At 71.5% G+C, this 229,131-nt stretch carries 201 protein-coding genes, 1 tRNA gene, 1 other RNA gene, 6 pseudogenes and 1 riboswitch (1 of these 210 cut by a window edge); of the genes and pseudogenes, 120 read left to right on the plus strand and 89 right to left on the minus strand.

What is annotated here, in order from left to right:
• Window positions 1-72: 72 nt before the first annotated feature.
• A complete protein-coding gene (locus tag K4B79_RS14785; protein ID WP_232027035.1) occupies window positions 73-894 on the minus strand; it encodes an SDR family NAD(P)-dependent oxidoreductase in 822 nt (273 codons plus the stop codon).
• Window positions 895-1,062: 168 nt separating this feature from the next.
• On the opposite strand from K4B79_RS14785, the gene K4B79_RS14790 reads away from it, so the two are divergent.
• Window positions 1,063-1,920: a helix-turn-helix domain-containing protein gene (locus K4B79_RS14790; RefSeq protein ID WP_445276260.1), complete on the plus strand. Its 858-nt coding sequence runs from the start codon at window positions 1,063-1,065 to the stop codon at window positions 1,918-1,920.
• Between the two features lie 33 nt (window positions 1,921-1,953).
• Here K4B79_RS14790 and K4B79_RS14795 read toward each other — a convergent pair.
• From K4B79_RS14795 to K4B79_RS14820, 6 genes and pseudogenes are all read right to left on the minus strand, one after another.
• Window positions 1,954-2,124, minus strand: a pseudogene (locus K4B79_RS14795) (GTP 3',8-cyclase MoaA); the annotation flags it as partial.
• Between the two features lie 68 nt (window positions 2,125-2,192).
• A complete protein-coding gene (locus tag K4B79_RS14800; protein ID WP_232027037.1) occupies window positions 2,193-3,344 on the minus strand; it encodes an XdhC family protein in 1,152 nt (383 codons plus the stop codon).
• A 139-nt stretch (window positions 3,345-3,483) separates the two neighbouring features.
• Window positions 3,484-5,691, minus strand: coding sequence for a xanthine dehydrogenase family protein molybdopterin-binding subunit (locus K4B79_RS14805; RefSeq protein WP_232027038.1), 2,208 nt, complete (start codon window positions 5,689-5,691; stop codon window positions 3,484-3,486).
• Complete coding sequence (locus K4B79_RS14810) at window positions 5,688-6,668, minus strand: FAD binding domain-containing protein (protein ID WP_232027039.1); 981 nt, start codon at window positions 6,666-6,668, stop codon at window positions 5,688-5,690. Before K4B79_RS14810 ends, K4B79_RS14805 begins: the two co-directional genes overlap by 4 nt.
• Window positions 6,669-6,680: 12 nt before the next feature.
• Window positions 6,681-7,331, minus strand: coding sequence for a (2Fe-2S)-binding protein (locus tag K4B79_RS14815; RefSeq protein WP_232027040.1), 651 nt, complete (start codon window positions 7,329-7,331; stop codon window positions 6,681-6,683).
• Between the two features lie 57 nt (window positions 7,332-7,388).
• On the minus strand, window positions 7,389-8,006 hold the full coding sequence (locus K4B79_RS14820) for a flavodoxin family protein (protein ID WP_232027041.1): 618 nt from the start codon (window positions 8,004-8,006) through the stop codon (window positions 7,389-7,391).
• A 726-nt stretch (window positions 8,007-8,732) separates the two neighbouring features.
• Here K4B79_RS14820 and K4B79_RS14825 point away from each other — a divergent pair.
• The 3 genes and pseudogenes from K4B79_RS14825 (at window position 8,733) to K4B79_RS14835 (ending at window position 12,902) form a co-directional block, all read left to right on the plus strand.
• Window positions 8,733-10,925, plus strand: a complete 2,193-nt coding sequence (locus tag K4B79_RS14825; RefSeq protein WP_232027042.1) for an MMPL family transporter — start codon at window positions 8,733-8,735, stop codon at window positions 10,923-10,925.
• A 94-nt stretch (window positions 10,926-11,019) separates the two neighbouring features.
• A complete protein-coding gene (locus K4B79_RS14830; RefSeq protein ID WP_232027043.1) occupies window positions 11,020-12,201 on the plus strand; it encodes a sensor histidine kinase in 1,182 nt (393 codons plus the stop codon).
• A 24-nt stretch (window positions 12,202-12,225) separates the two neighbouring features.
• Window positions 12,226-12,902: pseudogene (locus K4B79_RS14835) on the plus strand (response regulator).
• A 438-nt stretch (window positions 12,903-13,340) separates the two neighbouring features.
• Here the strand turns inward: K4B79_RS14835 and K4B79_RS14840 are convergent.
• Together K4B79_RS14840 and K4B79_RS14845 are read right to left on the minus strand one after the other, a co-directional pair.
• Window positions 13,341-13,632, minus strand: a pseudogene (locus K4B79_RS14840) (response regulator transcription factor); the annotation flags it as partial.
• Window positions 13,633-13,774: 142 nt separating this feature from the next.
• Window positions 13,775-14,500: a sugar isomerase domain-containing protein gene (locus tag K4B79_RS14845; RefSeq protein WP_232027044.1), complete on the minus strand. Its 726-nt coding sequence runs from the start codon at window positions 14,498-14,500 to the stop codon at window positions 13,775-13,777.
• Between the two features lie 83 nt (window positions 14,501-14,583).
• Between K4B79_RS14845 and K4B79_RS14850 the strand changes: the two genes are divergently transcribed.
• Both K4B79_RS14850 and K4B79_RS48615 read left to right on the plus strand, forming a co-directional pair.
• Window positions 14,584-15,291: an SDR family oxidoreductase gene (locus K4B79_RS14850; RefSeq protein WP_232027045.1), complete on the plus strand. Its 708-nt coding sequence runs from the start codon at window positions 14,584-14,586 to the stop codon at window positions 15,289-15,291.
• 98 nt (window positions 15,292-15,389) lie between these two features.
• Window positions 15,390-15,779: pseudogene (locus K4B79_RS48615) on the plus strand (alpha/beta hydrolase fold domain-containing protein); the annotation flags it as partial.
• 69 nt (window positions 15,780-15,848) lie between these two features.
• Here the strand turns inward: K4B79_RS48615 and K4B79_RS14855 are convergent.
• Window positions 15,849-16,472 (minus strand): TetR family transcriptional regulator, encoded by a 624-nt coding sequence (locus tag K4B79_RS14855; RefSeq protein WP_232027046.1) that lies wholly within the window; start codon window positions 16,470-16,472, stop codon window positions 15,849-15,851.
• A gap of 407 nt (window positions 16,473-16,879) precedes the next feature.
• Between K4B79_RS14855 and K4B79_RS14860 the strand changes: the two are divergent.
• Together K4B79_RS14860 and K4B79_RS14865 are read left to right on the plus strand one after the other, a co-directional pair.
• Window positions 16,880-17,626: pseudogene (locus K4B79_RS14860) on the plus strand (zinc-binding dehydrogenase); the annotation flags it as partial.
• Window positions 17,623-17,844 carry an NAD-dependent epimerase/dehydratase family protein gene (locus K4B79_RS14865; protein ID WP_232027047.1) on the plus strand — a complete coding sequence of 74 codons (222 nt, stop codon included), beginning with the start codon at window positions 17,623-17,625 and terminating at the stop codon, window positions 17,842-17,844. The pseudogene K4B79_RS14860 and the gene K4B79_RS14865, both read left to right, overlap by 4 nt.
• A gap of 289 nt (window positions 17,845-18,133) precedes the next feature.
• Here K4B79_RS14865 and rnpB read toward each other — a convergent pair.
• The 4 genes and pseudogenes from rnpB to K4B79_RS14885 form a co-directional block, all read right to left on the minus strand.
• An RNA gene (rnpB, locus tag K4B79_RS14870) (RNase P RNA component class A) lies at window positions 18,134-18,544 on the minus strand.
• 133 nt (window positions 18,545-18,677) lie between these two features.
• Window positions 18,678-19,460 (minus strand): annotated as a pseudogene (locus tag K4B79_RS48620) (DMT family transporter); the annotation flags it as partial.
• A gap of 19 nt (window positions 19,461-19,479) precedes the next feature.
• Entirely contained in the window at window positions 19,480-20,304 is an 825-nt protein-coding gene (locus K4B79_RS14880; RefSeq protein ID WP_232027049.1) for an AraC family transcriptional regulator, read from the minus strand.
• Window positions 20,305-20,383: 79 nt separating this feature from the next.
• The gene (locus tag K4B79_RS14885) at window positions 20,384-20,953 is read right to left on the minus strand and encodes a Uma2 family endonuclease (RefSeq protein WP_232027050.1); all 570 of its coding nucleotides are present in this window, start codon (window positions 20,951-20,953) and stop codon (window positions 20,384-20,386) included.
• Window positions 20,954-21,074: 121 nt separating this feature from the next.
• Between K4B79_RS14885 and K4B79_RS14890 the strand changes: the two genes are divergently transcribed.
• Together K4B79_RS14890 and K4B79_RS14895 are read left to right on the plus strand one after the other, a co-directional pair.
• Complete coding sequence (locus tag K4B79_RS14890) at window positions 21,075-21,848, plus strand: MerR family transcriptional regulator (protein ID WP_232027051.1); 774 nt, start codon at window positions 21,075-21,077, stop codon at window positions 21,846-21,848.
• A gap of 35 nt (window positions 21,849-21,883) precedes the next feature.
• Window positions 21,884-22,456 (plus strand): hypothetical protein, encoded by a 573-nt coding sequence (locus tag K4B79_RS14895; protein WP_232027576.1) that lies wholly within the window; start codon window positions 21,884-21,886, stop codon window positions 22,454-22,456.
• Here K4B79_RS14895 and K4B79_RS14900 read toward each other — a convergent pair.
• Window positions 22,398-23,837, minus strand: coding sequence for an RNB domain-containing ribonuclease (locus K4B79_RS14900; RefSeq protein ID WP_232027052.1), 1,440 nt, complete (start codon window positions 23,835-23,837; stop codon window positions 22,398-22,400). The two genes, K4B79_RS14895 and K4B79_RS14900, sit on opposite strands and share 59 nt — an antisense overlap.
• A gap of 140 nt (window positions 23,838-23,977) precedes the next feature.
• On the opposite strand from K4B79_RS14900, the gene yaaA reads away from it, so the two are divergent.
• Both yaaA and K4B79_RS14910 read left to right on the plus strand, forming a co-directional pair.
• Window positions 23,978-24,760 (plus strand): peroxide stress protein YaaA, encoded by a 783-nt coding sequence (yaaA, locus tag K4B79_RS14905; protein ID WP_232027053.1) that lies wholly within the window; start codon window positions 23,978-23,980, stop codon window positions 24,758-24,760.
• Window positions 24,761-24,822: 62 nt separating this feature from the next.
• The gene (locus K4B79_RS14910; RefSeq protein ID WP_232027054.1) at window positions 24,823-25,446 is read left to right on the plus strand and encodes a bifunctional 4-hydroxy-2-oxoglutarate aldolase/2-dehydro-3-deoxy-phosphogluconate aldolase; all 624 of its coding nucleotides are present in this window, start codon (window positions 24,823-24,825) and stop codon (window positions 25,444-25,446) included.
• Window positions 25,447-25,460: 14 nt separating this feature from the next.
• On the opposite strand, the gene K4B79_RS14915 is transcribed toward K4B79_RS14910, so the two are convergent.
• From K4B79_RS14915 to K4B79_RS14925, 3 genes are read right to left on the minus strand one after another with little or no spacing between them, the layout of a single operon-like run.
• The gene (locus K4B79_RS14915; RefSeq protein ID WP_232027055.1) at window positions 25,461-26,696 is read right to left on the minus strand and encodes a bifunctional RNase H/acid phosphatase; all 1,236 of its coding nucleotides are present in this window, start codon (window positions 26,694-26,696) and stop codon (window positions 25,461-25,463) included.
• Between the two features lie 12 nt (window positions 26,697-26,708).
• Window positions 26,709-27,452 (minus strand): zinc ribbon domain-containing protein, encoded by a 744-nt coding sequence (locus K4B79_RS48265; protein ID WP_306504794.1) that lies wholly within the window; start codon window positions 27,450-27,452, stop codon window positions 26,709-26,711.
• The gene (locus K4B79_RS14925) at window positions 27,449-28,306 is read right to left on the minus strand and encodes a Nif3-like dinuclear metal center hexameric protein (RefSeq protein ID WP_232027057.1); all 858 of its coding nucleotides are present in this window, start codon (window positions 28,304-28,306) and stop codon (window positions 27,449-27,451) included. Before K4B79_RS14925 ends, K4B79_RS48265 begins: the two co-directional genes overlap by 4 nt.
• A gap of 188 nt (window positions 28,307-28,494) precedes the next feature.
• On the opposite strand from K4B79_RS14925, the gene K4B79_RS14930 reads away from it, so the two are divergent.
• Together K4B79_RS14930 and K4B79_RS14935 are read left to right on the plus strand one after the other, a co-directional pair.
• Window positions 28,495-29,745 carry a hypothetical protein gene (locus K4B79_RS14930; protein WP_232027058.1) on the plus strand — a complete coding sequence of 417 codons (1,251 nt, stop codon included), beginning with the start codon at window positions 28,495-28,497 and terminating at the stop codon, window positions 29,743-29,745.
• A gap of 97 nt (window positions 29,746-29,842) precedes the next feature.
• Entirely contained in the window at window positions 29,843-30,010 is a 168-nt protein-coding gene (locus K4B79_RS14935; protein ID WP_232027059.1) for a hypothetical protein, read from the plus strand.
• A gap of 138 nt (window positions 30,011-30,148) precedes the next feature.
• On the opposite strand, the gene K4B79_RS14940 is transcribed toward K4B79_RS14935, so the two are convergent.
• From K4B79_RS14940 to K4B79_RS14950, 3 genes are all read right to left on the minus strand, one after another.
• Entirely contained in the window at window positions 30,149-31,087 is a 939-nt protein-coding gene (locus tag K4B79_RS14940; protein WP_232027060.1) for a 3-oxoacyl-ACP reductase, read from the minus strand.
• A gap of 10 nt (window positions 31,088-31,097) precedes the next feature.
• Entirely contained in the window at window positions 31,098-32,174 is a 1,077-nt protein-coding gene (locus tag K4B79_RS14945) for a Zn-dependent alcohol dehydrogenase (protein WP_232027061.1), read from the minus strand.
• Window positions 32,175-32,274: 100 nt separating this feature from the next.
• Complete coding sequence (locus K4B79_RS14950; RefSeq protein WP_232027062.1) at window positions 32,275-33,132, minus strand: MaoC/PaaZ C-terminal domain-containing protein; 858 nt, start codon at window positions 33,130-33,132, stop codon at window positions 32,275-32,277.
• Window positions 33,133-33,407: 275 nt separating this feature from the next.
• Between K4B79_RS14950 and K4B79_RS14955 the strand changes: the two genes are divergently transcribed.
• Entirely contained in the window at window positions 33,408-34,832 is a 1,425-nt protein-coding gene (locus tag K4B79_RS14955; RefSeq protein ID WP_232027063.1) for a sensor histidine kinase, read from the plus strand.
• Window positions 34,833-34,891: 59 nt separating this feature from the next.
• A complete protein-coding gene (locus tag K4B79_RS14960; RefSeq protein ID WP_232027578.1) occupies window positions 34,892-35,524 on the plus strand; it encodes a response regulator transcription factor in 633 nt (210 codons plus the stop codon).
• A 160-nt stretch (window positions 35,525-35,684) separates the two neighbouring features.
• Here K4B79_RS14960 and K4B79_RS14965 read toward each other — a convergent pair whose 3' ends face one another.
• Window positions 35,685-37,115, minus strand: coding sequence for an MFS transporter (locus tag K4B79_RS14965; RefSeq protein ID WP_232027064.1), 1,431 nt, complete (start codon window positions 37,113-37,115; stop codon window positions 35,685-35,687).
• 169 nt (window positions 37,116-37,284) lie between these two features.
• On the opposite strand from K4B79_RS14965, the gene K4B79_RS14970 reads away from it, so the two are divergent.
• The 6 genes from K4B79_RS14970 (at window position 37,285) to K4B79_RS14995 (ending at window position 43,350) form a co-directional block, all read left to right on the plus strand.
• On the plus strand, window positions 37,285-39,018 hold the full coding sequence (locus K4B79_RS14970) for an MFS transporter (protein ID WP_232027065.1): 1,734 nt from the start codon (window positions 37,285-37,287) through the stop codon (window positions 39,016-39,018).
• A gap of 195 nt (window positions 39,019-39,213) precedes the next feature.
• Window positions 39,214-39,867 carry a class I SAM-dependent methyltransferase gene (locus K4B79_RS14975; protein ID WP_232027579.1) on the plus strand — a complete coding sequence of 218 codons (654 nt, stop codon included), beginning with the start codon at window positions 39,214-39,216 and terminating at the stop codon, window positions 39,865-39,867.
• Window positions 39,868-39,903: 36 nt separating this feature from the next.
• Entirely contained in the window at window positions 39,904-40,881 is a 978-nt protein-coding gene (locus K4B79_RS14980; protein ID WP_232027066.1) for an N-acetylmuramoyl-L-alanine amidase, read from the plus strand.
• 161 nt (window positions 40,882-41,042) lie between these two features.
• The gene (locus K4B79_RS14985) at window positions 41,043-41,891 is read left to right on the plus strand and encodes a DUF5336 domain-containing protein (RefSeq protein ID WP_232027067.1); all 849 of its coding nucleotides are present in this window, start codon (window positions 41,043-41,045) and stop codon (window positions 41,889-41,891) included.
• 99 nt (window positions 41,892-41,990) lie between these two features.
• Window positions 41,991-42,998, plus strand: a complete 1,008-nt coding sequence (locus K4B79_RS14990) for an LLM class F420-dependent oxidoreductase (RefSeq protein ID WP_232027068.1) — start codon at window positions 41,991-41,993, stop codon at window positions 42,996-42,998.
• A 61-nt stretch (window positions 42,999-43,059) separates the two neighbouring features.
• Entirely contained in the window at window positions 43,060-43,350 is a 291-nt protein-coding gene (locus K4B79_RS14995; protein ID WP_232027069.1) for a hypothetical protein, read from the plus strand.
• Between the two features lie 155 nt (window positions 43,351-43,505).
• Here the strand turns inward: K4B79_RS14995 and K4B79_RS15000 are convergent, their stop codons facing one another.
• The 3 genes from K4B79_RS15000 to K4B79_RS48270 are packed head-to-tail and all read right to left on the minus strand — an operon-like array spanning window position 43,506 to window position 47,403.
• Entirely contained in the window at window positions 43,506-44,576 is a 1,071-nt protein-coding gene (locus K4B79_RS15000; protein WP_232027070.1) for a prenyltransferase/squalene oxidase repeat-containing protein, read from the minus strand.
• Window positions 44,573-45,325, minus strand: a complete 753-nt coding sequence (locus K4B79_RS15005; RefSeq protein ID WP_232027071.1) for a class I SAM-dependent methyltransferase — start codon at window positions 45,323-45,325, stop codon at window positions 44,573-44,575. The genes K4B79_RS15000 and K4B79_RS15005 overlap by 4 nt, the downstream gene beginning before the upstream one ends.
• Complete coding sequence (locus K4B79_RS48270; RefSeq protein WP_232027072.1) at window positions 45,319-47,403, minus strand: glycosyltransferase family 4 protein; 2,085 nt, start codon at window positions 47,401-47,403, stop codon at window positions 45,319-45,321. Before K4B79_RS48270 ends, K4B79_RS15005 begins: the two co-directional genes overlap by 7 nt.
• 208 nt (window positions 47,404-47,611) lie before the next feature.
• Here K4B79_RS48270 and K4B79_RS15015 point away from each other — a divergent pair, with 208 nt between their 5' ends.
• On the plus strand, window positions 47,612-48,307 hold the full coding sequence (locus K4B79_RS15015) for a TetR family transcriptional regulator (RefSeq protein ID WP_232027073.1): 696 nt from the start codon (window positions 47,612-47,614) through the stop codon (window positions 48,305-48,307).
• Window positions 48,308-48,338: 31 nt separating this feature from the next.
• Here the strand turns inward: K4B79_RS15015 and K4B79_RS15020 are convergent, their stop codons facing one another.
• On the minus strand, window positions 48,339-49,403 hold the full coding sequence (locus K4B79_RS15020; RefSeq protein WP_232027074.1) for a Glu/Leu/Phe/Val dehydrogenase dimerization domain-containing protein: 1,065 nt from the start codon (window positions 49,401-49,403) through the stop codon (window positions 48,339-48,341).
• A gap of 79 nt (window positions 49,404-49,482) precedes the next feature.
• Here K4B79_RS15020 and K4B79_RS15025 point away from each other — a divergent pair, with 79 nt between their 5' ends.
• On the plus strand, window positions 49,483-49,950 hold the full coding sequence (locus K4B79_RS15025) for an Lrp/AsnC family transcriptional regulator (protein ID WP_232027075.1): 468 nt from the start codon (window positions 49,483-49,485) through the stop codon (window positions 49,948-49,950).
• Window positions 49,951-50,140: 190 nt separating this feature from the next.
• Entirely contained in the window at window positions 50,141-50,665 is a 525-nt protein-coding gene (locus tag K4B79_RS15030) for a hypothetical protein (RefSeq protein ID WP_232027076.1), read from the plus strand.
• Between the two features lie 211 nt (window positions 50,666-50,876).
• Here K4B79_RS15030 and K4B79_RS15035 read toward each other — a convergent pair whose 3' ends face one another.
• Together K4B79_RS15035 and K4B79_RS15040 are read right to left on the minus strand one after the other, a co-directional pair.
• Window positions 50,877-51,110, minus strand: coding sequence for a ferredoxin (locus K4B79_RS15035; RefSeq protein ID WP_232027077.1), 234 nt, complete (start codon window positions 51,108-51,110; stop codon window positions 50,877-50,879).
• A 6-nt stretch (window positions 51,111-51,116) separates the two neighbouring features.
• Window positions 51,117-52,574: an aldehyde dehydrogenase gene (locus tag K4B79_RS15040; RefSeq protein ID WP_232027078.1), complete on the minus strand. Its 1,458-nt coding sequence runs from the start codon at window positions 52,572-52,574 to the stop codon at window positions 51,117-51,119.
• 191 nt (window positions 52,575-52,765) lie between these two features.
• On the opposite strand from K4B79_RS15040, the gene K4B79_RS15045 reads away from it, so the two are divergent.
• Window positions 52,766-53,797, plus strand: a complete 1,032-nt coding sequence (locus K4B79_RS15045) for an MBL fold metallo-hydrolase (protein ID WP_232027079.1) — start codon at window positions 52,766-52,768, stop codon at window positions 53,795-53,797.
• 58 nt (window positions 53,798-53,855) lie between these two features.
• Here the strand turns inward: K4B79_RS15045 and K4B79_RS15050 are convergent, their stop codons facing one another.
• Window positions 53,856-54,527: a phosphotransferase gene (locus K4B79_RS15050; RefSeq protein ID WP_232027080.1), complete on the minus strand. Its 672-nt coding sequence runs from the start codon at window positions 54,525-54,527 to the stop codon at window positions 53,856-53,858.
• Window positions 54,528-54,628: 101 nt separating this feature from the next.
• A riboswitch (cobalamin riboswitch) is annotated at window positions 54,629-54,704 on the plus strand.
• A gap of 131 nt (window positions 54,705-54,835) precedes the next feature.
• Here K4B79_RS15050 and K4B79_RS15055 point away from each other — a divergent pair.
• The 9 genes from K4B79_RS15055 (at window position 54,836) to K4B79_RS15095 (ending at window position 65,431) form a co-directional block, all read left to right on the plus strand.
• Window positions 54,836-56,074: a prenyltransferase/squalene oxidase repeat-containing protein gene (locus K4B79_RS15055; RefSeq protein WP_232027081.1), complete on the plus strand. Its 1,239-nt coding sequence runs from the start codon at window positions 54,836-54,838 to the stop codon at window positions 56,072-56,074.
• Window positions 56,071-56,724 (plus strand): SCO2322 family protein, encoded by a 654-nt coding sequence (locus K4B79_RS15060; protein ID WP_232027082.1) that lies wholly within the window; start codon window positions 56,071-56,073, stop codon window positions 56,722-56,724. The genes K4B79_RS15055 and K4B79_RS15060 overlap by 4 nt, the downstream gene beginning before the upstream one ends.
• 802 nt (window positions 56,725-57,526) lie before the next feature.
• The gene (locus K4B79_RS15065; RefSeq protein ID WP_232027580.1) at window positions 57,527-58,636 is read left to right on the plus strand and encodes an energy-coupling factor transporter transmembrane component T; all 1,110 of its coding nucleotides are present in this window, start codon (window positions 57,527-57,529) and stop codon (window positions 58,634-58,636) included.
• Entirely contained in the window at window positions 58,633-60,357 is a 1,725-nt protein-coding gene (locus tag K4B79_RS15070; RefSeq protein ID WP_232027083.1) for an ABC transporter ATP-binding protein, read from the plus strand. Before K4B79_RS15065 ends, K4B79_RS15070 begins: the two co-directional genes overlap by 4 nt.
• Entirely contained in the window at window positions 60,354-61,238 is an 885-nt protein-coding gene (locus K4B79_RS15075) for an ECF transporter S component (protein WP_232027084.1), read from the plus strand. Before K4B79_RS15070 ends, K4B79_RS15075 begins: the two co-directional genes overlap by 4 nt.
• A gap of 271 nt (window positions 61,239-61,509) precedes the next feature.
• Entirely contained in the window at window positions 61,510-61,929 is a 420-nt protein-coding gene (locus tag K4B79_RS15080; protein WP_232027085.1) for a transglycosylase SLT domain-containing protein, read from the plus strand.
• A gap of 142 nt (window positions 61,930-62,071) precedes the next feature.
• Window positions 62,072-62,782 carry a YoaK family protein gene (locus tag K4B79_RS15085; protein ID WP_232027086.1) on the plus strand — a complete coding sequence of 237 codons (711 nt, stop codon included), beginning with the start codon at window positions 62,072-62,074 and terminating at the stop codon, window positions 62,780-62,782.
• Window positions 62,783-62,874: 92 nt separating this feature from the next.
• Window positions 62,875-64,143, plus strand: coding sequence for a serine hydrolase domain-containing protein (locus tag K4B79_RS15090; protein WP_232027087.1), 1,269 nt, complete (start codon window positions 62,875-62,877; stop codon window positions 64,141-64,143).
• Window positions 64,144-64,249: 106 nt separating this feature from the next.
• Entirely contained in the window at window positions 64,250-65,431 is a 1,182-nt protein-coding gene (locus K4B79_RS15095; protein ID WP_232027088.1) for a serine hydrolase domain-containing protein, read from the plus strand.
• Between the two features lie 40 nt (window positions 65,432-65,471).
• Here the strand turns inward: K4B79_RS15095 and K4B79_RS15100 are convergent, their stop codons facing one another.
• A complete protein-coding gene (locus K4B79_RS15100) occupies window positions 65,472-66,095 on the minus strand; it encodes an SRPBCC family protein (RefSeq protein ID WP_232027089.1) in 624 nt (207 codons plus the stop codon).
• On the minus strand, window positions 66,092-66,478 hold the full coding sequence (locus K4B79_RS15105; protein WP_232027090.1) for an ArsR/SmtB family transcription factor: 387 nt from the start codon (window positions 66,476-66,478) through the stop codon (window positions 66,092-66,094). Before K4B79_RS15105 ends, K4B79_RS15100 begins: the two co-directional genes overlap by 4 nt.
• 118 nt (window positions 66,479-66,596) lie before the next feature.
• On the opposite strand from K4B79_RS15105, the gene K4B79_RS15110 reads away from it, so the two are divergent.
• A complete protein-coding gene (locus K4B79_RS15110; protein WP_232027091.1) occupies window positions 66,597-68,708 on the plus strand; it encodes an outer membrane protein assembly factor BamB family protein in 2,112 nt (703 codons plus the stop codon).
• Here the strand turns inward: K4B79_RS15110 and K4B79_RS15115 are convergent.
• Entirely contained in the window at window positions 68,692-69,099 is a 408-nt protein-coding gene (locus K4B79_RS15115; RefSeq protein WP_232027092.1) for an ATP-binding protein, read from the minus strand. The two genes, K4B79_RS15110 and K4B79_RS15115, sit on opposite strands and share 17 nt — an antisense overlap.
• Before the next feature lie 74 nt (window positions 69,100-69,173).
• Here K4B79_RS15115 and K4B79_RS15120 point away from each other — a divergent pair, with 74 nt between their 5' ends.
• Window positions 69,174-70,001 (plus strand): helix-turn-helix domain-containing protein, encoded by an 828-nt coding sequence (locus K4B79_RS15120; protein ID WP_232027093.1) that lies wholly within the window; start codon window positions 69,174-69,176, stop codon window positions 69,999-70,001.
• Window positions 69,982-70,239, plus strand: coding sequence for a DUF397 domain-containing protein (locus K4B79_RS15125; protein WP_232027094.1), 258 nt, complete (start codon window positions 69,982-69,984; stop codon window positions 70,237-70,239). The genes K4B79_RS15120 and K4B79_RS15125 overlap by 20 nt, the downstream gene beginning before the upstream one ends.
• Here the strand turns inward: K4B79_RS15125 and K4B79_RS15130 are convergent.
• Window positions 70,223-71,392, minus strand: coding sequence for a steroid 3-ketoacyl-CoA thiolase (locus tag K4B79_RS15130; protein WP_232027095.1), 1,170 nt, complete (start codon window positions 71,390-71,392; stop codon window positions 70,223-70,225). The two genes, K4B79_RS15125 and K4B79_RS15130, sit on opposite strands and share 17 nt — an antisense overlap.
• A 207-nt stretch (window positions 71,393-71,599) precedes the next feature.
• Here K4B79_RS15130 and K4B79_RS15135 point away from each other — a divergent pair, with 207 nt between their 5' ends.
• On the plus strand, window positions 71,600-72,835 hold the full coding sequence (locus K4B79_RS15135; protein WP_232027096.1) for a cytochrome P450: 1,236 nt from the start codon (window positions 71,600-71,602) through the stop codon (window positions 72,833-72,835).
• A 90-nt stretch (window positions 72,836-72,925) separates the two neighbouring features.
• Here the strand turns inward: K4B79_RS15135 and K4B79_RS15140 are convergent, their stop codons facing one another.
• Together K4B79_RS15140 and K4B79_RS15145 are read right to left on the minus strand one after the other, a co-directional pair.
• The gene (locus K4B79_RS15140) at window positions 72,926-74,383 is read right to left on the minus strand and encodes a glycosyltransferase family 39 protein (RefSeq protein ID WP_232027097.1); all 1,458 of its coding nucleotides are present in this window, start codon (window positions 74,381-74,383) and stop codon (window positions 72,926-72,928) included.
• A gap of 64 nt (window positions 74,384-74,447) precedes the next feature.
• Window positions 74,448-76,496, minus strand: coding sequence for a bifunctional glycosyltransferase 87/phosphatase PAP2 family protein (locus K4B79_RS15145; protein WP_232027098.1), 2,049 nt, complete (start codon window positions 76,494-76,496; stop codon window positions 74,448-74,450).
• Window positions 76,497-76,765: 269 nt separating this feature from the next.
• Here K4B79_RS15145 and K4B79_RS15150 point away from each other — a divergent pair, with 269 nt between their 5' ends.
• Window positions 76,766-77,437: an O-methyltransferase gene (locus K4B79_RS15150; RefSeq protein WP_232027099.1), complete on the plus strand. Its 672-nt coding sequence runs from the start codon at window positions 76,766-76,768 to the stop codon at window positions 77,435-77,437.
• 11 nt (window positions 77,438-77,448) lie between these two features.
• On the opposite strand, the gene K4B79_RS15155 is transcribed toward K4B79_RS15150, so the two are convergent.
• The gene (locus K4B79_RS15155) at window positions 77,449-77,841 is read right to left on the minus strand and encodes a hypothetical protein (RefSeq protein ID WP_232027100.1); all 393 of its coding nucleotides are present in this window, start codon (window positions 77,839-77,841) and stop codon (window positions 77,449-77,451) included.
• A 106-nt stretch (window positions 77,842-77,947) separates the two neighbouring features.
• On the opposite strand from K4B79_RS15155, the gene K4B79_RS15160 reads away from it, so the two are divergent.
• Complete coding sequence (locus K4B79_RS15160; protein WP_232027101.1) at window positions 77,948-78,358, plus strand: DnaJ family domain-containing protein; 411 nt, start codon at window positions 77,948-77,950, stop codon at window positions 78,356-78,358.
• A 30-nt stretch (window positions 78,359-78,388) separates the two neighbouring features.
• Here the strand turns inward: K4B79_RS15160 and K4B79_RS15165 are convergent, their stop codons facing one another.
• Both K4B79_RS15165 and K4B79_RS15170 read right to left on the minus strand, forming a co-directional pair.
• Window positions 78,389-79,051, minus strand: a complete 663-nt coding sequence (locus K4B79_RS15165) for a hypothetical protein (protein ID WP_232027102.1) — start codon at window positions 79,049-79,051, stop codon at window positions 78,389-78,391.
• 5 nt (window positions 79,052-79,056) lie between these two features.
• Window positions 79,057-79,785, minus strand: a complete 729-nt coding sequence (locus K4B79_RS15170) for a hypothetical protein (RefSeq protein WP_232027103.1) — start codon at window positions 79,783-79,785, stop codon at window positions 79,057-79,059.
• Window positions 79,786-79,980: 195 nt separating this feature from the next.
• Between K4B79_RS15170 and K4B79_RS15175 the strand changes: the two genes are divergently transcribed.
• Window positions 79,981-80,595, plus strand: coding sequence for a dihydrofolate reductase family protein (locus tag K4B79_RS15175; protein WP_232027104.1), 615 nt, complete (start codon window positions 79,981-79,983; stop codon window positions 80,593-80,595).
• A gap of 22 nt (window positions 80,596-80,617) precedes the next feature.
• Window positions 80,618-81,112, plus strand: coding sequence for a GNAT family N-acetyltransferase (locus K4B79_RS15180; protein ID WP_232027105.1), 495 nt, complete (start codon window positions 80,618-80,620; stop codon window positions 81,110-81,112).
• A gap of 48 nt (window positions 81,113-81,160) precedes the next feature.
• On the opposite strand, the gene K4B79_RS15185 is transcribed toward K4B79_RS15180, so the two are convergent.
• Window positions 81,161-83,227 carry an MDR family MFS transporter gene (locus K4B79_RS15185; protein WP_232027106.1) on the minus strand — a complete coding sequence of 689 codons (2,067 nt, stop codon included), beginning with the start codon at window positions 83,225-83,227 and terminating at the stop codon, window positions 81,161-81,163.
• 755 nt (window positions 83,228-83,982) lie between these two features.
• Between K4B79_RS15185 and K4B79_RS48275 the strand changes: the two genes are divergently transcribed.
• Window positions 83,983-85,182, plus strand: coding sequence for a peptidoglycan-binding domain-containing protein (locus K4B79_RS48275; protein ID WP_232027107.1), 1,200 nt, complete (start codon window positions 83,983-83,985; stop codon window positions 85,180-85,182).
• Window positions 85,183-85,190: 8 nt separating this feature from the next.
• Here K4B79_RS48275 and K4B79_RS15195 read toward each other — a convergent pair whose 3' ends face one another.
• From K4B79_RS15195 to K4B79_RS15205, 3 genes are all read right to left on the minus strand, one after another.
• Window positions 85,191-85,568: a nuclear transport factor 2 family protein gene (locus K4B79_RS15195; protein ID WP_232027108.1), complete on the minus strand. Its 378-nt coding sequence runs from the start codon at window positions 85,566-85,568 to the stop codon at window positions 85,191-85,193.
• Window positions 85,569-85,688: 120 nt separating this feature from the next.
• Entirely contained in the window at window positions 85,689-86,348 is a 660-nt protein-coding gene (locus K4B79_RS15200; RefSeq protein WP_232027109.1) for an HAD-IA family hydrolase, read from the minus strand.
• Window positions 86,349-86,574: 226 nt separating this feature from the next.
• Entirely contained in the window at window positions 86,575-87,156 is a 582-nt protein-coding gene (locus K4B79_RS15205; RefSeq protein WP_232027110.1) for a TMEM165/GDT1 family protein, read from the minus strand.
• A 366-nt stretch (window positions 87,157-87,522) separates the two neighbouring features.
• On the opposite strand from K4B79_RS15205, the gene K4B79_RS15210 reads away from it, so the two are divergent.
• The 4 genes from K4B79_RS15210 (at window position 87,523) to K4B79_RS15225 (ending at window position 92,599) form a co-directional block, all read left to right on the plus strand.
• Window positions 87,523-88,167: an HNH endonuclease family protein gene (locus K4B79_RS15210; RefSeq protein WP_232027111.1), complete on the plus strand. Its 645-nt coding sequence runs from the start codon at window positions 87,523-87,525 to the stop codon at window positions 88,165-88,167.
• 139 nt (window positions 88,168-88,306) lie between these two features.
• Window positions 88,307-89,950: an alkaline phosphatase D family protein gene (locus K4B79_RS15215; protein WP_232027581.1), complete on the plus strand. Its 1,644-nt coding sequence runs from the start codon at window positions 88,307-88,309 to the stop codon at window positions 89,948-89,950.
• Window positions 89,951-90,136: 186 nt separating this feature from the next.
• Window positions 90,137-92,062: an FAD/NAD(P)-binding protein gene (locus K4B79_RS15220; RefSeq protein ID WP_232027112.1), complete on the plus strand. Its 1,926-nt coding sequence runs from the start codon at window positions 90,137-90,139 to the stop codon at window positions 92,060-92,062.
• An 84-nt stretch (window positions 92,063-92,146) separates the two neighbouring features.
• A complete protein-coding gene (locus K4B79_RS15225; RefSeq protein WP_232027113.1) occupies window positions 92,147-92,599 on the plus strand; it encodes a DoxX family protein in 453 nt (150 codons plus the stop codon).
• 66 nt (window positions 92,600-92,665) lie between these two features.
• Here K4B79_RS15225 and K4B79_RS15230 read toward each other — a convergent pair whose 3' ends face one another.
• A complete protein-coding gene (locus K4B79_RS15230) occupies window positions 92,666-93,232 on the minus strand; it encodes a superoxide dismutase family protein (protein ID WP_232027114.1) in 567 nt (188 codons plus the stop codon).
• 279 nt (window positions 93,233-93,511) lie between these two features.
• On the opposite strand from K4B79_RS15230, the gene K4B79_RS15235 reads away from it, so the two are divergent.
• A complete protein-coding gene (locus K4B79_RS15235; protein ID WP_232027115.1) occupies window positions 93,512-94,144 on the plus strand; it encodes a DedA family protein in 633 nt (210 codons plus the stop codon).
• 289 nt (window positions 94,145-94,433) lie between these two features.
• Here K4B79_RS15235 and K4B79_RS15240 read toward each other — a convergent pair whose 3' ends face one another.
• Entirely contained in the window at window positions 94,434-94,664 is a 231-nt protein-coding gene (locus K4B79_RS15240; protein ID WP_232027116.1) for a DUF2277 domain-containing protein, read from the minus strand.
• Window positions 94,665-94,754: 90 nt separating this feature from the next.
• Between K4B79_RS15240 and K4B79_RS15245 the strand changes: the two genes are divergently transcribed.
• Together K4B79_RS15245 and K4B79_RS15250 are read left to right on the plus strand one after the other, a co-directional pair.
• On the plus strand, window positions 94,755-95,657 hold the full coding sequence (locus tag K4B79_RS15245) for a ketopantoate reductase family protein (protein WP_232027582.1): 903 nt from the start codon (window positions 94,755-94,757) through the stop codon (window positions 95,655-95,657).
• A gap of 143 nt (window positions 95,658-95,800) precedes the next feature.
• On the plus strand, window positions 95,801-96,793 hold the full coding sequence (locus tag K4B79_RS15250; RefSeq protein WP_232027117.1) for an alpha/beta fold hydrolase: 993 nt from the start codon (window positions 95,801-95,803) through the stop codon (window positions 96,791-96,793).
• Here K4B79_RS15250 and K4B79_RS15255 read toward each other — a convergent pair.
• Window positions 96,753-97,373 carry a GNAT family N-acetyltransferase gene (locus tag K4B79_RS15255; protein WP_232027118.1) on the minus strand — a complete coding sequence of 207 codons (621 nt, stop codon included), beginning with the start codon at window positions 97,371-97,373 and terminating at the stop codon, window positions 96,753-96,755. The two genes, K4B79_RS15250 and K4B79_RS15255, sit on opposite strands and share 41 nt — an antisense overlap.
• 134 nt (window positions 97,374-97,507) lie before the next feature.
• Here K4B79_RS15255 and K4B79_RS15260 point away from each other — a divergent pair, with 134 nt between their 5' ends.
• From K4B79_RS15260 to K4B79_RS15280, 5 genes are all read left to right on the plus strand, one after another.
• Window positions 97,508-98,143, plus strand: coding sequence for a DinB family protein (locus tag K4B79_RS15260; RefSeq protein ID WP_374208482.1), 636 nt, complete (start codon window positions 97,508-97,510; stop codon window positions 98,141-98,143).
• Window positions 98,140-99,249: a winged helix DNA-binding domain-containing protein gene (locus tag K4B79_RS15265; RefSeq protein WP_232027119.1), complete on the plus strand. Its 1,110-nt coding sequence runs from the start codon at window positions 98,140-98,142 to the stop codon at window positions 99,247-99,249. The genes K4B79_RS15260 and K4B79_RS15265 overlap by 4 nt, the downstream gene beginning before the upstream one ends.
• A gap of 157 nt (window positions 99,250-99,406) precedes the next feature.
• Window positions 99,407-100,612 carry an MFS transporter gene (locus K4B79_RS15270; RefSeq protein WP_232027120.1) on the plus strand — a complete coding sequence of 402 codons (1,206 nt, stop codon included), beginning with the start codon at window positions 99,407-99,409 and terminating at the stop codon, window positions 100,610-100,612.
• On the plus strand, window positions 100,609-101,055 hold the full coding sequence (locus K4B79_RS15275) for a hypothetical protein (protein WP_232027121.1): 447 nt from the start codon (window positions 100,609-100,611) through the stop codon (window positions 101,053-101,055). The genes K4B79_RS15270 and K4B79_RS15275 overlap by 4 nt, the downstream gene beginning before the upstream one ends.
• A gap of 52 nt (window positions 101,056-101,107) precedes the next feature.
• Window positions 101,108-101,446, plus strand: coding sequence for a hypothetical protein (locus K4B79_RS15280; protein WP_232027122.1), 339 nt, complete (start codon window positions 101,108-101,110; stop codon window positions 101,444-101,446).
• A gap of 52 nt (window positions 101,447-101,498) precedes the next feature.
• Here the strand turns inward: K4B79_RS15280 and K4B79_RS15285 are convergent.
• A tRNA-Val gene (locus tag K4B79_RS15285) sits at window positions 101,499-101,570 on the minus strand.
• 205 nt (window positions 101,571-101,775) lie between these two features.
• Between K4B79_RS15285 and K4B79_RS15290 the strand changes: the two genes are divergently transcribed.
• The 4 genes from K4B79_RS15290 to K4B79_RS15305 all read left to right on the plus strand — a co-directional run bounded on the left by K4B79_RS15290 (window position 101,776) and on the right by K4B79_RS15305 (window position 105,069).
• Window positions 101,776-102,546 (plus strand): DUF4097 family beta strand repeat-containing protein, encoded by a 771-nt coding sequence (locus tag K4B79_RS15290; RefSeq protein WP_232027123.1) that lies wholly within the window; start codon window positions 101,776-101,778, stop codon window positions 102,544-102,546.
• A gap of 73 nt (window positions 102,547-102,619) precedes the next feature.
• Complete coding sequence (locus K4B79_RS15295) at window positions 102,620-104,032, plus strand: hypothetical protein (RefSeq protein ID WP_232027124.1); 1,413 nt, start codon at window positions 102,620-102,622, stop codon at window positions 104,030-104,032.
• A 42-nt stretch (window positions 104,033-104,074) separates the two neighbouring features.
• A complete protein-coding gene (locus K4B79_RS15300) occupies window positions 104,075-104,299 on the plus strand; it encodes an FmdB family zinc ribbon protein (RefSeq protein ID WP_232027125.1) in 225 nt (74 codons plus the stop codon).
• A gap of 113 nt (window positions 104,300-104,412) precedes the next feature.
• Entirely contained in the window at window positions 104,413-105,069 is a 657-nt protein-coding gene (locus tag K4B79_RS15305; RefSeq protein WP_232027126.1) for a DedA family protein, read from the plus strand.
• Here K4B79_RS15305 and K4B79_RS15310 read toward each other — a convergent pair.
• From K4B79_RS15310 to K4B79_RS15320, 3 genes are read right to left on the minus strand one after another with little or no spacing between them, the layout of a single operon-like run.
• On the minus strand, window positions 105,066-105,881 hold the full coding sequence (locus K4B79_RS15310; protein WP_232027127.1) for an HAD family hydrolase: 816 nt from the start codon (window positions 105,879-105,881) through the stop codon (window positions 105,066-105,068). The genes K4B79_RS15305 and K4B79_RS15310 overlap by 4 nt on opposite strands.
• Window positions 105,881-108,385, minus strand: coding sequence for a phosphoribosyltransferase (locus K4B79_RS15315; protein ID WP_232027128.1), 2,505 nt, complete (start codon window positions 108,383-108,385; stop codon window positions 105,881-105,883). The genes K4B79_RS15310 and K4B79_RS15315 overlap by 1 nt, the downstream gene beginning before the upstream one ends.
• Before the next feature lie 25 nt (window positions 108,386-108,410).
• The gene (locus tag K4B79_RS15320; protein WP_232027129.1) at window positions 108,411-109,577 is read right to left on the minus strand and encodes an HpcH/HpaI aldolase/citrate lyase family protein; all 1,167 of its coding nucleotides are present in this window, start codon (window positions 109,575-109,577) and stop codon (window positions 108,411-108,413) included.
• A gap of 219 nt (window positions 109,578-109,796) precedes the next feature.
• On the opposite strand from K4B79_RS15320, the gene K4B79_RS15325 reads away from it, so the two are divergent.
• Window positions 109,797-110,630: a TerD family protein gene (locus K4B79_RS15325; RefSeq protein WP_232027130.1), complete on the plus strand. Its 834-nt coding sequence runs from the start codon at window positions 109,797-109,799 to the stop codon at window positions 110,628-110,630.
• Between the two features lie 5 nt (window positions 110,631-110,635).
• Here K4B79_RS15325 and K4B79_RS15330 read toward each other — a convergent pair whose 3' ends face one another.
• The 6 genes from K4B79_RS15330 to K4B79_RS15355 form a co-directional block, all read right to left on the minus strand.
• Window positions 110,636-111,373, minus strand: coding sequence for a TerD family protein (locus K4B79_RS15330; RefSeq protein ID WP_232027131.1), 738 nt, complete (start codon window positions 111,371-111,373; stop codon window positions 110,636-110,638).
• A gap of 119 nt (window positions 111,374-111,492) precedes the next feature.
• Window positions 111,493-112,641, minus strand: coding sequence for a DUF475 domain-containing protein (locus tag K4B79_RS15335; RefSeq protein WP_232027132.1), 1,149 nt, complete (start codon window positions 112,639-112,641; stop codon window positions 111,493-111,495).
• Between the two features lie 49 nt (window positions 112,642-112,690).
• Window positions 112,691-113,266: a TerD family protein gene (locus K4B79_RS15340; RefSeq protein WP_232027133.1), complete on the minus strand. Its 576-nt coding sequence runs from the start codon at window positions 113,264-113,266 to the stop codon at window positions 112,691-112,693.
• Between the two features lie 98 nt (window positions 113,267-113,364).
• Window positions 113,365-113,940 (minus strand): TerD family protein, encoded by a 576-nt coding sequence (locus K4B79_RS15345; protein WP_232027134.1) that lies wholly within the window; start codon window positions 113,938-113,940, stop codon window positions 113,365-113,367.
• 113 nt (window positions 113,941-114,053) lie between these two features.
• The gene (locus tag K4B79_RS15350; protein ID WP_232027135.1) at window positions 114,054-114,512 is read right to left on the minus strand and encodes a peroxiredoxin; all 459 of its coding nucleotides are present in this window, start codon (window positions 114,510-114,512) and stop codon (window positions 114,054-114,056) included.
• A gap of 111 nt (window positions 114,513-114,623) precedes the next feature.
• Window positions 114,624-115,061 (minus strand): DUF3052 domain-containing protein, encoded by a 438-nt coding sequence (locus K4B79_RS15355; protein ID WP_232027136.1) that lies wholly within the window; start codon window positions 115,059-115,061, stop codon window positions 114,624-114,626.
• Between the two features lie 363 nt (window positions 115,062-115,424).
• On the opposite strand from K4B79_RS15355, the gene aceE reads away from it, so the two are divergent.
• A complete protein-coding gene (gene aceE / locus K4B79_RS15360; RefSeq protein WP_232027137.1) occupies window positions 115,425-118,172 on the plus strand; it encodes a pyruvate dehydrogenase (acetyl-transferring), homodimeric type in 2,748 nt (915 codons plus the stop codon).
• Between the two features lie 80 nt (window positions 118,173-118,252).
• The gene (locus K4B79_RS15365) at window positions 118,253-118,990 is read left to right on the plus strand and encodes a potassium channel family protein (RefSeq protein ID WP_232027138.1); all 738 of its coding nucleotides are present in this window, start codon (window positions 118,253-118,255) and stop codon (window positions 118,988-118,990) included.
• 68 nt (window positions 118,991-119,058) lie between these two features.
• Here the strand turns inward: K4B79_RS15365 and K4B79_RS15370 are convergent, their stop codons facing one another.
• Window positions 119,059-119,367: a small hydrophobic protein gene (locus tag K4B79_RS15370; protein ID WP_232027139.1), complete on the minus strand. Its 309-nt coding sequence runs from the start codon at window positions 119,365-119,367 to the stop codon at window positions 119,059-119,061.
• A 337-nt stretch (window positions 119,368-119,704) separates the two neighbouring features.
• The gene (locus K4B79_RS15375; protein WP_232027140.1) at window positions 119,705-121,324 is read right to left on the minus strand and encodes an MFS transporter; all 1,620 of its coding nucleotides are present in this window, start codon (window positions 121,322-121,324) and stop codon (window positions 119,705-119,707) included.
• A gap of 66 nt (window positions 121,325-121,390) precedes the next feature.
• Between K4B79_RS15375 and K4B79_RS15380 the strand changes: the two genes are divergently transcribed.
• The 3 genes from K4B79_RS15380 (at window position 121,391) to K4B79_RS15390 (ending at window position 124,244) form a co-directional block, all read left to right on the plus strand.
• Complete coding sequence (locus K4B79_RS15380) at window positions 121,391-122,017, plus strand: TetR family transcriptional regulator (protein ID WP_232027141.1); 627 nt, start codon at window positions 121,391-121,393, stop codon at window positions 122,015-122,017.
• A gap of 82 nt (window positions 122,018-122,099) precedes the next feature.
• Window positions 122,100-123,320, plus strand: coding sequence for an alpha/beta hydrolase (locus K4B79_RS15385; protein ID WP_232027142.1), 1,221 nt, complete (start codon window positions 122,100-122,102; stop codon window positions 123,318-123,320).
• A 57-nt stretch (window positions 123,321-123,377) separates the two neighbouring features.
• Window positions 123,378-124,244, plus strand: a complete 867-nt coding sequence (locus K4B79_RS15390) for a DUF4429 domain-containing protein (protein WP_232027584.1) — start codon at window positions 123,378-123,380, stop codon at window positions 124,242-124,244.
• A gap of 65 nt (window positions 124,245-124,309) precedes the next feature.
• On the opposite strand, the gene K4B79_RS15395 is transcribed toward K4B79_RS15390, so the two are convergent.
• The gene (locus K4B79_RS15395) at window positions 124,310-125,326 is read right to left on the minus strand and encodes an aldo/keto reductase (RefSeq protein WP_232027143.1); all 1,017 of its coding nucleotides are present in this window, start codon (window positions 125,324-125,326) and stop codon (window positions 124,310-124,312) included.
• Window positions 125,326-125,787 carry a MerR family transcriptional regulator gene (locus K4B79_RS15400; RefSeq protein ID WP_232027144.1) on the minus strand — a complete coding sequence of 154 codons (462 nt, stop codon included), beginning with the start codon at window positions 125,785-125,787 and terminating at the stop codon, window positions 125,326-125,328. Before K4B79_RS15400 ends, K4B79_RS15395 begins: the two co-directional genes overlap by 1 nt.
• A gap of 96 nt (window positions 125,788-125,883) precedes the next feature.
• On the opposite strand from K4B79_RS15400, the gene K4B79_RS15405 reads away from it, so the two are divergent.
• Window positions 125,884-126,366, plus strand: coding sequence for a GNAT family N-acetyltransferase (locus K4B79_RS15405; RefSeq protein ID WP_232027145.1), 483 nt, complete (start codon window positions 125,884-125,886; stop codon window positions 126,364-126,366).
• Between the two features lie 19 nt (window positions 126,367-126,385).
• On the plus strand, window positions 126,386-127,207 hold the full coding sequence (locus tag K4B79_RS15410) for a serine hydrolase domain-containing protein (protein ID WP_232027146.1): 822 nt from the start codon (window positions 126,386-126,388) through the stop codon (window positions 127,205-127,207).
• 223 nt (window positions 127,208-127,430) lie between these two features.
• On the opposite strand, the gene K4B79_RS15415 is transcribed toward K4B79_RS15410, so the two are convergent.
• On the minus strand, window positions 127,431-128,084 hold the full coding sequence (locus K4B79_RS15415) for a pirin family protein (protein WP_232027586.1): 654 nt from the start codon (window positions 128,082-128,084) through the stop codon (window positions 127,431-127,433).
• Window positions 128,085-128,179: 95 nt separating this feature from the next.
• Between K4B79_RS15415 and K4B79_RS15420 the strand changes: the two genes are divergently transcribed.
• The 5 genes from K4B79_RS15420 to K4B79_RS15440 all read left to right on the plus strand — a co-directional run bounded on the left by K4B79_RS15420 (window position 128,180) and on the right by K4B79_RS15440 (window position 133,135).
• Window positions 128,180-129,385: a PucR family transcriptional regulator gene (locus tag K4B79_RS15420; RefSeq protein ID WP_232027147.1), complete on the plus strand. Its 1,206-nt coding sequence runs from the start codon at window positions 128,180-128,182 to the stop codon at window positions 129,383-129,385.
• A gap of 89 nt (window positions 129,386-129,474) precedes the next feature.
• The gene (locus K4B79_RS15425; RefSeq protein WP_232027148.1) at window positions 129,475-130,431 is read left to right on the plus strand and encodes an ACP S-malonyltransferase; all 957 of its coding nucleotides are present in this window, start codon (window positions 129,475-129,477) and stop codon (window positions 130,429-130,431) included.
• 16 nt (window positions 130,432-130,447) lie between these two features.
• Complete coding sequence (locus K4B79_RS15430; RefSeq protein ID WP_232027149.1) at window positions 130,448-131,449, plus strand: ketoacyl-ACP synthase III; 1,002 nt, start codon at window positions 130,448-130,450, stop codon at window positions 131,447-131,449.
• 78 nt (window positions 131,450-131,527) lie between these two features.
• Window positions 131,528-131,776: an acyl carrier protein gene (locus K4B79_RS15435; protein ID WP_030931809.1), complete on the plus strand. Its 249-nt coding sequence runs from the start codon at window positions 131,528-131,530 to the stop codon at window positions 131,774-131,776.
• Between the two features lie 75 nt (window positions 131,777-131,851).
• Complete coding sequence (locus tag K4B79_RS15440; protein WP_232027150.1) at window positions 131,852-133,135, plus strand: beta-ketoacyl-[acyl-carrier-protein] synthase family protein; 1,284 nt, start codon at window positions 131,852-131,854, stop codon at window positions 133,133-133,135.
• A gap of 155 nt (window positions 133,136-133,290) precedes the next feature.
• Here the strand turns inward: K4B79_RS15440 and K4B79_RS15445 are convergent, their stop codons facing one another.
• On the minus strand, window positions 133,291-133,785 hold the full coding sequence (locus K4B79_RS15445; protein ID WP_232027151.1) for a DUF3145 domain-containing protein: 495 nt from the start codon (window positions 133,783-133,785) through the stop codon (window positions 133,291-133,293).
• A gap of 279 nt (window positions 133,786-134,064) precedes the next feature.
• Here K4B79_RS15445 and K4B79_RS15450 point away from each other — a divergent pair, with 279 nt between their 5' ends.
• The gene (locus K4B79_RS15450) at window positions 134,065-134,949 is read left to right on the plus strand and encodes an SGNH/GDSL hydrolase family protein (protein ID WP_232027152.1); all 885 of its coding nucleotides are present in this window, start codon (window positions 134,065-134,067) and stop codon (window positions 134,947-134,949) included.
• A 10-nt stretch (window positions 134,950-134,959) separates the two neighbouring features.
• Window positions 134,960-135,934, plus strand: a complete 975-nt coding sequence (locus K4B79_RS15455; protein ID WP_232027153.1) for an aldose epimerase family protein — start codon at window positions 134,960-134,962, stop codon at window positions 135,932-135,934.
• A gap of 111 nt (window positions 135,935-136,045) precedes the next feature.
• Here K4B79_RS15455 and K4B79_RS15460 read toward each other — a convergent pair whose 3' ends face one another.
• Window positions 136,046-138,481 (minus strand): beta-glucosidase, encoded by a 2,436-nt coding sequence (locus tag K4B79_RS15460; RefSeq protein ID WP_232027154.1) that lies wholly within the window; start codon window positions 138,479-138,481, stop codon window positions 136,046-136,048.
• 119 nt (window positions 138,482-138,600) lie between these two features.
• Here K4B79_RS15460 and K4B79_RS15465 point away from each other — a divergent pair, with 119 nt between their 5' ends.
• Window positions 138,601-139,176: a TetR/AcrR family transcriptional regulator gene (locus K4B79_RS15465; RefSeq protein WP_232027155.1), complete on the plus strand. Its 576-nt coding sequence runs from the start codon at window positions 138,601-138,603 to the stop codon at window positions 139,174-139,176.
• Here the strand turns inward: K4B79_RS15465 and K4B79_RS15470 are convergent.
• Window positions 139,154-139,549, minus strand: coding sequence for a RidA family protein (locus K4B79_RS15470; protein WP_232027156.1), 396 nt, complete (start codon window positions 139,547-139,549; stop codon window positions 139,154-139,156). The genes K4B79_RS15465 and K4B79_RS15470 overlap by 23 nt on opposite strands.
• Before the next feature lie 49 nt (window positions 139,550-139,598).
• On the opposite strand from K4B79_RS15470, the gene K4B79_RS15475 reads away from it, so the two are divergent.
• Window positions 139,599-140,648 (plus strand): LysR family transcriptional regulator, encoded by a 1,050-nt coding sequence (locus K4B79_RS15475; protein WP_374208483.1) that lies wholly within the window; start codon window positions 139,599-139,601, stop codon window positions 140,646-140,648.
• A 78-nt stretch (window positions 140,649-140,726) separates the two neighbouring features.
• Complete coding sequence (locus K4B79_RS15480; protein ID WP_232027158.1) at window positions 140,727-141,977, plus strand: pyroglutamyl peptidase; 1,251 nt, start codon at window positions 140,727-140,729, stop codon at window positions 141,975-141,977.
• A gap of 566 nt (window positions 141,978-142,543) precedes the next feature.
• On the opposite strand, the gene K4B79_RS15490 is transcribed toward K4B79_RS15480, so the two are convergent.
• A complete protein-coding gene (locus tag K4B79_RS15490; RefSeq protein WP_232027159.1) occupies window positions 142,544-143,368 on the minus strand; it encodes an EI24 domain-containing protein in 825 nt (274 codons plus the stop codon).
• Window positions 143,369-143,417: 49 nt separating this feature from the next.
• Window positions 143,418-144,281: a hypothetical protein gene (locus K4B79_RS15495; protein WP_232027160.1), complete on the minus strand. Its 864-nt coding sequence runs from the start codon at window positions 144,279-144,281 to the stop codon at window positions 143,418-143,420.
• A gap of 235 nt (window positions 144,282-144,516) precedes the next feature.
• Here K4B79_RS15495 and K4B79_RS15500 point away from each other — a divergent pair, with 235 nt between their 5' ends.
• Window positions 144,517-147,108: a M14 family zinc carboxypeptidase gene (locus K4B79_RS15500; protein ID WP_232027161.1), complete on the plus strand. Its 2,592-nt coding sequence runs from the start codon at window positions 144,517-144,519 to the stop codon at window positions 147,106-147,108.
• Window positions 147,109-147,123: 15 nt separating this feature from the next.
• The gene (locus K4B79_RS15505; protein ID WP_232027162.1) at window positions 147,124-148,275 is read left to right on the plus strand and encodes a serine hydrolase domain-containing protein; all 1,152 of its coding nucleotides are present in this window, start codon (window positions 147,124-147,126) and stop codon (window positions 148,273-148,275) included.
• Window positions 148,276-148,572: 297 nt separating this feature from the next.
• Here the strand turns inward: K4B79_RS15505 and K4B79_RS15510 are convergent, their stop codons facing one another.
• Both K4B79_RS15510 and K4B79_RS15515 read right to left on the minus strand, forming a co-directional pair.
• Window positions 148,573-148,992 (minus strand): organic hydroperoxide resistance protein, encoded by a 420-nt coding sequence (locus tag K4B79_RS15510; RefSeq protein ID WP_232027163.1) that lies wholly within the window; start codon window positions 148,990-148,992, stop codon window positions 148,573-148,575.
• Between the two features lie 138 nt (window positions 148,993-149,130).
• Complete coding sequence (locus K4B79_RS15515; RefSeq protein ID WP_232027164.1) at window positions 149,131-150,129, minus strand: NADP-dependent oxidoreductase; 999 nt, start codon at window positions 150,127-150,129, stop codon at window positions 149,131-149,133.
• Between the two features lie 147 nt (window positions 150,130-150,276).
• Between K4B79_RS15515 and K4B79_RS15520 the strand changes: the two genes are divergently transcribed.
• Entirely contained in the window at window positions 150,277-150,735 is a 459-nt protein-coding gene (locus K4B79_RS15520; protein ID WP_232027165.1) for a MarR family winged helix-turn-helix transcriptional regulator, read from the plus strand.
• 162 nt (window positions 150,736-150,897) lie between these two features.
• A complete protein-coding gene (locus K4B79_RS15525) occupies window positions 150,898-151,707 on the plus strand; it encodes an aminoglycoside adenylyltransferase domain-containing protein (RefSeq protein ID WP_232027166.1) in 810 nt (269 codons plus the stop codon).
• A 67-nt stretch (window positions 151,708-151,774) separates the two neighbouring features.
• On the opposite strand, the gene K4B79_RS15530 is transcribed toward K4B79_RS15525, so the two are convergent.
• Window positions 151,775-152,752, minus strand: a complete 978-nt coding sequence (locus tag K4B79_RS15530) for an SCO2400 family protein (RefSeq protein WP_232027167.1) — start codon at window positions 152,750-152,752, stop codon at window positions 151,775-151,777.
• Between the two features lie 285 nt (window positions 152,753-153,037).
• Between K4B79_RS15530 and K4B79_RS15535 the strand changes: the two genes are divergently transcribed.
• The 8 genes from K4B79_RS15535 (at window position 153,038) to K4B79_RS15570 (ending at window position 163,400) form a co-directional block, all read left to right on the plus strand.
• On the plus strand, window positions 153,038-154,198 hold the full coding sequence (locus K4B79_RS15535) for a mandelate racemase/muconate lactonizing enzyme family protein (RefSeq protein WP_232027168.1): 1,161 nt from the start codon (window positions 153,038-153,040) through the stop codon (window positions 154,196-154,198).
• Entirely contained in the window at window positions 154,195-155,199 is a 1,005-nt protein-coding gene (locus tag K4B79_RS15540; RefSeq protein WP_232027169.1) for a zinc-dependent alcohol dehydrogenase, read from the plus strand. Before K4B79_RS15535 ends, K4B79_RS15540 begins: the two co-directional genes overlap by 4 nt.
• A gap of 109 nt (window positions 155,200-155,308) precedes the next feature.
• Window positions 155,309-156,277: a hypothetical protein gene (locus tag K4B79_RS15545; protein WP_232027170.1), complete on the plus strand. Its 969-nt coding sequence runs from the start codon at window positions 155,309-155,311 to the stop codon at window positions 156,275-156,277.
• Window positions 156,278-156,431: 154 nt separating this feature from the next.
• Window positions 156,432-157,538: a multiple monosaccharide ABC transporter substrate-binding protein gene (gene chvE / locus K4B79_RS15550; RefSeq protein ID WP_232027171.1), complete on the plus strand. Its 1,107-nt coding sequence runs from the start codon at window positions 156,432-156,434 to the stop codon at window positions 157,536-157,538.
• A 43-nt stretch (window positions 157,539-157,581) separates the two neighbouring features.
• Window positions 157,582-159,132 (plus strand): multiple monosaccharide ABC transporter ATP-binding protein, encoded by a 1,551-nt coding sequence (gene mmsA / locus K4B79_RS15555; RefSeq protein WP_232027172.1) that lies wholly within the window; start codon window positions 157,582-157,584, stop codon window positions 159,130-159,132.
• Complete coding sequence (gene mmsB / locus K4B79_RS15560) at window positions 159,129-160,373, plus strand: multiple monosaccharide ABC transporter permease (RefSeq protein ID WP_232027173.1); 1,245 nt, start codon at window positions 159,129-159,131, stop codon at window positions 160,371-160,373. Before mmsA ends, mmsB begins: the two co-directional genes overlap by 4 nt.
• 53 nt (window positions 160,374-160,426) lie before the next feature.
• Window positions 160,427-161,575, plus strand: coding sequence for an aldose epimerase family protein (locus K4B79_RS15565; protein WP_232027174.1), 1,149 nt, complete (start codon window positions 160,427-160,429; stop codon window positions 161,573-161,575).
• A 163-nt stretch (window positions 161,576-161,738) separates the two neighbouring features.
• Complete coding sequence (locus K4B79_RS15570) at window positions 161,739-163,400, plus strand: pyridoxal phosphate-dependent aminotransferase (RefSeq protein ID WP_232027175.1); 1,662 nt, start codon at window positions 161,739-161,741, stop codon at window positions 163,398-163,400.
• A gap of 226 nt (window positions 163,401-163,626) precedes the next feature.
• On the opposite strand, the gene K4B79_RS15575 is transcribed toward K4B79_RS15570, so the two are convergent.
• From K4B79_RS15575 to K4B79_RS15595, 5 genes are all read right to left on the minus strand, one after another.
• Window positions 163,627-165,063, minus strand: coding sequence for a family 43 glycosylhydrolase (locus K4B79_RS15575; protein ID WP_232027176.1), 1,437 nt, complete (start codon window positions 165,061-165,063; stop codon window positions 163,627-163,629).
• Complete coding sequence (locus tag K4B79_RS15580; protein ID WP_232027177.1) at window positions 165,045-166,010, minus strand: arabinan endo-1,5-alpha-L-arabinosidase; 966 nt, start codon at window positions 166,008-166,010, stop codon at window positions 165,045-165,047. Before K4B79_RS15580 ends, K4B79_RS15575 begins: the two co-directional genes overlap by 19 nt.
• 137 nt (window positions 166,011-166,147) lie before the next feature.
• A complete protein-coding gene (locus tag K4B79_RS15585) occupies window positions 166,148-167,455 on the minus strand; it encodes an ATP-binding protein (protein WP_232027178.1) in 1,308 nt (435 codons plus the stop codon).
• Between the two features lie 167 nt (window positions 167,456-167,622).
• The gene (locus K4B79_RS15590) at window positions 167,623-167,922 is read right to left on the minus strand and encodes a hypothetical protein (RefSeq protein ID WP_232027179.1); all 300 of its coding nucleotides are present in this window, start codon (window positions 167,920-167,922) and stop codon (window positions 167,623-167,625) included.
• On the minus strand, window positions 167,922-168,455 hold the full coding sequence (locus K4B79_RS15595) for an ATP-binding protein (protein ID WP_232027180.1): 534 nt from the start codon (window positions 168,453-168,455) through the stop codon (window positions 167,922-167,924). The genes K4B79_RS15590 and K4B79_RS15595 overlap by 1 nt, the downstream gene beginning before the upstream one ends.
• Window positions 168,456-168,585: 130 nt before the next feature.
• On the opposite strand from K4B79_RS15595, the gene K4B79_RS15600 reads away from it, so the two are divergent.
• Window positions 168,586-169,443 (plus strand): helix-turn-helix domain-containing protein, encoded by an 858-nt coding sequence (locus tag K4B79_RS15600; RefSeq protein WP_232027181.1) that lies wholly within the window; start codon window positions 168,586-168,588, stop codon window positions 169,441-169,443.
• Window positions 169,440-169,628 (plus strand): DUF397 domain-containing protein, encoded by a 189-nt coding sequence (locus K4B79_RS15605; RefSeq protein ID WP_232027182.1) that lies wholly within the window; start codon window positions 169,440-169,442, stop codon window positions 169,626-169,628. Before K4B79_RS15600 ends, K4B79_RS15605 begins: the two co-directional genes overlap by 4 nt.
• Here K4B79_RS15605 and K4B79_RS15610 read toward each other — a convergent pair.
• The 5 genes from K4B79_RS15610 to K4B79_RS15630 all read right to left on the minus strand — a co-directional run bounded on the left by K4B79_RS15610 (window position 169,600) and on the right by K4B79_RS15630 (window position 175,008).
• Complete coding sequence (locus tag K4B79_RS15610) at window positions 169,600-172,722, minus strand: NACHT domain-containing protein (RefSeq protein WP_232027183.1); 3,123 nt, start codon at window positions 172,720-172,722, stop codon at window positions 169,600-169,602. The genes K4B79_RS15605 and K4B79_RS15610 overlap by 29 nt on opposite strands.
• Window positions 172,719-173,066, minus strand: a complete 348-nt coding sequence (locus K4B79_RS15615) for a trypco2 family protein (RefSeq protein WP_232027184.1) — start codon at window positions 173,064-173,066, stop codon at window positions 172,719-172,721. Before K4B79_RS15615 ends, K4B79_RS15610 begins: the two co-directional genes overlap by 4 nt.
• Window positions 173,067-173,115: 49 nt before the next feature.
• On the minus strand, window positions 173,116-173,544 hold the full coding sequence (locus tag K4B79_RS15620; protein ID WP_232027185.1) for a hypothetical protein: 429 nt from the start codon (window positions 173,542-173,544) through the stop codon (window positions 173,116-173,118).
• Window positions 173,545-173,656: 112 nt separating this feature from the next.
• Window positions 173,657-174,313 (minus strand): DUF4360 domain-containing protein, encoded by a 657-nt coding sequence (locus tag K4B79_RS15625; RefSeq protein WP_232027186.1) that lies wholly within the window; start codon window positions 174,311-174,313, stop codon window positions 173,657-173,659.
• Between the two features lie 236 nt (window positions 174,314-174,549).
• Window positions 174,550-175,008: an RrF2 family transcriptional regulator gene (locus K4B79_RS15630; protein WP_232027187.1), complete on the minus strand. Its 459-nt coding sequence runs from the start codon at window positions 175,006-175,008 to the stop codon at window positions 174,550-174,552.
• A 149-nt stretch (window positions 175,009-175,157) separates the two neighbouring features.
• On the opposite strand from K4B79_RS15630, the gene K4B79_RS15635 reads away from it, so the two are divergent.
• A complete protein-coding gene (locus K4B79_RS15635) occupies window positions 175,158-178,154 on the plus strand; it encodes a glycoside hydrolase family 35 protein (protein WP_232027188.1) in 2,997 nt (998 codons plus the stop codon).
• A gap of 25 nt (window positions 178,155-178,179) precedes the next feature.
• On the opposite strand, the gene arfA is transcribed toward K4B79_RS15635, so the two are convergent.
• The 5 genes from arfA to K4B79_RS15660 all read right to left on the minus strand — a co-directional run bounded on the left by arfA (window position 178,180) and on the right by K4B79_RS15660 (window position 183,920).
• Window positions 178,180-179,691, minus strand: coding sequence for an arabinosylfuranosidase ArfA (gene arfA, locus K4B79_RS15640; RefSeq protein WP_232027189.1), 1,512 nt, complete (start codon window positions 179,689-179,691; stop codon window positions 178,180-178,182).
• 104 nt (window positions 179,692-179,795) lie between these two features.
• Window positions 179,796-180,740 (minus strand): arabinan endo-1,5-alpha-L-arabinosidase, encoded by a 945-nt coding sequence (locus tag K4B79_RS15645; RefSeq protein WP_232027587.1) that lies wholly within the window; start codon window positions 180,738-180,740, stop codon window positions 179,796-179,798.
• Window positions 180,741-180,763: 23 nt separating this feature from the next.
• On the minus strand, window positions 180,764-181,621 hold the full coding sequence (locus tag K4B79_RS15650) for a carbohydrate ABC transporter permease (RefSeq protein ID WP_232027190.1): 858 nt from the start codon (window positions 181,619-181,621) through the stop codon (window positions 180,764-180,766).
• Window positions 181,618-182,556 carry a carbohydrate ABC transporter permease gene (locus K4B79_RS15655; protein ID WP_374208484.1) on the minus strand — a complete coding sequence of 313 codons (939 nt, stop codon included), beginning with the start codon at window positions 182,554-182,556 and terminating at the stop codon, window positions 181,618-181,620. Before K4B79_RS15655 ends, K4B79_RS15650 begins: the two co-directional genes overlap by 4 nt.
• Before the next feature lie 14 nt (window positions 182,557-182,570).
• The gene (locus tag K4B79_RS15660) at window positions 182,571-183,920 is read right to left on the minus strand and encodes an extracellular solute-binding protein (protein ID WP_232027192.1); all 1,350 of its coding nucleotides are present in this window, start codon (window positions 183,918-183,920) and stop codon (window positions 182,571-182,573) included.
• A gap of 248 nt (window positions 183,921-184,168) precedes the next feature.
• On the opposite strand from K4B79_RS15660, the gene K4B79_RS15665 reads away from it, so the two are divergent.
• From K4B79_RS15665 to K4B79_RS15680, 4 genes are all read left to right on the plus strand, one after another.
• Window positions 184,169-184,663, plus strand: a complete 495-nt coding sequence (locus K4B79_RS15665; RefSeq protein WP_232027193.1) for a toxin — start codon at window positions 184,169-184,171, stop codon at window positions 184,661-184,663.
• Window positions 184,660-185,850 carry an MAB_1171c family putative transporter gene (locus K4B79_RS15670; protein WP_232027194.1) on the plus strand — a complete coding sequence of 397 codons (1,191 nt, stop codon included), beginning with the start codon at window positions 184,660-184,662 and terminating at the stop codon, window positions 185,848-185,850. Before K4B79_RS15665 ends, K4B79_RS15670 begins: the two co-directional genes overlap by 4 nt.
• A gap of 61 nt (window positions 185,851-185,911) precedes the next feature.
• Window positions 185,912-187,090 (plus strand): MAB_1171c family putative transporter, encoded by a 1,179-nt coding sequence (locus K4B79_RS15675; RefSeq protein ID WP_232027195.1) that lies wholly within the window; start codon window positions 185,912-185,914, stop codon window positions 187,088-187,090.
• 14 nt (window positions 187,091-187,104) lie between these two features.
• Window positions 187,105-188,532, plus strand: a complete 1,428-nt coding sequence (locus tag K4B79_RS15680) for an FAD-dependent monooxygenase (RefSeq protein ID WP_232027196.1) — start codon at window positions 187,105-187,107, stop codon at window positions 188,530-188,532.
• A gap of 459 nt (window positions 188,533-188,991) precedes the next feature.
• Here the strand turns inward: K4B79_RS15680 and K4B79_RS15685 are convergent, their stop codons facing one another.
• Together K4B79_RS15685 and K4B79_RS15690 are read right to left on the minus strand one after the other, a co-directional pair.
• Entirely contained in the window at window positions 188,992-189,843 is an 852-nt protein-coding gene (locus tag K4B79_RS15685; protein ID WP_232027197.1) for an SMP-30/gluconolactonase/LRE family protein, read from the minus strand.
• Window positions 189,840-190,613: an IclR family transcriptional regulator gene (locus K4B79_RS15690; RefSeq protein WP_232027198.1), complete on the minus strand. Its 774-nt coding sequence runs from the start codon at window positions 190,611-190,613 to the stop codon at window positions 189,840-189,842. Before K4B79_RS15690 ends, K4B79_RS15685 begins: the two co-directional genes overlap by 4 nt.
• A gap of 310 nt (window positions 190,614-190,923) precedes the next feature.
• Here K4B79_RS15690 and K4B79_RS15695 point away from each other — a divergent pair, with 310 nt between their 5' ends.
• Window positions 190,924-192,789 (plus strand): glycine-rich protein, encoded by a 1,866-nt coding sequence (locus tag K4B79_RS15695; RefSeq protein WP_232027199.1) that lies wholly within the window; start codon window positions 190,924-190,926, stop codon window positions 192,787-192,789.
• Window positions 192,790-192,918: 129 nt separating this feature from the next.
• Here K4B79_RS15695 and K4B79_RS15700 read toward each other — a convergent pair whose 3' ends face one another.
• Both K4B79_RS15700 and K4B79_RS15705 read right to left on the minus strand, forming a co-directional pair.
• Window positions 192,919-194,166 carry a PucR family transcriptional regulator gene (locus tag K4B79_RS15700; RefSeq protein WP_232027200.1) on the minus strand — a complete coding sequence of 416 codons (1,248 nt, stop codon included), beginning with the start codon at window positions 194,164-194,166 and terminating at the stop codon, window positions 192,919-192,921.
• Window positions 194,167-194,169: 3 nt separating this feature from the next.
• Entirely contained in the window at window positions 194,170-194,322 is a 153-nt protein-coding gene (locus K4B79_RS15705; protein ID WP_232027201.1) for a hypothetical protein, read from the minus strand.
• Window positions 194,323-194,528: 206 nt separating this feature from the next.
• Between K4B79_RS15705 and K4B79_RS15710 the strand changes: the two genes are divergently transcribed.
• The 11 genes from K4B79_RS15710 to K4B79_RS15760 all read left to right on the plus strand — a co-directional run bounded on the left by K4B79_RS15710 (window position 194,529) and on the right by K4B79_RS15760 (window position 209,483).
• On the plus strand, window positions 194,529-195,515 hold the full coding sequence (locus K4B79_RS15710; RefSeq protein WP_232027202.1) for a DUF3068 domain-containing protein: 987 nt from the start codon (window positions 194,529-194,531) through the stop codon (window positions 195,513-195,515).
• A 197-nt stretch (window positions 195,516-195,712) separates the two neighbouring features.
• Window positions 195,713-196,891 carry a glycosyltransferase family 4 protein gene (locus K4B79_RS15715; protein ID WP_232027203.1) on the plus strand — a complete coding sequence of 393 codons (1,179 nt, stop codon included), beginning with the start codon at window positions 195,713-195,715 and terminating at the stop codon, window positions 196,889-196,891.
• Entirely contained in the window at window positions 196,839-197,699 is an 861-nt protein-coding gene (locus K4B79_RS15720) for a class I SAM-dependent methyltransferase (protein ID WP_374208486.1), read from the plus strand. The genes K4B79_RS15715 and K4B79_RS15720 overlap by 53 nt, the downstream gene beginning before the upstream one ends.
• Entirely contained in the window at window positions 197,696-201,901 is a 4,206-nt protein-coding gene (locus tag K4B79_RS15725; RefSeq protein WP_232027204.1) for a DUF3367 domain-containing protein, read from the plus strand. The genes K4B79_RS15720 and K4B79_RS15725 overlap by 4 nt, the downstream gene beginning before the upstream one ends.
• Window positions 201,898-203,274: a condensation protein gene (locus K4B79_RS15730; protein ID WP_232027205.1), complete on the plus strand. Its 1,377-nt coding sequence runs from the start codon at window positions 201,898-201,900 to the stop codon at window positions 203,272-203,274. Before K4B79_RS15725 ends, K4B79_RS15730 begins: the two co-directional genes overlap by 4 nt.
• Window positions 203,271-204,011, plus strand: a complete 741-nt coding sequence (locus K4B79_RS15735; protein WP_232027206.1) for a class I SAM-dependent methyltransferase — start codon at window positions 203,271-203,273, stop codon at window positions 204,009-204,011. The genes K4B79_RS15730 and K4B79_RS15735 overlap by 4 nt, the downstream gene beginning before the upstream one ends.
• 25 nt (window positions 204,012-204,036) lie before the next feature.
• Window positions 204,037-204,942, plus strand: coding sequence for a hypothetical protein (locus K4B79_RS15740; RefSeq protein WP_232027589.1), 906 nt, complete (start codon window positions 204,037-204,039; stop codon window positions 204,940-204,942).
• Window positions 204,939-205,163, plus strand: a complete 225-nt coding sequence (locus K4B79_RS15745; protein ID WP_232027207.1) for a Trm112 family protein — start codon at window positions 204,939-204,941, stop codon at window positions 205,161-205,163. The genes K4B79_RS15740 and K4B79_RS15745 overlap by 4 nt, the downstream gene beginning before the upstream one ends.
• Complete coding sequence (locus tag K4B79_RS15750; RefSeq protein ID WP_232027208.1) at window positions 205,160-205,993, plus strand: FkbM family methyltransferase; 834 nt, start codon at window positions 205,160-205,162, stop codon at window positions 205,991-205,993. The genes K4B79_RS15745 and K4B79_RS15750 overlap by 4 nt, the downstream gene beginning before the upstream one ends.
• Window positions 205,959-206,555 carry a hypothetical protein gene (locus K4B79_RS15755; RefSeq protein WP_232027209.1) on the plus strand — a complete coding sequence of 199 codons (597 nt, stop codon included), beginning with the start codon at window positions 205,959-205,961 and terminating at the stop codon, window positions 206,553-206,555. Before K4B79_RS15750 ends, K4B79_RS15755 begins: the two co-directional genes overlap by 35 nt.
• A 150-nt stretch (window positions 206,556-206,705) precedes the next feature.
• On the plus strand, window positions 206,706-209,483 hold the full coding sequence (locus tag K4B79_RS15760; protein ID WP_232027210.1) for an ABC transporter substrate-binding protein: 2,778 nt from the start codon (window positions 206,706-206,708) through the stop codon (window positions 209,481-209,483).
• A gap of 40 nt (window positions 209,484-209,523) precedes the next feature.
• On the opposite strand, the gene K4B79_RS15765 is transcribed toward K4B79_RS15760, so the two are convergent.
• Window positions 209,524-210,405 (minus strand): ATP-grasp domain-containing protein, encoded by an 882-nt coding sequence (locus K4B79_RS15765; protein ID WP_232027211.1) that lies wholly within the window; start codon window positions 210,403-210,405, stop codon window positions 209,524-209,526.
• Window positions 210,406-210,767: 362 nt separating this feature from the next.
• Here K4B79_RS15765 and K4B79_RS15770 point away from each other — a divergent pair, with 362 nt between their 5' ends.
• The 3 genes from K4B79_RS15770 (at window position 210,768) to K4B79_RS15780 (ending at window position 215,319) form a co-directional block, all read left to right on the plus strand.
• The gene (locus tag K4B79_RS15770; protein WP_232027212.1) at window positions 210,768-212,921 is read left to right on the plus strand and encodes a zinc ribbon domain-containing protein; all 2,154 of its coding nucleotides are present in this window, start codon (window positions 210,768-210,770) and stop codon (window positions 212,919-212,921) included.
• Window positions 212,922-213,029: 108 nt separating this feature from the next.
• Window positions 213,030-214,085, plus strand: a complete 1,056-nt coding sequence (locus K4B79_RS15775; protein ID WP_232027213.1) for a MerR family transcriptional regulator — start codon at window positions 213,030-213,032, stop codon at window positions 214,083-214,085.
• Between the two features lie 241 nt (window positions 214,086-214,326).
• A complete protein-coding gene (locus K4B79_RS15780; protein ID WP_232027214.1) occupies window positions 214,327-215,319 on the plus strand; it encodes a phospholipase D-like domain-containing protein in 993 nt (330 codons plus the stop codon).
• Between the two features lie 50 nt (window positions 215,320-215,369).
• Here K4B79_RS15780 and K4B79_RS15785 read toward each other — a convergent pair whose 3' ends face one another.
• A complete protein-coding gene (locus tag K4B79_RS15785) occupies window positions 215,370-216,077 on the minus strand; it encodes a FadR/GntR family transcriptional regulator (RefSeq protein WP_232027215.1) in 708 nt (235 codons plus the stop codon).
• Window positions 216,078-216,311: 234 nt separating this feature from the next.
• Here K4B79_RS15785 and K4B79_RS15790 point away from each other — a divergent pair, with 234 nt between their 5' ends.
• The 8 genes from K4B79_RS15790 to K4B79_RS15825 all read left to right on the plus strand — a co-directional run.
• Complete coding sequence (locus K4B79_RS15790) at window positions 216,312-217,685, plus strand: SLC13 family permease (RefSeq protein ID WP_232027216.1); 1,374 nt, start codon at window positions 216,312-216,314, stop codon at window positions 217,683-217,685.
• 76 nt (window positions 217,686-217,761) lie between these two features.
• Window positions 217,762-219,207 carry an acyl-CoA synthetase gene (locus K4B79_RS15795; protein WP_232027217.1) on the plus strand — a complete coding sequence of 482 codons (1,446 nt, stop codon included), beginning with the start codon at window positions 217,762-217,764 and terminating at the stop codon, window positions 219,205-219,207.
• The gene (locus K4B79_RS15800; RefSeq protein WP_232027218.1) at window positions 219,200-220,543 is read left to right on the plus strand and encodes a carboxyl transferase domain-containing protein; all 1,344 of its coding nucleotides are present in this window, start codon (window positions 219,200-219,202) and stop codon (window positions 220,541-220,543) included. Before K4B79_RS15795 ends, K4B79_RS15800 begins: the two co-directional genes overlap by 8 nt.
• Before the next feature lie 84 nt (window positions 220,544-220,627).
• Window positions 220,628-221,002, plus strand: a complete 375-nt coding sequence (locus K4B79_RS15805) for a CU044_2847 family protein (RefSeq protein WP_232027590.1) — start codon at window positions 220,628-220,630, stop codon at window positions 221,000-221,002.
• Between the two features lie 14 nt (window positions 221,003-221,016).
• Window positions 221,017-222,717, plus strand: a complete 1,701-nt coding sequence (locus K4B79_RS15810; protein ID WP_232027591.1) for a VMAP-C domain-containing protein — start codon at window positions 221,017-221,019, stop codon at window positions 222,715-222,717.
• 56 nt (window positions 222,718-222,773) lie between these two features.
• A complete protein-coding gene (locus K4B79_RS15815; RefSeq protein WP_232027219.1) occupies window positions 222,774-223,796 on the plus strand; it encodes an AAA family ATPase in 1,023 nt (340 codons plus the stop codon).
• Entirely contained in the window at window positions 223,786-228,192 is a 4,407-nt protein-coding gene (locus K4B79_RS47750; RefSeq protein ID WP_269463509.1) for an SAV_2336 N-terminal domain-related protein, read from the plus strand. Before K4B79_RS15815 ends, K4B79_RS47750 begins: the two co-directional genes overlap by 11 nt.
• Before the next feature lie 198 nt (window positions 228,193-228,390).
• Window positions 228,391-229,131, plus strand: partial view of a rod shape-determining protein gene (locus tag K4B79_RS15825; protein ID WP_232027220.1) — the 5' portion only. It continues 297 nt past the right edge of the window; only the first 741 of its 1,038 coding nucleotides appear in the window; the start codon lies at window positions 228,391-228,393; the stop codon falls past the right edge of the window.

A 229,131-nucleotide genomic window follows, 5' to 3' on the forward strand; every position in this document is an offset into this window, starting at 1 on the left:
CGCACGCCTGCAGCAGGAGCAGCAACGCCCGCGCGCCGACCGGGACAACGCGAGGGCGCTTTCTACGTCTGGTTATGCGGCTTCGCCCTGGGCCTGGGTGGCGACGTCTGCCCATTCCTGCCAGGTCTTCAGCCGCTCGGCGTAGGCCTGCGGGACGAGATGGAGGGGGAAGTCGCCGAAGAAGATCCGCAGCGGCGGGTTCTCGGCGTCGACGAGCTTCAGCATGGCCGGACCGACGGCGGCCGGGTCACCCTTCGAGACGGCGTCGTAGGTGGCGTCCACGGCCGCGTGCAGCTCTTCGTAGGCGGGCAGTCGCTCGGGGAAATCGGCGGAGGTGAACCAGTCGGTGGCGAACCTTCCGGGCTCCACGAGGGTGACCTTGATCCCGAAGCCGGCCACCTCCTGCGCGAGGGAGTCGGTGAGCCCCTCCAGAGCCCACATGGCGGCGGCGTCGCTACCGACGAAGGGGAAGGCGACGACGCCGCCGACGCTGGAGATCTGCACGATATGGCCGCTGCCTTGCGCCCGCATGACGGGCAGGACCGCCTGGGTGACCCACAGGGGGCCGTAGAAGTTGACCTCCATCGCGTCGCGTGCGTGGCGCTCGGTGAGCTCCTCGATCGCGCCGAACTGGCCGTAGCCGGCGCTGTTGACGACCACGTCCAGGCGCCCGAAGTGCTCGTGCGCCCGCCTGACGGCCGCGAAGGCGGCGGCCTTGTCGGTGACGTCCAGGGTCAGCGGAAGGATCGCGTCGCCGTGCGCGGCCACCAGGTCCGCCAGGGAGTCGGTGTTGCGGGCGGTCGCCGCGACCTTGTCGCCGCGCTCCAGGGCCGCCTTGGTGAACTGACGGCCGAGGCCGCGCGAGGAACCGGTGATGAACCAGATCTTGCTCATGAGAACACTTTCGTTCGAGATGAAGTCTTGATAGGAGACTCTACATCGAGATGATACTGAGTATCAAGTCGAGTCTTTGGGTCGATGGAGTACGCTGCTCCGCACAAGCGAGGCACGTCTGACAACTGGAGGGCACAGATGCCTTCACATGTGGCGCCCGGTGAACAAGTGACGTCCGGACTCGACCGCCGCACCGAGCTGAGGGAGTTCCTGCGGTCGCGCAGAGCCCGGATCCGCCCCGAGGACGTGGGACTGCCCTCGTACGGCCGACGGCGGGTTCCCGGACTGCGGCGAGAGGAGCTGGCGCAGTTGGCAGGGGTGTCGTACGCGTACTACGCGCGCCTGGAACAGGGCTACGGCGACACCATGTCGGCCGAAGTGCTGGAGGCCGTCGCACGCGCCCTGCGCCTGCCCCAGGAGGAGCGTGACCATCTGATCCGGCTGGCCCAGCCCGAGCGGCAGAGCCCGACGCAGGCCGCTCCTCCCCCGCAGCGGCTGAGGCCCAGCGTCCAGCATCTGCTCGACGCGCTCGGCGTGCCCGCCTATGTCGTCAGTCGGCGCTTGGACGTCCTGGGGTGGAACCGGCTCGCTGCCGCTGTCTTCGGGGACTGGGGCAGGCTGCAGCCCGAGGAGCGCAATGCGGCCCGGCTGATCTTCCTCTCGTCCGAGGCGCGCGAGAGGTTCGCCGACCCGGACCGCACGGCCCTGGAAGTCGCCGGCGTGCTGCGGATGAACGCCGGCAAGAGCCCCGGGGACCCCCACCTCTCTTCGCTGATCCAGGAGTTGTCGCAGAAGAGCGAGGAATTCCGGCGGCTGTGGGCACGGCACGAGGTGATCTGCGGGAGCGGGGGCGACCTGGTGCGGATGCGGCACCCGGCGGTGGGAGAGTTCGACCTCGTCCATGAACCCATGGCGCTGCCCGGGGGCGCCCCGATGCGGCTGGTCACCTATCACGCCGAGCCTGGCTCCCGGTCGGAAGAAGCCCTGCGGACGTTGGCCAGTTGGGAGATGGAGCCGCTGCGCTGAGACCGGGGCCTGGCGGCGCGGGTAGCTGCGATACCGTCGAGCGATGCCGGCGAGGCGGGCGATCTCGTCATCGGTGACCAGGTGGGGCTTGGTCAGCCGGCGCAGGCCCTGCTCCGGCATGCGGCAGGTGCAGCGTGGGTCGCACCGGCTGGTCAGGGAGACCCGCAGGTCGGTGGCCACCCGGCCGTGGGTGTCGATGAGCACGCGGGGCATTTCCTCACCGGTGTCGGTGTGGTCGCTCGGCAGAGAGCGCGTGACGACTCTGCGCGTGGTCATGCGACCAGGACGGCGGCTGGTGACATCCGGGCTGCGGAGACCGACCGGTGAATGGGACCGGGGACGCGGGACAAGGGCAGGCCGGTGCCGTTGTGAGTGTGGGTGATGATCTCGGCGGTGATGGAGATCGCCGTCTCCTCGGGGGTGTGGGCGCCGAGGTCCAGTCCGATCGGTGAGTGCAGGCGGGCGAGGTGCTCTTCGGGCGTGCCGGTCTTGCGTAGACGTTCCAGACGGTCTTCGTGGGTGCGTCGGGAGCCCATCGCGCCGATGTAGCCGACCGGGAGTTTGAGGGCCGTGCGAAGCAGGGGGATGTCGAATTTGGCGTCGTGGGTGAGGACGCAGATCACGGTGCGGGCGTCGACCTCGGCGTGCTCCAGGTAGCGGTGGGGCCAGTCGACGACGACCTCGTCGGCGTGCGGGAAGCGCTCGGCGGTGGCGAACACGGGGCGGGCGTCGCAGACGGTGACGTGGTAGCCGAGGAAGCGTCCGGCGTGGCTGAGGGCGGCGGCGAAGTCGATGGCGCCGAAGATCAGCATGCGGGGCGGTTCCGCGTGGATGTGGACCAGGAGCGTCAGCTTCTCCGGGCAGGTGTCGGCGTCCCCGCCGACCTCGACGCGGGCGGTCCGGCCAGCCCGCAGCAGCGCGCGGACCCGGTTGGCCACCGTACGGTCCTCCTGACGGCTGCCCAGTGTGCCGTCGTACGCGCTGCCGCCCCCGAGGATGGACAGGCTGCGGCCGAGAAAGCGCCGCGGCCCGTCAATCACCTGTGCCACGGCGACGGGCACACCGGCCAGTACCTGTTCGAGGGCGGTGGTGAGGTGGGGCTGGTCGGCGGGGTCGATCCGCTGGACCAGGACCTCCAGTTCGCCGCCGCAGGTCAGGCCCACGGCGAAGGCGTCGTTGTCGGAGTAGCCGAAGGAGGCCCGGATGGGAGGTTCGCCGGACTCCAGGACCTGCTGGCACAGCTCGTAGACGGCGCCTTCCACGCATCCTCCGGAGATGCTGCCGACTGCCTCGCCGTCCGTGCCCACGGCGAGTGCGGTGCCGGGCGGCAGGGGTGCGCTGCCACTGACCCGAATGACGGTGGCGAGGGCGAAGGGGCGGGCCTCGCGGCACCAGCGGTACAACGTGTCCGCGATGTTCAGCATGAGTGGCTCTCCTGGGGAGGTTGGGGAGCCCGCCGCCGCGCCGGCATGGGGGGATCGAGGCGCGACAGCGGGCCGTTCAATGGGCGGCTTTCGGTGCCCCGTACGGGTGGCCGGAGGGGCTCCTTTGCCGCCCCGGGGTTCACATCAGGGCTTCGGCGGTGATGGGCAGTTCGCGGACGCGGCGTCCGGTGGCGTGGAAGACCGCGTTGGCGATGGCGGGTGCCACGCCGATCTGCACGAGCTCGCCGAGGCTCTTCACACCGATGGGGCCAGCCTTGTAGTCCTCCCCGTCGAGGTAGACCGCCTTGAGGTCGGGGATGTCGGCGTTGACGGGGACGAGGTAGTCGGCGAGGTTGGCGTTGACGATCCGGCCGTCGCGGTGGTCGGTGACCGTGTGCTCCAGCAGGGCGGCGCCAATGCCGCCCACCATGCCGCCGACGGCCTGGCTCTCGGCGAGCTTGGGGCTGATGATCCGGCCGACGTCGTACACGCCGAGCATCCGCCGTACCCTGACCAGCCCGAGCCGGGCGTCGACGGCGACCTCGGCGAACATCGCGGCGTAGCCGTACATCGAGAACCGGCTTTCCTCCTCCGGGGTGTACGACCCGCGCGCCTCCAGGTGGGTGCGGTTGTTGCGGGCCAGGAGCTGCCGGTAGGTCTCCCCGCGCGCGGTGTTGCCCTTCACATGCAGTCGGCCGCCGCGGACCACGACCTCGTCGGCGTCGACGCCGTGCAGCGGTGAGCGCTCATCCTCCACTGCTAGGGCGATGGCCTGCTGCCGCAGCTTGTCGCAGGTGTCCTGGACGGCGGACCCCACACTGAGCATGGTCTGCGAGGCGCCCTGGGCCGGGGCCGGCGGCATGGCGGAGTCGCCGAGCCGGAAGGTGACGTTGCGTACCGTCAGTCCCAGGGCGTCGGCGGCGACCTGGGTCATGGAGGTGTACGTGCCCGTGCCCGTGTCGTGGGTCGCGGACTGAACCACCGCGGTGCCGTCCGCGTCGAGCCGGGCGTGAGCCTCGGCCTGTCCGCGGAAGACGTCGTAGCAGCCGGTGGCCACGCCGGTGCCGATCAGCCAGTCGCCGTCACGAGTGGAGCGCGGCGTGGGGTTGCGCCGGTGCCAGCCGAAGGCGCGGGCGCCGACGCGGAAGCACTCGCCAAGCCGCCGGGTGGAGAAGGGCTGCTGGGTCGATGGGTCCTCGCCGGGTTCGTTGCGCAGCCGCAGCTCGATCGGGTCGATGCCGAGTTTGTAGGCGAGTTCGTCCATCGCGGTCTCGATGACGAAGGCGGCGCTGCTGTAGCCGGGGCCGCGCATCCACAGCGGGGTGCTCGCATCCAGCGGCACCATCTGGGCCTTTTGGCTGACGTTGGGCACGGCGTAGAGCATCTGCCCGAGCGCCTGGTTGGCCTCCCAGAACTGCTCGTAGCGGGAGGTCTCGTACTTGAAGTCGTGGGTCATCGCGGTGAGTCGCCCGCGCCGGGTGCTGCCCAGGCGCAGCTTGTACTCGTAGGCGGGCCGGTAGCCCACCGTGAAGAACATCTGCCTGCGGGTCAGCGCGAGTTTCACCGGGCGGCCGATCTCGCGTGCGGCGAGCGCCGCGATGGTGACGTGCGGCCAGGCCCGCAGGGCGCTGCCGAACGCGCCGCCGATGAACGGCGAGAGGACACGCACGTTCTCCAGCGGGATGCCGAACACGGCAGCCAGTTCGTTCTGTGTGCCGATCACCCACTGGGTCTTGTCCCACACGGTGAGCTTGTCGCCGTCCCAGCGGGCGATGGTGGCGTGCGTCTCCATCGGATTGTGGTGGTTGCGCGAGAGCCGGTAGGTCATCTCCATCCGGACGTCCGCGGCACCCAGCGCTGCCTGGGCATCGCCCCGCTTGTAGGGCGCCTCGAAGGGCGCCGGCCCGTCCTGGGCCGGGCTGCGGGTCAGGTCGGTCGACGGCTGCTGGGCGTCGTAGGAGACCTTCACCAGGCTCGCGGCGTGCTGCGCGGCTTCCAGCGTGGTGGCCACCACGACGGCGACCGGCTGGCCGAAGAACAGGACGGCGTCGTCCTGGAAGACGTGCAGCCGCTCCCCCGGGAAGGCATTGCTGACCCGGTTCTCGCGGTAGGCCAGCTTGGGCTTGTCGAGGTGGCTGATGACCCCCAGGACTCCACGCTGGGCATTGGCGGCACGCGTGTCGATGCCGGTGATACGGCCACGGGCGACACTGCTGTCGACGACCACGGCGTGCACCACGCCGTCGATGTCGTGGTCGGCGGCGTACTTCGCCTGACCGGTCACCTTCAGCCGCCCGTCCACCCGGGACAGCGGCGCACCGACGGCTGCCTGCGGCTGCGGGCTCACTTGCCACCTCCTACGACGCGCAGTTGGCGCTCGACGGTCCTTTTGAGCAACTCGACCTTGAAACCGTTGTGTTCGAGGGGCCGAGCCCCCTCCGCCGCCCGCTCGGCGGCCTTCGCCCACAGGGCGTCGGACGGGCGCCGCCCGATGAGCTCCCGCTCGACGGCGGGCAGTTTCCAGGGCACGGTGCCCACGCCCCCGGCGGCGACCTTGGCCTCGTGGATCACTCCGCCGCTGATGTGCAGGGCGACGGCCGCCGAGGTGAGCGCGAACTCGTACGACTGCCGGTCACGCACCTTCAGGTAGCCCGACTTCAGCGGGCGCGGAAGGGCCGGGATCTCGACAGCTGTGATCAACTCACCCCGGCGCAGGGCCTGTTCGCGGTGCGGTGTGCTGCCCGGCTTGAGCAGGAAGTCGGCGAAGGGCACGGTGCGCTCGCCGTCCGGCCCCAGCAGGTGCACGGTCGCCTCCAGAGCCGTGAACGCCACGGCGACGTCGGAAGGGTGAGTGGCCACGCAGTCGTCGGAGGTGCCGAGGATCGCGTGGGTGCGGTTGACGCCGTGCAGGGCCGCGCAACCCGAGCCCGGCTCACGCTTGTTGCAGGCGGCGGTCACATCACGGAAGTACGTGCAGCGGGTGCGCTGCATGATGTTGCCGCCGATGGTCGCCATGTTCCGCAGCTGCGCCGACGCGCTCAGCTCCAGCGCCTGCGAGATCACCGGGAACAGTGCGCGCACCCCCCGGTGGGCGGCGGCCTGGGACATCCGGACCAGCGCGCCGATGCGCAGGCCCCCGCGCCGGGTGACGGTGATCTCGCGCAGCGGCAGGGCGCTGATGTCGACCAGCGTGTGGGGGCGCTCGACGGTCTCGCGCATCAGGTCGACCAGCGTGGTGCCGCCGGCGATGTAACGGCCGCCGGCGCGGCCCGCGTCGAGGGCCTCACGGGTGTCGGCGGCCTTGGTGTAGGAGAAGGGATGCATGGGGACCGTGCCTCAATTCCCGTGCGCGGCCTGCTCGACCGCCCGCACGATCTTCACGTAAGCGCCACAGCGGCAGATGTTGCCGCTCATGAACTCCCGGATCTCCTCCGGTGAGCCGGTGTGGCCCTCGTCGATGCAGCCGACGCCGGACATGATCTGGCCGGAGGTGCAGTACCCGCACTGGAAGGCGTCCTGGTCGATGAACGCCTGCTGCAGTGGATGCAGCCGCTCCCCCTTCGACAGACCCTCGATCGTGATGACCTCGGCGCCCTCCAGCCGGACCGCCAGGGTCAGGCAGGAGTTGACCCGGCGGCCGTCGACCAGGACGGTGCAGGCGCCGCACGCACCGGCGTTGCAGCCCTTCTTCGAGCCGGTCAGCCCGAGGTGTTCGCGCACCAGGTCCAGCAGCGAGGTCCGGTTGTCGACCGTGACGGTGCGGCGCTCGCCGTTGACGGTCAGGGAGACGCGGCTGCTGGGCGGCGCATCGACGGCCTCCGCGGGCTCGGCTCCGAACACGGACGGCCCCGCTATGAGGCCGCCCGCGACGACCGCGCCGCCGACGGCGGTGGTTGCGATGAACGTGCGCCGCGACGGAGCGGACGAAGAGGCGTCCTGAGACACCTCGGGGGGAGCAGGTGGTGACTCGGGGAGTTCGGTGGACATGCCCATTCTCTCGGTCGGCGGAAGACGGGTGGCGGTAACGAGTGGTGCCGCGAGCTGTTACGCGGCGGATTCCGTGTCGGACTCGGGCCGTGTGTAGCCGCCCGGGAAGCGGGCGGGCGGCGCGTCCTGGGCGAAGAACGTCTTCGCGCGCGCCAGCGCTTCGGCGTCGTTCAGGACGTCACCTGGTGCGGTGCCGTTGCCGCGAAGGACACCACCGAAGTTCATCTGCATGTACGCGGCCCAGTTGTTGATGGTGGTGACCAGTGGTTCGGCGAGCCAGGGCATCTCACCCGCGGAGGTGGTGACGCCCCACAGGGTGCGTCCGGCCATGGCCGCCCGGAAGTCGAGCTCGGGGTTGTAGAGCCAGGACGTCCAGGTGTCCAGGTAGCGCTTGGTGTGGGAGGACAGCGAGTACCAGTACACCGGGGAGGCGATCACGATGTCGGTCGCGGCGAGGGTGGCTTCGAAGAGCAGCGCGAGGTTGCCCGCCTCGGGCCGTGTGGTGTGCCCCGCGCCGTGCCGCAGGTCGTCGAAGTCGGGGAGCGGATGCTCGGCGAGCGAGATCCACTCCTGCTCGACGTCGGCGGGCAGCTGCGCGGCGGCCCGGCGCGCGAGCAACTCGGTGTTCCCGTTGCTGCGGTGGCTGCCGAGGATGAAGAGGAAACGGCGGGACAAGGGGGAGCTCCTTGGTGGGGGCGTGAGCGACTACTGGTGCGAGCGGCCCGCCGGGCAGCGTCGTGGCTGCCGCGTCCGCGGCGGTGCCGGTCAGGCGCCGGCTACTCGGGGCACGGTTCGCGCGGCGGCGGGCAGGGCCGCCCATCGGCCTGGCAGGAGTGCGGCGGCCGGGGATGAAATACGATCGGCAGCCGCCTCACCGGGCCATCGGTGCGGCACGGCATCCACTGTGCGGCACGCGGCGCGATCCAACGAGCAGACACTTTTGGGACGACCCGGGTGTGTACCACTGCCGTTGGTACGTCTGCCAGTAGTAGGCAGGGCGGTCCGACCATCGACGACAGTCGTGATGCAAGGCGCACGGGTACGCGGCCGCCTGCTGCGGAGGACCAAGCCTGCGCGGGATCTCGTGACGGTGCCGGCCAGGACCGAGTCATGACGGCCAAGCGGAACAGCACCACGCAGCACGGTCAAGTACCACCCGACAAGGATGCGATCCCCCTCTCACGGCCCGCGACAGACGCCCGGCCCCCGGCTTGTGCCAGACCCGGCGGCGTACGCCTGCGCCCGCACCGAACGCGGGCCATGCCTCGCCCTCTCTGCTGCGATCGCAGTAGAAGCAAGTGTCTGCCTAGGGCCAACGACGAGAGAGCGCGGAACTGCGAGCGTGAGAGTGGGCCGTGATCAGCGGCCCACTCTCACGGCATTTCCTGGAAAGGCTCGTCGATGTCTTCTCTCGCCCGCTGGTGCCACAGGCACCGGCTCGCCGTCGTCCTGGCCTGGGTGGGCCTGTTGCTCGCCCTCGGCGCCGGGGTCGGCGCGGTTGGCAGCAACTTCGGCAACAGCCCGACCGCACAGAACACCGACTCGGCGAAAGCCACTGCCCTGCTGCAGCAGGCCGCCAACAGCGCGGCGGGCAAGACCAGCCGGATCGTGTGGCAGCTGAAAGACGGCAAGGTCACCGAACCCACGGCCGAACGGGCGATGACCGGTGCACTGAAGCGCATCGCCGACACGCCGGGGGTCGCCGCGGTGAGCAGCCCGTACACGGCATCCGGTGCACGGCAGATAAGCAAGGACGGCGCTACGGCCTACGCCACCGTCACCTTCGATCAGGGCGCCAGCGACACACAGATCGACCACGCAAAGCAGCTGGCCACGGAACCCGGGTCCGCAACCCTGCACATCGCACTGAACGGGCAGGCGTTCACCGTCAACCCCGCTCCGAACCCGGTCGCCGACGTCATGGGCATAGCCCTTGCCTTCGTGGTGCTTTTGTTCGTCTTCCGCGCGGTGTGGGTGGCGGCGCTGCCCATCATCACGGCCGTCGTCGGCGTCGGTACCTCCGCGGTCGCGGTGATCCTCCTGAGCCACGTCATCACGCTGTCCGACACCACCTTGACGCTCGGCTCACTGATCGGCCTGGGCGTGGGCATCGACTACGCCCTGTTCATCGTCAACCGGCACCGCGCCAACCTGATGGCGGGCATGGGCGTCGCTGAGTCGATCGCCAAGTCCCTCAACACCTCCGGTCGGGCGGTGGTCTTCGCGGGCCTGACCGTGGTCGTCGCCCTGCTCGGCATGCTCACCCTTAACGTCGGCATCATCAACGGCATGGCCATCGGCGCGGCCGTCACCGTCGTCCTGACCGTACTGGCCGCCGTCACTCTGCTGCCGGCCCTGCTCGGCATGATCGGGCCCAGGGTCCTCAGCCGCGGCGAGCTCCGCCAACTCACGTGTGGGACGGGCGTTTTCGGGACGTGGACCGGTTGGTGGGGTCGGTGGGCGGCCCGGGTGCAGTCCCACCCCAAGGCCCTGGGCCTGGTCGCCCTAGCCGTGCTGGCGGCGCTCGCGTTGCCCACGCTGTCGCTGCGCCTGGGCGCCTCCGACGATGGCAACCTGCCCACGACGTCGACGAACCGTCAGGCCTACGACATGATCGCGGACGGTTTCGGGCCCGGCTTCAACGGGCCCCTCGTCCTCTCCGTCCAGGCCCCCACTCCCGCCGACAAGGCGGCCGAAACCAAGCTGGTCACCGCGCTCGAGCAGGTCGACGGCGTCGCCAGTACCTCCGCCGCGCCCATGAAGGACGGACAGACCGTCGGTGTGATCTCCGTCGTCCCGACGTCCTCCCCGCAGTCGGCGGCCACCTCCGACCTGATCCACCGCCTTCGTCACGACGTGATCCCGAAGGCGGAGCAGGGCACGTCGATGAAGGTCTACGTAGGAGGTGTCACCGCGAGCAACGACGACTTCGCGTCAGTCCTGATGAGTAAGCTTCCTGTGTTCGTGCTGGTGATCGCGGCGCTCGGCTTCCTGCTGCTGACCGTCGCCTTCCGCAGCCTGCTCATCCCCGCAGTGGGCGCGGTTCTGAACATCCTCAGCATCGGTGTGGCCTTCGGCGCGATCGTCGTCGTCTTCCAGTACGGCTTCGGAGCCTCCCTCCTCGGGCTCGGCGCCGCCGGACCGATCGAGTCATTCGTGCCGATCCTGGTCGTCGGCATCATGTTCGGCTTGTCCATGGACTACCAGGTCTTCCTGGTCAGCCGGATGCGTGAGGAGTGGGCCCACACCGGTGACAGCCGACGGGCGGTGCGGGTCGGCCAGGCCGAGACCGGCAAGGTGATCGCCGTCGCCGCCACCATCATGGTCTGCGTCTTCGGCTCCTTCGTGTTCGGCGGCATGCGGGTGATCTCCGAGTTCGGGCTGAGCCTCGCCGTCGCCGTGGCCCTCGACGCGTTGCTGATCCGGATGGTCGTCGTCCCCGCGCTCATGCACCTGTGCGGACGGGCCAACTGGTGGCTGCCCCGCCGACTGGACCAGGCACTGCCCCGCGTGTCCGTGGAAGGCCCCGCGGACCAGCCGACACCCTCGTCGGACCCGGTGCGGGAGCCACAGACAGCCGGGCTGACCGACTAGTCCAAAGACACGAGGGACCGACCAGCACAAGCAGGCCGACGAAGACCTGGGCGGGCCCGGCCTTCGGCCGGCCCGCGCTCCTTGCAGTGAGGGAATGGACGTGAGAATGGTGTGGCGGCAGTGGCTGGCTCGTCATGACCGGGTCAGGGACGCACTCCCAGCGGTACCGCTGATCGTGGTCTCCGTGGCGGCGACCGCCGTCGGCACGTCCGCCTGGCATGAGCCCCGTTGGGGCGAGGTGATGTGGACAGCGCTGTCCTGCGTGCCGCTGGTGGTCCGCAGCCGCTGGCCGCTGCCCGTCGCCCTCGTCGCCCTGGCGGGCGAACTCACACTGATGGCCGTCGCCCCGTACATCTCCCTGACTCCAGGGGCGGCCCTCATCGCGCTGTACACGCTCGCCGCCCTCGGCAGTCGGCGCACCGCGTGGGCCGTCGGCCTCGCCGCCGCCGTGGCGATCACGGGTGTGTACGCTGCCACCCACTCGCAGTCCGTAGCAGGCGGCCCCAGCCTGCTACGGCTCGATTTCGCAATCGCGGCCACCGCGCTGGGCCGCGCCGTCCGTAACCGCCGCGACCACCTCGCGGAGGCCAGGGACCGCGCGGAACGTGCCGAGGGTATGCAGGAGGTGGAGGCCCGGCGCAGGGTCACCGAGGAACGCGTACGCATCGCGCGCGATCTGCACGACGTCGTCACCCACCACATCACCCTCGTCAATGCCCAGGCAGGAGTGGCCCACCATCTCATGCGGGCCAACCCCGACCAGGCGTACGAGGCCCTGGCCCACATCAAGGACAACAGCCGCGCCGCACTCGACGAGCTGCGCGCCACCGTCGGCCTGCTGCGCCAGCCCGACGACGCACCGGCATCACGGGCCCCCATCCCCCGCCTGGACGATCTCGACACCCTCGTCGGGAGGTTTCGCGCGAGCGGGCTGTCCGTGTGGGTGGACGCCCTCGGTCCGTCCACACCGCTGGCGCCCACCAGCGAGCTGACCGCCTACCGCATCATTCAGGAGGCACTCACCAACACCCACAAACACGCCTCCGCGACCCAGGCGACGGTGACCCTGGAGTACGGTCCGCACTCGCTTCGAGTCACAGTGACTGACGACGGCCGGCCCAGCGCACCCAAGGGCGCGGGTACCGGCCATGGACTGGTCGGCATGCGCGAGCGGGCCATCGCCATCGGCGGCACCGTCACCGCCGGTCCGAGGCCCGAAGGCGGCTTCCAGGTCGTCGCCGAACTGCCGCTCTCACTCGTCCCCACAACCGTCTGACACACCATGAGGTAATTACCACCCATGACCATTCGCGTCCTGCTCGCCGACGACCAGGCCCTGCTCCGCGGCACCTTCAAGCTGCTCATCGACGCCCAGCCGGACATGGAGGTCGTCGCGGAGGCCTCCAACGGCCGGGAGGCGGCCCAGCTGGCCCGGTCAGAACGCGCCGACCTCGTCGTGATGGACATCCGGATGCCCGAGGTCGACGGTATCGAGGCCACCCGGCTGATCGGCCAGGACGAGGACATGGCCGGAGTCAAGGTCCTCGTGCTCACGACCTTCGAGGAGGACGAGCTGGTCATCGAAGCCCTCCGGGCCGGCGCGAGCGGCTTCCTCGGCAAGGGAGTCGAGCCGGCCCAACTCCTCGATGCCGTCCGCCTCGTCGCGGCCGGCGAGGCGTTGCTCTCTCCCGCAGCCACCAAGGGTCTTATTACCCGCGTTCTCGCCCAGCCGCCCCCAGGGGCCTCCTCGACCCCCATCGGCTGACCACGCTGACCCCCCGGGAACGCGAGGTGCTGTCCCTGGTGGCCACCGGCCTGTCCAACACCGACATCGCCGAACATCTCTTCGTCACCCCGGTCACCGTCAAAACCCACGTCAACCGCGCCATGGCCAAACTCGGCGCCCGCGACCGCGCCCAACTCGTCGTCATCGCCTACGAAACCGGCCTGATCCGCGCCGGGGACCGGCAGAACTGAGTAGTCGGCTGCTCGCGCCACTCTGCGGTGGTCTCAGGGAACTGGCCCGAGGGCTGGACGTGTTGCGCACAGCGTCACCGGACCCGCCGCGTTCCTGACGCGGTTGCCCTGGCAGGCGACGGCTGCGCACGGCCGACTGGCTCATTGAAGGAGATCCACAAGGCGCTGTGCTACGGCACCGACTGGCACGTCCCGCGCAGCACAGTCATCGGCGCCTCTCGCACCTTGCGCCGCCAGCTGTCACGCGGTCTGAACGCCTGCTCGTGCGCACCGAAAGGGCCGGACTACTGGGCTGCCGCCCTCACGCAACCTCAGGTGTGTTCCTTGGACACCCCCCCGCATGAGCGGCAAGGACTTCTACCGCCGAGCGCATCAAAGACGAACGCCTCGATGCTGGTGTCCCTCACTGAGGACCTCGGGCAAGCCGCGAAGCCGCTCCTACCGCTCCCGCACCCTGCCGGATTCCCACGCCCAGGCGGCGATCTCGACCCGGTTGCGGTGCGTTGATCTTCTGCTGGATGCTCGCCAGGTGCGTCTTGACGGTGGACGGTGACACCGCCAGCGGTTCGCAGATCTCCTGGTTGGTGCGGCCCACCGCGACGAGCCGGGCGACGGCCAGTTCGCGTTCGGTCAGCGGGCACGCGGCATCCGGCTCGGGCCGCGTGGAGGCCAGTTCCTTCAGCAGCCGGACGGTGACGGCGGCAGACGCCTTCCCGCGACTGCCATGGCGGGGGTGCCGACCTCGCGCCCTTGGAGCTGACCATGTCAGCGGGCCGAAGCCGGTGAAACGAACCTCGACACGATCACACGCGGGTCGAGGTCCGTTCTGGGACGGCCTTCTCCCTGGGAGGAGTCCCGGCCGCTTCAACGGCTCACAGCATCGGGATGGCCGCCCGGTAGTCGTCGAGGTATCGCTGGTTGATCGCGTCGCCGTCGGGAAGATTGGAGCTGCGCCAGAGGGGGAGAGACACCTGCTGGGTTACGGAGAGTCGGGCCAGACGCGCCAGCAGCAGATCCCACAGGTAGGCGGAGCAGATCGTGGAAATCGACGCGGTCGCTCCGCTGGGCGTGGGCACGACCGCGTCACCGGGCGGGACCGCGGTGTCGAGCACCGTGTCCGCCAGATCACCGAGCTTGGCGAAGGATCGTGCGGGCGCCTGTGTCATGTGGAGGCGTGAGGAAACGGCCACGACGTAGGCCCCGCGCTGCTTGAGTTCGTGAGCCGCTTCGACCGGGAACGCGTTCACGCCCGAGTTCGAGAAAACGACGGCAAGATCGCCTGGCTGAACGCCCGCCGAGGCGACCAATGTCGCCGCCAGCCCGCTGACTCGTTCCAACTCGGTACTTGCCTGCGCGCCGTTCAGCGGCAGCAATGCCGGATGGAACAAGGGGCGTACACAGCTCAGTCCGCCGGCGCGGTAGAAGGTCTCCAGGACCGCGGCCACGCTGTGGCCCGCCGCGGTGGTGTGCACGACCCGACCCGTGCGCGCCACATCGAGTAGCCGCGCTGCCACCACGTCCAGAGCGGCGGCGTTGTGTTCCTCGATCATGCGGAGATGGGCACGCATCGCGGCCCCGAAGTCGTCACGAAAGTCCACGGATATTCCCCTTCGCTGTCTGGTGGCAAAACTTAGCACAGTGGTCTAGACCGGTTGCGCTCGTGATGACTAATCTGACGTGCATGAACGATCCCGTCTTCCTGATCACCGGAGCCTCCCGAGGCATCGGGGCCGCCACCGCCCGACTGGCCGTCGACTCCGGATACCGCGTGGTCCTCGCCGCGCGAACCCACCACTCCGTGAGCGAACTTGCCGCACAGTTGGGCAGCCCTGACAGAGTCCTGCCGGTTGCCTGCGACGTCACCGACTGGGACCAGATCAGCGGACTAGTCCGTCAGGTCCAGGACACCTGGGGCCGGCTGGACGTTGCCTTCGCCAACGCCGGCTCCAGTGTGGTCACGAGCTTCCTCGGCACTCAGGGCGCACCACCGGACCAGTGGCGGGACATGGTGCTCGCCAACGTCTATGGACCCGCCCTGACGGCACGCGCCGCACTGCCCGCCCTGGTCGCCTCCGGCGGTCACCTCGTGTTCACCGGGTCGGCGGCCGGTCGGGGGGTACGGCCGGGCAACCTCTACTCGGCCACTAAATGGGCGGTCAACGGCCTCGCCCAGAACATCCGCGCCGAGTGCGTCGGAACCGGTGTCCGCGTCACCCTGGTCCAGCCGGGCCTGGTCGACACCGGCGGCATCCCGTCCGAACGCGCCCACGACCCGAAACTCGAACCTGGCGACATCGCCCGCGCGGTCCTTTATGCCGTCACCCAACCCGCCACCGTCGACGTCAATGAGATCCTGATCCGCCCCGTCGGCCAGGGCGCCTACCGCTGAGCCGGACTCTCCGGCAAGGCCCGGTGGCCCATCTCGGCCAACTGTTGACCGTTCGCTCCCAGTGGGCGGGCGCAGCGACCGCAGTATCAACCGTCGTCATGTGGCCGCGACGACCCCCGCGCGGCCGATGCGGTAATCGCGGAGGCCGAGCACCACGTCACCAAGAAGCTGCGCCCCGAGGGCGCCATCGTTTGGCGGCGCTGCCAGGTCAGACGGCCCAAGCGGTGCGCGAGAGCCGAGGTCGCCGCGGTCGCGAGCGCTCCGCCGGGCAACTGACAACCCATGCCGTCACCAGCGCGCCGCGCCACCATCCAGACCATCGCGTCCGTCGACGCCGGCCCACGCTGCTGCCGACGCACCTCGTGCGGGTTACCTTGACGAGGGTTCGACGCTACATAGTCTGCGTCTGCGGGTTCGATCCGCTCCGGGACGAAGGAATGATGTACACACAACGCATGATTCAGGCAGGCGTGGGCACCGAGTTGCACCTCTACCGGGGACGTTCCCTGGTTCCGCGGGACTCCCGGGCGCGGACATCAGCCGGAAGACAGGTCGGACTACGCTGCCAGCGCGCCCATCGCCCGGTCGAGCAGCACGGCCAGCGGGACCGTGCCCTCACAGGCCACCCACGCCTGGGAGGCCACGTCGAGGCAGGCGAGCGCGGCAGCGGCCAGTGCGCTCGGCCTTGTGTCCTCGGCCTGGTCGGGGTCAGCCCCCAGCCGCGCGGCGACCTCCGGCACCAGCAGCTCCTGCCAGCCCAACTGCTTCTCGTGGTGCCGCGCGCGCAGGGACGGGGTCTCCTGGAGCATGCGCAGATAACTGAGTACCTGCTCGGGCGCTGCCTCGTTCATCCGCGTCAGGACGTCGAACGCCCGGCGCAGTGCCTCCCACGGCCGCTCGTCGTCGGGGCGGGCTGCGAGCGCCTCCGCGATCTGGCGGCCGGACTCCTCCAGGCGCCCCAGGACAATGTCCTCCTTGGTGCCGAAGTACCGGAACAGGCTGGCACGCGACAGACCCACCTCGGCGGCGATCTGGTCGACGGTGGTCTTGTCGAACCCCTGCTCGGTGAAGAGCCGGTGCGCCACCTCGACCACCTCCGCCCGAACCGTCGCACGCATGCGCTCGCGCAGACCGGGCGGCTTACGTGCGGACTGGTCGGTGGTGCGAGCGGTTTCAGACATACAAGAAGGGTACAGCAAAGACTCAACCTGATACCGAGTATCATGAGGTAGAACGCGGTCGTTCATCCTCTACGCCGTCGACGGCAGGCGCCGCGAACGCGACATTGACGCCAGGCGGACAACCTTCACTGCGGTCGCCCTCCGTGCCTACGACGAGGAAGGTAAGTCTGAGAACAGCAGCGCGGACTCGACGTGTCAGTAACCGCGCCAGGTGCGCGGTACCGAACACCAGTGCCGGAGCTCGTCACGTGTCGGCGCTGGGTGAAGGGGTGGGCTCAGGACCGGCTCCGACACAAACCCGCCAATCGCCCCAGCGGTCGACCCACGCTCGCCACGGCGTACGTCGTGGGCATCGCCAGGGCCTGTCATGGAGAGCGAAGAGGCACGCAGTAGTTCTCGATACGAAGTGCCGCCGTTGCCGACGCGGACACCAGCATGTCTGCGAAAGGCGGCACGAGGTGGGCGTACGGACCGGACGTCCCGGCGCCCTGGCCGAGCAACTCGCTGTTCCGGTCGGTTTGTTGCACGCCCTGCCCGACTCCGTGGACCCCGCACTCGGAGCACTGCTGGAACCGGGCGGAAACGCGCTGCGGGCTGCCCGGGCCACCGAGGCCGGGTCCGGGGACCGAGTCCTGGTGCTGGGACCGGGCACCATAGGCCTGCTGGTCGCGATGTTCCTCCGGGCCGCCGGGGCGGAAGTGCACCTGTTGGGCAATACCGACAGCTCCCTCGCCTTCGCGCGCACACTGGGCTTCGCGCACGTGTGGCGGGAGGATGAGGTCCTCGACCTGCCTTTCGACGCGGTCGTCGACGCGTCCAACGCGCTCCGACTCCCGGCTCTGGCCCTGGACTTGGTGGAGCCCGCCGGACGCGTCGTGTACATCGGGCTGGCGGGCGAACCCAGCAGGATCGACACCCGCACGCTCGCCCTCAAGGACGTCACCGCGGTCGGCATTCTGTCAGCCTCGCCGGGCCTCGAGGCCACGATCAAGGCGTACGCCGACAGAACGGTAGCCCCCCGACCGCTGATCGCGGCCACCGTGGGCCTCGATGGGGTCGGCCCCGTCCTCGCCGGACGGCGCCCGGCGGACGCAGGGCCCGGCCCCAAGATCCACGTCAACCCCCGGTCGAGTGCAGTGAGGACGGCCTCATGAGCGACTTCCACGATGTCGGAGCGATCGTCACGGCCGACACCGGAGACATCGGAGCCGCCACGGCCACCCTCCTGCGCGACCGCGGCGCCCGGGTGGCGGTCCTGGACATGCGGACCGACGACGCGCCCCCGGGGGTGCACACGGTGCGCTGCGACATCACCGACGCCACAGAGGTCGACGACGCGGTCGAACTGCTGGTTCTCGGCAGGAGCGGTTAGCGAGGCATCCTCGCCAGTGACCACTTCGGGGCGCACCATCGGCGATCGAGTGCAGCCGGAGCGGGTTGACAAGAAGACACCTCGTACATGTACTTCCGAGTGCACCAGCATCCGAGATGTCTGCTCCAGAACGGCACTGGACCGCATTTGGCACCCAGATTGCCCGAATATGCCGCATGGACGGCAGACAGAAACGACGATACCTGTAGCGCAGATTCGACCCGGATTCGACCCCGAGGGTTTGTTCAGCTGGTAAACATGGCCTCTGACCTGCGGAAATGTGGAGCGGCAGACGAGTCAGGCTATACGCCGGGTTCTGTTCCGAGGGGCTCTCGCGAACCCCTCGGCGACGGCCATCCATCTAGGACCGGCGTTGCCGCCGGCCTCGTGCGGTCTACCCGCGGACTCGGGCGGGCAGCCCTCGGACGTCCGCGCAGAGCCCCGCCTGTTACAGCGCGGCTCCTTTTGACCTTGCTCCGGGTGGGGTTTACCTAGCTGCTCAGGTCGCCCTGGGCACTGGTGGTCTCTTACACCGCCGTTTCACCCTTACCCGACGCCGAAGTGTCGGGCGGTTTGTTTTCTGTGGCACTGTCCCGCGGGTCACCCCGGGTGGCCGTTAGCCATCACCCTGCCCTGTGGAGCCCGGACGTTCCTCGGGGAGTCCCTCAGGGGGATTCCACGCGGCCGTCCGCCCGGCTCGTCTGCCGTGTGGACCATGTTACCGGGCGATCGGGGCAGGCCGGTTCCGCGGTCACCTGGGCCGGGCCGGCCGTGGCCAGGACGGAGCCTGCCAGGATCAGGGTGAAGGCCAGACCCACCCCCAGCGTCAGTGACTCGTCCAGGAACAGCGCGCCCGCCGCCACCGCCACCGCCGGGTTGACGTACGTGAAGACCGTGGCCCGGGTGGGGCCCACCTCCTTGATCAGCTCCAGGAAGGCCACGAAGGCCAACGCCGTGCAGATCACGCCCAGGCCCACCAGCGCCGTCAGGACCTGGGCCGAGGGGACGGAAGACGGCCAGGTCAGTGCCGCCGCGGGGGCGTAGACCAGCGCCGCCAGGGCCAGGCAGGGGACCGTGAGGTGGAGGGACGGGACGTCCTTCAGCCACCTCGCGGCGATCAAGGGGGCCGTGGCGTAGCCCAGCACCGTCACCGCCACCTCCCCCAGCGAGCGAGCGTCTCCGCCCGTCAGGTGCGGGGCCGTCAGGACCGCGACCCCCGCCAGCCCCAGGCCGAGTCCCGTCACGCGCCTCGCGCCCAACCGCTCCGTGTCGCCGAAGAAGCGGGCCAACGCCACTCCTACGATCGGGACGCCCGCGATCAGCAGGCCCGCCGTCGAGCTCGACAAGTGACGCTCGGCGTCCGTCAGCGTGTACCAGGGGCCGATGATCTCTATGCAGGCGAAGGCCAGCATGGGTTTCCAGTGCCGACGGATCGTCTGCGGCAGGCCGGGCTGGCGTAGCGCGAAGGGGAGCAGGAGTGCCGCGCCCAGGACGCAGCGCGTGAACACCACGAAGGACGGGGACAGCGGGGCCTCCACCGCCACCTTGATCATCAGGTAGGGGACGCCCCAGACCACTCCCATCAGGGAGAACAGGAACCAGCCGCGTGCAGTCATGCGGGCAGTTTCGGCGGCCTCACCGGCGACTGTCTTGAACGCTGTTGCGGTACGCCGCCGGGGTCACGCCCATCACGCGGCGGAACCAGCGCGTCAGGTGCGCCTGGTCGGCGAAGCCCACCAGGCCCGCCACCTCGGCCGGGCGATGGCCCGAGTCCAGCAGGCGCCGGGCCCGGCCCACGCGGTACTGCGCCAGCCAGGCGTACGGCGGCACCCCCATCGTCGTACGGAAGGCGCGGAGGAGTTGGTAGCGGGAGAGGCCCAGGTCCGTGGCGAGGTCGGCGAGGGACGGGGGGTCCAGGAGCTCGTCGGCCAGGCGGTCGCGTACCGCTCGGGCGATTCCGTCGGCGCCGGGGATCACGGAGTTCGCCGCGCGGGACGTGGAGTGGCGGCAGGACAGGGCCGCGAGGAGCCAGGGCAGGCGGGACTCCGTCTCCAACGGGTCGGGGCAGGCGCTGAGTTGGGAGTGGGCGGCGAGGAGGGACGCGGCCAGTTCCGGGTCGTCGAGGAGTGGCTCGCGGAAGTGCGGGAGGGTGAGGTCGGCGGTTCCCTCGGTGAGGAGGGTGGGCATCGCGTACAGGGCTCGGTAGGCGTAGCCGTCGGTGGAGGTGCCCGGGCCGCCCGTGTGCATCTCGCCGGGGGCCAGGACGACTATGGAACCGGGGCCCGTGCGGATGTGGCCGCCCCGGTAGGCGATGACCTCCGAGCCGCCGACGCACACGCCGATCGTGTACTCGTCGTGGGCGTGCGGGGCGTAGACGTGCTTGTCGAAGCGGGCGGTGAGGAGGTCGAGCGGGGGGCCGCAGCGGCCGAGCCGCGCTCTCGTCCACAGTGCCTGTTCCATGCGCTCACGCCCCCCATGCCGTACCTGTCCGGCCCATGCCGTACCTGTCCGGCCTCCCCAGCGTGCAACGCCGGGCCGCTCAGAGAAAGTCCGCGGTGTCCAAGTCAAAGGCGAGGGGTTCGGGGAGGGCCAGCGGTTTACCGAAGGCGACGGCGTGCCGCTCCCGATAGTCGCCCGACTCCGGGTCGCTGAAGAGCGTGGTCCACGCGGTCTCGCGATCGACCAGCAGGTACAGGGGGACACCACCACGGGCGTAGCAGCGGCGCTTGATCTCGCGGTCGATCCGCGCCCCTGCCCGGGGCGTTACTTCCAGCACCATCGCCACGCCCTCGCAGGGCATCCAGGGGTCGGCGCCCCGAAACAGCCGTAGCGCCTTGGGGACGAGCGTGCCGTCGGGGATCACGTGATCCTGCGGGCAGCCCTCAGTGCTCCCCAGCTTGAGCCCCTTGTTGCCCGAGAACTGCATGTCCGTCGGAGTACGTCGGTACATCTGACCCACGACCCGGCTGACGCAGTGCTCGTGGTGGCCGTCCGGGACGGGGGTGACGAGGAGTTCGCCCTCGATCAGTTCCGCGCGCAGGCCCTCCGGTGTCTCCAGGTCGACGAACCAGTCCAGCAAGGTCTTCCGCGTGATCGGATCAAGTGCCATGCCCCCCACGCAACACCGCCGCAGCCGCTCACCGGTGCCGGACCGCGCGGGATCACCTGTACAGGAACGCTCCCGCCCCGTCGCTTGACCCTGCCGCGACGTCAACCTCTCTACTGGTCCCATGCGGATCGGAGAACTCGCCGGCGCCGTCGGTGTGACCACGCGGACGGTGCGGCACTACCACCATCTGGGGCTGTTGCCGGAGCCGGAGCGGCTGGGGAACGGCTATCGGGACTACACGCTCAGGCATGCCGTCGTGCTGGCGCGGATCCGGCGGCTGACGGAGTTGGGGCTGGGGCTGGCCGAGGTGCGGGATGTCCTCGCCGAGGACGCGGGGAAGGATCTGGCCGAGGTGCTGACCGAGCTGGATGAGGATCTCGCTCGGCAGGAGGCGGCCATTCGTCGGCGGCGGGAGCGGCTGCGCGCCCTCCTCGAAAGGGAGGAACTGCCCGCCGAAGGGCCCGTCTCGCCCGAGCTCGCCGCGCTGTTCGGCGAGGTGGGGCCCGTGTCCGACTCCCCCATGGCCGCCAAGGACCGCGAGATCCTCGCGATGCTCGACACGACGGCCTCTCCGGAGGCCCGGGAGCAGTTGATCGGACTGTTGGGCGCCACCTTCAACACGCCGGGTGGGGCGGAACGGGCCCGGGCGGCGTACTCGCTGCTCGACGCGCTCGTCGACGCCGACACGGACGACCCCCGCGTGGACGAGGCCGCGCGCGCCCTCGCCGCCTGTCTGCCCGCCGAGCTGCTGCCCACCGCCGCCGTCGACCCCGACGGCTCCCACGACAGTTTCCTGCGCGCCTTCTACGCCGACTTCGCCCCCGCCCAGGCCGAGGCGATCCGCCGCACCCTGCGCATCCTCGCGGAACAGCAAGAGGACGGAGGAACTCCGTGAAGACCGTACTGATCCTGGCCCGCTATGAGCTGCGGATGCTGGTGAGTCTCGCCCTGTGGGTCACCCGCCGTAGTCACGGCACCGGAACCGGTCAGGCCTTCGGGTACGCCCGAGGCCAGGGCGCCATGATGTTCGGGTTCGCGTTCGTGTGCCTGGTCGAGACGGTCACGATGTCGGTGCTGCTGAAGGACCTGCCGGTCGTGCACGCCGTGGTGTTCGTGCTGGACGTGTACACCATCGTCTTCGTCATCGGGCTGCACGCGTCGAACGTCGTACGACCCCACGTGCTGGAGCCGGACGCGCTGCGGATCCGCCGGGCCGTGCACGTCGATCTGCGGATACCGCTGGAGCGGATCGTGTCCGTACGGCGGGAGCTGCGCGCCACGCACACGTGCAAGGACGGCGAACTCGACCTGGCCATGGGCGCGCAGACCTCCGTCACCCTCGAACTGACCGAGCCGATCACCCACTTGACGTTCCTGGGCCGCCCTCGGCGGATCCGGCTGGTCCGGTTCCACGCCGACGACCCCGACGCCCTGGTCCACGCCGTCAGGCAGGCGCGAAGCGCACGGCCGCTCGCCTCTCCGGTCCCGGATCTGCCCGCGTGAGCCGCACCCGCAGCCGCTCCCCCAGCCGCAGCCCCGCCCCCTCGACCCGGCCGATCACCGCCGGGGATTCCAGCTGCACCACACCGACCGTCGGCCGGCGCTCGCCCAGCTCCACCACGCAGCCGTCGAACACCTCCCCCACCCGGTCCTTCAGCAGCGCGGCCTCGACAAGGTCCACGCACTCCCGCTCCACGGCGGAGGCTCGCCGCCCTCCCTCGGTCATCTCCCGGGGCAAGGAATCCAACGCGGCGAGCACCCACTCGGGCGGGGCGGCCCCCGCCACCGCCGCGAGGCAGATCTCCGAGGCGTACCGGTCGGCGAGGCGCCGCAGCGGGGCCGTGCAGTGGGCGTAGGGCGCGGCGACGGCTGCGTGCGTGGTGATGTCGGGGACGGCACCGTCCCGGAAGACCGTGTAGCCGGCGCCGCGCAGCAGGGTCGTGCACTCCTGGAGGAAGGCCGCGTGGCGGGGAACCGTCGGATCCAGGGACCGGATCAGCGCGGCGTACGACACATGGTGCGGCCAGTCGATGCGCAGGGCGAGCGCGGTACGGCGCAGGCGGCCGACGGCGCCGTCGGGGGCGGCGGGGAGGGTGCGGAGCACTCCCGTGCCGTATTCGATCATCAGCTCCGCCGCCGCCATGCCGGTCAGCAGGGAGATCTGCGCGTTCCAGCCTTCGGAGGGGAGCGGGGCGCGGTACGTCAGCTCGTACGTGCCGCCGTTCCGCTCGACGATCTCCTGCTCAGGCACATTCAAAGAGATCCCGCCCCGCTCGACCTCCAGCGCCTCCCGCAGCCGGCCCACTTCGGCGAGCAGCGCGAGCGGCTCCTCGGCAGTTCCGCCGTCGATGTCCTTCTGCACACCCGCGTAGTCCAGCTTGGCCCGGCTGCGGACGAGGGCCCGGCGGACGTCGACGGCGACGGTACGGCCGTCGCCGTCGAGGTCGATCGTCCACAGCGCCGCCGGGCGCACCTGGCCGGGCAGCAGGCTGGCGGCGCCCTCGCCGAGCACCTCGGGGTGCAGCGGGACCTTCTCGTCGGGGAAGTAGAGGGTCATCACCCGCCGGTGGGTCTCCGCGTCCAGCGTCGAGCCGGGTACGACGAAGGCGGCGACGTCGGCGATCGCGTACCGCACCCGGTAGCCGCCGCCACGCGGGGAGCCACGCCGGGACAGGTGCATCGCCTGGTCGAGGTCGGTGGCGGTGGGCGGGTCGATGGTGAACAGGGGGATGTCGGTGGCGTCGTGCTCCGGCAGTACGGGGGGCCGCTCGGCCTCCGTCACGGCCTCGGGCGGATAGGTGTCCGGTACGCCGAGTTCGGTGCGGAGCGCGGTGAGGGCGGCCCGGAGGGGGGCGTCGGTCACGCGGATCGGGCGACGGGGCATGTAGCGAGCGTAGGACCGGGCTCACCGCGGAGCACGCCGTAGAGCACGCCGTACGCTGTCGCAAAGCTCTACAGGAACAGCTCTACAGGAACAGCTCCACAGGAACAGAAGTCTGTGGAGAGACAGAAGGAGATCCACCCGTGCTAGTCCTGCTGCCGCCCTCCGAAGGCAAGGCGTCCTCCGGCCGCGGCGCCCCGCTGAAACTGGAGTCGCTGTCGCTGCCGGGGCTCGCCGACGCCCGTGCCGCCGTACTGGACGAGCTGGTCGAGCTGTGCGCGGCGGACGAGGAGAAGGCGCGCGAGGTGCTGGGGCTGAGCGAGGGGCTGCGCGGCGAGATCGCGAAGAACACGGAGCTGCGGACGGCGGGGGCGCGGCCCGCCGGGGAGATCTACACCGGTGTGCTCTACGACGCTCTCGGCCTGTCCTCCCTGGACCCGGCCGCGAAGAGGCGTGCCGCCCGGTCTCTGCTGGTCTTCTCGGGGTTGTGGGGTGCCGTCCGGATCACGGACCGGATCCCCTCGTACCGCTGCTCGATGGGGGTGAAACTGCCGGGGCTCGGGGCGCTGGGCGGTCACTGGCGTACGGCGATGGCGGCGGCGCTGCCCGAGGCGGCGGGCGACGGGCTGGTGCTGGATCTGCGGTCCTCGGCGTACGCGGCGGCGTGGAAGCCGAAGGGTGAGATCGCCGGGCGGACGGCGGGGGTGCGGGTGCTGCACGCGCCGACGCGGAAGGTGGTCAGCCACTTCAACAAGGCGACCAAGGGGCGGATCGTCCGCGCCCTGCTGTCGGCCGGGGTCGCTCCGAAGGGGCCGGCGGAGCTGGTGGAGGCGCTGCGGGATCTCGGGTACGTGGTGGAGGTGGAGGCGCCCGCCCGGGCGGGGCAGGCGTGGTCGCTGGACGTGCTGGTGGACGAGATCCACTAAAGCTATTGCAAGGTACGCAACAGCCTTTGCGCAGACTGCACACACTGGGCAGGATGAGAGCCATGGCCTCATCACCGCTGGACCTCGCCCCCGTCGTGCCCGTCGTCGTCATCGAGGACGCCGCCGACGCCGTACCGCTCGCGCGGGCGCTCGTGGCGGGCGGGCTGCCCGCGATCGAGGTGACGCTGCGGACGCCGGCCGCGCTCGACGCGATCCGGGCGATCGCCGACGGGGTGCCGGACGCCGTGGTCGGGGCGGGCACGGTGATCACGCCCACGCAGGTGGAGGAGTCGGTGGCGGCCGGGGCGCGGTTCCTGGTCAGTCCGGGCTGGACGGACGTCCTGCTGGAGGCGATGCGGGCGTCCGGGGTGCCGTTCCTGCCGGGGGTGTCGACGACGTCGGAGGTCGTGGCGCTGCTGGAGCGCGGGGTGCGGGAGATGAAGTTCTTCCCGGCCGAGGCGGCGGGCGGTACGGCGTACTTGAAGTCGCTCGCGGGGCCGTTGCCGCAGGCGCGGTTCTGCCCCACGGGCGGGATCGGCCCGGGGAACGCGCCCGCGTACCTGGCGTTGCCCAACGTCGGCTGCGTGGGCGGTACTTGGATGCTCCCGCCGGACGCGCTCGCGGCGCGGGACTGGACCCGGGTGGAGGCGCTGGCGCGGGAGGCGGCGGGGCTGCGCGTCCGGTGACCCGGCCCGTACGGTCAGCGCAGGTGTGACGTGTCGTTCAGGAGACGGACGCTCGCATTGCCGTCGGCGTAGTACGCCACCACCGACAGCGAGGCCGCCGAGAGTTCCATGCGGAACAGGGACTCGGGCGGGGCGCCGAGGGCGAGTCGTACGAACGTCTTGATCGGGGTGACGTGCGTGACGAGCAGGACCGTGCGGCCCGCGTACGCGGCGACCAGCTTGTCGCGGGTGGCGGCGATCCGGGTGGCGGTGGCCGCGAAGCTCTCGCCGCCGCCGGTGGGTTCGGCCTCCGGGTCGGCCAGCCAGGTGTTCAGGTCGTCCGGGTACCGCTCGCGGACCTCGCCGAAGGTGAGCCCCTCCCAGGCACCGAAGTCCGTCTCGCGCAGGCCCTCGTCCACGGTCACCTCGATACCGAGCCGGGTGGCGATCGCCGCGGCGGTCTCGCGCGTCCGGGCGAGCGGTGAGGCGACGATGTGCTGGATCGTGCCCCGCCTCGCCAGCGCTACGGCGGCCCGCTCGGCCTGGCCCCGCCCGATCTCGGAGAGGGACGGATCCGTCCCCCCGCTCCCCGAGAACCGCTTCTCCGGCGTCAACGGCGTCTCCCCGTGCCGCAACAGCACGAAGGTCGCCGGCGCACCCATGTCGGCCCCCGCCGACCACCCGGGCGACGAGACGGTCCGCGCGGCCCGAACGTCGGCGTCGGCCTTGGCGGCTCCGCCGCCCCCCACCTCCACGGCTCCGCCGCCCAACCGCTCCGCCGCTCCGCGACGAGAAGAAGAAGCCGAGGCCTCGGCGACCGCGTCCAACTCCGCCGTCGAAGCCGACGCAGACCACCGCTCCCCCCGCTTCCCCGCGTCCATCGCCTCGTTGGCCAACCGGTCCGCGTGTTTGTTCTGTTCCCGGGGGATCCACTCGTAGGTGACCTGGGAGGCCGGGAAGACGGACGCCGCCTCCAGGGCCAGGGGCTTCATGTCCGGGTGCTTGATCTTCCAGCGGCCGGACATCTGCTCGACGACGAGCTTGGAGTCCATGCGGACATGGACGCGGGCGGTGGGGTCGAGGGCGTGGGCGGCGCGCAGGCCGGCCAGCAACCCCCGGTACTCGGCGACGTTGTTGGTCGCGACGCCGAGGTACTCGGCGGCCTCGGCCAGGGTCTCGCCCGTGGCCGCGTCGAGCACCACGGATCCGTAGCCCGCGGGCCCGGGGTTGCCCCGCGACCCGCCGTCGGCCTCGACGATGAACTCCCGCACGCCCAACGCTCCTTACAGGCCGGACTCGGACGTACGGACCAGGATGCGCCGGCAGTTCTCGCACCGCACGACCGTGTCGGGCGCGGCCGAGCGGATCTCGTTGATGTCGGTGATGGCGAGCTCCTGGCGGCAGCCCTGGCAGGTGCGCTGGTACAGCTTGGCCGCGCCGACGCCGCCCTGCTGCTCGCGGAGCTTCTCGTACAGCTTGAGCAGGTCGGCCGGGATGACCCCGGCGATGACCTCGCGCTCCTTGGTGACCGTGGCGACCTCGCCGTCGATCTCCTCGACGGCCGCGTCCCGGCGGGCGGTCGCGTCGTCGATCTTCGACTGGACGGAGCCGACCCGCTCGGTGAGCTCGGCGACCCGCTCCTGGACGGACTCGATGCGCTCCATGACCTCCAGGACGATGTCCTCCAGGTCGCCCTGCCGCTTGGCGAGGGAGGCGATCTCGCGCTGGAGGTTCTCCAGGTCCTTCGGGGAGGTGACGGCACCGGAGTCCAGGCGCTGCTGGTCGCGGGCGGCACGCTGGCGCACCTGGTCCACGTCCTGCTCGGCCTTGGTCTGCTCGCGGGTGGTGTCGCTCTCCTCGGTCTGCGCGGCCACCAGGAGGTCGCGCAGTTGCGTCAGATCCTTGGTCAGCGACTCGATCTCGGCGTGCTCGGGCAGCGACCTGCGCCGGTGCGCGAGCTGCTGGAGGCGGACGTCAAGGGCCTGGACGTCGAGAAGGCGGATCTGGTCGGCGGGCGCGGCGTTCAGTTGGGGGCTCCCGGTGAGCTAGAGGTGTCGGCGGACGCCGCGTGGGCGGTCCAGGGGTCGGTGACCGTCTTCGAGACGTGGACCCTCAGGCCCCATCCCTTCCGGTCGGAGATCTCGTCGAGCTGGGCTGCGGCCAGCTCGCACCAGGGCCACTCGGTGGCCCAGTGCGCCGCGTCGAGCAGCGCGAGGGGACTGTGGGCCACCGCTTCGGAGGCCGGGTGGTGACGCAGGTCCGCGGTGAGGAAGGCGTCGACGCCGGCGGCGCGGACCTGGTCGAAGAGGCCGTCGCCGGAGCCGCCGCTGACGGCGACCGTGCGCACCACGGCCTCGGGGTCGCCGGCGACGCGGATGCCCTGCGCGGTGGCGGGCAGGCGCTCGGCGGCGCGGGCGGCGAGTTCGCGGACGGTCAGGGGGTGGTCGAGCTCGCAGACGCGGCCCAGCCCTCGACGGCCCTCCGGATCACTCGCGTCGGGCACCAGCGGGCCCGTGACCCGCAGGTCCAGCGCCCCGGCCAGCGCGTCGCTGACCCCCGGGTCGGCGGTGTCGGCGTTGGTGTGGGCGACGTGCAGCGCGATGTCGTTCTTGATGAGGGTGTGCACGACACGGCCCTTGAAGGTGGAGGCCGCCACCGTCGTCGTACCGCGAAGGTAGAGGGGGTGGTGGGTGACCAGCAGGTCGGCGCCCAGCTTCACCGCCTCGTCGACGATCTCCTGGACCGGGTCGACGGCGAACAGGACCCGGGTGACCTCCTGGCCGGGCTCGCCCACGACGGTGCCGACCGCGTCCCAGGACTCGGCCCGTTCGGCGGGCCACAGGTTCTCCAGCGCGGTGATGACTTCAGACAGACGGGGCACGCAGGACAGGCTACCTGCCTGTTCTGCCCCGTTGAACCTGTCCCGGCGGCGGTCGTCCCGCCCAGCACAGTCGCCCCGCATTCCTCAGGCGAATCGTTCCTCGGTCACCCCTTTGCGTGAAGAGGGTGTCCGCCGGTCCCCCGTCCGTGCGTACGAAAACTAGCTTCGTTGCCGGAGGTGACCGAACGATGACGGCCTGTGCGATCGAGCCGGCGGCGGCGGACGAGGACGGCGGGTCCCCGGGGTCGGGGTGCGCGATCACAGTCGACGGTTCCTACGCCGCGCGCCTCGCCGGGGACGGCGACCGTCTCTTCCCGGAGCGCTGGACGCTGGACGGCCCCGAGCCGTACGCGGTGCCGCTGCCCGGCAACCAGCCGGAGGAGCCCGGTACCGAGGTGCAGCCGATGGGCGACGGGCGGGTGCTCATCCGGCGGCTGGCGGACGGGCGGCACGCCTTCTCGCTGCTGTACCCGACGGGCCCGGCCACGGGCGAGCTGCCGCTCGGCGCGGTCGAGTGCCCCGAGGAGGGCGACCGGCTGCGGCTGCTGCCGCCCGCGCCGGGCGGGGACAAGGCGTACGCCCTCGCCGTGGGCCGGCACTCCAGCACGGTGTGGCTGGTGGCGGGCGGCGCCTTCGGGCCCGAGCGTCTCGCGCAGATCCCGGGGCGCTGCTCGGGCGGGGTGTGGCTGGACCGTACGGGCCGGATGCTGGCCTTGGACCGGGAGGTCGGCGGCCGGACCAAGACGGTCGTGGTGGATCTGGAGCGGGACGGTGAGGTCTCGCCCCTGCTCCAGATCGCCGCGGAGAGCGACGACCGGCTGCTGCTCGCCGACCCGGACAGCGGGCTGCTGCTGATCCGGTCGGACGCGCCGTCGCCGGGCGAGCAGCGGCTGGGCTGGGGCGTGCTGGGGAGCACGCTGCCGGTCCGTTTCCCGGAGTGTCTGCGGGCACCCGGCTGCACGGTCACGCCCTTCGCCGTGCAGCCGGGGCAGGTCCTGATGCCGGAGAGCTGCGCGGTGGCGCTGCGGATCGACGGGCCGCTCGGCAGCTGGGTCGGCGTGTGGCGGCCCGCCGAGCGGCGGACACGTCATTTCCCGGCGCCCGAGGGGTGGTTGGCGGGCGCCGGGCTGTGGACCGAGGACGGGGTGCTCCATCTTCCGTACGCCACGGCCGAGACGCCGTGCGCGGTGGCGCGGGTGGAGGCGCCTTCGGGGGAGACGGGGAGCTCGGGGGAGACGGGGGGCTCGGGGGACGCGGGGAAGGCGGGGGACGCGGGCCCGGAGGATCCGGAACGGGGTGGTGGTACGGCCGTACGGGAGACGTCGGGGGATGGGTCCCCGGCCGCGGCCGAGCCACCGGAACCGGGTCCTCCGGCGCCCGTCGCGCCCCGCCCTGTGCCCCTGCAACAGGCGCCTCTGGGGAATCTTGTAACGAACTAGTGCCGGTTGGGGTTGTCGCCTGGATTCGGCCCCCGGGGCGCCGGTTAAACTCGCCCGGCTGTAAGAAAGATCATGTTGACGGGGTGAGTTTCAACCGATGAGTGACGCCAGCAGGAACCAGCCGGTTGCCGACGTCCAGGAGTCCACCGGCCACGGCCGGCACCGGGGTCCGGTCTCGGTCCACGACAGCGAGTCGGCCCCCCGCGGCCGGCACCGCAAGCAGTCCGGCCACCAGTCGGCCGAGCAGGCCGAATCGGCGGCCTGAACGAGCGGTAGCGAGCGATACGGCCCTGTCCTCTCCTCCGAGAGGGCGGGGCCGTTTCCGTGCCCGCTGCCGTGTGGGCTTTCCGTGCCCGCTGCCATGTGGGCTTTCCGTGCCCGCTGCCATGTGGGCTTTCCGTGCCTACTCCCTCTTCAGCCCCAGGACGTCGGCCGCCGCGAAGGTCTCCCCGTCCGGTCGGGCCGCGTAGTGCGGGGTGAGCAGCGCGTCCAGTTCGTCGTAGCTGAAGGTGTCCTGCTTGCTGTCGAACTTCGCCTGGACACGCGGCCGTTCGACGATCGCGACCATGCCGCCGTGGACGACGATCAGCTGGCCGTTGACCCGGGCGGCGGCGGGTGAGGCCAGGTAGCCGACGAGCGGGGCGACGTGCTCGGGGGCGAGCGGGTCGAGTCCGTCCTCGGGGCGTTCGAGACCGGCGAAGACGTCCTCGGTCATTCGGGTGCGGGCGCGCGGGCAGATCGCGTTGGCGGTGACGCCGTACTTGGCCAGCGCGAGGGCGGTGGAGGTGGTGAGGCCGACGATCCCGCCCTTCGCGGCGGCGTAGTTGGGCTGTCCGGCGGATCCGGCGAGGAACGCCTCGGAGGAGGTGTTCACGATCCGCCCGTACACCGGTCCTTGGGCGGCCTTGGACCGGGCGCGCCAGTGGGCGGCCGCGAAGTGGGTGGTGTTGAAGTGCCCCTTGAGGTGGACGCGGATCACGGCGTCCCACTCGTCCTCGGTCATGGAGAAGACCATGCGGTCGCGCAGGATGCCCGCGTTGTTGACGAGGACGTCCAGCTTGCCGTATGCGGCGATGGCCATCTCGACCAGTTCGCCCGCCTGGTGGAAGTCGCCGACGTCACCGGTGTGGGCGACGGCCCTGCCGCCGGCCGCCCGGATCTCGGCGGCGACCTGTTCGGCGGGCGCGGCGGAGGCGTCGCCGGAGCCGTCCCGGCCGGGCTGTCCGTAGTCGTTGACGACGACGGACGCGCCGAGCCGGGCGAGTTCCAGGGCCTCGGCGCGGCCGAGTCCGCGGCCGGCGCCGGTGACGATCGCGCAGAGGCCCTCCAACGGCCTTGGCATGGGGGTCCCCTCAGATCTCGATGCAGGTACGCAGGGCGGTCCCCGTGCGCATCTGGTCGAGGGCCTCGTTGATGTCGGACAGCGGGACGCGGTGGGTGATGAGCCCGTCGAGGTCGACGCGGCCGGCCCGCCACAGGGCGATCGTGCGCTCGTAGGAACGCAGGACGTCTCCGCCGCCGTACATCGAGGGGAGGATGCGCTTCTCGTCGAAGAACAGCTCGAACATGTTGAGCTGGAGGTTGTCGTCCATGGCGCCCGCGCCGACGACGACGAGGGTGCCGCCGCGCCGGGTCTGGTCGTAGGCGGTGCGGGCGGTGGCGGACTTGCCGACGACCTCGAAGACGTAGTCGAAGCCCTCGCCGGCGGTGATCTGCTGCTTGGCGTCGGGCAGTTCGTCGGGGGAGACGGCCTTCGTCGCGCCGAACTTCAGGGCGGACTCACGGCGGGACACGACCGGATCCACGGCGACGATCTCGGCGGCCCCCCTGAGCCGGGCGCCCTGGATCACCGAGATGCCGACGCCCCCGCAGCCGATGACGGCGACGGACGAACCCGCCTCCACGTCCGCGGTGTTGAGGGCGGCGCCGAGTCCGGTGGTCACGCCGCAGCCGATGAGGGCGGCGATGTCGAAGGGCACGTCGTCGGGTATCGGGACGGCGCATCCGGCGGCGACGACGACCTCCTCGGTGAAGGTGCCGGTGCCGGCCATGCCGAAGACGTCCCCGCCGGGGCGCTTGAAGTTGGGGGTGCCGGCGTTCATGAACCCGGCCAGGCACAGTTCCGTCTGGCCGCGCTTGCAGGCGGGACAGGCTCCGCAGGCGGGCAGCCAGCACATCACCACCCGGTCGCCGGGGTTCAAGTGGGTGACGCCTTCCCCGACTTCGAGGATCTCGCCCGCGCCCTCGTGGCCGGGGACGAACGGCGCCGGCTGGGGCAGGACGCCGTTCATCGCGGACAGGTCCGAGTGGCACAGCCCGGTGGCCCGTACCCGGATCCGCACCCGGCCGGGCCCGAAGCCCACCGCCTCGACGTCGTCGAGGACCTCCAGCTTGTCCTGGCCGATCTCGTTCAGTACGGCTGCGCGCATGGTGCGGCTCCCCTCGGGGTCGTACGGGTTCAGGAGTGCGGGTCGGGGTCGTACGGGTTCCGGAGTGCGGGTTCAGACGTGTGGATTCAGGCGTGCGGGTTCAGGAGTGTTCGACGATGGTGTCGGCGAGGACGGGCGCGTCCGCTCGCTCGACGGCGCTCACGGCGACCCTGGTCGCCTCCGGGGTGTGCCACATCCGGATCCGCAGGGTCTCCCCCGGGTAGACCACCCCGGCGAAGCGGGTGGCGTACGACCGCACCCGGGTGACGTCCCCGCCGAGCAGCGTGTCGACGACCGCCTTGAGGGTGACGCCGTAGGTGCACAGCCCGTGCAGGATGGGCCGCTCGAAGCCGGCGAGCTTGGCGAACTCGGGATCGGCGTGCAGCGGGTTCCAGTCGCCGGAGAGGCGGTACAGCAGGGCCTGGTCCTCGCGGAGCGGGCGCTCGACGGTCCGGTCGGGGTCGCCGGTGGGCGGGTCCAGGCGGGCGGAGGGGCCGCGGTCGCCTCCCCAGCCGCCTTCCCCGCGTACGAAGATCTGGGCGTCGTTGGTCCACAACGGACCCTGGGCGTCGGCGACCTCGGTGCGCATGACGAGGACGGCGGCCTTGCCCTTGTCGTACACGGCGGCGATCCGGGCGGTGGCGGTCGCGGTGCCCTTGACGGGCAGGGGGCGGTGGACGGTGAGCGACTGGCCGCCGTGCAGGACCTTGGCGAGGTCGACGTCGACGCCGGGCATGGACAGGCCGCCGATCACCCCGGGCGAACCGGCGCCCGCGACGGTGGCGAAACTGGGCAGCACGTGCAGCCGGGACTCCAGGGTGTAGCGCAGCTCGTCGGGGTCGGTCGCGGGGACGCCGGCGCCGATGCCGAGGTGGTAGAGCTGGACGTCCTTGTGGTCCCAGGTGATCTCGCCGGAGCGGGGCTCGGCGGCGAGGGCCTTGGCTGCGTCGATGGGCATGCGGCTCCCTGAGGGCTCAGAGACCTCGGTACGGCCGTCCGCACCGTCGGCCGCACCGAGGTCGTCACGGGCCGATCTAGAACGCGTTCCAGTCCGGCGACCTCTGTATAGCCCAGGGCTCGGCAGTTGTGAAGACTCCTGACAGGGTGTCAGGTCCGGTGGTGGTGTCGGCTCCGTCGGGATGAGTCGGGATTCGTCGGGGGTGACATTTGTCCTGCGGGAGGCCGTACAGGCGGATCTGCCGCGCGGGCTCGCGGGTGCGTAGCGTCGTAGGCATGTCGGAGCGAAGGAACTCGGAGCGAAGGAACAGGGGCGGGTCCTGGCTGCGCGCGGTCTCGTGCCGTCTGGACGCCTGGCAGCTGGCCCACCAGCACGCGCAGGAGCAGCGGCGGTACTACGACGCGAACAAGGACCGGCTCAAGGACGAGTGCCGGGAGGCGCGCAAGGCCGGGAGGACGCCCGAGCACGTGGGCCCGACCGGCTTCGCCCTGCTGCCGTGGCTGCTGCTGGGGATGGGTGCCTTCTCCAACCTCTTCCAGGGGCACACCCCGAACCCCTGGATCGGCGGCCTGGGGCTGCTCGCCTTCAACTCGCTCTACATCTACGTGGCCTTCCGCTCCTTCGTACGGGAGAAGCGGGAGGCGGTCTCGACGCGGGTGGCGCTGGTGCTGATGGGCCTGCTGACCTGCGGTCTGGCCCTGGGATACGGCGACAACTGGCTTCTGTTCTTCCCCCTGCTCGGCCTCGCCACGGGCGCGGTGGTGCGGATGCCGCACCTGCGCTGGGCCGGGACGGTGGTGGCGCTGCTGGCCGGGGTGGTCTCCGTGACCAGCGACGGCTGGGGCGGCCTCGACACGGCGTACGCCACGTGGATCTCGACGATGGTCACCGCGGCGATCCTGTCGTTGTCGGAGGCCGTACGGGAGCTGCGGGCGGCCCGCGAGGAGTTGGCGCGGCGAGCTGTCGAGAAGGAGCGGCTGCGGTTCTCCCGCGATCTGCACGATCTGCTCGGCCACACGATGTCGGTGATCGTGGTCAAGGCGGAGGCGGCCCGGAGGCTTGCCGACCGCGACCTGACGGCGGCGCTCGGCCAGATCACCGACATCGAGTCCGTCGGCCGCCAGGCCCTCACCGAGATCCGCGAGGCCGTCACCGGCTACCGCGAGGGCAGCCTCACCACCGAGCTCGACCGGGCCCGCTCCGCCCTCTCCGCGACCGGCGTCGACCTCGTCCTCCACCAGTCCGGTACTCCTCTCCCGGCCCAGACGGAGTCCCTGCTCGGCTGGGTCGTCCGCGAGGCCGTCACCAACGTCGTCCGGCACAGCGGGGCCCGTCGGTGCGAGATCAGTGTGGTGCGGGGGGCGGAACAGGTACGGCTGACGGTGACGGACGACGGGGTGGGGGGTGCGGACGCCGGCGGCCTCGGCGGGACGGGGGCCGCGCACGGCATCGGCGGCACCGGCCTCAGGGGTCTCACGGAACGCCTGGCGGCGGCGGGAGGCTCGCTCACGGCCGGGCCCGGACCGCGGGTGGGTTTCGTCGTGAGCGCGGAGCTTCCCTTGGAGGGCGGGGAGTCACCAGGGTCTCCGGCGGCGGGTGGTCTGCGGGAGCCGATGGGGGTGGAGGGGACGGGCATGGGTGGGGCGGCGGCCGCGGCAGCGGTGGCGGCGGTGCGGCGGGCGGGTGCTACGGCTCCGTGAGGGGGTGCGGGCACAACTCCTCCAGTCGCCCCGCGCCCTACGCTTGGGCCGTGAACGAGATGCCGCGGGATCACCGGCCCGCCAAGTCCATCAGAGTGCTGCTCGCCGAGGACCAGGGGATGATGCGCGGCGCACTCGCGCTGCTGCTCGGCATGGAGGCGGACATCGAGGTCGTGGCGCAGGTGGGGACGGGGGACGTGATCGTGGACACGGCCCTGACCCACCGCCCTGACGTGGCACTCCTCGACATCGAACTGCCCGGCATGAGCGGTCTGGACGCCGCCGCCGAACTGCGCGAGCAGGTCCCCGACTGCCGGGTGCTGATCCTCACCACCTTCGGCCGCCCCGGCTATCTGCGCCGGGCCATGGAGGCGGGCGCCGCGGGTTTCCTCGTCAAGGACGGTCCCGTGGAGGAACTGGCCGCCTCGATCCGCCGCGTCCTGACCGGCGAGACCGTGATCGACCCGGCCCTGGCCGCCGCCGCGCTCAGCGCCGGCCCCAGTCCCCTCACCGCCCGCGAGTGCGACACCCTCAGGGCCTCCGCCGACGGCGCGACCGTCGCGGACATCGCCGCGAAGCTCCACCTCTCCGAGTCCACCGTCCGCAACTACCTCTCCTCCGCGATCGGCAAGACGGGCACCCGCAACCGGCTGGAGGCGATGCGGGAGGCTCGGCGGCAGGGTTGGCTGTAGGCGACCTGACCGCAGGCGACCTGACCGCAGGCAGCCTGACCGCAGGCAGCCTGACCGCAGGCAGCCTGACCGCAGGCAGCCTGACCGCAGGCAGCCTGACCGCAGGCAGCCTGACCGCAGGCAACCCGGCGGCAGGCAACCGCAGAAGGCTCCCCCCGCCTCAAGCGGCCTGGACCTTCCGCGGCAGCCACAGCAGCATCAGCACCGCCCCGCCGATCAGCACCCCCGTGCCGGTGCGGAACACCAGGGCGTAGCCCTCGGTGAGGGCCTGCGGGGTGTGGCTGCCCGCCGTGCGGGACGCGGCGATGGTGGACATGACGGCGAGGCCGAGGGAACCGCCCATCGTGCGGGAGGTGTTGACCAGGCCCGAGACGAGGCCCGCCTCTCCCGGGGCGGCGCCGGAGATGGCCAGGGCGGCGAGGGGAGTGATCGCGAGGCCGGCGCCGAGCATCATCAGGATCCCGGGGATCATGATCGCGGTCAGGTAGGGCGCGTCCACCCGCAGCGTCGACTGCCAGCCGAAGCCGACGGCCGCCACCGCCGTGCCCAGCACCGCCGTGGCCCGGTGCCCGACCGCCCGCATGCACCGCGGGGCGACCTTGGAGCCGAGGATCACGGCGAGGGAGCTCGGCACCAGGGCGAGTCCGGCGTCCAGCGGGGAGTAGCCCAGCACGTTCTGGGCGTAGAGGGTCATGAAGAACCACATGCAGAACATCACGGAGCCGCTGAGGAACATCGCCACGTTCGCCGAGGCCACCGCGCGCACCCGCAGCAGTCCGAGCGGCATCAGCGGGGCCGCCGTACGGGATTCGACGGCGAGGAAGAGGGCGAGCAGCGCGAGGCCCAGGGCCAGGGGGACGAGGGTGGCCGCGGCGGTCCAGCCGGCGGCCTCGGTCTGGGAGATGCCGTAGGCCAGCAGGGCGAGGCCGGACGTGGCCAGCAGGGCGCCCGGCAGGTCGAGGCGGCGGCGGTCCCCGGCGCGGCTCTCCGGCAGCCGGAGCAGGGAGCCGATGAGGACGACGGCGCCGATCGGCACGTTGATGAGCAGCACCCAGCGCCAGGACAGCACGTCCACCAGGGCGCCGCCGACGAGTCCGCCGGCCGCGCCGCCGCCGGCGCCGACGGCCGTCCAGGTCCCGATGGCCCGCGCGCGGGCGGCACCCTCGGGGACGGCGGCGGTGAGGATGGTCAGGGTCGAGGGGGCGAGCACCGCGGCGCCCAGTCCCTGTGCGGCGCGGGCGACCAGCAGCTGCCAGCCGTCCTCGGCGAGTCCGCCGCCGAGCGAGGCCAGCGTGAACAGGCCGAGGCCTATCAGGAACATCCGCTTGCGGCCGTAGAGGTCACCGGCCCGGCCGCCGAGGAGCATGAACCCGGCGAAGGCGATGGCGTAGGCGTTCACCACCCACTGAAGTCCCTGGTCACCGAGGCCGAGGGTGGTCCGCATGGAGGGCAGTGCCACGTTCACAACGGACACGTCGAGGACGACGAGGAACTGACCGGCGCAGGCCAGGGCCACCACCAGCCAGGTGGGCGGAGCCGAGCGGAGACGGGAGGCGAGGGCGGTGTCAGTGGCTTCCGGCATGCTGGCCATGGTCCCAATCCGGCTCGACTTCCCCAAGAGAATATAAAGAAATCGTTAGTATGCCGAAGCATCGGAATAGTTGCCCGCGCATACGTAGTTCACACCACACGTACCTGACCCGCGTACTTGAACCGCGTACCTGACCGCACCGACGTCCCGGCCCGGAGGCCTGCCTCACATGACGCACACACCGACCGACCAGCCCACCAGGAGAGCGACCAGCGCCGTCGTCCCGGTCCTCGCCTTCGCGGGCATCGTCGTCGCGGTGATGCAGACCCTGCTCGTCCCGGTGATCAAGGACCTGCCGCAGCTGCTGGACACCGAGCCCAGCAACGCCACCTGGGTCCTGACCTCGACCCTGCTCTCCGGCGCCGTGGCCACGCCGATCATGGGCCGCCTCGGCGACCTGTTCGGCAAGCGGCGCATGCTGATCCTCAGCCTCGCGGTGATGGTCGTCGGCGCCCTGGTCAGCGCCGTCACCAGCGATCTGCTCACCATGATCGTGGGCCGTACCCTCCAGGGCTTCGCGATGGGCGCGATACCCCTCGGCATCGGTCTGATGCGGGACATGCTGCCCCGCGAGAAGCTCGGCTCGGCGATGGCCCTGATGAGCTCCTCGATCGGCGTCGGCGGCGGTCTCGCGCTGCCCGCCGCGGCCCTGGTCGCCCAGCACGCCGACTGGCACGCCCTCTTCTACGGCGCCGCCGGCCTCGGCGCGCTCTCCATCGCGCTCACCCTCCTCGTCGTCCCCGAGTCCCCGATGCGCGCCGAGGGCTCCTTCGACCTGCCGGGCGCGCTCGGCCTGTCCACCGGCCTGGTGCTGTTCCTGCTGCCGATCACCAAGGGCAGCGACTGGGGCTGGACCTCCGCCACCACGCTCGGACTGTTCGCCGCCTCGGCCGTCGTCCTCCTCCTGTGGGGCGTGATGGAGCTGAAGGTGAAGGCCCCCCTGGTCGACCTGCGCACCACGGCCCGCCCGGCCGTCCTCTTCACCAACCTCGCCTCGATCATGGTCGGCGTCAGCTTCTACGTCGTCTCGCTCGTCCTTCCCCAGCTCCTCCAGCTGCCCAAGGCCACCGGCTACGGCCTCGGCCAGTCGATGGTCGTCGCGGGCCTGCTGGTCGCCCCGCTGGGCCTGACGATGATGGTCACGGCCCCGGTCTACGCCCGCCTGTCGGCCAAGTACGGCCCCAAGACCACCCTCATCCTCGGCATGCTGATCATCGCGATCGGCTACGGCGCCGGCCTCGGCCTGATGAGCGCCGCCTGGCAGAGCCTGGTCATCTCGGTCGTCCTGGGCGCCGGCATCGGCCTCGCCTACTCCTCCCTCCCCGCGCTGATCGTCGGCGCGGTCCCGGCCTCGGAGACGGGCGCGGCGAACGGCCTCAACACCCTGATGCGGTCCATCGGTACGTCGGTCTCCAGCGCCGTGATCGGCATGGTCCTGGCCAACACCGCGCACACCGTGAACGGCGTCGAGATCCCGACCATGCACGGCTTCCGCGTCTCCTTCCTCATCGCGACCGGCGCCGTCGCCGTCGGCCTCCTGATGGCCCTGTTCCTGCCGAAGCCGGACCGCGCCCCGCAGCTGCGGGCCAGCAGCGAGGAGGACGCGGGGATCGAGCGGGCGGAGGAGGCCCTGCGCGGCTTCCGCGGTCGCGTCCTGGACGCGACCGGCACGCCTGTCCCCCGGGCCAAGGTCACGCTGATCGACCGGCGGGGCCGCCAGGCGGGCGCGGCGGTGTCCTCGGCGGACGGCAGCTATGCCCTGCCGGTGCCGTCGGGCGGCGCGTATGTGCTGGCCGCACGGGCTGCCGGGTACGGGCCGTTGGCTTCCTCGGCGACGCATGCGGGGGGTTCGTCGGCCGTGGAGGTGGATCTGGCGTTGCCCGGGGAGAGCGTGGGCGTGTAGCGCTCCATTGGGGTGCCACTCGATGTCGTCTCGCGGCTGCGGCGTCGTTGTGGCTGGTCGCGCCCCGCGGCGGAGCCGCTATTCGACACAGCCCCGCGCCCCTGAGGGGCGTAGCGCACCCCCTGTCGATTCATCGGCCGGGGGTGCGGCAGCATGAGGCGACTGTCCGCACGTATGACCGAGAGGAAACCGCCGATGCCCGCGGCCGCTCCCAAGCCCGAGATCCTGGCCGCGTTCGAGGCGGCGAAGGGGTTCATGCCGGTGGGTGAGGGCCTCGCCCTCTACTCGGCGGCCCTGGAGGCCGGGCGGCTCGAGCTCCCCCTCCTGGAGGTCGGCACGTACTGCGGCCGCTCCGCGATCCTCCTCGCCGACGCGGCCCGCGAGGCCGGGGTCGTCGCGCTGACCGTCGACCACCACCGCGGCAGCGAGGAGCAGCAGCCCGGCTGGGAGTACCACGACCCGGAGACGGTCGACCCCGAGCTCGGCCTGATGGACACCCTGCCGACCTTCCGCCGCACCCTGCACCGGGCCGGCCTGGAGGAGCACGTCGTCGCCCTGGTCGGCCGCTCCCCGCAGGTGGCGCAGATCTGGGGCTCCCCCCTCGGCCTCGTCTTCATCGACGGCGGCCACACCGACGAACACGCCAACGCCGACTATGAGGGCTGGGCACCCCACATCGCCGAGGGCGGCCTGCTCCTCATCCACGACGTCTTCCCCGACCCGGCCGACGAGTTCACCGGCCAGGCCCCCTACCGCGTCTACCTCAGAGCCCTCGCCTCCGGCGCCTTCACGGAGCTCTCGGCGACGGACTCCCTGCGCGTGCTGCGGCGGACGGGGGCGGGGATCTGAGAGCGGAGGCACCGGAGCCCGGTTAGAGTCGCTGTCGTGTCGTACGTAGGCCCCGGCTTCGAACCGTCCCCGCCCCGCCGTTCCCGGCGGCGTCCGCTGGCTGTCGCGCTCGTCGCGCTCGTGCCGGGTGCGTTGCTCGGGTGGGTGGTGTTCGAGGCGGTGGGAGGTACGGGCACGGGGTCGGACGGGTCCGCGGGCGCGGTCGGGACGACGGCGTCGGCGAGTGCGTCCGGCTCGCCCAGGGCCTCTGGTCCGTCCTCGTCCGGCTCGGGTGACGGCAAGGCGAGCGGATCGCCGAAGGCGAGTCCCACTCCGGCCGCCTCGGCGCCCGTCGTCTCCGGCCCGCTCAAGGGCAAGGTGGTCGTCATCGATCCGGGTCACAACCCGGGCAACTTCCAGCACACGGCCGAGATCAACCGCAAGGTGGACATCGGTACGAACCGCAAGGAGTGCGACACCACGGGGACGGCCACCAACTCCGGCTACAAGGAGGCGGAGTTCACCCTCGACGTGGCCCACCGGATGCGCACGCTGCTGGAAGCGCAGGGTGCCACGGTGAAGCTGACCCAGGACGGCGACCGGCCCTTCGGGCCCTGCGTGGACGAGCGGGCCCGGATCGGCAACCGGGCGAAGGCCGACGCGGTCGTCTCGGTCCACGCGGACGGCTCGGCGGCCGGCAACCGCGGCTTCCACGTCATCCTTCCGGGCAGCGTGCACGAGGGCGCCGCCGACACCCGTGCGATCGTCGCCCCCTCGCGCGCCCTCGGCGAGCGCGTCGCGGGCAACTTCGTGCGGGCGACGGGCAGCGCCCCCTCCAACTACATCGGCGGCGGTACCGGTCTCGACACCCGTACGGACCTGGGCGGTCTCAATCTGTCAACGGTTCCCAAGGTGTTCATCGAGTGCGGCAACATGCGCGACAGCAAGGACGCGGCGCTGCTCACCAGCGGCGCCTGGCGGCAGAAGGCGGCGCAGGGGATCTCTGATGGAATCGTGAGTTTCCTGCGCGGGTAGTGACCAGGCCATTGATCCTGGCGGACACCTTGTTCTCACGGACGATAGTGTCGTCCTTACGATGAGGGGCCACCCCCGCGCTTCACACCGGGGCCTGACGGCGACATGGTGACAGCGAGCCTCCTACCGACGACGAGACGACCTACGAAGGACCGACTGAAGTGAATATCCGCTCCCTCACTAGAGGCGACGGCGTGGTGATCGGAGCAGCGGTCTTGCTGTTCATCGCCTCGTTCCTCGACATCTACTCGATCGACGGGGTCCCGGACGGTTACGACCTCCCCAGCCTCTGGGCGAGCGGGCCGGTCGTACTCGGAGTAGTGCTGGCGGGGATCATCGGCGCCGCGCTCGTCGTTGTCTCCCACGGCCTGCCGCAGGTCCCCAAGGTGGCCGGTCTCGACCTCGGCCAGTTCGGCGTGGCCTTCACGGTCTTCGCCGCCTGGAGTGCGCTCGGCAACATCTTCGACCCGGCCGGCGGCGCGAACAACGGCGGCAGCGGCGGCGGCTCGGCCGGTCCGGACGCCGGTATCGGCCTGATCCTGGCCCTCATCGCCACCCTGGTCATGGCCGCCGCGGCCATCGCCACCCCGCTCGTCCCGGCCCTCAAGGCCGCCCTGGTCCCGGCCCCCCGGCCACAGCAGCCGCAGCCCTACGGCGCCCAGCCGCCCGGCGGTTACGGCTACCCCGGCGCCCCGCAGCCCGGCCAGCCGGGTCAGCCGCAGCCGGGTCAGCCCTACGGCGCTCAGCCGCAGCCGGGGCAGCCGTTCGGCGGCCAGCCGCAGCAGGCCCAGCCGCCGGCGCCCGCGGCGGCGGAGTTCTCGCCGTTCTGGTTCGCCGTGCCGGTGCCGCGTCCGCTGTTCGCGGAGGACGGCTCGCCCACGCCGATCGCCGAACTGGCCCCGGGTACCTGGTACCTGGCGGTCGAGCAGCGCGGCCCGGCGCTGGTCGCGCAGACGCAGGACGGTCGCCGTGGCGTCCTCCAGGACACCTCGGGGATCCAGCGCGGCTGAGTCCACGCAGTCGTACGACGGCCTCTCGCCCTTCCGGGCGGGGGGCCGTTGTCGTACAGTCGCCCCCTCGGTTTGCTGACGCATCGTCAGGAGGCAGGTATGCGGCTCGGTCTGGCGCTCGGCTACTGGGGTCGCGGCCCCTCCTCCGACCACGTGCCGCTCGCCCAGGAGGCCGAGCGGCTCGGCTACGACTCCGTGTGGACGGCCGAGTCGTGGGGGTCGGACGCCTTCACCCCGCTCACCTGGATCGCGGCGCGGACGTCCCGGATCAAGCTCGGTACGGCGGTGGCGCAGATGGCGGCGCGTTCGCCGGTGACGACGGCGATGCACGCGCTGACCCTGGACCATCTCTCCGGCGGCCGAGTGCTGCTCGGGCTCGGGCTGTCCGGGCCGCAGGTCGTGGAGGGCTGGTACGGGCGGCCGTTCCCGAAGTCCCCGCTGACCGCGACCAGGGAGTACGTCGACGTCGTACGGCAGGTGCTGCGGCGGGAGGCTCCGGTGACCGTGGACGGGCGCTTCCACCCCCACCCCTACCGGGGCCCGGACGCCACCGGCCTGGGCAAGGCGCTGAAGTCCATCACGCACCCCCTGCGCCCCGACCTCCCCGTCCTGCTCGGCGCCGAGGGACCGAAGAACGTGGCGCAGACGCTCCGGATCGCGGACGGCTGGCTCCCGTTGTACTGGTCACCGAGTCGGCCGGAGGCGTACGGCACGCTGGAGGACCTGCGCGAGGGCTTCCTCGTCGCCCCCATGGCCCAGGTCCGCGTCTGCGACGACGTCGCCGAAGGGCTGCTGCCCGTCAAGGCGATGCTCGGCTTCTACATCGGCGGGATGGGCCACGCGGCCCGCAACTTCCACGCCGACCTGATGGGACGCATGGGGTACGAGGAGGAGGCCCGTCGGATCCAGGACCTGTTCCTCTCCGGCCGCCGCGAGGAAGCCGTGCTGGCGGTACCGGACTCCTTCGCCGACGAGATCTCCCTGGTCGGGCCGCGCGAACGCATCGCCGAGAAGCTGGAGTCGTGGCGCAAGGGTCCCGTCACCGACCTGCTGGCGCTGGCGCCGGACGCGCGGACGCTGCGGGTGCTGGCGGAACTCTCCTCGTGAGCGCTTCCGGCCCCGTAAGCGCTTCTGGTTTCAAACAGGAATTCGGGGCCATCCGATAGACATGTCTCGATATCGCAGCGGTTCCAACTCCGCGGGTACGGTCATCGCCATCGTCGCGGACATCATGGCCGTGATCCTCGGCCTGTGGATCCTGATGTGGCTCCTGGACGCCAACCGCGGCAACGACCTGGTCCAGTTCATCCAGGACGCCGCCAACTGGCTCGCCGGCTGGTCCCGCGACCTGTTCACCTTCGACGAGGCCTGGGCCCGAGTGGTCGCCGGCTACGGCCTGGCGGCGGTGGTCTACCTGTTCATCGGCCACGCGATCGCCAACAGGGTGCATCGCCACTAGGTCTTGCCCCTGGGGCGCCACTAGATCTTGCCTCTGGGGGCGAGCGCAGCTCGCCTCTCAGGGGCGCGGGGCTGTATCGATTTGCGGCTCCGCCGCGTGGGCGCGACCAGCCCCAACGCACCCGCATCCGCCGACGACCAGACCCGACCGAGCTCTTAGGCACAGCAGTCGGGGTCCAACCCCAGAGGCAAACGGTCCCCACCGAACACCGCACACGTGGCCTCGTGCCCCCCGAGCGCGGCGACGGCCAGCAACAAAGACCCCGCCGTCCACGTCGTCAGCTCGCGCGGCCAGATCGCGTCGTCCTCGAAGACGTACCCGGTCCAGTAGAGCCCGGACTCCTCGTCCCGCAGGTGCCGGATCGACTTCAGGATCTCCAGCGCGCGGTCGGACTCGCCCATCACCCAGAGCGTGAGGGCGAGTTCGGCCGACTCGCCGCCCGTCACCCAGGGGTTGGGCACCACACACCGCACGCCGTACTCGGGCACGACGAACCGCTCCCAGCCGTCCTCCACCCGGGACTTGGCCTCGGCGTCGGTCAACGCGCCGCCCAGGACGGGGTAGTACCAGTCCATCGAGTAGCGGTCCTTGTCGAGGAACCGCTCCGGGTGCCGGCGGATGGCGTGCCGCAGCGCCCCCGCCGCCAGTTCCCAGTCCGGCTGCGCCTCCTCGCGCTGCTCGGCGATCGCGAGCGCGCACCGCAGCGCGTGGTGGATCGAGGAGGACCCGGTCAGCAGCGCGTCCGTGGTGAACGTGCCGTCGTCCTCGCCCTTCCAGCCGATCTGACCGCCGGGCTGCTGGAGCCGCAGCACGTACTCGATCGCCGCGTGGACGGTCGGCCAGATGCGGTCGAGGAAGGTGTCGTCGCCGGTGGCGAGGTAGTGGTGCCAGGCGCCCACCGCTATGTAGGCGACGAAGTTCGTCTCCCGCCCCCGGTCGGTGACCTGGGCGAAGTCCCCGTCCTGGTACGCCGCGTACCAGGAACCGTCCTCGTTCTGGTGCCGCGCGAGCCACTCGTACGCCCGCTCGGCGGCCTCGTGCTCACCGGCCGCGTCCAGCGCCATCGCGGCCTCGGTGTGGTCCCACGGGTCGAGGTGGTGCCCGCGGAACCACGGGATCGCCCCGTCCTCGCGCTGCACGGCGAGCAGACCGGCGACGGTCGCGGCGGCCTGCTCGGAGGTGAGAACCCCGGGCAGGACGAGGTGTTCTGTCCGGGACGCCGTCACCGGGCGTCCACGGCGTCCACAGCACCCACGGCGGGCAGGTGCGGCTTGGTCGCGTACGCCACGAAGCTCTTGCCGATCAGCGGGTTGAGCGCCTGCTCGGCGACCCGCGTGGCCAGCGGTTTCTTCATGATGTCCCAGACCAGCAGCTTGTGGTACGCCCGTACCGGCAGCGCCTTGTCGTTGTCGACGCCGAACGCGCACTTGAGCCACCAGTACGGCGAGTGCAGCGCGTGGGCGTGGTGGGTGCCGTACGGCTTGAGTCCGGCCTCGCGGATCTTCGCGAGCAGTTCGTCCGCCTTGTAGATGCGGATGTGGCCGCCCTCGACCTCGTGGTAGGCGTCGGACAGCGTCCAGCAGACCTTCTCGGGGCCGTAGCGCGGGACGGTGATCGCGATCCTGCCGCCGGGCCTGAGTACGCGGACCATCTCGGCGAGGACGCCCTTGTCGTCCGGGATGTGCTCCATCACCTCGGAGATGATGACGACGTCGAAGGACTCGTCGGGGAAGGGCAGCGCGAGCGCGTCGCCCTCCATCGCCGTGGCGGTCGCCCCCTCGGGTGCCTCGCCGGCCTCCTTCATCGCCGCGAACCACTTCGCGACCTCGCGGATCTCCTCGCCGTTCTGATCCAGCGCCACGACCTGGGCGCCGCGCCGGTAGCACTCGAACGCGTGCCGTCCGGCACCGCAGCCGAGGTCCAGCACACGGTCGCCCGGGGCGAGCGGGAACCGGGAGAAGTCGACGGTCAGCACGTGGCCCTGCTTTCGGGATGGGAATCGACGTCGGTCTGGGGTGCGGCGACGGCCGCGGGACGGGCACCGCCCGGGTCCCCGCTCGCCGGGGTTGCCGCGGATCGGGCGGGTGGCGTGGGCGCGGATCGGACGGGTGGCAGGGCCACGGAGCCGCCGGAGGGCGAAGTCGCGGATCGGGCGGGAGGCGTGGGCGCGGAGCCTCCGGAAGGCGTGGGCGCAGAGCTGCCGGATGGCGTGACCGCGGAGCGGGCGGGTGGCACGGCCCCGGAGCCGCCCGAGGGCGTGGCCGCAGAGCCGCCGGGAGGCGTGGGCACGGAGCCTCCGGATGACACGGCCACGGAACCGCCAGAAGGCATGGCCGCAGAGCCAGCGGATGGCGTGACCGCGGAGCGGGCGGGTGGCACGGCCCCGGAGCCGCCCGAGGGCGTGGCCGCAGAGCGGCCGGGAGGCGTGGGCACGGAGCCTCCGGAAGGCGCGGGCGCGGAGCCACCGGGAAGCGTGACCGCAGAGCCGCCGGCTGACACCGCCACGGAACCGCCAGAAGGCATGGCCGCGGAGCGGCCGGGAGGCGTGGCCGCGGAGCGGGCGGGTGGCACGGCCCCGGAGCCGCCCGAGGGCGTGGCCGCAGAGCGGCCGGGAGGCGTGGGCACGGAGCCTCCGGAAGGCGCGGGCGCGGAGCCACCGGGAAGCGTGACCGCAGAGCCGCCGGCTGACACCGCCACGGAACCGCCAGAAGGCATGGCCGCGGAGCGGCCGGGAGGCGTGGCCGCGGAGCGGGCTATGGCCTCGCGGTAGCGGGTCACCGTGCCCTCCGCGGCTCGGGACCAGGTGAAGTGGGCCAGTACGCGCTCACGGCCGGCGCGGCCCAGGCGGGCTCGGAGTTCCGGGTCGCCGAGGAGGCGGCTGAGGGCGGCGGCCAGTGCGCCCGGGTCGCCCGGAGGCACCGCCAGGCAGGTTTCGCCGTCCCGGCCGGCCACCTCGGGGATCGCGCCGCCCGTCGTCGCGACGAGGGGGGTGCCGGTGGCCATGGCCTCCGCGGCCGGCAGGGAGAAGCCCTCGTAGAGCGACGGTACGCAGGAGACCTCGGCCGAGCGGACCAGGTCGACCAGTTCGGCGTCCGAGATGCCCTTGACGAACTCGACGGCGCCTTCGAGGCCGTAGCGCTCGATCGCGGTGGCGACGGGCCCCTCCTCGGGCCGCTTGCCGACGACGACGAGGTGGGCGTCGGGCCGTTCGGTGCGGACCTTGGCGAGGGCCTCGACCAGGTGGACCAGGCCCTTGAGGGGGACGTCCGCGCTGGAGGTGGTGACGATCCGGCCGGGGACGACGGGCACCGACGGGTCCGGGGAGAACAGGTCGGTGTCGGCACCGATGTGGACCACGTGGATACGGTCCTCGCGGACGCCCAGGTCCTCGATGATCTCCGCACGCGAGGTGCCGGAGACGGTGAGCACGGAGGGCAGCCGGCGGGCCACCCGCTTCTGCATGCGGGTGAAGGCGTACCAGCGGCGCACCGAGTACCGGCGCTGCCAGCCCTCCGCCGCGGCCAGCTCCAGGCGGCGGTCCACGGTGATGGGGTGGTGGATCGTGGTGACCAGCGGGGCGCCGACGTCGCCCAACAGGCCGTAGCCGAGCGTCTGGTTGTCGTGCACGACGTCGAACTCGCCGCGCCGGGCGCGCAGATGGCGGCGGGCGCGCAGCGAGAAGGTGAGCGGTTCGGGGAAGCCGCCGGTCCACATCGTCGCCACTTCGAGCGCGTCGATCGCGTCGCGGTACTCGCCGCGCCTCGGGGTGCGGAAGGGGTCGGGCTGGCGGTAGAGGTCGAGGCTCGGCAGCTCGGTGAGGCTGAGGCGGTGGGCGTACTCCGCGCCCTCGTCGAGGACGGGATACGGCTGGGAGCCGATGACCTCGACCCGGTGGCCGAGGCGGGCCAGCTCGCGCGAGAGGTGGCGTACGTAGACCCCCTGGCCCCCGCAGAACGGGTTCCCCTTATAGGTGAGGAGTGCGATGTGGAGCGGTCGCTCGCCGTCGGCGGCCGGGTCCTGAGAAGACCCTGCCTGACTGGCCTCAGCGGTCACTCTGGGCCCCCTTCTGCCTGCACTGTCCCGCGAGACTACGACGGGACGGTAATCTAGAACAAGTTTCAGACTTGATCGTTAAGTAGGCTCTGAATCTACCGGCAGGTAAGGACGCTGCGAGCAGTGGATCAGGTGATTCACGCCACGACCGGGCACCTGTTCTGCTGGGCGATCGCACGCCCTCACCGACTGTCAGGGAACGGGACCCATGCCTGCGGAAGTCAGCACCCAGCGACCTGTCTCACCGCCTCTCACCGAGCGGCAGGAGGCCCGGCGTCGCCGCATCCTGCACGCGAGCGCGCAGTTGGCGAGCCGCGGCGGTTTCGACGCGGTCCAGATGCGGGAGGTCGCCGAGTCCTCGCAGGTCGCGCTCGGCACGCTCTACCGCTACTTCCCGTCCAAGATCCATCTGCTGGTCGCCACGATGCAGGACCAGCTGGAGCACATGCACGGCACCCTGCGGAAGAAGCCGCCGGCCGGCGAGACGGCGGCGGAGCGGGTCGCGGAGACGCTGATGCGGGCCTTCCGGGCGCTCCAGCGCGAGCCGCATCTCGCGGACGCGATGGTCCGCGCGCTCACCTTCGCCGACCGCAGCGTCTCCCCCGAGGTCGACCAGGTCTCCCGGCAGACCACGGTGATCATCCTGGACGCGATGGAGCTGGAGAACCCGACCCCGGAGCAGCTCTCCGCGGTCCGGGTCATCGAGCACACCTGGCACTCGGCCCTGATCACCTGGCTCTCGGGCCGCGCCTCCATCGCCCAGGTGAAGATCGACATCGAGACGGTGTGCCGGCTCATCGACCTGACGGACCCCGAGGGCGGAAGCGCACACGGACCCGCACACGGCCCCGGACACGGCCCCGGACACGGAAACAGACGCGGACACGGACACGGAAAGGGGTGACCGAGGGCCACCCCTCTCCCCTGACGTCTCGTCACATGGCCGGTACCGGCGCTCGATCGGCCGCCTCCGCCAGCCGTTCCGCCACTCGCCGCCGCGCCTCGCGCAGAGGTGTCGTACCGTTCTCCGCCGCCGCGCCGAGCAGCAGTCGTACGGTGTCGGCGATGCCCTCGACCCGGTCCGCCGCCGCCCGGTCGGTGAGGCCGTCCACCTCGCGGGAGAGGGTGTGGACCACGCCGCCGGCGCTCGCGACGAAGTCGGGGATCCAGACGACACCCCGGTCGGCGAGCGCGTCCGCCACCCGGTCGTCGGTGAGCTGGTTGTTGGCGGGGCCCACGACGAGACGTACGTGGAGCCGGGAGGCCGTCCCGGGGCTCAGCACTCCCCCGACGGCCGCGGGCACCAGGATGTCCGCCGGTGTACCTAGCGCCTCCCCCGGCTCCACCCAGCCGAGCCCCGCCCGCCGGACCGCCTCCCGCTTCGCCCCGTCCACGTCGGAGACCAGCACCCGGGCGCCGTCCGCCGCCAGCCCGGCCGCGACCCGGGCGCCCACGGAGCCGTAGCCGCTGACCACGACGGTGCGCCCGGCCGGGGAGCCGGTGCCGAACACGTGCTCCGCGCCCGCGCGCAGGGCGGCCAGGACGCCCGCGGCGGTGGGGATGCCGGAGTCCCCGGTGCCGCCGTGCTCCTCGGGCAGGCAGAAGACGTACGGCGTGGTGCGGCGCAGGGTGACCATGTCGGCGGGTCCGGTGCCGATGTCGGGACCGGTGAAGTACGTGCCGTCGAAGGAGGAGACGATCTCGCCCAGGTCGGTCAGGGCCGCCGCGCGCAGTTCGGGGGTGGGATCGGTGTCCGGGCCGAGGACGATCACGCTCTTGCCCCCGCCGAAGTCCAGGCCGGACGCGGCGCACTTGGCGGTCATCGCCTCGGACAGGCGCAGCGCGTCCGTCAGGCCGTCGCGCCAGGTGTCGTAGCGGCGCATCCGGCAGCCGCCGACGGCGGGACCCAGGGCGCGGGAGTGCAGCGCGACGACCAGGGTCAGCCCCGAGCGCGGGCCGCGCCGGACGGTCACCTCTTCGTGATCGAGTGTTTGCTTCATGGCCCGGACGGTAGGTTGACGTTCCGGTCGACGGGCATGATCCCGAACGAAATTCGGCGAGGCCCCGGCGGAGGCGATCGTGGACGAACTTGATACGGCGATCCTGCGGCATCTCCAGGAGGATGCGCGCCAGTCCAACCGGACCATCGCGCAGAAGGTGGGCATCGCCCCGTCCACCTGTCTGGAGCGGATCCGGCTGCTGCGGCAGCGGGGTGTGATCCGGGGCTATCACGCGCAGGTCGCGCTGCCGGCGCTCAACCGCGAGGTGCAGGCGATGGTGTCGGTGCAGGTGCGGCCGCTGAACCGGGAGGTGGTGACCGGGTTCGAGCAGTCGGTGTCACGGCTGCCCGAGGTGCTGTCCGTGTACACGATGGCGGGCAGCGACGACTTCCTCGTCCATGTCACGGCCCAGGACATCGGGCATCTGCACGCGTTCCTGCTGGAGCGGTTCACCAACCGGCGCGAGATCGTGAGCTTCCGCACCTCGATGATCTTCCAGCACCTGACCAATCCGGTCCTGGAGCCGTTGCCGCCGACGGGCCACTGAGCGCCGCGGGTGATCGCTCGGGTTGGCCAAGCGCGGGCCATGTCCTGCCCTCCGACGCCCCTGTCGTACTCAAACGTTCAACAAAGGATCTCCAGGACCGGCAAAGGGATCTACCCGCATAGATGATCGCGATGCTGTCATGTTCGCGACCGCCCGGAATTCCTGCCGGGCATCGCTCCGGGAGACCCCCATGCCCCGAACATCCCGCTCGCTGGTCACCGCCCTCTCCTCCCTCGCCCTGGCGGCCGCCGGCCTCACGGTCGCGGCCGGCACCGCGCACGCGCAGAGCTGCAGCCAGGGCTACCTCCCCCTCCCCGACCCCAGTTGCCAGCCCGGCGCCTTCAACCCGGACGTCACGCAGTCCACCATCGACTCCACCATCTGCGTCTCCGGGTGGACCGCGACCGTCCGGCCGTCCAGCTCCTACACCACCGCGCTGAAGAAGCAGCAGATCGTCGAGTACGGCTTCACGGACACCAGCACCTCGGACTACGAGGAGGACCACTTCGTCCCCCTCGAACTCGGCGGCTCCCCCAAGAGCGAGCTCAACCTCTGGCCCGAGCCGCAGTACGGCACCACGACCGCCGCCAACAAGGACACGGTCGAGAACAAGCTCAAGAAGGCCGTCTGCGCCGGCACCGTCACGCTCGCCGACGCCCAGGACGCGATCGTCACGGACTGGACGACCGCGCTGTCGAAGCTCGGCCTGAGCTGACCTCCCGCCCCCTCGGCTGCGCACGAGAAGACCTACGAGACGGGTTCCTTGACCCGACCGTCGACGTCGGCCCCGGCGGATCCTGCGGCATCACGTCGCCGCAGGGTCTCGCTGAAGTCGGCTACTCCGGTCGAAGCCTTCACTCGTCTCGTAGGCCACTTCCCAGGATAGAACGCCTATATGAGGATGCAACCCCCTAGAAAGGACTTTTTTATTCCTCCGGTGGGAACACCGGCTCCCCGCTGCCCAGCAGCGTGATCATGATGGCCTCCACCGGGCAGGCCTCCGCCGCCGCCAGCACCTTCTCGTTGGCGTCGGCCTCCGCCTCGACGGGGTGGGACTGGCGTCCCGCGTCGAGGCGGAAGCCGTCCGGGGCGTGGTGGACGCAACTCGCGGAGCCGATGCACAGAGAGCGGTCGACCTCGACCTGCCAGCGGTCGCCCATGCCTTCTCAGCCCTCCCAGCCGGCCGGCAGATGGATCATCTTGTGCTCCAGGTACTCGCCGTACCCCTCCGGCCCGAACTCCCTTCCCAGCCCGGAGCTCTTGTAGCCGCCGAACGGGCCGAGCATGTCGAGGCTGAAGGTGTTCACCGAGTACGTCCCGGTGCGGACCCCGCGGGCCACCTCGATGCCGCGCTCGACGTCCGCCGTCCACACGCTGCCGCTCAGGCCGTAGTCGGAGTCGTTCGCGATCTTCAGCGCCTCGGACTCGTCGCCGTAGGGGAGGAGACAGATCACGGGGCCGAAGATCTCCTCGCGGGCGATGCGCATGGAGTTGTCGACGTCGCCGAAGAGGGTCGGCTCGACGTACCAGCCCTTGTCCAGGCCGGGCGGGCGGCCGCCGCCGGTGAGGATCTTGGCGCCCTCCTCCTGGCCGATGCGGATGTAGTCGAGGTTGCGGCGCTGCTGGCGTTCGGCGACCAGCGGGCCGACCTGGGTCGCCGGGTCCAGCGGGTCGCCGACGACCAGGGCACCGGCCGCCGCCGCGAAGGCCTCGGCGAACTCGTCGTAGCGCGAACGCGGCAGCAGGATGCGGGTCTGGGCCACGCAGGCCTGCCCGTTGTTCATCCAGGCCGCCGGGACGACACCGGCCACCGTCGACTCGACGTCCGCGTCCGGCAGCACCACCGCCGCCGACTTGCCGCCCAACTCCAGGGTCAGACGGGTGAGGTTGCGGGAGGCCACCTCCATCACGCGCTTGCCGGCCGCGACCGAGCCCGTGAAGGAGACCTTGTCGACGCCCGGGTGCCCGACCAGGTACTCGCTGACCTCGCGGTCGGCGGGGAGGATGGACAGCACCCCCTCCGGCAGCCCGGCCTCCTTCGTGATCTCGGCCAGGATGTAGGCGTCCAGCGGTGATTCGGGCGACGGCTTGAGCACCACCGTGCAGCCGGTGAGCAGGGCGGGGGCGAGCTTGGCGGCGGCCACGAACTGCGGGACGTTCCACGGCACCACGGCCGCGACCACGCCGACCGGTTCGCGGCGGACGAGGATGCGGCCGAGGACTCCGTCGCGGGTCTCCTCGTAGGTGAAGTTCCGTGCGACCGTGATGGCCGAGTCCCACACCATCATCGCGCCGAGGGCCTGGGCGAGGACGCTCCAGGAGTACGGCGACCCGTTCTCGGAGGAGATCATCCGCGCGATCTCCTCGTGCCGTACGGCGATCGCGTCCTTGATCCTGCCGACGACCTCGATCCGCTCGTCCAACGACATCCGCGGCCAGGGGCCCTCGTCGAAGGCGGTGCGCGCGGCGGCGACGGCCCGGTCCACGTCCCCGGTCGAGGCGTGCGGGACGCGTCCGATGACCTCCTCGGTGTGCGGGGAGACGACCTCGATGACGTCCTTGCCCAGGGGGTCGGTCAACTCCCCGCCGATGAACAGCTGTCCGTGTTCCACGAGCTCGGTCATGGCGACTCCTTGAGACTCCCTGAAAATCCCTGAAACTCCCTGACGATCCATCAGTTACCGCACTGATACCAGTTCCACCCGGAGGAGTCCACGGAGCGCACACCACACGGTTGATGACCTCGGGCTCCTATCGAAACGCGTTCTAGTTATACTCGGGCTCGCGTGGCCGGAGCGCGGTGATTGGGGAACCCATGACGCAGGTGTACGACCACGGCGGCGGTGTCCGGGCCCTTCGTGTCCCGATCCCGGACAACCCCCTCGGCCACACCCTCGTGTACGTCGTCGACACCGACCGGGGACCCGCGCTCATCGACACCGGCTGGGACGACCCGGCCTCCTGGGACACCCTCGTGGCGGGGCTGGCCGCGTGCGGGACCTCGGTCGGCGAGATCCACGGCGTGGTCGTCACCCACCACCACCCCGACCACCACGGCCTGTCGGGCCGGGTCCGGGAGGCGTCCGGTGCCTGGATCGCGATGCACGAGGCGGACGGCGCGATCGTGCGGCGCACCCGGGAGACCCGCCCGGAGCGCTGGTTCACCTATATGACGGCCAAGTTGGAGGCGGCCGGCGCCCCCGAGGAGCATGTGGCGCCCCTGCGCACCGCGCGCCGCCGTCGCCTCCCCGGCTTCTCCCCCGCCCTGCCCGACCGCGACATCGTCCCCGGCGAACTGCTCGACCTCCCCGGCCGCCGACTGCGCGCGATCTGGACCCCGGGCCACACACCCGGCCACGTCTGCCTGCACCTGGAGGAGGCGCACCCGGCCCAACTCCCCGGCCACGGACGCCTGTTCTCCGGCGACCACCTGCTCCCCGAGATCACCCCGCACATCGGCCTGTACGAGGATCCCGACGACGCGACCGTCACCGACCCGCTCGGCGACTACCTGGACTCCCTGGAGCGCGTCGGCCGCCTCGCCCCCGCCGAGGTGCTCCCCGCCCACCAGCACGCCTTCACCGACGCGGCCGCCCGCGTACGGGAGTTGCTCACCCACCACGAGGACCGCCTCACCGGCCTGCTCTCCCTCCTGGCCGAGCCCCTCACCCCCTGGCAGCTCGCCGAACGCATGGAGTGGAACCGCCCCTGGGAGCAGATCCCCTACGGCTCCCGCACCATCGCCGTCTCGGAGGCCGAGTCCCATCTGCGGCGCCTGGTGAAGCTGGGGCGGGCGGAGGCGGTGGCGGGGGCGGGGGGCGAGCCGGTGCGGTACGTGGCGGTGTGATCCGGTGGGGTATGTGGTGGTGTGATCCGGTGGGGTATGTGGCGGTGGTCCGCCCCGCTCAAGTCCCCGACGACACCAGCTCCCTGATCAACTCCTCGGCGTCACCGAGCAGTCCGGTCTCCCGTCGGCTCATCGTCGGGTTGGCCGCGCGTCTGCGCAGGGCCTGCGCCAGCCCGTCCCCGGTGAGGTCGGAGGGGTCGGCCAGCAGGGCGCCGAGCATCGAGCGGGCCGGACCGGCGAGCGGTTCCGCCCCGACGGCGACCTGGGCGAGGATCACCGCGGACATGCCCCAGTCCAGGCCCGGTTCGCCCTCCTCCGCGTTGGTCCAGTCGATCACACGGGGGCCGTCGGGGGTGAGGACGACGTTGTCCGGGTGCAGGTCGAGATGGAGCACGCGGGAGCCGGCCGACGTTCTCCCGGGGACTGCGTGCAGCTCGCGCAGCAGACCGGCGAGGGCCGTGCCCGCCTCGGCCGGGTCCAGCGCGCCGCTCAGACACGCGTGCAGCATGGTCGGCCCGTACAGCCGCTCCAGCACCAGGTCGGTGCGCGTGGAGTCCGCGAGCCGTACCCGGGGCACGGGGTAGCCGTGGGCCCGTACGTGCTCCATCACCACACCCTCGACGGTCGCGTCCCCCCACCCCTCCCGGTTCCGGCGCAGCACCCACGCCTCGTCGATCTCGTACACGTCGGCGGCCCGTCCGGCGCCGAGCAGTCTCCCCGTTCGTGGCATGGGCGAGAAGCTACGCCCGGGGTGGCCCGGTCCCGCAAGGCGGCCCACCGGCGTCTTCCTACGGGCCGGTACAGTAGCGAGGTCGTATCACACCCGTACGGGGGGAAGCCGGTGCAAATCCGGCGCTGACCCGCAACCGTGAGCCGTTCCACCAAAGAGCGGCGAGCCGGACTGCCCCGTGCGGGACGTGACCGGCTCACGTGCACCGGCAACCGGCCGGTGTGCGGCACCGTCGAGGGATACGGAGCCGAGCCGCCCGGGGGTGTCCCGTGCTGCCCGGCTCTCCACAGGAGAGGCACCCGCCGATCATGAACGTCCGCCGCAGCGCCGCGGCCCTGGCCGCCGCCACCGCCCTGTTCGGCGGTGCCGCCGCGCCCGCCGTCGCCGCCAGCCCGTCCCCCTCCGCGTCCCCGACGCTCCCGTCCGGGCTGTACGGCAGCGCGGATCCGACGTACGACGGGGTCTGGCGCCAGTCGCTCGCCCTGCTCGCCCAGGACGCGGTGGGGGTGAGGCCGGCGGCGGGAGCGGTGCGGTGGCTGACGGGGCAGCAGTGCGCGAACGGGGCGTTCGCCGCCTACCGAGCCGCCCCGGACCGGCCCTGCGACGCCAAAACCATGGTCGACACCAACAGCACGGCCGCCGCCGTCCAGGCCCTTGCCGCGCTCGGCGGCCACGACTCGGCCACCGCCAAGGCCGTCACCTGGCTGAAGTCCGCGCAGAACAAGGACGGCGGATGGGGCTACGCGCCCGGCGGCGCCAGTGACACCAACTCCACCTCCGTCGTCATCGGCGCCCTGGCCGCCGTAGGGGAGAAGCCGGCCGAGGTGCGCAAGGGCGGGCGGAGTCCGCTCGACGCCCTCGGCAAGCTCGCCAAGCCGTGCGACGGTGCCGACGGAGGTGCCTTCGCCTTCCAGCCGGACAGGGCGGGCAAGCTCGTCGCCAACGCGGACGCCACGGCGGCCGGGGTGCTCGGGGCGCTGGGCAAGGGCATGGTCGTCGAGCCGGGTGAGCGGTCCGAGGCGGCGGAGTGCGACCCCAGCCCCGGGCGGATCGCCGCCAACGGTGCCGCCTACCTCACCAAGGCCCTCGCCAAGAACGGTCACCTGATGTCGTCGCTGCCCGGTTCCACCGACCAGCCCGACTACGGCAACACCGCCGACGCCGTCGTCGCGCTCGCCGCGCAGGGCGGGGCCGAGCGGGCGGCCGAGCCGCTGGCGTGGCTGGAGAAGAACTCCGCGGCCTGGGCGAAGCAGAGCGGCCCCGCCGCCTACGCCCAACTGATCCTCGCCGCCCACGCGACCGGCACGGACCCGCGTGACTTCGGCGGCACGGACCTGGTGCAGCAGCTCAACGCGACGGGTCCGGCTCCGCAGGCGGCGAGCAAGTCAACTGATGGCTCGGACTCGGACTCGGGCTCGGACTCGGGCTCGGGCTCGGACTCCGACGGTTCCGGTGTCAGTGTCTGGTGGATGGTCGGCGTGGGCCTCGCCGCCGGGGCCGGTATCGGCTTCCTGATCAGCGGCCGCAACAAGAGGCAGCAGCCGTGACCCCTCGCCGTGCCGCCACCCTGCTGCCCGCCCTGGTCGCGCTCCTGCTGGTCGGGCTCACCGGCGGCCACGCCCAGGCCGCCGACTACCGCTACTGGTCCTTCTGGGAGCGCGACGGCGGCCGGTGGGTCTACGCCACCCAGGGCCCCTCGACCACCCGTCCCGCCGACGGCACCGTCCAGGGCTTCCGCTTCGCCCTCAGCGAGGACTCCGGCGACGCGACCAGGCCCCGCGGCACGGCCGGCTTCCCCACGATCTGTTCCGGGACACCGGCCCAGGACGGCAAGAAGCGGGTGGCCCTGGTCATCGACTTCGGCACCGCGCAGGACTCCCCCTCCGGCGAGACCCCGCCCGCCCTCCGCAGGGCCTGCGCGGTCGTCTCCCCCGACGCCACGACCGCCGAGGCCCTCGCCTCCGTCGCCAAGCCCCTCCGCTACGACACCAACGCCCTGCTGTGCGCGATCTCGGGGTATCCGGAGAAGGGGTGCGGGGAGCCGGTCGCGGAGGGAAAGAAGCCCGCGGCCACCGGCAAGCGGGGGAACGGCTCGGACGACGGCCCTTCGGTGGGCCTGTGGGCGGGGGTCGCCGCGGTCGCGGTGCTGGGCGGCGCGGCAGCATGGCAGGCGAGGCGTCGCAGGCATGCGCGATAGGTCCCCGCGCCCCGCCGCCGAGCAGCCATCCGCCGGACCACCCTCCGGCGCGGAACCCTCCGGCTCGGAACCCATCGGCGCGGAACCCTCCGGCTCGGAACCCATCGGCGCGGAACCCTCCGGCTCGGAACCCATCGGCGCGGAACCCTCCGGCTCGGAACCCATCGGCGCGGAGCCCTCCGGCGGGCAGCCTTCCGCCGCGGAACCCTCCGGCGCGCAACCCTCCGGTGCCGAGCCCACCACCACGCACTCGTCCGCCACGCACTCCTCCGCCGCGGAACCCTCTGACGGGCAACCTTCCGCCGCGCCGCCCTCCGCCGCGCCGCCCTCCGGCGCGCAACCCTCCGGTGCCGAGCCCACCACCGCGCACTCCTCCGCCACGCACTCCTCCGGCGCGGAACCCTCCGGCAGGCAACCTTCCGCCGCGCCGCCCTCCGGCGCGCAACCCTCCGGTGCCCAGCCCACCGCCGCACCGCCGTCCGGCACCGAGCCCACCCCCTCGCACCCCTCCGCCGCGGAACCCTCTGACGGGCAACCTTCCGCCGCGCCACCCTCCAGCGCGCAACCCTCCGGTGCCCAGCCCACCACCGCACCGCCGTCCGGCACCGAGCCCACCCCCTCGCACCCCTCCGCCGCGGAACCCTCTGACGGGCAACCTTCCGCCGCGCCACCCTCCAGCGCGCAACCCTCCGGTGCCCAGCCCACCACCGCGCACTCCTCCGCCGCGCACCCCTCCACCCCGCGTACCACCGAGGCAGCACCCGCCAGGACGGCACCCGCCAGCGCAGCCCCCGCCAGCCGGATACCCCCGACCCGCCCCCGACCACCCGCCCTGCACCCCGGCGCCTGGTGGCTCTGGGCGCTGGCCCTCGGCACCGCCGCGACCCGCACCACCAACCCCCTCATCCTCGGCCTCCTCCTCGCGGTCTCCGCGTACGTCGTGGCCACGTGCCGCCCCGACACCCCCACCGCCCACTCCTACATCGCCTTCGTCAAGCTCGCCCTGGCCGTCCTGCTCATCCGCCTGGGCTTCGCCGTCCTGCTCGGCTCCCCCGTCCCCGGCACACACGTGATCGTCACCCTTCCCGAAGTCCCCCTCCCGCACTGGGCCCAGGGCATCCGCCTGGGCGGCACGATCACCGCCGAGGGCGTCCTCTTCGCGCTCTACGACGGCCTGAAGCTGGCCACGCTCCTCGTCTGCGTGGGCGCGGCGAACGCCCTCGCGAACCCGGCCCGCCTCCTGAAGTCCCTCCCGGGCGCCCTGTACGAGATGGGGGTGGCCGTGGTCGTGGCCCTCACCTTCGCGCCGAACCTCATCGTCGACGTCCAGCGCGTGCGCGCCGCCCGCCGCCTGCGCGGCCGCCCGGACCGGGGCATCCGCGGCCTGCTGCACGTGGGACTCCCGGTCCTGGAGGGGGCGTTGGAGCGCTCGGTCTCCCTCGCCGCCGCGATGGACGCCCGCGGCTACGGCCGTACCGCCGACGTCCCCGCCCGCGTCCGCCGTACGACCGCCGCGCTCACCCTCGGCGGTCTGCTCGGCGTCTGCGCGGGAACGTACGGACTGCTGACCGCGGAGGGCGGCACCTACGGCCTCCCCGTCCTCCTGGCCGGGCTGACCGCCGCGCTCGCGGGCCTGCGTCTCGGCGGCCGCCGCTCCCCGCGCACCCGTTACCGTCCGGACCACTGGGACGTTCGCGCCTGGCTGGTCACCGGGTCGGGCGCGGCGGTCGCCGTCCTCATGGTCCTGGCCTCCTCCTACGACCCCGGGACCCTGCACCCCGGCGTGGTCCCCCTCGTCGCGCCCGCCCTCCCCCTCTGGCCGGCGGCGGCCGTACTCCTCGGCCTGCTGCCGGCGTTCCTCGCCCCCGCTTCCCCTGCTCATACCAAGGATTCCAAGGAGCAGCCGTCGTGATCCGCTTCGAGAACGTCTCCGTGACGTACGACGGCGCCACCGAACCCACCGTCCAGGGCGTCGACTTCGAGGTCCCGGAGGGTGAACTCGTGCTGCTGGTCGGCCCGTCGGGGGTCGGCAAGTCCACCGTCCTCGGCGCCGTCAGCGGTCTCGTCCCGCACTTCACCGGCGGCACCCTGCGCGGCCGGGTCACGGTGGCCGGCCGGGACACCCGCACCCACAAGCCGCGCGAACTCGCCGACGTGGTGGGCACGGTGGGGCAGGATCCGCTCTCCCACTTCGTGACGGACACCGTCGAGGACGAACTCGCCTACGGCATGGAGTCGTTGGGCCTGGCCCCGGACGTGATGCGCCGCCGCGTCGAGGAGACCCTGGACCTGCTGGGCCTGGCCGACCTCCGCGCCCGCCCCATCGCCACCCTCTCCGGCGGCCAGCAGCAACGCGTCGCCATCGGCTCCGTCCTCACCCCGCACCCCCGGGTCCTCGTCCTCGACGAACCCACCTCCGCCCTCGACCCGGCCGCCGCGGAAGAGGTCCTCGCCGTCCTCCAACGCCTCGTCCACGACCTCGGCACGACCGTCCTCATGGCCGAACACCGCCTGGAACGCGTCATCCAGTACGCCGACCAGGTCGCCCTCCTCCCGTCTCCGGGCGAGCCCCCGCTCCTCGGCACGCCGGCGGACATCATGGCCGTGTCCCCGGTGTATCCCCCGGTGGTGGCCTTGGGGCGACTGGCGGGGTGGAGTCCCTTGCCCCTGACGGTCCGCGACGCAAGGCGACGGGCGGTGGCCCTACGCCAACAACTGGAGGAACGGGACGCCCTCCCCCCTCAGGGGCGCGGGGAACTGCGCGACCAGCCACAACAATCCCGCACCCGCCACACAACCGCACCTCCCACCCTCCTAGGCGCCCCCACCCCCCGCCGCTGGTTCCGCCGCACCCCCCAACCCGCCCCCACCACCACCTCCCCCCACGCGGCCGAAACCCAAGCCCTCTCCCTCACCCGCGCCCACACCCACGCCCTCCGCCACATCGACCTCACCATCACCCCCGGCGAGACCATCGCCCTCATGGGCCGCAACGGCGCAGGCAAATCCACCCTCCTCTCCACCCTCGTAGGCCTGCTGGAACCAACGACCGGATCCGTGACAACCGGCGGAACCACACCCCACCGCACCCCACCCCGGGACCTCGTCCGCAAGGTCGGCCTAGTCCCCCAAGAACCCCGTGACCTCCTCTACGCCGACACGGTCGCCGGCGAATGCGCCGCAGCCGACCGCGACGCAAGCGCAGCGCCCGGCACCTGCCGAGCCCTCGTCACGGAACTGCTCCCCGGTGTCACGGACGACACCCACCCCCGCGACCTCTCGGAGGGCCAGCGCCTCGCCCTCGCGCTCGCCGTGGTCCTGACGGCCCGCCCGCCCCTCCTGCTGCTCGATGAGCCGACCCGCGGTCTGGACTACGCGGCGAAGGCCCGCCTGGTCACCGTTCTGCGGGGACTGGCGGCCGAGGGGCACGCGATCGTCCTGGCCACGCACGACGTGGAGCTGGCGGCCGAGCTCGCCCACCGGGTGGTCCTGCTCGCGGAGGGCGAGATCATCGCCGACGGCCCCACGGCGGACGTGGTCGTCTCGTCCCCGTCCTTCGCCCCGCAGGTCACCAAGATCCTGGCGCCGCAGAAGTGGCTCACGGTCACGCAGGTGCGGGAGGCGCTGTCGTGAAGGCACGCACTGTCGTGAAGGCGCGCACCGACCCGCAGTCGGCCCCGCAGGCCCGTGCCGTCCGCCTCGGCCCCCGCTCCGTCGCCGCCCTCGCCCTGGTCAGCGCGGTGGGCGTCGGGGCCTTCGGCTGGCCGTTCCTCGCGCCACCGGACTCCCAGATCGGCGCCCACGCCGCGGACGCTCCCTGGCTCTTCGCCGGCCTGCTGGTCCTCCTCGTGGCGGTGGTGGCGGCGACGATCTCGGAGTCGGGGCTCGGCCCGAAGGCGGTGGCGATGCTGGGCGTGCTGGCGGCGACGGGGGCCGCGCTGCGGCCGATCGGCGCCGGGACGGCCGGGATCGAGCCGATGTTCTTCCTGATGGTGCTGAGCGGCCGGGTCCTGGGCCCCGGCTTCGGGTTCGTCCTCGGCTCGGTGACGATGTTCGCGTCGGCGCTGCTCACGGGCGGGGTGGGGCCGTGGATGCCGTTCCAGATGCTGGCGATGGGCTGGTTCACGATGGGCGCGGGTCTGCTGCCGGGCCCGGACCGGCTGCGCGGCCGTACGGAACTCGTCATGCTCGCGGGCTACGGCTTCGTCGCCGCGTTCGTCTACGGCACGGTGATGAACCTGGCCGGCTGGCCCTTCATGGGCACTCTCGCCTCGTCGGTCGCCTTCGACCCGGACGCGGCCGTCCCCGCCAACCTGGCCCGTTTCCTCGCGTACTGCGTGGCCACCTCGCTGGGCTGGGACCTGGGCCGGGCGCTGGTCACCGTCGTCCTGACGCTCACGCTCGGCCGCACCCTCCTGAAGGCCCTGCGGCGCGCCACCCGCCGGGCCGCCTTCGAGGCCCAGGTCACATTCGAGGCCCCTGAGCGCCCGCGAACGGTGAAGCACCCCACATGACCCACATCACCTACTACCGGGAACAGTAGGACAAGTCAGACATTCAACCTTCCCCACACCCCACCTGACCTGCACGTTGAGACCTGTCTCACACGAACCACCCCACCCCGAGATGCGACCACAACTAGTAAAAGGGGTCATTGCGGACACTTCCCGAGCCTGCTTCTCTGGACAACGTCGCACGGCGCCGACGTGCCCCACGGGCCTCGGCGCCCACGCATGTCCCCCGGGTCTGCACGCGACGCCCCTGTCCCCGAAGAAAAGGTTCTCCGTGTCCGTCTCCCGCATCGTCCGCCGCATCGCTTCCCCGAAGAAGGCCATCACCACCGTCGCGATGGCCGCCGCCACCGCCGGCCTGGTCCTGACCGCGGCGCCCGCTCAGGCGGCCACCACCGACTCCTCCGCCGAGGCCAAGGCCATCGCGCAGAAGCTGATCCCGAACGACGCCCAGTACGCCGCGTTCAGCAAGATCGTCGAGCACGAGAGCGGCTGGGACGTCGACGCCACGAACAGCTCCTCCGGCGCCTACGGCCTGGTCCAGGCCCTCCCGGGCTCCAAGATGGCCGCCGCCGGCTCCGACTGGAAGACCAACGCCGAGACCCAGATCGAGTGGGGTCTCGACTACATGAACTCCCGCTACGGCAGCCCCACGGCCGCCTGGGCGTTCTGGCAGGCCAACGGCTGGTACTGAGCCCCACCCCTCCCAGCACCCTCTGTCGCGAAGGCGGCGGCCCACGATCCCCGGGCCGCCGCCTTCGTCTTACCCGCCTGTGATGCACTGGCCCACGCCACACCATGCCCGTCCGGACGACCCACCGACCGGAGATCGTCACATGAGCACAGCCGAGAGCTCCGAGGCCGACGACGTCCCCGAGGGCCGCGAGGGACATGAGGAGCGCGGGCTGCGGCTCGTACTCGTCCTGCTGGCCTTGACGGTGGTCAGTGGGCTGATCGACGCGGTGAGCTATCTCGGGCTCAGCCATGTCTTCACCGCGAACATGACCGGCAACGTGGTGGTGCTGGGCTTCGCCGCGGCCGGAGCGCCGGGCTTCTCGGTGCCGCACGCGGCGGCCTCGCTGGGGTGCTACCTGGTGGGCGCGGTGGTCGGCGGCCGGGTCGCGGTCCGGCACGGCACCGGCTCCCGCCGGACCTGGGTCCGGCGCACCCTGGCCGTCGAGACGGTCCTGCTGGGCGCGTGCGCGGCGACGGCCTTCGCGGCGCCCCACGCGACGACCACCGTCTACGCCCTCATCGTCGTCACGGCCTTCGCCATGGGCCTGCGCAACGCGACCGTCCGCCGCCTGGGCATCGCCGACCTCACCACGACCGTCCTGACGATGACCCTCACCGGCCTGGCCGCCGACTCCCGCGCGGGCGGCGGCACCGGCACCCACACCCCGCGCCGCGCGGCCTCGGCGATCGCGATGGTCGGCGGCGCGGTCCTCGGCGCCTGGCTGGTGCTCCACCACGGGCTGGGCATCCCGCTGCTGGTCGCGACCCTGACGGTCGGGGTCCCGGCGGTGGTGACCTCGGGACGGGAGTAGTCCGCGACCCCCGCCGCCCCTAGGACATGTCCCCGATCCGTTTCCGGGTGGTTCCCGATGTGCACGGTTCGGCCGCTTGGTGAGCTGTTCTCATGAGCCGACCACAGTCATTCCGCCGTCAGCAGTCATTCCGCCGTCCGTCCGTCGCCGCCGTCGCCGTCGTCCTGGCGACACTCGCCGCCACCGCGGCCGTCACCGGCACCGCCGCACAGGCCGGTCCGTCCGACCACTCCCCGCCCCGGTTACCCCTGAAGCACCCGACCCCCCACGCACAGACCCAGGCCGTGCTGGACGAGATCGTCGCGCAGGGCACCCCCGGTGTCATCGCCCAGGTGCGGGACGGGCACGGGGAGTGGAACGGCCGGGCCGGTGTCGCGGACCTGGCCTCCGAGCGGCCGCGGAGCGTCCACGACAGGTTCCGTATCGCCAGCGTGACCAAGGTCTTCACCGCCACGGTGCTGCTCAAGCTGGAGGCCGAGGGAAAGCTGTCCCTGGACGACACCGTGGCGGAATGGCTGCCCGGGGTGCTGCACGGAAAGGGCTACCGGCCGGGGCACATCACCCTGCGGCACCTGCTCAACCACACGAGCGGTGTTTTCGACTACAACATGGACGAGGGCTTCCGCGCCCGGTACGCGGGGGACGAGTTCGACCGGAACCGCCATGTCAGGTGGGCGCCGGAGCAACTCGTGGACATCGCACTCGCCCACACGCCCGCCTTCCAGCCGGAGCAGGGCAGCAGGCCCGGGAAACCCGGCAGGTGGGACTACTCCGACACCAACTACATCCTCGCCGGCATGGTCATCGAGAAGGCCACCGACCGCACCTACCGACAGGCCGTCGAGCGCCTCGTCATCGCTCCCTTGGGCCTGCACGGCACGAGCGTGCCCGACCTCTCGCCCGAGCTGCCCGCACCGCACGCGACGCACTACTCCACGCTCTTCGAGGACGGCCCGCAGGCCAAGGTGCGCGACGTCACCGAGTTCAGCCCCACGGTGGCCTTCTCCGCCGGGCAGATGATCTCGACCACCGAGGACGTGAACACCTTCCTCTCCCAGTTGCTGGCCGGCAAGGTGCTGCCGCCCGCCCAGCAACGGCAACTGCTCGACGCGGTCCCCGTCGACGGGGACAAGGGGCACGGAGGTCCGAACGACCTGTACGGCCTCGGCATACGGCACTTCGAACTCGGGGAGGGCTGCTGGGCGTGGGGCCACGGCGGCATGATCCCCGGCTCCGCGACCCGGACACTCGCCACGGCGGACGGCCGCCGCGTCATGACCATGAACCGCAACGGAGACTGGGGCGAACAGCGACTGGAGGACGCGGCCGTCAAGGCCGAGTTCTGCCCGTCGCACGTCTGATCCGGGAGATCACACCTCTGATCCGGGAGAGGTGCGGGCTGCGTTCCGGGGTTCGTGGGGGACATCCCTGATGAGCGAAACAGGTGGTGACGACACCATCGCTCACATGGCATCCCCAACATCCCTTTATCTCTCCTATCTCTCCCGGCGCTCCCTGATCCACAGGGCCGCCGCCGTCACGGCTCTCGGCTTGGGAGTCGGCGGTACGGCGACCAGGGCATCGGCAGCCGAGCGCACCGCCGGCCCTCTCCTCGACACCCGCGCCTTACAGTCCGCGATCTCCGACCTCTCCCACCCGCACGCCATCTCCGCCCAACTGCACGCCTTCCACGGGCAGGAGAGCTGGTACGGCACCGCCGGGGTCGCCGATCTCGCCGGCGGCCGTGCACCGCGCCCCGGTGACCGGTTCCGCGCGGGGAGTGTCACCAAGGCGTTCGTGGCGACCGCGGTTCTCCAGTTGTGGGTGGAGGGGCGGGTGGAGCTCGGTGCGCCGCTCGCTCGGTATCTGCCGGGGCTGCTGCCCGGCGACTTCGGCCGCCGGATCACCGTCGCCCACCTGCTCCACCACACCAGCGGGTTGCCCGATCACCAGGGCATCCCGGACACCAGCACGCCGGAGGGCGTCCTGCGGCACCGCTTCGACCGGTGGACGCCGAGGGAGTGGGTGCGGACGGCGACGCACGGACCGTTGAAGTTCCGGCCGGGCACGAAGCAGGAGTACCGGGGCATCAACTACGTCCTGCTCGCCCTGCTCGCCGAGGAGGTGACGGGGCGGCCGTACCGCGAGGTGATCGCCGAGCGGATCCTGCGGCCGCTCGGTCTGGCCCGGACGCTGACTCCGGGGCAGGACCCCCGGCTGCACGGGCCGCATGTGCACGGCTATCTGCGGATGACCGACGGATCCCTGGAGGACATCACCGTCTACAACACCTCCGGCAGCCGGGGCGAAGGAGACCTGGTCTCCACCGTCGACGACCTCGTCCGTTTCCAACAGGCCCTGTTCAGCGGCGAGCTGCTGCCACCCGAGGCCATGGACAAGCTCTGCTCCCTGCCCCCGGGCGACGTCCGCATGCTCGACGGCGGGCCCGCCCGCTACGGCATGGGCCTCCAGACTGTCACGGTCAACGGCGTGACGTTCTGGGGGAAGACCGGCGAGGTGTACGGCTACCGCACCCGCGCCTTCGCCACACGTGACCGACGGCTCGGCTTCGTCCTGTCGTACACCCCGACCCCGTTGACCACACCCGAGCAGATGGTCGCCCGGGTCGCGACCGCGCTCACCTCGTGACACTCAGGCAGAACGTCATGACACTCAGGCAGTACGAACCTCAGCCCGTCGTGTAGAACTTCGTCGTCGCGGCGACCTGGGCGGCGACCTCGTCGGCCGGATCGCCCGCGGCGAGGGACGCCTCGCCCCAGGCACGGGCGCTGCGCTCCGCCCCCTCCCTGGCCTCGGGGCTGCCCTCCCAGGTCTTCGCGTCGATGTCCTCGCCCCGCAGATGCCGGTCGAGCGACACCAGGCCGAGGTCCCAGCCGACACCGGTCGCGCCCGCCCCGAACTGCCCCCAGAACTCCGGCGGTACGACGGCCACGTGCTCCAGCTCGAACAGGGTCCGCTCCTCGCCGTCCGGCGCGAGCCGCAGCTCGACCTCGCTGAAGCCGGGGTCGGGGCCGTACAGCCAGCTCACCCGCAGCAGCGTGGGGGCCTCGCAGGCGAGGATCTCGCCCCCGGCGTTCCCCTCCAACTGGTACCGGCCGCCGAGCTTGAGCTCGCCGCTGACCGGCAGGAACCAGCGGCCGATCCGCTCGGGCGAGGTCACCGCGTCCCACACGTCGGCGACCTCGGCGTCGTAGGTGCGCCGCATCAGCAGCGAGCGGGCCTGTCCCGACGCGACCTGGCGAGTGCCGGTCTCCCGGTGCATACGGTTGATCTCGTCGACGATGTCACTCATTCCCGCTCACTTCCCTTGTCACTTCCCTTGTCACTTTCCTTGTCGCGTTCCTGGCTCAGCCTGCGCTGCCGCTTGCCCCGCGCGAGTTCCGTCCCGAGCGCGTCGAGCCGCTGCTCCCAGAAACCGCGGAACCGCTCCAGCCAGGCGTCCACCTCCCGCAGCGGCTCGGCCTCGACGGCGTAGAGCCGCCGGGTCCCCTCCGCCCGCACGGACGCGAACCCGCTCTCCCGCAGCACCCGCAGATGCTGCGACACGGCCGGCTGCGAGATCCCGAACTCCTCCCGGACGACAGCGGTTATGTCACCCGAGGCCCGCTCACCGGAGGCGAGCAGCTCCAGGATCCGGCGCCTGACCGGATCCCCCAGTACGTCGAAGGCGTGCACAGGGCGACTATGACACCCCTCACTTATATAAGGCAAGCCTTAAACAGTCCTCAACAACCAGGGGCTGTCCCGGCACATATCAGGCGGATACGCTCCTTCTCGACAGGGGGATTTCGAAGTGCAGGCGTTGCGTGAGAGCGATCCTCGGCGGATCGGGCCCTACACGGTCCTGGGCAGGCTCGGCGCCGGGCGGCTGGGCGAGGTGTATCTCGCCGAGTCGCCCCGCGGCGGCCTTGCGCCGGCCGTGAAGGTGGTACGCGCCGAGTACGCCAGGGACCCGACCTTCCGGGCACGGTTCCGCCAGGGTGTGCGGGCCGTGTGGGGTGTCGGCGGGCCGGGGACACACACCGCGCGAGTCCTGGACGCGGACACCGAGGCCGAACGGCCGTGGATCGCCACGGAGTTCGTGGCCGGGCCGAACCTGCGTGACGCCGTCCTCCGCCACGGCCCGCTGCCCGAGTACGCGGTGCGGCTGCTGGCCGCCACGGTGGGCGAGGCCCTGGCCGCGCTCCACGCCGGAGGGCTGGTGCACGGGAACCTGAAGCCGTCCAACATCCTGCTGGCGGCCGACGGACCCCAGATCATCGACGTCGGTATTGACGTCGGCATAGCCATCGGCACCGGCCGAGTCGGCCCGCCCGGCGATGTGTTCGCCCTGGGCACGGTCCTCGCGTACGCCGCCGGCGGCACGGACACGGTGGCCCTCGACCGCCACGTCAACCTGTCCGGCGTACCGGAGCGCATCCGGTGGCTGGTCGAGCCCTGCCTGCGGGAGGACCCGGACACGCGCCCCACCCCCGCGGAGGTGGTCGCGGCGACCGGGCACACCCCGGCGTCGCTCCGAGCGAGCCTGCGTCCGGGCTGGTTCACCCCCGGTACCGCCACCGGCATCGGCCCCGTCGAGCAGGGCGAGCGACAGCTCCCCGACCGCGACACCGAGGCCGAGGGCTGGACCGGCCGGGTCGAGTACCTGGTCTCGCCGAGGTTCACGGACGAGCCCACGCCCGTACCCTCCGCACCCGCCGCCCCCTCCCGGCGCCGCCTACTACTGGGCCTCGGGGCCGGGGCGCTGGTCGCCGTCGGGGCCGGAACGGGCGGCTGGCTGTGGCTGCGCGACCGGGACGGCGAGGGCGGCGAGGGTGGGGCCCCCGACCAGGCCATCGACGGCAGCGCCCCACCCCGCCCCGCCCCCGTGGCGCCGCCGGAGCGCGCCGTGGTGGCCTGGACCTACGACACGGGCGGTGTCGCGGCGGGTCCGGGCGTCGCGCTCTCGCTCCACGGCGACGTCGTCTACGCCGGAGGCCTGGACGGGGCCCTGCACGCCGTGTCCGTGGGCGGCGCCGGTACCGAGCTGTGGAGGACGGAGCTGGGAGGGGTGGTCGGAACGCCCGTCGTCCTGACCGACGGCATCCGCTGCCTGGCCCGGTCCGGCCGCCGACTCTGCGCGGTGGATCCACGGGGGCGCCTGCGCTGGGAGCGCGCGTTCGACAAGGAGGCGAAGGAAACGAAGGGGGCGAAGGAGTCGTACGATCCCGTGCCCGTGCAGGCCGGCGACCTGGTACTGGTGTCGACCGACGCCCACTCCGACTCGGTCTCGGGCTCCGTCCGCGCCTACCGGCCCGACGGGACCTTGGCCTGGCACGCCCGGACACCGTATCCGCTGACCGGTCGGCCCATGGTGGCGGACGGCGTGGTGTACGTGAGCACCCGCAGGTCGCTGACCGCCGTGAGCGCCTACGACGGTCAGCGGCTGTGGACGTCCCACGTGGACGCTCCGGTCGGTCACCCCGCGCTGGTCGACGGGACCCTCGTCGCCGGGACCTCCGGCACCTACTCCGTGCTCGGGTTCAGCGCGGAGGGCAGGGGCCTGCTGTGGGGCGCCACGCACACCGGGCTGGGGGACGCCAACCCGTTCGTCGCCTTCAAGGGCCTGGCCGTCACCACGGCCGAGGGGGCGCTCGTGGCTCTCGACCCGGACGACGGCTCCACCGCCTGGGAGTTCCGGGGCTCCGGCGACCCCGAGGAGTACAGCGCCCCGACGGTGAACGACAACCTCGTCCACGCGATCCTCGGCCGGACGCTGTACCTGCTGGAACCCGACGGCAGACGCGCCCGCGTCCTGACCTTCCCCGACCTGCCGCTCTCACCCGCCGCGCAGCCCGTGGTCGGCGCCCGCTACGTGTACGTGACCACCGAGAGGGGCATCGCAGCGGTCAACATGACGGCCTGACGGCGGCCGCGCACTCGAACCACACCGTCTTCCCACCGCCCGGCCTGGGACCCACCCCCCACTTGTCCACCACCGCCTCCAGCAGCAGAAGCCCGCGCCCACCCTCGCCGTCCGGCGCGAACTCCCCCGACGGGTACGGCGGTTCGGGCGAGCCGTCCGCCACCTCCACTCGCACCCCGGCCCCCAACCGCAGCACCACCAGCGCGCATCTGCGGTCCGGGACATGCCGTACGACATTGGCCACCAGCTCCGTCACGCCCAGTTCCACGGCGTCGGACAGCTCCGGCAGCTCCCACTCGTCCAGCAGCGACCGGACGATACGGCGGATGTGGCGGGCCGAGTGCGCGCCCGCCGTGAGGGTCAGGCGGTACTGGGGAATGTATGCGTTCACGAGACGAGCGTGACCTCGCATGACTACCGTGGGCTACACGTCGAATACAACCCGTTCTGGAGTGAGGGCCGTTCGTGACGCACATCAACGTCCTTGACCCGGGCGCCTCGCCGCTCGACTACTACGGCTACGAGTTGCGGAGGTTGCGGGAAGCCGCCGGCCTGACGCAGAAGCAGCTCGGGGACATCCTCAACTACACGGGGTCGCTGGTCGGCCAGATCGAGACGGCCCGGAAGGTCCCGACGCCGGAGTTCAGCGAGCGGGCGGATGCGGCGCTGGGGTCGGACGGGTTGCTGTCCCGACTGGTGGAGCTGGTGTTGCGGAGCCAACTTCCGGCGTGGTTCAGGCAGGTGGCGGAGCTGGAGGCACGGGCGACCGAGATCTGTACGTTCCAGTCGCACATGATCCACGGTCTCCTACAGACCGACGCGTACGTTCGTGGCGTACTCGGCGCACTGGACCAGACAGACCTGGACGACCGCACCGCGGTGCGGCTTGCCCGTCAGCGCATCTTCGAGAAGGCCGCGCCACCGGTGTGCTGGCTGGTCATCAGCGAGGCGGCACTCTGCCAGGAGATCGGCGACAAGGAAACCATGCGGGGCCAACTGACCCACTTGTTGGCCTTCGAGGGCAATCCTCGGATCAACATCCAAGTACTGCCGTTCTCCGCGGGGGCTCACGCCGGGCTGCAAGGCTCATTCACCCTCTTCCGCTTCGCCGGCGACCCACCCATCGTCTACACGGAGGGGTACGGCAGCGGACATCCGACCGCGAACCCGGACACTGTCGGGGACTGTTCGCTCCGTTACGATCATCTTCGGGCCGCCGCTCTATCCCTCAAGGACTCGGCGGAGTTGATCCGACGCGTGATGGAGGACCGTTATGGAGAGCAACTGGCGTAAGTCCAGCTACAGCGGCGACCAGGGCGGCGAATGCGTCGAATGCGCGCCCCTCGGCGCCCTGGCCTGGCGCAAGTCGCGATACAGCGGCGACCAAGGGGGCGACTGCGTGGAAGTCGCCGAAACCCCTTGCACCACCGTCGCCATCCGCGACTCGAAGACCCCGGCGGGGCCGATCCTCACCCTCGACCCCGCCAGCTTCACCACCTTCGTGAACTGGGCCTCTACAACCGCTGAATGATCGTGCCGGTGGCCAAGCCGCCGCCCGCGCACATGGTGATCAGCGCGAACTCCTTGTCCACGCGCTCCAGTTCATGAAGTGCCGTCGTGATGAGCCGGGCCCCGGTGGCTCCCACCGGGTGCCCGAGTGCGATGGCGCCGCCGTTGACGTTGACCTTCTCCAGGTCCTGCTCGAAGACCTGGGCCCAGCTCAGCACCACGGACGCGAAGGCCTCGTTGATCTCGACGAGGTCGATGTCCTTCAGGGACATCCCCGCCTTCCCCAGCACCGCCCGCGTCGCGTCGATCGGGCCGTCGAGGTGGAAGTGCGGGTCGGCGCCGACGAGCGCCTGGGCGACGATCCGCGCCCGGGGCCGTAGCTTCAGCGCGCGGGCCATCCGCTTGGACGCCCACATGATCGCGGCGGAACCGTCGCTGATCTGGGACGAGTTGCCCGCCGTATGGATGGCCGTGGGCATGATGGGCTTGAGTCGGGCCAGCGCCTCCATGGACGTGTCGCGCAGGCCCTCGTCGTGGTCGACCAGGCGCCACATGCCCTGTCCGGCCCGCTGTTCGTCCTCGGTGGTCGGCACCTGGACGGCGAAGGTCTCTTTCTTGAACCGCTCCTCCGCCCAGGCGACGGCGGCCCGTTCCTGGGAGATCAGCCCCAGTGAGTCGACGTTCTCGCGTGTGAGTCCCCGGTGCCGGGCGATCCGTTCCGCCGCCTCGAACTGATTGGGCAGGTCGACGTTCCACTCGTCGGGGAACGGCTTGCCCGGCCCGTGCTTCGAACCGGAGCCCAGCGGCACCCGGGACATCGACTCGACACCGCAGGAGATCCCGATGTCGATCACGCCCGCGGCGACCATGTTGGCGACCATGTGCGAGGCCTGCTGGGAGGAACCGCACTGCGCGTCGACGGTCGTCGCGGCGGTCTCGTAGGGCAGGCCGACCGTCAGCCAGGCGGTGCGGGCGGGGTTCATGGACTGCTCGCCGGCGTGGGTGACCGTGCCGCCGACGATCTGTTCGACGCAGTCGGCGGGGATGCCGGTGCGGCCGAGGAGTTCACGGTAGGTCTCGCCCAGGAGATAGGCGGGATGCAGATTGGCGAGCGCGCCGCCGCGCCTGCCGATGGGGGTACGTACGGCTTCGACGATCACGGGTTCGGCGGCCATGGGTGCGGGTCCTCTCCTCCGAACGGATCCCTTCGAACTAGTACGTGTTCTAGTTCTGTTTGCAGTCTGGTGACCAGGGCCCCACAACCGCAAGGGTCGTGCAGGCAATTCGACGGGCCGCACCTCTTGCTACTTCTAGAACCCGTTACTACCTTCACCGCAGCTCTGTTCCTGATGGATCGTCAGAAAAGCTGGAGTGAGTCGCCCATGCCGTGTCCAGCTCTCCCCGAGGGGTTCGACTTCACCGATCCCGATCTGCTGCAACACCACGTGCCGCTGGCGGAGCTCGCCGAGGTGCGCCGGGCCGAACCGGTGTGCTGGATCCCCCAGCCGTCCAACCTCGCCGGTTTCGAGGACGAGGGGTACTGGGCGGTCACCCGGCACGCCGACGTCAAGTACGTCTCCACCCACCCGGAGCTCTTCTCGTCGTACCTCAACACGGCGATCATCCGCTTCAACGAGCACATCGAGCGGGACGCCATCGACGCGCAGCGGCTGATCCTGCTCAACATGGACCCGCCGGAGCACACCCGGGTCCGCCAGATCGTGCAGCGGGTGTTCACCCCGAGGGCCATCCGCGCCCTGGAGGACAACCTCCGCTCGCGCGCCCTCGCCATCGCCGCGAACGCCCGCGCCCGCACCGGCTCCTTCGACTTCGTCGCCGAGGTCGCCTGCGAACTGCCCCTCCAGGCCATCGCCGAGCTGATCGGCATCCCGCAGGACGACCGGGCCAAGATCTTCGACTGGTCCAACAAGATGATCTCCTACGACGATCCCGAGTACGCGATCACCGAGGAGGTCGGCGCGGAGTCCGCCACCGAACTCATCGCCTACGCCATGAACATGGCCGCCGACCGCAAGCAGTGCCCCGCCAAGGACATCGTGACGACCCTGGTCTCCGCCGAGGACGAGGGCAATCTCGCCTCGGACGAGTTCGGGTTCTTCGTGCTGATGCTGGCCGTCGCCGGCAACGAGACCACGCGCAACGCCATCACCCACGGCATGCACGCGTTCCTCACCGAGCCGGGGCAGTGGGAGCTGTACAAGAGGGAGCGGCCGGTCACCGCCGCCGAGGAGATCGTGCGGTGGGCCACGCCGGTCAACTCCTTCCAGCGGACCGCCACGCAGGACACGGAACTGGGGGGCAAGAAGATCAAGAAGGGGGATCGGGTCGGGCTGTTCTACGCCGCGGCGAATCATGATCCCGAGGTCTTCGAGAATCCGGACACGTTCGACATTCTGCGGGATCCCAATCCTCACCTCGGGTTTGGTGGTGGGGGGCCGCACTACTGTCTGGGCAAGTCGCTGGCTGTGCTGGAGATCGACCTGATCTTCAATGCGGTGGCCGACGCGATGCCTGATCTGAGGGCGGTGGGAGATCCTCGGCGGTTGCGGTCCGCCTGGATCAACGGGGTGAAGGAGCTTCGGGTTCAGGCGGGGTGAGGTTGTTCGTCGGCTGCGGCTGCGTGGGGGCTGGTCGCGCCTGCGCGGCGGAGCCGCAAATCGACACAGCCCCGCGCCCCTGAGGTGGGATCAGCAGCCGCCTGGTTTTGCGTACACCACTATTTGCGCGCCGCGTTCCTGGGTTCGGCCGCACTCCTCGAAGTACCGCTTCAGCAGCTGGCGTTTGACCTCCTCCTGCGGGAAGGGGTCGAGCGGCTGGCCCTCGGGATCCATGAGGGCGATGATGCGGTCCGCTCCCAGAACGCGGCGGCGGATCTCGGGCGGCGGGAATTCCGTGCCCTGGAGGGTGCGGGAGGCCGTCGGGGACTTGGCCAGGGCCAGGTCGTCCAGGCGGTCGTACACCTTGGGGTAGGAGAGCAGCCATTCGCGGCGGCGGGAGGGCATGAAGAGGACGCCGTCGCCCGGGTGGGCCGTGCGCTGGACGGTGTGGGCGATCGCCACCACGTCGTCCTTGCGGCTCTCCGGTGAGCGGACCAGGAGGGACCACGGCACGAGGACGGCGACCGCCGCCGCGATCGAGAGGCACGCCCAGAGCCTGCGGGTGGTCAGAGCCCGGGACAGGACCGCTCCGGCCGGGAGGGCCAGGCCCGCCATGGTGTAGAGGACGTAGCGGTCGACGTACCAGGGCTTGACCAGCGAGATCAGCATGAGCAGGCCGGTCGGGGCGATCAGCAGCGGGAGTGCCAGGCGGGTCAGGGCGCCCGCGCCCGCACCCGCCTTGGACGTGCCGGAGCCCATGAGGAGCCGACACAACAGCGCCCCCGCGGCCGCCACCGCCAGGAACTGGAGCCACATGCTCAGGCTCGGGCGGCCGAGCCAGCCCAGCTGGGCCTCCGCCTGCCCGGCGCTCACCACGGCCAGCGGTGCCACGCCCGCCGTCACGCAGGCCGCGGCGATCGTCCAGCTCCGCCACACCGGGCGGGGAGCCTTCGACCACCACAGCGTCAGGCCGTGCGCCACGAGGGCGAGGGCGGCGAACTCGTGGAGCCAGCAGGCGAGTCCGAGGGTGAGGGCGTACGCCGTCCACCAGCGCGGGCGGCGGGTGTCGGTGCCGGTGGCGCGGACGAAGAAGTACGTCGACCAGGTCACCCCGGCGGTGACGAGCGCGTAGGAGCGGCCCTCCTGGGCGTACATCTGCGTGATGGGGAGGAGGGCGAAGATCAGGCCGGCGAGGGTGCCGGTGCGGGGCCCGGCGAGGCGGGCGCCGATCGCGCCGACCGCGGCCGCCGCCAGGACGGTGGCCACCACGGAAGGCAGGCGCAGGGCGGTGAGGCCGCCGTCCCAGAGGCCGAACACGGCGTGCATGAGGAGGTAGTACAGGCCGTGCACGGCGTCGATGTGGTGCAGCAGGCCCCAGATGTCGCCGAGGGAGCGGTGGGCGACCTGGTAGGTGACGGACTCGTCGCGCCACATGCTGTCCTGCCGGCCGATGCCCCACAGGCCGAGGGCCAGCGCGGTGGCGGCCGGGACGGCGGCAGGGAGCAGTGCCCGTGCCGTCCGGACACCCTCGAAGTTCGCTCTGCTCACCAAGTCCCCGTCGTCCCCGTAGTGCCCGTCGCCCCCGTAACTGCCTGTCGTCCCCGTCGTCGGCTCAGTGCCCCGCCGAGGGTGCCGTGCCGGCGCGCGCGTCCTCGGCGTCCGGCAGCGGGTCCTTCGTGAGGGCGTTGGCGGTGGAGACGCGCGGGCCCATCAGCAGGTAGGTGAGGCCGAAGCCCGCGCCGACCACGGCGGCGCCGCCGACCGCGTCGAGGACCCAGTGGTTGGCGGTCGCGACGATCGCCGAGACGGTGAACAGGGGGTGCAGCAGCCCGAGGGCCTTCATCCACCACTTGGGCGCCAGGACCGCGATCACGATGCCGCACCACAGGGACCAGCCGAAGTGCAGGGAGGGCATCGCCGCGTACTGGTTGGTGACCTCGGTCATCACGCCGTAGTCCGGCTTGGAGAAGTCCTGGACGCCGTGCACGGTGTCGATGAAGCCCAGGCCCGGCATCAGACGCGGCGGCGCGAGCGGGTACAGCCAGAAGCCGAGCAGGCCGAGGATGGTGGCGAGGCCCAGCGCGGAGCGGGCCCAGCGGTAGTCCGTCGGGCGGCGGACGTAGAGCACGGCGAGGATCGTGAGCGGGACGACGAAGTGGAAGGAGGCGTAGTAGAAGTCGAAGAAGCTCCGCAGCCAGTCGATCTTCACGACGGCGTGGTTGGCCCAGTGCTCGATGTCGATGGACAGCCACTTCTCGATCGAGTGGATCTCGCGCCCGTGGTGCTCGGCGGTGGCCCGGTCGGCGGTGACCGCGATCCGGACCTGGCCGTAGGCGGCGTAGACGACACGGATGAGCAGCAGTTCGAGGAGCAGGTTCGGGCGGGTCAGCGCCCGGCGCAGGAACGGCAGGAGCGGGACGTGTCTGAAGCGGGAGGGGACCGGGGTCGCGTACTCGGTCGGGATCGGCGAGCGGTAGTACTCCGAGGTGCGGGACAGGAAGGGGACAAAGGTGGCGGCGGCCAGGGCGGCCAGCAGCACCACGTTGTCCCGCAGGGTGTAGAGCGCGGCGGTGTTCGGCAGCATCATCTTCGCGGGCAGCGTCATCACCAGGACGACGGCCACCGGCCACAGCACCCGGTCGGCGGCCCGCTTGCCCACCCGGCCGACGACGGCGAGCAGCACCCACAGCAGCTGGTGCTGCCAGGTGGTGGGCGAGACGGCGATCGCGGCGCAGCCGGTGAGGGCGACGGCGAGCAGGAGCTGTCCGTCGCGGGCGTAGCGCACGGCGCGGCGCAGGCCGAGGAAGGCGACGGCCGCGCCGAGCAGCAGGAAGAGGGCGATCTCCAGCGGGCCGGACAGGCCGAGCCGGAGCAGGGCGCCGTGCAGGGACTGGTTGGCGAGGTCGTCGGCCTTGCCGCCCAGGCCGGTGCCGGCCATGTGGTGCACCCAGTACGTGTACGAGTCGTGGGCCATCGCGGCCCAGGCGATCGCGGTGCACGCGAGGAAGGTGAGCCCCGTGGCCAGGGCGGCCTTGCGGCGGCCGGTGAACCACAGCAGCGGGGCGAAGAGCAGCACGGTGGGCTGGAGGGCCGCCGCGAAGCCGATGAGCAGGCCGCTGGCCCGCTGGCCGCGCACGGCGAAGCAGCCGAGGAGCACCAGCAGGACCGGGATGATGCTGGTCTGGCCGAGATGGAGCGTGTTGCGCACCGGCAGCGACAGCATCAGCAGGCTGATCGCGACCGGCGCGGCGAGCAGCGAGGTCCGCCTGCTCACCGGCTGGGGCAGCGCGCGGGCGGCGACCAGGCCGAGGCCGACGACCAGCAGCAGCGTGCCGAAGGTCCAGCCCCAGCCGAGGGCCTGCTCGGCGGTGCGGGTCAGGGGCTTCAGGACCAGTCCGGCGAACGGCGTTCCGGTGAAGCGCGTCGAGTCGTAGAGCGAACCGTTGACGTGCAGGACGCCGTTCTGGCCGACCCAGGTCTCCAGGTCCGTCAGCCGCTCACCCCGGGGTGTACCGAGGACGACGGCCACCTGCCGGACCGCGAGCAGGGTCGCGATCAGCCACAGGCCGAGCCGTGCGGCGCGCAGGCGTGCCTGGGTCGTGCCGACGGCCGTCGCTCCGAAAGCTTCCGCCGGTCGTCCGCTGTGCTCCGCATTCGCCACGCCTCGCAGGCCTCCCGCCCCGTCCGTCCCACGCGCCTCATGCGCCGGTGTCCCATGCGAACCCTATGAGGCTCGCACCGCCCCCGGAGAGGGGGACGCAGGCAACCCCGGATTCACCTGACGTCCGTTCTCCTTTTGTCCGGATGACGATAGTGCGCGAATGGTTCGGTTGCCTCCACGGGACGCGACGTGGATCACATCCCGCTCGACTATATTCGTTAGTGCAGCTAGTTAGCGTTTCTAAACAATCTCCCGAAGGGTGCAGGAAGATGAGCGAATCCCGGCTCTGGGACGACGTCGACGACTACTTCACCACCCAGCTCGCACCCCAGGACGACGTCCTGGACGCGGCCCTGCGGGACAGTGAGGCCGCCGGGCTGCCGCCGATCGCGGTCACGGCGCCGCAGGGCAAGCTGCTCCAGCTGCTGGCCGAGATCCAGGGGGCCCGGAACATCCTGGAACTGGGCACGCTCGGCGGGTACAGCACCATCTGGCTGGCCCGCGCGCTGCCCGCCGACGGCCGCTTGGTCTCGCTGGAATACGACTCCCGGCACGCGGAGGTGGCCACCCGCAACATCGCGCGGGCCGGCCTGGAGAAGCTGGTCGAGGTGCGGGTGGGCCCGGCGCTGGAGTCGCTGCCCAAGCTGGCCGACGAGAACCCGGCCCCCTTCGACCTGGTGTTCATCGACGCCGACAAGGCCAACAACCCGCACTACGTGGAGTGGGCGCTCAAGCTCACCCGCGAGGGCAGTCTGATCATCGTCGACAACGTCGTCCGGGGCGGCCGCGTCGCCGACGCCACCAGCACCGCCCCGGACGTCCGGGGCACCCGCACCGCCATCGAACTCATCGGCAGCCACCCGAGGTTGAGCGGCACCGCGGTCCAGACGGTGGGCGGCAAGGGCTACGACGGGTTCGCCCTGGCGCGGGTGCTGGCGTGACCAGCTGAGGTTTACGCCTCGTGGTAGAAGCCGACGTTGACGCTGCGCGGGGCGGTGCGGTCGTGGATGACGATCTCGCCGCTCCCGCCCCGGGGCAGCGCCACGGTGCCGCCGTAGGCCAGGGGCTGGGCGTACTCGCCGACCGTGAGGCGGACCTCGGAGGACGGGTCGGGCTGGGAGCCCTGGAGCCAGGTCACCTGCCAGGTGCCCTCGGGGCCGCAGAGGAACTCCAGGTGGACGCGGGAGACGAACAGCCAGTCGTCGGGCGTCGCCAGCCGGCACACGGACCTGTCGCGGCCGACCCGCAGCAGGGCACCCGGCTCGCTGGGCGCGTCGGCCATGAGCATGCCGGCCGTGGCACCCTCCTCCGCCGCGGAGACGGCGGCCATGGTGAGTTCGAGCACGTGGCGCTCCTTCTGAAGTGTGCTCGTGGAGCACGGTCCTGACAGTCCTTGTACAGCCGCCGCATGATAAATCGCCCGGCCCCGGCACGTCCGGCACAATGGGCTCATGACCGAGCGAAAGCCACCCGGAGTTCCGTTCGAGTCCTGGGTCGACAAGCAGATCCGCGATGCCGAGAGCCGCGGTGAGTTCGCCCAACTCCCCGGCGCGGGCAAGCCGTTGCCCGACGGTGACGACACGACGTACGACGAACTGTGGTGGATCAAGCGGAAGATGGCCCGCGAGGGCCTCTCCGTCCTGCCGCCGACCCTCGCCCTGCGCAAGGAGGCCGAGGACACCCTCGCGGCGGCCCTGGAGGCACCCACCGAGCGGATCGTCCGCAAGCTGATCGAGGACGTCAACGTCAAGATCCGCGAGGTCATGTTCAAGCCGCCGCCCGGCCCCCCGCTGGGGATGAAGCCGTACGACGTCGAAGAGGTCGTAGGCCGGTGGCGGGAGGGCCGGGCGGCGGCCGAGTAGCTGGTACGGGCTGTTTTAGAGGTACGGGTTTCAGAGGCGCAGCAGCCGGTCCGTGAGCTCGCGGTAGTCGCGCAGGGCCAGCCGGAGCTGTTCGGTGTCGGAGCTGCTCGCGGGCTTGCCGTCGCCGGCCTCCGCGGCCTGCCAGGACCTGCGCAGGGTGCGGCGGCGCTGGGTGACCGCCTCGGTGAAGCGGGCGGCGGCTTCCTCCAGCACGTGGTCGGCCTCCTCCACGGCGTGCTTCGGGCCGTCCACGAAGTCGGCCACGGCGTGCTGGAGCCGGGCCGAGAGCTTGTCGGACTCCTCGTGCGGGAGGAGCCGGGTGCCGTGGGCGCCCCGGTTCTCCTCGGAGCCGTGGCTCTGCTCCGAGCCGGTGACCAGCGGTGCCGCGTCGCCGGAGGTCCCGGAGGGGCCGTGGCTGCCCGGGGTGCCCGGCCGGTCGGGGGTGCTGTCGCGGCCCGGGCCCTCGGCGGGTGCGCCGCCCAGGTTGCCCGGCACCTCACGGCCACCGCGCCCTGTGGTGCCGGTGTCCGCGCCGGTCCTGCCGGTCTCCGGCACCGACTCGCGGCGTGCCGCGGTCGGCGGGTCCACCGCCGGGTCGTGGCCCGGGGGTGTCGCGGGGACCGCGGACCTGCCCCTGTTCCGTCCGTCGCGCGGGGCGCCCTCGGCGTCCGGGCCGGTCGTCGCGTCCGTCATGTCGCTCAACTCCCCTTCGCATGGCGCCTGGTGATTCCCCACGGCAGGTGGGCGCGGCCGTTGTCACGGGTGCGCGTCCGGTCGCCGCCGGTCCTTTCGGTGGTCTCGGCCGACTCGCGGGACTCCGCCCCGCGCTCCCGGCCGTGGCCACGGTCGTCCCGGTGCCGGGACGGGCCCACGAGCTCCTCGAACAGGGCCCGGGCCTCCACCATGGCCTCGCGCAGTTCCTCGGTTCCGGCCCGGCCGTCGCCGTCCTGGCCCGCGCCCGGCGCGCCCGCCCGGGCGACCTGGTGCACGCGCCGGTAGCCGTGCACGTGGTGCGCGTGGTGCACGGACAGCGCCGAGAGCTGCTCCTCGTACCGGCCGCCGTCGGGGAAGCCCCGGGCGCCGGCCAGCTCGGCGAGCAGCCGGTCCGCCTCGGCCACGGCCTCGCGCGGCGAGTCGACGAAGCGCTCCTGCGCGGCGGTCCAGCGGGCCTCGTACTGCTCGCGCTGCGCGGGCTCCAGGGGCCGTTCGCGCAGCGATCCGTGCCGCTCCACGCGCTCGGCGAGCTCGTGCTCGGCGGCCTTGGTGTCCCCGTCGTGCCGGGCCACGGCACGGTCGTACTCGGGCCCGAACCGCCGCTTCAGGCCGGGGCCGCCGGGGCCGCGCCGGGCACGCAGCATGAGGACGGCCGCGATGAGGACGACGGCCGCCACGATCACGATCAGAGCGATGATCACGCCTGTGGACATGAGTGCCTTCCGGGTTCTGTACCCAACCGGCTTTCCGTACGGGCCGGTTCTCCGACCGGGTAGCCCGCGCGCCGGTCCTCAAACGGTCTCCGCATTCGTGGCGAGGGCGTGTCGATCCGGGACGGACCCGATCGACGCAGGGGTGAGGAAGCCCCGAGGGGCATCGAGCACACCATCGCTGACCTGGAGGTCGTCATGAGTGAGGTCGTAGCACAGCTGTCCGTTTCGCTGGACGGGTACATGGCAGGTCCGGACTCCGGCCGCGAGCACCCGCTGGGCATCGGCGGGGAGCGGCTGCACCGGTGGGTGTTCGGGCTGCGGTCCTGGCGCGCGGAGCAGGGGCTGCCGGGCGGGAAGAGCGGTCCGGTGGACGAGCTGATGGCCGCCTGGGTCTCCCGGCTCGGCGCCGTGGTCATGGGGCACGGCATGTACATCACCGGCGAGACCCCGTGGGGCGAGAACCCGCCCTTCCACATGCCGGTCCACGTCGTGACCCACCATCCCCGCGAGACCCTGGTGAAGGAGGGCGGCACCAGTTTCCGCTTCGTCACCGAGGGCCCGGAACAGGCGCTCGCCCTGGCCCGGGAGGCGGCCGGGGACAAGGACGTGTCCCTCGCGGGCGGGGCCGACCTGGTGCAGCAGTTCATCCGGGCGGGATGGCTGGACGAGCTGTGGCTGCACATCGTCCCCGTGCTCCTCGGCGGCGGCCGGCGGCTCCTGGACGAGGTCGCGGACGAGCTCGTCGAGTGGCGCAAGACCGAGGTGCTGGACACGCCCGAGGCGACCCATATTCGGTTGCGCACGACGTAGAGCCGCTTCCGACAATGTGCCCATGAGCACCTGGACCGTCGCCCCGGAACCCTACGACTCCCCCGTGGCCGCCGCGCTCTGGCGGGCGTACTACACGGAGGTCAGCGACCGCTACTACCTGCTGCACGAAGGGCGCCGGACCGACCCGGACGAGCTGGAACGGGAGATCGCCGCCCAAACCGGTGCCGAACTCACCCCACCCCGCGGGCAGCTGCTGGTCGGCCGCTACGGCGGCGAACCTGCGGGCACGGCCGGCGTACGGCTCCTGCCGGACGGGCGCGCCGAGCTCACCCGGGTCTTCGTGCGGGAGGAGACGCGCGGCCGGGGCGGCGCCGCGCTCCTCGTCCGGGCCGCCGAGGACGCCGCCCGCGCCCTCGGGGCCACCACCCTGATCCTCGACACCCGCGCCGACCTGGCCGAGGCCCGCGCCCTGTACGCCCGCCTCGGCTACGAGGAGACCCCGCCCCACAACGCACAGCTCTACGCCGACCACTGGTTCCGCAAGCATCTGGGGTGAAGCGGGGGCGGGGGCCTCGGGCGAGCGGGGAAAGGGCTCAGGAGCGGGTCACGTGGGGCGGGCCGGGCGGGTTGCCGGGCGGCCGTCGTGGGGGCGTTCCGCGGTCGAGCCGCAGAGGTCGCGGTTGAGGTCCTTGACCAGGTGGGCGAGGTCGGTGGGGCGGGTCGGGTCCCACCAGTCGCCGAGCAGCTCCGCGAGGGACTCCTCGCGGGCCAGGGCCAGGCGGTCGGCGACCACGCGGCCCTCGTCGGTCAGGACGAGGTCCAGGCCCTCGCGGAGGGCGAGGCGCCGCTCCTCGACCTGGCGGGCCGCCTCCATGATCACGGTCAGCGGCACGGCGCTGCGCTCGGCGAGCACGGCCGGCTCGGAGCGGCCGTACCTCCTGATCCGCAGCAGCAGCCAGCTCGCGGCGGGGAGGAGGTCGTAGCCGGCCCGCTCGGTGATCGTGCGGTAGATCTCGCGGCGGCCCTCCCGGGTGCCGAGCACGGACAGCGCCCGGCACACCTCGTCGTACGACGAACGCTGCACCGGGTTGCTGGCGAGGGTCTCGGTGACGTCCGGTGCCGTGACGGAGCCGCGCAGCCGGTCCTCCTTGAGGAACCAGGCCAGGACGAACCCGAGGAGGGCGACCGGAGCGGCGTACAGGAAGACGTCGGTGATGGCCGAGGCGTAGGCGTCGAGGGCCGGTGGCCTGAGCGCGGCGGGCAGGGCGGCGATGCCGCGCGGGTCCGCCTCCAGGGCGTCCACCGAGACGCCGGGCGGCAGCTGGGCGCCGCGGAAGGCGTCCACCAGCTTGTCGCCGAGGCGGCCCGCGAAGACCGTACCGAAGATCGCGACGCCGAAGGAGGCGCCGATGGAGCGGAAGAAGGTCGCGCCGGAGGTGGCGACGCCGAGATCCTCGTAGGAGACGGCGTTCTGCACGATCAGGACGAGGACCTGCATGACCAGGCCGAGGCCCAGGCCGAAGACGAAGAAGAAGCCGCTCATCTCGGCGGTGGAGCTGTGCGCGTCGAGCTGGTGCAGCAGGAGCAGGCCGAGCGTGGTGACGGCGGTGCCGGCGACCGGGAACACCTTCCAGCGGCCGGTGCGGCTGACGATCTGCCCGGACAGCGTCGACGACAGCAGCAGACCGAACACCATCGGCAGCATGTGCACGCCCGACATGGTCGGGCTCACGCCCTGGACGACCTGGAGGAAGGTCGGCAGGTAGGTCATCGCGCCGAACATCGCGAAGCCGACGATGAAGCTGATCACGGCGGAGAGGGTGAAGGTGCGGATCCGGAACAGCTTGAGCGGGAGGACCGGCTCGGCGGCCCGCCGTTCCACGGCCACGAACGCGACGGCGAGGACGACGCCGAGGACCGCGAGGACGATGATCTGGGGCGAGGCCCAGGCCCAGGTGGTACCGCCGAGGGAGGCCACGAGGACCAGGCAGGTGGCGACGGAGGCGATGAGGAAGGTGCCGAGGTAGTCGATGACGTGCCGCTCGGACTTGCGGGGGATCCGCAGCACCGTGGCGATCACGGCGAGCGCGACGACGCCGATCGGGAGGTTGACGTAGAACACCCAGCGCCAGCTGAGGTGCTCGGTGAAGAGCCCGCCGAGGAGCGGGCCGAGGACGCTGGTCGCGCCGAAGACGGCACCGAACAGGCCCTGGTAGCGGCCGCGGTCGCGCGGCGGGACGAGATCCCCCACGATCGCCATGGACAGCACCATCAGCCCGCCGCCGCCCAGTCCTTGAAGTGCCCTGAACCCGATCAGCTGCGGCATGTTCTGTGCCATGCCGCACAGCGCGGAGCCGATGAGAAAAATCACGATCGCGATCTGGAACAGCGTCTTTCGGCCGTACTGGTCTCCGAGCTTGCCCCACAGCGGGGTCGCCGCGGTCGAGGCGAGCAGGTACGCGGTGACCACCCAGGACAGGTGGTCCAGGCCGCCGAGCTCGCTGACGATCGTGGGCAGGGCCGTCGACACGATCGTCTGGTCGAGGGCGGCGAGCAGCATCCCGAGCAGCAGCGCGCCGATCGAGACGAGGACGTTTCCGGGGACGTGCGCGTCCCTCGCCTCTCCTGTGTCTCCCACAGTCTCCGTCTTAGCGCGCGCGTCGTCGGCCATGAAGACCTCCCGGGGTCTCGGTCCAGGTTCCATCGTGGTCGGTGTGACCAGTTATGGCCTGTCGAGTCCTGTCGGAACCCGGGATTCCGGGGGCGTGCGGCGGAAGCTGTGGAGAAGATCTGCATAATCTCTGGAGTTCGCGAGGGGAGTCGCGGAGCCCGAGAGGAGGGGACGAACACATGAGCGAGCCTGTAAACCGGCCGACCGCACACCTGTGCCCGGAGTGCGGCACACCCAGAGCCGCCGACAACAGCCCCTCCTGCGACTGCACCCGCCGCGCCTCCGACGCCCTCCAGGCCACCCGCACCACGGAAGCGGCAGCGGCGGAGGACTTCGATCCGCTCCGGATCCGGCCTTACGTGGACCTACCGGCCGGGGCCGGCCAGACCGCTCCGGAGGCCGCGTACGACCACATGGACTCCGGGGGCGAGAACGGCCACCTCGACGCCGGGGGCGAGTCCGACCACCCTGACGTGGAGCGAGGGGGTGCTCGGGCCGGCCTGAAGCCCGACGGCGAACGTCCCGGTCCGAGGCCCGGGGGCCTTGGGGATCCCGGCGCGCCCGGCGACTCCGGCGCGCCCCGCAGGTCCGGCTTACCTCGCAGGTCCGGTGCGTCTGGCAGCTCCGGCATGTCCGGCGGCCCCAGCGTGTCCGGCCGCCTCAGCGAACCCAGTGGCCCCGGAGTACCCGGCAACTCTGGCCTGCCCGACGGCCCCAAGGTGCCCGGCGCACCCGGTGGGCCCGGTGGGCCCGGTGTGGCGGATGTTCCGCACGCCGAGGCCACCATGTCGCTGCGGGCCGTCGCCTCCGAGGTGCCGGTCGGCCGATCGGGTGGGTCTTCTGGGGCGACGGGAGCCCCGTCGGCTGACGCGTCCCGCACCGCGCCCCCGACCGCACCGCCCACCGCGAACGCCACCGCCCCGCTGCCGCGCATGGGCGCCGACACCGGAACGCCCGCCACGGCCCCGGCACAGCCACGCCCCGGCGACGACGCGGAGCGCACCGTCGCGCTTCCGCGCGCGGAGAGCGCCCCCGGGTCGTACGCCACGGGCGCGACCACGCGCACGCCCACGGCACGGCCACGCCCCGGATTCGACACGGACCCCACCACGGCGATCCCACGCCCCGGCGCCGCCATGACGCGCCCTCACGCCACACAGGCGCACCCCCGCGCCAACACCACCACGCTGCCGCGCATGGACGCCACCGCCCCGTTACCCACCGTCGACGCGACCGCCGCACAGCGCCGTCCAGGTGCCGGCCCGGCGGTCGTGGCGGCCGACCGTCACGAGCTGAGCGGGTTCGAGACGGCGGTGGAAGAAGGGGACGAGCCGCACACCCGACGGCGCCGCAGGGCTCTGCTCGGGGTCGGCGGAGCCGTCGTCGCGGTCGTCGCGGCGGCCGGGCTGGCGAGTGGGCTGTTGGCGTACGAGTCGCCGTCGCGGGACGGGGCGCCGCCGAAGGACGTACGGGCGGCCGTGCCGGAGGTGTCGGAGAGCGTGACGGACGGGTCCCCGGCCCCGGAGACCGCGTCCGCGCCCCCGACGTCCGCGCCGCCGCCCCCGACGGCCGACGCGAGCCCCTCCCCCTCCGCGTCGCCCTCCCCGTCCGCGTCCAGCGCCTCGCCGAGCCCGTCCAGGTCGGTGGAGCCGACGCCGGCCCCGACGAGTTCGGCGGCCGGTGCCGAGGCGGGCGCCGGTGCGGCGGCGAGTGACGCGGGCCGCCAGAACGGTCCCGTGCTGCGCCCCGGCGACAAGGGCCCCGAGGTGGCCGAACTCCAGCAGCGCCTGAGCCAACTGCGCCTCTACGACGACGAGATCGACGGCGAGTTCACCAGCGAGGTCGAGAAAGCCCTGCGCACCTACCAGGGGGCCCGCAACGTCGGCACGGACAACCTCGGGGTGTACGACCAGGAGACCCGCACCGCGCTGGAGGCGGAGACCACGGAACCGTAGGCGACAGCTCAGGAGGCGGGCGGTTCGATCTCCCCCGCGAAGACGATGAGCTGGTCGATGAGGCTGCGCCGCAGATGGACGACGTCCGTGCCCGCCAGGCGGGGGCCGCCGTCCGGTGTGGTGAAGACCCACTGGTAGCGGGCCCACTCGTCGGGCATGTCCACCGCCGAGCAGCGCACCATCGTGCCGGTCCCCGCCGGATGGCGCCGGATGTCCAGCACGAACCGCTCGACCGCCTCGATCCCCTCGCTGCGGCCCAACGGCCCCCAGAAGACCACGTCAGAGGTCAGCGCCTGGGAGAGGAGCGCGGTCACATAGCCGTCGTCGGAGGCGTTGAACGCGGAGATGAACGTGTCGATCGCGGACCGCGCGGTCTCTTCCTGCATGCACCAGTAATACCAGCCGCCCACCAGAACGCACCGGTACGCCCCGACGGTTGACCGAGCGCCGGCTCAGATGGACACCCCGCCCACCGATGGACACCCCGCCCACCGACGTGCGGCCCGCTAACCGATGTGCAGCCTGATCGTCCCGTCCCCCGCGTCCTCCACCCGTACCTCCGTCAGGTCCGTCACGACCACGTCAGGCCCATGGACCCCGGCACGCGGACCGACGCCCACCACCCGCATCCCCGCGGCGCGTCCCGCGGCGATGCCCGCGCCGGAGTCCTCGAAGACCACGCAGTCGGCGGGGGCGACGCCCAGTTCGGCGGCGCCCTTGAGGAAGCCCTCGGGGTCGGGCTTGCTGGCGCCGACGGATTCGGCGGTGATCCGGACCTCGGGCAGGCCGAGCCCCGCGGCGGCCATCCGCGCGGTGGACAGCGGGACGTCGGCGGAGGTCACCAGGGCGTGCGGCAGGCCGTGCAGGGAGGCGAGGAACTCGGCGGCGCCCGGGACCGTGACGACGCCGTCCATGTCGGCGGTCTCCTCGGCGAGCATCCGCGCGTTGTCGGCGTGGTTCTGCTCCATGGGGCGGTCGGGCAGCAGCAGGGCCATGGAGGCGTGCCCCTGGCGGCCGTGGACGACCTTCATGACCTCGTCCGGGTCCAGCCCGTGCCGCTCGGACCAGCGCCGCCAGCAGCGCTCGACGACGGCGTCGGAGTTGACGAGCGTGCCGTCCATGTCGAGCAGGAGGGCGCGGGCGGTGAGCACGGCGGTGGCCGTCATCGGCAGCTCCAAGACCAGGGGCGTAGGGGTGGGCCCGGGGGAACAAGGTGGCCCCGCCCGCCGGTCAGGGAAAACAGGCGGGAACCACTTTGTTCCCCCACGGTACAAAACCGGACCCCCTTTGCGCCACCGTCTCCCGAAACAGTTCACTCACCGTTCAGGTCGACCGGCCGGGCCGGAGGCCCTCGCCACGCCGAGGACCGCCTCCGGGCCGCCCGGCCCCGCCTCACCCGGCCACCGCCTCCCACAGACTCCACACCCCGAGGCCCAGCATCAACAGCGCCGCGACCTTGGTGATGAGCTTGAGCGGCACCCGCTTCATCAGGGCCTTCCCGCCCACGATCCCGAGCCCGGCCACCGCCCACAGCGCCAGCACCGCGCCGAGCCCGACGGAGAGCGGATCGTCGTAGCGGGCCGCGAGGTTCGCCGTCATGATCTGGGTCAGATCACCGAACTCGGCGACCAGGATGAGCATGAACCCGGATCCGGCGACCTTCCAGAAGGACTGGTTCTCGGGCCGGCGGACCTCCTCCTCGTCCTCGTCCTTCTTCATGAGCAGCACGGCCGCGCCGCCCAGGAACAGCACGCCGGTGACGGCGTGCACGATCTGCTGCGGCAGCAGCGTCAGCACGCTGCCCGCCGCCACGGCGAGCGCGACATGCAGCGCGAAGGCGGCGGCGACGCCGGCGAAGACGTAGGAGGCGCGGTAGCGGGTGCCGAGGACGAGGCCGGCGAGGGCGGTCTTGTCCGGCAGCTCGGCGAGGAAGACGACGCCGAAGACGAGCGCCGTCACGGTGATACTGATCAAGGTTCCTCAATCGGTCGGGGACTGCCCCACCGAGAGTGCTGAGCCTTCGAAAAAGACACCTCGGCAGGGCAGCACACGGTCAGTGCACTGCTTGCCGAAGGTCTCGCTGGCCGACCCACGTCACGCGGGCCCGCCTCCGGGCGCCGGCTCAGACGAGCTGAGCAGTATGTCGACGGTCCGGCGAAGAGCTACTCCCCTTCAACTCCGACCATCGTACGTGATCGTTTCGCCGTAAACCTTGTCGCGAACCTTATCGTGTCATGTACACGTCACTAGTTTCTTACCGAACGCACATCTCACCGCAACGCGACACGGCGAGCATTCTCACGCTCGCGCTCCAACACCCCCGCCCTCGAAGGAGTTCGCATGCCGAAGTTCTACGCGCGTCGACGGCTCAGCATACTCGCCGCCTTCACCGGTCTCATAGCCTCGGTCGGGCTTTTCAACGGCCCGACCGCCTCCGCCGCCCTGCCCACGCCGGTCAGCGCCGCCACCGCCCGTACCTACCTCGCCTCGCTCACCGTGGCGACCGAGGACCGCACCGGCTACAACCGTGATCTCTTCCCCCACTGGATCACCCAGTCCGGCGCCTGCAACACCCGTGAGGTCGTCCTCAAGCGCGACGGCACGAACGTCGTCCAGGACTCCGCCTGCGCGGCCACCAGCGGCTCCTGGTACTCCGTCTACGACGGCGCCACCTGGACCGCCGCCTCCGACGTCGACATCGACCACCTCGTGCCGCTGGCCGAGGCCTGGGACTCCGGCGCAGACGCCTGGACCACCGCCCGCCGCCAGTCCTTCGCCAACGACCTGACCCGCCCGCAGCTCATCGCGGTCACGGACAACGTCAACCAGGCCAAGGGCGACCAGGACCCCGCCACCTGGATGCCGTCGGTCACCTCCTACCGCTGCACCTACGTCCGCGCCTGGGTGCAGGTGAAGTACTACTACGACCTCACCGTCGACTCGGCCGAGAAGAGCGCGCTGACGAGCTACCTCAGCAACTGCTGAGCCGCGGCAGCGATTCCTGAGCCGCATCAGCAACCGCTGGGCGGCCTGACCAAGTCGTGATCTCCCGGAACCTCCCCGCTGACCTCCGTCGTTCCGTACCGTACGGGGCGACGGAGGACCGATGAAGGCGGGCGATGAGGTGGCGGGACTGCGGCTGGGACCACTGCTGAGGTATGCCGACGGCTCGTCCGCGACCGTATGGGTCGAGGCGAGCCGTCCGTGCGCCGCCGAGGTGCGGTGCGCGGACGGCTCCGGCGGCGAGACGCGCACCTTCCAGGTGGAGGGCCACCACTACGCCCTGGTCCCGGTGACCGGGCTGACCCCGGGCACCTCGCAGCCGTACGAGGTGTTCCTCGACGGCACCCGCGTGTGGCCGCTGCCCGACTCGCCGTTCCCGCCGTCCGTCATCCACACCCGCGCCGAGGGGGACGCCGTCCGGGTCGCCTTCGGCTCCTGCCGCTGGGCCGCCCCGCCGGCCGGTGAGCCGGACCCGGTCGGCCCCGACGCCCTGGACACCCTGGCGGCCCGGATCGCGGCCGACCCGGAGGGCGAACGGCCGGACGTGCTGCTGCTGTTGGGCGACCAGGTGTACGCCGACGAGACCTCGCCCGCGACCCGCCGCTGGCTGGCCGCCCGCCGCGACCTGAGCGACCCGCCGGGCAACGAGGTCGCGGACTACGAGGAGTACACCCACCTCTACTACGAGTCCTGGCTCGACCCCGAGGTGCGCTGGCTGCTGTCCACCGTGCCCAGTTGCATGATTTTCGACGACCACGACGTAGTTGATGATTGGAACACCTCCGCCGCCTGGGTCGAGGACATGCGGGCCACCGGCTGGTGGCAGCAGCGGGTGCTCAGCGGCCTGATGTCGTACTGGGTCCACCAGCACCTGGGGAACCTCTCCCCCGCGTCCCTGGCCGCCGACCCGCTCTACGCCGCCGTACAGGAGACGCCGGACGGCACCGACGTGCTGCGCGCCTTCGCCGCCGAGGCCGACGTCGACCCCGCCTCGGTGCGCTGGAGCTACCGGCGCGACTTCGGCCGCGTCCGGCTGCTGATGGTGGACACCCGGGCGGCCCGCGTCCTGGACGAGCAGAGCCGCGCGATGCTCGACCCGGGTGAGGCCAAGTGGCTGCGCGAACAGGCGCTGGAGGAGCCCGGTTCCTACGACCATCTCCTCATCGGCACCTCCCTGCCCTGGCTGCTGCCGAACCTGGTGCACGACGCCGAGGCGTGGAACGCGGCCCTGTGCCGGGGCGAGAAGGGCGCCCGCTGGGCCCGGTTCGGGGAGGATCTGCGACGCCGGGCCGACCTGGAGCACTGGGCGGCCTTCCCGGCGTCCTTCGAGGCGCTGGCGTCGCTCATCGCCGAGGCGGGGTCGGGCCCGCAGGCGCCGGCGACGATCCTGGTGCTGTCCGGGGACGTGCACCACGCGTACGTGGCCGAGCCGGAGTGGCGGACGCGTTCGACGGCACCGGACGCCCGCGTCTACCAGCTGACCTGCTCCCCCGTCCACAACTCCATCCCGCTGTCGATAAGGCTCGGCTTCCGCTTCGGCTGGAGCGGGGTGGCCCGCGCCCTCGGGCGGCGCTTCAGCGCGCACGGCGACTGCTCGCCGCCGCCGGTCGACTGGCGCCGGACAGGCGGTCCATGGTTCGGCAACCAGCTCATGACACTGACCCTGCGCGGGCGTTCGGCGCTGCTGCGACTGGACCAGGCGAAGGAGCGGAAGGGCGCCAGGCCGCATCTGGTGAAGGTCGCCGAGTCCGAACTTGCCCGCTGATCACCCTGTTACGACCGTTTGTTGCGCCCGTGGCACGGGATGCTCGTGAGGCATCCCACAGTCCGGTGCCCCCGGGCTCGGCACCCTCCCCTCCCGACGGCATGATGAGGCGGACCGTCCGCTTCCGGGGCAGGCCCGGGGACGGCGAGCCGCCCCCACGCACCCCCATGCCCGGGAGTAAGACCCTTGCCCGTACCGCCCCCGGCCCCTGTGCCCGTCGCCGTCGCCCTGGTCGGCGCCGGGCCGCGCGGCACCGGCGTCCTGGAACGCCTCTGCGCCTCCGCGCCCGACCTCCTGCCGCCCGGCGCCCGCCTGACGGTCCACGTCGTCGACCCGGCGCCGCCCGGACCCGGCCGGGTCTGGCGCACCGCACAGTCGGCCGAGCTGCTGATGAACACCGTCGCCTCGCAGGTGACCCTGTTCACCGATGACAGCGTGGACTGCTCGGGACCGGTCCGGCCCGGCCCCAGCCTCCACGAGTGGGCGGGCGGCACGCTGAGCCCGGACGCGTATCCGACGCGTGCCGAGTACGGCCGGTATCTGGAGTGGGTGTTCGCGCGGACCGTGCGCGAGGCGCCGCCGGGGGTGCGCGTCGAGACGCACGCGGCGCGCGCGGTACGGCTCGACGACGACCCCGACGACCCCGGCGGCCCCGACCGCCCCGAGGGCCCCGGCGGCCTCCAGACGCTCACCCTCGACGACGGCCGCGTCTTGTCCGGACTGTCCGCCGTGGTCCTCGCGCAGGGTCATCTGCCCGTGGTGCCCGACCCGCCCCTGCGGCGGCTCGCCGCCCACGCGGAGCGGCACGGGCTGCGCCATGTGCCGCCCGCCAACCCCGCCGACGTCGACCTGTCCGCCGTAGCGCCGGGGGAACCGGTGCTGTTGCGCGGGCTGGGGCTCAACTTCTTCGACCACATGGCCCTGTTGACGACCGGCCGCGGCGGACGCTTCGTCTCCGCCGCCCAGGGCCTGCGGTACATACCCTCCGGCCGTGAGCCGCGGCTGTACGCCGGTTCGCGGCGCGGGGTCCCGTACCAGGCGCGCGGCGACAACGCGAAAGGGCCCTACGGCCGTCACTTCCCTCGCGTCCTCACCGACGACGTGATCGCCCGCTTCCGCAAGCGCGCCGACAACGGCGAGGCGCCCGACTTCCTCACGGAGATATGGCCGCTGGTGGCGAAGGAGGTGGAGACGGTCTACTACGAAGTCCTCCTGGGCGCACCGGACTTCGCGGACCGCTTCCTGGCCACCGCGCACGGCGGTCCCGAAGAGGCCGCCGTACTGGACGAGTTCGGGGTGACGCGGACCGGGCGCTGGTCCTGGGAGCGGATCTCCCGGCCGTACGCCGGACAGGTCTTCCCGGATCCGGCCGCCTGGCGGGACTGGCTGCTCGCGCACCTGCGCGAGGACGCGACCCAGGCGGCCCTCGGCAATGTCGCCGGGCCTCTGAAAGCGGCCCTGGACGTGCTGCGCGACCTGCGCAACGAACTGCGGCGGATCGTCGACCACGGCGGGCTGGCCGGCGCCTCCCGGCGGGACCATCTGGACCGCTGGTACACCCCGCTCAACGCCTTTTTGTCCATCGGCCCGCCCCGGCGGCGCGTCGAGGAGCTGGCCGCGCTGGTGGAGGCCGGTGTGGTGGAGGTGCTCGGGCCGCGCCTGGAGGTCTCGGAGACGGCGGGGGCGTGGGTGGCGCGCTCCCCCGAGGTGCCGGGGTCCGCCGTACGCGTGACGACTCTCGTGGAGGCGCGTCTGCCGGAGCCGGATCTGCGGCGGACGGCCGACGCGCTGCTCGGCGGGCTGCTGGAGCGGGGGCAGTGCCGACCGCACACGGTCGACGGGTACGAAACGGGCGGACTGGACGTGACGGGGCGGCCTTATCACCTGAAAGACCGTCAAGGCCGGGCACATCCGCGGCGGTTCGCCTTCGGGGTGCCGACGGAGGGAGTGCACTGGGTGACCGCGGCGGGGGCCCGGCCCGGTGTGGATTCGGTCATGCTTTCGGACGCCGATGCGGTGGCGAGAGCCGTTCTACGTGCGGTTACCTCAGAGGCTGGTGAGCAAAGGGTGGCGAATCCGTGGCCGAATGTTGAACTTGAAAGCGTTACTTAGGGCAACCTAACGTGGGTTACTCATCGGTTTCGTCCCCGCCCGGCCCGTATTCCGGGCCGGCCCGACCGAAGGAGTACCCCCCACATGACTGGACGTCTCAACAGCGCCCAGCCCTATGTGCTCGGCCTTTTCCGCATCGTGGTCGGACTGCTCTTCGCCTGCCACGGCGCCGCCTCGCTCTTCGGCCTCCTCGGAGGCGCCGACGGCAACGGCGGCACGGTCGAGACCGGCACCTGGCCCGGCTGGTACGCCGCCGTGATCGAGCTCGTCGGCGGCACCCTCGTCCTGCTCGGCCTGGGCACCCGGGCCGCCGCGTTCATCTGCTCGGGCGCAATGGCCTACGCCTACTTCAAGGTGCACCAGCCGACCGGCCTGTGGCCGAAGGAGAACAGCGGCGAGGGCGCCGCGATGTTCTGCTGGGCCTTCCTGCTGCTGGTCTTCACCGGCTCCGGCGCGTTCGGCCTGGACCGGCTGTTCGCCAGGCGCTCCGCCCCGGCGGGCGAGCGGTCCCCGCAGCACACACCGGTGACCGCCTGACCCGTACGGCCACGACAGGCGGCGCCCGTCCCCACCCGCTCACCCGGGGGCGGGCGCCGTCCCGTGTCACGCGGTGCCGGCGACCCAGCCGAACGGCACGGTGAAGCAGGCGACCCGGGCCCCCTTGCTCCCCGGCTCGTCGTGGAGCACGACGGAGGAGGCCTCACCCCGCCGGAAGCCCCAGGAGTGGTGGGCCCGCGCGGTGCCCGAGCCGTGGCCGTCGGCGGTGAAGTCGAGCCAGACCTCGTTCTCGGCGGTGACGTGGTGCGGGTCCGCCGACGGCTCGTGCTGGTAGTGGCCGCCCGCGGCGGCCGGGTCGGCCGCGCAGGGCTTCTGGTGCACATGGACGCCGTAGCTGTGCCCGGGCCGCAGGCCCTTCGTCCGCAGTCCGACGGTCGTCGCGCCGCCCAGGCCCGTGCGCTGGGCCACCTCGATCCACGCGCCCGCCGGGACCAGCTCCCTGTCGTACGTCACCGCCGCCGAGGGCACGAAGGCCTCCGGCGGCGCGAACCTGGCGTCCGTCCGCATCCGGTAGCCGTGGGAGTCAGGGGGGTCATGGGGGTCATGGGCACCGCCGCCCGCGAGTACGGCCGCCGCGACGGCTGCGGCGCCCATGGATATTCCAGCCAGCATGATCAGCACCGTTCCTGAGGTCGTGGTTCCCGAGGTCGTGGGGAGGAGCGGGCCGGGGTGGCTCGCCCCCGTTCCGTGCTACGGGACATCCGCCCCCGCCGCCCTCCGGAGCACTGCAGCCGGGTGAACACGCTGTGCCGAAGACACGAGCCCCCGGTGAATGCGCTGTCATACCCCAGGCGTACGCTGTATGGCTGTTATGGGCCGCTCCCTGCCGCACCCCCGCGACATCGCGGCAGCGCAGTGCGGACCAGCCACGGGGGACGACGGGGAGTCGCGGTGTTCGAGAGTGTGGGGGCGTTGATCGGCAGCCCATGGATCTACGCCATGGTCGCGCTGTCGGTGCTCCTCGACGTGTTCCTGCCGGTGCTGCCGAGCGGCGTCCTGGTCATCACGGCCGCGACGGCGGCGGCCGCGGGATCCGGCGCGGCGACCGGCCAGGTGCCGCACGAAGTACCCGACATCCTGGCCCTCATCCTCTGCGCGACCACCGCGTCCGTGCTGGGCGACCTGGTGGCCTACCGGCTGGCCTGGCGCGGCGGCGAGCGCCTGGACCGCGCGATCGCCCGCTCCCGGCGGCTGCGCACCGCGCAGGAACGTCTCGGCGAGGCCCTCGCGCGCGGTGGCGGCCCCCTCGTCGTCCTCGCCCGCTTCGCCCCCGCCGGCCGCTCGGTCGTCTCCCTCGGCGCCGGCGCCGCGCATCACCGCGCCCGCGACTTCCTCCCCTGGTCCGCCCTCGCCGGCCTCTCCTGGGCCGCGTACAGCGTCGCCCTCGGCTACTTCGGCGCGCACTGGCTGGGCACGTCCTGGTTGGCGACGGGGGTGTCCGTGCTGGCGTTGTTCGGGGCGGGGGCGGGGGCGGCGTATGTCATGCGACGGCGCCCGGAGGCGACGCAAGGGGTACGGGCGTAGAAGGTACGTCTGCGGCTGCGGGCCGGTGGGGGCGGCGTAGGGGGTACGTGTACGGCTGCGGGCCAGTGGGGGCGGCGTAGGGGGTACGTGTACGGCTGCGGGCCGGTGGGGGCTGGTCGCGCAGTTCCCCTCGCCCCTAGGTTGGACCGGTCACCGTTGCTCGCCTGCTCCGCTGCCTCTGCCGTAGCTGCGGGCAATCGTGCCGCTGGGGCGGCACGGGTGGGCGCAGCGGCACCCCGCAAGCGCCGGTGAGCGACACACCCCCCCCGGCACCAGCACCCCGCACCGATCAACCGGCCTTCCTGGCGGACGCCCCCCGCACTTCCAGCCCCGCCAGCAGTTCAGCCGTCGCCTCGGCGATCACGTCGACCGCGTGGTCGAAGACCTCCTGGTTGTGCGCGGCGGGGGCCCGGAAGCCGGAGACCTTGCGGACGTACTGGAGCGCGGCGGCACGGATCTCGTCCTCCGTCGCCTCCTCGGGCAGGACAGGTGGACGAAGCGTCTTGATACTGCGGCACATGCCCCCAGTCTCGCCCCTCGGACCACCACCTGTCCTCCAAAAGGGCCGCCTGCGATGATCGCCGGGACCGACAAGAGGGGAACCCGCATCATGGCGTACGACGAACTCACCGTGGCCGTCCTGGGCCCGGGCGGCACCGGCGGCCTGCTCGCCGCGCTGTTGTCCCGCTCCGGCCACCGGGTGATCTGCCTGGCCGGCGAGAACACGGCCGAGACGCTCCGCAAGGACGGCATCCGGATCCACAGCGCCAAGTTCGGCGACTTCACCGCACCGGTCGAGGCGGACACCGAACTCCGCGAACCGGTCGACGCGTTGGTGATCGCCGTCAAGCACACCTCCCTGGCCGCCGCGCTGGACCGCGTCCCGCCCACCACCCTCGGCGACGCCGTCGTCGTACCGCTCCTGAACGGCGTGGAGCACCCGGCGACGCTGCGCGCCCGCTACCGCCCGGACCGCGTGGCCCCCACCGTCATCCGCGTGGAGTCGACCCGCGTGGCGCCGGGCGTGATCGAGCACGGCAGCCCCTTCGCGGAGATCGACCTCGCGGGCGACGACGTCCCCCGCGACCGCCTCGACGCGCTGGCGGAGGCGCTCACGGCGGCCGGCCCGACCACCCGCGTGCTGCCCGACGAGACGGCGTCCCTGTGGGCGAAGATGTCGTTCCTGGCCCCCTTCGCGCTGCTGACCACGCGCCACGGCCTCCCCCTGGGCGAGGTCCGCACGCGCCACCGCGAGGAACTGACGGCCCTGGTGGAGGAGACCGCCGCCGTCAGCGCCGCGTCCGGCGGCCCGGCCGACCCGGCCCAGGCGCTGGCCCGCTACGACGCCTTCCCGGCGGCCACCAAGTCCTCGATGCAGCGGGACGCGGAGGCGGGCCGCCCGCTCGAACTGGACGCGATCGGCGGCGCGTTGCTGCGGGCGGCCGAGCGGCACGGCGTCGAGGCGCCCGTGACGGCCCGTGTCGTACGGGAGTTGAGGGAGGCCGGGCACTGACCACGGCCCACCGGACAGCGTAGGGTCGCGGCCGTTTTGCCGGAACGGCAACAACGGTCGCGGCGGTCGCGCCCCGCGTCGCAGGATCGCCGTACGAGTCGTGGCACCACCGTCGCGACACCCCCGTACGGAGGAGAGGACGCATGCCGCACCCGGCCCCTCGGCCCACCGATGTCACCCGCCGCCTGATCCCCGGCCCCGCGGGCCGCGTCCACCTGGTGGAGCAGGGGTCCGGGCCACTGGTCCTGCTGGTGCACGGCTTCCCGGAGTCCTGGTACTCCTGGCGCCGCCAGCTGCCCGCCCTGGCCGCCGCCGGGTACCGCGCGGTCGCCGTGGACCTGCGCGGATACGGGCGCTCCTCGAAGCCGGAGGCGGTGGAGGCGTACCGGCTGTCGGAGCTGGTGGCGGACCAGGTCGCCGTCGTGGAGGCACTGGGCGGGGCCCCCGCGGTGGTCGTCGGACACGACTGGGGCGCGACCGTCGCCGCGCACTGCGCGCTGCTGCGGCCCGAGGTGTTCCGCGCGGTCGGCCTGCTCAGCGTCCCCTACACCCCGCCCGGCGGACCGCGCCCCAGCGAGGTCTTCGCCCAACTGGGCGGCGGGACCGAGGAGTTCTACGTCTCCTACTTCCAGGAGCCCGGCCGGGCGGAGCGCGAGATCGAGCCCGACGTACGCGGCTGGCTCGCCGGTTTCTACGCCGCCCTGTCCGCCGACACCCTGCCCGCCCCCGGCGCCCCCGACCCGCACTTCGTGAGCCCCGGCGGCACCCTGCGCGACCGCTTCCCCGCCGCCGACCGCCGCCCGGCCTGGCTGGGCGAGGCCGAACTCGACGTCTACGCCGGGGAGTTCGAGCGCACGGGACTCACCGGCGCGCTCAACCGCTACCGCGCCATGGACCTCGACTGGAAGGACCTCGCCGACCGGGCCGGCGCCCCCGTCACCCAGCCCTCCCTGTTCCTCGGCGGCTCCCTCGACGCCTCCACGACCTGGCTGGCCGACGCGATCGAGGCCTTCCCCACCACCCTCCCCGGGCTGCGCTCCTCCCACGTCCTCGAAGGCTGCGGCCACTGGATCCAGCAGGAGCGGCCGGAGGAGGTCAACCGGCGTCTCGTGGAGTGGCTGGACTCCCTGAACTGACCGGCCGGCGCGGGAGGTCGAGCCGCATCAGGACACGCGGGTGCCCGGCCAGCACGGAGGTGGTGTCGGCGGCGTGGGTGAACCCGGCGCGTTCGAAGTTCCGGCGGATCCCGGCGTACGCCATGGTCAGGTCGACCCTGGCGTCGCCGTTGTCGAGGGGGTACGCCTCGATCGCCGGGGCGCCGTGGGCGCGGGCGAACTCGACGGCGCCGGCGATCAGGGCGTGCGAGATGCCCTGCTTGCGGTGACCGGGGCGGACCCGGACGCACCACAGCGACCACACCGGCAGATCGTCGACGTGCGGGATCCTGCGGCTGCGGGCGAAGGACGTGTCCGCGCGGGGCGCCACGGCCGCCCAGCCGACCGGCTCGTCACCGTCGTAGGCGATCACCCCCGGAGGGGGCTCGGTGCGGCACAGTTCGGCGACGTACTCGCCCCGGGCGGGCCCGCGCAGCTCGTCGTTGAGCCGGGAGGGGATCCGATAGCTCAGGCACCAGCAGACGTTGGCCCCCGGCGACTTCGGGCCGAGCAGCGTACGGACGTCCTCGAAGACCGCAGCGGGGCGCACCTCGATGGTCATGACGCCACGATGCCACGACGGACACCGGGGACGACACGCGAAGCGGACACGTACTGACCTAATTCCCTGCGACGGTCGTCCTGTTGCCGGACACGCCTCGTGCCGGCCGCATGGACGACCGGAAGGATCAGACCATCGTGACTGCCACCACCTCGCCCCAGCCCCCCTCTCAGCTCTCCTCCCAGTCCCCTTCCCAGTCCTCGCCCCAGCCCGCCCTCGCGCCGCACGGCGAGCACGCCGACCTGCTCGCCGCCCTCGCGACCGCCCGGGCCGCCGTCACGCGCACGGTGACCGGGCTCGACGACGAGAAGGCGGGCGAGCGTCCGACGGTCAGCGCGCTGTGCCTGGGCGGGCTGATCAAACACGTCACGTCCATGGAGGAGAGCTGGCTGCGCTTCGTGGTCGAGGGCCCGTCGGCGCTCAGCTACGACCTGCCCGACGGCGTCACCTGGGCCGACATCACCTCCGGCACCGCCCGCGAGATCCCGCAGTGGCTGATCGACCACCAGCGCGGCTTCCGGATGGAGCCCGGCGAGACACTGGCCGACGTCCTGAAGCGGTACGAGGAGGTCGCCGCCCGCACCGAGGAGGTCGTCGCCTCCCTCCCCGACCTGTCGGCGACCCACCAGGTGCCCGCGGCGCCCTGGGGCAGCCCGGCCAGGGTGTACACCGTGCGCCGGGTCCTGACCCACGTCCTCCACGAGACCGCCCAGCACGCCGGGCACGCGGACATCCTGCGCGAGTCGCTCGACGGGAAGACCGCCACGTGACCGTGCTCGGCCCCCGGGCGCTCAACCGCGCCACGCTCGCCCGGCAGTTGCTGCTCGACCGCGCCGACCTGCCCGCCCTGGACGCCGTCGCCCACCTCGGCGGCCTCCAGGCACAGGAACCGCAGGAGCCGTTCGTCGGACTCTGGTCCCGGCTGCGCGGCTTCGAACCCGCGGCCCTGTCGGACCTGCTGACCGGGCGGCGCGTGGTGCGCACCCACCTCATGCGCCGCACCGTCCACCTCGTCACCGCCGACGACGCCCTCGCCTGGCGGGCCCGCCACGACGCCATGCTGCGCCAACGGGTCCTCGGGGTCTACCGCCGCGAGTTCGAGGGCGTGGACCTCGACGCCCTCGCCGCGGCGGGCCGGGCCGTGCTGTCCGACGGCGAGCCCCGCACGATGACGGAACTCACCCGGGCGCTCACCGACCGACCGTCCGGGCCGACCCTGCGGGCCCTCGGCGAGATGCTGGTCTCCGCCCTCGTCCCGATGGCGCAGCTGCCGCCACGCGGCCTGTGGCGCACGAAGGCGGGGGTACGCAACCTCCCCCTGTCCACCTGGCTGGGCCGCGAGATCGACCCGCTGCCGGAAAAGGACGGCGACGGTTCCGATCCCGTGGGCCGGGCCCTCGTCCGGCGCTACCTGGCCGCGTTCGGCCCGGCCGCCTCGGCCGATCTGCGCGCCTGGTGCGGCCTCGCCGGTCTGCCGGCGGCGGTCGCCGCGCTGCGGGACGAGCTGATCACCTTCCGCGACGAGCGCGGCCGGGAACTGCTCGACCTCCCCGACGCACCGCGCCCCGATCCCGACACCCCCGCCCCGGTACGGTTCCTGCCCGCCTTCGACAACGCCCTCCTCGGCTACGACGACCGCGGCCGGATCGTCGACGACGCCCACCGCGGCCTCTCGGTCGCCGGCGCCCGCGTCGTTCTCCTCGACGGCCGCGTCGCCGCCACCTGGACGGTCGAGTCGGACACCGTGACGGTCACTCCCCTGCGCCCCTTCTCCCGCACCGACCGCACCACCGTCGCCGAGGAGGGCCGGGAACTGGCGGAGTTCCTCACCGACGGTGACAGTGACCGCGTACGGATCACCGCGTCTCCCCGCTGAGGACGGAAGGACGGCGGGAGGACAGCGGGAGAACGGGCACCGGAACGGCGGAAAACGGCTGTCGCTCGGCCGGGCGCAGCGCCTAAGTTGCCGCAGGGGCGGGAGGTACGACCACCCGCCCCACCGCGCACGCGACCGGAGCCGGAGAGAGAAACAGATGCCGACTGGACTCATCGCACTGGCCGTCGGCGGTTTCGGCATCGGCCTCACCGAATTCCTGATCGCGGGCCTGCTGCCGCAGGTGGCGTCGAGCTTCGGAGTGTCCGAGGCGGCCGCGGGCGGGCTGATCTCCGGGTACGCGCTCAGCGTCGCGGTCGGTGCGATCGCGCTGACCGCGGCGACGGCACGGCTGCCGCGGAAGCAGGTCCTGGTCGGCCTGGTGGTCCTGTTCGTCCTCGGCAACCTGCTGAACGCGATCGCGACGAACTACCCGGTGATGATGCTCGGCCGGATCGTCGCGGCGCTGTGCCACGGCTCGTTCTTCGGCATCGGCTCCCTGGTCGCACGCGGCCTGGTCGCACCGGAGAAGAAGTCCCGCGCGGTGGCCGTCATGTTCGCCGGCCTCACCGTCGCCAACGTGCTGGGCGTCCCCTTCGGCGCCCTGGTCGGCGAACGCTGGGGCTGGCGCGCCGCCTTCTGGGCGGTCACCGCCATCGGCGTGGTCGCTCTGGCGGGCATCATCGCCCTAGTCCCCGGGACCGCGGGCGAGACGGCACCGGACCACCGGGGCGGACCACTCCCTCCCCACACCCTCCGGGCCCAGATCAGCGCCTTCCGCTCCACCCAGGTCTGGCTGACCCTGACGGCCACCGCCCTCAGCTACGGCGGCATGTTCGGCGCCTTCAGCTACCTCGCCTACACCTTCACCGAGGTCAGCGGCTTCTCCTCGGCCGACGTCGCCTGGCTGCTCATGGTCTACGGCGTCGGCCTGGTCGTGGGCAACCTGATCGGCGGACGAGCGGCCGACCACGACCGTGACCGCGCCCTGCTCCTCGCCCTGACCGGCCTCACCCTCACCCTGGCAGCCTTCGGACTGCTGGCCGGCAACGCCACGGCGTCGGTGATCCTGGTGTTCCTCATGGGCGTCTTCGGCTTCGCCAGTGTGCCCGGCATGATCACCCGCGTCACCGACGCCGCCCACGGCGCGGCCCTCGCCGCCAGCGCCAACGTCTCCGCCTCCAACATCGGCAACGCCCTGGGCGCCTGGGCCGGCGGCCTGGCCATCACCGCCGGCCTCGGCTACACCGCCCCCCTCTACGTCGGTGCCCTCATCGTCCTCGCCTCGGTCGCCGTCATGGCCGTAGCCGCGAAGGGGGCCGGCCCGAAGGAACACCAACCCTCCCCGGTGTCCGCGGAGGCATGACCAGCGTGCTGCTCCTGGCCCTGACGATGGCACCGTTCCTCGCGCCCTGCGTGGTCGTGATCACCGCCGCGGTCCTCGCCCGACGGGGCTACGCACGACCGCCGGGCACCTGGCGACGCCTGCCGGGCGCCGGCACCTGCGTACTGATCGCCGTCATGTCCGGCGCGGCGGCGTTCGGCGCGTACGCGTGGGGAGTGATGTCGGGGTTCTACGTCCTGGACCCGGACCAGCTGTGCGCGTCACGCGGTGCGCCCGGCGACCACATCGTGACCCGGGCGTCGCTGCCGGTCAGCGTCCAATGCGTCACCTCGGACGGCACGGGCACGGAACTGGTCCCGGACTGGGTGAACCCCGTGATCTTCACCGGCCTCACCCTGTTCGCGCTCTCCCTGGTGATCGCGACCGCCTCCGGAGTACGAGGGCGGCGCACCCCGTTCGCATGAACCCCTCGAAGTGACTCGCCACCCAAAATCGAACAGGCGTAGCATTGCCGCCGTGGCTAAGACCTATGACTTTCCAGGGGACCTCCTTGCCGGTCAGGAGGAGCTGCATCAGGTCCGGGCCGAGCTGTCGGCCTTGCTGAAGCGGCTCCCCTGGTCCGTCGAGCCGCTGGACGGCTTCAGCGACGACAACGGCTGGCGCAAGGTGGAACGCCCCGCCTCCCCCGGCTGGACGGCCGACGAACAGGCCGAGGTGGAGAAGCTCCGACAGCGCGAACACGAACTCGCCGTCTTCGTCAGCGGCCACCGCTTCTGGACGGAGGTCGCCACCACGGACCGCGTGGACGCCCGCATGAACCTCAAACACGCCCAGCCCCCACCCCCACCCACCTGACCGCCCCAACACAACGGCCCCCCGGAGCACACTCCGAGGGGCCGACAACCGGTGGGCGCGGACGGTTTCGAACCGCCGACATCCTGCTTGTAAGGCAGGCGCTCTACCCCTGAGCTACGCACCCGAGACGAGTCGACAGCCTACATCGCCCGGGGCACTGCCCCGCAAACCCGTTCGTGGCGACGGTCCGTGACGACCAGGTGCGGGGCGGCTCCGGGGGTTATCCCCACCCCCGATCCGGGAGCGCTCCGGATCCCCCCGTGCCGTCGGGATCCGTACGGTCGAGGTGCGTCATCGAGGCGTCCACGTCGTTCCAGGGGGAGATCATCATGGCCCGTACCGTTCCCGCGCGTGCCGTCGCGGCTGTTGGGGTCGTCGCGGTTCTGGTGGGGGGTGGCACCGCGTGTGGGGTGTCCGCCGGGGACGACAAGGATCCTGAGGAGCGGTCGTTCGCGCTTCAGGGGAGGACGCTGACCGTCGACTCGGACGACTCGGCGCTGGAGATCGTCGCCTCGGGGGACGGTCCGGAGGGGAAGGTCAGGGTGACCCGGTGGTTCCAGGGCACGGTGGCGGTGGGGAAGGACCCGAAGGTGACCTGGTCGTTCGAGGGGGACCGGCTGAAGCTGCGGATGACGTGCTCGGGGGTGGTCGTGGACTGCTCGGCCAAGCACCGGATCGAGGTGCCGCACGGTGTCGCGGTGAAGGTCGAGGACGGGGAGGGCAGTGTGCGGGCGCGGGGTTTCAAGGATCCGCTGGACATCCGTACCGGTGACGGGTCCGTGCGGGTCACCGACACCTCGGGGCCGCTGAGTGTGCGTACCGGTGACGGGTCCGTGCGGGCGGACGTGTCCTCGCGGCAGGTGCGGGCCCGCACGCATGACGGCTCGGTACGCCTCGAACTCCGTGCCGTTCCGGACCTGGTGGAGTCCCGCAGCGGTGACGGTTCGGTGACCATCGACCTGCCGAAGGCGACGTACCGGGTGACCACGAGGACGGGTGACGGCGGGGTGGACGTGTCGGTGCCGCGGGCCGACTCCAGCCCGCATGTCGTGAACGCCCGGACGGGCGACGGCAAAGTCACGGTCCGAACCGCGAACTGACCGGCCCGTGTGTTCGTCCTAAACCGGTGGGAGAATGGACCGGGCAGGACGGATCACAGCACGGGAGAGGGATGTGACGGCGACACCACCGCAGCCGGAATCGCCGTTGGTGCCGCGCGCACACCACCCCGCAGCTCGCGCCCCACGCGCCGGGCGCCCCGCACGGCACGCCCTGCGCGACACCCTCACCCTGGTCACGCTCCCGCTCGTCGTCGCGCTCGCGCTGCCCGCCGCCTTCGCCGGTGGCGGCACCCGGCGCTGGTTCGGCGGGCGGGCGGAGAACCAGCGGGCCGAGGCGCAGGCCGCGAAGGACGCCGCCGCGGCCGCGTTCTACGAGCTGGACACCGCGCAGCGGGATCTGCGGATCTCGATCGAGACCATCACGGCGGTGGACGACTCCCCCGCCGCCCGGCGCGCGGTCGCCGACTTCCAGGCGGTCAGCGCCCGGATCGACGAGGTCAGCCACCAGTACATCCAGGCCGTGGACGCGCACGACCTGGACCGGGACGACCTGGAGGCCTCGGCCGCCTCCCAGGCGCGTACCGCGCTGACCCGGGCGAAGGACGACCTGACCAACGTCAAGCGGGAGCTGGACCGTTTCGGCGACAGCCTGGGGCCGCTGATCGGCAAGGCCGAGACCCAGCTGGCCCGCCTCGCCCCCGCCGTCGAGCGGGCCCGGCAGGGGCTGCTGGCCGCCTCCAACGCCCTGGACGCCGTACGGGGGTCGGGGCTGAAGGCGGACGATCTGGCGGCCCGGCTCGCCGCCCTCGGGCCCGAGCTGACCAAGCTGAACCAGGGCGCGGGGCAGCACGGCGTGCCGCAGACGCTGGAGCGGGCCGAGCGGGTGTCCCGAGAGGCGGAGTCGGTCCGGGTGGAGGCCGAGCGGCTGCCGGAGCGGGCCGCCGAGATCGACCACCGGCTGGTGTCCCTGCGGACCCGTGCCCAGGCGCTCACCACGCGCGCCGGGCAGGTCGAGCCGGTCCTGAGCGAGCTGCGCCGCCGGTTCGCCGCCGCCTGCTGGCAGGACCTCCAGCACGTCCCCGACCAGGCCGCCCGGAACGTGGAGCAGGCCGAGCTGAAGCTGCGCGAGGCGCGGGCCGCGCGCGACGAGCAGCGCTGGGCGGACGCCACCGCCCTGCTCTCCACCGTCCGGGCACTGCTGAACACCACCGACGAGTCCGTCTCCGCCGCCGGCGACCGGCTGCGCCGCCTGAACGCCGTGCAGAAGGACCCGCAGCAGGAGATCGACCGCACGCGTTTCGCGATCCGGGACGCCCAGCGTCTGGCCATGGCCGGCCGCAACACCCCCGACCCCCGGCACGCCCGCCCCCTGGACGACGCGGTCGCCCGCCTCGACCGCGCGATCGGCACGCTGGAGGGGCGCCACCCCGACTACTGGCACTTCCTGACCGAGACCGAGGCGGTGCGGCAGACGGTGGCGCGGGTGGTGTCCCAGATCCGCGACGACCGCGGCGCCGGTCACTGAGACGCCCTACGACGGTCCGCGGCGGCCGGATACCCTGTGCCCATGCCTCGCTACGAGTACCGCTGCCGGACCTGCGGCGACACCTTCGAACTGAGCCGTCCGATGGCGGAGTCCGCCGCGCCCGCCGACTGCCCCGCGGGCCACGACGACACGGTGAAGCTGCTGTCCACGGTGGCGGTCGGCGGCTCGTCCGCCGCGCCCGCCCCCGCGCCCCGCGCGGGCGGCGGCGGTGGGGGCGGCTGCTGCGGCGGGGGCTCCTGCGGCTGACGCGACCCTCGTGGCCTGACACCACCGTCGCGGCCTGACACCACCGTCGCGGCCGGCGCCCGAGGCAACCTTCCTCAGGCTCCCTTCAGCTCCGGATCCCTACGGTGGCAGGCATGACAGCCGCACCGCAGTGGATCAACGGGCTCATGGACACGCTGGGCGCGCCCGGCGCCGGTATCGCCATCGCCCTGGAGAACCTCTTCCCCCCGCTCCCGAGCGAGGTGATCCTGCCGCTCGCGGGTTTCGCGGCGAGCACCGGACAGATGAACCTGTGGGCCGCCCTGCTGTGGACGACCGCGGGTTCGGTGGTCGGCGCGCTCGCGCTCTACGGTGTCGGCGCGCTGCTCGGCCGTGACCGCACGGTGGCGATCGCGGCCCGGCTGCCGCTGGTGAAGGTCTCCGACATCGAGAAGACGGAGGCCTGGTTCCTCAAGCACGGCACCAAGGCGGTCTTCTTCGGCCGGATGATCCCCATCTTCCGCAGCCTGATCTCCGTACCGGCCGGCGTCGAGCGCATGCCCCTGCCCGTCTTCCTCGGCCTGACCACGCTGGGCAGCGCCATCTGGAACACGGTGTTCGTCCTCGCCGGGTACGCGCTGGGCGACAACTGGGCCCAGGTCACCGACATGGTCTCCGCCTACTCCAAGGTGGTCCTGGTGGCGGCCGTCCTGGCCCTGGCCGCCTTCGTCGTCGTACGACTGCTGCGGCGCCCCGGACCGGGACGCCGCAGGTCGGGCACACCGCGCGAGAGCGAACCGGCGGGGCGTTAGCCGGTTCGGGCCTCGCGCAGGAACTCGCGCAGGATCCGCTCGCCCGCCAGCACGCCCCGCTCCGGCAGCGCGGCGATCGCCGGGGCGGTCCAGGCGGCGTCGGCGAGTTCGCCGTGGCCGGGGCGCCAGCCCTTGTCGGATGCGAGGAGGAGGTCGGCGTCGAGGAGGGAGTCGCCGGCGGCGAGGGTCAGCGCGGCGCCGGTGCGGCGGGCGACCTCGCGCATGGCGGCGCTCTTGGTGAGCGGTTTGGGGACGGCGTAGATCTTGCGGCCCTGGAGGGAGACCGTCCAGCCGCGGTTCTCCGCCCAGACGGCGAGTTCCTTCACCCAGTCCTCGGGGAGCAGTTCGCGTTCGACGACCAGGTAGGCGAAGAGGTCCTCGGCGACGCGGTGCTTGCGCACCCACAGCGGGTCGGCGGAGGCCATCAGGTGCTCGCGGATCTCGTCGAGCGGGGCGCACTCCTCGGCGAGCCGGGCCTGTACGCGCGCGTGCCAGTCGGCGTCGGTGACGCCGTCGACGAGAAGGTGCCCGCCATTGGCGCAGATCGCGTACGTCGGCGTGGGGCCCGGCAGGTTGATGCGCTGGTACTGCTTGCGGGTGCGGGTGGTCGTCGGGACGAAGACGGCCGCGTCCCCGAGTTCGGTGAGCAGTGCGGCCGAGGTCTCGGTCATGAACGACAGTGGCCTGCTCTCGTGCACCTCGACGCACAGCAGCCTGGGCGCCCGGGCGTCCGGCATGGTCAGCGCGAGGGCCGCGGCGGAGTAGATGAGCGTACGGTCGAGATCGCTGGCGACGAGCACCGGTGCGGACATCAGGCGTTCACCGCCCTGCCGTCGGCGCCCGTGGCGCCCCGCGTGTACTTGGGGTGGATCAACCCCACGCAGGTGTACGGGAGTTCGGCGACCTCTTCCACCGGGACACCTCTCTGTTCGGCGAGCAGTCGGACATGGTCGAGGTCGGCGCCCGCACCGGCCTTCGCGAGGATCTTCCAGGGCACCCGGCGCAGCAGCACCCGGGTGGTCTCGCCGACGCCGGGCTTGACGAGGTTGACGTCGTGGATGCCGTACTCCTCGCTGATGCGCTCCACGGCGGCCCAGCCCTCCCAGGTGGGTGCGCGGTCGCCGGACAGCAGTTCCTTGGTGTGCGCGTCGACGGCGTCCACGACCTCGGGGAAGCGGGCGGCGACGGCGTCCAGGAAGGCCACGGAGACGTCGGTGTCGGCGAGTTCGCGGTAGAACTTCGCGCCGTGGAAGTCGTTCGGGCCGACCAGGTCCGCGCGCAGGACGGTGCGGGAGATCAGGCCGGAGACCGTGGAGTTGAGGCACGCGGACGGGATCAGGAAGTCCTCGCGGGTGCCGTACGTCTTCACGCACGAGCCGGGGTCGGCCAGCACCGCTATCTCCGGGTCGAAGCCGGTGATGCCGTCGGAGTCCTCGAACTCCTTGACGGCGTCGGCGAGTTCGCGGGTGATGGCGCCCTTGCCGGTCCAGCCGTCGACGAAGACGACGTCCCGGGGGTCGTGGTGGGCGGCCAGCCAGCGCAGGGCGTTGGCGTCGATGCCCCGGCCGCGGACGATCGAGACGGCGTAGTGGGGCAGGTCCAGGCCGTGCCGGAACTGGGCCCAGCGGCGCATCAGCACGCCGACGGGCGTGCCGGCGCGGGCCAGCGAGACGAGCACGGGGCGCGGGGAGCGCTCGGCGAGGACGAGTTCGGTGACCGCGCCGACCGCCTGCGCGATCCGCGCCGCCGACGTCTCCAGTGCCGCGTGGAACAGCTCCTGGTACTGCTCGCTGGGCTGGTACTCCACCGGCAGCGACTCCGCGTAGTGCGCGCCGCCGCTCTGGATGGCCTCCTCGCGCTCCTCGGTCGGCGCCTCCAGCGTCACGTCCGAGAGGTCCTGGAGCAGCCAGCCGACCTCCTCCGGAGCGTAACTGGAGAAGGCGGGGCCTCGGAGGGGCTCGGGGAGCATGGGGGGCCTTTCGGGGGTGTAGCTGGGGACGACCGCGAGGACGACCTGCCGGGTGTGTGCGGCGAGTTGGGCCAGGAGGCCGTCGGGGGCGTGCAGTTCGGGGGTGTCGGCGACCGAGTCGACCACGGCGACGACCGCGTCGAAGCCGGCGCCGGCGATGTTGTAGGCGTAGCGGTCGCCGGGGCCGTCGGCGGGGGTGTCGTGGGCGGGGAAGGTGAGGCGGGTGCGGATGGCGTAGCCGGGGTCGTCCACGGCGAGGACGGGTGAGCGGGTGGTGGTGGAGTAGGTGACGTCTACGTCCTCGACGGTCCGCTCCAGTTCGTGGGCGAGCCTCAGGGGCGTGTACATCAGCTCTTCGAAGCCGAGGATGTGGACGCGGTGGGCTGTGGCGGGGAGGGCTTGTGCGAGCTGGGCCGCCATCTCGGGGAGGGCGGCTTCCAGGCGTATTCGGTGGGCCGGTGTGAAGCCGTGGCGGCCGCCGTCTGGGAGGTTTCGGGGCCAGAAGAGGTCCACGCGGTCGAATGCCGGGTGCGGGTCTGTGGGGGCTGGTCGCGCCCGCGCGGCGGTAGCCGCAGATTCAACACAGCCCCGCGCCCCTAGGGTGCTTCCCTCGAACCTTGCTACCAATTCCTGGCCTTTTTCCAGCACCCCCTCCGGCAGGTTCACCGTGCCCGATGCTGCTGCTACCAGGTCCACCCTCGCGCCTATCTCCTCCGCGAAGGTGTCCAGGCGGCCCGCGTCCGCCTCCGACCGCATGTCCACCAGGGCGACCACCACGTACCGGCCCCGCGGGTACCGCGCGTGCAGATCCCGGATCGTGTTGAGGACCGTGTTGCCCGTGGAGAACTCGTCGTCTACAAGGACCAACGGGCCGTCGCCGGACAGGAGCCCCGGGTCTTCCGGCAACAAGAGATGCGACGTGGCGTGGGAGTGGGACTCCTCGAAGCCGCCTGCCGGGGTGAGGCCCGGGACCGGGCGGCGGGTGGAGTGGAGGTAGGGGGCGAGGCCGATGCCGTCGGCGACGGAGTGGCCGAGGCCGGTGGCGGTCTCGGCGTAGCCGAGGACGACCGCGCGGCCCGCCTCCTCGGTGCCCAGCAGCTCCCGCACCCGGCGGCCGAGGGTGACCCCGTGGTCGTAGACCACGCTCGGCGACTGGGGTACGTGCTTGCCGAGGACGTGGGAGACGAGCAGGTGGGCCCGCTTGGGGTTGCGGCGCAGGGCGAGCCCCAGGAGGTCGGTCAGCTGATCGTCGCCCACGAGTTCGACGCCGAGCCGTTCGGCGACCCACGTCCCGGACCAGACCCCGTCCGGTCCCGGCCGGCCCCCGTCGTTCACTGCCTTGTTCATACGTCCCTAGGTGTTCGGCGTTGATTCAGCCGGGGATTCCGGCGGCGAGGAGCTCCACGAAGCCGATGTCCTCGTTGGCCACACCGAAGACCTCGGCGCGCAGCAGGGTCCGCTCGGCCCAGGCGCGGTGCGGCTTCACTTCGTTCATTTTGTTCGTGTACTGCGACCTGAGCACCCCGCCGCCGCCGCGCTCCGGCCGCAGGATGTCCTGGGCGTCGCTGAACTCCTCGTGGCTGACCACGGAGAGCGCGTGCACGGGCAGCACGTGGGAGGGGTGGATGCAGGTCTTGCCGAGCAGGCCGTTGGCCTGGTCGAGGGAGATCTCGCGGAGCAGCCCGTCCATGGCGTGCTCGATGAGCGCCTCGCGCAGTTCCTCGGCCTGGCCCTCCAGGAAGGGGCTGCGGCGCAGCTGGGGCTTGAACATGCGCTCCTGGACGCGGAAGTACTCCCAGACCGGTCCGGTCACCGTGAAGCCGGTGCCGTCGGCCCGGCCGAGCATGTTCACCACGTCGGCGATGACCGAGGCGACGATCTGGACGTCCCAGGCGGTCATGTCGGGGGCGCGGCGCAGGCCGTAGGAGGAGCAGAAGTCGGTCACGCCGAGGCGGAGCGCCAGCACGCGGTCGCGGTACTTGTCGACGGCGCGGGCGATGCCCTCCAGGGTCTCCACCCGTGACTCGCGGTACATCAGCTCGGGCGACTCCAGCACGGGCATGGCGAACAGCCGGCGTCCGCTGGCCGCCTCGGCGCCGGAGAGGGCCTCCAGGAAGGGGATGCCGCGCTCCTCGGTGAACTTCGGCAGCACGAATCCGGACAGCAGCCGGACGGCGGGGCCGAGCCGTCGTACGAGGTCGGGGATCTGCTGGGGGGAGCGGACCCGGACGAACAGCAGCGGGAGATCGATGCCCGTGCGGCCGGCGAGGTCGGTGAACTGTCGTACGAGGTTCTCCTCGGCGTCCGCGACGTCCTCGTCGCCGATCGAGTCCTCCAGGCACAGCACCATGGAGACCACGCCGCGTCCGGTCTGCTTGACGACGTCGTCGGCGAGCCGGGGCCGGGTGGCCGGACTGTAGAGCGTGGCGCCCAGGGCCGCGGAGAGCAGCCGGGCCGAGGAGTCGGCGGTGAACTCGCAGGGCTCCTGGTGGAACAGACGCTGCCGCACCTCAGGGGCGATGTGCCCGAAATGACGCATAGAGCTCCCCCGTGTTGACTGAGCGTCCTCCTGTGACCGATTCACAGGTGGCCGGTAATAGTACGTAGAGACCCATGTCGGGGGTTCCCGCCGGGCATGAATTTCTGGTAACGCGGACGAACACAGCCGAACACGGCTGTATCGACACCATGACGACACCCCGGGGAATCCGGCACCCCCGCGTTGTCGTGACCAGGACCGAGAGGGCAGGATGACCGCATGACGCACGCGATGCTGAAGGGGTCGAACGTCCCGCTCAAGACCACCACGGTACGCGCCGTGCTGCGCTGGGCGCCCGGGCAGGGGGTCCCGGTCGTCGACGCCTCGGCGCTGCTCCTCGGCCCCGGCGGTCGTGTGCGATCCGACGAGGACTTCGTCTTCTACAACCAGCCCCGGCACCCTTCCGGGAAGGTCTGGCTCCTCGGCAAGAAGCGGGTGGCCGAGGGTCCCACCGATACGATCCAGACAGATCTGGCCGGTGTCGAGTCCGACGTCGGCCAGATTCTTCTGGTCGCTTCGGCGGACGGCGCCACGTTCGACCGGGTGCAGGGTCTGCGCATCCTGCTGTACGACGCCACGGCCGCCGACGGTGAGCCGCTGGCGTACTTCGACATCAAGCCGGAGACCGGCCGGGAGACCGCCCTGATCTGCGGCGAGCTGTACCGCCGTGGCGAGGGCTGGAAGTTCCGCGCGCTGGGTGAGGGCTATCTGGACGGCCTCCAGGACCTGGCGACCGACTACGGCATCTCGGTGGACGAGTCGGAGGGCCTGGACTCCCCGGCCGCCCCGGACGAGCTCGCGACGACGGTCGTCCCGCCGTCGCCCGCCACCCAGCAGGCCTCGGAGATCTCCCAGCCCCTGCCCCCGGAGCAGCCGACGGTCGTCCCGGCCCCGCCGGCCACCGCCGTCCCCGCCCAGCCCGCCTACGGCTACCCCCAGCAGCCCGCGGCGGCCACGGCCCAGCCGGCCTACGGCTATCCCCCGGCGGTATCGACCCTCCCGGACCCGGACTTCAGGCTGCCGCCGCAGGGGCCGCAGTTCATCGGGCGGTAAAGGCGTTACCGCTCGGCCTTCGCCTTGTAGCCCCGCCCCCACTGCAGTCCCCACCCGTACAGCCGGTCCAGCTCGCCCTGGAAGCCGTAGACGAACCGCACCTCGCGCCGGACCATCAGCTCGCCCTTCACGTTCTCGATCATCACCACCGCGCAGGACCGGGCCTGCGGATGCCGCTCGTCGAGATGTATCTCGATCCGCGGCCCGTTGCTCGGGTAGAGCGTGACGATCGCGTGCGTACGGTCGAACGCCGGCGTCTGGTCGTAGATGTACACGAACACCAGCAGCCGCTTGATGGCGTCCTTGTGGTCGAGGTTGACGTACATCGTCTCCCCGGACGCCGACCCGAACCGGTCGTCCCCGCTGAGCTTCACGTACGGCGCCCCGTTGGTGTCCCCGAGGAGGCCGCCCAGCGGCTGTACGACCCCCTTGGTGCCGTCGGCGAGTTCGTACAGGCATCCCAGGTCGAGGTCGACGTTGACCATGCTCTGGCTGTGTCCGAGGACCTCCGGCGGTTTGAGCGCCTTGAAGGGGTGCCGCAGCAGGCTCTCCCGCTGGGACCCGCCCAGGTCGGAGGTCCGCATCCGCCAGGCCAGGTTGATGCGCAGATGCCCGGTGGCCGCGCCCTGCTTGGTGAGGGAGACCTGGCTGTGCCGTTTGGTCAGTTCGATGGCGTTGGTGGCGGCGTTTCCCGAGTCGAAGTCGGTTTCGCGGCCGCGCCAGAGTCCGTCGAAGAAGCCCATTCCCGCCCCAGTTCGCTGTCGACGCGGCTGCCGTGGCAGCCGTCAAAGCCCGGCGGGGCGGCGCCGGGGAGTCGTCCCCGACACCGCCCCGCTCAGAGCGTTCCTCATGCAGAAGCTGATCACACCCCGGACGACACCTCAGTCTTGTCGTCCGAGCCCGCCGCTTTTCCCTCGGCGGCCGCGATCGCCTTGTTGCGGCGCACGGAGGACCAGAAGGACCAGGCGATCAGGATCACGCCGATCGAGCCGGTGATGAGCTCGTGGATCTCGTACTGGATGGTGACCAGCAGGATGATGGCGAGGGCGCCGATCGCGTAGTGGGCGCCGTGCTCCAGGTAGACGTAGTCGTCGAGGGTGCCCTGGCGGACCAGGTACACGGTCAGCGACCGGACGTACATGGCGCCGATGCCGAGGCCGAGGGCCATCAGGACGATGTCGTTGGTGATGGCGAAGGCGCCGATCACGCCGTCGAAGGAGAAGGACGCGTCGAGGACTTCCAGGTAGAGGAACATGAAGAACGCCGCCCGGCCGACCAGGACGATGGCCGACTTGGGCTTGCCCTCGCGCTCGGCCTGCTCCTCGGCCTCGTGCTCGCGCTCCTCCTCCTCTTCGAGCTTGTCCTCGAAGTAGCCGGAGAGGCCGCCGACGATCATGTAGGTGATCAGGCCCGCGACACCGGAGATGAGGACCGTCTCCGCCTTGTCGACGTGGGTGCCGCCGTGCTGGTGGGCGTGGGTGGCGAAGGTCATCGCGGAGATCAGCAGGATGATCAGGGCGATGCAGACCGACAGCATGTCGATCTTCCCGAGCTTGGCGAGCGGACGCTCCAGCCAGCCGAGCCACTTGATGTCACGGTCCTCGAAGATGAAGTCGAGGAAGATCATCAGCAGGAACATGCCGCCGAAGGCGGCGATGGACGGGTGGGCGTCCGTCACCAGCTGCTGGTAACGGTCCTTGTCGGTCAGGGCGAGGTCGACGGCCTCGATGGGACCCATGGAGGCGCTGACCGCCACGATGACGACGGGGAAGACCAGTCGCATGCCGAAGACCGCGATGAGGATGCCGATGGTGAGGAAGATCTTCTGCCAGAAGGCACTCATCTTCTTCAGGATCCCGGCGTTGACCACCGCGTTGTCGAACGAGAGGGAGATCTCGAGGACGGAAAGGATCGCCACGACACCGAAGGCGGTCCACCCCCCGTAGAAGACCGCCGCGACGAGGCCGAGCGCGGTGACCGCGAACGACCAGCCGAAGGTTTTCAGAACCACTGGCTACCCAATCCTCTAAGTACGGATCTCTACCACGCCGTACTCGGCTTTACGAAACATTGACTCCGAAGTCTAGAGCGATGCCCCGCAGTCCCGACGCGTACCCCTGGCCGACCGCCCTGAACTTCCATTCGCCCTGATGGCGATAGACCTCGCCGAAGATCATCGCGGTCTCGGTGGAGGCGTCCTCGCTGAGGTCGTACCGGGCGAGTTCCTGGCCGTCGGCCTGGTTGACCACGCGGATGAAGGCGTTGCTGACCTGGCCGAAGGTCTGGCCGCGCTCGTCGGCCATGTGGATGGAGACGGGGAAGATGATCTTGTCGCACTGCGGCGGCACCTTGGAGAGGTCGATCAGCAGCGACTCGTCGTCGCCCTCGCCCTCACCGGTGAGGTTGTCACCGGTGTGCTCGACCGAGCCGTCCGGACTCTTGAGCTGGTTGTAGAAGATGAACCACTCGTCCCCCATCACACGCCCGTTGGTGCACATCAGGGCGCTGGCGTCGAGGTCGAAGTCGGCTCCGGTGGTGGATCGAGCGTCCCAGCCGAGCCCGATCATCACCTGGGTGAGATTGGGTGCGGCCTTGGACAGGGAGACATTGCCTCCCTTGGCGAGCGTGACGCCCATTGCGCTGGTCCCTCCCCGAGACGGTGGTGCTTCACTGCTTGTCCTGCGCGTCCGGCGCCGCACGCAAACCGTGCGGCGCCGGACGAAGACCCCCAGGGTCAGACGTTCACACCGAAGTCCTGGGCGATGCCGCGCAGACCGGAGGCATAGCCCTGGCCGATGGCACGGAACTTCCACTCCGCGCCGTGCCGGTAGAGCTCGCCGAAGACCATGGCGGTCTCGGTGGAGGCGTCCTCGGAGAGGTCGTAGCGCGCGATCTCGGCGCCGCCGGCCTGGTTCACGACGCGGATGAACGCGTTGCGGACCTGACCGAAGGACTGCTGGCGGTTCTCGGCGTCGTAGATCGAGACCGGGAAGACGATCTTCTCGACGTCGGCCGGGACGGCGGCGAGGTTGACCTTGATCTGCTCGTCGTCGCCCTCGCCCTCACCGGTGAGGTTGTCACCGGTGTGCTCGACCGAGCCGTCGGCGCTCTTGAGGTTGTTGAAGAACACGAAGTTGGCGTCGCTGCTGACCTTGCCCTCGGCGTTCGTCAGCAGTGCGCTGGCGTCGAGGTCGAAGTCCGTGCCGGTCGTGGTGCGGATGTCCCACCCCAGACCGACGACGACCGCGGTCAGTCCCGGCGCCTCCTTGCTCAGAGATACGTTGCCGCCCTTGCTGAGGCTGACTCCCACGAGTCCTCCATTGGTGTCCAGGGGCGGGGAGCCCCGCCGTGCGTTCGATGTCGGATCAACGAGTCGATCCTAGTGACGGGTTCCCGCACCACGCATGCCTTGGAACCGAAGAATCAGAGGGTGTCGAGCGCCTTGACGTAGTCGTTCAGGTCACGGGCGTCGGGCAGGGCGTTGACGACGGTCCAGCGGACCACGCCCTCCTTGTCGATGACGAAGGTGCCGCGCACCGCGCAGCCCTTGTCCTCGGCGAAGACGCCGTAGGCGCGAGAGACCTCGCCGTGCGGCCAGAAGTCGCTGAGCAGGGGGTAGTCCAGGCCCTCCTGCTCGGCGAAGACGCGCAGGGTGTGGATGGAGTCGTTGGAGACGGCGAGCAGCTGGGTGTCCCGGTCGGAGAACTTCGGGAGGTTGTCGCGCAGCTCGCACAGCTCGCCGGTGCACACACCGGTGAAGGCGAAGGGGTAGAAGAGCAGCACGACGTTCTTGGCTCCGCGGAAGTCGGAGAGCCGGACGGTCGCGCCGTGGTTGTCCTTGAGCTCGAAGTCGGGGGCCTTGTCGCCGACCTGGATCGCCATCGCCTCGGATGTCCCTTCGGTGGGGCTGTTCGGGTGACTCCCACCCTACGCAGCGATCACCGCACGGCTTCGGACGGGCCGGTGCTGGACCGGCCCGTCCGGCGTTCGGGCCTACTTCTTGGTCTTGGCGGCCTTGGGCGTCACCAGCCTGCTGCCGCTCCAGTCCTTGCCGACGCTGACGCTCTTGGACGCGGAGAGGCCGGCCGTCGTCGCGGCTTCGGAGATGTCGCTCGGCTCCACGTAGCCGTCACGCCCGGTCTTGGGCGTCAGCAGCAGGATCGAACCGCCTTCTTCGATGTACGTGGTGGCGTCCACCAGCACATCCGTCAGGTCGCCGTCCTCGTCGCGGAACCACAGCACCACGGCATCCGCTACGTCGTCGTAGTCCTCGTCCACGAGGTCGCTGCCGATGACTTCCTCAATGGCCTCGCGGAGTTCCTGGTCTACGTCGTCGTCGTAGCCGATCTCCTGGACCACCTGCTCGGGCTGGAACCCCAGCCTGACGGCAGGGCTCGTCCGCTCCTCCGCGTGGTCCGCGGTCGCGCTCACGGGTTGCCTCCTGATCATGTCTTGGTGAATGTCCAGCCACGCGCGTGCGCGAAGCATTGGCCGTAGTCCACACGGGCGGGGCGGATCGCGCAAGTACCCGGCCGTTCAGACCGCCGAAACGGTGACGATCCCGGCCGTGTCGCCGCAACCTACGGCACCCGGTTCCAGCCCTGCGTGACACACGCCACACCTTTCTGCCCCCTTTGTACGCTTGGGAACCCGAGAGCGTTCACGCGGGGCCTGGTTACCCCAGAGTAGAGATGACGTTTGCTTCCCCGAGGTACACGATGGGGAACGGTGCAGGCATACCGAAATTGCAGCGAAACCCAGGGAAATGCAGCCCTCTGACAGGTAAGGAACAGCGTGGCTTCCGGATCCGATCGCAACCCGATCATCATTGGCGGCCTTCCGAGTCAGGTTCCTGACTTCGATCCCGAGGAAACCCAGGAGTGGCTCGACTCCCTCGACGCCGCGGTGGACGAGCGCGGCCGGGAGCGGGCCCGCTATCTGATGCTGCGGCTGATCGAGCGGGCCCGCGAGAAGCGCGTGGCCGTGCCCGAGATGCGCAGCACGGACTACGTCAACACCATCCCCACCAAGAGCGAGCCGTTCTTCCCGGGCAACGAGGAGATCGAGCGCAGGATCCTCAACGCCACCCGCTGGAACGCGGCCGTGATGGTCTCGCGCGCCCAGCGGCCCGGCATCGGCGTCGGCGGCCACATCGCCACGTTCGCCTCCTCCGCCTCGCTCTACGACGTCGGCTTCAACCACTTCTTCCGCGGCAAGGACGAGGGCGACGGCGGCGACCAGGTCTTCTTCCAGGGCCACGCCTCGCCGGGCATCTACGCCCGCGCGTTCCTGCTGGACCGGCTCAGCGAGCAGAACCTCGACGCCTTCCGGCAGGAGCGCTCCAAGGCGCCGTACGGCCTGTCCAGCTACCCGCACCCGCGGCTGATGCCGGACTTCTGGGAGTTCCCGACCGTGTCGATGGGCCTCGGCCCGATCGGCGCGATCTTCCAGGCCCGGATGAACCGCTACATGCACGCGCGCGAGATCGCGGACACCTCGAAGTCGCACGTGTGGGCGTTCCTGGGCGACGGCGAGATGGACGAGCCCGAGTCGCTCGGCCAGCTGTCCATCGCCGCCCGTGAGGGCCTGGACAACCTGACCTTCGTCGTCAACTGCAACCTCCAGCGGCTCGACGGCCCGGTGCGCGGCAACGGCAAGATCATCCAGGAGCTGGAGTCGATCTTCCGGGGCGCCGGCTGGAACGTCATCAAGCTGGTGTGGGACCGCACCTGGGACCCGCTGCTCGCCCAGGACCGCGACGGTGTGCTGGTCAACCGGATGAACACCACGCCGGACGGCCAGTTCCAGACGTACGCCACCGAGACCGGCGCGTACATCCGCGACCACTTCTTCGGTGACGACCAGCGGCTGCGCGCGATGGTCGAGAACATGACCGACGACCAGATCCTGCACCTGGGGCGCGGCGGCCACGACCACCGGAAGATCTTCGCGGCGTTCTCGGCGGCCAAGGCGCACAAGGGCCAGCCGACGGTCATCCTCGCCAAGACGATCAAGGGCTGGACGCTCGGTCCCAACTTCGAGGGCCGCAACGCCACGCACCAGATGAAGAAGCTCACGGTCGACGACCTCAAGGGCTTCCGCGACCGGCTGCACCTGCCGATCTCCGACAAGGAGCTGGAGTCCGGCGCGCCGCCGTACTACCACCCGGGCCGGGACTCGGAGGAGATCCAGTACATGCACGACCGCCGGAAGTCCCTCGGCGGCTATGTCCCGACCCGTGTCGTGCGCTCGAAGCCGCTCGCGCTGCCCGAGGACAAGACGTACGCGACCGTGAAGAAGGGCTCCGGCCAGCAGTCGATCGCCACCACCATGGCCTTCGTACGACTGCTCAAGGACCTCATGCGGGACAAGGAGATCGGGCGTCGCTTCGTACTGATCGCGCCGGACGAGTACCGCACGTTCGGCATGGACTCCTTCTTCCCGAGCGCGAAGATCTACAACCCGCTCGGGCAGCAGTACGAGGCCGTGGACCGGGATCTGCTGCTCGCGTACAAGGAGTCGCCGCAGGGCCAGATGCTGCACGACGGCATCTCGGAGGCGGGCTGCACGGCCTCGCTGATCGCGGCGGGTTCGGCGTACGCCACGCACGGCGAGCCGCTGATCCCGGTGTACGTCTTCTACTCGATGTTCGGTTTCCAGCGCACCGGTGACCAGTTCTGGCAGATGTCGGACCAGTTGGCGCGTGGTTTCGTGCTGGGTGCGACCGCGGGCCGTACGACGCTGACCGGTGAGGGGCTCCAGCACGCGGACGGGCACTCGCAGTTGCTCGCCTCGACCAACCCGGGCTGTGTGGCGTACGACCCGGCGTTCGGGTTCGAGATCGCGCACATCGTGCAGGACGGTCTGCGCCGGATGTACGGCTCCTCCGAGGAGCACCCGCACGGCGAGGACGTCTTCTACTACCTCACCGTCTACAACGAGCCGATCCAGCACCCGGCCGAGCCGGCGAACGTGGACGCCGAGGGCATCCTCAAGGGCATCCACCGCTTCAGCGAGGGCACCTCGGGCTCGATCCCGGCGCAGATCATGGCGTCGGGCGTCGCGGTGCCGTGGGCGGTCGAGGCGCAGAGGATCCTCGCCGAGGAGTGGAACGTCAAGGCCGACGTGTGGTCGGCGACCTCCTGGAACGAGCTGCGGCGCGAGGCCGTGGAGTGCGAGGAGCACAACCTGCTGCATCCCGAGGAGGAGCAGCGGGTGCCGTACGTGACGCGGAAGCTGACCGGTGCGGAGGGACCGTTCGTGGCCGTGTCCGACTGGATGCGGTCGGTTCCGGACCAGATCTCGCGGTGGGTGCCGGGGACGTACCAGTCGCTGGGCGCGGACGGTTTCGGCTTCGCGGACACCCGGGGGGCGGCCCGCCGGCACTTCCACATCGACGCGCAGTCGATCGTGCTGGGTGTGCTGACCGAGCTGGCCAAGGCGGGCAAGGTGGACCGGTCGGCCCTGAAGCAGGCCGTGGACCGCTACCAGCTGCTCGACGTCTCGGCCGCGGACCCGGGGGCCGCGGGCGGCGACGCGTAGCGTTCGCGCCGCCGTCAACGGATGAAGGGTGGTGGGGCCTCGGGCCCCACCACCCTTCACCACTTCTTTACGATGCCGCCATGAAGGAAGAATCGGCGCAGGTCCGTTGGGAACGGCGCACTCAACGGCCGCTGTTGGCGCTGGCGGTGCTGTTCGCCGTCGCCTATGCCGTGCCCATAGTGGTCAGCCCGGCGAGCGAGAAGCTGACGACGGCGTGCACGGCGGTCGAGTGGGGGGTGTGGGCGGCGTTCGCCGCCGACTACGGGGTACGGCTGTGGCTGTCACCGGCCAGGCCGGCCTTCGTCCGCACGCACTGGCTGGACCTGGTCGCGGTGCTGCTGCCGCTGATACAGCCCCTTCGGCTGCTGCGGCTGGTCTCGACGCTGCTGCTGGTGCAGCGGCGGGCCCGGATGGCCTCCCAGATCCGGCTGACGACGTATGTCGCGGGCGCGGTGGTCGGGCTGCTGATGTTCGGCTCGCTGGCCGTGCTGTCGGTGGAGCGGGAGTCGCCCGACGGGAACATCCGGACGCTGGGTGACGCGGTGTGGTGGTCCTTCACCACGATGACCACCGTGGGCTACGGCGACCACGCCCCGACCACCGGCCTGGGCCGGGTGATCGCCGTCGGCCTCATGCTCTCCGGGATCGCGCTGCTCGGTGTCGTGACCGCGAACATCGCCGCCTGGTTCATCTCGCGCTTCGAGAAGGACGACGTCGAGGAACGCCGCCAGACCGAGGCGATCCGCCTGCTCACCGACGAGGTCCGGGCCCTGCGCGCCGAGGTCGCCTCACTCCGGAGCACCACGGCCGAGAGATGACCCCCTCGTCCGGAGAGGAGCGGGCCCCCGGTCGTCCCACCGGGGGCCCTTCCCTCACTCGCCCCGGGTCAGAACATGCCCGTACCCGGGGTCGCCGCTCCGGCGAGCCAGATGACCGCCAGGAGCGTGTCGATGACGCCCAACACCAGGGCGACCAGGGCCGGCAACGGGCGAGAGCCCGACCAGCTACGGCCCAGTGCAAGCCAACCGCAGACGATCGCGACCGGGCCGAGGATGATGCCCAGTACGAAAAATCCGGCGACCGCGCAGATGGCTCCGATGATTCCGAGCGTCGCGCGATCCGGCCCGCTCCGTGACCACGTCCGGCTACGTGAGCGGGGGTACCTGCGCGTTCCGTGTCCGAAGCCCGCCATCATCAACTCCCAGAACCCCTCGGTGAATTCGGGTGCGTTCTCGGGTTCGTGGATGCGGGTACCCCGGTCGCGGGGACTAATCCTCCGGGTTTCTACTACTGCCGGCCTCCGGTGCCGGCCTTGCGGCGCGCCGCCCCCCTCCGGCAGCGCGCCGCAGCACCGGTCACCCTCCTTGTCGTACGAACGCCCCGCATGTGCCTGGGGAATGTGCCGTACCGGAGGGCTTGACCCACTGTGACGTGCGGCGCCTGCCGGGTGGGAGAAATCTTTAGCGTTGTCACCCTGATAGGGGAACTACGCCCGATTCTCCCGGGGTTGACCGTGCCGTGTGCCATAGGCGTCAGATGTGACCGACGCCCGCTCCCGCCTCCGCGTTCGCGCCGCGCTTGGTGAGCATCGCGACGAGGACGGCGACGACGGCGACCCCGGCGGCGACCAGGGACGCCAGGCTCATGCCGGAGATGAAGGTGTCGTGCGCGACGCCGGTGATCTTCGTGGCGATCGCCTCGGGCGTACCCGGGGCGATGGGCGGCACGCCGACCTGGACCGCCTCCGAGGCCTGGTGCTCCTGGGCCGCGGTGAGCGGCGGGAGTCCGGCGTCGGCCCAGTTGCCCGCCAGGTCGCTGTCGACCTTGGAGGCCATCACCGCGCCGAGGACGGCCGTACCGAGGCTGCCGCCGATCTGCATCGCGGCCTGCTGGAGACCACCGGCGACACCGGAGAGCTCCATGGGGGCGTTGCCGACGATGACCTCGGTGGCGCCCACCATGACGGGCGCGAGGCCGAGGCCCAGCAGGGCGAACCAGAGCGACATCACACCGCTGCCGGTGTCCGTCTCCAGCGTGGACATGCCGTACATGGCGAGCGCGGTGCACGCCATACCGCCGGCCAACGGCACCCGCGGGCCGAGCTTGGTGATCATCGCGCCCGCGAGCGGGGAGCCGACGATCATCATGCCGGTGAGAGGGAGGAGGTGCAGGCCGGCGTCGATCGGGCTCATGCCGTGGACGTTCTGGAGGTAGAACGTCACGAAGAACAGGCCGCCCATGAAGGCGATGGCCATCAGGACCATCAGGACCACACCCGCCGACAGCGGGACCGAGCGGAACAGCCCCAGCGGGATCAGCGGCTCCTTGACCTTCGTCTCCCAGAAGGCGAAGGCGGCGAAGAGCACGATCGAGCCGACGATGAACGCCCACGTCTTGCCGTCGCCCCAGCCCCACTCGGGAGCCTTGATCAGCGCCCAGACCAGGCAGAACATCGCGGCCGACAGCAGCGCGATGCCCAGCAGGTCGAAGGAGCGCGGAGCGTTCTCCGCACGGTGGTCGAGCAGGATCCAGACGCCGAGGGCGACGGCGAGGATGCCCACCGGCACGTTGATGAAGAACACCGACTGCCAGTTGACGTGCTCGACGAGCACACCGCCGAGGATCGGGCCGCCCGCGGTGGAGGCACCGATGACCATGCCCCAGATACCGATGGCCATGTTCAGCTTCTCGGCCGGGAAGGTCGCGCGCAGCAGACCGAGCGCGGCCGGCATCAGCAGCGCGCCGAACAGGCCCTGCAGGACGCGGAAGGTGACGACCAGCGCGATGCTGCTGGACATGCCGATGGCACCGGACGCCGCCGCGAAGCCGACGACACCGATCAGGAAGGTCTGGCGGTGGCCGAACCGGTCACCGAGCTTGCCCGCGGTGATCAGGGAGACCGCGAGGGCGAGGAAGTAGCCGTTGGTGATCCACTGGACCTCCGCGAAGGACGCGTTCAGGTCCTTCTGGATGGCCGGGTTGGCGATGGCCACGATGGTGCCGTCGAGGGCCACCATCATGACCCCGACCGCGACGGTTATGAGGGTGAACCACGGGTGGCCGCGCAGGCCGGACGCCGATGCCCCGCCGGACGGGGTGGATGGCGCCTGATCCCCCGGCCCCGTCTTGTCGAGGGTGGTCTGACTAGTCATGTGTTCGAGGCTAGTGACAGCCACTGACAATTGACAAACCAATTCATAAGTCAGTAACTGACCTGTATGGAAACACTGCGGGAACGCAAGCGTCAGCGCACCCGGGACGCGCTGGTGCGGGCCGCCCTCGAACTGTTCACCACCCGCGGATACGAGGGGACGACCGTCGACGACATCGCCGAGGCCGTAGACGTCTCGCAGCGCACCTTCTTCCGCTACTTCGCCGGCAAGGAGCAGGCCGCCCTCGCCGTCCACGAGATGACGGTCGAGCACTTCCTCGGTGCCGTGCGCGAGCGCCCGCCGCACGAGGCCCCGATGGAGGCCCTGCGCCAGGCGGTGCTGGAGGGCTGGGACACGCTCAACGAGGTCGTCGAGTCCGTCGTACCCCTTGAGCTGTTCCTGCGGATGTTCCGGGTGATCGAGTCGACGCCGGTGCTGCTCGCCGCCCACCTGCGCCGCTCCACGGAGATCGAGGACACCCTCGCGCGGATCCTCGCCGAGCGCGAGGGTCTCGACGTGGACGCCGACCCCCGGCCCCGCGTGCTGGTGGCGGTCTTCGGCGGGGTGATGCGGCTGACGGAACGGCAGTGGTACGCGGACGGGGACGCCGGCCTGGACGCCATGCGGGCACTGACCGTCTCATATCTCGAACAGGTGGGGCCCGTACTCACCGGCGCCTGGCGAACACCCTGAGGTAGTCGGCCCATACACCGAAACGTGATACCCGTCACTCGATTAACCCGAGACCCTCCCGTTCTCCTAGTGTGTCCTTTCAGTGACTTCCTTCGACACCTCCCCGCAACTGAACGTCTGGCGCGCACTGCTCGCGCTGGCCGTGGTGTTCGTGATGCTGGCGACCACCGGCTGGACCGCTCTGCGCAGCCAGCGGAGCAGCACTCCGCTCCAGGCCTCGCTCTCGGCCTGGGAGCACGGCAGCATCGCCGGGCACCGGCTGCCGGACCCCGACGGGACGACTCCCCACCGTGTCGCCCGCTTCTTCGCCTCGCTCAGCGACCGGCAGCGCGTCACCCTCGCCCACCGCTACCCCCTCGCCGTCGGCAACATGAACGGCGCCCCCGTCGACCTGCGCTACCGCGCCAACCGCATCGCACTCGGCCAGGCCCGCAAGGTCGAGCTGAAACGGATGCACGACATCCGGCTCACCGCGGACGGCCAGCGGGACGCCGGAAAACGGATGCACCGCTACGAGTCCCTGCTGACCAAGGGCCGGCACATCCTCGCCTTCGACCCCGAGGGATCCGGCCGGATCGCCGAGGTCTTCGGCGACCTGAACAAGGCGGAACGGGTCTCGGTCGTCGTCCCCGGCGTCGACACCGACCTGCTCACCTTCCAGCGCACCCAGCGCAGATACTCCGCCCCGGTCGGCATGGCCCAGGCCCTGTACCGGGCCGAGCGCGAGGCGGGCCCGTCGACGCGTACGGCCGTCATCGCCTGGGCCGACTACACCACGCCCAACGGGCTCGGCATCGACTCCGCCACCGCGATGCGGGCGTCGGAGGGCGCGATCCGGCTGAACGCACTGGTCAGGGCGCTGCCCGGCAGCTCCCCCGTCTCCTTGTTCTGCCACAGCTACGGCTCCGTGCTGTGCGGTCTGGCCGCGCCCGTCCTGCCCGGCCGGGTGGTCGACATCGCGGTGGCCGGCAGCCCCGGGATGCGCACGACGAAGGCCTCCCACCTGCGCACCTCGGCCAACGTGTGGGCGATGCGGGACACCGACGACTGGATCCAGGACGTGCCCCATCTGGAACTCGGCGGACTGGGCCACGGGGCCGACCCGGTCTCCGCCGCGTTCGGCGCGCGCGTGCTCTCGGCGCACGGCGCGGACGGGCACAGCGGCTACTTCGTGCCGGGCACGGAGAGCCTGGCGAACTTCGCCGACATCGGGATTGGCGCATACCGCTCGGTGCACTGTGCCGACGATGCCGACGCCTGCCGGGTCGGTTTGCCCGGCACGGCGACGGTCGGACGCGCGTAGAGACGAAGGAACTGCGGTCTGCGCAGGGAGGGGACGAAGGAGCTCGTGCCGCATACGATGAGCCGCATGGGTGACGTACTGGCCGGATTTCATGCCGCCTGGGAGTTCGAGTCCGACTCCGTGCTCATCCGCTACGAACGAGGGATTCGAACACCCAAGCTGTTCCAGGCGCTGGGCGAGCGGCGGATCCCCCTGGACGCGCTCGCCGGGGTGACCCTCACCCCCGGCCGACGCGGCACGGTGGTCCTGCGCGCCGAACCGCGCGTCGGCGCCGACCCGTTGATGGAGGCGGCCGCGGACCAGCTCAAGGAGAGCTGCGACCCGTACCGGCTGGTGCTGCCGGCCGACAAGGAGACGCTCGCCGAGTACTACGCCGACGAGCTGCGTGCGCGGCTGAAGCAGGACAGTGGTGTGGCCGAGCGCTTCCTGGTACCGGCGCCCGAAGTGCCCCTCCAGTTCAAGGCCTACGACGGCAAGGCGTCCTTCGACGGCCGGACCGTGCGGTTCCGGTGGTTCTGGACGGGGGCCTCCTCCGCGAAGTGGAAAGCCGGCGACCAGAGTTTCGCGGTGTCGGAGCTGAGCGGGGTGGAGTGGCGGTCACCGGAGGTGCTGGAGGGCTATCTGCGGCTGCTGCGCGGGGAGTCTTCACCGGTGGCTCAGCCGGTGCAGGCCGATCAGGATCCGGCGGCGGTGGTGTTCGGGCTCGGGTATGGGCCTGTGCACGAGTCGTTGCCCTTCGCTGCCGCGGTGTTGGCGGCGGTGAAGGACCGTGGGACGGCGAGTGTCCCGGCGTCGGTGGTGCCGCGCCGGGACCCTGCGGATATTGCCGAGCGGATTCGGCATCTCGGGGAGTTGCATCAGGCCGGGTTGGTCACGGATGAGGAGTTCTCCGTGAAGAAGGCGGAGTTGTTGGCGGAGTTGTAGGTGCGTTTTCGGCTTTCCGCCCGGTGGGGGCTTGTCGCGCAGTTCCCCGCGCCCCTTAGGTTGGACTACTCCCGGCCTGCTGAAGCGAACCGCATGTCTGCGTAGCGGTCTCCTGCCACCTTCGCCGCGATCGGCTCCAGGAGTTCCAGTTCCTCCTTGGTGAGCTGGATACGGGTAGCCGCGGTGTTCTCCTCGACCCTGGACGGCTTGCGAGTGCCGGGGATCGGGATCACCGGTAGGGCGTGGACCGTTGTCTGCTGCTGGACCCAGGCCAGGGCGATCTGGCCCACGGATACCCCGTGGGTCTCGGCCACCGTGCGGATCGGGTCCAGGAGTGCCGCGTTCGTGGCCGCGTTGTCGCCGGTGAAGCGGGGCTGCTGGCGGCGGAAGTCGTCGGCGGTGAGGTCCTTGTCGGCGTTGGTGAAGGAGCCGGTGAGGAAGCCGCGGCCGAGCGGGGAGTACGGCACGAGGGTCACGCCGAGTTCGCGGGCCGTCGGGACGACCTGCGCCTCGATGTCCCGGCTGAACAGCGACCACTCCGACTGCACGGCGGCGATGGGGTGCACCGCCTGGGCCGCGCGCAGTTCGGCGGCCGTGACCTCGCTCAGGCCCAGGTGCTTGACCTTGCCCTCGCGCACCATGTCGGCCATGGCGCCGACGGACTCCTCGATCGGCACGTTCACATCGCGCCGGTGCATGTAGTAGAGGTCGATGGCGTCGACGTCCAGCCGCTTCAGGCTCGCCTCGACGGCCTGGCGGATGTAGGGCGGGTCGTTGCGGATGACCCGCCGGGTCGGGTCGTCCGACGGGATCGACAGGGCGAACTTGGTGGCGATCACGACCTCGTCGCGGTGCGCCTTGAAGAAGGGGGACAGGAACTTCTCGTTCTCGCCCGCACCGTAGGCGTCCGCCGTGTCGTACAGCGTGACGCCCAGTTCCAGCGCCCGTTCCAGGGTGGCCCGCGACTCCTTCGCGTCGCTCGGGCCGTAGGCGAAGCTCATGCCCATGCAGCCCAGGCCCTGCACGCCGACCTGGGGGCCGCCGTCGCCGAGTGCTGCCGTGGGGATCGTGCCGTCGGTCATCAGGACCTCTCCGACGCCAGGGCGCGCCCGGCGTCCGCGTAGAAACCGATCTTCCGGTCGAGGACCGCGAGCGTGTCCTGGAGTTCGGCGATCCGGGCGAGGACGTCCTCGCGGGTCGACTTCAGGAGCTCGAAACGGTCCCCGTAGGTGTGGTCGCCCTCGCGTACCAGTTCGGCGTACCGCACCATGTCCGCCACCGGCATACCGGTCAGCCGCAGCTTGCCGACGAGGTCGAGCCAGTCGAGGTCGCGGTTGCTGTAACGGCGCTGGCCGGTGTGGGAGCGGTCGATGTGCGGCATCAGGCCGATGCGCTCGTACCAGCGCAGGGTGTGCGCGGTCAGCCCGGTGATCGCGACGACCTCGCTGATCGTGTAGCTGTCCTGGCCCTCCGGGCGCCTGCGCGCGTGCGGCGGGGCCTCACAGCTGTCGGTCCTGGTACCCGGGGTCTCCATCACCGTCATGTCCTCAACGCTATGGCCTTGGAGTGCACTCGAAGCAAGCGGAACCGGTAAGAAATCGGCAGGACGCGGCACGGGTGGGCTGGCTAGCGTGCGGCCATGAGTCTTGTACGTCGTGCCGGGGCCCAGGACGTGGCGGAAGTACTGCGTCTGCGCCAGGTGATGATCGATTCCGTGTTCTCCGGCCGGAACGCCGCCGAGGCGTCCACCGAGTGGCAGTCCGCGTCGCTGCCGACCCTGCGGAGCCGGCTGGCCGAGCCGGACGGGGACTTCGTGGCCTTCGTCGTGGAGCATCCCGAGCGGCCGGGGGCGCTGGCCGCGCTGGCGGCCGGGACGGTGGAGTACCGGATCGGGCGGGCCGGGAATCCGCACGGGCGGATCGGTCATGTCTTCAGCGTCGCCACCGATCCGGACGCCCGGCGCCGCGGGTACGCGCGCGCGTGCGTGGAGGAGCTGCTCCAGTGGTTCCGGGAGCGGGACGTCCCGCAGGTGGACCTCAACGCGTCCGCCGAGGCCGAGCCGCTGTACGCGGCGCTGGGCTTCGTGCGCAAGCCCGACCCCTCGATGCGGCTGACGTTCTGAGGCGCTTAGGCTCGTGCGCATGTCCTTGCAGAGCCTCGCGTTGATCGAAGACTGGCCGGTTCCCACCGCCGCGGCGGCCGTCGTCCGGGCGGACGGGACGGTGGCCGGGGCCCACGGCCCGGTGGACCGGCGTTTCGCGCTGGCCTCCGTCACCAAGCCGCTCGCCGCCTACGCCGTCCTCGTCGCGTACGAGGAGGGGGCGATCGAGCTCGACGAGCCGGCCGGGCCGGCGGGGGCGACGGTGCGGCATCTGCTCGCGCACACCTCCGGGCTGGCGTTCGACGAGCACCGGGTGACGGCGGCGCCCGGGGAGCGGCGGCTGTACTCCAACGCCGGGTTCGAGCAGCTCGGGGACCATGTCGCGAAGGCGACGGACATTCCGTTCGGCGAGTATCTGCGGCAGGCGGTGCTGGAGCCGCTGGGGATGACCGGCACGACGCTGGACGGCTCCCCCGCGAAGGACGGTGTCTCGACCGTGTCGGACCTCGTGCGGTTCGCGGCCGAGGTGCAGGCGCCGCGGCTGCTCGATCCGCGTACGGTCGCCGAGGCGATGACGGTGCAGTATCCGGGTACGAAGGGCGTCCTGCCGGGGTACGGGCATCAGAACCCCAATGACTGGGGGCTGGGGTTCGAGATCCGGGACTCCAAGTCGCCGCACTGGACGGGGGGCTCGTCCTCGCCGCGTACCTTCGGGCACTTCGGGCAGTCCGGTACGTTTCTGTGGGTCGATCCGGATGCGGGGGTGGCGTGTGTCGCGCTCACCGATCGTGCGTTCGGGGCGTGGGCGGTCGAGGTGTGGCCGGTGTTCACGGATGCGGTGCTGGCGGAGGTGCGGGGTTGAGGGTGGGTTTTTTCTCGCCCCCGCCGCCCCTACCCGTCCCATCCCTGGGGGCTGCGTCCCCAGACCCCCCTGTCGGCCCTGAAGGGGCCTCGTCCTCAAACGCCGGACGGGCTGAGAAACCCAGGGGCGCGGGGCTGTGCTGAATATGCGGCTACCGCCGCGCGGGCGCGACCAGCCCCCACCCAGCCGCAGCCAGCGACGAAGGCTGAAAGGGCGGACCGTGTCAGGGCTGCAGCTCCCAGATCAGTAGTTCCGCCTGTGTCGTCGCCTCCGCCTCCAAGTTCTTCGCGTCGGTGATGCGGGCCGCGTCTCCCGCTCTCAAGTCCTCCTCGCCCAGGCGTACTTCGCCACGTACGACGTGGACGTAGGCGTGTCGGGCGTCGGGGACGGCCGTGCGCTCGCCCGCTGTCAGTCGGCGTACGTGGAGGAGTGCGCCCGCCTCGGGGACGGCGTACGGGGTGGAGTCGGCGATGCCCGGGACGATCTCGTACGACGGGTCGCCGCCGGGGGTCAGGGGGGCCAGCCACATCTGGACGAAGGTGAGGGGGGCTGAGCCGTCGTTGCGTTCCACGTGGCGGACGCCGCCGGCCGAGCTCAGGCGCTGTACGTCACCGGGACGGACCCGGGTCTCGTGGCCGGTGGAGTCCCGGTGGGTCAGCTCGCCCTCCAGGACCCAGGTGACGATCTCGGTGTGGCTGTGGGGGTGTTCGTCGAAGCCGGCGCCGGGGGCGAGGCGTTCCTCGTTGCAGGCGATCAGGGCGCCGAATCGGAGGTTGTCGGGGTCGTAGTGCGGGCCGAAGGAGAAGGCGTGCCACGACTCGATGCCGGCCTCGGCCTCGCCACCCCGGTAGCGCTCCGCTGCGCGCCGTACATCCATCACGACCCCCACGGTACTGCCGCAAGCCACCATGAACACCGGCATAAAGCGCCCCGAAGGCGACCGAGCCATCCTGATGGTGCAGGCTTGTGCCCGTGCCCGAACCCGAATCCCGCCCTGGTGGCGTACCCGCGTCCGACGTCCATCCGCACCCCGCGACCCTGAAGCGGCTGGAGAAGTCGTCCGGCAGTCTCGCCGCGCAGGCGATCACGCGCATGGACGAGACGTTGCCGTGGTACCGGGCCATGCCGCCGGAGAACCGGTCGTGGATCGGGCTGGTGGCGCAGGCCGGTATCGCGGCGTTCACGGAGTGGTTCCGGCATCCGGACGCCCCCCAGGCCATCTCCACCGATGTCTTCGGCACCGCGCCGCGTGAGCTGACCCGGGCCATCACGCTGCGGCAGACCGTCGAGATGGTGCGCACCACGATCGAGGTGATGGAGAGCGCGATCGACGAGGTCGCGGCGCCCGGCGACGAGAGCGTCCTGCGGGAGGCGCTGCTCGTCTACGCCCGCGAGATCGCCTTCGCCACCGCCCAGGTGTACGCCCAGGCCGCCGAGGCACGCGGCGCCTGGGACGCCCGGCTGGAGTCGCTCGTCGTCAACGCCGTGCTCAGCGGGGAGGCGGACGAGGGCGCGGTGAGCCGGGCGTCGGCCCTGGGATGGAACGCGCCCGAGCATGTGTGCGTGGTGCTGGGGACCGCCCCCGACGGCGACTCGGAGCTGACCGTCGAGGCGATCCGGCGGGCCGCCCGGCATGCCAAGCTCCAGGTCCTCACCGGGGTACTGGGGGCCCGGCTGGTCGTCATCGCGGGCGGCAGCGACAGCCCGCTGGCGGTGGCCAAGTCTCTGATCGGGCCTTTTGCCGCCGGGCCGGTCGTCGCGGGGCCCGTCGTACCCGATCTGCTGGCCGCGACCCGGTCCGCGCAGGCCGCCGCCGCGGGGCTCAAGGCGTGTTCGGCCTGGCAGGACGCACCGCGGCCGGTACTGGCGGACGATCTGCTTCCGGAACGCGCGATCGCCGGGGACCCGAGCGCACGTGAGCAATTGGTGGAGGAGATCTACAGACCGCTGGAGGAGGCCGGGTCCGCGCTTCTGGAGACGCTGGCGGTCTATCTCGAACAGGCGAGCAGTCTCGAAGGCGCCGCGCGTATGCTCTTCGTTCATCCGAACACCGTGCGCTACCGGCTCCGACGTGTGACTGACGTCACCGGCTGGTCACCGTCGGATGTACGTTCGGCGTTCACGCTACGGATCGCGCTCATCCTGGGACGTCTGGTCGACGGGGATCTTCAGCTCTAGTCTTTTGTCGGGGCCCTACAAAACCCCCTCGTGTTCTTCGTCCCTGTCCCCACGGGCGGTCGTGGCCGTCCCCAAGAGAGAGTGTGAGAGTGCTCGTACTCGTCGCTCCCGGCCAGGGCGCCCAGACGCCCGGCTTCCTGACTCCCTGGCTCGACCTCCCCGGTGTCCGCGGTGCCATCGAGGCATGGTCCGACGCCGTGGGACTCGACCTCGTCCGCTACGGCACCGAGGGCGACGCGGAGGAGATCCGCGACACCGCGGTGGCCCAGCCGCTGCTGGTGGCGGCCGGGCTGGCCTCCGCGTACGCCCTGTTCGACGACCCGGCCGACCTGCCCCGCACGGTGGGTGCCGTCGCCGGTCACAGCGTCGGCGAGCTGACCGCCGCCGGTCTCGCCGGGGTGCTCCCCGACGAGGAGATCGTCCGCCTGGTCCGCGCCCGCGGCCTGGCCATGGCCGAGGCCGCCGCAATCACCGCGACCGGTATGTCGGCGCTGCTCGGCGGCGACCCCGCGGTGAGCGTCGCGCACCTGGAGAAGCTCGGCCTGACCCCGGCGAACGTCAACGGCGCCGGCCAGATCGTGGCCGCCGGCACGCTGGAGCAACTCGCCGTACTGAACGAGGACAAGCCCGAGGGCGTCCGCAAGGTGATCCCGCTGAAGGTCGCCGGCGCCTTCCACACGCACCACATGGCTCCCGCGGTCGACGCGCTGGCGAAGGCCGCCGAGGCCCTCACGCCCGCCGACCCGAAGCTCCCCTACGTCTCCAACAAGGACGGGCGGACCGTGGGCACCGGCGCCGAGGTCCTCACGCGCCTGGTCGGCCAGGTGGCCAACCCGGTCCGCTGGGACCTGTGCATGGAGACGTTCAAGGAGCTCGGCGTGACCGCGATCATCGAGGTCGCCCCGGGCGGCACGCTGGTCGGCCTCGCCAAGCGCGCCCTGCCCGGCGTGAAGACGCTGGCCCTGAAGACCCCCGACGACCTCGACGCCGCTCGCGAGCTCATCGCCGAGACGACCACATCCGCCGCCGACGCGGCGGGTGCCTGAGAAGGAGCCGAGCAGCATGTCGAAGATCAAGCCCAGCAAGGGCGCCCCGTACGCGCGCATCCTCGGTGTGGGCGGCTACCGCCCGACCCGGGTCGTGCCGAACGAGGTGATCCTCGAGACGATCGACTCCTCCGACGAGTGGATCCGTTCGCGCTCCGGCATCGAGACCAGGCACTGGGCGAACGACGAGGAGACCGTCGCCGCCATGTCGATCGAGGCGTCCGGCAAGGCGATCGCCGACGCCGGGATCTCCGCCGAGCAGATCGGCGGCGTGATCGTCTCGACCGTCTCGCACTTCAAGCAGACCCCGGCCGTCGCCACCGAGATCGCCGACAAGCTCGGCACGAACAAGGCCGCCGCCTTCGACATCTCGGCCGGCTGCGCGGGCTTCGGCTACGGCCTCACCCTCGCCAAGGGCATGATCGTCGAGGGCAGCGCGGAGTACGTCCTCGTCATCGGCGTGGAGCGGCTCTCCGACCTGACGGACCTGGAGGACCGGGCCACGGCCTTCCTGTTCGGCGACGGCGCCGGCGCGGTCGTCGTGGGCCCGTCCAAGGAGCCGGCGATCGGCCCCACGGTCTGGGGCTCGGAGGGCGACAAGTCCGAGACGATCAAGCAGACCGTGCCGTGGACGGACTACCGCGAGGGCACGGTCGCCAAGTTCCCCGCCATCACGCAGGAGGGCCAGGCGGTGTTCCGCTGGGCCGTCTTCGAGATGGCGAAGGTCGCCAAGGAGGCGCTGGACGCCGCCGGCATCAGCCCTGACGACCTGGATGTCTTCATTCCCCACCAGGCCAACGAGCGGATCATCGACTCGATGGTGAAGACACTCAAGCTGCCGGAGTCCGTCACGGTCGCACGTGACGTACGCACCACCGGCAACACCTCGGCCGCCTCGATCCCGCTCGCGATGGAGCGGCTCCTGGCGACCGGCGAGGCGAAGAGCGGCGACACCGCGCTCGTCATCGGCTTCGGGGCGGGTCTCGTCTACGCCGCGACTGTCGTTACCCTCCCCTAGGCACTCCGTGCCGGATCACCCGGTCCGGTGCGGGTTCCCTTGCCACACCCTCTGGATACATACGAAGGAGCGCCTCACATGGCCGCCACTCAGGAAGAGATCGTCGCCGGTCTCGCCGACATCGTGAACGAGATCGCCGGCATCCCGGTCGAGGACGTCCAGCTGGACAAGTCCTTCACCGACGACCTGGACGTCGACTCGCTGTCCATGGTCGAGGTCGTCGTCGCCGCCGAGGAGCGCTTCGACGTCAAGATCCCCGACGAGGACGTCAAGAACCTCAAGACCGTCGGCGACGCGACCAACTACATCCTCAAGCACCAGGCCTGATCCTCAGGGCTGGTGCCTGCCCCGCCACCCGGCGGTGGCGCCGCTGAATCCCGATCCGTTGGAGAAAGAATTCCCGTGAGCTCGACCAATCGCACCGTGGTCGTCACCGGTATCGGCGCAACCACACCGCTGGGTGGCGACGCAGCCTCTACCTGGGAGGGACTGGTCGCCGGCAAGTCCGGCGTCAAGCCCCTGGAGCAGGAGTGGGCCGCCGAGCAGGCGGTCCGTATCGCCGCGCAGATCGCGGTGGAACCGTCCGAGGTCATCCCGCGGCCGCAGGCCCGACGGCTGGACCGCTCGGCGCAGTTCGCGCTGATCGCCGCCCAGGAGGCCTGGAAGGACGCCGGCTTCACCGGCAAGGCCGGGGAGGACGGCTCCGACGGGGCCGTCGACCCCGACCGGCTCGGTGCGGTCATCGCCTCCGGCATCGGTGGCGTGACGACCCTCCTCGACCAGTACGACGTGCTGAAGGAGAAGGGCGTCCGCCGCGTCTCCCCGCACACCGTGCCCATGCTGATGCCGAACAGCCCCTCCGCCAACGTGGGCCTCCTCGTGGGTGCCCGGGCGGGCGTGCACACGCCGGTCTCGGCCTGCGCGTCGGGTGCCGAGGCCATCGGCTACGCCATCGAGATGATCCGCACCGGCCGCGCCGACGTCGTCGTCGCCGGTGGTACGGAGGCGGCCATCCACGCGCTGCCCATCGCCGCGTTCGGCAACATGATGGCGATGTCCAAGAACAACGACGACCCCGAGGGCGCCTCGCGTCCCTACGACACCGCGCGTGACGGCTTCGTCATGGGCGAGGGTGCCGGCGTGATCGTCCTGGAGTCCGCCGAGCACGCCGCGAAGCGCGGGGTACGGGTGTACGCCGAGGCGGTCGGGCAGGGCATCTCCGCCGACGCCCACGACATCGTGCAGCCCGAGCCGGAGGGGCGGGGCATCTCGCACGCCCTGCAGAACCTGCTGGACCGCACCGACCTGGACCCGGCGGAGATCGTGCACGTCAACGCGCACGCGACGTCGACGCCGGCCGGTGACATCGCCGAGCTGAAGGCGCTGCGGAAGGTGTTCGGCGACGACGCGGACCACATGGCGGTCTCCGCGACCAAGTCGATGACCGGGCATCTGCTGGGTGGCGCGGGTGGTGTCGAGTCGGTCGCGACCGTGCTCGCGCTCTACCACCGGGTGGCTCCGCCGACCATCAACGTCGAGAACATCGATCCCGAGGCCGAGGCCAACGCGGATGTGGTGCGGGGTGAGGCTCGGAAGCTGCCTGTTGAGGGCCGTATCGCCGCGCTGAACGACTCGTTCGGCTTTGGTGGGCACAACGTGGTTCTGGCGTTCCGTACGGTGTCGTAGGCGCCGTCAGGTGGACGTGGCCCGGTCTCCTGGTGGAGGTCGGGCCATCGCCGTTGTGGGACCTGTTGTGTGCCGGCTGCCTGCCCGGTGGGGGCTGTCGCGCAGTTCCCCGCGCCCCTTAGGTTGGCTGCCCCTAGCTTGGTTCAGACGACCTGTCAGACGACCTGGTGGAGCCAGCGGACCGGGGCGCCCTCGCCGGCGTACCGGAAAGGCTCCAGTTCGTCGTCCCAGGGCTTGCCCAGGAGTTTGGAGAGTTCGGCTTCCAGGTCGGTCTCGCCGCGTTGGGAGCGGGTGAGGGCGGCGCGGAGGCGGTCCTCGGGGATGAGGATGTCGCCGTGGATGCCGGTGACGGCGTGGAAGATGCCCAGCTCGGGGGTGCAGCTGTAGCGCTCGCCCTCGGCGGTGGCGCAGGGCTCGGCGGTGACCTCGAAGCGCAGGAGGTGCCAGCCGCGCAGGGCGGAGGCGAGTTTGGAGGCGGTGCCGGGCTCGGCCTGCCAGGAGAACTCCGAACGCCAGGTTCCGGGGGCGGCGGGCTGCCGGATCCAGTCGAGGTTGACGCGCGTGCCGAGCACCCCGGCGACGGCCCACTCGACGTGCGGGCACAGCGCGCGCGGCGCGGAGTGCACGTACAGAACTCCACGTGTCGTCACCGGGACCTCCGGGCAGAGCGGGACAGTTTTGCAGGCTGGCGTGGCGGGTGGTGGCAGGCAGCCACGTTGAGGGCGAGGCTACCGTGCGGCGGCGCAAGGAGTGTGACGTACCGTCGGTCCCGATGCCCCGAAACGCCCGCCATTCACCCGGCAGGACGCTAGTACGGGGGTGATCCGTTCCCGCGGGAGCGATCAGGAACTCACGGGCGCCGTGATCCGGGAACTCCCGAACGTTGTCAGTAGCGGGGGACATCGTCGACCGGAGGGGATCAGCACCGGATGAGGAAGCAGACCCGGCGTTCACGGGCCGCCGTCGCCGTCCTGACGGCGGCCGTCCTGGGCCTCGCCGGCTGTGACGCCGTCGGCGGAGACGCGTCGGCTCCCGAGGAACCCCGGAAGCCCAAGCCGTCCCCGACGCCGGTGTGGGACAGCAGCCCCGCCTCGATGGCCGCGGTGGGCGACTCCATCACGCGCGGCTTCGACGCCTGCTCGGTGCTGGCGGACTGCCCCGAGGTGTCCTGGGCGACCGGCGGCAGCGACGAGGTCGACAGTCTCGCCGTACGCCTGCTGGGGAGGGCGAAGGCGGCGACGCGGAGCTGGAACCACGCGGTGAGCGGGGCGCGGATGGCGGATCTGTCCGGGCAGATGTCCCAGGCGGCCGCGCACACTCCCGGCCTGGTCACGGTGATGGTGGGCGCCAATGACGCCTGCCGGGACTCCACGAGCGCGATGACGTCGGTGGCCGACTTCCGGGCCGGCTTCGAGGACGCGCTGGGCGTGCTGCGGAAGAAGGCGCCCCGGGCGCAGGTGTACGTGGCGAGCGTGCCGAACCTGAAGCGGCTGTGGTCCGAGGGGCGGACCAATCCGCTGGGCAAGCAGGTGTGGAAGCTCGGGATATGCCCGTCGATGCTGGCCGACGCGGACGCCCTGGACGCGGCGGCGACCGAGCGGCGGGACACCGTGCAGGAGCGGGTGGAGGCCTACAACGACGTACTGAAGGGGGTGTGCGCGAAGGACGAGCGCTGCCGGTTCGACGGGGGCGCGGTGTACGACTACCGGTTCGGCACCGATCAGCTGAGCCACTGGGACTGGTTCCATCCGAGCGTGAACGGACAGGCCCGGCTGGCGGAGATCGCTTACCGCAAGGTCACCTCCGTCACCTAAAGTTCCGCACATGAACGAACTCTTCGCCACACTTTCCGACGGCACCCCGGTCCACCGCTGGACCCTGGAGCGGGCGGGGGTCCGGGTACGGATCCTGTCGTACGGCGGGATCGTGCAGTCGGCGGAGGTTCCGGACCGGGACGGGCACGTGGCGAACGTGGTGCTGGGGTTCGAGGACGTGGACGGATATGTGGGGCACCCGGGGCCGTATTTCGGCGCGCTGATCGGGCGGTACGCGAACCGGATCGCGGGCGGGCGTTTCGAGCTGGACGGGCGGACGTACGCGCTGGCGCGCAACAACGCGCCCAACTCCCTGCACGGCGGCGAGAACGGCTTCGACAAGCGGGTGTGGGCCATGGACCCGGCCGGTGCGCACGGGGTGCGGCTCAGCCGGGTCGGTCCGCACGGCGAGGAGGGCTTCCCGGGGCGGATCGAGGTCGCGGTGACCTACACGCTGGAGGAGTCCGGCGCGCTGCGGATCGCCTACGAGGCGGTCACGGACGCGCCGACCGTGGTGAACCTGACCAACCACAGCTACTTCAACCTGAGCGGCTCCGGGAACGCGGGCGGGCACGAACTGCGGATCGCCGCCTCGCGGTTCACCCCCGTCGACGCGGACCTGATCCCGACCGGGGTGCTGGAGGAGGTCGCCGGCTCACGCTTCGACTTCCGTGGGGCGCGCAAGGTCGGTTCCGGCTACGACCACAACTTCGTGCTGGACAAGGGCGTGACCGAGGCTCCGGTCGAGGTGGGCGAGTTGTACGACCCGGTGTCCGGCAGGGTCCTGACGGTGGCGACCACCGAGCCGGGGCTCCAGCTGTACACCGCCGACCATCTGGACGAGCCCTTCGCGCCCGGTGACGGCATCGCCCTGGAGACGCAGCACTTCCCGGACTCCCCGAACCGGCCGGAGTTCCCGAGCACGGTGCTGCGGCCGGGCGAGGTGTTCCGGTCGGAGACGGTGTACGGGTTCGGCACGCGGTAGGGCGCTGTCGCCGCTTGGCGGTAGGGCGCTGTCACCCCTTGTACGTCATGAGCCCCGGCCCAGGGGTCAGGTCCCGGGCCGGGGCTGCTCGTGGGGAGCGGTGCTCCCGGCTCAGACGTTAGTCGTCGCGGTGAGGCGGCGGTCGGCGATGGACCGCCCGGCCTGGATCTCGTACGAACCCTTCACAAACGACCACGACGCGGTCCGCTCGTCCCAGATCTCGAAGGCCCGGCGCGGCAGTTCCACGGTGACCTCGACGCTTTCGCCGGGGCCCGCCGCCGCGCTCGCGAAGCCGGCCAGCCGCCGGGCGGGGCGCTCGTCGCCGGGCTCGGCGGGGGCCAGATACACCTGCACGACCTCGCGGCCGGCACGGGTGCCGGAGTTGCGGACACGGACGGTGACGGTCGTCCCGCGGACCTCGACGGACTCGTAGGTCCAGTCGGTGTAGCCGAGTCCGTGGCCGAAGGGATAGGCGGGTGTCCTGCCCGCCTTGTCCCAGGCGCCGTAGCCGATGAACACGCCCTCGGAGTACGGGAGTTCGCCGTGCTCGGGGACGACCCGGGTGACGGGGGCGTCGGCCAGGGTGCCCCAGGTGGTGGGGAGGCGGCCGCCGGGCTCCTGGACGCCGGTGAGGACGTCGGCGAGGGCGGTGCCGCCCTCCTGGCCGGGGAACCAGTCGAGGAGGATCGCGGCGACCTCCTCGCGCCACGGAAGTTCCACCGGAGAGCCGGAGTTGACCACCACGACCGTGTTCGGGTTGGCGGCGGCGACCGCGTGGACCAGGTCGTCCTGGTGGCCGGGGAGGGTGAGGTCGGTGCGGTCGAAGCCCTCGGACTCGACGCGTTCGGTGGTGGCGACCACGACGACGGCGGTGTCGGCGTCGCGGGCCGCGGCGACCGCCTCGGCGATCAGGTCGTCCGGCTCGCGCCGCGGGTCCTGGTGGGCGAGGGCGAAGATGACCGCCTTCATCGGGACGTCGTCGGGGATGTCCACGACATGGGTGAGGGAGACCTCGACCGGTTCCCCGGCGGTGAGGTCGACCTCGGCGTGCGGCACGGGGGCGCCGAAGAAGGTGATGAAGGGGTCGTCCTTGCCGGGGATCTGGGTGTCGTCGTAGTACGTGGTGCCCTCGACGGTGAGCCGGAAGGCGCCGACGCCCTGGATGCCGAAGGTGTGCGTGCCGCTCTCGCGCGGGGTGAAGGTGCCGGTCAGTTCGACGGTGTGCAGGCGGTCGTGGGTGACGCCTTCGGGCAGGGCCGCCGGGCCCATCCACTTGATCTGGCCGCCGGGGGCGGAGTCGGAGCCGAGGACGCTCCCGTCGGCGTCCCGGCAGACGGCACGCAGGGCGAACCCGGGGTCGAAGACGGAGAGTTCGGTGTTGGGGTCGGCGCCGACGGCGTAGGTCAGGGCGCCCTCGGGGAGGGCGGCGGTGAGGCCGTCGAGCGGGGAGACGACCCGGGCGGGGAAGACGGTGGCGGAGCCGCCGCCGAGGACGCGGGCGTCGCGGGCGGCGGCGCCGATGAGGGCGACCTTGCCCGGCTTCAGCGGAAGGGCACCCCGGTTGCGGACCAGGACGAAGGAGCGGCGGGCGATCTCGCGGGCCAGCGCGGTGCCGTCGACGGTCTCCGGCAGCTCGGTGACGACCGGTTCGGCGCCTTCCAGGATGCCGACGCGGGCGGCGAGCCGCAGGACGTTGCGCACGGCCTGGTCGACCGTGGACTCGGCGACCTTGCCGTCCCGGACGGCCTGGGCGAGGGCCTCGCCGTACACGGTCCGCGGGCCGGGCATCGCGACGTCGAGGCCGCCCTCGATGGCGTCGACCGTGGAGCGGGCGGCGAGCCAGTCGGAGACGTTGAAGCCGTCGAAGCCCCATTCGCCGCGCAGGACCTCGTTCACCAGGTACCGGTGCTCGGTCATCGTCGTGCCGTTGACCGTGTTGTAGGCGGTCATGATGCCCCAGGGGTGGGCGTTCTCGACGATGTGCTCGAAGGGGGCCAGGTACAGCTCGCGCAGGGTGCGTTCGGAGAGCAGGTTGTTCACGGTGAAGCGGTCGGTCTCGGCGTCGTTGGCGACGAAGTGCTTGACGGTGGTGCCGACACCGCCGGACTGGACGCCGGTGACGTAGGCCGCGCCGATCCGCCCGGTGAGGTACGGGTCCTCGCTGTAGGCCTCGAAGTGGCGGCCGCCGAGCGGAGAGCGGTGCAGGTTGACCGTGGGCGCGAGCAGGACGTGGACGCCCTTGCGGCGGGCCTCCTGGGCGAGCAGCACCCCTGCCCTGCGGGCGAGTTCGGGGTCCCAGGTGGCGGCGAGGGCGGTGGGCGAGGGCAGCGCGACGGACGGGTCCTCGGCGGTCCAGCGCACGCCCCGGACGCCGATCGGGCCGTCGGACATGACGAGGGACTTGAGGCCGATCCCGGGGAGGGCGGGCAGGGTCCACATGTCCTGGCCGGAGAGCAGGGCGGCCTTGGCGTCGAGGTCGAGCGCGGCGAGGGCGCGCTCGACGACCGCCTCACGGGATGCGTCGGCCTGGGTGCGGGGTGCCGCCATCGCGGTGCCTCCTCGTCGAGTCCTGCCCCGGGACGGGTCCCGGGCGTGCCTCCATCCTGCATCGGTTACCTGTGACGCGGTAGGTTTCGTTACCTTGACGTTATATTCCTCCTGCGGTCATGTCGTACGGTGACGGCATGAGCGCGAGGGTCAGGAGCCAGGAGCGCCGCGCGGAGATCGTCCGGGCGGCCCTGGAGGTGATCGCCGAGCGCGGTTACCGGGGAGCCAGCATGGCCGCGGTCGCCGAGCGGGTCGGACTCACCCAGCAGGGGCTGCTGCACCACTTCCCGACCAAGGACACGCTGCTGGTCGCCGTGCTGGAGGAGCGGGACAAGTGGGACGCCGTCCCGGCCGGCACCTGGCGGCCGGACCTGCTCGCCTCGCTCGTCGAGTACAACGCGATGCGGCCCGGGATCGTCCAGACCTTCTCGGCGCTGCTCGGCGAGAGCGTGACCGAGGGCCACCCCGCCCGGGAGTACTTCACCGAGCGGTACGGGCGGGTGCGGGAGTCGATGGCCCGGATGCTGCGTATCGAGTACGGCGACCGCCTGCCGAACGGCCTCACGCCCGAGCGCGTCGCCCCGCTGCTGGTCGCGGTGATGGACGGCCTGCAGTACCAGTGGCTGCTGGACCCCGAGTCGGTCGACATGGCGGGCGCCTTCCGGGACTTCCTCATGCTCCTGGGCGAGGACTGACCGCGGCCACGATCTCGACCTCCACCCGCGCCTCCGGACGGAACAGCCGCGAGACCTCGAAGGTCATGCTCGTCGGCGGGGTGCCGGTCAGGAACTCCCGGCGTACGGCGGCGTATTCGGCGAGCCCGTCGATGTCGGTCAGATACGTACGGATGTTGATGACGTCGGCCATCGTCGCGCCGTGCGCCTTCAGCAGCGCGTCCAGCGTCTCGAAGACCCCGCGGGTCTGTTCGGCGAGCGTGGCGCCCTCGGCGATCTGACCCGAGACGAACAACAGGGCGCTGCCGTCGGCGTGTTCGACGCGGGCCACCTGGGAGTAGAAGGGGCTCAGGGGCTGGGGCGCGGAGGCGGGGTTGCCGAGGGTGATCTGCATGGCGTCGACGCTAGGACAGCGGCGGCGGTACGACCAGCGAATGTCTAGCATGGCCGCCATGCCGGACTCGCATGACAGGGACTCGCACGGCAGGGATGCGCACGGCAGCCGTCAGGAGGTTCCCGACCTGTCCACGGTGTGGCTCCGGGTGTTCCTGGAGGTCGCCCGGACCGGCTCGTTCACCGGCGCCGCGCGGACGCTGGGGTGGACCCAGTCGGCGGTCTCCCGGCAGATCTCCTCGCTGGAGGCGGCGTTGGGCGGGGTGCCGCTCTTCGACCGGCTGTCTCGCGGGGTGCGGCCGACCGGGGCCGGCCGGGCACTCGTGCCGTACGCCGAGACGGTCGTCGAGGCGCTGCACGGAGCCGGCCGCGAGCTGGCGGCACTGCGGGACGCGACCGGCGGGCGGCTGCGGTTCGGGGCGTTCGCCACGGCCGACGCGGCGCTGGTGCCGCACGCGCTCGGCGTCTTCCGCGGCCGCCATCCCGGGGTCCGGGTCTCCCGGGAGGAGGGCTTCACCCCGGTGCTCCTGGACCGGCTGACCGCCGGGTACCTGGATCTGGCGGTCGTCTCCACGACGGGCGGTGCCGCGCTGGAGCCGTACGAACTCCACCATCTCCTCGACGAGTCGCTGTACGTCGCCGTCCCCGCCGGGCATCCCCTCGCCGCCGGTGACCGTCCGGTGCGGCTCGGGGAGTTCACCGACGCCGACTGGATCTCCGGCAGCGCGCGGCCCGAGGGCACGCTTCTGGACGCCGCCGTGCGCCAGGGGTTCCGGCCCCGGGTCGCGCATGTCGTCGGTGAGTGGACCGCCAAGCAGGGGTACGTCGCCGCGGGGCTGGGGGTGGCTCTGGTCCCGGGGCTCGCCGCGGCGGCCGTGCGGCCGGACGTCGTGCTGCTGCCGGTGGCCGACGAGGGGGCTCCGGCGCGGGCGGTGTACGCGGCGACCGTGCGGGGGCGGGCGTCGGTGGGGGCGGTGGGGGCGTTCGTGGGGGCGCTGCGGGAGGCGGCGGGGCGGTTGGCTTCGGGGGCGCGGTGCTCTTCGGTGGGGAGGTCCTCTTCGGCGCGGTCCTCTTCGGAGGTGGGGCGGGGCATGGCGTAGACCAGTCGTGGTGGGCGATACTGCCGCCGTTCGGTGATCACCCTCTCTCCCCCACGACTTCAGAAGGGTCGAACTGCCTTGACTTCCCTACGTGTTCGGGCCGGATTCCTCGGAATCGCCCTGCTGGCGGGGCTGTCCGCCCCGACCGCCTCCGCCTCGGCCTCCGCTTCCGTGCCCGCGTCGACCGCGCTCTCGCCCACCGTCGAGGAGCAGCGGCTCGACAAGGCCGTGCCGCAGGAGATCCTCAGACGGTCCGGATTCGACGCCCTGACGGCCCGGTTCACGCGATCGCTGGACTCGGCGCGTGATTACGCTCAGGCCCGGCGGGTCGTCGTAAGTGAAGGGTCCGCGTTGTGGCGGCGGGCCGTGGACCGGGCGCAGGGGCGGGGGCCCGTGGGTGGGGATCTCAGCCGGGACGACGACCGGCCGTTGTACTGGGCGCGGTTGGGGATGACGCGGGATGTACGGACCTGGGAGCCTGCGTTCGGGCTGACGGATGATCAGCGGGCTTCTCTGATCGGTGCGTTGGAGCGTTCCTCCCGGGGGCAGGACTCCGTGCGGTATCCGCAGGACGACGGGGTGAAGCGGATTCTGGTCACCGGGTTCGATCCGTTCACCCTCGACCGGGACATCCGGATCTCCAATCCCTCCGGGGCGACCGCGCTCGCGCTCGACGGGCGGGTGATCCGGACGGCGGACGGGCCCGCGCGGGTGGAGACCGTCGTCTTTCCCGTGCGGTGGCGGGACTTCACGGAAGGGACGGTCGAGCGGACCCTGCGGCCGTATCTGAAGTCGGTGGATCTGCTCACCACCGTGAGTCAGGGGCGGGTCGGGAGGTTCGATGTCGAGCGGACGAACGGGGCCTGGCGGGGTGGGTTCGGGGACAACGAGAACGTGGGGGTGACCGGGGTGGTTCCGGTTGCCGATCCGGGGTCGCAGCCGCAGTGGACGACCACGACGTTGCCCTATCGGGCGATCGTGGCCGCTGATACCGGGCGGTTTCCCGTGTACGACAACACCGAGGTGACGGAGATTCCGGCGGGTGGGTCGGAGGCTGTGGTGCGGCCGGACGGGCCTACTCCGGGGTCTGTCGCGCGGGAGGGGGGCGGTGGGGACTATCTCTCCAACGAGATCGCTTATCGGGGGACGTTGCTGCGGGACCGGATGGGGTTGGGGGGTGTGTTGCCGGCCGGGCATGTGCATACGCCTGTGCTGGAGTTCGGGAGCGGTAACACCTCGGAGGTGACGGATCCGGTGTTCGTGCGGAATCGGTTGGACATCATCGCGCAGGTGACGGGGATTCTGGGGGTGGCTGTCGCGGAGGGGTAGGTGGGTGCGGGGTGCGCGGTGCGGGTGGGTGGGGGTGCGGGTCTTGGGGGTTTTCGCCCCCGCCGCCCCTACCCGTCCCATCCCTGGGGGCTGCGCCCCCAGACCCCCCTGTCGGCCCTGAAGGGGCCTCGTCCTCAAACGCCGGACGGGCTGGAAGTGCCGGACGGGCTGGAAGTGCGGGACGGGCTGGCAGTGCGGGTGGGTGGGGGATGGGGACGGCCAGGCCCGTGGCCTCACACGCCGGACAGGCTGAAAGTACCTGGGCCGGGGAAGCCGACACCCCACCGCCGCACCTGCCAGCCTCGCCGCCTCCCCGCCACAACCACCCGCACCCGCCAACGGCGACGCACCCCTACGAGGGCCACCCGCACCCCACCACTGCGCCGCACCCACCAGAACCACCCGCGCCCGTCAAACGGCCGCCCGCCCCCCACCACCAGAACCACCCGCGCCCGCCGACGGCGCTCCACCCCCACCAGGGCCACCCGCACCCGACCACGAAAGTTGTACGGGTGGTGCGGGTGGGAACAACCGGCCCGGCCGGAGGCCGGGGCCGGGGTTCGGCCTCACACGCCGGGCGGGCTGAAGGTGCCTGGGTCGGGGGTGTTGCCATTCGGTTCTCCCCCGTCCGGCTCCTCCCCTGCCGTTTCCTCGCCCAGTAGGTCTCTGGCCATCAGCGTGGCGCCCGCTACCGCGCCCGGCATGAGGAAGACCGCTACGAAGGGGATGAGGAAGGCGACGGCCAGGGGAGTGCCGAAGCCCCAGATGAGGGTTTTGCGGGAGCGGAGGAGGGTGAGGCGTTGGCGGAGTTCGATGCGGCGGCGTTGGAGGGCCACGCCGGTGAGTTCCTCGGTGAGGAAGAAGCCGGTGACCAGGAAGCCGAGGACGGGGACGGCGGTCTGGCCGAGGACGGGGATGAAGCCGAGGGCGAAGAGGAGGATGCCCCAGCAGGCCGCGCGGACGAGGATGCGGAGGCTGTCGCGGGCCGAGATCCACAGTTCGCGCCAGAGGGGGAGGCCGGATTCCGGGGCCGTGCCGTCCGGGGAGACGTCCTGGTCGACCTTCTCGGAGAGGTTCTCGTAGAAGGGCTGGCCGATCAACAGGGTCACCGCGGTAAAGGTCAGTACCGCCAGTAGTAGGGCCAGGGCGAAGAGGACCGCCGTGAGGAAGCCTCGGAACAGGGCCTGCCAGGGGCTCGACCAGTCGTCGGCGAAGGGCGTGGCCCAGGCGATCGCGTCCTCGCCCCACAGGGCCAGCGCCACCAGCGCCGCCGCGTAGAGGACGAGGGTGATCAGGCCCGGGAGCAGGCCGAAGCCGTACTGCTTGCCGTGCCGGGCCACCCATCGTTGGCCCTTGAGGAGATAGTGGAAACCGGCCCCGAGATCGCGCATGGGGGAGACCCTATCGGGCGGCTCCACGGCCACTCGCGGCGAACTCGGTTCACACCGGAGCGACCGCCACCACCACTCCCGGCTCCGCCGTCGGAGACACCGCCGCCGACACCCGTACCGCCGCCGCCCGCGCCAGGCGACCCGTGCGGGAGGCCGTGGTCAGGAGGAGGGGCTGGAGGTGTTCGAGGCCGGAGACGAGGAGTTCCTCGCCGGCGACGAAGACCGGGCGGGCCGCCTTCGCCGTGGCCGCGGCGGCTTCCGTAAGGTCGGCGAGGGGGGAGAGGGTGGTGCGGACCACGCCCGCTCCCGCCGCGGCCGCGCGCTCCGCGAGGGCCACTTGGAGGGGCATCAGCGGGGCCAGGGCAGCCGTCAACGCGTCGGCGATGCGGCGGAGTTCGGGGGTCGAGTCGCGCAGTACCTCCGCGGCGGTCCGCAGGATCGGGGTGAGGGCGAGGAGCGCGCCCGCCGCCACGCCGGCCGTCGCGGGCAGCAGGGGTGAGGTCGCCTCGACCAGGTCGCCGAGGGCGGCCGCGAACTCCTCCACAGCGGGTTCCACGGCGTCCAGGACCGGCATCAGGCTGTCGCCCAGTGCCGTCAGGAGCGCCTGGGCGGGCTCGCTCACCGGGTGAGTGGCGAGCGGGGCGCCGGACGTGCCGAGGCGCATCAGGGTGTCGACGATCCGGTAGAAGGCCTCCTGGGCCTCGGGGGAGGCGCTCGCCTCGGCCAGTTCGGCGGTCGTCTCGCGCAGGACGCGCAGCACCTCGCCGCCCGAACCGTCCCTGGGGTCGAAGGTGTTGAGGGCGATCCTGGTGATGTTCCCGGCGGTGTCCAGGAGTTGGCCGGTGATGTCGGTGGTGTTGCGGGCCATGCGCAGTACGTCGTCCCTGCTGGGGAGCGAAGGGATCGTTGCCATGGGCTCTCCTCGCCTCGCACGCCGATGCTCTGCCTCGCCACTCCGGTGCTCTGCTCGCCACTCCGGTGCTCATAGGATGCCCGCTCCGGGCCGTCCGGGACCGGGCATTTCAGGGTGACCGGGTGTCCGGGACGGGCCGTCCGGGGCGTCCGCGCCGCCAACTCCCTCTTGTTGCGATTGAGTCGAACAGGTAGACCTCGCCGTACCGATCTCAGGAAGCCCTCAGGAGGTACGCGTGCGCACCACGAGAACCGTTCCTGCGAGACCTGTTCTGATCACGGCCCTCGCGCTCGCCGCGGCGGGCTCGCTCCTGCTCACCCCGCACACCGCCGGCGCGGCACCGGAACCCCCGGTGACCAGGGAGGGCCCGGAGGGCTCCGCCCTCGACGAGCGTGCCGCCCGCGCCCCCGAGAGTGCCGCCGACAGGGCCCTGGCCGCCCCGGAGACACCGACGACGTCCGACGCCGGGCGCGGTTATCCGCGGGAGCAGGTCCTCACCCCGGACCCGGAGAACCCGGCCGACAAGTCGATCAAGCTGGGCCTCACGCCGTACCACGCGATCGCGCCGAAGCTGAACGCCCTCCAGCGGCTCGGCGACCGGGTGAGCGTCGAGGTCGCGGGCCGGTCGGCCGGCGGGCACCGGCTGTACCTCGTCACCGTGACCGCCCCGGAGAGCGCCCGGCAGGCCCGCGCCCAGGAGCGGATGCGGGAGCTGATCGAGAACGCGCCCGCCTCGGCGGCCAAGAGCCGTGAGATCAGGGCCGGTTACAAGGCGCCCGTCTTCTTCAACAACAACATCCACGGCAACGAGTGGGAGGGCACCGACGCCTCCCTGAAGCTCATCGAACGGCTCGCGACCGCCAACGACGCGAAGACGAAGGACCTTCTCTCCCGCACCCGGCTCTACTTCAACATCACCGCGAACCCGGACGGCCGGATCGCCGGCACCCGGGCGAACGCCAACGGCTTCGACATGAACCGGGACTTCGTCACCGCCTCGCAGCCCGAGGTGCGGGTGATGCGGCAGATCGAGATCGACAAGCAGCCGGCCGTCATGCTCGACCTGCACGGCTACGTCAACGGCACCCTCATCGAGCCCACCACTCCCCCGCACGGCGAGAACTACGAGTACGACCTCTTCCTGAAGAACAGCTACGCCAACGCGCTGGGCATGGAGGCCGCCGTCAACGGCCTCGGCTACACGCCGGAGAAGGACGGTGTGGAGCCCGCGCAGATCCCGTTCCGGGACCTGGAGGAGGGCTGGGACGACTGGCCGCCGATCTTCACGCCGCAGTACGCGGCCTTCCACGGCACGGTCGCCGCGCACACGATCGAGATCCCGCTGGCCGTGAACAACGAGGAGTACGACAGCCTGCCGGTGGCGGAGCTGCGGCGGCGGTCGGCGATCAACGTGGACGTCGCCGGGGCCGCCCTGCGCGGCACCCTCGACTTCGTGCAGCGCGAACGGACCACGCTGATCGCCGACCAGATCGAGGTCTTCCGGCGAGGGGCCGCGGGCGCGGCGCAGGTGCCGGTGTCCGAGGAGACCGTCCCCGGGGTGCCGGGCATCGGCCCGGAGGACGTGTACACGACCGACTTCCCGCGTGCGTACGTCATCCCGGCCGGTGGCACGGGCGGCACGGACGGCACCCAGCGGTCGGCCACCGCCGCCGCCCGTCTCGTCGACCACCTGATCGCCAATGACGTACGAGTGGCCCGCGCGACCCGCGACTTCCGCCTCGGCGGACAGCGGTACGCCAAGGGCTCCTACGTGGTCGACATGCACCAGCCCAAGCGGGGTCTCGCGAACGTGCTGCTGGCCGACGGGCGGGACATCAGCGACAAGGTCTCGGTGATGTACGACATCTCGGGCTGGAGCCTGGGCCGGCTGTGGGGCGCCACGGTCCGTTCGGTGCCCTCGGGCGGCCTGACGGGCGTACCGCTGCGGACGGTTGGGGAGGCCGCCCGCGTCGGTTACGTCGCACCGCGCGGCGACCTGCGGCTGCGGCTGGACGACCCGCGTGAGGTCGCGGCCCTCAACTCCCTTCTCCAGCAGGGTGTTCCGGTACGGCAGGCGGCGGACGGCAGTGCGATCGTGCCGGGGTCGGCACGGGCGAAGGCGGCGGTGGCGGCCCGGACGTACGACGTCGTCTTCGACGCGACCCGCCTGACCGGCACCACTCCCCTGCACCGGCTGCGGGTGGCCGCGGCCGTGACGCCGGGTGAGCTGTTCGCGCTGCGGGAGATGAACTTCGAGGTCACGCCGGTCTCGACGGCCGTCCTGAACGCGGGCTTCGACTGGTCGGGCGCGGACGTGCTGTTCGTCTCGGCGGGTCTGAACCACGCCGCCCTGAATCCCGCGGCCCGCGCCGCCCTGGACGCGTTCCTGGCCTCCGGCCACGGTCTCGTCGGACGCGGCGCCACCGGGGCGGCCCTGAACGCGGCGGCGGGACCGCTCGCGGCCAAGGCGGTCGCGGGCAACCCGGACGCCAACGGCGTGGTCCGGATGGTGAACGCGGGCGGCCCGGTGACGACCGGGGCACCGGACCACGGGTTCGTCTACGCGCCGGTATGGTTCACCGACCTCGGGCCGGGCGTCCGGACGGACCGGTCGTACGCGGGCGGCAATCCGCTCGTGTCCGGGCACTGGCGGCCACTGGAGGACGGCTCGGGCGGTCCCGCGGACGCGGCCGGCCGGCCCGCCGTGATCAGCGGCCCGGGAGCGGTCCTGTTCGGCACCGAACCCCTCTTCCGGGACCATCCCAAGGGGGAGTTCGCCCAGGTCGCACGGGCGTTGTTCACAGTGGCACCCGCGGACACGCGGTAGAGGTGAGGAGAGCGGATGACACACGAGATCCACGGCACCGTCGCGGACGGCTTCGAGGCGGTGCGGGAGGAGTTCGCCGCGTTCGTCGCGGGGGAAAGGCCGGACTACGAGGGGCAGTTGTGCGCGTACGTGCACGGCCGCAAAGTCGTCGATCTGTGGGCGGGTGACGGCGTCGACGGCGGTTCCCTCTACGGCGTCTACTCCTGCACCAAGGGGGCGGCACACCTCGTCACCGCGCTGCTCGTGCAGGACGGCACCCTCGAACCGGACCGCAAGGTCACCTACTACTGGCCGGAGTTCGGCGCCGAGGGCAAGGGCTCGCTGACCCTGCGCGATCTGCTCTCCCACCGGGCGGGGGTGATCGGCGTGGACTCCGGCTTCACCGACCAGGAGCTGGCCGACGACCGGGCCATGGCCGAACGGCTCGCCGACCAGAAGCCGTTCTGGCGTCCGGGCACCGCCTTCGGCTACCACGCCCTCACCCTCGGCGCGCTCTCCGGCGAGGTGGTCCGGCGGGCCACGGGCCGCACCCTCCAGGAGGTGTACGAGGAACGGATCCGCGCCCCGCACGGGCTGGACTTCCACCTGGGCCTGCCCGAGGCGCTGGAGCCGCGCTACCGCTCCGTGCAGGCGATGATCCCGACGCCGACCCAGCAGGCCCAGCTGGACGAGGCGCCCAGGGGCCCGCACACGCTGACCTCGATCGCCTTCAACACCCAGGTGCCCGACCCCGGCCCCTTCGAGGAGTACCCCAACTCCCGTGCCGTCCGGGCGAAGGGGCCGGCGTCGGCGGGCGGGGTGGCGGCGGCGCGCGGGCTCGCCGGGATGTACGCGGCGGCGATCAGTGACGTGGACGGGCGCGGGCCCCTGCTGAAGCCGGACACGGTCGCCGAGATCAGCCAGATCCACTCCACCGGCTACGACCTGGTCGCCCGGGCCCACCGGTCCTTCGGCCTCGGCTTCCATGCCACCGCCGAGGCCTGGCACCCCGTCCTCGGCGCCCGCGCCTTCGGCCACAGCGGCGCCGGCGGCGCCCAGGCCTTCGCCGACCCGCACAGCGGCCTCGCCTACGGCTACACCCGCCGCCGCATGGCCTTCCCCGGCGGAGCGGCACCGGAGAACCAACGGCTGGTGAAGGCGGTGCACACGGCAGCACTGGCCACCTGACCCGGCGGCGGTACAGCGAACAGAGGTGGCGTGCAGGGATTGCGAAGAGAGGTTGCGCGCAGGGGAAGCAAACAGAGGTTGCGAGCCCACCAACCCCACTGTCCCAACGACACCGGCCGCGAAAGAGCCGTAGGGGCGCGCCGGTGTCGAGACGGCGAACGCGCGGAGGCCCGAAGGGCTGAGCACGATCGCCGTCTCGACACCGGCTGAGAGCGCCCCGAAGGCGAAAGAGCCAAAAGGGGGGAGGCCGCACCCCACGTCCCAGGGTGCGGCCTCTTGTCGTAGGCAACGAGGGGGTCAGCCCAGCGTCACGGTGATGTTCCCCCGCGTCGCCTTCGAGTACGGGCAGACCTGGTGGGCCTGCTCGATCAGTGAGCGGGCGGTGTCGGTGTCGACGCCGGGGATGCTCGCGGAGATCTCCACGATGATGCCGAAGCCGTCGCCGTTCTTGCCGAGGCCGACCTTCGCGGTGACGGTCGAGCCGGTGAGGTCGGCCTTCTCCTGGCGGGCGACCACGCCGAGGGCGCCCTGGAAGCAGGCGCTGTAACCGGCGGCGAACAGCTGCTCCGGGTTGGTGCCGGTGCCGCTGCCGCCGAGTTCCCTGGGCGGGTTCACGACCACGTCGAGTGTGCCGTCGTCGGTGGCGACCCGCCCGTCACGGCCGTTCTCGGCGGTGGCGACGGCGGTGTAGAGGACGTCGGACTGCTGGATGGGCATGCGGTTGTCTTCCTCTTCGGTCCGTCGTGACTCGCGCCCACGATCGACGACGGAATTCGGAAAGAAGTTACCGCATGCCGGAATCCCAGCACAGGCCCGGCGACGGACCCGGAGAAGGAGACAGACCCGGAACCGACGTCAGAGCTTGACGATCATCTTCCCGGTGTTGTCGCCGCGCAGAACCCCGAGGAACGCCTCCAGGTTGTTCTCGATGCCCTCGACGACCGTCTCGCGGTACTTGAGCTCGCCCGAGGCGACCCACGGGCCGACGTCCTGGACGAACTGCGGCTGGAGGTCGTAGTGGTCACTGACGAGGAAGCCCTCGATGCGGCCGCGGGTCTGGATGAGGCGGGCGAGGTTCTTCGGGCCGGGGGCGGGCTCGGTGCTGTTGTAGACCGAGATCATTCCGCAGACGGCGATCCGGCCGTCGCGGTTGAGCTGCCCGATCGCGGCTTCCAGGTGGTCCCCGCCGACGTTGTCGAAGTAGACGTCGACGCCGTCCGGGGCGGCCTCGCGCAGCTGCTCGGCGACCGGGCCGGACTTGTAGTTGAAGGCGGCGTCGAAGCCGTACTCCTCGACCAGGAGCTTGACCTTCTCGTCGGAGCCGGCGGAGCCGATGACCCGCGAGGCGCCCTTGAGCCGGGCGATCTGGCCGACCTGGCCGCCGACGGCACCGGCGGCCCCGGAGACGAACACCGAGTCGCCCTCCTTGAAGGAGGCGGTACGCAGGAGGCCGGCGTAGGCGGTGAGGCCGGTCATGCCGAGGACGCCGAGGTAGGTGGACAGGGGCGCGGTGTCCGGGTCGACCTTGACGGCGTTCTTCGCGTCCACGGCGGCGAACTCGCGCCAGCCGAAGAAGTGCAGGACGTGGTCGCCGACGGCGATGCCCTCGGCGTTGGAGGCGACGACCTCGCCGACCGCGCCGCCCTGCATGACCTTGCCGAGCTCGAAGGGGGCGACGTACGACTTGGCCGCGCTCATGCGGCCACGCATGTACGGGTCGACGGAGAGGTACTTGTTCCGGACGAGGACCTGCCCCTCACCCGGGGTGGGGACCTCGGCCTCGACCAGGGCGAAGTCCTCGGCCTTGGGCCACCCCACGGGGCGGGAGAGGAGGTGCCATTCGCGGTTGATCATGCCAAGACCTTCCATCTGCTTCGGTGCTTGTTGCTTCAGTGCCTGTTGCTCAGTGCATGGTGCTTCGGTACCGGATTACTTCAGTACCTGAAACAACCATGCGTCTGAATATTTCATGTTGTCAAGTAACCGGGTACCCTGAATGCCATGGCCACACCTGAGAAGACCCGCCGTCCCGACGCCCTGACCCTGGAGGTGGTCGAGCTGATCGGTGACGTCGTGGCCCGTTTCTACGAGGACTACGAGGACGCGGCCGGTGAGCACGCCCTGACCGGCGCCCAGGCCAGGCTGCTCAGCCTGCTGTCCCTGGAGCCGCTGCCGATGCGGAAGCTGGCCCAGCGGCTGAAGTGCGAGCCGTCGAACGTGACGGGGATCGTGGACCGGCTGGAGTCGCGCGGGCTGGTGGAGCGGCGCACGGATTCCGCCGACCGCCGCGTGAAGCTGGCCGCCGCGACCGAGGAGGGGCGCCGCGTCGCCCGCGAACTGCGCGAGGGACTGCGGTTCGCCCGCGAGCCGCTCGCGGGCCTCTCCCACGAGGAGCGCGAGTCCCTGCGGGGCCTGCTGCGGCGCATGCTGGCCGCCGACAACCGGGACAAACTCGGTTGACGGGCCGGGCGAGCAGTGGCTGACTTGCCCTCCATGGACTGCTCCTGCTTCTCCTGCTTCGCAGCGACCCGGACCCGCCGCGCCTGAGCGCGGCGGCCCGTGCCTCACGTCTCCGCCGCGCCCACGAGGACCAACTCACCTCGACGGGCACGGAGATACGCCATGTTCACTCCCGACGTGTTCACTCCCCACACGTTCACTCCCTACCAGGAACTCGACGCGCTCCTGGCCGACCTCGTGCGCGAGGTCCGCGGCATCCTCGGTGACACCTTCGTCGGCGCCTACGTGCAGGGCTCCTTCGCGCTGGGCGCCGGGGACCTGCACAGCGACTGCGATTTCGTGGTCGTCACCACCGTCCCGCCCCGCGGTGCCGCGGAGGCCGGGCTGCGCCGCCTGCACGACGAGATCCCCACCCGGCCCGGCCACTGGGCCGGCGAGCTGGAGGGGTCGTACGCGGACGCCTGCTCCCTGCGCGACGCCTCCGGCCTCGGGACACCGTGGCTGTTCTGCGACCACGGCCACCGCGAGCTGGCCCGGGACACCCACTGCAACACGCTGCACACCCGCTGGATCCTGCGGAACCACGGGATCAGGCTGGCCGGTCCGCCGGTCGCCGACCTGGTCGACGCGGTGGACCCGGAGGCGCTGCGGGCCGGAATGCGGACGATGCTGCCGGGGCTCCTGGACGAGCTGCGGACCTGGGCCCGGTTCGATCTGGCCTGGACCCAGCGGTACGCCGTGGCCACCTACTGCCGGATGCTGTTCACGGTGCGCACCGGCGAGGTGGCGTCGAAGCGGGGCGCCCTGGAGTGGGCCCGCGCCACGCTCGACCCGGCGTGGCGGCCACTGCTCACGCAGGTGATCGAGGACCGGGAGCGGGGCTGGGATCCGGCGGACCCGCCGCGCCCCGGCAGCATGGAGGCGATGTACGCGTTCGCCGCGTACGTGGAGTCGCTGGCGCGCGGCGACTGACACAACCGCTCACCCGCGTTCGCTCTCTTCGCGCGAGCGAATCATCCGGCGCCCCCTTCGGCGCCCCTCAGCTGCACCACCACAGGAACCGCTCGCACGTCGGCGAGGGCGACGGTTCCGGGGTCGGGTCCGGGCTCGGGGGGTCGGCGGTGGGGGTCGGGTCCCGCGTCGGGTCGGAGGCGCCGGGGGTGGTGGGTGAGGTGCCGGAACCCGTGCCCTTCGTGGGGGTGGCGCTCGCGCCGGGCTTGTCCTTGTCGTCCTTGCCCTTGTCGTCGCCCGGGGACGTGGAGGCCGACGGGGAGGGCGAGGCGTCCGGGGAGGACGTCGCGGAGGGGTCGCCGTTCCTGCCGTCCGCGCCCGGCGACGGCCGTGCGGAGGCGTCCGCCTCCGAGGACGTGCCGCCCTCGGCCGACTCGTCACCGGCCACCGCCGGTTTCGGGGACGAGCCGGGGGCGTCCATGCCGAGTTCGGCGAGGCTCAGACCGCCCGCCGCCAGCACCGCCGCCGCGGCGACGAGCAGGACGCGGCGACGGCGGCGCCGGTGAGCGGCGGCTTTGCGGTCGCGGCGGCTCGCCCCTCCCCCGGCGGCGTCGAGCTCGTCGTCGCCCAAGTCGTCCGAACCGTCCGAGCGGTCCGAGTCACCCGAGTCGCCCAAGTAGTCCGAGTCGCTCACCTCGTCCGAGCCGCCGAAACCGTCGTAGGTCTCGGAATCCTCGGGGAGTTCGGGGAGTTCGGGGAGGTCGGGCTCCACCGCCGCCCGGCCGCCGCGGCCCCGTGCGCGGCGGCGTGCCGCCCGGCCGCCGGGCGCCGGTTCCGGCAGGGCCTCCGCCCCGGACCCGGCCCCGACGGGCCCCTGGGCAGGCTCCACGGGCTCATGCGCGGCCTCGTACGGCACGTATCCCTGCTCGGCCCCGTAGGGGTTCTCCGCGTACGGCACATCGCCGTACGCGGCCGCGTTCGCGCGGATCTGGTCGATCGTCGCGCCGCACCCAGGGCAGGCGAGGGCGCCGTTGAGGTGCCTGCGGCACGGGTGGCAGTAGTCCATGACGCGGGAAGGTTAAGTTCCTCTCAGGCGGCCTTCATAGTCACGGCTGTGAAAGTTGTGTGGGGAAGCAGGCGCTCCGGCGTGGCGAGTTGTGGGCAACCTTCTCGATCATGCTGAAACCGCCTCCGAAAGCTCTATCGAAAGCAGTGTCGAAACTGTTATGCGTTCGACCCATTGACACCCCCCTCACACCGTCCTTACTGTCACGCCAGCATTTCGAACGTGTGACGAAATTTCGAACACACGCAAACTGAGAGCCGACGAAGCGAGCAAGGGGCTACTGCCGTGCGCATCACCGGAATCAGCACACACGTGGTCGGGACGCCGTGGCGCAACCTGACGTACGTCCTGGTCCACACCGACGAGGGCATCACGGGAGTCGGCGAGACCCGGATGCTGGGACACACCGACGCGCTGATCGGTTACCTGCGGGAGGCCGAGGCAAACCACATTCTGGGCTCCGACCCGTTCGCCCTGGAAGACCTCGTCCGCCGGATGAAGTACGGCGACTACGGCCGGGCCGGCGAGATCGTCATGTCCGGCATCGCCGTGATCGAGATGGCCTGCTGGGACATCAAGGGCAAGGCCCTCGGCGTACCGGTGTGGCAGCTGCTCGGCGGCAAGGTCACCGACAAGGTGAAGGCGTACGCCAACGGCTGGTACACCACCGAGCGGACCCCGGAGGCCTACCACAAGGCCGCGCAGGGCGTCATGGAGCGCGGGTACAAGGCGCTGAAGATCGACCCCTTCGGCACCGGTCACTTCGAGCTCGACCACGAGCAGAGCCTGTACGCCGTCTCCCTCATCGAGGCCGTGCGCGACGCCATCGGGCCGGACGCCGAGCTGATGCTGGAGATGCACGGCCGCTTCTCCCCCGCCACCGCCGTCCGGCTGGCCAAGGACCTCGCGCCCTTCAAGCCCGCGTGGCTGGAGGAGCCGGTGCCGCCGGAGAACCTCAAGGCGCTGGAGAAGGTCGCCGCCAAGGTCGACATGCCGGTCGCCACGGGTGAGCGGATTCACGATCGCATCGAGTTCCGCGAGCTGTTCGAGAGCCAGGCCGTCGACATCATCCAGCCGGACGTCGGTCACATCGGCGGTATCTGGGAGACCCGCAAGCTCGCCGCGACCGCCGAGACCCACTACATGCTGGTCGCCCCGCACAACGTGGGCGGCCCGGTGCTGACCGCCGCCTCCCTCCAGGTCGGCTTCACCTCGCCGAACTTCAAGATCCTTGAGCACTTCAACGACTTCGCCGACGCGGACATCAAGAAGGTCGTCAAGGGCGCACCCGAGGTGATCGACGGCTACTTCCACCTCTCCGACAAGCCCGGCCTCGGTGTCGAGCTGGACGTGGACGCCGCCGCCGAGTTCCCGCAGCAGCAGGCCCGCTTCGACCTGTGGGCCGAGGGCTGGGAGCAGCGCAAGCCGAAGGGCGCCCAGAAGTGAGCACCGCCGTCGTCATCGAGGCGCCGGGCGAGCACCGGCTCACCCCGCACGAGCCCCGGCGTCCTGAGGCCGGCGAGGCGCTGGTCCGGGTGCACGCCGTGGGCATCTGCGGCAGTGACCGCGAGGTGTACCAGGGCAACCGGCCCGAGGGGTACGTCCGTTATCCGCTGACGCCGGGCCACGAGTGGTCCGGGACGGTGGAGGCGGTCGGCGCCGGGGTGCCGGAGTCCCTGGTGGGCCGCAAGGTGGTCGGGGAGGGCTTCCGCAACTGCCAGGTCTGCGACCGCTGCCACGCGGGCGAGACCACCCTGTGCACCGCCGGGTACGAGGAGACCGGGTTCACCCAGCCCGGGGCGATGGCCACCACCCTCACCCTGCCGGCGCGGCTGCTGCACGCGCTGCCGGACGACGCCGACCTGACGGCGGCCGCTCTGCTGGAACCGGCCGCGTGCATCGCGGCCGCCGCGATCAAGGCGAACGCCCGGCCCGGCGAGCGCGTCGCGGTCGTCGGCACCGGAACGCTCGGGATGTTCGCCGTGCAGTTCCTGAAGGCGGGCTCGCCGGCCGAGCTGCTCGTGGTGGGCACCCGCAACGACCGCGAGGCGCTGTCGCGGCAGTACGGCGCCACCGACTTCCGTACGAAGGACCAGCCGCTCCCGGACGACTTCGACGTCGTCATCGAGACCGCCGGGTCCGCGTCCGCCGCGCGCACCGCCGCCTCCCTGCTCAGGCGCGGCGGGCGCCTGGTCCTGACGGGCATCCCGGCACCGGGCGCCGAGGGCCTGGACCCGACGGACCTGGTCGTACGGCAGCTGGAGGTGCACACCGTCTTCGGTGCCGCGCCGGACGCCTGGGCGCACACGGTGCGGGTGTTCGGCGCCGGACTGCTCGATCCGCTGCCGCTGGTCACGCACGAGCTGCCGCTGGCCGAGTTCCCGCAGGCCATCGAGCTCGTCGGATCCGGTGATCCGAAGGTGGGCAAGGTGCTGCTCCGCCCCTAGACGTACGCCGGTCCGGGGGCTACCTGATGACCCCCGGACCGGCGTACCACCAGCCTTCCGCATTTTGAGCCGCGAACCTTGTCCGAAATACCGAACAGAAGGACAGCTTGTGACCGACGCTTCCGCCACGGCAGCCCGCCGGCCCGGTGAGCAGGCGCTCACCGCCCTAGGCCTGGCCGCGCCCGCCCTCGACCCCGCCGACGCCTCGCCGCACACCTTCCCCGGCGGCGGCCGCTGGCGCACCGAGATCCCCTCGTGCGAGGGTCCCGAAGCGCTCGCGGTCGTGCTCAAGGAGGCCTCGCGGCTCGACGTGCCGATCCACCGGATCAGCCAGGGCAGCGGCGTGTGGATGCTGACCGACTCGGAGATCACCGAGATGGTCGAGGCCACCGCCGAACGTGACATCGAGCTCTGCCTGTTCACCGGCCCGCGCGGCACGTGGGACATCGGCGGCTCGACCCGGACCGACTCCCGCGGCGGCGGGCTGCGCGCCCGCGGCCACGACGCCGTCGCCGGATGCGTCGAAGACGCCGTCAGAGCAACCGAGTTGGGCGTCAAGTGCCTCCTCGTCGCCGACGAGGGCGTGCTGTGGACGCTGCACCGGGCCCGCGTGGCCGGGATCATCCCGGCCGACACCACGCTCAAGGTGAGTGCCCTCATCGGGCCCGTCAACCCGGCCGCGTACGCGGTCTACGAGAACCTGGGCGCCGACTCCGTCAACGTGCCCAGCGATCTGACGCTCGATCACCTCACCGAGATCCGGCGGGTGTCGGCCGCTCCCATGGACATGTACATCGAGGCACCCGACGATCTCGGCGGCTATGTGCGCATGTACGAGGTCGCCGAGCTGATCCGGCGCGGCGCACCGCTCTACCTGAAGTTCGGCCTGTCGAAGGCCCCCGGGATCTACCCGTACGGGCACCACATGCGCGATCTGACCCTGAACACCGCACGGGAACGTGTGCGGCGCGGGCGGCTCGCCCTGGACCTGCTGGCACGGCACGGAGCGGACGGCGACATGGCACCGCTCGGCTCCCGGCTGCCCGGCTCGCTGAAGCGGTTCGAAACTCCCTCATAACGTTCCGGACAACGCCCCTTCACAAAAGCAGACGCAGCCACACACAATCCCACACACCTTCTCTCTCGGTCTCTCCGACTCCAGGAACGCTCCAGGAACGAACGGCCCGCACCGCCAGACCGAGCCCGGCCCCACCACATCAAGGATGATGATCATGCGTACTCGCCGAGCCGCACTCACCGCCATAGCAGGCGCCGCCTCCCTCGCGCTCACCCTGACCGCCTGCGGCCAGAACAGCGAGGGCGGCAGCGAGCAGTCCTCGGGCAGCACCAAGGGCGCCACCATCGGCATCTCGATGCCCACCAAGTCCTCCGAGCGCTGGATCGCCGACGGCAACAACGTCGTCAAGGAGCTCAAGGCCAAGGGCTACAAGACCAAGCTGGTCTACGGCGAGGACGAGCCCGACCAGCAGGTCTCGCAGATCGAGAACATGATCACGCAGGGCGTCAAGGCGCTGATCGTCGCGGCGATCGACAACAAGTCGCTGGGCAACGTCCTTCAGGAGGCCAAGGACGCGGGCATCCCGGTCATCTCCTACGACCGCCTGATCCTCGGCACGGACAACGTCGACTACTACGCCTCCTTCGACAACGAGAAGGTCGGCGAGCTCCAGGCCACCTACATCGTCGACAAGCTCGGCCTGGCGGACGGCAAGGGCCCGTTCAACATCGAACTGTTCGCCGGCTCCAACGACGACAACAACACCAAGTACTTCTTCAACGGCGCGATGAAGGTGCTCAAGCCCTACATCGACAGCAAGAAGCTGGTGGTCAAGTCCGGCCAGACCCAGCTCACCCAGGTCACCACCCTGCGCTGGGACGGCGCCACCGCCCAGCGGCGCATGGACGACATCCTGACCGGCACCTACAAGAGCGGCCGGGTCGACGCGGTCCTCTCGCCGTACGACGGCATCTCGATCGGCATCATCTCCGCGCTGAAGTCGGACGGCTACGGCACCTCCAGCAAGCCGTGGCCGGTCATCACCGGCCAGGACGCCGAGGTCGCCTCCGTGAAGTCGATCAAGGCGGGCCAGCAGACGCAGACGGTCTTCAAGGACATCCGCGAGCTCGCGAAGGTCGCCTCCAACATGGTCGACTCGGTGCTCAACAAGAAGAAGCCCGAGGTCAACGACACCAAGACCTACGACAACGGCTCGAAGGTCGTGCCCGCGTACCTGCTCCAGCCGGTGAGCGTCGACAAGGGCAACTGGCAGAAGGAGCTCGTCGACTCCGGCTTCTACAAGGCCAGCGACCTCAACTGACCGACCGCTGCCCATTGCCGGCAACAGATTGGAAGGCACGACCATGGCGGGACCCGTCCTGGAAATGCGCTCGATCGTCAAGACCTTTCCCGGTGTCAAAGCGCTCTCGGACGTCACACTGACCGTCCAGCAGGGCGAGGTCCACGCCATCTGCGGTGAGAACGGCGCCGGAAAGTCGACCTTGATGAAGGTGCTCTCCGGCGTCCACCCACACGGCACCTACGAGGGCGAGATCCTCTTCGACGGAGAGATCTGCCAGTTCAAGGACATCCGGGCGTCCGAGGCGCACGGCATCGTGATCATCCACCAGGAGCTCGCGCTGGTGCCGTACCTCTCCCTCGCGGAGAACATCTTCCTCGGCAACGAGCACGCCACCCGCGGGCTCATCAACTGGCACGACACCCTGAAGCACGCCAGTGAGCTGCTGCGCCGGGTCGGTCTGAGCGACCACCCGGAGACCCGCGTCGCCGACATCGGCGTGGGCAAGCAGCAGCTGGTGGAGATCGCCAAGGCACTGTCGAAGAAGGTGAAGCTGCTCATCCTCGACGAGCCGACCGCGGCTCTGAACGACGAGGACAGCGGCAAGCTCCTGGATCTGATCCTGGAGCTGAAGAAGCAGGGCATCACCTCGATCATCATCTCCCACAAGCTCAACGAGATCCGCAAGGTCGCCGACTCGGTGACGATCATCCGGGACGGGCAGTCCATCGAGACCCTCGATGTGAAGGCGCCGGAGACCACCGAGGACCGGATCATCTCCGGCATGGTCGGCCGTGACCTCGACCACCGCTTCCCCGAGCGCACCGCGTACGAGGGCGAGGTGGACGCGGCCCCGGCCCTGGAGATCCGCAACTGGACCGTGCACCACCCGATCGACCAGACGCGCAAGGTGGTCGACGACGTGTCGATCAACGTCAAGCGCGGGGAGATCGTCGGGATCGCGGGCCTGATGGGCGCGGGCCGCACCGAACTCGCGATGAGCGTCTTCGGGCGGACCTACGGCCGGCACGCGGGCGGCCAGGTCTTCAAGGACGGCCGGGAGATCAGCACCCGGCACGTCTCCGACGCGGTCAAGCAGGGCATCGCGTACGTCACCGAGGACCGCAAGCACTACGGCCTCAACCTCATCGACACCATCAACCGCAACATCTCGCTCAGCGCGCTGGGCAAGGTGTCCAAGCGCGGGATCGTCGACGAGCAGGCGGAGCGGCGGGTCTCCGAGGGCTTCCGCAAGTCCATGAACATCAAGGCACCCACCGTCTCCGAGCCGGTGGGCAAGCTGTCCGGCGGCAACCAGCAGAAGGTCGTCCTCAGCAAGTGGATCTTCGCGGGTCCCGAGGTGCTGATCCTGGACGAGCCGACCCGCGGTATCGACGTCGGTGCCAAGTACGAGATCTACACGGTCATCGACCAGCTGGCCGCCCAGGGCAAGGCGGTCGTCTTCATCTCCTCCGAGCTGCCCGAACTGCTCGGCATGTGCGACCGCATCTACACCATGGCCGCCGGTCGGCTCACGGGTGAGGTCCCGCGGGCCGAGGCCACGCAGGAAGTGCTGATGCGCCAGATGACGAAGGACAAAGAGGTAACGCGATGAGCACGGATGTGACCGCCAAGTCCCCGGCCCCGGCGCCCGGGAAGAGCGGCGGCTCGGCCAACGGAGCGAATCTGCTCCAGCTGATGCTGGACGGAATGCGCCGCAACATGCGCCAGTACGGCATGCTGCTCGCCCTCGGTCTGATCGTCGCCCTCTTCGCGGTGTGGACCGACGGCGACCTGCTGCTGCCGCGCAACGTCTCCAACCTGGTCCTCCAGAACAGCTATGTGCTGATCCTCGCGATCGGCATGATGATGGTGATCATCGCCGGCCACATCGACCTGTCGGTCGGTTCGGTGACGGCGTTCGTCGGGGCGTTCGCGGCCGTACTGACCGTGCAGCACGACGTGTCATGGCCGGTGGCCGTGGTGCTGTGTCTGCTGGTGGGCGCCGTGGCGGGCGCGGTGCAAGGGTTCTTCATCGCGTATCTCGGCATACCGTCGTTCATCGTCACGTTGGCGGGCATGCTGATCTTCCGCGGTATGACGGAGATCCTGCTGGAGGGCCAGACCCTCGGCCCGTTCCCGGACGGACTCCAGAAGATCGGCAACGGCTTCCTGCCCGAGACCGGCCCGAACACCAACTACCACAACATCACGCTGCTGCTCGGTCTGGCCCTGATCGTCTTCGCGGTCGTCCAGGAGGTCCGTGACCGCAAGCGGCAGAAGGAGTTCTCGCTGGACGTCGTGCCGCGGAACCTCTTCCTGCTCAAGCTGGTCTTCATCGTCGCCGCGATCCTCGTCGTGACCATGCTGCTCGCCAGCTACAAGGGTGCCCCGATCGTCCTGCTGATCCTGGGTGTGCTGGTGGTCGGCTACGGCTACGTCATGCGCAACGCGGTCTTCGGCCGGCACATCTACGCGATCGGCGGCAACCTGCCGGCGGCGAAGCTGTCCGGCGTCAAGGACAAGAAGGTCGTCTTCCTTGTCTTCCTGAACATGGGCGCGCTCGCGGCCCTGGCGGGTCTGGCGATCGCCGCCCGACTGAACGCGGCGTCCCCGAAGGCGGGCCTGAACTACGAACTCGAGGCGATCGCTTCGGCGTTCATCGGTGGCGCGTCCATGAGCGGTGGTGTCGGCACCATCCTCGGCGCGATCATCGGCGGTCTCGTCCTCGGCGTGCTGAACAACGGCATGAACCTCCTGAGCGTCGGCTCCGACTGGCAGCAGGTCATCAAGGGCCTGGCCCTGCTCGCGGCCGTCGGGTTCGACGTGTGGAACAAGCGCAAGTCCGGTTCGTAACAAGCGAGGGCCCCGCCGGACGGCGGGGCCCCACCCTTATACGGGAGCCGCACATGGAACTGAACAGACGCACGGTCATCGCGGGAGCGGCAGCGGCGGGCGTCGCCGCCACCACGCTCGGCGGCACGGCACACGCCACGGGAGGCAGGAAGCCGGTGAAGACGCTCTTCGGCAAGCTCGCCGACGGCACCAAGGTCTACAGCTGGGCGCTGGAGAACGGCGGCACCCGCATGAAGGTCCTCTCCTGGGGCGGCGTCGTCCAGTCCCTGGAGATCCCGGACCGGCACGGCCGCTACGCCAACGTCTCCCTCGGCTTCGACAACATCGAGGACTACGTCGCCAAGACCCCGTACTTCGGCGCGCTGATCGGCCGCTACGGCAACCGCATCGCCAAGGGTCAGTTCACCCTGGACGGCAAGAAGTACCAGCTGTCCGTCAACGACGGCGAGAACAGCCTGCACGGTGGCACGCAGGGCTTCGACAAGCGCGTGTGGGACGTCGAGCCGTTCACCAAGGGCTCCGACGTCGGCCTGTACCTGTACTACACGTCCGTCGACGGGGAGATGGGCTACCCGGGCACGCTCAAGGTGAAGGTGACGTACACCCTCACCAAGCACGGCGACTGGCGCATCGACTACGAGGCCACCACCGACAAGGCCACCGTCGTCAACCTGACCAGCCACGTCTACTGGAACCTCGGCGGCGAGGGCACCGGCACGATCGAGGACCACGAGCTGAAGATCGCCGCCTCCCGCTACACGCCCACCGACTCGGGTCTGATCCCGACCGGTGAGCTCGCGAAGGTCGCCGGCACCCCGTTCGACTTCCGCAAGGCCAAGGCGATCGGCCGGGACATCCGCACTGGTCACACGCAGCTGGTCACGGCCAAGGGCTTCGACCACAACTGGGTCCTCGACAAGGGCATCACGGCCAAGCCCGAGCACGTCGCCTCGCTCCGGGACCCGTCCTCCGGCCGCACCATGAAGATCGCCACCAACGAGCCCGGTCTCCAGTTCTACTCGGGCAACTTCCTCGACGGCACGCTGGTCGGCCCGTCCGACCGGATCTACCGTCAGGGCGACGCGCTCTGCCTGGAGACGCAGCACTTCCCGGACTCGCCGAACCACCCGTCGTTCCCCTCGACCGTGCTGCGGCCGGGGCAGACATACCGGACGACAACCGTGCATTCCTTCCACGCGTGACAGTTCTTCACAGGTGACTCACACGTTCTCTCCGTTTGCTCAACGGTTGAACAGCGTCACCGCAGTCTCCGTATGTACGGGTGGCCCGCGCTCCCCCGCGCGGGCCACCCAATGACGACGGGCCCGGTCGTCCCCGCCGGGCCCGCCCCATACGGAGGCTCCCTTGGCTGACAACGTCACCTCGCTGTTCCGCAGCACCGCGGCGCACAGCCCGTCGATGGCGGCGCTGACGCGGGAGGGCGGCGAAGGGGCCGGTCCGGTCGACTTCTGCATTCCCTGCAACCCCTACTTCCCCACGCCTGCCATGTTCGACGACATGTCGGCGCGGTTGCGGGACATCATCACGTACTACCCGAGCAGCGCCGACACCATCACGGCCGAGCTGTGCAGCCTGCTCCAACTCCCCCCGCAGTGCGTCGCGATGGGCAACGGCTCGACCGAGCTGATCACCTGGATCGACCATCTGCTGGTGCGCGAGTCCCTCGCCATCCCCGTCCCCACCTTCGGCCGCTGGACCGACCAGCCCATGGAGACCGGCAAGCGGGTCGACATGTTCCCGCTCCAGGAGTCCAGCGGCTTCGCCCTGGACCTCGCCCAGTACGCCGAGTTCATCCGCGCCCGCAACACCCGGGTGGCCGTCATCTGCAACCCGAACAACCCCGACGGCGGCTTCCTGCACAAGCACGCCATCGTGCAGTTCATGGACGCGATGGCCGACCTCGATCTGATCGTCATCGACGAGTCGTTCCTGGAGTTCGCGGACGCCGAGGCCGAACCCAGCGTGGTCCAGGAGGCGATGCTGCGGCCCAACGTCATCGTGCTGCGCAGCCTCGGCAAGAACTTCGGCCTGCACGGCATCCGCTTCGGCTACATGGTCGCCAACCCCGCGCTGGCCGGCCGGGTCCGCTCGATGCTGCCCAAGTGGAACCTCAACGCCTTCGCCGAGTACGTCGTGTTCATCCTCAAGGAGCACGGCGCCGAGTACGCGCAGAGCCTTCGCCAGGTGTACCGGGACCGCCTGGACATGGCGAGCCAGCTCTCCGCGCTGCCCGGACTGACCGTCTATCCCTCCCAGGGCAACTTCCTCTTCGTGCGCCTGCCCGTCGGCGCCGAAGGCACGGTGGTCCGGGACCGGCTGCTCACCGAGCACCGGATCCTGGTCCGCGAATGCGGCAACAAGATCGGTTCGTCCAGCCGCTTCCTGAGGCTCGTGGTGCGCCCCCAGGTGGACGTGCGTCGCCTGGTGTCCGGCCTGGAACAGGTGCTCTACGGGACCAGGAGGGGAGCCGCCGTGCCCGAGCTGGCTACCGGGACCAGCTACAGCTCGGGTACGGCGGCCGTGGACCGCCTGGTCAGCTCCACGAACGGGGCCGGCATGCAGGGGCTGGCCGCGCAGGCCATGGCCGTTGGCGCCGGTCAGCCCATGCCTGCGGCGGCTCAGATGGCCCAGATGGCTCAGATGGTCCAGGGGCAGACGGGCGGTGCGGGGGTTCCCATGCCGGCCATGGCCCCGCCGGCGCCTGCGCCCCCGGCTCCGGCGCCTGTGCCTGCGCCTCAGCCGGTCAGCTTCCCGACGCCGGCGCCTGCGCCTCCCGCTCCCGCGCCCATGCCCACGCCGGTGCCCGCCGCTGCCGCCGCGGGTGGTCCCGGGCCGATGGGTGGGCCCACCCCGCCCGGGGTGCCGGCACGAGGTGGACTCACCGCCGCGCAGGTCCGGGGGATGACCGGACCGGCGGCGGCCCAGGACCTCACGGCCGCGCCTGCCACGGGGTGGCCCCATGCCCAGAGCTGGCCCAACGCGGCGGGTATGGGGCAGACCGGTTGAGGGGCGGGTGCGGGTAGACCGTGGCTGGTCGCGCAGTTCCCCGCGCCCCTGGGTGGGTGTGCCTGCACCGGGGTCAGCTGCCACTGTTGGCAGGTGTTGCCAACAGTGGCGCTTGAACACGGCGTCAGGGCTCCCACCTCAGGGGCGCGGGGAACTGCGCGACCAGCCACAGCGCACCGGCAGTCGCACACACCCCGCACCCCTACGGCGCGAAGGCGAACCCGCACTACACCGGGTTCAGCCTCCACTGTTGGCAGTTGTTGCCCAGCCAGGACCACTGCCTGACATCCGCCGCGTCCCCCGTAGAACAGTTCGCTACGTCGGCCACCTTGCCCGTGGCCTGGTTGGTGATGCGGACGTAACCCCCGTCCGTGGCGATGAACCGGAACTTCTGGCAGGTGTTGTCGAGCCAGGCCCACTGGCGCAGATCCGCACCGTCGGCGGTGGAGCAGTCGGCGGTGTCTAGGACCTTGCCGGTGGCGACGTTGACGAGGCGGCTGGTGTCGTCGCCGCGGTCGTCGATGCGCCAGCGCTGGTTGGTGCCGCCGTTGCAGGCGTACTGCTGGACGTTGGCACCGTCGGCCGTGGAACCGCCCGCCACCTCAAGGCACTTGCCGCTGTTGCGGTTGGTGACCGTGTAGGTGGTGGAGGTGGCCGAGGGTTCGCCCGCGGGGCCGTTCTGGGAGGCACCCAGAGCGACCGGCGTGCCGAAGTTGGGCGTGCCGTCGGAGTTCCAGGTGAACTTCTGGGCGCGGGTGGTGCGCCCGTTGTCGCAGCCGTCGGAGGCGGAGTCGTTGGCGTGGTAGACGATCCAGTTCTCCGAGCCGTCGGGTGAGGTGAAGAAGCCGTTGTGGCCGGGGCCGTAGACGCCGGCGGAGTCGTTGCGCTGGAAGACCGGCGTGGACTTCTTGGTCCAGGAGGACGCGGAGAGCGGGTCGGAGCCGGTGAGGGTCAGCTGCCCGAGTTTGTAGTCGGGGGTCCAGCACCCGCTGGCGGAGTAGATCAGGAAGGTCCGCCCGCCCCGTTGGAGGATCTGCGGGCCCTCGTTGACCGTACCGCCGGAGGTCTCCCAGGAGTTGGTGGCGCGGGAGATGGTGGAGAAGCCGGTGGCGAGAGTGTACGGGTTGGACATCCGGGCGGCCACGAGGTTCTGCGTGCCGTTGGTGATGGCGCTGCCGAACAGGTACAGCTGTCCGTTGATGGTGCCGACCGAAGGGTCCAGCATCCAGGCGGAGTTGAGCTGTGACCGGTAGGTGTACGGCCCCATGGGGTCGGAGCCGGCGCTCTCCAGGACGTGGGAGCGCTGGGTGGGGTTGTAGTCGGAGACGTTCTGCCCGGCCACGTAGTACAGGTACCAGCGGCCGTTGAGGAAGTGGATCTCCGGCGCCCAGATGTTGCAGCAGCGCGAGGCCGCGTCCCCGGTCCACACCTGCACGCTCGGCGCGGTGGCGAGACCGGCGAGGGTGGCGGACTTGCGCATGGTGATGACGTTCGTCCAACTCGTCGTCACCAGGTAGTAGTTGCCGTTGTGGTACGAGATCCAGGGGTCGGCGCCCTTCTGCGCCTTGATCGGGTTGGCGAAGGAGGCCGCGCTCGCGGAGGACTGCCCGAACGACAGGGCGATGATCAGCGCGGCCAGCAGGGTCAGTAGGCGACGGGCCATCCGCTGCTCCAGTTCAGGAGGTTGATGCCGAGCTTGGGCGTGCCGTTGTCGTTGCCGTCGTAGTAGTGGTAGACGATCAGGTCGCCGTCGGAGTCGTTCATGATCGACTGGCCGCCGGGGCCGATGACGCTGCCGTGGGACTCCAGGACCGGGGTGCCGCCGTTGTTCATCATCGAGACGCCGTTCTTGTCGACGTACGGCCCGGTGACGCTGGTGGCGCGGCCGACCTTGACCTTGTACGTCGAACTCGTGCCGGCGCAGCAGGTGTCGTAGGACGCGAACAGGTAGTAGTAGCTGCCCCGCTTGACGATGTACGGCGCCTCGACGGCCTTGGTGCCGGTCGGGCGGGAGGCGAGCGAGTAGCGGGTGGTGTTCGTGGACAGCTGCTTGCCGGTGGACGGGTTGATCTGGATCATCTTCAGGCCGGTCCACCAACTGCCGAAGGACAGCCACCACTTGCCGTCGGAGTCGACGAACAGGTTGGGGTCGATGGCGTTGAAGTCGCTGGAGGAGCCGGACGAGTAGACGATGCCCTGGTCGCTCCAGCTGCCCGGCTGGCCCGTGGTGGAGGTGGCCAGTCCGATGGCCGAGGTGTTCGAGCCGAACTTCGAGACGGAGTAGTACAGCAGGTACTTGCCGCCGTGGAAGGAGATGTCGGGCGCCCAGGCCTCCGGCACGGAGGAGTAGGTGCTCCACCAGCCGGGCCGGGAGGAGAAGGCGTCGGCTCCGGCGCTGAAGGCGGTGCGGTCGGAGGACCGCTTGTTGGCGATGCCGCCGCCGGTGGCGTACAGCAGGTACTGGCCCGACGAGGTGCGGATCATCGTCGGGTCGTGGACGACCGTAGAGCCGGTGACCCGGCCGGGGTTGGGGTACGCCTGCGCGGTGCCCGGTATCAGGGCGAGCAGGACGGCTGCGGGGAGGGCGAGGAGTGCGGTTCTGCGGCTCACACTGACGCTCCTTGCGGTGGGGGGAGAGACGATTCGTTCGACATATCGATCGCCGATCAGAGCTTCGGACGGACCGTAGAATCGAACCCCTTGCGCGTCAATGGTTCGCACACGCCTCGGTCGTTGCCGATACCCGGCTACGGCGGTGCCGGCAGCGTGAACCAGACCGTCTTGCCGTCCTCGGCGGGCCGGGTGCCCCAGGAGGCGGCGAGGGTGTCGAGGAGTTCGAGGCCGCGGCCCGACTCGTCCGCGCTCCCGGCGTGTCGCCGCCGCGGCCGTCCGGGGCCGCGGTCGGTGACCTCGACGGTGAGCTCACCCTCGGTCAGGGACAGCCGCAGCCGGATCGGCCCCTCCCCGTGCTGGACCGCGTTGGTGAGCACCTCCGAGGCCAGCAGCCGGGCCTCGTCGGCGACACCGTCACGGTCCCGCTCGGCCAGGAACTCCCCGAGAACCGCGCGCCCCTCGGCCACCGATTCCGGTACGGCGGCCAGGTCCCGTTCGGTGACGGCCGGGGCCGGGGACTGGCGGACGACCACGCAGGCGCCGACCGGGCGCCCGTCGACGGCGGCCCGCAGCGGCCACAGGGTGAGGTCCACGTGGATGGCCCGCCCGGCGCTGGTGCTGCACCGGGTGGCGAAGTGCTCGATGCGCTCGCCGCGGCCCAGCCGGGCGAGCAGGTCGTCGATCTCGTCCCGGCGCTCGGGCGGGGCGAGCATGGAGACGTGCGCGCCGATCGCCTCCTTGGGGAGGTAGCCGTACAGGCGTTGCGCGGCGGCGTTCCAGTAGGTGATGCGCCCGTCCAGGGTCTTGGCGAGGACGGCCACCGGGCTGCGCTCGGCGAGATCGGCCACCTCCCTGACCCGCGCGTGGGCCGCCGCGCGGTCGGCGGCGGGGGTGCGGTCGGAGGGGGCGGCGATCTCCATGGGACGGCTCGGCTCCGGGGCAGAAGCCAGGGCCAGGGCCGGGTCGTCGGCGAACGCCTGCCCGGCGTGTCGCGACACCCGCCGACAGCGGTCGGGAAGCGCCTGCCCGGGTCGGTCCGCCTCCCGCGCGGACGGCGGTTCCCGGGGGGCCGGCACGGTCGCCCGGCACCGGGCCGGTGAGCACAACGCGGCCTCCAGGGCGGCCCGCCGCGACGCCACACCCAGGGTGAGCACGCAGCCCAGCAGCAGGCCGCACCAGCGGACGAGGAACACCGAGGTCAGGGCCGTACCGTCGAGGAGACCCGCGGCGAAGCCGGACGCGGCGGCGAAGCAGGCGACCAGCGCGGTCGCCCGTACGCCCAGGCGGGTGCAGGCCAGCAGCGGGGCGATCACCAGCAGCGCGACGATCTGGGGCCGGTCCCCCAGGAGCACGTCCAGGGCGGCGACGAACGGACAGACGCCCAGCGACGCGGACAGAAGACGGAACGCCACCTTCGGACGCACCGTCACGCAGACGGTCATGTAGCCGCTCCCCACTCCGTGACCGGGGCTCCGCGCGCCCCGGACGGTGTGGGGATCCTGACGCGGCCGGAGCGGTGGGCACCAGCTCTGCCCGCAATTCACCGGAAGGCACCGGAAGATGCGGGAAGGTGCCGAAAGTTGTCCGGAGCGTCGCCGCTACCGCACGCTCACGTCGCCCCCGGGCCGAAGTCCGCCTCCAGCCGCTCCCGCCAGCCCGCGTCCGCCAGTCCCGCCCCCACCAGCACGTCCCGCCAGTCCTGCTTGGCCAGCTGGACCGCGTCCAGAAGGCGGTCGACCTTGCCCTGCCCGCACACCAGCGTGGCGGCGGCGATGCGCTCCTTGTCCTCCCGGTCGCCCCGCTCGGTCAGGTGGTGCACGAGCTCGGTGAGGAGCTCCCCGACGATCTGGCCGTCCCGTCCGGGGAAGTCCTTGGCGATGCGCTTCTCGACGCGCACGGTGAGCCCCATCAGCACTCCTTTTCACCCATTCCGATACTTTTGTCGCACCACGGTACCCCGACAGGGGCGGCAGCCCGCCTCACCAACGACAGCCATCCCGGCAGGTCGACCTCGGCCCGTACGGTCTTGCCGGGCGGCGGTTCCCGGTCGACCACCTCCCACCGGTCGGCGAGCGCCTCGACCACGAGCAGCCCCCGCCCGTCCTCCGCGAGCGGCCCGGACGTCCCCACGACGCCCCGCGCGGCCGGACGCGCTCCCGTACGGGTGTCACTCACCTCGACCCGCACACTCCCGGCCACCAGCGCGAGCCGCAGCTCGAAGTCCCGCCCCGGAACCCGCCCGTGCGTCACCGCGTTCGCGGCCAGCTCGGCGACGATCCCGGCGACCGCGTCAGCCGGCTCACTGCCGTGCGGCACGCCCCACGCGTCGAGCTGGGCCAGCGCGAGGTGCCTGGCCAGGCGGGCGCCCCGGGGTGTCGAGCGGAGGCGCTGGGTGAACATACGTACTGTGACGGTGCCTTGGGAGGGCGGTGGTGCGGTCATGCGCCCAATCTGGCGGGCCTCGGGCCCACTTCACCAGGTCCTCGCCGCGTACGCTGCGGCAGCGTACGCGGTGACGGGGTGGACAGTACCGGTCACTGGCCGTGACCATGTGCGCGGGAGGTGATCGGCGGTGGTCGATGCAGCGGTGGGTGTGGGTGCGGGTGGTGGGGGCGAGCCGGAGTCGTCCGACAGCCTGCGGACGTTCGGGGCGGTCGTCCAGGCGTTGCGTGAGCATGCGGGGTTGAGCCGGGAGGAGTTCGCGGATCTCGTACGGTTCTCCAAACACACGGTGGCGTCCGTGGAGTTGGGGAGGCGGATGCCGGACCCGGCGCTCGTGGAGCGGGCGGAGGGGGTTCTTGGGAACACGGGTGCGCTAAGGAGGGCGGCGGGGCATTTGGCTCGGCAGCCGGGGTTGGCGGCTTGGTTTCGGCAGTGGGCGCGGTTGGAGGCGGTGGCGATCACCCTGGACACGTACGAGTGCCGGGTGGTGCCGGGTCTGTTGCAGACGGAGGCCTACGCACGGGCGGTGTCGCTCAGCGTGCCGCCGGTGCCGGACGAGGCGGAACTGAACGAGCGGGTCGCTGCGCGGCTCGCCAGGCATGAACTGTTGTCGACGCGGCGGACACCGCCCTGCGCGTTCAGCTTCATCTTCGAACAGGCGCTGCTGGAGCGGCACACCGGCGGTGAGGAGATCACGCGGGAACTGCTCGACCATCTGCTGGCGGTGATCGACCGGCACTGGAACGTCACGGTCCAGATCATGCCCCTGCGCCAGCCGGATCACCCTGGACTGGACGGGCCGTTGCAGCTGTTGGAGACGCCAGAGAACCAGTGGTTCGCCTACTCGGAGGGGCAGAAGAACGGACGTCTCATCTGGGACCGGAAAGAGATCAGCGTTCTGAGCCGGCGGTATGGAAAACTGCGCACGCAGGCTCTCACTCCAGCAGACTCGAAGAGCCTGCTGGAGCAGATGCGAGGAGCGCTATGAGCATGTCGGAGCTGGCCTGGTTCAAGAGCAGCTACAGCAGCGGCAGCGAGGGTGACTGCGTCGAGGTCGCCCTCACCCCCGCGACGGTCCACGTCCGTGACTCCAAGGACCGGGAGGGGGCACGGCTTGCTGTCTCTGCGGTGGCCTGGACCGAGTTCATGAACGCGGGTCGCGAAGGTCGGTGAGCCGATCACCGAACTCCTCCGCTCCGACGATACGCAGTCCGACTCCTCCGGGACCGTGGAGCGTGACGCGCAGACCGGGAAGGTCGAGTAGCGGGGTCAGATCAAGCGTTTCCCTGCCCTGGCGTGACACAAGGCAGACCAGGGCCAGTGACTTCAGACCTGGGAAAACGCGGCGCACCTGCGCGATATCCGTTGTGTCCGGCACGTAGGGGAAATCGAGGCTTCGAATGCGCGGGAGCGGTTCGCAACGAGCCAGGGATGGCATGGTCGCTTCGTAGATATCCAGTTCTTCAAGCCCGGTCCACTCGCCCAGAGGTGCGAACCATCGCAAACCACCATCCGCGATCTTCAGGCTGGACACACCTGGAAGCGGAGGGAGAGCTGACCAGCCGTCGAGGGGCGTTCCCACGAGTTCAAGAGAGCGCAGCTCGGGCAACCCCTCCAGGGCCCGGAGTCGCTCACACGTCAGTGACTCTGCGCATATGTTCAGGGCCATCAGTTCCGTGCGCGTCTTGAGGAAGTCGAGGCTTGCGAGGTCTCCGTTGGAGCTGAGCTGAAGTTTCCTGACGCCGTGCGTCGGCAGGTAGGCGTCCAGATCCTCAGCGGAATACGAGCCGGTGATCTCAAGCTCGGACACGCAGTCGAGACTGCGCAGATGAACCAGCTGTGATCGTGTGTTGACGTACACGTACGGAAGGTCGATCCCGTACAGCACCTCCCGCGCATACTCCTCGATGGGCTGCCTACTCCAACCGTCCGCGGGCAGTTCCCGACTCGCAGACGCGAAAGCCTTCAGCGCCCGCCTCGCTCGCGTGCTGCGAATCCGTACGAGGACACTCGCAGTGGCGAAGGATTCGTCCTCGTCCAACCCATCCGGCCCGGGCAGCAGATCCACCACCCAGTCCCCCAGCGCCGCCAATTCGTGCCATAGACCAGAACTCGCCGGCGGCACCATCGCCCTGACCCGTTCCCTCACACGTTCCATCAGCCCGGCGTCCAGCGACAGCACGCTCGTCGCGCACGCGGCGGCAAGGAGATGGAGGTACCTCCGCTCATCCCCACCCACTGCCTCGTCGCCGAACTCCACCAGTTTCTCGATGAGTTCGTGGGTGTCCTTGCGCGTGGCGTGTCCGACCGCCAGCACGATGACATCCCGCCAGACCTCGTCCCGCGCCCGCTCCAGAAGCTCCAGGATGTAGCCGCTCTCGTGGAACTCCTTGGCCGCCAGGAAGTCCTGGAAGGTGCGGTGGATGAACTGAATCGCGTCGTCGGTGTGTTCCTGGAGCAGGCCGCTGCGGTCGAGCAGGAACCGAAGGACCTCCTCGGGCGTCCCCTTGGCGGCGATCTGGGACATGTCCCGCATGGCCAGGCCGAGTTGCTGCATGGCCTGGGCGTGGGTCATCTGCTGCTGCCCCGTGCGCGCCAGCCAGATGGCAAGCCTCTGGAGCAGCGCGTGCTGCTCACCGGAGTCGAGGCTGAACGGGCTCGTGTCGCGGACGCCCCGTCCGGCGTCCCGGCCACCCAGGAGCATCGCGAGAGCCGCCTGGTACAGGGACCAACGAGTCGTGGGCAGCAGCCCACCCCGGCGGCGGTGCAGGGCACAGATCACGGCGCACAGCAACGGCGTACGGGCGAGGTCGCTCAGCGCGGTGTTGTCGGCCAGTTGGTGGATGAGCCCCTCTTCCAGGGTGCTCAGGTGCTGCCGTTCCTCGCCGCCCCGCCGGGTGTCGTAGAGCTGATCGCACTCCAGGCGCGCCGCGTCATGCCAGGCACCCACGAAGGCGCTTATGTCCTCGTCGCTCATGGGCAGCAGCGTCAGTTCCTCGAAGCCGTCCCGGGCCAGCCAGTCCTTCTCCACGGCGTTCGGACGGACCGTCGCCACGCACCGCGTGTGCGAGTAGCGATCGAGGAGGGCGGACAGCCACCGTCGGGCCTCCTCCCGTTCCCGCTCGGGGACCTCGTCCAGGCCGTCGACCAGGAGCAGCCCCCGGCCGGCTTCCAGTACACGGCGAACCCAGCCCTCAGGCGGCGCGTCACCGATGACCCGGCCGGCGGACAGCAGTTCCGACACCGCCGGGAAGCGCCCGCCACGCGCATGCACCTCGCGCAGCGGGACGACGAAGGGCACGAGGCCGTTGAGTTCGGCGAGGTCCGCGTCGAGCGTGCCGTTCGCTGCGTGGGCCGCCAGCCACCAGACGAGCGTGGTCTTCCCGGCACCGGCCTCTCCGCGCAGCAGCACACGCGGACGGCCGGTCAGCAGGGTGTCGATGCGCCGCCGGGTGGCGCTCTCCCGCGAACCGTCGGCCTCCAGGCTGAGGTAGGCGGTGTCGAGGTCCCAACTCGCCTCGCTCCGGCCCAGTTCATCGATACCGAAGATCTCGGTCTTGCGGTACTGGGAGCGCAGGTCGGCGGCGTACCGGATCTCGAACTGGTCGTCCTGCGGATGAACATCGGTGATCATCTCGCGCCGGTGGACACCCCAGCCGTCGTTCGCGGGGATGTCCAGCACGGGCTCGACCGAGACGGCCTCCACCCTCATGTGATGCCGCCCCTTCGGCACCTGGGTCACCACCCCGAGCAGCACCGCCCCCGCGAAGACCGGCGCCCCCGACAGCCCCAGGAACGGCGAGGTCCTGCCGTCCCGTTCGTCGGCGGCGGGCCGGTCCAGCTCGCAGACGAGCACGTCGCGCATGTGCCCGGCCATGGGCAGCACGGCCGCGCGGTACTGGTCGTACTCAAGGTCCTCGTGGCGCTCGCCGTAGCGCTGGATCTGGGGGAAGCCGACGATCTGGCAGTGTGCCAGCGGGGACCAGGTGGCGACCGTGCCGACCCGGAGGCTGCCCAGCGGCGCCGCGCGTCCGGCGCTGATCACGTCATCGGTGGCCTGGAGCAGCGCCACGTCGGACTCCCGGTCCGCCCACAGGACGGTACACATCACCGGAGCGTCGCCCGCCGGGTGGATCACCTCGACGGCATCGACCCCCTCGATGACGTGCCGCGCCGTCATCACCGTCCGCCGGTCGAGCAGCACCCCCGTCCCCTGACCTGCCCCCAGGACCACGACGACCCGGTCGAGAACCCGCCCCCCGATCACCGCTCCTCGCTACCCCGGCCCTGCCGCCCGAACCGCGCCACGCTCCCCATACTGTCGTTGCGCACCTTCCACGGCTCCCCCGTGCGCGCGTCCAGTGCTTTCAGGGTGACCGCGACCCGGTGGGTCCGAGTGCTCCCCCCAGAGCCCTCGGACCCGGCCTCCACCACCCACGCCTTGACCTTCACCCCGCCCTTGAGCTCCTTGCGGAGCTCGACGCTGAACTCCAGCTGGATGTCGCCCACTTCGAAGGCCACGTCCTGGCCGGACGAGCGCGCCGCCGCCGTGACCAGTTCGTCCCGTACGGCCTGGACGGCGTCGGCGAGCTCGATGCGGTGGTCGGTCACACGGTCCCCCTGGTTGCTCCGGCAGAGAGACAACCGTACCGGTGGCGGGTCAGGAGACCTTCGGGTTGTCGCTGAAGCTGGAGCGGGTGCAGGAGTCGGAGCCCGCGTCGTCCACGCAGGCGTACAGGCGGATGCCGGTGATGTTGTTGCTGGCCTCGAACTTGAGGTTCAGGTGCTTCACCGTGGAGCCGCAGCCACTGGAGTTGTAGCGCTTCGCCGTGTCGGTGCCGTCCGGGTTGAGCTTGGTGTAGACGCGCATCCTCGTGTACACGTCGTTGGCGTCGCAGGACGTGTCGTTGACGGTGTAGTCGATGTCCGTGAGCGAGTTCGCCGACCAGTCCCAGGTCGCCACCACGCTGACTCCCGTGCGGGTGACACTCGTGGCCGCCGCGTGTGCCGCACCCGCCGTGGTGATGATGAGCACGCCGCTGGTCGCCAGACCCAGAGCCGCGGTGGTGAGCCGCCTCTTGACGTTCATGGGTGATCCCTTCCCCCAAGTCGTGCACGGCCGGATGACCGTGCACGACCAGCATGGGGAGCGGACGCTCCACGGTGTACCTATAACTCTCCAGGGCACCGGGAGCCCCGGACTAGGACTCCGGGCACTCCTTCCAGGCCATGTGGTACGTCGTGCTGATGTTCCCGTCCGTCGAGTCCATCGTCATGAAGCTGACCTTGGAGGCCGACTGCGTGCCCGCGTTCACGCGGAGTTCGGTGTTGATGTTGAAGTTGCGCTGGACTCCGCAGGGCGCGTAGACGAGTTGGGCCCAGTCGGTCTCGTCGGTGGCCTGCCAGTTGTCGTTGAGGGCACCGGTGAAGTTGTGGTTCTTGTAGACCGTGCCGGAGGAACCCTGGAAGTAGTACGAGGCTCTCTGGACGGCGCTGGCGCCCGGCTGGAGGAGGGCGTAACCCCGGTAGTCCGCGCTGGCGATGGCGTACGTGAAGCCCTGCGGGACGTGGACGAGCAGGCTGAGCTGGCAGTTTCTGCGGGAGGCCGTGGGGTCGGAGGAGCCGCCGGCCTGGGCGAGGTAGTCGCTGTAGGTCACGGTGAAGGCGGTGTTGTCCTCGGAGACGGCGACCGCGGTGGTGCCCGCGGGGCAGCCGGAGCCGTTCACCGTGGCGACCTTGATGACGATCTTGTCCGGGGGCGGGTCCTCGAACCCGCCGGACGCGTTCTGTGCGTGCGCGGGCAGGGCGGTGGTGAGCAGCGCGGCGACCGCGCCGCTCAGCAGCAGAGCATGCTTCATGGGCTTTCCCCTTCTTCGGGGTGGTGGGGGGTGGAGACTCCACGAATGGAGATTCTGTGAACCTTCTGTGAAGGCGAGCGAACGCATCGTAGAGACGCCCGACATGACATGCACAGGTCGAACTCCGGCCATTCACCCCGGCCCGTTCACACCCCCGCGCAGCACAGACCGACTCATCCCGGATGAACGGGACGTGACCCCGGGGCGTCAATCTGCGTACGAAACGGCCATGCCCCTCAGGGGTTCTCCCACGCCGCCGGTTCGGCCGCCAGCCGCCGTACCGGATCGGGCAGGGCGCCGGAGGCGATGTCGGCGATGGTGACGCCCTCCAGGATCCGGCGCACATTGGCCCGCAGGGCGATCCACAGCGGCAGCAGCGGTTCGGCCGAGCCGGTGTAGGCGAGGCCGGTGGGGCGCTCGCCGCGCACCGACACGATGGGCCCGTCCACGGCCCTGATGACGTCCGCGACCGTGATCGCGTCGGCCTCGCGGGCCAGCCGGTAGCCACCGCCCCCACCGCGCCGGCTGTCGACGATTCCGCCGCGCCGCAGATCGCCGAGAATGCCCTCCAGGAACTTGTGCGGGATCCCCTGCGCGGCGGCGACGGTCTCCGCCTTCACCGGCCCGTCGTCCCGTCGTACGGCGAGCTCCAGCACCGCCCGTACCGCGTAGTCAGCCCGCGCCGAGATCCTCATATGACAATTGTGCGGTGTCGGACCGTACAGAATGACCCGACACGCACCCCGACACACACCCCGCACCCACACCGGCACCCCCACCGACACCGGCACTCACCCCCGCACCTACGGTCGCGAACGGAACAAGCACAACAGGAGGCGCTCCCTTGGGGCTCAGCAGGCGAACATTCACCGCCCTCGCCGGCGTCACGGCGCTCGGCTTCACGCTGGGCGGCAGTATCGGCACCCCGACGCGCGCCTCCTCCTCCCGCAGCGTGCCCACCGGCCCCGCGCCGGGCCCGCCGGCCGCCGACGGGCGCCGGCACACGGTCGGCTTCGACCGCCACTCGCTCCTGATCGACGGCAGGCGGCTGGTGCTCTGGTCGGGCGAGATGCACCCGTTCCGGCTGCCGAGCCCGTCGCTGTGGCGGGACGTCCTCGAGAAGATGCGCGCGCACGGCTACAACGCGGTCAGCGTCTACGTCTCCTGGAACTACCACTCCGCCGCCCCCGGCCGGTACGACTTCACCGGCGTCCGCGACCTCGACCTGTTCCTGCGCACGGCCGCCCAGACCGGCCTGTACGTCATCCTGCGCCCCGGCCCGTACATCAACGCCGAGATCGACGCCGGCGGTTTCCCCGGCTGGCTGACGGTGGCCGAGGGCCGGGCCCGCACCTCCGACCCGACCTATCTGAAGTACGCCGACGAGTGGCTGACCGAGGTCAACGCGATCGCCGCCCGGCACCAGTTCACCCGGGGCACGGGCACGGTCCTGCTCTACCAGATCGAGAACGAGTACGACTCCTACGTCACCGAGCCCACCGGCCGCGACTACATGTCCCACCTGTACAAGAAGGTGCGCGCCGACGGCATCGACGTACCGCTGTTCCACAACGACAAGGGCAGGAACGGCCATTGGGTCCCGGGGTCCTTCGACACCGGGGGCGAGAAGGGCCGTTGGCTGTACGGCTTCGACGCGTACCCCGAGCCGTCCGAAGTCCCGCCGGACTGGGGGCACTTCGGGGTCGGCGGCGCGAAGGGCGGGGCCACGGCCAGCCCGCGCACCCCCGGGTTCGTGCCGGAGTTCGGCGGCGGCTGGTTCGATGCGTGGGGCGGGGCCACGTTCGGGGGCAAGGGGTACGCCGAGTCGCGGCGGACCCGGGACGCGGCCTACGAGCGGCGCTTCCACCTCACCAACCTCGCCAACGGCATCACCCTGCACAACGTCTACATGACCTTCGGCGGCACCTCCTGGGGCTGGCTGCCCGCACCGGTCGTCTACACGTCGTACGACTACGGGGCGGCCTTCGACGAGGCCCGCAACGCCACGCCCAAGCTCGCCCCGATGCACCAGCTCGGCCATCTGCTGGCCCGGCAGCCGGACTTCGCCAAGCTGAACCCGGCGACCGCGGTGCGGCCGAAGGACGACCGGCTGAAGGCGTACCACCTCACCAACCCGGACACCGGCGCCCATGTCTACGTCCTGCGCAACGACTCCGACGAGCCGGTCACCTCGGAGCTGCCCGGCACCGACTTCGACGTACCGCTGACCGTCCCGGCCCGCGACGGCCGCCTGCTGGCGACCGGACTGGGCCTCGGGCAGCGGAGGCTGAAGTACTCCACCGTGCAGCCCATGATGTGCCTCACCGTGGCGCGGCAGGACATCGCCGTGTTCGCGGGCCCGCGCGGCGAGATGGCCCAGGTCGTCCTGGACTGCCCGCAGGAGCCCACCACGACCCGGCTGGACGCCGAGGGCGCCTGGGTCTACGACCGGGGCCTGCTCAGGGTGTCCGCGCCGCTCGGCGCGGGCGGGCTGACCCGGGTGAAGGTCGAGGCCGGCGGGACCGAGCGGCCGATGCTGCTGTTCTTCGCCGACGACGCCACCTCCCTGCGGCTGTGGCCCGTCGAGACCCCCTCCGGCCCGGTCCTGGTCTACGGCCCGGCTCTGGTCCGGAGCGTGACCGTGCGCGGCGACACCGTGGCCCTGACCGGCGACACCATCGGCGAGACCGGCCTGGAGGTGTGGGGCCCGCGCGGCCTCACCCGCGTCACCTGGAACGGCGAGCCGGTCCGCACCCGGCTCAGCGGCACCGGCAGCCTGCTCGCCCTCCAGCCCCTCCCCGGCGTGCCGCCGGTCGGCCTCCCCGCCCTGGACGGCGGTTGGCGGCGCAAGGCGGAGAACCCGGAATCGGCCCCGGACTTCGACGACTCCGCCTGGACCGTCGCCGACCGCAGGACCTCCCCCAGCGTCACCCCCGTCCCCGAGGGACAGCCCGTCCTCTTCGCCGACGACTACGGCTTCCACTACGGCGACGTCTGGTACCGGGGCCGCTTCGACGCGGACCCCGAGGACCTGGAGGACCTGAGGTCGGTCTCCCTCTCCTACAGCACGGGCACCCAGGGACTCCTGATGGCCTGGCTGGACGGCGAGCCCCTCGGCACCCACCGGATGCCGGTCCCGGACAACAGCGCGGTGCGGCAGGGCAGTTGGGCGAGGACGGCGACCTTCACCGTGCCGAAGGAACTCCGCGAGCGGTCGGCGGACCGTGACGCGCACGTCCTGTCCGTCCTCGTCCGCCGCATGCAGCACGACCAGGACGGCAGGGCCCAGGACAGCCACAAGGTGGCCCGCGGACTGACCGAGGTCACCTTCAAGGGCGTGTCGCCGAAGGTGCGATGGCGTCTCCAGGGCGCGGCGGCCGTCGACCCCGTGCGCGGCCCGCAGAACAACGGCGGCCTGTACGGCGAACGCGAGGGCTGGCACCTGCCGGGCTTCGCCGACGCCGGGTGGGAGCGGGCGGACCTGCCGCGCGGCGACCGCCGACAGGGGGTCACCTGGTACCGCCGGACCTTCCGGCTCGCCGTCACCCCGGGCGTCGACGCCTCGATCGGCCTCACCCTCGCCGACGACCCGGCCCGCGCCTACCGCGTCCAGATCTTCCTCAACGGCTGGAACATGGGCCAGTACATCAACGACGTCGGCCCCCAGCACACCTTCGTCCTGCCCAACGGCATCCTGCGCACGCGGGGAGTCAACACACTCGCCCTGGCCGTGCTCGCGGACGGCACGACGGGCTCCGGCCCGAAGGACGTCCACCTGGCGCTGCTGGGCTCGGCGGCCGGAGGAGTACCGGTGGTCCCGGTGGACTCCCCCGGCCGATGAGGCCGCGTGCGGCCCTTGGTGGGCTCTAGGCCAGCCGGATCACGTTCCAGGACAGCGGCTCCAGTACGGCGGTGAGGGTGCCGTCCCGGAGCGTGGTGCCCTCGACCGTGTGCGGGGCGACCCGCTCGGGGTCGTCCAGGGTGTTGCGGGCGTCGGGGTCGGCGTCCGCGAGGGCGCTGTGCTCCACGACGGTCGTCAGGTCCAGGCCGGTCAGGGCCACTTCGAGCGGCAGCGCCTCGGTCCGGCCGCGGTTGACCGCGAAGACGGTGACGGTGCCGTCCTCGGCGCGGACCGCGGTGGCGTGCAGCAGGTCGGCCTCGCCGTACTTCTTCGTCTCGTACGTCGGCGAGTCCACGCGGACGTCCAGGACCTCGCCGCGGCCGTACCTGCTCGCCTGGGCGAAGGGGAAGAACGTCGTCTGGCGCCAGGCCGGGCCGCCCGGCTCGGTCATGATCGGGGCGATGACGTTGACCAGCTGGGCGAGGCACGCGACGGTGACGCGGTCGGCGTGCCGGAGCAGTGCGATGAGCAGAGAGCCGAAGACGACCGCGTCCATGACGCTGTAGTTGTCCTCCAGGAGGCGGGGCGCCTCGGCCCAGTCCCGCGCGCCGGAGTTCTCGATCTCGTGCCACTCCGAGATGTACCAGACGTTCCACTCGTCGAAGGAGAGGTTGATCTTCTTCTTGGACTTGAGCTTCGCGCCGATGTGGTCGGCGGTGGCGACCACGTTCTCGATGAAGGACTCCATGTCCACGGCCGAGGCCAGGAAGGAGTCGAGGTCACCGTCCTCGGGCTGGTAGTAGGCGTGCAGGGAGATGTGGTCGACGAGGTCGTACGCCTCCTCCAGGACCGTCGCCTCCCAGGCGGCGAAGGTCGGCATGGCCTGGCTGGAGGAGCCGCAGGCGACGAGCTCGACGCCCGGGTCGATCTGGCGCATCGCGCGGGCGGTCTCGGCGGCGACCCGGCCGTACTCGGTCGCCGTCTTGTGGCCGGTCTGCCAGGGGCCGTCCATCTCGTTGCCGAGGCACCAGAGCTTGATGCCGAAGGGCTCCTTGTCGCCGTGGGCGGCGCGGAGGTCGGAGAGGGCGGTGCCGGCGGGGTGGTTGGCGTACTCCTGGAGTTCGAGGGCCTCGGCGACACCGCGGGTGCCGAGGTTGAGGGCCATCATCGGCTCGGCCTGGGGGCCGATCTTCTTCAGGAAGGCGATGTACTCGGAGAGGCCGAACTGGTTGGTCTCGGTGGAGCGCCAGGCGAGGTCGAGACGGCGCGGACGGTCTTCCTTCGGGCCGACCGAGTCCTCCCACTTGTAGCCCGACACGAAGTTGCCGCCGGGGTAGCGGATGGCGGTGGCGCCGAGTTCGCGGACGAGTTCCAGGACGTCGGTTCGGATGCCGTCCTCGTCCGCGGTGGGGTGGCCTGGTTCGAAGATGCCGGTGTAGACGCAGCGGCCCAGGTGTTCCACGAAGCTGCCGAAGAGGCGGGGGTTTACTTCGCCGACGGTGAAGGCGGGGTTGAGGGTGAAACGGGCGGTGCTCATGGTCGCCTTTCGAAGGGGGTGGTTCTGTATCGCGGGCGGCTGAAGGTCGTGGGGGCTGGTCGCGCCCACGCGGCGGAGCCGCAAATGGACACAGCCCCGCGCCCCTAAAAGACCATCGGCCAGCCGGTTCTTGTCCAGCGCAGTTGGTTCAGGCCCAGCTTCGGGGTGCCCTCGTCCTCTGCGTCGTAGTAGTGGTACGCCAGGATGTCGCGGCCCCGGTCCTGGAAGACCGACTGGCCGCCCGTGCCGATGTACCGGCCGTGGCCCTCCAGCAGCAGGTCGCCGCCGCCCTCCAGCATGGGCTTGCCCGTGCTGTCGGCGTAGGGGCCCGTCACCGAGGTGGACCTGCCCACCTTGATCTTGTAGGTGGAGTTCACTCCGGCGCAGCACGCGTCGTAGGAGGCGAAGAGGTAGTAGTAGCGGCCGTGCTTGACGATCTCGGGGCCCTCTACCGCGTACGGGACATCGGGGCGGGTGGCGAGGTGGTGGACCGTGGGGTTGGGGAGGGCCTTGCCGGTGAAGGGGTTCAGCTCGATCATGCGGATGCCGGTCCAGTAGGAGCCGAAGGACATCCACAGGCGGCCGTCGGCGCGGATGATCGCCGGGTCGATGGCGTTCCAGGAATCCGTGGTCTCCGAGCTGAAGACCTTGCCGTGGTCGGTCCAAGTGCCGGGGAGGCCGGTCAGGGAGGTGGCGACGCCTATCGCGGAGTGGTTGGTGCCCCAGGAGGAGACGGCGTAGTAGAGCCAGTAGCGGCCGGCGCGGTAGGAGATGTCGGGGGCCCACGGGTCGCCCGTGTCGTTGTACTCGTACCACCAGCTCGGCGGCTCGGCGAAGGCGTTGCCGGAGTCGTCCCAGTGGACGCGGTCCTTGGAGAGGCGGGCACCGATCACGCCGCCGGTCGAGTAGGCCACGTAGCCGCCGGACTTGAGGCGGATGACGGTGGGGTCGTGGATGATCTGCTGGCCGGTGATCGGCTGGGGGTCGGGGTAGGTCTCCGCCGCCTGAGCCGTGGTGGGGAGGAAGGCCAGGAAGAGTGCGGCCGCCATGGCCGTCACCGCTCTGCGTACGCTCACTGGCCCGCCAATCCCGTGTGGGCGACGCCCGCCACGATCTGCCGCTGGAAGAAGACGAAGACGACGATCAGCGGCAGGCCGGCCATCAGGCCGCCGGCCATGAGCTGGGCCCACTGGATGCCGTAGGAGTTCATGACGGTCGCGATGCCGTTCGGCATGGTCATCAGGTCGGGGTTGTTGGTCACCATGTAGGGCCACAGGAAGTTGTTCCAGGAGGCGATGAAGGTGAAGATGCCGACCGCCGCGAGGGAGGGGCGGGCGAGTGGGACGACGATCGTGAAGAAGACGCGCCAGCGGCCGGCGCCGTCGATGAAGGCGGCCTCCTCCAGCTCGCGCGGGATGCCCTGGAAGAACTTGTAGAGGATGTAGACCATCGCGGCGGGCGCGCACTGGGGCAGGATCATGCCCCAGTAGGTGTCGACCATGCCCATCTGCTGGACCGTGGTGAACAGGGGCACGCCGAGGACCGCCGGGGAGATCATCAGGCCCGACATGACGATGCCCATGAGGACGCTCTTGCCGCGGAACTCGGTGCGGGCGAAGCCGTATCCGGCGAGGGCGCTGACCGTCAGCACGACGGAGGTGACGCAGACCGACACCACCAGGGAGTTGACGAACCAGTTGGTGACGTTGCCGGTCTCCCACAGCGCCGTCCAGGCCTGGGTCGTCCAGACCTCGGGCAGCCAGTGCGGCGGGATCTCGGCGGCCTCCGCCTCGGACTTGAACGAGGTGAACAGGGCAGCGGCGATCGGCGTGACGAAGACGGCGGAGACGGCGACGCCGATGAGCGTGAGGACGATCTGGCTGGGCGTCCAGGGCCTGCGGGACTTGATCCGGATCTGGGTGCTGGTCATCGGGCGCCCTCCTCACGGTTGCGCAGCAGCCACATCCGGGCCAGGGCGATGACTGCGATGATCACGAAGAAGATGATGGACATCGCGGAGGCGTAGCCCACGCGGTAGCTGGTGAAGCCCTGTTCGAGGGTGTACTGGACGAAGGAGCGGGTGCTGAGCTCCGGTCCGGGGCCGAAGTCCATCATCACGACGGCCTGGTCGAAGAGCTGGAGCGAGGCGAGGATCTGGAGCGCGATCACCAGGCCGGTGATGTTGCGCAGCATCGGCAGGGTGATGTGGACCATGCGGTGCCAGGCGTTGGCGCCGTCGAGTTTCGCGGCCTCGTAGAGGTGGTCGGGGATGCCCTGGAGGGCGGCGAGGTAGAGCAGGAAGCTGAAGCCGACGGTCCACCACAGGGTCATGATGACGATGGCGAGCATGGCGTACGACTTGTCGGTCAGCCAGGGGGTGTCGAGGCCGAAGGTCTGGTTGATCAGGCCGATGCCCTGGGTGAACAGCCACTGGAACATGTTGGCGGCGACCGTCGAGGGCAGCAGGAACGGCACGAAGAAGCACAGCCGCCACAGCCACTTGCCGCGTTCGATGTTGTGGGCGAGCATCGCGAGCAGGAAGGCGAGGACCGTGATGCAGGGGACGACCAGCAGCGTGAAGTAGGCGCTGTGGCCGAGCGCGTCCCACATCGCCGCGTCGTTCAGGGCCTCGCGGTAGTTGTCGAGGCCGACGAAGCTCGCGCCGTCGCCGGAGATGTTGGCGTCCGTGAAGCTGAGGTAGACGCCGCGCAGCAGCGGCCAGACGACGAAGAGGACGAAGAGCAGCAGGAACGGGGCGACGAACCAGCCCCCGTGCTGGAAGCCCTGCCTGCGGCGGACGGTCGCGGCGGCGGTCGCGGTCCTGGCGCGCGCCGGTGCGACGACGGTCTGGGCGCTGGTCGACATGTGAGCGCTGGTCGTCATGCGACCGCACCTCCCTGCGCGGCGGTCCTGCCGTCCATCGGGTTCTTCGAGGCGAGGAGCTTGGTGAGGCGCTTCCTCATGGTCTGCGCCACCGAGGCCGGCTTGGCGGAGCCCATGGTCGAGGAGACGACGACCGGGCCGAGGTCCTGGGCGAGCACGCCGGTGGAGCCCGCGAACCACACCTTCGGCTCGGTGGCCTGGTGGTCCATGGCGCCGACGTACTCGTTCTGCGGGGTGAGCTTCTTGTACGCGGGCGTGGAGAGCGTCGGTGTGTACGCGGGGATGTGGCCGCCGGCCGCCCACTGGAGGGCGTGCTTGACGACGTAGGCGGCGAGTTCGTGGGCGCCCTCGTTGGCGGGGCCGCCGCGGTCGGCCTGGTGGGGCAGGACGAAGGCGTGCGACTCGGCGTGGGTGGCCGGCTTGCCGAAGACGGGCGGCAGCGGGGTCGCGCCGTAGTCCAGTTTCGCGCCGGAGAAGACCGGCACGGACCAGTTGCCCTCCCAGGTGAAGGGGGCGCCGTTGACGAACTGCTCGCCGGTGGGGGCGCCGGGGATGACATAGCCGTCGGTGACGTGGCGGCGGAGGAACTCCAGGACCTGGGTGGCCTTGTCGGGGTCGAAGAGGACCTCGGTGTTGTCGTCGTTGAACCACTGGCCGCCGAGCTGGGTGTAGAAGGCGACGAAGAACCACCACTGGAAGTTCTGGTCGTTGGTCCACAGACCGATGGTCTGGAGGCCCTTCTTCTGGACGGCCTTGGCCCTCTTCAGGACGTCGAACCACTCGTCGGTGGAGGTGACTTCGACCATCCGGCCGTCGTCGCCGAGCAGGCCGGCCTTCCCCAGCACGTCCTTGCGGTAGAAGCAGAGCTGGACGTGGATGTCGAGCGGGAGGGCGTAGAGCTCGCCGTCGATGACGCCGCGCTGCCACAGCAGGGGGTTGAAGTCCTGTTCCCGTACGCCGTACTTGGCGAGCAGGTCGACGTCCCAGGGGTCCAGGAGGCGGCCGGGTGAGAAGCCGGTGACCCGGCCCATGTGCATGACGCCGAGGTCGGGTGCGCGGTTGCCCGCGGCCGCCATGGCGAGTTTGGTGTAGAAGGGGTTGCCCCACTGGAGGGTGGAGTCCTTGACGTCGATGCCGGGGGTCGCCTTACGGAAGGCGTCCAGCATCGCGATCATGTTGGCGCCGTCGCCGCCGCTGAAGAGGTTCCAGTAGCGCACCCGGGTGTCCGCTCCGGAGGCGAGTGCGTCGGCACCGGTACCGAGGGCGGCGAAGCCGAAGCTGCCCGCCACTGCCAGTCCGCCGGCCGCTGTCAGAAGGTGCCTGCGATTCAGGCCAGGTCGTCCCATGCCCTGCCCTAACTGCTCGATCCGCTCAATATGTTCGAGATATCGAATTGCGCTCGTAACTTCGAACGGGACCGTAGATTCGAAGCGCGTTTCCGTCAATGGTTTGGACACGGGGATCGGATGACGTGGGCAGTTGGGGACGCGTAACCTCGTCGGAGGCCGCCACGCGGCCCGAACGAGGGGAGGAGGGGGGCCAGCTGAGAGAACGTATGGCCCGGCACATCTCGGCAGCGCGCAGGAAGAAGGAGATGCGCCGACTCGCCGGCCTGCTCATCGCTCCCGTCCGGGTCTCCGTCCCCACGGACCCCGAGGCGCTGTTCGACGCGCTCGTGGACTCCGTCAGCCGGTGGCGGGGGCGCGAGGTCGTGGTACGCCGGGAGGTGTTCCCGCCGCACACCGCGAGCGGACTGTGGCTGGAGGGCGACACCCAGGACATCGTCGTCGTGGACAAGCGGGCCGCCGTCTGGCACCAGATCGTGATCTTCTGCCACGAGGTGTGGCACATGCACCAACTCTCCCTGGATCCCGCCCCGTCCGCCGCCGACGGCCGTCCCCGGCCGGTGGCCGCGCGCACCGACTTCTGCCTCGCCGACGAGCAGGAGGCCGACCGGTTCGGCATGCTGATGAGCGGGCGGCTGCGCCCCTGGCTGGAGATACCCCCGGACGCGATGCCGGGCGAGGGCGACCAGGATCTCGCCGGGCGCATCGGAGCCGCCCTCAACTACCGCGGGGAGCGCGGATGAGCGGCCTGATCAACTACATCAGCTGCGGCCTGCTCTGGCTGGGCGTCCTGGTCAAGGCCCCCGACCTGATACGCCACCGCCGCGACCCCTACCTCCGGGCGATCTGCGCCGTCCTGGCCCTGGCGGGCCTGTGCTTCTTCCTCGGCGCCGAGCCGACCGTCGCCGCCGTCAACCACCTCAGCGGCATCCCCAACCTGGCCGCGCCGCTGACCTACGCGTCGATCACCGCGTACAGCGCCGCCTCCCAGATCCTGATCGTCTACTGGCGCGGCGGCCCCCACGTCCACCGCACCACCCGCCGCTGGATCGCCGCATACGCCATCCTCCTGCTCGGCATCGCCGTCACCTTCGCGCTGGGCGACGCGCCCGTGGAGCGCCGCACCGACCTGGACACCTACTACGCCACCACGCCGTACATCGCCGAGATGATCGTGCTGTACCTGCTCGGCCACCTCGCCGCGGTCAGCGTCACCGCCTGGTCCTCGCTGCGCTGGGCCCGCGAGGTGAAGAGCCGCCGGCTGCGCACCGGCCTCCTGGTGCTCGGCGCCGGCACGCTGTGCGGCGCCGGGTACAGCCTGTCCAAGCTGGCGGCCGTGATCGCCCGCTGGTGCGGCCAGGACTGGTCCGGGCTCGGGACGACCTTCTCCCCGGCGGCGGCCGGACTGGGCGCCGTCCTGACGGTCGTAGGCATTCTCATCCCCCTGATCGGCACCCGGCTGGCCGAATGGCGCCAGGCGCAACGGGACTTCGCCCGCCTGGAACCCCTCGAACGGGAACTGGACGAACTCCTCACCCGCCGCGCCCTCCGACTGCCCCGCCCCCGCTGGGCCTCCCCCGCCACCCGGCTGGTGTGGCGCCGGACCAGCATTCACAACGCGCTGGGCAGCCTGGACGCCTTCCTCGACCGCGACCTGTACGACCGTGTCCTGGACGGCGAGAGACGCACAACCCCCGCCCCCGCCCCCGAGCAGGCGGAGGCGACGGCCTGGGCCGTAGCCATAGCAACGGCCGTCCGGGAGGAACACGACCGGGACAGCCCCCTGATCGCACCCCCGACGGCCGACGGATTCGGCGAACCCCCCACCCCCGCCGCCCTCCTGGCCATCGCGGACGCCCTGGCCGCCCCCTCCCCGCTCGTCGCGGCCGCCCGGCTGCACCCCGGTACGACCACGACGGGCACGGCGTGAGCCCGGCACCCGCGGCACCACCCCCCACCGCCGCACGATCGTCTGAACGGAGTCCCCGGCCATGAGTCTCGTCGTGTATCTGGCGGCCGCGGTCTTCGGATCGGTGTGCTTCGTGATCTTCCGCAGCAGACCGCGCTCCGCCGTACCCAACCCGCTGACCGTGTCCACCTGCGCGGCGATCGTCCTGGGCTCCCTCACCTTCGTCTGCGCCGCGCCGGTCACCCTGGCGGCGGTCAACGACCTCACCGGCGTCCCCAACTTCGGCGCCCCGCTCACCTACGGCGTGCTCACCGCGTACAGCTGCTCCTTACTCATCCTCCTGATCCACTGGCGCGGCGGCTCCCCCGACCACATCCGACGCCTCGCCCTACGGGCGACCGCGGTCTACGCCGCCCTGATCGTCGCCATCGTCACCCTCTTCGTCCTGGCCGACGCGGACACCGAACGCCTCTCGGACCTCGACACCTACTACGCCACGACGCCGTTCATGCGCGAGATGACCCTGCTCTACCTGCTCGGGCACACCGCGGCGATGGGCGCGATGTGCGTGGTCTGCGTCAAGTGGATCCGCGAGGTGACGGGCCTGCTGCGGGCGGGCCTGCGGCTGATCCTCGCCGGCGCCCTGCTGGACGTGGTGGGCTTCCAGTTCACCAAGTACACGGCCGTGGTAGCCCGTTGGACGGGCCACGACCTCGACTTCCTCTCCACCCAGGTGGCCCCGCCGATGGCCGCCCTGGCCGCGCTCACCTTCTCCCTCGGCTTCGTCCTGCCCCGCCTCCTGCCCGCCGTACGCGCCCACCGCGACGCCGTCGACGCCTACCGCAGCCTCGGCCCGCTCTGGTCCCGCATCCGGTTCGCCTCCACCGCCCCCGAACCCCCCAGCGTCCGCTGGCAGTTGCCGCAGGACCGGCTGCGCTGGCGCGAAGTGGCCATCCACGACGCGCTGTTGACCCTCGCCCCCTACTTCGACGACCAGGTCCGCGAAAGCGCGCTGGACACGGCCCTGCGCGAGGGCCGCGACGCCCACGAGGCCCGCGTCACGGCGGAGGCGGCGATGGTGGCCGACGCGGCCCGCAGAGCCTCCCACCGCCTGCAGCCCGCGCCCGCCCCCAGCACCCACCGCCTCCACGCCACCGAGGTCTCCGGCACGGACGGCCTGCTGGAACTGGCACGCGCCCTCGACCGTTCGACGCGTGTGACCACCGTGCCCGAAGGCACGGTACGGGCGACACCTGGCTGAACACGAGGAGCTCCATGACCCGGAGAGCTGTCGTCATCGGTGCCGGACTGGCCGGCATGCTGGCCGCGGCCGCACTGTCCGACGCGGCGGACGAGGTGATCGTCGTGGAACGCGACGACCTGCCCGACGGCCCCGAGCACCGCAGGGGACTCCCCCAGGGCCGCCACGCCCACCTCCTCCTCGCCGGCGGCCTGACGGCAATGGAGGACCTCCTCCCCACCACAAGCCCCCGCCGCCTCCTCCTCGACGCCGGCGCCCACGAGATCTCCCTCGGCTCCGGCATGATCGGCCACACCTCCGAGGGCTGGTACCGCCGCTGGCGCCACGACGGCCCGACCATGCTCGCGTGCAGCCGGGCGCTGCTGGACTGGGTGATCCGGGGTGCGGTCCTCGACCACACGAAGACGGAGATCCGCCGGGGTCAGGTCACGGGTCTCATGGGCACGGCGGACCGGGTGACGGGCGTCCGCTACATCCCTGCCACCCCCTCCGAGTCCGACTCCGACTCCGGTGAGATGGAACTCGACGCCACGTTCGTCGTGGACGCGGGCGGGCGGGGCTCACGCGTCACGCACTGGCTGGAGCACCTCGGCATCTCCGACATCCCCGAACGAACCGTGGACAGCGGCCTGGTCAACGCCACCCGCGTCTACCGCGTGCCCGAGGGCGCCGAACGCTTCCCGATGACCATCGTCTACGCCGACCCGTACTCCGGACGCCCCGGCCGCAGCGGCATGATCCTCCCCATCGAGGGCGGTCGCTGGATGGTCAGCCTCGCCGGAACCCGCGGCGGCGAACCCCCCGCCGACCCCGACGGCTTCCTCCGCTACACCCTCGCCCTGCCCGACCCCATCGTCGGCCGCCTCATCTCCGGCGCCGAACCCCTCACCGACGTCCACCTCAGCCGCAGCACGCACAACGCCCGGCGCTACCTGGAGAAGGCCCGCGACTGGCCCGACGGCCTCGTCGTCCTCGGCGACGCGCTCGCCACGTTCAACCCCGTCTACGGCCAGGGCATGTCCGTCGCCGCGCTGGGGGCGCGTGTCCTGCGCGACGGGGTTCATGGCTTGGAGGGGCTCGCCTCTCCCGGCCTGGCGCGGCGCGTGCAGCGGGGGGCCGCGCGGTCCGTCGAGGCGGCCTGGGCGATGGCCGTCGGGCAGGACGTCTGGTACCCCGACACCCGGGGCGGCCGTCCCACCGCGGCCGATCGCCTCGTCACCCGCTACTCACGGCGCCTGAACAAGGCTGCGACCGGTTCCTATCCCGCCGCGGCGGCCCTCTGGGACGTCAGCAGCCTCGTCTCCGGGCCCGAGCGGTTGCTCCACCCCACCACGCTTCTGGCTGTCGCCAACGGGGCGCTGTTGCCTCCCCTGTCCGAGCCTCCGCTGAGTGGTGCGGAGCGGGAGGTCTTGCGGGGGTTGGATCGTACGGCGACTGGTTGAGGTCGCGGGGCGGGTGCGGGTGCGTGGGGGCAGATCGCGCAGTTCCCCGCGCCCCTTAGGTCGGTGCGGTTGCCGTGCGCCTATCGGGGTGCCTCGTGAGGTCGTAGGGCGGCTGCGGGTGCGTCGTGGCTGGTCGCGCAGTTCCCCGCGCCCCTGAGGTGGGTGCCGCGGAAGGTCGTAGAGCGTCTACAGGCCCGTCGTGGCTGGTCGCGCAGTTCCCCGCGCCCCTGGGTGAGGACAGGCGCCCGGTGATGACGCAGCCGCCCGCGGCGGTGAGGGGACGGGGCGGGGGGTGTCCGCCCGCAGCGGCCGGCGTCCGACACGCAGAGCCTCTTGCCGGAACAGTTCCGCCGGACCGAGGACGGAGACCCCCCGACCCGGCCCCGACCCACCCACCGGAGAGGGGGCGCTACGCGCACCCCCACCGGAGCCGCACAGCGCGCCGCAGGCATTCGCGGATCAGCCCGCGAAGGCCGGCTGGGGCAGTCCCTTGCCGGCGTTCGGGACGACCAGGAGGGAGCCGGCCGTCGGGTGGGGGGAGGAGAGGCCCGTGCGGGCCGTGGTGATGTAGAGGTCGGTGAGGTCGGAGCCGCCGAAGGCGCAGGCCGTGACGCGGGGGGTCGGGAGCGGAATGACACGGTCGAGGCCGCCGTCGGGGGTGTAGCGGCGGACGGCGGAGCCGTCCCAGAGGGCCACCCAGACACACCCGTCGGCGTCGACGGTCAAGCCGTCGGGGAAACCCGCGCCGTCCTCCAGAGACACGAAGGGCCGCCGGTTCACGACCCACCCGTCCACGAAGTCGAAGACGTCGACACGCCGCGTCGGGGAGTCGACGTAGTACATCAACCGCCCGTCAGGGCTCCACCCGGTGCCGTTGCTCACCGCCACGTCGGAGAGGACGACCTCGACGGCACCGTCACCGGTGAGACGGGACAGGGTTCCACCCCCCGGCGCCTCGTCGTAGCGCATGGTGCCGGCCCAGAGAGAACCATCGGGGGCGACGGCCGCGTCGTTGGCGCGGCGACCGGCCACCGGCTCACGGTGCAGCCACCGGAACGTGTCATCGGGATCGACCAGCCCCACCCCGTCCCGCAGATTGAGGACCAGCCCCCCACCCACCCGAGGCTTCACCGCCCCGACGTGCTGCTCGGTCGTACGGGAGGTACGACGCCCGGACACCGGGTCGTACGTGAACACCCGGGACCCCAGGATGTCGATCCAGATCAGCCGCCCGGCGGCGGCATCCCACGTCGGCCCCTCCCCGAGCGTCGCCTCCGCCCGAACGGCCACTTCATACGCGTACGCCGTCATCCCACACTCCGATACCCGAGCCGCTCGGACAGCTCCGCCGCCCCCTTGACGGCGAGCTGCTCCAGCTCCACCCGCCGCTCGTCGCTCCACCGGATCATCGGCACGGAGATGGACATCGCGGCGACGACCCGCCCCGTGCGATCACGCACGGGCGCGGCCACACAGGACACATCGGGATTGGACTCGCGGCTCTCCACGGCGAGCCCCCGCTGACGGATCTCGGCGAGGGCCTCGCGCAGCGCCCCGGGTTCGGTGATGCTGTTGGGCGTCATCGCGATGAGGTCCGCGTCGTCCGGGATCCGCGCGCCGAGCTCGGAGTCGGGGAGGGAGGCCAGCAGCATCTTCCCGACGGAGGTGCAGTGGGCGGGCAGCCGCCGCCCCGCCGCGGAGACCATGCGCACGGCGTGCGTGGAGTCGACCTTGGCGATGTAGATGACGTCGGTGCCTTCGAGGATCGCGACGTGCACGGTCTCGTCGCAGGTCTCGGCGACGGACCGGGCGACCTGCTGCCCCTCCGCGGCCAGGTCGAGCTGCTCGGCGTACCGGCTGCCGAGCTGGTAGGGGCGGACCCCGAGCCGGTAGCGTCCGGGCTGACCCGGCACCGGGACGATGTACGACCGGGCGGAGAGCGTGGTCACCAGCTCGTGCACGGTGGTGCGCGGCAGCTGGAGCCGACGCACGATGTCGGGGGCGGAGAGCGTCCCGTCCCCGTCGAGGAAGAGCTCAAGAATGTCGAGAGCCCGGGTCACCGCAGGTACAAGACGTCCCACGACCGGCCCCCTCCCTTGCGACTAAGGCGTCTGCGTTCGAAACTCCGGCGTTCGAAATTTCAACAGACGATCGGCATGACGAACACAGGCTAGCCACAGACCGTTTGCCCGGGCAATGGCCGGACGACGTCACTTCCACCCCATCCGTACAACCTTTTCTCACGACCTTGGTCTTACTCGTGAAGAAATCGTGACGGCGACGGAGTGGTTGATGAAGCGGGATTCCCTTGAACCGCGTCGGGCGCGCCTGAGACATGGCGCGGCGGCGGTCGCGCTCACGGCGACACTGGGCGCCGGCGGCTGGATAGCGATGCCGGCAGCGGCAGCGGGCAACGCGGCAGCAGGCAACGCGGCAGCAGGCAACGCGGCGGCGACCGGGACGGCAGCGGGCACCGCCGCGGCGGCCACCCCGGCGACGGGCAAGGCGTGCGAGCCCACCACGGGCTTCACCGGCTGCCGCCTCTACGACTTCACCGGCGACAAAGCGAGCTTCCAGGTCCCGTCCGGCGTGAACGCGCTGGACGTGCGGGCGTGGGGCCAGGGCGGCTGGGGCAGCAGCATGGCGAGCGGCGGCGCGGGCGGATACAGCGCGGGCACGCTGAAGGCCACGCCCGGCGAGACGCTGTCGGTCGCGGTGGGCGGGTACTACTCCGGCAAGGCGTTCGGCGACGCGCTGGGCGGCGCCGACGGGGGCGGCTGGGCCGAGCCCGGCGGCAACAGCACGGCCGTCCGCGCGGCCGACGGCAAGGCGCTGCTGATCGCGGGCGGCGGAGGCGGCGCCGGCGGCATCGTGATGGGCCACGGCTACGGCGGTGCCGCGGGCGGCGACAAGGGCCAGGACGGCTCCGAGCCGGCCGCCGGAGGCAAGGGCGCCGACAAGGGCAAGGGCGGCGCGGCGACCGGCAACGGCGCGGCGGGAGCCGACGCGGGCGCGGCCGGGGCCCGCGGCGGTGCCGGCGGCAAGGGCAGTTCCGGCGGTGGCGGCGGCGGTGCCGGTTACGCGGGCGGCGGCGGTGGCGCGGGCACGGACGACCCGAAGGCGCAGGGCAGCGGCAGCGGCGGAGGCGGCACGAGCTACGCCGACCCGGACCGGGTGACCGGTGCCCGCGTGGAGGGCGGCGACCGCGCGACGCCGCCCGCGAAGGACGACCCGTTCTGGTCGAAGGGCTGGGAGCCGGAGACCGAGGGGATCGCCGAGGGCGGCAACAACCTCATCGGCGGCAACGGCCGGGTGGTGATCCAGTGGAAGGGCGCCGTCGCGCCCGCCGGGCTGAGCGCCGCCACCCCCGCGGAGCAGTCCGTGGAGCCGGGGTACGAGGTGCCGCCGTTCGCCGCGATCGTCCGGGACAAGGACGGCAAGCCGGTCGAGGGCGTCTCGGTGAAGTTCGCGATCGAGGACCCGGCCAAGTTCGGCCTGTACTTCGGCGACTACGACACCGCCAAGTCCGTCGTGCTGTCGAGTGACGCCCAGGGCCGTGTGCAGACGCCGATCATCTACACCTCCAGCACGCAGAAGGGCGACTTCAGCGTCAAGGCGACGGCACCGGGCGGCCTGTCCACCGACTTCACCGTGCACATCAAGAACCTGGCGAACGAGGTGAAGGTCGTCGCGGGTGACCAGCAGCAGGCCGAGCCGGGCGAGCCGTTCGCCGAGGCGCTCGAGGTCCTGGTGACCGACGGCGGCAAGCCGGCCGCCGGCGCGAAGGTGAACTACCTGGTACAGGGCGACAGCTGGAACGGCCCCACGTTCGGGGGCAAGGCGGTCGGCGTCCAGGCGACGGCCGACGACGAGGGCAAGGCGGTCTCACGCGAGCTGGTGGCCGGTGACGAGCTCGGCACGTACACCGTCACCGCGACGGTCGGGGGCGGCGCGTCCGCCACGTTCACCGTCGAGGTGGTCGAGAAGGTCGAGTCCGACCCGTCGGGCTCGCCGTCCCCCTCACCCAGCACGTCCGACCCCGCTGATGACGGTACGGCCGGCACGGGCGGTTCGGACAACGGCGGTACAAGCGGCGGCAACGACAACTCCCCGCAGCTCACCTCCGGCGGCCTGGCCGGCACCGGAGCGGGCGGCATCGGCCTGATCGCGGGCGCGGCGGCGTTCCTCGCCGCCCTCGGCTTCGCGGCGATGCGCTTCTCTCCGAGGCTGCGGGCGCGGTTGCAGAACCGGGGCTGATGGTCTGACCGGATCGACCCACGAACCGGGTTGATCACACAGCGGATTGATCCACAACCGGATCTGACCCACCCACCGGGGTGCGAGGCACACAACGCCTCGCACCCCAGCAGTCGTCTCACCCCCGCCTCAGACCCGCCCCCTCCCCCGAGGCTCCCCCAACACCCCCCGCAACCGCCGAGCCCGCAACACCAGCTCCAACTCGAACCGCCGATCGGGATCGTCGATCTCGTCCCCCCACAACTCGCGGATCTGCCGAAGGCGATACCGCACGGTCTGGGGATGGACACCGAGCCGAGCCGCCACCTCCGGCGCCCCGCCCCGCGTCTCCAGCCAGGCGAGCAGCGTCTCGGCGAGACGCCGGCCGTGGGTGGGCCCGCACTGGTCGAGCGGAGCGAGGCAGCGCAGGGCGAGGTCCTCGATGAGTTCCTCGGGCTGGAGCAGGACGAGCGCCTCGGTGTGCTCGGTGCAGTAGAGCACCTCGCCCATGGGCAGCAGCCCGCGCTCCATCAGCCGTACCGCCGCCTCGGCCCAGCGCAGCGACTTCGCCGAGTCGGCGAGCGGCACCGGCGGCCCGATGGCGCCCGCCCAGCCGGTCAGGGCCCGTTGGAGCAGTTCGGGGCGGCCACCGGCGTCCGGTTCGGGCACGACCATGCGGGGCTGCTCGTACTCCATGTCGAGCAGCACTCCCTGCCCCACGGCGGGGGCGACCGCCTCCCGGGCCGGACGCAGCAGGACACCCACCGCGACCTTCTCGGGCAGCGGCCAGCCGATCCGGGCGGCGCGTTCGGTGAGCGCCTCGGCGGGGTCGCCGCGATGGTGCTCGGCGAGCAGCAGTTCCATCAGGCGGCGCTGGAGACGCAGCCGTTCCCCGGCCTGGCGGGCGGCGGCCTCGGCGTAGCCGCGCACCGACTGGTCGACCAGGCCGTCGAGATACTCGTAGCCGGCGTCCACCAGCTCGTACATCGCCGGGGGCGGGATGTCGACGCGCTGGCCGATGTCGGCGAAGCGGCGCCAGGCGAGGCGGACGCCCATGCGGTAGATCGCCTGGAGGGAGTCGAGGCTGCGGCCGCCGAGGCCCTCGCCGCGGCCGAACTCCTGGAAGACACCGGGCGGTACGGTCGGGCGGCCCTCGGCGGTCTCCAGGTGCTGGACGAAGACCTCGATGGCGCGCCGGATGCCGATCAGCGCCATGGGTTCGCCGGACTCGTCGAGGACGACGGGCAGATGGGGGTACTCGCGGCGGATCTCGTGCAGGATCTCCTCGGCGAGCGCGGGTGCCTCGGCCATGGCGATCGCCGCGAACCGGCGGACCTTCAGCCGGGGTACGTCGTGCCAGGCCGAGCGGGTGACGGTTGCTGCGGGGCGAGCCGTCACGGGTCAACTCCCCTGCCCGACTTGCTCGTACGTGATCAAGGGGGTGTTGGGCTGGTCGGGCGTCGCTTCGAGCAGGGCCACGACGCCGAGGGCAGCGCCCACGGCGAGGGCGGCGGCGAGCGCCACGGTGAGTGCGGCGGCGAGCAGTCTGGACATCGCAGGGTCAGCCTCTCAGTCCGGGTCACGTCCCGAACGCGCCCGGAATTCTCCGAGCCCGTCCGCGGGTCGTCCCACCCCGGCGTCCCACCCTGCCTGTGGGGGCCAGTGTCGACAAGAGATTGACACTCCGTCAAGGGGCGCCTACGGTCCTCGCCTCATAGAGCGGCCCGAACTCCGTCATCTCACGCCCCAGGAGTGTCCGGATGCGCCGTACAGCCTCACCCATCTCTCTGATCCTGCTGGGACTTGGCACGTTTCTGCTGGTTCTGGCACCGATGCTCGCCTGGTACGTGGAACCCCGGGCCGCCGTGAACCCCATCGACATCGACACCACCGCCGTCTACCGCGGCACGGGCAGCGTCTTCGACACCGAGGAGCTGGAGACCGTGCCGGGTCAGCGGATCACCGTCACCCAGCGGGTGCGCGGCAATGTGGCGGAAAGTGAGCGCAGCGGCGATGCCGTGTGGGACGTGACGACCACGGTCGACACGGACAAGACGCTGCCGGCCGCCGACCCGCACGACGCGCTGGACTTCGTACCGCACCGGTGGGTGATGGACCGCCGGACCACCGAACCCGTGCACTGCTGCGGCGAGAAGCCGTACATCGAGGGGGAGGCCTATCTGAAGTTCCCCTTCGACGTGCAGAAACGTACCTACCGCTGGTGGGACAACACCCTCGGCGGCACGGTCATGCTGGGCTACCGGGGTACCGAGAAGATCCAGGGGTACACGGGTTACCGGTTCACCGGCACGGTCCCGCCGACACGGGTCGGCAGCCGGCTGGTGCCGGGCAGCATCGTCGACCAGCCGAACCGGCCGCAGGTGCTGGCCGAGGAGTGGTACTCCAACCACGGCTTCGTGCTGGTGGTCGACCAGGCCACCGGCCGGGTGATCTACGCGCAGACGGGTCCGCGGCGGACGCTGCGGGCGCCGGGCGCGGACAAGGACGCGGCGGTGCTGCTGGACAGCCGGAAGATCGCGTTCACCACCGACACCCAGAAGGAGGCGGTGCGGCAGGCGAAGCGGGACAGCGGCCAGTTGCGCGCGGTGGGTGTGACGGCGCCGATCGGGGCCGCTGTGGCCGGATTCGTGCTGGCGGTCGTGGGGGGCGTTTTGGTGGTACGGGGACGCAGGCGTCCGGAATCGGATGAAACGCCGGACACCTCCCGAGTCCCTCTCACGATCTAACTAGACGTCAGCTCTAACAAAGCCGGAATTTGTCACCTCCGTGAGTAGCCGTGACGAACGGGTGGGCGAAAACTGTCCACCCCACCCGAGCACAGGCCGTCCACACCCACCCCACAGAAACGCGCAATCCCCCCACGGAAACGCAAACCCTCTTCCCCCACGCTGAGTTCCGCACCCTGAGACGAGTTGGAGCACCCATGCCCCAGCACGTGCCACCCTCGCTGCGCACCCAGGTCCCCCGGGCGTCGCAGCACCTTTCGGCGCTCCCCCCACCTCCGCGCCGAATCGTTTTCCTTGCCCATCGAGATCTGGACAACCCGGCCGCCGGCGGCTCCGAGCTGCTGGTCGACCGACTCGCCGACGGACTGACCCGTCTCGGCCACCAGGTGACCCTGCTGTGCGGAGGGCCGGCTGCGTACCGCGACTACCGGGTCGTCTCCGCCGGCGGCGAGTTCGGCCACTATCTGCGCGCCCGGTCCGCCTTCGCCCGCCAGGTCGGCGACTGCGACCTGCTGGTCGAGGTGTGCAACGGCATGCCGTACCTGGCACCCCTGTGGCACCGCGGTCCCACGCTGTGCCTGGTCAACCACGTCCACACCGACCTGTGGAAGATGCGGTTCGGCGGGCCGCTGACACCGGCCGCCCGGATCGGCCGAAGACTCGAGCACTGGGCACTGGCCGGTGCCGCCCAGCACCGCGGGCTGCTGGTCGCCGTCTCCCCCTCGACGGCCCACGCGCTGCGGGCGATCGGCGTCGAACGCGACCGGATCCGGGTCGTGCACAACGGCGTCGAGGAGCCGGGGCCCCGTGAGGACCGCTCCCCCGAGCCCCTGTTCGTCGCCGTCGGCAGACTCGTCGAGTACAAGCGGATCGACCTGCTGCTCAGACTCTGGGAACGGGTCCGGCCGGTCACCGGTGGCCGGCTGGTGATCGTCGGGGACGGTCCCGAGCGGCAGCGGCTGGAGCAACTCGCCGGTCCCGGTGTCGAGTTCACCGGTCACGTCTCCGAGGCGGAGAAGCACCGGCTGCTGTGTGCGGCGTGGCTGCTGCTGCATCCCTCGGCCGTGGAGGGGTGGGGTCTTGTCGTCACGGAGGCCGCGACGCGTGAGACTCCGTCCATCGCCTTCGATGTTCCCGGGCTCCGTGACTCCGTCGTGGACGGGGAGACGGGGGTGCTGGCCGCCGGGGAGTCGTCCTTCGCGGCGGCGTGGTGCACGCTCGCCCTGTCTGGACATCGCCGGGAATTGATGGGTAAGGCCGCGCGGGATCGGGCGGCGCGGTTCCGTTGGGATCGTACGGTGCGGCAGTTCCGTGCTGTTGCCTATGAGGCGGTGCGGGATTTTGGGGGCGGTGACGCCTGTGCGCCGTACGGGTGATGCCGGATCGCGACTGCGGGATCGTCGTGGCTGGTCGCGCAGTTCCCCGCGCTCCTATAGGGGCGCCCCTGTCGGCCGGGGATATAAGGATCCCTCGGTTCGGCGGTCTCTCGCCCTCTTTCGTGCCTTTCTGCGTGAGCAGGTCGACCCCGAGGCCTGCTACTCGCTCCTCGCCCGGGACTCCGTCGATCAGGTCGAGGCCTACGACGGGCCCGTGGCCGGGCGGACGGTCGTCGATGTCGGGGGTGGCAGCGGGCACTTCACGGAGGAGTTCCGCAGACGCGGGGCCGACGCCTACCTCTTCGAGCCCGACGCAGGCGAACTCGGTGAGAAACCGCCCGACTCGACCGTGATCGCGGACGGCTATCTGCTGCCGCTGTACGACGGGGTCGCCGATGTCACGTTCTCCTCCAACGTGCTGGAGCACGTGGCCGATCCGCAGACGTTCATCAGTGAGCTGGTGCGGGTGACCAGGCCCGGTGGGCTGATCTACGTGTCGTTCACCAACTGGTGGTCTCCCTGGGGCGGGCACGAGTGGGCGCCCTGGCACTACCTGGGTGCCGAGCGGGCGCGGGCCCGGTATCGGCGCCGTACCGGCCGGACCGCGAAGCACGCGCTCGGGGAGAACCTGTTCGCGGTGCACATCGGTCCGACCCTGCGGCAGGTGCGCGCCCGGGACGACGTGCGGGTCGTCTCGGCGCGTTCCCGCTACTGGCCGTTCCTCTCGGAGACCGTGGTGAAGGTGCCCGGGGTCCGCGAGGTCGCCACCTGGAACCTCCTCCTCATCCTCCGGCGGTGTCCACCATGACGACGTCCACGGTCCAGGCCCCTCCTCCGGCAGCCGTCCCCACCACCGCGATCCTGCCGGGCCCTCCGGAGGGCCCGCGGTCGCGGCGCTGGCTGCTGGGGTTCTGGGCCGTGGTGTTCGTGCTGTTCCTGGCGGTGCACCCCGGCCGCCAGACCTTCGACACCAAGCTCGGCGTCACCACCGACCCGGGCCGGTTCCTCGCTGATCTCGGCCAGTTGTGGCACGACCAGGGCTCGTTCGGCGGGATCCAGGACCAGTACGTCGGCTATGTGTGGCCGATGCTGCCGTTCTACTGGCTCGGTCATGCCGTGCAGCTGCCGGTGTGGCTGGTGGAGCGGCTGTGGCTGTCGCTGGTGGTGTCGGTGGCGTTCTGGGGCGCGCTCCGGCTGGCCGAGCGGCTGCGCGTGGGCAACGGGGCGTCCCGGCTGCTCGCGGCGGTGGCGTACGCGCTGTGGCCGGTGTTCACGATCGTCGTCGGCTCCACGTCGGCGGCGGCGCTGCCCGGCGCGTTCCTGCCGTGGGTGCTGCTGCCGCTGACCGACGAGCGGTACAGCGCCCGGATCGCCGCCCTGCGCTCGGCGCTGGTCATCCCGTTCATGGGCGGTGTCAACGCGGCCTCGACGCTCGCCGCCCTGGTCCCGGTCGGCCTGTATCTGCTGTCCCGGCCGCCCGGGCCACGGCAGCGCAAGCTGATCGCCTGGTGGGTGCCGGGGGTGATCCTGGCGACGGCCTGGTGGGTGATCCCGCTGCTGCTGCTCGGCTTCTACGGCGAGAACTTCCTGCCGTACGTCGAGAGCGCCCGGACCACGACCGAGACCATGTCGGCGACGGAGGCACTGCGCGGGGGCGGCAACTGGGTCGCCTATCTGCACCTGGTTCAGGCCTGGCTGCCGGCGGGCTGGACGGTGGCGTCCGCGGTGATCGTGATCCTGTGCTCGGCGTTCGCGGCCGGGCTGGGTTTGGCCGGTCTAGCCAGGCGGGACATGCCGGAGCGGCGCTGGCTGGTGCTGACCGTGCTGGTGGCGATCCTGGTCCTGCTGGCCGGGTACGGCGGCCCGTTCGGCGCCCCCTTCCACGGGACCGTGCAGGACTGGCTGGACGGCGGGCTGGCGCCCTTCCGCAACATCTACAAGTTCCAGGTCGGGGTCGCGCTCGCGCTGGTACTGGGCCTGGCCCACCTCGTGGGGGTCGCCGCCGAGACGCGCGGCGCCCGCGAGGTGCGCGGACGCCGGTTCGCCCCGCTGATCGCGGCGGTGCTGATCCTGCCGGGGCTGATGTGGCCGTACCTCAACGGGTCGATCCTGAACCCGGGTTCGTTCCAGGAGCTGCCCAAGTACTGGCACGCCACCTCCGACTGGCTGGAGAAGTACTCCCCCGACTCGCGCGCCCTGGTCGTCCCGGCCACCGCGCACGGCATCTACACCTGGGGCTCCCCCATCGACCAGCCCCTGGACGTGCTCGCCGAGTCCCGCTGGGCGCAGCGCGACTACGTGCCGTTCGGCACCGCCGGCAACCGGCGGGCGATGGACGCGGTGGAGGAGTCACTGCAGACGGGCGGCGAAGTCCCGGGCCTGGCCGACTACTTGAGCCGCGCCGGGGTCTACTACGTCGTCGTCCGCAACGACCTCGACCCCGACCAGATCGGCAACGTGCCGACCTCGACGGTGAAGCGGACCCTGGAGCAGTCCGGCTACGAACGGGTGACGGGCCTCGGCCCGATCATGACCGGCGGGCGGATCGCCGAGGACACCCCGCTCCAGGTCGAGGGCCTGTACCCGAGGCAGCGGGCGGTGGAGATCTACCGTCCGGCGGGCGAGGACGTCCCGCGTCCCGGGCAGGCCGGGCTGACCCCGGTCGCCGACACGGCGGTGGTCTCCGGCGGCCCCGAGTCCCTGCTGCCGCTCGCCACCGAACTGCGCGGCCGGGCCACGGTGTTGACCGGCGACAACCATCCCGGGCTCGGCACCCCGCCGGTGCAGGTGGTGGGCGACGGACTGCGCCGCGCCGACACCCGGTTCGGCCTGGTCAACGCCAACACGTCGTACACGTACACCCGGGACGAGCGCAACGCCCCGGGGGCCGCGCAGGACGCCGGTGAGACACCGCACCAGATCCTGCCGACCACCGGCCTGTCCCACCAGACGGTCGCCCAACTGCGCGGCGCCCGCTCGGTGACGGCGTCCTCGTACGGCAACTGGCTCTTCCATCTCCCGCAGTTCGATCCGGTGAACGCCTTCGACGGCAATCCGGACACCGCGTGGGCCGAGGGCGTCGCGGGCTCGCCGAACGGGCAGTGGCTGCGGATCGGCTTCACCGACTCCTACGACATGCCGCGCTCCTTCAGGGTCACGCCGTTGCCGCAGGAGAGCGTGCGGTCTGCGGCCACCCGGGTCCGGGTGGAGACCGAGAAGGGCTCGGTGACCAGCTACCTGCGCTCCGACGGCACCACCCAGAGCATCAAGGCCCCCGAGGGCGCGACGAGTTGGATGAAGCTCACCATCGTCGACTCGGTGGCCCGGCGGACCGGCCTCGCGGGCGCGGGCTTCTCCGAGATCGACCTGCCCGACGTCCAGGTGACCCGGCTGCTGCGGCTGCCCACCGACGCCGGGAACACCGACGCCACCAGCGAGATCGTCTCCCTGCACCGCACCGCCGACCCGGCCGGCTTCTCGCCGACGGGCACCGAGGCGGGCCTGCACCGGACCTTCTCGACGAACACCTCGGGGACGTACGAGGTGCGGGCGAGCGCGGTGCCGGTGTCCGGTGAGGCTCTCGACCGAATGCTGTACGAGGTCGCGCCCGAGCAGCAGAACCGCATCACGGCGACCGCGGACTCCACCGCGATGCTGGGCGCGGGCCTGTCCGCGCGCAACCTCACCGACGGCGACCTGACCACGGCGTGGATCGCGGGCGACCGCCCCACCATCCATCTGCGCTGGCCGGACAAGCAGCCGGTCGGCGAGATCGTGCTGGCCGGCGCGGGCGGACTGTCCACCCGGCCCACCGAGGTGGACATCAGCTCGCCCGACGGCGCCGCGATCGCGGGCGTGGACGAGAACGGCGCGGTCCGCTTCCCGCCGATCACCACCGACCGCCTCGACATCACCATCACCAAGACGGCGCCGATGACCCTGCACAACCCGGTCGCCGACGAGGACCTCCAGCTCCCGGTCGGCCTGACCGAGGCCTACATCCCGGCCCTCGACCAGTACCGCACCCCGCAGCCCCGCGCCGACCGCCCCTTCTCCCTGCCCTGCGGACAGGGACCCGACATCGCGGTCGACGGAGAGCTGTACCAGTCGAGCGTGAAGGGCACGGTCCGGGACCTCACCGAGCGCCGGGCCGTAGAGGTGACGCTCTGTCAGTCCGGCCGACAGAACGCCGAGTTGGAGCTGCCGACCGGCACCCACCGGGTCGAGGGCGGGGACGCCGGACCGCTGACCCTCACCGACGTGACCCTGACCCGCGGGACGGTCACCGAGTCCGCCGCGGCCGCCCGCGACCTGCGGATCGGCGACTGGCTCGGCGACCAGCGACAGCTCACGGTGGGCTCGGGCGCCTCCTCGTACCTCAGCACGTACGAGAACTACAACGACGGCTGGAAGGCCACCCTCAACGGCAGCGAGCTGTCCCCGGTCCGCCTCGACGGCTGGCAGCAGGGCTGGCGCATCCCGGCGGGCGCGGGCGGCACGGTGAAACTCTCCTACGAGCCCGCGACGACCTACGACATCGGCCTCATCGCCAGCGCGGTGGCCCTGGCCGCCCTGGTCGCCCTCGTCCTGTGGCGCCGCCGCGCCCCCAACCCCGACGACCCCCAGCCCCTGCCACCCCCGCCCGGCCTCTGGCTCGGCACGATCGCCCTCACCCTGGTCGCCGCGGTGATCGCCGGCTGGTTCGCCCTGCTGGTGCCGGCACTGGCGCTGCTCGCGTACCGGCGGCACGCCCTCCTCGTCCCCCTCGCCTTCGTGGCCCTCGCCGGGGCCGGGATCGCGGCGGCGACGGGGGCCGGGGAGCCGGTGGGGGCGGAAGAGGGGGCCTTCGGCCCCGCCGCCCAACTCCTCGCGCTCATCGGGGTGTTCGCGGCACTGGTGAGCGTGCGCGAGCCGGCGGAGACGCCACCGCCACCACCCCCCGAGTCCGAGGCACCGACCCAGCAACTGCCCCCGGTCCAGGTCGAGAAGGGGAAGGCGGAGCCCGTATGACGACCACCCCACCCCTGCGCATCCCCTTCCCCCTCGTCGACGAGGTCGCCCGCCACTGCCTCCAGGAGGAGGAACCGGAAACCGTCCACATCGAGGTCCACCTGCCCGGCCACCTGGACCCCGGCCGCCTCCGCAAGGCCTTCACCGAGGCCCTCCACCGCCACCCGCGCATCCTGATGCGCGAGGCGGCGGGCCCGTGGTACCGACGCCGCTACGAGTGGGAACTGACGGCGGAGCCTGATGTGGAGGTGGTGAGCTTCCCGGCGGGCGGACGGAATGCCCTGCGGGACGCGAGGACGAGGGCCCTGGTAGAGGCACCGCCACTGTCCCTGTCCCCACCGATCCGCTTGGAGATGGTGGAGGGAACAGGCCCGGTCAACGGCAGCGAAGCCACGGTTGCGGTGGACAACCAACGCCAGCCGCACCCACCTAAGGGGCGCGGGGAACTGCGCGATCAACCCCCACCGGCCCGCAGCCAAAAAACTACCGTCCTCTTCCTCACCATCAACCACACAGCCCTGGACGGCCCCGCCTGCCTACGCGTCCTCGCCACCGCAGCGGAGCTGTACGGCGGCAAGGACAACGCCCCCACCGCAGCCCCCACCCGCCCCCAGGAACCCCCCACACCCCCGGAGGACACCCCCTCCAACTGGTCAAGACCGGCCCGCGTAGCCCCCGGCACCCCCGAACCCTCCCCCGGCAACGGCCTCCTCGTCACCGAACTCCCCCTCCCCCACCGCCCCAAGGGCTCGCCGTACACGGTGAACGACCAGCTGATGGTGACGACGGCCCTGACGATCGCCCACTGGAACAGAGAACACGGCGCCCGCCCCCGCCCCCTGCGCATCACGATGCCCGTGGACGACCGCCCCCGCGACACGACGATGCCCATCGGCAACGGCACCCGCCTGGTCGAAGTTCCCTTCACGCCCGAGGAGTTGCACCACCCCGACCTCGGCGCCCTGCTGCGCCGCACGGCCACGAGGACCCGCGCGCTCAAGTCCCTCCCCCGCCCCCAGCTCGGCCACGGCGCCACCCTCCTGACCGCTCCGGTCACCCCCGTGGCATGGCGGGCCGCGCTCACCCGGGGCCTCCGCAGGGCCGCCGCCCCGTGGACATCGACCACCCTGCTCAGCAACATCGGCCGGATCCCGTACCCGCTGGACTTCGGCGAGGAGGCCGGCCGCGCCCACGCCGTGTGGTTCTCGGCGCCGGCGCGCATGCCACGCGGGCTGACCGTCACCACCGCGTCCACGGCGGGCCGTCTCCACCTGGCGCTGCGCTGGTCGCGCGCCCTGCTCGGACATGGCGACGGCGCCCATCTGCGGGACCTCTTCGAGCACTACCTGCACTCCACGGAGGTCGGCACATGACCACGACCGCGCGTCAACGCCCGCGCGAGCTGCGGGACTTCTACGAGGATCCTGCCGTCCCGGTCGCCTCCGGCGCCTCCCGCTCGCTGCGCCAGGCGCGGATGCTGGCCGCCGCCCTCGGCCCCGCCGGGACCCGCGGCGCCCGGACGATCCTCGACGTCGGCTGCGGAGACGGCACGGCGGCCGCGACCGCGGCGCCCCTGCTCACCGGCCACCGGCTCATCGGCGTCGACTGGTCGCAGGACGCGCTGAAACGGGCGCGGGCGCACCTGACGTACCCGATCCGCGGCGAACTCACCGGCCCCGGGCTGCCGTTCGGCACCGGCTGCGCGGACGCCGTGCTGTTCAGCGAGGTGATCGAGCACCTCGTCGACCCGGACGCCGCCCTCGACGAGCTCCGCCGCGTGCTGCGCCCGGGAGGCCATCTCATGCTGTCCACGCCGAACCTGGCCGCCTGGTACAACCGCGGGCTGCTGCTGGCGGGCGTCCAGCCGGTGTTCTCGGAGGTGAGCCTGCGGGGCATCCACGGCCGGCCGGGGCGGGAGGTCGTAGGGCACTTGCGGCTCTACACGGCCCGTGCGCTGCGGGAGTTCGTCACCGCGGCCGGCTTCCGGGTCGTACGGCTCGAAGGGGCCCCCTTCCACGGCGTGCCGCGCCCGCTGCGCGCCCTGGACCGGCTGGCCTGTGCCAGACCCTCACTCGCGTCGATCCTGCTGCTGCACGCGCGAAAGACGTGAGGGGGCATGGCCCATGTGGTGGGGAGTGGCCGCGGCCCTGCTGGCGAACGCGCTGTACAGCGTGGGATTCGTGCTGGAGAAAAGGGCGTTGACGTCCCTGCCGCAGGTGACGGTCCGTCAACCGGTGCGGCTGCTGGGGCTGGTGCTGCGCAGCCCGTTGTGGATCGGGGGGTCGCTCGCGCTGGCCTCCGGGTTCGCCGCGCAGCTTGCGGTCTACCGCACCCTGCCGATCGCCGCCGCGCAGGGCATCTTCGTCTCCGGTCTCGTCCTGCTCGTACTGCTGTCCGCCCGGCTGCTGGGCGAGGAGACCACCGGCCGGGAGCGGTACGCGCTGGGCGCGATCCTGGCCGCGCTGCTGATGGTGGTGCTGTCGCTGCGGGAGGGCGCGGACACCGTCAGTCAGAGCGCGCCGTATCCGCTGGTCCTGCTGGTGTGCGTGCCCTCGCTCGCGACGGGCGTGTGGCTGTACAACGCGGCCGAGCGGCGCAGCCGCCACCGCCATCGCGCGCCGACCACCGGTGTGGAGTACGGCGTGGCGGTGGGCCTGCTGTACGGCGTCAGCTCGCTCGCCATCAAGGGCGTGTCGAGCCATCTGACCGGGAGCGGCCTCGGCGGCGCGATCGTCGGCCTGCTGCGCTCCCCGTATCCGTATCTGCTGCTCTTCACCGGCGCGTTCGGGCTGGTCATGTCGCAGGCGGCGCTCCAGCGCTGCCGGGCCTCGCTGATCGTGCCGGTGTGCACGACGGTGACCTGTCTGTACACGGCGGTGCTCGGCACGCTCTCGTTCGGCGAGGCGCTGCCCCAGGACCCGCTGCGGCTCGCGCTGCGGCTGGCGGGCATCGCGCTCGCCGTCGCCGTCCTGCTGTCCATGCCGAAACACGACCGAGCGCCGCAAGAACCCATCGGTGCCAGGGAGTTGACCCCACCATGAACCCCGACGACCCACTGCTGAAGATCCTCGCCTGCCCGCTCGACAAGGGCGCGCTGCATCTGGTCCTCCCGGACGGTCCGGCGCAGGCCGAGGTGCTCTACAACCCGCGCCTGCACCGCCGTTACCCGATCGTCGACGGCATTCCGCAGCTGCTGCCGTCCTCCGGGGAGCAGGTCTCGGACGACGAGCACGAGGACCTCCTCAAGCGGATGGCACCGTGACCGGCCCGGCGCGCACCTGGGCGGCCCGGGTGGCCCCGCATCTGCCGACCCGGCTGGTCGCCGCGGCGGCGCGGGCCGTGTACCCGCGCTTCGAGCCGGAGCTGGCGCGGCTCGCGGAGCTGTGCCCGGCCGACTGCGGCACGGCCGTGGACGTCGGCGGCTGGTACGGCCCCTGGACCCGGCGGCTGTCGAGACGGGCCCGCCGGGTGGTGACCGTGGAACCGGTGCCGCACCTGGCGCGGCTGCTGACCGCGGCGGCCCCGGCGAACGTCCGCGTGATCGCGGCCGCCGCCTCCGACCAGCCCGGCACGGCCCGGCTGTGGCTGCCGCCGGACGACGCGGGCGACCGAGGCGTGTCCTCCCTGGTCCGCCGGGACATCCACGGCCGGGCACTGGAGGTGCCCTGCATCACCCTCGACGACCTCGGCCTGACGAACGTCGACTTCGTCAAGATCGACGTCGACGGCAGCGAGCTCGCGGTACTGCGCGGCGCGACCGGCATCCTGGCCCGCGACCGGCCCGCCCTCTTCGTCGAGCTGGAGTCCCGCATCCAGCCGATCTCCCCGGTGGTGACCTACCTGTCCCTGCTCGGCTACGACGGCTGGGTGCTGCCCGGCGACTCCTGGGTGCCGCTGGCCTCCTTCCCCCTGGAGGACCACCAGTCCACGGCCTCCTACGTCGTCGCCCACGGCCTGCTCCGCCGCGTCCTGCCCTTCCGCGACCGCCCCCGGTACGTCAACTCGGTCCTGTTCCTGCCCGACGGCCGCCGACCCGGCTCCTCGGGCGTGGGGGACGATGGTGGACATGCCCTCCGGAAAGCCCCCCGCTAGCCCCTTCACCCCGCTCGACTTCCAGCTGGTCCTGCTGCGCCGCATGGCCGACCACAACCCGGATCCGGTGGAGGACGCCCGGCACACGCTGGGCGTCTCGGTCGCCCAGATGCGCGAGGCCAACAAGCGGTGGCAGGCGATGGTCCGGTCGCCGCGCTCGCGGGCCGCCGCCTCCCGGTACCGCTCCGTCCTCGGCGCGCCCGAGTCGGTGCTCACCCGCAGGGTCGGCGACCTGGAGTGCGAGGCCTGGCTGTGGCCGGTGCCGCTCTGGCCCGACCTGCGCTTCGAGGTGCTCCTCGCCCCGAACGGCGCCGTCTGGAACGAGTGGCTGGTCCGCGCCCCCGGCGCCGAACCGCCCGTCCTGCGCACCCTCGCCGACCTCACCCCCTGGTCCTGCACGGTCGACGAGGCCGCCCGCGCCTTCGCCCCCGCCCGCCCGCTGGAGGGCACGGCCCCGACCCGCTGGGGGCTGTCCTTCGCCGCTCCGGACGCGGAGGGGGTACGGCGTGATGTCGTCGCCGAGTTCACGTGGGGGTTGTTGCAGCGGGTCGCTCCGCGGTAGCGGGGGCTCTGCGGTAGCGGGGGCGGAATCGATGAATCGATATCGAAGCGCTTCCGGAATCCATTGCAACGCACAGTCAACAGGGCTTACCTTACATCTCCCTTGACATCAGGCGCAGTTGGCCGCACTCCGGACCCGAAGAGGTTTTCCGTGCCCACACCGCCCCCTGCCCCGACGGGCTTCCCCGACGACGAGGGAGCCGACGACTTCGTACGGATGTTCCGGCAGGCCTTGGCGCCCGCCGAACGGGAATCGCTGGCGTACACCCCGCCCCTCGTCATCCTCGACGTCGGAGACGGCGGAGACGGCGGGGCGGAGTACGACGCCCGGGTGCGCCGTGTGGTCGAGGCGCTGGAGCGGGCCTCGCGGAACGACCAGGACCGGCAGACGGTCCCGCACGCCCTCGTCAGGGCCTCGAAGGACAGTGATCTGCTGAGCGTCACCGCCGCCCGGGGTCTGTTCTTCGGTCTGCCCAAGAACATGACGCCGGACCGGCTTCCGGGCTTCTGGCCGCTGTCGGACTCCGTCTCGTACATACGCGACCTCGGCCAGGGGGCCACCGCACCCGGCTCCCAAACCCTGCGCGATCACGCCTTCAAGCAGCTGCGCCTCAACCGACGGCAGCGGCACGAGGGCGGTCCGCAGGTCTTCCTCTGGGCGCTCGGCGGCGGCGACGCTACCCAGATCGGCGGGTGGCGCGGCTTCCTGCTCGGCCTCCTCTGGCACCCGATCACCCGTACCCTCCCGCGGTGGCGCTGGGAGCGGCGCAAGACCCGCAGGCTGATGCGCCCCGGATTTCTTGCCCGCCGCAGACGCCAGGGGTGGCTGCGCGAGGCGTTGGGCATGGCCGAGGGCTCCGAGACCGTGTTCGAGGTCATGGACGAGGTCGCGGACCGGCAGCTGCCCCGGCTGGCCCTGCCCGAAGGCCACCCGCGGCACCAGGAATCCCTGGTCGCCTTCGAGAAGCTGCTGACCCGGGCGCTGCTCGAAGACCTCGCCGATCCCCCGGTCGGCCGTCGGCGGCCCCTGCGGCGGCGCCGTACCGCCCGACCCCTGCTGCTGGTTCCGATACCCCGGGACGGTGCACCGGGCGTGGCGGCCGTCGAGCGGTTCCTACGCGCTTTCCAGGAGGAGCGCGGCCACACGGCGGGCCGGCCCGGTCCTCTCGTCGTCGCGGTCGGCCGGCCCTCGCAGCGGTTGCTCACCGCACTGGGCGGGCCGACGGCGATCGGACTCGGTCAGGCGGGCCGGTTGCTCCCGCAGTCACAGCCGCCCGCCGGCCCGGCCCTGGTGAGGCTGCGGGACGAGCCGTTCGAACGGGACGGAATCGTCGTACGGCGCTGCCTCCCACGGATGTTCCGGCTCGGCGGACGCGCCGTCGCCACCACCGCGATGACCGGCATCAGCCTGTTCGCGATCCTGGTCTGCGTCGGCGCGTGGAAGATCATCAATGGCCCAGACGTCTCCTACGAGTGTGTCGGCGGCACGCAGACCGTGGCCGAGGGCGCGGGCGCCAGGATCGATGTGCGGGCCACGGAGTGGCACCAGTCGGTCAGGGACCGGATCGACCAGGAGAACAAGCGCGTCATCCGCGACTACGCGAAGCGCCGGACCGTACGGACCGTCGTGGCCTTCGTCTCCGACCCGCCCGTCGGCGTGGACGCGATCCGTTTCGACGGCCTCATCCCCGAGCTGCGCGGCATCGCGCTGTGGCAGCAGGAACTGAACGACCAGGCGGTCAACGACCCGTCCCTGGTGCCGCTGCTCGTCGACGTCCGCACCACCGGGGAGTCGTTCGGCAACGCCGAGGCCGAGGCCGAGAAGCTGGTCCGCGAGGTCCGCGACGAAGCGGGGCAGCCCGCGTACGAGAGAGTCGTCGGCGTCCTCGGATTCGCGCAGAGCCGCGAGTCGACCCAGGCCGCGCTCAAGGTGCTCGACCGGGCCAGGATCCCGCTCATCGGCACCACCGCGACCGCCGACGAGATGCAGAACGCCGCCCGTACCGGCTACTGGCCGTTCACGCCGAGCAACTCGACGGAGGCCGCCATCGAGGCCGCGTTCGCGAGCCGGGAGAACATCGTCGTCCACGAAGGCTCCGAGACCCAGTGCACTCCCGCGCGGCACGCCCTCGTGATCGAGAGCTCCGCCGATCTCTACAGCCGCAGTCTGGCCGACAAGTTCACCGCCGAATTCCCCGGCACCGAGCCGGTGTTCGACTACAACCAGGAGAACCAGTACGGCGACGGCGGGCCGCCGGTCACGATGCGGACGTCCAGCGCCGACACCCTGACCAAGCAGCTCTGCGCGGCCCTGCGCGAGCAGCCCGACTCCGTCGTCTACTGGTCGGCCCGGGCCAAGGACTTCAGCGCGTTCGTCAACGCCATGGACCGGTCGGGCACCTGCACCGACCACGACATCACCGTCCTCGGCGGCAACGAACTCACCAACGTGGCGCAGACCGGCGTCTTCGCGGAGAAGGACTGGCTGCGCCTCTACTACTCCGCGCACCGGCTCCCGTCCACGGACGAACAGGCCAGCACGAAGACCAAGCAGTTCGTCAGGAGGTACACCGCCTTCGTCGAGGACACCACCACGGGCACCGACCCCTGGCGCCAGGACGGCCACTCCGCAGTCTCCTACGACGCCTTCCACGTCCTGTCCCAGGCGGTGATCGAGGCCTATCAGGCGGACCCGACCGTCAGCCGGGCCAACGTGCTGCACTCACTCCAGGACGGCATCTCCTTCGACGGTGCCACCGGGTACGTCTCCTACGGCGCCGACGTCAACGCCCCGCCCGTCGACAAGACCCTGGTCCTGCTCCGGCAGGTGGCGAACCAGCCGGAGGCGGTGGTGGCGTGCGGGGCGTACCAGCAGGGCGAGGACTATCGGTACCAGAAGCAGGGGGTGCCGTGTGACGCCGCAGGGTGACACCTGGGCGTGCGGGTGAGGACCCGCTCCGTCTGGAGTCTCAGCCGGCGGCCGCCGCCAGCACCGCCTCGACCACCCGCGCCACCGAGTCCGGGTGCAGGAACAGGAACAGGTTCGGCTCGACCAGCTCCAGCTCCATCACGCGGGGCAGCCCGTCCTCCCCGTCCACGAGGTCGACCCGCGCGTACAGCAGCTCGGGCGTGCCCGGTACGGCGGCCAGGGCGCGCTCGGCGACCGAGAGTTCGGCCGGCGTCGGGGTCCACGGCTCCAGGCCGGGATGGGCGACCTTGTCCGCGTCGAAGGCCGTGCCGGGCGCGAGCACGGCCCGCTTGCGGCTGGCGTGCAGCAGCCTCCCGCCGCAGAACTGCACCGCCCGCTCCCCACCCGCGTCGATGCCGCGCATGTACGGCTGCACCATCGCGGTGAGCCCCTCGGCGTGCATCCGCTCCAGATGCCGTACGGCACTGTCGTGCTGCTCGGGGGTGTAGCGGGCGGCGTACCGGGCGCCCGCCCCGGAGGTGGGCTTGACGACGTACTCGTGATCGTCGGGCAGGTCGGCCGGGCCGACCGGGTCGCCGGGCGCGAGGTACCGGGTGGGCACGACGGGCACGCCGGCCGCCGCCAGCTCCCCGAGGTACCGCTTGTCGGTGTTCCACCGCACGACGTCGACCGGGTTGGCGAGCCGGGTGACCTTGGCGCACCGCTCGGCCCAGGCCAGGAACTCGGCCGCCCGCCAGCTGTAGTCCCAGGTCGAGCGGAGGACGGCGAGGTCGTAGCCGCCCCAGTCCACACCGGGGTCGTCCCACACCACCGCGTCCGCCCCGGCTCCGGCCGCGCGCAGCGCCTCCACCAGCACGGGAAGGTCGCGGTCCTTGCTGGGCTCCGGTCCGGGGTCGTAGGTGACGAGGGCGACTCGGGGCACGGCGGGGGTCCCTTCTCATACGGCTCGTAGGCCCGCAGGGTCTTCAACTGCTGGGTGTTTGGCTTAAGCAGGCTGGTTGATGCTGCTTCGTGTCATCAGCGCGGATCCTCAGGATCCACCCACGCTTTCGTCCTGTTTATCCATGATTTACGCCAGTTTCGAGAGTTGCGGGTGTTCGCCGTCTCGTCCTCGTCGGATGCCGGCGATCGTAGTCTTCCCGTGTCTTTCCCCGGCCTTCCCGCACCCCGGGGTGCGGGAAGGCCGTGTCCTTGTGTGGCTGTCAGTCGTTAGGCCGATCGGAGTGCCTGGACGCGGCCGCTCCTGACGATGACCGGACACGTGCGGGAAGCGGGGTGGCAGGCATGGCCAGGCTGGTGGCAACAGCCACGTGCACCGCCTTCTCCGGTGTACTGGAGGGCACCGGAGAGCGGGTCGGGCAGGCCCTGTTGTTTGAACGGGTGGGTTTTCTGGCCCAGTTGAGCCGGGATCTGACCGGCGCTCTGGTGGCCGCCCGGTGGGACGAGGGCTCGCTGGACGTGCTGGCCGCCGGGGTGGACGAGCGGGGCGAAAAGCTGCCGTCCAAGGGGTGGATGGCACTGCGCCGTCTGTACTGGCCGCAGACCGTGCCGTCCCCGGCGGGGGTGCATGTCTCGGACCGGGTGCGGCGGGGCGCCGAGGAGTACGCGGCGCGCACCCTGCGCCTCGCCCTGCACCGGCGGACCATCGTGGCCGCCGTCCTGGCGACCTGGCCGGCCGATCCGCGCCGTCGCACGGAGGCGGAGTGGACAACGCTGCGGGTGCTGCTGCCCGCCGGGGTGAGCGGTGCGGAGATCCGCAACCGCACCCGGCAGATCCGTGCGTACCTGACCGAGCACGGGCAGCTGCCCGCCGGGCTGTGCGCCCTGGAGGACCCGCCGCACATCGCCCCACAGATGCTGCTCGCCGCGATGGACCGCCAGCAGGTCACCCTGGCCCGGGTGGATACGGCCACCGCCCGGCTGCGGGTCAAACTCCCCCTGCGCGCGGCCCCCGCCACGGGCCGTGACTGGGCCTGGCATGTGATCGACATCCGGCTGCCCGGCACCATCACGCCCGACGCGGTGCTGCACACCCCGACCCTGCGCCCCACCCGCACGGGCCGGATCGCCGTCGACCTGCCGCACTCCCGGCCCGCCCCGGCCACCAAAACTGCCGGCCATGCCGTGGCGCTCGGTTTCGACTGGGGCGTCAACACTCTGCTCACCGGCACACTCGGCCGTCTGACCGGGAGGGGCGAGGCGCGGCAGGTGGTCACCGACGGCCGTCCCCTGGTCTTCGACGCCACCACGGTCAGTGCCGCCCTGCACCGGCTGCGCGGCCACCGCGAGCACCTCGCCGCCAAGCGTGATCACCACCGGGCGCTGGCCGACGGGCTCGGCTCTCCGTACCTGGCCTGGAGCGAACATCTCGTCCGGGCCCGGGTGCTGGAGGCGGAGCATGTGCGGGTGTGCGCGCGGATCCGGCATCTGAATGCCGCCCTGGCCTGGGCTGCCGCCCGCTGGGCCGTCGACCAGGCGGCAGCGCTCGGCGCGAGCGTCATCTATCTGGAAGACCTCACCACTTTGGAAGCGCGCGGCCGCCGCAGGGGCAATGCCCGGCTGTCCGGGCAGGTGCGCGGCACCGTCGCCGAGGCGATCCGGCACCTGGGAGCGAAGGCACAGATCACGGTGGTCACCGTCCCGGCCCGGGGCACCTCCAAACGGTGCCCCGGCTGCCTCGCCGTGCTCACCCACCACCCCGCCCCCGACCGGCTGCACGAACGGGGCTGGAAATGGGCGCACTGCACCAGGTGCGGGCTGTCCATGGACCGGGACCACGCCGCCGCCCGCCGGATCGTCTCCCGCGGCCTGCTCGCCCAGACCCACACCACCACCGAACGTGCCACCGGTGCCCGCAGTATCCGCACCACCGTGGACGGCACCGTGGCTTCGGTCCGCCGCCCGAAGACGGCCACCCGCCGCCTGCGCCGCCAGCGCCACGCCGAGAGCGTTCCGCCCCGCCCGGCCGGGCCGAAGACCACTCCGGGCAAGCGGCACCCCACCCCCAGCAGGCCGAGCGGCACCCGGCACCGAGGTGTACGGCGAGCCGGCCCAGACCCAGCCCCCGGCTCAGAGACTTCCCGCCGTGCGCTTGATGTGCGTACGGTCCCCGCCACCACCCCCACCACGGGGGCAGTCCAGCGTCCGGCGGGGCATGACACCACGACACCAGCCGTATCCGGGCCGGTGCCAGGTCATGGAGTACCCGCACCCGGCCGGACCGAAGGCCTCCTTCGATCCGGCCGGGTGCGGCTCTCCCGCAGAACCTGTCGACGACGCACCCACGCCGCCGAGCGGACCGGCTTCCACCACCTGCACGCCACCGAAGTCCACCCCCTCACCCCGAGGTTCGGACCACCGGACAGCGACCGCACACGGCCACGCCGCGCCCGAAAAGCCTGGAAACCACAGGCACAAACAGAGTTCCAGAGACGCTAACCGTCGGCCCCGGAACCGCGACAACCCATTTGACCTTCACCTTTGGTGAAGCCCCAGCATCGGCGGGGAGGAACGGAGCGGCACACGCCGAGAACCGGGAGGGCCCGTATGGAATGGCTGACGATCGGCACCTTCGCGAAGGCGTCCCGGCTCTCGCCCAAGGCCTTGCGGCTGTACGACGACCTGGACCTGCTGCGTCCGGCACGCGTCGACCCGGAGACGGGCTACCGCTACTACACGCCGGCCCAGCTGGAACGGGCCCGGCTGGTGGCGTGGCTGCGGCGCCTGGGGATGCCGCTGGCCCGGATCCGCGAGGTGTGCGCCCTGGAACCGGCGGCCGCCGCCGGGGAGATCCGCGCCTACTGGGCCGGGGTCGAGGCGGAGACGGCCGTACGGCGGGACCTCGCCGCGTTCCTCGTCGACGAGTTGACGGCGGTACCAGGAAAGGACACCACCATGCTGGAACTGCGCTACTGCGCCCACTCCGACCGGGGCCTGGTCCGCCCCCACAACCAGGACACCGCCTACGCCGGCGCCCGGCTGCTCGCGGTCGCGGACGGCTTCGGCCCGGCGGGCGCACCCGCGAGCGGCGCCGCCGTGGAGGCGCTGCGGTTCCTCGACACGGAGGAGGTCCCGGCGGGCAACGTCCTCGACCTCCTGGAGGACGCGGTGCGGTCGGCGGGCGAGGCGGTACGGGAGGTGGCCCACGGAACCGACGAGACCGGCACCACTCTGACCGCCCTGCTGTGGACCGGCTCCCGACTCGCCCTGGCCCACATCGGCGACTCCCGCGCCTACCTGCTCCGCGACGGCGACCTCTTCCGCATCACCCACGACCACACGATGGTCCAGTCGATGCTCGACGAGGGCCGCCTGACGGAGGAGGAGGCCCTGTCCCACCCCCAACGCACCCTTCTCCTCAAGGCGTTGACGACCGGCGCCCCGGATCTGCGCTCACACGACGCCGCCCCCGGCGACCGCTACCTGCTCTGCTCCGACGGCCTCTCCCACGTCGTCCCCGACACCACCGTCCACCACCTCCTGACCACCGCCCCCTCCCCCGACACAGCCGTCCACCACCTCGTGAACACCGCGAACAGGGCGGGCGGCCCGGACAACGTCAGCTGCGTGGTGGCGGACGTGGTGGAGACGGCGGCGGCCTGAGCAACGGTTCCGTTCCTCGGCGCCGGCTTCGACAGGCCGCACAACACACTCTTTGCGATCTCGTATGAAGCGCATGAACCACCTTCCACCTGCACGAAGTCCACTTCGCCCGGATTCGGCGACCGCCCGGTAACCCTGAGTTCACCGGGCGGCTCTTCTCCGGAGTTCTACGCGCGTGGTGTGCTGCTCGCGCCCGCCGCTCACCCCCCGGCGGGCCCGTCAACTCGACCAGGAGTCACGCATGTTGTGGAAGGTCATCGGACGTACGGGCGTCGCACTCGCGGCCGGCGCCGCGGTCTTCGCCGGCGCTGTTCCCGCGAGCGCGGCGAGCTACTCCGCGTTCGCCTTCTCCCGGAGCGGCGGCCAGTCGCAGATCTACGACTTCATCGACTCGGCCACCAGCTCGCTCGACATGACCATGTACGAGCTGGAGGACGCCACCGCCGTGAACGACCTGATCGCCTTGGAGAACAAGGGTGTCACCGTACGGGTGGTCCTGGACCGGCAGCACCAGTCCGCGAACAGCTCGGCCTACACGGCGCTCACGGGCGCGGGCGTCGGCGTGGTGTGGTCGTCGTCGGCGTTCACCTACACCCACCAGAAGACGATCACCGTCGACGGCACCAGGTCGCTGATCCTGACCGGGAATCTGACGTCCCAGTACTACGCGACGGGCCGGGACTACGGCGTGTTCGACGACGACAGCCGTGACGTGGCCGCGATCGAGAAGGTCTTCGCCGCGGACTACGCCGGCACCTCGGTCACTCCCTCCGACGGCGACCACCTCCTCTGGTCCACGACCGATTCCCGCAGCCGTCTGCTGTCCGTCATCAACGGCGCCACCACCACGCTGGACGTCGAAGAACTGGAGTTCAGCGACAGCACGGTGATCGAGGCGATCGCCGCCCACGCCAAGGCGGGCGTCAAGGTCCGAGTCGTCCTGGAGAGCCCCGCCGGCTACTCCACCGAAGTCGCCGAGATCGAGTCGGCGGGCGGCACCGTCGTCGGTTACTCCGACCCCGACGGCTTCTACATCCACGCCAAGGCGATCGTCGCCGACTACGGCCTGTCCACCCAGGCGGTCGAGGCCGGCTCCATGAACCTCAGTTCCAACTCCCTCACCAACAACAGGGAGTTGGGCATCATCCTCACCGGTACCGGCGTCGCCCAGCCGGTCGCCTCGACGATCGAGTCGACCTTCGCGAACGACTACGCGGGCGGCACCGCGGCCTGAGCATCCGTCGGGCGCGGCGGCGTCTTCCGCGAAGCGGCCGCCGCGCCCCCCTACTGCCCCTCCTCCGGTTCCCAGTCCAGCAACCGCACCTTCGCGACCGTGCGGACATGGCGGCGCATGGCGGCGGCCGCCTGGGTGGGGCGGCGGGCGGCGATGGCGTCGAGGATGGCCTGGTGCTGGCCGAGGGAGCGGGAGGGGCGGCCGGGCTGGCGGAGGGACTCGGTGCGGCTCTCGGCGATCTGGTCGGCGATGGAACGCATGAACTCGGCGAGGAGACTGCTGTGGGCGGCGGCGGTGACCGCCGCGTGGAAGAGGCGGTCGCCCTCGACGCCGTGGCCGTCCCGCTCGATCTCCTCGGCCATGTGCGCGAGGGCGCCCCGCATCGCGGCGAGATCCTCGTCGGTGCGGCGCTCGGCGGCCAGTTCGGCGAGCTTGGTCTCCAGGGCCTCGCGGGCCTCAAGGACGTCCGGCAGGCGTCGGCGGCGTTCGACCATCCGCTCGACCGGCTCGACGTCGAGGCTGTCGCGGACCAGGTAGGTGCCCCCGCCGTGCCGGGCCTCCACCAGCCCCTGCACCTCCAGGACCACGATCGCCTGCTTGACCGAGGCGCGGCTGACCCCCAGGCGCTGGGCGAGGTCGCGTTCCGGCGGGAGACGGTCGCCGGCCTTCAGCCCGCCCTCGGCGACGTACTGCCGCAGTCGGTCCAGCACCTGCTCGTAGAGGCGCTGCTTGCTCATGGGGCGCAGGGCGTCGGTCACGGGGTCCCCCTCTCGCCGGGAGCGTAACACCGGCCCTCCCGGTGGCCGAGTGGCTGAGCCAATTTCTGCGCGACCCCTTGACTGGATCCCGCCGTGCGCCCACGCTAACCAGCCAACCGACCCGTAAGTGGCTCAGCCACTCGGCCACTGTGCCTCAGTGGCCGCCCGCCCCACGCCCCCACACACAAACGCTCCTCCACACAACCGCTCCGGGACCCAAAGACGGGAGCCCGTATGTCCCCCGAACTCATCTCGATCCTCGTCCTCGTCGTGGTGTTCGTCATCGCCACCACCCGTTCCGTCAACATGGGCGCGCTGGCCTTCGCCGCCGCCTTCGCGGTGGGTGAGCTCGTCGCCGACCTCGACGCGGACGGCATCTTCGCCGGCTTCCCCGGCGATCTGTTCGTCGTCCTCGTCGGCGTCACGTACCTCTTCGCGATCGCGCGGGCCAACGGCACCACCGACTGGCTGGTGCACGCCTCGATCCGGCTCGTCCGGGGGCGCGTGGCGCTGATCCCCTGGGTGATGTTCTTCATCACCGGCGCGCTCACCGCGATCGGCGCGGTCAGCCCGGCCGCCGTGGCGATCGTCGCGCCGATCGCCCTCAGCTTCGCCTCGCGCTACCACATCAGCCCCCTCCTGATGGGCGCGATGGTGGTGCACGGCGCCCAGGGCGGCGGCTTCTCGCCGATCAGCATCTACGGCACGATCGTCAACGGCATCGTCGAGCGCGAGAACCTCCCCGGCAACGAGATCGCCCTCTTCCTCGCCTCCCTGTTCGCCAACATCGTCATCGCGGGGGTCGTCTTCGTCCTCTTCGGCGGGCGCAAACTGTGGGCGCAGGGCGCGGTCGCGGTGGATGAGGAGCCAGGCAGGCCGGGCACGGGGAGCTCTGGGAGTACGGGGACCGCCGGTCCCTCACCGGCCAAGAACACCAACGGCACCGCCCCCAGCCCCACCGGCACCGGCACCGCCGTAGCCACCCGCCCCGACACCCCCGACACCACCCACCTCACCCCACCCCGGATCGCCACCCTCACCGCCCTGGTCGCCCTCGTCGTCGCCGTGCTCGCCTTCGACCTGGACGCCGGGCTGACCGCGATTACCCTCGCCGTGCTGCTGAGCACCGCGTGGCCGGAGGACAGCCGCAAGGCGGTCGGCCAGATCGCCTGGTCGACGGTGCTGCTGATCTGCGGTGTGCTGACCTACGTCGGGGTCCTGGACCAGATGGGCACCATCAAGTGGGCCGGCGAGGGCGTCGGCGGCATCGGCGTACCGCTGCTGGCGGCCGTACTGCTCTGCTACATCGGCGCGATCGTCTCGGCGTTCGCCTCCTCCGTGGGGATCATGGGCGCGCTGATCCCGCTCGCCGTGCCGTTCCTCGCGCAGGGCGAGATCGGCGCGGTCGGCATGGTGGCCGCGCTCGCGGTGTCGGCGACCGTGGTGGACGTGAGCCCCTTCTCGACCAACGGCGCGCTGGTCCTGGCCGCGGCACCGGACGTCGACCGCGAGCGTTTCTTCCGGCAGTTGATGATCTACGGAGGCATCGTGGTGGCGGTGGTCCCCGCGGTGGCCTGGCTGGTGATGGTGGTGCCGGGCTGGGGGTAGGACCGCAGACGGCAGCAGTCAACGACAGCGACAGCGACAGCGACAGCGACAGCGAACAGTTGAAGGAGTACGACGCGTGTCCTCTCTCTTCCCGGCCCTGACCGGCAGCCGGACCGACCGGCCCGCCCTGCGGTTCGGCGACCGGTCCCTGACCTACGGCGAGCTCGGCACCGCCTCCGGCGCCCTCGCGGCGCGGATCGGCGGGGCGGGCCGGGTGGCCGTCTGGGCGACCCCGGCGCTGGAGACCGCCGTCGCGGTGGTGGCGGCGCTGGAGGCCGGTGTCGCCGCCGTACCGCTCAACCCGAAGTCCGGGGAGAAGGAGCTCGGGCACATCCTGGCGGACAGCGCCCCCTCGGTGGTACTGGCCGCTCCGGGAGACGAACTCCCGCCCCCACTGGCGGAGTTGGCGCGCATCGACGTCGACGTACGGGCCACCGGACCCGCCGCCGCGGGCCGGGCGTCCGAGGACGACCCCGCCCTCGTCGTCTACACCTCCGGCACCACCGGCCCGCCCAAGGGCGCGGTGATCCCGCGCCGGGCGATCTCCTCGACCCTGGACGCGCTCGCCGACGCCTGGCAGTGGACCGGCGAGGACGTCCTCGTGCACGGGCTGCCCCTGTTCCATGTGCACGGGCTCGTGCTGGGCATCCTGGGCCCGCTGCGGCGCGGCGGATCGGTGCGCCACCTGGGCAGGTTCAGTACCGAGGGCGTGGCGCGCGAGCTGAACGACGGGGCGACCATGCTGTTCGGCGTCCCGACGATGTACCACCGCATCGCCCAGACCCTGCCCGAGGACCCGGAGCTGGCCAAGGTGCTGGGCCGGGCCCGACTGCTGGTCTCCGGCTCCGCCGCCCTGCCCGTGCACGACCACGAGCGCATCGCGGCCGCGACCGGCCGCCGCGTGATCGAGCGCTACGGCATGACGGAGACGCTGATGAACACCAGCGTCCGCGCGGACGGCGAGGCGCGCGCCGGGACGGTCGGCGTGCCGCTGCCCGGGGTGGAGGTGCGGCTCGTGGAGGACGACGGGGCGCCGATCACGTCGTACGACGGCGAGACGGTGGGCGAGATCCAGGTGCGCGGGCCGAACCTGTTCACCGAGTACCTCAACCGGCCCGACGCCACGGCCGCCGCGTTCACCTCCGACGGCTGGTTCCGCACCGGCGACATGGCGGTACGGGATCCCGACGGGTACGTCCGGATCGTCGGCCGGAAGGCCACCGACCTGATCAAGAGCGGGGGGTACAAGATCGGGACGGGCGAGATCGAGAACGCGCTCCTGGAACACCCGGGGGTGCGGGAGGCCGCCGTCACCGGGGAACCGGACGCCGACCTGGGCGAGCGGATCGTGGCCTGGGTGGTCCCGGCCGACCCCCAATCACCGCCCGGGGTCGAGGAGTTGGCCGACCACGTGGCCCGCCGCCTCGCCCCGCACAAGCGCCCCCGGGTCGTCCACCACATCTCCGCGCTCCCCCGCAACGACATGGGCAAGATCATGAAGCGGGCGCTGAGCCGTGACTGACCGCCGCACCGCCCGCGAGACCCTCGCCCTGATCACCGACGACTTCACCGAACTCCCCCACCCGGCCAAGGACTCGGGCCCCGACGGCCCCCTCGCCTGGCAGGGCTACGACGCCTCGCGCACCCGCGCCGCCGAGCGCACCGGCGAGACGGAGTCCGTGGTCTGCGGCACCGCGCACGTCGAGGGGGTCCGGGCGGTCCTCATCGCCTTCGAGTTCGGCTTCCTCGGCGGCTCCCTCGGCGAGCGCACCGGTGACCGGCTGGAGGCGGCGTACACCCACGCCCGTGAACACCGCCTGCCCGTCGTCCCGTTGGTCGCCACCGGCGGCAGCCGGATGCAGGAGGGCATGCTCGCCCTCACCCAACTCCAGCGCGTGGCCCGCCAGTCCGCCCTCACCCGCGAGGCGGGCCTCCCCCAGATCGCCGTCCTGCGCGACCCCACCACGGGCGGCGGCTGGGCCACCCTGGGCGCGGGCGCCGACGTCATCCTCGCCCTCCCCGCCGCCCAAGTGGGCTTCGCCGGTTCCCGGGTCCGCCCCCCGGACGCCGACCCGACGGCCTACACGGCGGAGGCCCAGCTGGCGGCCGGTTCGGTGGACACGGTGGTGCCTCCGGAGGAACTGCGGGGGACGCTGGGCCGGTGGCTGCGGCTGCTCACCTCCCCCTCGACCACCCCCGCCCCGGTCCCCACCCCCCTCGGCGCCTCCGCTCTCCCCACCACCGGCTGGGACGCCGTCCAGCGCGCCCGCTCACCCCGACGCCCCCGCGCCGACGCCTACCTGGACGCCTACTTCACCGACCGCCTCCCGATCAACGGTGACCGCTGCGGCGGTACGGACTTCGAGGGCATCCTGTGCGGGTTCGGCGACCACGGCGACCGTACGATCGCCTACGCCGCCCAGACCGGCACCGCGACCCGCCCCGCCGGCTACCGCACCGCCGCCCGCCTGATCCGGCTCGCGGACCGGCTCGGGATCCCCGTCCTCACACTGGTGGACACACCGGGCGCGGCGAACGACGCCGAGGCGGAACGGCAGGGCGCGGGCGCCGCGATCGCGGACGTCTTCCACGCGGTGGCCGCCGCGCGCACCCCCGTGACCACCCTCGTCGTCGGCGAGGGCGGCTCGGGCGGCGCCCTCGCCCTGGCCGCCCCCGGCAACACCTGGGCCACGCCCGACAGTTACTTCTCCGTCATCGCCCCCGAACTCGCGGCCGCGATCCTCAAGCGCCCCCCGGAGCAGATCGAGGCGACGGCGGACCAACTCCGGATCCGGCCGCAGGACTTGGTGGAACTGGGGGTGGTCCGAACCGGAGAGCGGACGACGGAGTCCGGATGACCACGCGACAACCCCGAGCACCGTCCGTAACAATGGAGACGCACACCGCAGCAGGACGACGTGGAACAGGACGACGGGGGCAGCGTGGAACGCTTGGTGGAGTTCGAGACCGCCGACGGGGCCGTGGTGTCGGTCGAAGCAACGGAGGAACGGACGGGCTCCCGGCTGGTGTCCCGCGGTGACGGCACGGTCCAGGCGGCCCGCACCTTCGAGGGAGCTCTCGAAGGGGTGCGCGCCGCAGCCTCCTCCGCGCTCCGCGTCTTCCGCGACAGCTCCCTGCGCCCGGACGGCGTCGAGATCGAGTTCGGGGTGAAGCTCTCCGCCGAGACCGGCGCGATCATCGCCAAGGGCACGGCCGAGGGACACCTGGTGGTGAAACTGACCTGGTCCCCGGGATCCGCCCCGGAGGCCGGAGCACCGCCGGCCGCGGCCGTCCCGGAGCCGCTCGCCTCGTCATGAGCGGCATGAGCAGCATGAACAGCGCGCAGTGGCACGCCCGGATCGAGTGCGGGGGACAGGTGGCCGGGGCCGGCTTCCTGGTGACTCCGACCACGGTGCTGACCTGCGCCCATGTCGTCCAGCGGGAGAGCGCGGGACTGACCGTGACGTTCACGGAGCGCCCGGGTTCCCCCGCCGTGCCGGCCCGGGTCGTCGCCCGCGGCGGCTGGGCGGGAGGCGACACCGACCCGGGCGACCTGGCGGTCCTGGAGCTGGCGCGGGAGGTGCCGATCGCCCCGGCCGCGCTGGCGCCCGTGGACACCGCACACGGCCCGACGGCCCCCCGCAAGCTGGTCGTGTACGGCTTCCCGGTCGGCTTCGACGAGGGCACGCTCGCCGAATACCGCATCACCTCCCCGCAGTTGATCAACCGGGAGTGGATCCAGCTGGAGGCCTGGCAGCCGGGCGGCCAGGCCCTGGCCCCGGGTTTCAGCGGCTCGGCGGTCACCCTCGTCGAGACCGGCGAGGTCGTCGGCATGGTCACCGCGGAGGGCGCCCCGGGCGTGCGCAACGGCCGGATGATGCCCACCGAGGTCATGGTCAGGTACTGGCCCGGCCTGGAGGGCCTGGTGCCCACCTCGGACCACGCCACCGCCGACCGGGCGCGGCTGCGCGGGCTGGTGGAGCGGGCGGTCGGTGCCGGTCTGGAGTGCGATCCGGTACGGCTGTACACCGCGTCCGCCGACCGGTTCGACCCGCTGCCTCCCGAGGAGGGCTTCGCCTCGCTGTGGTCGGCGGCGCTGTTCGTGCTGTGCGAGCTCGACGGCCCCGGCGCCGCGGGCACGGTCACACGGTTCGCCGACCAGCTGGAGTCCCTGCTGCGGGTCCCCGCGCCCGCCGCAGAGCCGGAGGCACCCGAATGGGCCCCCATCCTGGTCGAGTTGGCGCACAGCGGCGCCGGTGACGACCTGGTCCGCGTCGAGGTGTCCGCGTACAGCGGAGGGCACCGCCATCCCGTCGACTCCGACACCGTCCCGCAGTCCCGGCTGCGCGCCTACGTGCAGGACCGGATCGAGGCCGCGTTCCGCTGTCTGACGCCCGGCGCCGACGAGCTGATCGCGTTCGCGCTGCCCCGGGACTGGCTGGACTGGCCGGTCGATCGCTGGGAGTGCGCCCCCGACGACGCGACCCCGCTCGGCTGTCTCTACCCGCTCGTCGTCACCGACCACGCCCGCCGCAAGACCAGCACCCGGCATGTCCTGACCCGCGCCTGGATGCGCCTGGACTCCTCGCCGGGCGCCCCGGTGCACCGCGTGGAGTGCGCCGGGCCCGAGGAGCCCGGGCGGCTCCGGCTGCGGCTGCGCAGACCCGGCGCCTGTCTCGCCGGCTTCGCCACCGCGCCGGCCTCGCCCCGCACCCGCCCGCACTTCGACACCTCGCTCACCGCCCCGGCCCCGGTGATCGTGTGGTCGCGCAACGGCTGCGGCGCCGGCCAGGACGAGGACTGCGGCGGCACGGCCGGACCCTGCACCGGCAAGACGTTCCTGGACGAGCTCGACGCCCGCCTCGCCCGGGTGCCGCCGGCCGAACTGCCCCGGCACGTCCTGGCGTTGCGCGAGGAGGCCGACGCTGAGGACGGCCACTGGGCCCGCGACATCCAACTGCTGTGGGACGACCCGCGCTGCTTCACCGACCCGCACGACACCACCGCGCACGTCCGTTCCCCCGTGGCGTGACACCCGTACGAACCCGTGACACCCGTACGAACCGAGAAGGAGCCCGGGACCCCCTCATGGCGCACTGGTCCGTCTACACCGGCAGGAACGAGCCGCACGACGGCATCGACGACCTCCCCGCCCCGCCGCCGTGGCGGGCCTTCGACGGCGGCCCCGCGCTGCCGCCGCCCGCCGAGTCCGACGACGAGGCCGCGGTCTCCCCGGACCGCACGCACCGCGCGCGGACGTACGTCGCCACTCCGGAGAGCGTCCAGCTCGTCAACGCCGCGCTCTGTCTGCGCCGCCCGCTGCTGGTCACCGGACCGCCCGGCACCGGCAAGTCCTCCCTGGCCTACGCCGTCGCCCGCGAGCTGCGCCTCGGTCCGGTCCTGCGCTGGAACATCACCAGCCGCAGCACCCTGTCCGACGGCCTCTACCAGTACGACCCGCTCTCCCGTCTCTACGCCGCCCGCCCCGGCCCGGGCAGCGACCCCCGGGCCCGCGGCGGCGTCGAGGACCACCTGCGCCTGGGCCCCCTCGGCACCGCGCTGCTTCCCTACGACCGCCCCCGCGCCCTCCTGGTCGACGAGATCGACAAGAGCGACCTCGACCTGCCCAACGATCTCCTCAACGTCCTGGAGGAGGGCCAGTACGAGATCCCCGAACTGGTCCGCGCCGCCCGGCACTCCGCCGCCGACGGCACCGCCGAGGTCCTGACCGACGGCACGGACACCCCGGTGGCGATCGCCCGCGGCCGGGTCCGCTGCCGCGCGTTCCCCTTCGTCGTCCTCACCAGCAACGGCGAACGCGAGTTCCCTCCCGCTTTCCTGCGCCGCTGCGTCCGCCTCAAGCTCCGCCGTCCCGACCGCGGCCGGCTCACGGACATCGTCCGCGCCCACCTCGGCGCTCCGGACGCCCACGCCGAGTCCCTGATCACCCGCTTCCTCGAACGCGCCGGGACCGGCGAACTGGCCACCGACCAGCTCCTCAACGCCCTCTACCTCACCGGCGTCGCCGGCCTCGACGCCGACTCCCGCGACGAGCTGGCCGAGCAACTGATGCCGTACTTGAGCGGGGCGGCGGACGGCGATGGGCTCTGAGCCTCGCCGGCCGCGCCCCGGCACCGGTGACGCGGACCCCGTCGCCCGGCTGGCCGCCGTGCTGTCCGCCGCGGCCGGCGCCGAGGAGCCGACTCCGCGCGAGCTGGCGGAACTGCTGTGGCTGGCCGGGCAGTTGGAGCGCACGGAGGCGGGGCGGGCGGGGCACCCGGAAGGGGAGACCGGGGCTTCGGCTCCGCCCCCGGACGCCGCCGACGTCGTAGCGCCACCACGGCCACCGGACCCCGCCCCGCTCCCGCCGGATCGGGCCCAGCGGCACGAGGACGGCCGGGTCCCGCTGCTCCAGCCCGCACCGCCGGGAACCCGGACCCCCGGCGCGGACGGCGGCGGCTCCCCCCTGCTCGCGCCCGCGCCGCCGATGCTGCACCACCCCCTGGCGTTGCAGCGCGCCCTGCGTCCGCTCAAGCGCAAGGTGCCCTCGCCGCGCGCCCGGGTCCTGGACGAGCGGGCGACGGCCGACCGTATCGCCCGTCTCGGAGCGCGCCCCGAGGTCTGGGTGCCGGTCCTGCGCCCCGCGCCCGACCGCTGGCTGCGGCTGAACCTCGTGCACGACACCGGCCCCACCATGCCGGTGTGGCGCCCCCTGGTCCGCGAACTGCACACCGTCCTCGCGCAGTCGGGCATCTTCCGCGCGGTCACCCTGCATCCGGCCGACCCCGACGGCCGCGCCCGGCACGTCCCGGTCCTCGACGACGGCCGTACGGTCACCCTCGTCGTCAGCGACTGCATGGGACCGCAGTGGCGCCCGGGCGAGGCGGGCGCCCGCTGGTACGGCACGTTGCGGCACTGGGCGACCCGGATGCCGCTCGCCGTGCTCCAGCCGCTCCCCGAACACCTGTGGCCCGCCACGGCGTTGCCCGCCGAGCCGGGCCTGCTCGGTCCCCCGTCGGCGGCGGCCCCCTCCGCCGCCCTGAGGTTCACCCCGTACGACCCGGAGTCCTCGCCGCCGCCCGTCGGCGCCGTCGCCCTGCCCGTCCTGGAACCCGGCGCGCCCTGGCTCGCCCACTGGGCCGCCCTGCTCGCGGACCCGGGCGGCGCCCGCCTCCCCGGAGCCGCCGCCTGGCTCCCGCTCCTGCCCGGCTCCCCGCCCGAACCCGCCCCCGACATCACCGAGTCCACTCCCGAGGACCTCGTCCTCCGCTTCCGCGCCACCGCGTCCCCCGAGGCCTTCCGCCTCGCCGGCCACCTCGCCCTCGCGGTGCCCTCGGTGCCGGTCATGCGCCTCGTCCAGCGCGCGGTGGACCGCGATCCGCGCCCGCAGCATCTCGCCGAGGTGATCCTCAGCGGCATGCTGCGGACGGTGCCGGGGCCGCCGGGGACGTACGAGTTCCGGCCCGGGGTAAGGGAGTTGCTCCTGCGCTCCCTGCCCCGCACGGCCCGCGGCCGCACCCGCGAGTTCCTGGCCCGGGTCGGCGGCCTCATCGACGAGCGGGCCGGCCTCGCGGCCGGGGAGTTCCACGCGGAGACCGGGAGCGACACCGCTTCCGACGCGACGTCCGGCACGGTGTTCGCGACGGTGAGCGAGGAGACGGTACGGCGGCTCGGCGGGACCATGCCGGAGGACCTGATCGGGGGCCGGTACCGGCTCGTCGGCCGCCGTGGTCCGGGGCGGCGGATCTGGGAGGCCGTGGACACGCGGACCGAGGAGCGGGTGGTCGTGCACCTGTATCCGGACCAGCAGCCCCGGTTCCGGGAGCGGTTCCTGCGGGAGGCCGCCGCGCTGGCCGGGATCGACAGCCCCCACGTGGCGCGGGTGAGGGACTTCGGGGTCGACGGCACGGCCCCCTATCTGGTGGTGGAGTTCGAGGACGGTGTGACCCTGCGGGAAATGGTCGACGGGTACCGGTCGCACCTGCCCTTCGCCACGTTCGCCCGCCTCGCCCGGCAGGGGCTCTCGGCGCTGGACGCCCTGCACGCACGGGACCTCGTGCGCGGCCAGGAGAACATCCTGGGCCTGCTGATGCGGCCGGACGGAACGGTGGTGATCAGCCGTTTCGCTCTGGGCGAGGAGTCCGTGGGCAAGGACCGGGACGGGGACCACCGGGCCTGGGAGCAACTGCTGCGGGTGGCCGCTCGCGCGGTGCCCGACGTGCCGGCGGAGTACCGGGCGGTGGTGAACCGGATCGCCCACGGCGAGCCCGTACCCACGCGCGTCGCCGCCGAGGAACTGGCGAACGCCGGGCACCCCGGCTCCACCCCGCGGTTCGTCCTCCTCGGCGAGCCGCGGATCACCGGGCGGGACGCGCCCCTGCCCCTCTCCTCCGACGGCCGGGCACTGCTGTGCCTGCTGCTCCTCAAGCACGGCCGGCGTCTGACCTACGACGAGCTGGCCCGCGGCATGTGGGAGCGTCCGCCCGCGGCGAACGAGGCGGCGCGGGTCATCGACGGGCTGGCCGAGCAACTGGATCGGCTCCTCGACCCCGGCACCCTCGTCACCCTCGTCGACGGGTACGTGCTCCACACGGCGGGCCACCCCGTCGACGTGGACCTGTGCGACACGCTCGCCCGCCGCGACCCCGGCCGGTCCGCAGAGCACCGGCGCGCCCGGATCCAGCAGGCGCTGGACCTCTTCCACGGCGTCCCCCTCGACGGCGTCCCCGGGCCCGCCGCCAGGGCGGCCCGCGCCCGCCTCGGCGCGCTGCGCGACGAACTCACCGTCGAACTCGCCGAGTCGAACCGGGCGAAGGCGGCGGCCCTGCGCTGCGCGATCCTCTTCGAGGCCGACGACCTGAGCGGCCGCCCGGAGGCCCGTATCTCCCTGGAGTACGCGGTGCACGAATTCCTGTCCCGCGGCACCCACGCCACTCACCAGCACGAGGTGCGGGTCCGGGACAACGGCTACGCCGTCCTCGCCGACCCCGGCACCTATCTGCTCCCCGTCCTCGTGGCCGTGCTGCGGGGTCTCCCGGAGGTCTTCGAGCGACTGGCGGATCCGCCGGGCCTCCAGGTGACGTTCTGGGACCGGCCGACCCCGCCCCCGGAGATGGTGGCCCTCCAGGGACGCCTGCCCTCCGACCTCCTGGTCGTCGTCCCGCCGCAGCTGTACGAGGAGTTCGCGGCCAGCTCCGCCGCCCTGGGCACCCAGCGCTTCCAGCCGCTCTACGGCATCAGCGCCCCGGACGCTCCGCCCATCGCCTGGTACTGCTCACTGAGGCCGTCGGAGCCCGAGGCGGAGGAGCGCGATCTGGTCCGCGGCCCCTTGATCACCCCCAGCCCCTCCCAGCTGGGCATGCCCGCCCCCGGCCGCACCGCCATCGTGCACACGCGGCCCGACGGCCCCCTGACCCTGCTGAACCCGGTCCTGCCGCAGCACGCCCGGGAGTCGGGGGCGACGACGTACTACGAGGTCGACCTCACCACCCACCAGGCGTTCCACCAGGTCTCCCTGCCCAGCTCCGGCAAGGGCGTCTTCCAGGCCGCCGTGGAGCTGTCCTGGCACGTGGAGGACCCCGTCGCGTTCGTGCGCGGCGAGGTCGCGCGCGTCTCTCAGACCCTGCTCGACCACCTGCTCGTCATGGCCGGCCGGATCACCCGGCGGCACCCCGTGCGCCGGGCGGGCGCGGCCCAGCGCGCGGTGAACGAAAGGCTCAGGACGTCGTGGCCGGTGCCGGGGCTGTCGGTGTCGTGCTCGGTGCAGCTGGCACCGGAGGGGGCGCCGCTGCCGGTGCCGCAGCGGTCGGCGCCCGCCCGCCGGCCGCTGTCGGAGGTGCTCGGGGAGGCGGAGACCGTACTGCTCGGTTTCGACGGTCCGCTCACCCGCCTGTACTCGGCGCAGACCGCCCGCGAGGCGGTACTGGACCTGCTGTCCGTCGTCGCCGAGCACCGGCGTCCCGAGGACGCCCTGGCCGGAAGCCCGCTGCCCACCGCCGGGACGGCGCTCGTGCATCCGCTGGAGGTCCTGCGTGCCTTCGCCCACGACCGGCTCGGCACGGAGGTGGGCCGGCGGCTGGACGAGATCGAGCTGCGGGCGGTCCCGGACGCGCCCACCACGCACAACGCGCCCGCCCTGGTGCGTGCCCTGGACGCGGCGGGCCGCCGTGTCGTGGTGGTCACGGACGTCTGCGAGCCGGCCGTGCACCGGTATCTGGAGCCGTTCCGGCTGCCCCTGGCCGGTGTCCACGGCCGTGGCGAGAACCTCGGTCTGCTGATGCCGCACCCGGACTGTCTGCTGCGTGCCCTGCCCTCGTCCCCGGCCCCGGTGCCCGCGGGCGTGCTGATCGGCTCGACGGTCGCGGAACTCACGGCCGCCCAGCAGGTGGGCCTGGGCTTCGTCGGCCTGGCCCGCAATCCGACCGTGGAGCAGAGTCTGCGCGAGGCGGGCTGCGAGATCACCGTGCCGTCGCTGGCCCCGGTCCTGGAGGCGGCCCAGGCTCTCTGACGCCTCCTCACACCGGCTCCTGACGCCCCCTCACCCTCCGTTCCGCCAAGGACCGTACGAGCCGCATCCGATCGAACCCCCCATTCAGCCGCACCCCACCCGGCCCACCACAACACGCGCCCCGCCCTCCGCGCCCGCAGGATGCCAAGGAAGGCGCCACCCGGCGCCCCACGGTCTGTGCTCTCGGGAGGACCTGCCATGACCGCCAGTCTGGAGCAGCTGCGCCGCTGCCACTTCGCCGTCGATCTGGGTGCGGCGAGGACGCGGGTGTATGTGAAGGGGGCCGGGCTGGTCGTGGACCAGCCGTCCGCCGCCGCCGTGAACACCCGCACCGGCGCGCTGATCGCGGTCGGCGAGTTCGCGGAGAAGATGACGGGCCGTACGCCCGACTACATCCGCGTCGTCAGGCCCGTGTCGGGTGGGACGGTCGTCGACATCGAGATGGCGCAGCGCATGCTGCGGCATCTGCTCGGCGACAAGATGCGCCGCGCCCTGCGCCGCAAGCCCCGGCTGCGGGCCGCCGCCTGCACCCCGCACGACGCCGACCCGCTGGCCCAGCGGGCGGCGATCGAGACGCTCGTCGGGCTCGGTGCTCGGCGGGTGGAGCTCGTGGACACGCTGATCGCCGCGGCCGTGGGCTGCGGGCTGCCGGTCGAGCGGGCGGAGGCCACCATGATCATGGTGTGCGGGGCGGCCGCGACGCAGGTCGCCGTGCTGTCCCTCGGGTCGATCGTGACCGCCGAGCGGATCCCGGTCGGTGGTGAGGCCGTGGACCACGCGATCGTGCAGCACCTGCGGCACGAGCACGAGCTGATGCTGCCCAGCCAGTCCGTACGACCGCTGCAGCTGGCCCTGTCCGGCAACGGCCTCACCCCGCAGGGTCCCGCCTCCACCGAGATCCACGGCCGGGACGTGGCCACCGGCCTGGCCCGTTCCGTG

The organism is Streptomyces lincolnensis, assembly GCF_021173675.1.
GTDB lineage: Bacteria > Actinomycetota > Actinomycetes > Streptomycetales > Streptomycetaceae > Streptomyces > Streptomyces lincolnensis_B.

Coding starts and splice junctions, on each gene's coding strand:
- K4B79_RS14785 (WP_232027035.1), bottom strand. CDS start 894: ATGAGCAAGATCTGGTTCATCACCGGTTCCTCGCGCGGCCTCGGCCGT.
- K4B79_RS14800 (WP_232027037.1), bottom strand. CDS start 3,344: ATGCTGAACATCGCGGACACGTTGTACCGCTGGTGCCGCGAGGCCCGC.
- K4B79_RS14810 (WP_232027039.1), bottom strand. CDS start 6,668: ATGCATCCCTTCTCCTACACCAAGGCCGCCGACACCCGTGAGGCCCTC.
- K4B79_RS14815 (WP_232027040.1), bottom strand. CDS start 7,331: ATGTCCACCGAACTCCCCGAGTCACCACCTGCTCCCCCCGAGGTGTCT.
- K4B79_RS14825 (WP_232027042.1), top strand. CDS start 8,733: ATGTCTTCTCTCGCCCGCTGGTGCCACAGGCACCGGCTCGCCGTCGTC.
- K4B79_RS14830 (WP_232027043.1), top strand. CDS start 11,020: ATGGACGTGAGAATGGTGTGGCGGCAGTGGCTGGCTCGTCATGACCGG.
- K4B79_RS14850 (WP_232027045.1), top strand. CDS start 14,584: ATGAACGATCCCGTCTTCCTGATCACCGGAGCCTCCCGAGGCATCGGG.
- K4B79_RS14855 (WP_232027046.1), bottom strand. CDS start 16,472: ATGTCTGAAACCGCTCGCACCACCGACCAGTCCGCACGTAAGCCGCCC.
- K4B79_RS14865 (WP_232027047.1), top strand. CDS start 17,623: ATGAGCGACTTCCACGATGTCGGAGCGATCGTCACGGCCGACACCGGA.
- K4B79_RS14880 (WP_232027049.1), bottom strand. CDS start 20,304: ATGGAACAGGCACTGTGGACGAGAGCGCGGCTCGGCCGCTGCGGCCCC.
- K4B79_RS14885 (WP_232027050.1), bottom strand. CDS start 20,953: ATGGCACTTGATCCGATCACGCGGAAGACCTTGCTGGACTGGTTCGTC.
- K4B79_RS14890 (WP_232027051.1), top strand. CDS start 21,075: ATGCGGATCGGAGAACTCGCCGGCGCCGTCGGTGTGACCACGCGGACG.
- K4B79_RS14895 (WP_232027576.1), top strand. CDS start 21,884: ATGCTGGTGAGTCTCGCCCTGTGGGTCACCCGCCGTAGTCACGGCACC.
- K4B79_RS14900 (WP_232027052.1), bottom strand. CDS start 23,837: ATGCCCCGTCGCCCGATCCGCGTGACCGACGCCCCCCTCCGGGCCGCC.
- K4B79_RS14910 (WP_232027054.1), top strand. CDS start 24,823: ATGGCCTCATCACCGCTGGACCTCGCCCCCGTCGTGCCCGTCGTCGTC.
- K4B79_RS14930 (WP_232027058.1), top strand. CDS start 28,495: ATGACGGCCTGTGCGATCGAGCCGGCGGCGGCGGACGAGGACGGCGGG.
- K4B79_RS14935 (WP_232027059.1), top strand. CDS start 29,843: ATGAGTGACGCCAGCAGGAACCAGCCGGTTGCCGACGTCCAGGAGTCC.
- K4B79_RS14940 (WP_232027060.1), bottom strand. CDS start 31,087: ATGCCAAGGCCGTTGGAGGGCCTCTGCGCGATCGTCACCGGCGCCGGC.
- K4B79_RS14945 (WP_232027061.1), bottom strand. CDS start 32,174: ATGCGCGCAGCCGTACTGAACGAGATCGGCCAGGACAAGCTGGAGGTC.
- K4B79_RS14950 (WP_232027062.1), bottom strand. CDS start 33,132: ATGCCCATCGACGCAGCCAAGGCCCTCGCCGCCGAGCCCCGCTCCGGC.
- K4B79_RS14955 (WP_232027063.1), top strand. CDS start 33,408: ATGTCGGAGCGAAGGAACTCGGAGCGAAGGAACAGGGGCGGGTCCTGG.
- K4B79_RS14960 (WP_232027578.1), top strand. CDS start 34,892: ATGCCGCGGGATCACCGGCCCGCCAAGTCCATCAGAGTGCTGCTCGCC.
- K4B79_RS14965 (WP_232027064.1), bottom strand. CDS start 37,115: ATGGCCAGCATGCCGGAAGCCACTGACACCGCCCTCGCCTCCCGTCTC.
- K4B79_RS14970 (WP_232027065.1), top strand. CDS start 37,285: ATGACGCACACACCGACCGACCAGCCCACCAGGAGAGCGACCAGCGCC.
- K4B79_RS14975 (WP_232027579.1), top strand. CDS start 39,214: ATGCCCGCGGCCGCTCCCAAGCCCGAGATCCTGGCCGCGTTCGAGGCG.
- K4B79_RS14990 (WP_232027068.1), top strand. CDS start 41,991: ATGCGGCTCGGTCTGGCGCTCGGCTACTGGGGTCGCGGCCCCTCCTCC.
- K4B79_RS14995 (WP_232027069.1), top strand. CDS start 43,060: ATGTCTCGATATCGCAGCGGTTCCAACTCCGCGGGTACGGTCATCGCC.
- K4B79_RS15015 (WP_232027073.1), top strand. CDS start 47,612: ATGCCTGCGGAAGTCAGCACCCAGCGACCTGTCTCACCGCCTCTCACC.
- K4B79_RS15020 (WP_232027074.1), bottom strand. CDS start 49,403: ATGAAGCAAACACTCGATCACGAAGAGGTGACCGTCCGGCGCGGCCCG.
- K4B79_RS15030 (WP_232027076.1), top strand. CDS start 50,141: ATGCCCCGAACATCCCGCTCGCTGGTCACCGCCCTCTCCTCCCTCGCC.
- K4B79_RS15035 (WP_232027077.1), bottom strand. CDS start 51,110: ATGGGCGACCGCTGGCAGGTCGAGGTCGACCGCTCTCTGTGCATCGGC.
- K4B79_RS15040 (WP_232027078.1), bottom strand. CDS start 52,574: ATGACCGAGCTCGTGGAACACGGACAGCTGTTCATCGGCGGGGAGTTG.
- K4B79_RS15045 (WP_232027079.1), top strand. CDS start 52,766: ATGACGCAGGTGTACGACCACGGCGGCGGTGTCCGGGCCCTTCGTGTC.
- K4B79_RS15050 (WP_232027080.1), bottom strand. CDS start 54,527: ATGCCACGAACGGGGAGACTGCTCGGCGCCGGACGGGCCGCCGACGTG.
- K4B79_RS15055 (WP_232027081.1), top strand. CDS start 54,836: ATGAACGTCCGCCGCAGCGCCGCGGCCCTGGCCGCCGCCACCGCCCTG.
- K4B79_RS15085 (WP_232027086.1), top strand. CDS start 62,072: ATGAGCACAGCCGAGAGCTCCGAGGCCGACGACGTCCCCGAGGGCCGC.
- K4B79_RS15090 (WP_232027087.1), top strand. CDS start 62,875: ATGAGCCGACCACAGTCATTCCGCCGTCAGCAGTCATTCCGCCGTCCG.
- K4B79_RS15095 (WP_232027088.1), top strand. CDS start 64,250: ATGGCATCCCCAACATCCCTTTATCTCTCCTATCTCTCCCGGCGCTCC.
- K4B79_RS15100 (WP_232027089.1), bottom strand. CDS start 66,095: ATGAGTGACATCGTCGACGAGATCAACCGTATGCACCGGGAGACCGGC.
- K4B79_RS15125 (WP_232027094.1), top strand. CDS start 69,982: ATGGAGAGCAACTGGCGTAAGTCCAGCTACAGCGGCGACCAGGGCGGC.
- K4B79_RS15130 (WP_232027095.1), bottom strand. CDS start 71,392: ATGGCCGCCGAACCCGTGATCGTCGAAGCCGTACGTACCCCCATCGGC.
- K4B79_RS15135 (WP_232027096.1), top strand. CDS start 71,600: ATGCCGTGTCCAGCTCTCCCCGAGGGGTTCGACTTCACCGATCCCGAT.
- K4B79_RS15150 (WP_232027099.1), top strand. CDS start 76,766: ATGAGCGAATCCCGGCTCTGGGACGACGTCGACGACTACTTCACCACC.
- K4B79_RS15160 (WP_232027101.1), top strand. CDS start 77,948: ATGACCGAGCGAAAGCCACCCGGAGTTCCGTTCGAGTCCTGGGTCGAC.
- K4B79_RS15165 (WP_232027102.1), bottom strand. CDS start 79,051: ATGACGGACGCGACGACCGGCCCGGACGCCGAGGGCGCCCCGCGCGAC.
- K4B79_RS15170 (WP_232027103.1), bottom strand. CDS start 79,785: ATGTCCACAGGCGTGATCATCGCTCTGATCGTGATCGTGGCGGCCGTC.
- K4B79_RS15175 (WP_232027104.1), top strand. CDS start 79,981: ATGAGTGAGGTCGTAGCACAGCTGTCCGTTTCGCTGGACGGGTACATG.
- K4B79_RS15180 (WP_232027105.1), top strand. CDS start 80,618: ATGAGCACCTGGACCGTCGCCCCGGAACCCTACGACTCCCCCGTGGCC.
- K4B79_RS15185 (WP_232027106.1), bottom strand. CDS start 83,227: ATGGCCGACGACGCGCGCGCTAAGACGGAGACTGTGGGAGACACAGGA.
- K4B79_RS15195 (WP_232027108.1), bottom strand. CDS start 85,568: ATGCAGGAAGAGACCGCGCGGTCCGCGATCGACACGTTCATCTCCGCG.
- K4B79_RS15200 (WP_232027109.1), bottom strand. CDS start 86,348: ATGACGGCCACCGCCGTGCTCACCGCCCGCGCCCTCCTGCTCGACATG.
- K4B79_RS15210 (WP_232027111.1), top strand. CDS start 87,523: ATGCCGAAGTTCTACGCGCGTCGACGGCTCAGCATACTCGCCGCCTTC.
- K4B79_RS15225 (WP_232027113.1), top strand. CDS start 92,147: ATGACTGGACGTCTCAACAGCGCCCAGCCCTATGTGCTCGGCCTTTTC.
- K4B79_RS15230 (WP_232027114.1), bottom strand. CDS start 93,232: ATGCTGGCTGGAATATCCATGGGCGCCGCAGCCGTCGCGGCGGCCGTA.
- K4B79_RS15240 (WP_232027116.1), bottom strand. CDS start 94,664: ATGTGCCGCAGTATCAAGACGCTTCGTCCACCTGTCCTGCCCGAGGAG.
- K4B79_RS15245 (WP_232027582.1), top strand. CDS start 94,755: ATGGCGTACGACGAACTCACCGTGGCCGTCCTGGGCCCGGGCGGCACC.
- K4B79_RS15250 (WP_232027117.1), top strand. CDS start 95,801: ATGCCGCACCCGGCCCCTCGGCCCACCGATGTCACCCGCCGCCTGATC.
- K4B79_RS15255 (WP_232027118.1), bottom strand. CDS start 97,373: ATGACCATCGAGGTGCGCCCCGCTGCGGTCTTCGAGGACGTCCGTACG.
- K4B79_RS15270 (WP_232027120.1), top strand. CDS start 99,407: ATGCCGACTGGACTCATCGCACTGGCCGTCGGCGGTTTCGGCATCGGC.
- K4B79_RS15275 (WP_232027121.1), top strand. CDS start 100,609: ATGACCAGCGTGCTGCTCCTGGCCCTGACGATGGCACCGTTCCTCGCG.
- K4B79_RS15290 (WP_232027123.1), top strand. CDS start 101,776: ATGGCCCGTACCGTTCCCGCGCGTGCCGTCGCGGCTGTTGGGGTCGTC.
- K4B79_RS15300 (WP_232027125.1), top strand. CDS start 104,075: ATGCCTCGCTACGAGTACCGCTGCCGGACCTGCGGCGACACCTTCGAA.
- K4B79_RS15305 (WP_232027126.1), top strand. CDS start 104,413: ATGACAGCCGCACCGCAGTGGATCAACGGGCTCATGGACACGCTGGGC.
- K4B79_RS15310 (WP_232027127.1), bottom strand. CDS start 105,881: ATGTCCGCACCGGTGCTCGTCGCCAGCGATCTCGACCGTACGCTCATC.
- K4B79_RS15315 (WP_232027128.1), bottom strand. CDS start 108,385: ATGAACAAGGCAGTGAACGACGGGGGCCGGCCGGGACCGGACGGGGTC.
- K4B79_RS15320 (WP_232027129.1), bottom strand. CDS start 109,577: ATGCGTCATTTCGGGCACATCGCCCCTGAGGTGCGGCAGCGTCTGTTC.
- K4B79_RS15325 (WP_232027130.1), top strand. CDS start 109,797: ATGACGCACGCGATGCTGAAGGGGTCGAACGTCCCGCTCAAGACCACC.
- K4B79_RS15330 (WP_232027131.1), bottom strand. CDS start 111,373: ATGGGCTTCTTCGACGGACTCTGGCGCGGCCGCGAAACCGACTTCGAC.
- K4B79_RS15340 (WP_232027133.1), bottom strand. CDS start 113,266: ATGGGCGTCACGCTCGCCAAGGGAGGCAATGTCTCCCTGTCCAAGGCC.
- K4B79_RS15350 (WP_232027135.1), bottom strand. CDS start 114,512: ATGGCGATCCAGGTCGGCGACAAGGCCCCCGACTTCGAGCTCAAGGAC.
- K4B79_RS15365 (WP_232027138.1), top strand. CDS start 118,253: ATGAAGGAAGAATCGGCGCAGGTCCGTTGGGAACGGCGCACTCAACGG.
- K4B79_RS15370 (WP_232027139.1), bottom strand. CDS start 119,367: ATGATGGCGGGCTTCGGACACGGAACGCGCAGGTACCCCCGCTCACGT.
- K4B79_RS15375 (WP_232027140.1), bottom strand. CDS start 121,324: ATGACTAGTCAGACCACCCTCGACAAGACGGGGCCGGGGGATCAGGCG.
- K4B79_RS15380 (WP_232027141.1), top strand. CDS start 121,391: ATGGAAACACTGCGGGAACGCAAGCGTCAGCGCACCCGGGACGCGCTG.
- K4B79_RS15390 (WP_232027584.1), top strand. CDS start 123,378: ATGAGCCGCATGGGTGACGTACTGGCCGGATTTCATGCCGCCTGGGAG.
- K4B79_RS15395 (WP_232027143.1), bottom strand. CDS start 125,326: ATGACCGACGGCACGATCCCCACGGCAGCACTCGGCGACGGCGGCCCC.
- K4B79_RS15400 (WP_232027144.1), bottom strand. CDS start 125,787: ATGACGGTGATGGAGACCCCGGGTACCAGGACCGACAGCTGTGAGGCC.
- K4B79_RS15405 (WP_232027145.1), top strand. CDS start 125,884: ATGAGTCTTGTACGTCGTGCCGGGGCCCAGGACGTGGCGGAAGTACTG.
- K4B79_RS15410 (WP_232027146.1), top strand. CDS start 126,386: ATGTCCTTGCAGAGCCTCGCGTTGATCGAAGACTGGCCGGTTCCCACC.
- K4B79_RS15415 (WP_232027586.1), bottom strand. CDS start 128,084: ATGGATGTACGGCGCGCAGCGGAGCGCTACCGGGGTGGCGAGGCCGAG.
- K4B79_RS15430 (WP_232027149.1), top strand. CDS start 130,448: ATGTCGAAGATCAAGCCCAGCAAGGGCGCCCCGTACGCGCGCATCCTC.
- K4B79_RS15435 (WP_030931809.1), top strand. CDS start 131,528: ATGGCCGCCACTCAGGAAGAGATCGTCGCCGGTCTCGCCGACATCGTG.
- K4B79_RS15450 (WP_232027152.1), top strand. CDS start 134,065: ATGAGGAAGCAGACCCGGCGTTCACGGGCCGCCGTCGCCGTCCTGACG.
- K4B79_RS15455 (WP_232027153.1), top strand. CDS start 134,960: ATGAACGAACTCTTCGCCACACTTTCCGACGGCACCCCGGTCCACCGC.
- K4B79_RS15460 (WP_232027154.1), bottom strand. CDS start 138,481: ATGGCGGCACCCCGCACCCAGGCCGACGCATCCCGTGAGGCGGTCGTC.
- K4B79_RS15465 (WP_232027155.1), top strand. CDS start 138,601: ATGTCGTACGGTGACGGCATGAGCGCGAGGGTCAGGAGCCAGGAGCGC.
- K4B79_RS15470 (WP_232027156.1), bottom strand. CDS start 139,549: ATGCAGATCACCCTCGGCAACCCCGCCTCCGCGCCCCAGCCCCTGAGC.
- K4B79_RS15475 (WP_374208483.1), top strand. CDS start 139,599: ATGGCCGCCATGCCGGACTCGCATGACAGGGACTCGCACGGCAGGGAT.
- K4B79_RS15490 (WP_232027159.1), bottom strand. CDS start 143,368: ATGCGCGATCTCGGGGCCGGTTTCCACTATCTCCTCAAGGGCCAACGA.
- K4B79_RS15495 (WP_232027160.1), bottom strand. CDS start 144,281: ATGGCAACGATCCCTTCGCTCCCCAGCAGGGACGACGTACTGCGCATG.
- K4B79_RS15505 (WP_232027162.1), top strand. CDS start 147,124: ATGACACACGAGATCCACGGCACCGTCGCGGACGGCTTCGAGGCGGTG.
- K4B79_RS15510 (WP_232027163.1), bottom strand. CDS start 148,992: ATGCCCATCCAGCAGTCCGACGTCCTCTACACCGCCGTCGCCACCGCC.
- K4B79_RS15515 (WP_232027164.1), bottom strand. CDS start 150,129: ATGATCAACCGCGAATGGCACCTCCTCTCCCGCCCCGTGGGGTGGCCC.
- K4B79_RS15520 (WP_232027165.1), top strand. CDS start 150,277: ATGGCCACACCTGAGAAGACCCGCCGTCCCGACGCCCTGACCCTGGAG.
- K4B79_RS15525 (WP_232027166.1), top strand. CDS start 150,898: ATGTTCACTCCCGACGTGTTCACTCCCCACACGTTCACTCCCTACCAG.
- K4B79_RS15530 (WP_232027167.1), bottom strand. CDS start 152,752: ATGGACTACTGCCACCCGTGCCGCAGGCACCTCAACGGCGCCCTCGCC.
- chvE (WP_232027171.1), top strand. CDS start 156,432: ATGCGTACTCGCCGAGCCGCACTCACCGCCATAGCAGGCGCCGCCTCC.
- mmsA (WP_232027172.1), top strand. CDS start 157,582: ATGGCGGGACCCGTCCTGGAAATGCGCTCGATCGTCAAGACCTTTCCC.
- mmsB (WP_232027173.1), top strand. CDS start 159,129: ATGAGCACGGATGTGACCGCCAAGTCCCCGGCCCCGGCGCCCGGGAAG.
- K4B79_RS15565 (WP_232027174.1), top strand. CDS start 160,427: ATGGAACTGAACAGACGCACGGTCATCGCGGGAGCGGCAGCGGCGGGC.
- K4B79_RS15575 (WP_232027176.1), bottom strand. CDS start 165,063: ATGGCCCGTCGCCTACTGACCCTGCTGGCCGCGCTGATCATCGCCCTG.
- K4B79_RS15585 (WP_232027178.1), bottom strand. CDS start 167,455: ATGACCGTCTGCGTGACGGTGCGTCCGAAGGTGGCGTTCCGTCTTCTG.
- K4B79_RS15590 (WP_232027179.1), bottom strand. CDS start 167,922: ATGGGGCTCACCGTGCGCGTCGAGAAGCGCATCGCCAAGGACTTCCCC.
- K4B79_RS15595 (WP_232027180.1), bottom strand. CDS start 168,455: ATGACCGCACCACCGCCCTCCCAAGGCACCGTCACAGTACGTATGTTC.
- K4B79_RS15605 (WP_232027182.1), top strand. CDS start 169,440: ATGAGCATGTCGGAGCTGGCCTGGTTCAAGAGCAGCTACAGCAGCGGC.
- K4B79_RS15620 (WP_232027185.1), bottom strand. CDS start 173,544: ATGAACGTCAAGAGGCGGCTCACCACCGCGGCTCTGGGTCTGGCGACC.
- K4B79_RS15625 (WP_232027186.1), bottom strand. CDS start 174,313: ATGAAGCATGCTCTGCTGCTGAGCGGCGCGGTCGCCGCGCTGCTCACC.
- K4B79_RS15630 (WP_232027187.1), bottom strand. CDS start 175,008: ATGAGGATCTCGGCGCGGGCTGACTACGCGGTACGGGCGGTGCTGGAG.
- arfA (WP_232027189.1), bottom strand. CDS start 179,691: ATGAGCACCGCCCGTTTCACCCTCAACCCCGCCTTCACCGTCGGCGAA.
- K4B79_RS15645 (WP_232027587.1), bottom strand. CDS start 180,740: ATGGCGGCCGCACTCTTCCTGGCCTTCCTCCCCACCACGGCTCAGGCG.
- K4B79_RS15650 (WP_232027190.1), bottom strand. CDS start 181,621: ATGACCAGCACCCAGATCCGGATCAAGTCCCGCAGGCCCTGGACGCCC.
- K4B79_RS15655 (WP_374208484.1), bottom strand. CDS start 182,556: ATGTCGACCAGCGCCCAGACCGTCGTCGCACCGGCGCGCGCCAGGACC.
- K4B79_RS15660 (WP_232027192.1), bottom strand. CDS start 183,920: ATGGGACGACCTGGCCTGAATCGCAGGCACCTTCTGACAGCGGCCGGC.
- K4B79_RS15665 (WP_232027193.1), top strand. CDS start 184,169: ATGCGCCGACTCGCCGGCCTGCTCATCGCTCCCGTCCGGGTCTCCGTC.
- K4B79_RS15670 (WP_232027194.1), top strand. CDS start 184,660: ATGAGCGGCCTGATCAACTACATCAGCTGCGGCCTGCTCTGGCTGGGC.
- K4B79_RS15675 (WP_232027195.1), top strand. CDS start 185,912: ATGAGTCTCGTCGTGTATCTGGCGGCCGCGGTCTTCGGATCGGTGTGC.
- K4B79_RS15680 (WP_232027196.1), top strand. CDS start 187,105: ATGACCCGGAGAGCTGTCGTCATCGGTGCCGGACTGGCCGGCATGCTG.
- K4B79_RS15685 (WP_232027197.1), bottom strand. CDS start 189,843: ATGACGGCGTACGCGTATGAAGTGGCCGTTCGGGCGGAGGCGACGCTC.
- K4B79_RS15695 (WP_232027199.1), top strand. CDS start 190,924: ATGCCGGCAGCGGCAGCGGGCAACGCGGCAGCAGGCAACGCGGCAGCA.
- K4B79_RS15705 (WP_232027201.1), bottom strand. CDS start 194,322: ATGTCCAGACTGCTCGCCGCCGCACTCACCGTGGCGCTCGCCGCCGCC.
- K4B79_RS15710 (WP_232027202.1), top strand. CDS start 194,529: ATGCGCCGTACAGCCTCACCCATCTCTCTGATCCTGCTGGGACTTGGC.
- K4B79_RS15715 (WP_232027203.1), top strand. CDS start 195,713: ATGCCCCAGCACGTGCCACCCTCGCTGCGCACCCAGGTCCCCCGGGCG.
- K4B79_RS15720 (WP_374208486.1), top strand. CDS start 196,839: ATGAGGCGGTGCGGGATTTTGGGGGCGGTGACGCCTGTGCGCCGTACG.
- K4B79_RS15725 (WP_232027204.1), top strand. CDS start 197,696: ATGACGACGTCCACGGTCCAGGCCCCTCCTCCGGCAGCCGTCCCCACC.
- K4B79_RS15730 (WP_232027205.1), top strand. CDS start 201,898: ATGACGACCACCCCACCCCTGCGCATCCCCTTCCCCCTCGTCGACGAG.
- K4B79_RS15735 (WP_232027206.1), top strand. CDS start 203,271: ATGACCACGACCGCGCGTCAACGCCCGCGCGAGCTGCGGGACTTCTAC.
- K4B79_RS15745 (WP_232027207.1), top strand. CDS start 204,939: ATGAACCCCGACGACCCACTGCTGAAGATCCTCGCCTGCCCGCTCGAC.
- K4B79_RS15755 (WP_232027209.1), top strand. CDS start 205,959: ATGGTGGACATGCCCTCCGGAAAGCCCCCCGCTAGCCCCTTCACCCCG.
- K4B79_RS15770 (WP_232027212.1), top strand. CDS start 210,768: ATGGCCAGGCTGGTGGCAACAGCCACGTGCACCGCCTTCTCCGGTGTA.
- K4B79_RS15775 (WP_232027213.1), top strand. CDS start 213,030: ATGGAATGGCTGACGATCGGCACCTTCGCGAAGGCGTCCCGGCTCTCG.
- K4B79_RS15780 (WP_232027214.1), top strand. CDS start 214,327: ATGTTGTGGAAGGTCATCGGACGTACGGGCGTCGCACTCGCGGCCGGC.
- K4B79_RS15790 (WP_232027216.1), top strand. CDS start 216,312: ATGTCCCCCGAACTCATCTCGATCCTCGTCCTCGTCGTGGTGTTCGTC.
- K4B79_RS15810 (WP_232027591.1), top strand. CDS start 221,017: ATGAACAGCGCGCAGTGGCACGCCCGGATCGAGTGCGGGGGACAGGTG.
- K4B79_RS15815 (WP_232027219.1), top strand. CDS start 222,774: ATGGCGCACTGGTCCGTCTACACCGGCAGGAACGAGCCGCACGACGGC.
- K4B79_RS47750 (WP_269463509.1), top strand. CDS start 223,786: ATGGGCTCTGAGCCTCGCCGGCCGCGCCCCGGCACCGGTGACGCGGAC.